The sequence below is a fragment of the Brucella pseudogrignonensis genome (assembly GCF_032190615.1).
Taxonomy (GTDB): Bacteria; Pseudomonadota; Alphaproteobacteria; order Rhizobiales; family Rhizobiaceae; genus Brucella; species Brucella pseudogrignonensis_B.
This window is the reverse complement of the sequence record NZ_JAVLAT010000002.1, coordinates 840,686-1,071,371: the sequence shown is the minus strand read 5'-3', so window position 1 is coordinate 1,071,371 and position 230,686 is coordinate 840,686. Positions and strand designations below refer to the sequence as shown.

Sequence of the window (230,686 nt, the reverse complement as noted above, 5' to 3'; positions counted from 1 at the left end):
GCTCGTAAGCGCAGAATTTCCGCAGAAGGCGCAGGAGCTTTTTGAGGCCATTATCGGGCTCATAGCAGTTTTCGTGCTGACTTCCATGGTGTTCTGGATGCGGAAGGCCGCCCGCTCCATAAAAGCGGAACTGCATCATTCGATTGATGCGGCTTTTGAAACACCAACGCATAAGGGTTTTGGCCTCATCCTGATGGTATTCTTTGCTGTAGCCCGTGAGGGGCTTGAGTCGGTCTTCTTCCTGCTCGCCGCATTTCAGCAGAGCGAAGGTGGCGCAGCACCGCTTGGCGCATTGCTCGGTGTTCTGCTTGCCGCTCTGGTTGGTTACGGCATCTATCGTGGTGGCCTGAAACTCAATCTGCGCCGCTTCTTCCGCTGGACGGGTGTTTTCATCCTGATTATCGCAGCCGGCATTCTCGCAAATTCTGTCATGGCGCTGCATGAAGCCGGTATCTGGAATCATTTCCAGACGGTCATTTTCGATACAAGCGAAATTCTGCCGCTCGACAGCACGCTTGGCTCCGTTCTGGCTGGTATCTTCGGTTATATCGCAACGCCGACGGTTAGCGAAGTGGTTGCCTATCTCGGCTTCCTTGTGCCTGCGCTCATTATTTTCCTGATCCCATCTTCCGCACCTGCGCAGAGCGCAGCCGCGAAGCACACAGTTTAATCGAAGAGATTTTCCATGACTAAGCCGCAAAGCCCAAAACCTGCTGCACCATTCTCCCGCAACCTTGTGCGAGCGGTGTTGGTGCTGGCCATTCTGCTGATGCTAGCGGCAGGGGCTGCTTTTTACTACGCATCCAAGGTGTCAGATAAATCACGTCACGCGGACGGTGACGATAAGGTCCAGGTTGTTATTAACGCCAAGAGTTGCGATCCAAATGAACTGACGGTTCCAGCGGGGCGCACGGTTTTTGAAATCGTCAACAAATCTGACCGCTCGGTCGAGTGGGAAATTCTCGACGGCGTGATGGTTCTCGAAGAGCGCGAGAATATCGCACCGGGCTTCAAGCAGACACTTTCAGCCAAGCTTTCGCCGGGCGAGTATCAGATTACATGCGGCCTTCTTTCCAACCCACGCGGCAAACTAATCGTAACACCTTCAGCGACCAGTGAAGCTGAAAAAGGCAAGCTGCCTTTGACCGCTTTCCTTGGCGCATTGGCTGAATATCAGATTTATCTTGCAACAGAAGTTGCGGAATTCCAGAAGGCGGTCGGCGTCCTTTCGGATGCTATATCAAGTGGTAATCTGGAAGCTGCACAGGTCGCTTACGCGCCAGCACGCGAAGCCTATGCCCGAATTGCTCCGGTTTCAGAAGCACTTTCTGATCTTGATACGGCAATCAATGCGCGCGCTGATTTCTTTGAAAAACGCGAGCAGGATCCAGCATTTGGCGGTTTGCATCGCCTTGAATATGGTTTGTTTGAGCAGAAGTCGCTTGACGGACTTCAGCCTGTTGCAGCCAAGCTTGTGACGGACGCGGCTGGCCTGAAAGATCGTATTCGCGCGTTGCGCATCTCACCTGATCGCATGCTGGCGGGCACAGCATCGGCAATCAACCGCTTTGCATCCACCGCTGCTGACGCAGGCGATGATCGTTACGCACATACGGATTTACAGGTATTTGCAGGGCTTGTTGAGGGCTCGGCCAAGACAGCCGACGTATTGCGTCCGATCGTTGTCAAAGTCGATCCCAAGGCATTTGAAGGGATTGATGCTCAGGTGTCTGCCGTGAAGGCGATGCTAAGTGCGCAGAATGGCAAGGCATATGACACACTTTCTGCTGACGAGAAGGCGAAAATCAAGGATGGCGCAACTGCTCTTGCCGAACAGTTTTCAAAACTCCGCGATCAATTGGGAGTGGATTAATGACAAAGAAATTTTTCAAAAAAGATAATGGAAAAGACAATCCGATATCGCCAGAGCGTCGTGTACTTTTGCTCGGTGCTGGTGCGGCAAGTGTTGCGGGTGTTTTGGGATCTTCGGCAGCCAGTGCTCGCTCGTCGAACAACGCGCTATCGTCCGAAAGCGTGACCAATGCGCCTGAGAGCGACAAGCTGCATGAGGCGCAGCCATTTTATGGTATTCACCAGCCGGGTATTGTAACGCCTCGTCCGGCAACAGGACTTGTCGCAGCTTTTGATGTGTTGGCGCGTGACCGTGCCGATCTTGAGCGCATGTTCAAGCTCCTCACGGAGCGGACAGCCTTCCTTATGAAAGGTGGCGTGCCGCCTGAACTTGATCCTAAATTTCCGCCGTCGGATTCCGGCATTCTCGGGCCGCATGTGACGCCAGATAACCTGACAATAACGGTTGGCGTCGGCAATTCGCTGTTCGATGATCGGTTTGGCTTAAAGCCGCATAAGCCGAAGCAATTGCAGCGCATGACAGCGTTTCCCAATGATGCACTGCAGAAAGATCTCTGCCACGGTGATTTGGTCATTCAGTTCTGTTCGAATACGGCAGATACCAATATTCACGCCTTGCGCGACATCGTGAAAAATATGCCAGACCTGCTGATGATCCGTTGGAAGCAGGAAGGCTCTGTGCCGGTGCAGCCGCCGCATTCGCTAAAAGCGAAAGAAAGCGCACGTAACTTCCTCGGCTTCCGCGATGGTTCTGCCAATCCGGATGCAGCAGATAAAGCCTTGATGGAGCGCATTGTCTGGATACAGCCCGATAGAGGCGAACCGGAGTGGGCTGTGAATGGCAGTTACATGGCCGTGCGTATTATCCGCAATTTTGTTGAACGCTGGGATCGCACGCCGTTGCAGGAGCAACAGACGATTTTTGGCCGTCACAAAGACAGTGGTGCGCCATTCGATGGTAAAACCGAAGCTGATGTGCCTGACTATTCCAAAGATCCGGAAGGCAAGATCACGCCAATGGATTCGCACATTCGGCTGGCCAATCCACGCGATGCCAATGCCGAGCAACATCTGATTTTGCGCCGTCCGTTTAACTATTCCAATGGTGTCACAAAAGCTGGACAGCTCGATATGGGACTGCTGTTCATCGCTTATCAGGCCGATCTGGAAAAGGGCTTTATCACTGTTCAGAAGCGCCTCGATGGCGAGCCTCTGGAAGAGTATATCAAGCCAATCGGCGGCGGTTATTTCTTCACGCTACCCGGCGTGAAAGATCAGAATGACTTTTATGCACGAGCACTCCTGCAGGCGAGTGGGCCGCAGAATGCGCGTGGGTGAAGGTCTTATCACCAAGGAGAGGTAACTATGAAATATCGTCTGCCACTGCTCGCGTCGGCTTGTGTCGTCGCTCTTTCTCTTAGCTTTGGCGTTGCAAAAGCTGAAGTTTCCCCACTCGATCTCGTTCAGCCAATTGCTGACTATAAGATCTATGTTCAGGACAACCTTGATGTTCTCGTGAAAGACACCAAGGCTTTCACCGACGCAATCAAGGCTGGTGATCTGGCGAAGGCGAAAGAGCTTTATCCTTCGACACGCGTTTCTTATGAAAGAATCGAGCCGATTGCTGAACTCTTTGCTGATCTTGACGCATCGATCGATAGCCGTGCAGACGATCACGAAGACGCGGAAAAGTCAGACGACTTTACCGGCTTCCATCGCCTCGAATATGGTCTGTTCGACCAGAATTCGACCGAAGGTCTCGATAAATATGCTGATAAGCTGTACGCAGATGTTGTCGAGCTTCAGAAGCGCATCAAAGACATGACCTTCCCGCCTGAAAAGGTTGTCGGCGGTGCAGCAGCGCTTATGGAAGAAGTGGCTGCAACCAAGATTTCCGGTGAAGAAGACCGTTACAGCCACACGGATATCTGGGATTTCCAGGCTAATGTTGATGGTTCACAGAAGATCGTCGAACTCTTCCGTCCGCTGATTGAAAAGGAAAATCCGGAGCTTCTGAAGAAGTCGGATGCCAATTTCAAAACCGTCAACGACATTCTTGTTAAGTACAAGAAGGGCGATGGCTATGAATTGTATGACAAGCTGACAGAAGAAGACCGTAAGGTTATGGCTGGCGCGATCAACACGCTGGCGGAAGACCTCTCGACACTGCGTGGCACGCTTGGCTTGAACTAAGTACTATAAATTTGATCGAAATGGCGGGCCTTGCCCGCCATTTTTATTTGTATGTACGATACTTATAAAGAGATATTGCCCACTGCAATATCAAACCATAGGCTGGGTTGTCTGGATTCATGAGGAGGATTGTAAGTCATGACCAAGCTGTCCCGCGCAACGCTTAAGAGCTTCAACAAACTTGATAAGCCTGGTTATGACCTGGAGGCGCTGACGCCCGGAATCGTGCATTTTGGCATCGGTAACTTCCATCGTGCGCATCAGGCTGTTTATCTTGATGACCTGTTTGGTCTGGGGCTTGATCACGACTGGGCTTTGGTCGGCGCAGGCGTACGTGCGAGCGATGACGCCATGCGCGACACGCTGAAAGCTCAGGATTGGCTGACAACAGTTGTCGAGCAGGAAGCTGATTATTCCATCGCGCGTATAACGGCATCGATGATCGATTACGTGACTATATCGACGGATGAGGGCCGGAAGGCCTTGCTAACCTATCTTACATCACCGGATATCCGCATCGTGTCGATGACGATTACTGAAGGCGGTTATTACATCAATCCGGCAAGCCAGCATTTTGATCCTGCGCATCCGGATATTGTCTATGACAGCGTTCATCCCGACAAGCCGAATACTGTCTTCGGCCTTATCGTGCAGGCGCTGAAACTACGCAAGCAAGCCGAAGTTGAGCCATTCACGATCATGTCCTGCGATAATATTCCCGGCAATGGCCATGTTACCGAAGATGCTGTCGTTGGTCTCGCGAAGCTTAGTGATCCGAAATTTGCTGATTGGATTGCCGCCAATGTTGCGTTTCCCAATTCAATGGTTGATCGCATCACACCGGCGACCGGTGCGCGCGAACGCGATATTGCGCTTAAGGAGTTTGAAGTTGAAGATGGCTGGCCGGTCTTCTGTGAGGGTTTCAAACAGTGGGTGGTCGAAGATAAATTCCCGACCGGGCGCCCACGGCTGCAAAAAGTCGGTGTGACCTTCTCCGATCAGGTCGACGCCTATGAACTAATGAAAATCCGTATCCTCAACGGCGGACATGCGGCCATTGCCTATCCGGGAGGACTTCTCGACATCCATTTTGTTCATGAAGCAATGGAACATCCCCTGATCCGTCAATATCTGGAAAAGCTCACCAAGCAAGAAATCATTCCAGAAGTGCCACCCGTTCCAAATACGGTTCTGGAAGACTATCGCCTGCTTATCGACAAGCGTTTTGCCAATCCAAAGATCGGCGACACAATCCGCCGCCTGTGCCTTGACGGTTCCAACCGTCAGCCGAAGTTTATTCTGCCCACCGTTTCAGATCGCCTGGCCAAAGGGCGTTCGATCACCGGCCTCGCACTGGTGTCCGCTCTCTGGTGCCGCTACTGCTATGGAACAACGGATAGCGGTGCAGTTATAGAACCCAATGATCCGTCGTGGGATCGCCTGTTAAAACAGGCATTACTTGCCAAAGACGAACCGGAACGCTGGCTCGAAATGACCCACATTTTCGGCGCATTGGCCACCAATCAAGCCTATATCGAGGCGTTCTCGGCGGCACTTAAGCGTATCTGGCAGGATGGGACGGCCAGAACACTTGAGCGCTATCTGGCAGATCAACCACTATAAAACCTACAGTGCGCCCGGATAGACTCTAACCGGGCGATTGTCTTTGACAGATTCCATCACCACAAAAGTTGATGTGCTTGCCACATTCGGCAGGCTGGAGATTTTTTCGCCCAGCACCTCGCGGTAACGCCGGATGTTGGGCGTTCGCACTTTCAGTAGATAGTCGAAAGAGCTTGCAATCATATGGCATTCTTCGACTTCACGTATCTTGCGTACCGCAACGTTAAAGGCGGTGAGGGCCGCTTCGCGCGTGTCCGATAATTTCACGGTCGTAAAAGCGATATGATCAAGGCCAAGCTTTTCGGGATTAATCGCCGCGCGAAAGCCGATAATATAGCCTTCATCGACCAATCGTTTGACGCGTGCCTGACACGGTGTCTTGGAAAGGCCGACCTTTTTTGACAACTCGGTCATGGCAATGCGACCATCATCGCTGAGCACTTCCAGAATGCGGCGATCGAACTGATCCAGATCGTCTACAGAGTCTATCTTTCGCATTCAAACTGCCTTTTGAAGTCGCTTTAATAAGATCGAATTGTCTTTATATGGATTAAATGAAGGCAGAATGCAATTTGTGCTGATGATAGTGTGCAACCATATAAAGCATAGTTGAACTGGGCCCGAGCCTGTTTTTGCGAGCACTGCACCATGACTGATAAACTATCTGCCAACGCTACTCCTGTATTCCAGAATTTTGCGCCACCGATCCGCGCGCAGACACCGCTGCGTAAAGCAATCACCGATGCCTATCGTCGGCCAGAAGCAGAATGCGTGACCGCGCTGGTTCAGCAGGCAACCCTGCCTGAAGAAATGACCAGGCAGATCAGAGAAACTGCTCGCAAGCTGATTGAAGCCCTTCGTGCCAAGCACAAGGGAACAGGTGTTGAAGGTCTGGTGCATGAATATTCGCTGTCGAGCCAGGAAGGCGTGGCACTGATGTGCCTTGCCGAAGCTCTGCTACGCATTCCGGATATGGCAACGCGTGATGCGCTGATCCGCGACAAGATTTCCAATGGCGATTGGAAGTCGCATGTTGGGGGCGGTCGTTCGCTATTCGTTAATGCTGCAACCTGGGGTCTTGTTGTCACCGGCAAGCTCACCAACACCGTCAATGACAGCGGTCTTTCGGCAGCGCTTACGCGCCTGATTGCCCGTTGTGGTGAGCCGGTCATCCGCCGCGGCGTGGATATGGCCATGCGCATGATGGGTGAGCAGTTCGTCACCGGCGAAACTATCGATGAAGCACTGAAGCGCGCAAAATCGCTTGAAGAGCGCGGATTCCGTTATTCCTACGACATGCTCGGTGAAGCAGCCACGACTGCTGCCGACGCAGAACGGTATTACAAGGATTACGAGACTGCGATCCATGCGATCGGTCGCGCTTCCGCTGGCCGCGGCATTTATGATGGTCCCGGCATTTCGATCAAGCTTTCGGCGCTGCATCCGCGTTATGTTCGCGCACAGAGCGAACGCGTGATGGGCGAACTTCTGCCAAAGGTGAAGGCGCTCGCAGCCCTTTCCAAGAAGTACAATATTGGCCTCAACATTGATGCTGAAGAAGCAGACCGTCTTGAGCTTTCGCTCGATCTTCTGCAGAGCTTGATTGAAGATCCTGATCTGGCTGATTGGGAAGGCATCGGCTTCGTGGTGCAGGCCTATGGCAAGCGATGCCCGTTTGTACTTGATTTCATTATCGATCTTGCCCGCCGCAACAATCGTCGCGTCATGGTTCGTCTCGTCAAGGGCGCTTACTGGGATGCCGAAATCAAGCGCGCGCAGGTTGATGGCCTTGAAGATTTCCCGGTCTACACCCGCAAGGTTCATACTGACGTTTCCTACATTGCTTGCGCCCGCAAATTGCTTGCCGCCCGTGATGTGATCTTCCCGCAGTTTGCAACGCATAATGCGCAGACGCTTGCCACGATCTATCATCTGGCAGGCCCGGACTTCAAAACGGGCTCTTATGAATTCCAGTGCCTGCATGGCATGGGCGAGCCGCTTTATGACGAAGTTGTCGGTGCATCGAAGCTAGGTCGTCCAGCTCGCATTTATGCGCCGGTTGGTACGCATGAAACGCTGCTGGCCTATCTGGTGCGTCGTCTGCTCGAAAACGGTGCGAACTCTTCCTTCGTCAATCGCATTGGCGACAAGAGCGTGTCGGTTGATGAGCTGATTGCCGATCCTGCGGAAGTCGTTCGTTCGATGGCCGTTGTCGGTGCACGTCACGACCAGATCAGCTTGCCTGAAGATTTATATGGCATTCGTAAAAACTCGGCAGGTTTCGACCTTTCCAATGAAGAGCAGCTGGCAGAACTGAGCGAAACGCTCAAGGCGACTGCTTCGCGCGCCTGGACTGCGGATCCGCAGATTGCTGGCGTCAAGATTAAGGGTGAAAGCCGCCCGGTTCTGAACCCTGGCGATCATTCCGATGTCGTGGGTACGGTTACGGAAATCGCCGCCGACGATGTTGCAAGCGCGATGAACGCAGCTCAAAAGGCTGTAGCAAGCTGGTCAAAAATTTCGCCTGCTGATCGTGCAGCTTGCCTTGATCGCGCTGCCAATATCATGCAGCGTGAAATGGCAGAGCTTCTCGGTCTCATCATGCGTGAAGCTGGCAAGTCTATGCCAAACGCGATTGCAGAAGTGCGTGAAGCCATCGACTTCCTGCGCTATTATGCCGAACAGACCCGCCGCACGCTGGGTGTTGCGCACAAGCCGCTTGGTCCGATTGTCTGTATCAGCCCGTGGAACTTCCCGCTGGCGATTTTCACCGGTCAGATTGCAGCAGCTCTTGTTGCAGGCAATCCGGTTCTGGCAAAGCCTGCTGAAGAAACCCCGCTCATTGCAGCGCAGGGCGTTCGTATTCTGCATGAAGCTGGCATTCCTGCGGACGCATTGCAGCTTCTGCCGGGCGATGGCCGCATTGGTGCAGCTCTTGTCGCAGCACAAGAAACCTGTGGTGTAATGTTCACCGGCTCGACGGAAGTTGCACGTCTTATTCAGGCGCAGCTTGCGTCACGTCTGCTGCCAAATGGCAAGCCGATCCCGCTGATTGCTGAAACCGGCGGCCAGAACGCCATGATGGTAGATTCGTCCGCTCTTGCCGAACAGGTCGTGTTCGACGTGATCGGTTCGGCTTTTGACAGCGCCGGTCAGCGTTGTTCGGCTCTGCGCGTTCTTTGCCTGCAGGAAGATGTTGCTGATCGCATCCTGACTATGCTTAAGGGTGCGCTCAAGGAACTGTCGATTGGCCGCACCGACAAGCTGAAAGTTGATATTGGCGCTGTTATCACGGCGGAAGCCAAGGACATCATCGAAAAGCACGTTCAGACGATGCGCGATATGGGTCGTAAGGTGGAACAGCTTCCGCTTGGACCTGAAACCGGGAAGGGCACTTTCGTTGCGCCAACCATCGTCGAGATCGACAGTCTGCGCGATCTGAAGCGTGAAGTGTTTGGTCCGGTTCTGCATGTTGTACGCTACAAGCGTAACGACATGGACAGCCTCATCGATGACATCAACGCAACCGGCTATGGCCTGACTTTTGGTCTTCATACGCGTCTTGATGAAACGATTGCTCACGTTGCTGATCGCATCCGCGTTGGCAACGTCTATATCAATCGCAACGTTATCGGTGCGATTGTGGGCGTCCAGCCTTTCGGTGGCCGTGGTCTGTCCGGCACGGGCCCGAAGGCTGGCGGTCCGCTCTATCTTGGTCGCCTTGTTGAAACAGCGCCAATTCCGCCGCGTATGGCTTCGGTTCACACCGATGCCGCGCTCAATGATTTCGCAAAGTGGCTTGGCAATCGCGGCATGAACGAACTGGCGCAGGCCGCTCGTGAAACCGGCAGTGCTTCTGCACTTGGTCTGAATATCGAGCTTCCGGGTCCCGTTGGCGAACGCAACCTCTATGCGCTTCATGCGCGGGGTCGCATTCTTCTGGTTCCACAAACTGAAACCGGTCTCTATCGTCAGCTGACAGCGGCACTGGCCACTGGCAACGAAGCGGTCATCGACGAGGCTTCAGGCTTGCGTAATGTTCTGAAGGACTTGCCTTCAAGCGTCGCTGCGCGTGTTGTCTGGACAAAGGACTGGCAGGCAGACACACCTTTCGCCGGTGCGCTTGTTGAAGGAGAGAGCGAACGCCTGATCGACATCAACAAGAAGCTGGCAGCTCTTCCGGGCCCGCTCGTGCTGACACAGGCAGCAACTTCGGCGCAGCTGGCCGAGAGCGCTGATTGCTATTGCCTGAGCTGGTTGCTTGAAGAGGTTTCGACCTCCATCAACACAACGGCTGCAGGCGGCAATGCCAGCCTGATGGCAATCGGGTGACACGTCTTCGAGCGTGTTTCGATCTTTTTCGATTAGTCAGAAAGGCGACCTTTGGGTCGCCTTTTTGGTTCGTGTTAGTCGCATTTCCATTAAAACAGAATTATTAGTCCGTTTATAAAATTTATAGAATGAAATTTATAAATTCACATTGACACACAAGCCTAAAAGGCAAAGACTATGCGAAGGCTTGTGAAAAGCCGCAGCGTGGAGGCGCTGAACATAGGGAGGAACAACAATGCGTTGGGCACTTACAATCGCGGCGTTTGCCGCCGGCGTTTCATCATTTGCAGTTTCGGCACAGGCTTCGGGCAATCTCAATCTTATATGTTCGGCAGACGTCGTAATCTGCGAGCAGATGAAGAACAATTTCGAGAAAGAAACCAACATAAAGGTGAATATGGTACGCCTGTCTTCTGGCGAAACCTATGCGAAGGTTCGAGCCGAAGCGCGCAATCCCAAGACCGATATTTGGTGGGCAGGTACGGGCGATCCCCATTTGCAAGCTGCTTCCGAAGGGCTGACGCTCGAGTATAAATCGCCAATGCTTGACCAATTACAGGATTGGGCCAAAAAGCAGGCAGAAAGCTCGGACTTCCGCACTGTCGGCGTTTATGCTGGAGCGCTCGGATGGGGCTATAACACCGATCTTTTTAAGAAGAAGAATTTGAAAGAACCCGCCTGCTGGGCGGATTTGCTTGATCCGTCCTATAAGGGTGAAATCCAGATGGCCAACCCGAATTCGTCTGGTACAGCCTATACGGCGCTTGCCACACTCGTTCAGCTGATGGGCGAGGAGAAGGCATTTGAATATCTGGCAAAGCTGAATGCAAATGTGTCCCAATATACCAAGTCTGGTTCAGCCCCGGTGAAGTCGGCTGCGCGTGGTGAAAACGGCATTGGCATCGTTTTCATGCATGATGCAGTTGCAATGACGGCAGAAGGTTTTCCTATCAAGTCGATCGCGCCTTGCGAAGGCACTGGCTATGAGATCGGTTCCATGTCGATCATCAAAGGCGCTCGCAATCTAGATAATGCCAAGAAATGGTATGACTGGGCGTTGAGTGCTGAAGTGCAATCCAAGATGAAGGATGCAAAATCCTTCCAGATTCCATCCAACAAGAATGCTGAAGTTCCAAAAGAGTCGCCACGCTTCGAGGATATCAAGCTGATCGACTATGACTTTAAGACCTATGGCGAGCCAAACAAGCGCAAGGAAATCCTTGAGCGCTGGGACAAGGAAATTGGCGCAAAGGCCAATTAAAACGAGCCCTATCTCTGGTTCGCGGTCTATTTTCGTTATCCCCTCCCGCCTGATTGCGGCGGGAGAAGGATAAATATGTCGACTTTGCCCGCAATGCGCAAAAATGAGCAGAAAAGCGGATAGGTATGAAACAACACAATCGACGGCTTGATGTGGTTCTGACGCTGGCTTTAGTCGCGTTTCTGATCCTGCCCTGGTATCGCATTGAGCAAGGCTTCTTCCGTTTCAGCTGGCTTGAAGGGTTTTTCAACCAAGCCGATAATGGACCCGCTATCCTGCAAATATTCGCTTATGGCCGCCCATGGCTTGGTATTGTTGCCGTGCTGATGCTTATTTGCAGCTTCGCACGCTTTGCGATGACGCCGGAAAAACGAACATCCGTTCTAATCGGCGCTAGCCTTCTGGGAGCAGGATTCCTTGCGCTGCAAGGGCTGGCAATTGGTTTTACCGGCTGGAACTGGATGGTAAGCGAAACGCTCTTCGGTCAGCTTGCAGACGGCCAACCCGCTTTTGGTGCCGGTGCTGTTCTCACAGGTCTTTGCTTTCTGCTGATCTTCTCCTTCGGGCTTGCAGAACGCGGTGTGATGAAAGGTGACGCTTTTGTCGTTTCCTCGATCACGCTGCTGGTCGCTCTTGTGAGTGTTTTTGTATTCTACCCGATCTTCAGCATGTTCGCAGGATCTGTGCAGAATTTTGACGGCTCTTTCAATCCCGACGGCTTTATCGGCAATATTCAGGATTCTTCAATCTGGAGCCTTGCCTGTGTGATCGGCGAGGGGCGTTGTGGTGTTGCGTGGCGCACGCTCTGGCTGGCGCTGATGACCGCAACAGGCTCGACAGTGCTTGGGCTTTCCTTCGCACTCGTTGCAACCCGCACTGGCTTTCCGTTCAAGAAGGGCTTGCGCATTCTCACAGTGCTGCCGATAATCACACCACCATTCGTGATTGGTCTGGCGCTGACATTGCTGTTTGGCCGCGCTGGCGTTGTGACGGAACAGATTTCCAATCTGTTCGGCGTTGAACCGGGCCGCTGGCTTTATGGTCTAACAGGGATCTGGATCGCGCAGGTGCTATCGTTCACGCCGATCACCTTCCTCGTTCTGATCGGCGTGGTCGAAGGTGTTTCTCCTTCCATGGAAGAAGCATCGCAAACCCTGCGTGCCGACCGCTGGCGGACGTTCAACCGTGTTTCATTGCCGCTTATGGCGCCGGGGCTGGCCAATGCATTCCTGATTGCTTTCATCGAAAGCATGGCTGATTTCGGCAATCCGATGGTGCTTGGCGGTAGTCATGGTGTACTTTCGACGGAGATATTCTTTGCCGTTGTGGGTGCGCAAAACGATCCGTCACGCGCGGCTGTTCTGGCGATTGTGCTGCTCTGCTTCACGCTTTCAGCCTTCCTCATCCAGCGTCTTTGGCTGTCTGGCAAAAACTTTGCAACCGTCACCGGAAAGGGTGATTCCGGCATTCATGCTGGCCTGCCAAAAGGATTGAAGATCGGCGTCTATGCCCTTGTTATTCCATGGATGATCTTTACTGTTGTTGTCTATTTGATGATCTTGATCGGCGGGTTCGTTCGTACATGGGGTCTCGATAATTCGCTAACACTCGATCATTATCGGCGCGCTTTCTCTGTGGGTTGGACAGATGGCGGTTTTTCATGGACAGGTGTTGCCTGGAACTCGTTCTGGACGACGATGGAAATATCATTGATCTCGGCACCGCTCACTGCTGCAGTCGGATTGCTTACTGCTTATCTGATCGTGCGGCAGCGCTTCTTCGGACGCAACGTGTTCGAATTTGCACTGATGCTGAGCTTTGCCATTCCGGGTACGGTCATTGGTGTCAGTTATATTATGGCCTTCAATCTGCCACCGCTTGAAATGACCGGCACGGCGCTGATCCTGATTGCCTGCTTTGTGTTCCGCAATATGCCGGTTGGCGTGCGCGGTGGTATCGCCGCCATGAGTCAGCTCGACAAAAGCCTTGATGAAGCATCGCTCACGCTGCGTGCTGGCAGTTTCCGCACGATCCGTAAGGTGATCCTGCCACTGCTGCGACCAGCGATTACTGCGTCTCTGGTCTATTCCTTCGTTCGCGCGATCACGTCGATCAGTGCCGTGATCTTCCTTGTATCGGCGGAATATAACATGGCGACCTCCTATATCGTCGGCCTCGTCGAAAATGGCGAATTCGGTGTGGCGATTGCCTATTCGTCGGCACTCATTCTGGTGATGGTAGTTGTGATTGTCACCTTCCAGCTTCTTGTCGGCGAGCGCCGGTTGCGACGTGAAAACCGCGTTGCCACGCTCTCGCCGATCAAAACCGTTCAACAGGAGAAAGCCGCATGACCACGATCCGTCCCGGCTCCGTTACCTTTCAAAACGTCACCAAGAAGTTCGGTAATTTCACCGCTCTGCCTGATTTGTCCCTGACAGTGGAACCCGGCACGCTTGTCACGCTGCTTGGTCCTTCGGGTTGCGGCAAAACCACGACCCTGCGCCTTCTTGCTGGGCTGGAACATCCGACATCTGGCCGGATTCTGATCGGCGGCAAGGATGTGACCATGCTCCCCGCCAATGAGCGAGATGTGTCCATGGTGTTTCAATCCTATGCGCTGTTTCCGCACATGAGTTCACTCGATAATGTCGCTTATGGGCTCGAATCTTCCGGATTAAAAAAGAAGGAAGCGCGTGAGCGGGCGGAGGAAGGGCTGAAGCTTGTTGGCCTTGCCGGTATGGGGCATCGACTTCCGGCCGAGCTTTCAGGTGGGCAGCAACAGCGTGTGGCCGTGGCCCGCGCACTCGTGCTCGAACCACAGGTTCTGCTGCTTGATGAGCCGCTTTCGAATCTTGATGCGCGCCTGCGCCGCCGTGTGAGAACTGAAATCAGGGAACTCCAGCAAAGGCTTGGTTTTACTGCAGTTTATGTCACCCATGATCAGGACGAAGCTTTGGCTGTGTCCGATACAATTATTGTCATGAAAGACGGCGATATAGCGCAGCAAGGCAGTCCGCGTGACCTTTATGAGTCTCCCGCATCGGCCTTCATTGCAGACTTCATGGGTGAGGCCAATGTTGTGCCCTGTGAAGTCGTCAGCGCAGAAAATGGAGAAGCTGTCATTCGTATCGGGAAGCTTAGTCATCGACTGGCATCATCACATGCAAGGCCGGGACCCGCACAGCTGGCGGTTCGCCCAAATGCGGTGAGTCTGCAAGCCCAGAGTGGCGGAGACTTTCCGGGACGCGTGGCCCACTCCGCTTATCTCGGTGATCATATCGAATATGAAATCGAGACTGAACACGGCAAGCTTTTCATTGTCGATCCTGCTGTGGAAGAAGCACTTCCGCCGCAAACAGATGTCGCTATCCATTTCAAGCCGCGTGGCCTTGCCATCATCAACAATTGAGCGCATGAACCATGCGCCTTTATTCCCTCTGACTGGAAACCAAGCATGACATCAGACATTTCAAAAGAGCTTGAAACACGGTTTAAGCTTGCGCAGGACATTGCGCGCGAGGCTGGTGCGCTGGCACTTGATTATTTTAATCGCCGCAAGACGCTGGTGATTGAAACCAAGCGCGATCCGCAGGATGTGGTGTCCATTGCTGACCGCAATGTCGAACAGCTGATCAATGAGCGCGTATCGGCAGCTTTCAGCGACGATGGCTTTCTGGGCGAAGAATATGGACTGAATGCAGGCACCTCAGGCTATACATGGGTGGTTGATCCCATCGATGGCACCAGCCCTTTTGTGAACGGAATGCCGAACTGGTGCGTTTCCATTGCCGTGCTGAAAGATGGTGAGCCGGTGATCGGTGTTATTCAGGCACCTTGCTTTGATGAGCTTTATGCATCTGCCAAGGGACATGGTGCAACGCTCAACGGCGAAAAGCTTGCGCTTGATGAAACGCGCACAATTCGCAACGCGGTGACGGGCATTGGTGCCAATAATTACGTAACGCCGCAGGTGGTTGCGAAGATCGTTGAAGATTTGCTTGAAGCAGGCGGCACATTCATTCGCAATGGCTCTGGCGCGCTAATGATTGCCTATGTGGCAGCGGGGCGTCTGGTGGGCTATTACGAGCCATATATGCACGCTTGGGATTGCATGGCAGGTTTTTGCCTAGTCCGCGAAGCAGGCGGCTATACGCATCCATTTCCAACGGAAGGCGCGCAACTGACCAAGGGCAGCAAGGTTTTCGTTGCTGCACCCGGTGCGGTGGACGATTTGAAAAAAGTGGCAAAACTCTAAGAAAAAAGCCCCGGAAATCCGGGGCTTTCTTTTTATGCTGATGGATTATCGCGCTTATAAATCCAGTCGTGATCGGGATGGTTTTTAAATCGCCATTTGCGGATCGGTCCGGCCATGACGTTGAGATAATACATCTCATAACCATAGGGCGCCCCGCATGGGTGATGTCCCTTTGGCACCAGAACAACATCGCCGTCAGAAACGGCCATGGTTTCATCGAGACTGCCATCTTCGGTAAAGACCCGCTGAATACCATAGCCCTGCGATGGGTTTAGGCGATGATAATAGGTTTCTTCCAGATAAGTCATATCCGGGAAGTTATCTTCATCATGTCGATGCGGCGGGTAGGATGACCAGTTGCCCTGTGGCGTGAAAACTTCCGTCACCAAGAGGCTGTCGGCGACATCGCGGCCTTCCATGGCAATGTTGAAAATGTTGCGGGTATTCGCACCTTGTCCACGCGTATCGAACGTCAGCCCTTCCGGTCCGAGTTTTTGCGCCTTACGGCCCGGTTTGCCCGGTGCTGTGCAGACAGCAAGCACGCAATCGGTTGTTGCCACTGCATCCCAGTCGCTCTCAGCAGGCACATAAAGACAATGCGGGGCGAGTTTTTCAAACACGCTCATTCGCTCGCCCATTTCACCGAAATCTTCTCCCGAGGCTTTGAGTTTTGCTTTGCCTTCGACCAGTACCAAAATGACTTCTCGGTCGCCGGTTGTCTCGGATGCGGCTTCGCCTGCTTTCAGACGATAAAGGCCAAAGCCAACATAGCCCCAATTGGCGCTTTCCGGCGTGATGTCGTGCACCTTGCCATGCTTGCCGCTCGGTTTGCGTAACAGATTGGCCATAGCTCAGTCTCCTTTGTCTAACCCTGCTTCGCGCGCAAATGCTTTGAGCGATTTCAGCCCCAGCGACTGATATTCAAATGGATTGCGCACATCAGGGTCCTGTTCAGCTTCAATCACCAGCCAGCCCTGATAGCCATGCTGGGCCGCGACCGTAAGAACGGGTACAAAATCGACACCGCCTTCATGATCGCCGGGAACAGTGAATACGCCGCGGCGCACGCCTTCCAGAAAGGACAGGCTCTGGTCGCGTACCTGTGCCGCTATAGCCGGGCGTACATTCTTGGCATGGATATGGCGAATACGCCCCATATGGTTCTTTGCAACGCGTTCAGGATCACCGCCGCCAAACAGACAATGACCTGTATCAAGCAGCAATTTGGCATGTGGGCCGGTATGTTTCATCAGAAGGTCGATCTCGTCTTCGCTCTGAACAATCGTGCCCATGTGATGGTGATAGACGAGTGCAATACCCTGCGCGCTCGCATGTTCGGCCAGTGCTTCAACGCCCGCACCAAACTCAGCCCAGCGTGCTTCTTCCAGCACCGGGCGTTCGGATAGAGACTTGCTATCGTCGCCATGAATGGCGTTCGACGTTTCGCAAACGATGATGACTTTGCATCCCATGGCGTTCAGAAGATCAAGTGCTGGCTGCATTGCAGCCTTCTCATTCTCAACGGAATTTGTCAGAAGGTTCAGCGAATGCCAGCCGGAAATATAACGCAGATTACGCGGTTCAAGCACTGCTTTAAGTTCCGCTGCAGCTTGCGGAAATTTATGACCTTTTTCGATTCCGTCGAAGCCGATTTTTGAAGTCTCATCAAGGCATTGATCAAGGCTTATATGCGCGCCAAGGCTGCGATCATCATCGTTCGACCAGGCAATCGGGTTGGTGCCATAGAGGATCATCGGTCAGTTTCTTTCTTTGATCTGAGCTTCATAATTTTCACGCGCGGCGCGTACTTGGTCGCGGTCCGAGACCTCCGGCACAGCCACGTCCCACCACCAGCCGCCGGTTTCAGGCGTCGGGTAAGGATCGGTATCGATGACGATAACTGTGGTGCGCGGGCTGTTGCGCGCTTCTGCCAGCGCATCTTCAAGTTCGCGGATAGAACCGACTTTCTTACTGTCGGCACCCATCGCAGCTGCATGGGCTGCAAAGTCGATATTCGATGCATTCACATGGGTTGTGTGGTCGAGCAGATTGTTGAACTCGGCACCGCCGGTCGCCATTTGCAATCGGTTGATGCAGCCATAACCGCGATTGTCGGTAAGCACGACTGTGATCTTGATGCCCATCATCACAGAGGTCGCAAGCTCTGAATTGGCCATCATATAGGAGCCGTCACCGATCATCACGATCACGTCGCGATCCGGTTCAGCCATCTTGATGCCAAGTCCGCCTGCGATCTCATAACCCATGCAGGAGAAGCCATATTCCATGTGATAGGACATCGGGCGACCGGCTTTCCAGAGCTGGTGCAATTCACCCGGCATGGTGCCAGCCGCGCACATGACGACAGTATTTTCTTTCGACTGACGCTGGACTGCGCCGATCACCTGCATGTCTGTGGGAAGCTGGTTGGCATCACCGGGAGCAGCCGTCAAACGGTCTGCCGCTTCAAACCATTTCTCTTTGAGGCCGCTGTCGAGGGAAGGGCGTTTGTAACTTTTTAGAGCGTGCGAAAGCGCCTCCAATCCAATCTTTGCATCCGCAACGAGCGAGATGGAACCTTGTTTGTGACTGTCATAGGGTTGGACGTTCAGGGAGAGCAGCTTTCGCCCCGAATGTTTGAACAGTGCCCACGAGCCGGTGGTGAAGTCCTGAAAGCGTGTGCCAACACCAATAACCAGATCGGCACTTGCGGCAATAGCATTTGCACTATCTGCACCAGTAACGCCGACCGGGCCAAAATTGAGCGAATGATCCCACGGCAAAGCCGATTTGCCTGCCTGTGTTTCGATAACTGGAATGTTGTGACTTTCAGCAAAGTTTTTCAGCACTTCATGGGCGCCTGAATAATGTACGCCGCCGCCTGCAACAATAACCGGGGTCTCGGCAGCTTTGATCGCGGCGATTGCTGTTGCCAGCTCGTGTTCATCGGCGGGCGGTCGCCGCCAATGCCAAACCTTTGGCGCGAAGAACTCTTCCGGCCAGTCATAGGCTTCGGCCTGCACATCCTGACAGAGAGACAGCGTTACAGGGCCGCAATCCGCAGGATCTGTCATTGTGCGGAAGGCACGCGGCAGAGCAGTGAGAAGCTGCTCAGGGCGGGTAATGCGATCAAAATAGCGGCTTACGGGGCGGAAACAGTCATTGACGGTCATTGTGCCGTCATTGAAATCCTCGATTTGCTGCAATACAGGGTCGGGACCGCGATTGGCAAAAACATCGCCGGGAATGAAAAGCACCGGCAGGCGGTTCACATGAGCGAGTGCCGCTGCTGTGACCATGTTGGTTGCACCGGGGCCGATGGAGGAAGTGACGGCGCAAGCACGTTTGCGACCGAGCTGCTTGGTATACGCGATGGCTGCATGGGCCATGGTTTGCTCATTATGGCCGCGCCAGGTTACAAGCTGGTCACGGATGCCATGCAGTGCCTCGCCAAGCCCAGCCACATTGCCGTGGCCAAAAATAGCCCAGACACCTGCAATGAAGGGCTCACCGTCTGATGTCATCTGGTTGGCGATATAGCGTACAAGAGCCTGTGCCGCTGTCAGTCGAACCGTCTTCATATTTCCTCCCAGCGGAAATCCGCTTTCTCGCAACTTGAGACTCAGGCCTCCACCTGTTCTTGGGATGCGTTTATTTCTGCCGCAGCTTGTCCCAAAGATCGCAAAAACCGCGATAGCGTTTTGCCATTTCGGCAATGGCTTCTTTATCGCTCATTTTTCCAGCAAGCCACTGGCGGGCGACTTCGCCTAAAATGGTACGACCAATGGCGAAGCCTTTGACAAGATCAAAGTGCGCCGCAACTTTAAGGCTTGCTTCAAGTTCTTCTGCAGGAGCATCAAGGCCCAGCACGACAATACCACGCGTGTGCGGATCATGACGCATGATGGTATCGCACGTATTTTGCCATGCTTTTTCTGTCGTCAGAGGCTCTAGTTTCCACCAGTCTGGATAAACGCCGATCTCGTAGAACCGCTCAACGACTTTTGCTGTGCTCATATCGTCGACGGGTGCGACTTTGGATGGGATAACTTCGAGCAAGAACTCCAGACGGTTACGCCGTGCCGCAGTGAAAAGCCGTTTTACAGTGGCTTCCTGTTGTGCTTTCACGTCTTCGCTGTCATCGGGATGATAGAAGGAAAGGACTTTGACGACATGCTCAAGCGGCCACTCCACAAGGCCACCGCAATCGGGGCCTAGTTCGGGTTCAAGCTCAAGTGGGCGAGACCCGGGCCATTCTGTCGGACGTCCAATCCACAGGCCACTGCCAGCAGCGCGATAAAGCGCATCACGACCAAGCCGACTATCGCAAAGAATGCCGTAGCCGTTTTCACCGCCTGAAACCTTTAATGCAGCATTCAAGCATAATTCTTTGAATTGTCCGATTTTCTCATCACTTGCGCCAGCTTCCCGCGCCATTTCTTCCAGCTGAATACGATGATCAAAAGCGAAAACGCGTATATGCGGCCAGTCGCCATTGCGGTTGGTCGACCAATGTATCTGTTCGAGCGCCTGATCCTTGCGTAAGGCTTTGTCGCGAATGCCACTTTGCAAGAAATATTGCAGCTCTTCCCAACTCGGATAAGCGGGGGTGCAGCCATGGCGTGACACTGCGAAGGCTCCACAAGCATTGGCGAATTTCAGACTAGTCGGCCAGTCTTCATCCTTGAGCCAGCCGCGCAAAAGGCCAGACATGAAGCCGTCGCCCGCACCAAGCACATTGAACACTTCAATGGGAAAACCTTCGCCGGATTTTCCCTCATCGAGACTGTCAGGAATGTCGTCTTCAAAGACCACTGCGCCCATTGGCCCGCGCTTGCAAACGAGGACTGCTGTTGTGATATCACGAACGGCTTTGAGAGCTTCAACCGTATCGGTTGTTCCACCCGCAATGTGAAACTCTTCTTCCGTCCCGACAATGAGATCGAACAATTTGAGTGTTATTTGGAGTTTCGCTGTAACGGCTGCAGATTCAATAAAGCGGTTTTCACCATCGCCGTGACCCGCGAGCCCCCAGAGGTTCGGACGATAGTCTATATCAAGCACTGTGCGGCTGCTATTTTCGCGCGCGAGTCTCAATGCTTTGAGAACTGCAGCTTCTGTAGACGGATGCGACAGGTGCGTGCCAGTAGCGAGTACACATCCGGCTTGCGCAATAAAGTCTGGATCGATGTCATCTTCGCAAAGCGCCATGTCAGCGCAGTTTTCGCGATAGAATATCAATGGGAACTGTTGCTGGTCACGAATGCCGAGAATGACGAGTGCTGTGAGGCGTTCAGGATCTGTGACGATGCCACGCGTATCCACCCCTTCACGCGCAAGTTCACGCAACAGAAAACGTCCCATATGCTCGTCGCCCACACGTGTTATCAGAGCTGATTTGAGACCAAGCCTTGCGGTGCCGGTTGCTATATTTGTTGGAGAGCCACCAACATATTTGTTGAAGGATGCCATATCCTCGAGAAGGCCGCCGACCTGGGCGCCGTAAAGATCCACCGAAGACCGACCAATCGTAATCAAATCGAGCTGCTTCATCCCATTTTTTCCTTGGCGCATTTGTCTTTTTTAGCTTGGGAAAGCTGTCTGTTATTCACGATGAGCAGCAGCCATTCTATTTTTGATTAAAATGGATTTATTATTCTATTTCAACTGAAAAATGGAATGCTTTATCATTTTATGACTGACGTTTTGTTCCGACAGTAACGGCGAGGGTGATCGCGAGGCAAAGTGTGGCGGAAAGCGAGCGGAATGCGCCGAAGTCCACTTCCGAAACCAGTAGAGATTGCTGAGCGAATTTGCTCATTGGACTAACAATTGTATCGGTAATGGCAACAACATCGATACCGCGGTCGCTGGCATTTTCCACCATTGCAATGGTTTCAGGCGAGTATGGCGAAAAGGAAATGGCAAGAAGCACATCGCCTTTACGGATAGCGTGCTGGTTCTCTAATTTGCCGACAGTGCTGTGGAGCATCGCAGGAACCTGCATCTTTTCAAGCGCGTAAGCCAGATAGCTCGCAACCGGAAATGCACGCCGAACGCCGATGATGTGGATGGTTTCCGCCGTTGCCAGTAGCTCGACGGCTTTCTCAAGTGCCTCCGGCTCAATGGTCTTTAGCAGACTTTCAAGTGACGTGCGGCCAGCCTCGGCAAACTCTGCCAAAAGGGCAGGCGCGCTTCCAGCCGCCGTTTCACGCAAATGTTCAAGCCGCGTGGAATAATCGGGCCAACCGCCAGCATAAGAGTCGCGGAAAATCTTCTGCATTTCCGAAAAGCCGGAAAAACCCATTATCTGACAAAAGCGCATGAAAGCTGAGCTTTGAACGCCTGCACCCTCGGCCATTTCCGCGACCGTCGAAACAGCGATACGGTCCTGATTGGCTGCAACAAAATCGGCGCATTGTCTGAGGCGTTTTGGCAATCGGTCTGCGACGTCGAGCAGTCTCGCCTCAAATTCTTTGACACTTGTTGGCGCTGGCACATTGGCGGAAGCTTCGTCTTGTGCGGAAACAGCTTGTTCGGTGTCCATTGCCATCCTTTCAGAAACGGTCTCTTGACATCCTATATATCACAATCTAGCAAAATAGAATAAATATTCCATTGCGCTTTGTTTCTTCCGAATAGTCGGGAATCGCGCAAAACGGAATAACGAAACTGTTTTGTTGGTCAACCGAGGATGACCGTTTTGGGAGGATGAAGGCAATGGTTACACGTCTTGCTCTACTCGGTGCTGGCCGTATTGGTAAGGTTCATGCGAGCGCAATTGCTTCCGACAAGCGTGCGAAGCTGATCGCGGTGGCGGATGCCAATCACGACGCGGCACGCGCCATTGCTGATGCTGCTGGCGCGGAGGTGCGCACCATCGACGAGATTGAACAGTCGTCTGATGTTGATGCGGTGCTAATTTGCACACCAACCAACACCCATGCCGATCTGATTGAGCGTTTTTCGCGCGCAGGAAAAGCCGTGTTTTGCGAAAAGCCGATTGATCTCAATATTGAGCGCGTGCGTGCATGTCTCGCTGTCATCAAGGAAACCGGCGGCAAGGTGATGCTCGGCTTCAATCGCCGCTTTGACCCACATTTTGTGGCTGTTCGCAAGGCGATTGATGATGGTCGGATTGGCAAGGTTGAGATGGTCTCCATCACCAGTCGCGATCCAGGCGCACCGCCCGCAGAATATATCAAGGTTTCGGGCGGCATCTTTCGCGACATGACGATCCATGATTTTGACATGGCGCGTTTTTTGTTGGGCGAAGAAATTGCAACCGTATCGGCCTCGGCGTCGGTTCTTGTCGATCCTAAGATTGGTGAACTTGGCGACTTTGACAGCGCCAGCGTGCTCCTGACCACAGCATCTGGTCGCCAGTGTGTGATTTCCAATTCGCGTCGGGCTTCCTATGGTTACGACCAGCGCATCGAAGTGCATGGGTCGGAAGGTGCAGTGTCTGCTGAAAATCAGCGACCGGTTTCTATCGAAGTTGCATCGAAAGACGGCTATACACGCCCGCCGCTGCACGATTTCTTCATGACACGCTATACGGATGCTTATGCGGCTGAGATTGCCGCGTTCATTGATGCGATTGATGGCGGCAAAGCGCCTTCACCGTCGGCAGAAGATGGTTTGCAGGCTTTGGCGCTTGCGGAAGCGGCACTTCTCTCAATCAAGGAAGGCCGTGCTGTGAAAGTTGCGGAAGTTCTCATTTAACCGCTCATTTTCGTTTGCCTTTTTCTGCAATCAGTTGCGATATGCGGAGTATGGCTTATGAATTTGACACCTTGCCGCTCGATGAGTTTTTTGTGCCTGTGGCAAATGCCACGGCTGCATTAACCAGGCTCGACGAGCGGCTTACCGGATCACCTATTCGCGACGGAATGATAGAGCGTATGCATATGCATGACGCTGTTGCCTCCATGTGGCTTGAGGGGGAACTTGTCCATCTGGAAGATCTGATTTTGCATGATGCTGTGATGGATACGCGTATGCCGAGCCAAGCGCTAACCATTGCGCATTCCGTTTTGCGTCTTCGTCGGCAAATTGCTGGACGCGCAGCAGGCTGGGCATTGAGTAGCTCAGGCATCCAGCAATTGCTTGGTCGCAATGTCGACATTCAAGTCGAACCTGTGAAGCAATATGATCAACCGGAGGAGGGGGAACCCGACGCACTTCTGGATGATATCGATGCGCTGCTTGCGCGAACGGATGCACTTTTGAAAGGCATTGTTCAGGAGAAACCTAAGCCTCAGCCCGTCGAAATTGATCCGCTGTTGAATGATGAGGACTGGAATGAGGATGAGCGTTTGCAGCAGTGGCGCGACATTTTTGAAAAGTCTGCTTATTTGCCTTCATTAATGCGTGCTGCAATCATGTATGATGCGTGGTTTGATATTGAGGTGGTGCAGCGTTCCTCATGGGTAGGGCGCTTGCTTGCTGCCGCTTATCTGCGTCAGTCTGGTATAGCTTCTTCACATTTGCCGGCACTGAGCATCGGATTGCGAACCAAAAGGCCTGATGAACGCCGCTCGCCAAACCGTCTGGTTCGTTTTAAAACCTTTTTTTCTGCGATTGAGGATGGTGTTGAGACAGTGATGAAAGAGCATGACCGTTTGATGTTGGCGCGAGAACAAATGCAGCGCAAACTAAAGGGGCGTCGCTCCAATTCCCGCTTGCCACAACTCGTGGATATGATTATGCGCAGTCCGCTTGTCTCGAGCCCAATGGTCGAAAAGGAGCTTGATGTCACGCCACAGGGAGCACTCAAGTTGATCACTGAACTTAATCTTCGGGAGATCACCGGGCGTGGTCGTTTCCGCGCCTGGGGCGTTCTTTAGAGCGCGTTTCGATCTGATTTTATCAGATCGGCGCTCTATGCATTTGTTTGACGCACATCCTGGTCCGAAAACCGGTTCCCACTTTTCGGGATGTGCTTTAACTCATTTGTTCATGCAATGATTGCGCAGATGCGTTGCAAACAGCTGGTATTCATTGCGCCTCGCTGTTTTGGCGCGCCAAACTAAAGCGAGGGAACGATAATTGTTTTGCCCTTCATAAGGAACGATACTGAGTTCGCTGCCACGGGTAATGCCTGCTTTGATTGCGACTTCTGGTAGAAGTGTTACGCCCATTCCGAATTCCACAAGCTGCACCAGTGTCATGATGCTTGTTGCATGTACATCTCCACCCGTTTGGGCGGGCTTTGAACCGATGGCAGCCATAACGTGTTCACGCAGACAATGGCCGCTTTCGAGCAACAAAAAGGGCTGATCCTGGAGATCGCTGGCATCAACATGGTCGCGATTGGCCAATGCATGATCACGACGTACTGCGAGAAAGAACGGATCCTTGCCAATTTCCGCAACTTCAAAGTCATCAAGGTCATAGGGGTGGGCAACAAGCGCTACATCAAGAGATCCAGAGCGCAAACTGTCGAGCAGCGTGCGTGTTAAGCCCTCGCGAACGCTCAATTGCAGTTCTGGAAAAGCCTCAGCAGTCGCGGGCAGAACCTTGGGTAGAAGAAACGGTGCGATGGACGGAATGACGCCGAGCCGCAAACGTGTTGTCAAAGGACGCTCTGCCTGACGTGCGTGTTCTGGTAGCTCTTCGATTGAGGCAACAATTTCCTGCGCACGATTGAGAAAATCCTCTCCCGCCGGCAGCAGTTGCATGCGTCGCCCATTGCGGTCAATCAAGGTCACGCCAACTTCAGCTTCCAGTGTTTGAATAGCAGCACTGAGAGTTGATTGCGTGACACCCACCGTCTCCGCCGCCCGCGAAAAAGAGCCCGCTTTAACAAGCGCGATAAAATAGTGGAGTTGGCGAACACTGATATTGAGCATAGGCTTTAACGTACTTATCTCCATCGTTAAAATCGATGGAATTGATCGCTTTAATCGCTTTGACCGATTGAATTAGAGCGCCTATATATGAATCGCAAGCAGAGAATTCTGAAACTTCTGAATTTCCTGCATAACAACGAATTTACAGGCAGGTATGAGATGCTCGGTATCGGTGACAAGCTCCCTTCTTTCAAAGTAACCGGCGTTAAGCCCGGCTTCAACTTCCATGAAGAAAACGGCGTTTCGGCTTTTGAGGAAATTACTGAAGCAAGCTTCGACGGCAAGTGGAAGGTTATCTTCTTCTACCCTAAGGACTTCACGTTCGTTTGCCCCACGGAAATCGCAGAATTCGCACGTCTGGCTTCGGATTTCGAAGACCGTGATGCAGTTGTTCTTGGCGGCTCGACTGACAATGAATTCGTCAAGCTCGCATGGCGCCGCGATCACAAGGATCTCGACAAGCTGCCAATCTGGTCGTTTGCTGACACTAACGGCTCTCTTGTCGATGGCCTCGGCGTCCGTTCACCAGATGGCGTGGCTTATCGCTACACCTTTGTTGTCGATCCGGACAACACGATCCAGCACGTTTACGCAACCAACCTCAATGTTGGCCGTGCACCGAAGGACACGCTGCGCGTTCTCGATGCTTTGCAGACAGATGAGCTTTGCCCATGCAACCGCGAAGTCGGTGGCGAAACGCTTAAGGCTGCCTAATCAGCTTAAATTATCTGATATGAGGCGGGTTGAGGCCCGCCTTTTGTTTATTCAGAACTGACAGTCAAAGAGGGTTCCATGTCCATTGATGATCTGAAGTCTAAAATCCCGGATTTCGCGAAAGATGTTCGTCTCAATCTTTCGTCTATAGCGAGCGATGAAACGCTCACGCCACAGCAGAAATACGGGCTGTTTGTTGCCTGTGGTATTGCTACACGCAATGCCGATCTACGCAAAGCGCTGGTTGCTGAAGCGGCCAGTAAGGTCGATGCTGCGGTGGTGCAAGCTGCAAAATCTGCTGCTTCCATTATGGGCATGAACAATGTTTATTATCGCTTCGTGCACCTTGCCACGAACAAGGACTATCGCACCATGCCAGCCAAACTGCGTATGAATGTGATAGGCAATCCGGGCGTCGACAAGGTTGATTTTGAGTTGTGGTCGCTGGCCGTTTCGTCAATCAACGGCTGCGGCATGTGCATCGACGCGCACGAAGATGTACTGCGCAAGGCAGGCGTATCAACCGAAGTGATTCAGACCGCTGCGCGCTTCGCGTCGATCATTCAGTCAGTAGCGATCGCTCTGGAAGCTGCTGACAGCGAATAAGTTTTTAGTGTTAAAAGAAAAGCCCGCGTGGATTGATCCACGCGGGCTTTTTTGTTCGGTATTTAGTTTGTCTTATTCGCCACGCTTGAACGAGATGAATGCAAAGCCGATCAGCGAAACGATAGCCGCAGCCGTCATGTAATAGCCAACATAGGCGAAGCTATAATGCGTTGCGAGCCATGTTGCGATGTAAGGTGCGACCGATGCGCCGAGAATGCCTGCCAGATTGAAGGTCAGTGAAGCGCCAGTATAGCGAACCGAAGTGGGAAATGGTTCTGCAAGAGCTGCACCAATTGGACCATAGGTCAGCCCCATCAGGCCGAAGCCAATGATGAGAAATGCAAGGACACCTGCTGTCCCGCTGAGGAAGAGTGGCGCCATGATGAAGCCGTAGAGACCGATAAGGACCGTGACGACGATCATCACTGGGCGCATACCGTATTTGTCGGAAAGCAGGGCTGCAACCGGAATGGTGAGGCCGAAGAAGATCACGCCGACCATCTGCAGGATAAGGAACTCTTCGCGACTATAACCTAACGCACGTGTACCCCAACCAAGCGAAAATACGGTCATAAGATAGAACAGAACGAAGGTTGCTACAGCGCCGATAGTGCCCAGAAAGAGGCTCGTCTTATGCTTTTTGAAAAGCGTTGCAACCGGAACTTCAACGCGTTCAGCCTTGTCGATAGCCTTCTGGAATTCTGGTGTTTCAGCAATCTTCAAGCGGATGAAGAGGCCGACGCCAACCAGCAGGGCACTCGCGATGAAAGGAATACGCCAGCCGAACGACATAAACTGTTCTTCAGTCAGGAGTTCAGCAAGAACCAGGAAGATACCCGTTGCAAGGATGAAGCCAACAGGCGCACCGAGCTGCGGGAACATACCGTACCAGGTGCGTTTGCCTTCCGGTGCATTTTCGGTTGCGAGCAAAACTGCACCGCCCCATTCGCCACCAAGGCCAAGACCCTGACCCAGACGGCAGAGTGCGAGCAGGAGAGCTGCCCATACGCCAATGGATTCATAGGTTGGCAGGAAACCGATTGCGACTGTGGAAATACCCATGGTCATCAGTGCTGCAACGAGCGTTGCCTTGCGGCCAACCTTATCGCCGAAATGGCCAAACAACGCGCCACCAATCGGGCGTGCGAAGAAGGCGATAGCGAAAGTTGCTAAAGACTGGAGCAGCGCCGAGTTACCGTCACTTGCTGGGAAGAACAGGTGCGGGAAAACGATTACCGCGGCGGTAGCATAAATATAAAAGTCGAAGAATTCGATTGTTGTGCCGATCATACTCGCGGCCAGAACGCGGCGCGCAGAATTTTTCTTCGGAACAACTGCTTGAGCTACAGTCATTGTTTCTTATCCATATTTGTGGGCTGAAATTGTGGGGAAAGCCCGAGATACTGCCTTCTTAGTGCCACAAAACACGAAACCGCAAGCTTAAAAGGGCTTTTGCGTAATTTTCCAATTTCGAATGTGCTCTTTTCGAAACAAAATGAACCCATAGCACCGCTTGAGCTAAAAGAGCGGAGAATTTAATTGCCCTAAACTGAAACACAGAACACGGAATCACAAGGATCGCGCAGACGTTTTTGACACAGAAATATTGGTCTGAGTTTTCGTAAAATTCTATGCGTTTATCTGTGATTGCAAGTCATCACATCTGCTTTGCTTTATCATCAATGAAAAAATTGAAGATGCAATTTGCCGTGACGTAATGCGCGATCAGCTTCGAGATTTAAATGAGAGGCTCGTTACCCCCAGTTCTCGATGCGGATTTTCGATCCGTCCGAGAAGCGCGAGAGATGGAACGGCGAGGGATCGACAACCGGCGTTTCGCCGCTGACCATATCGGCGACCAATCGTCCCGCACCGGGGCCGATGCCAAAGCCATGGCCTGAAAAGCCGGTGGCAACAATCAACCCGTCAATGCCGGGCAGGGGTGAGATAACCGGAATGACGTCCGGCATCGTATCAATCAGACCTGCCCATTCCTGTGCAATGGTTGCGGATGCAAAAGATGGGATGGCAGCTTTCAGTTTGGCCAGCACTGCTGCATTCGCTGCCCGGTGCGGTTCGGGATCGAGTGTTCGAATTTTTTCAAACACTGAGATCTGATCTGCCGGACGGAGTTTCCACTGGAAAGCTTCTTCAAAAAAGCGTTCGCCGATACGGAAACGCAGAGATTTCCATTCGGTTGACAGCGACGGAATGAAGTCGCGGAAGAAGCGGAAACTGTCAGGCACAATGTCGGCAATAGAGCCGCCAAGGCTCGCAACCGTATAACCACCATCAAGTCGCTTGCGCAGTGCGAAGTCCGAAAAGGCGATTGCAGGTTCAACGCCACTCTCGATGGGCGAGGTGCGGAAGACAGACGAGCGCACTTTGAGTTGCGGCAGATGGGCATCAAACGACGATATAATCAGCCGTGACCAGGCGCCGCCAGCAACAACAATCGCTTCGCAAGCCACGCGGCCTTTTTCAGTCAGGACGGCTGACACACGTCCATTGGTGGTTTCGATCCCGCGCACGGCGCAATTTTGCAGAATGACAGCACCGAGTTCCTGCGCCTTTGCGGCAAAAGCAGGTACTGCCTTTTGCGGCTCCGCACGGCCATCGAGCGGCGTGATCATGCCACCTTTGAGTGGACGTGTCAGTCCCGGCACAAGATTTGCCGCCTGCTGGCCGTTCAGAAGTTGGGTTTCGATCCCGTGCTCGCTGGCAATCCTGATCCACTCTGCGTAGCGCTCGACTTCCTCTTCCTTCTCGGCAGTGTAGGCAATGCCGGTAACACGAAATCCGGTTTCGCGCCCCACACGTTCATTCATGCCGTCCCAGAGATGCATACTTTCGACAATCAACGGCATTTCACGGCTGTCGCGCCCGGTCCTACGGCACCAGCCCCAGTTGCGACTGGATTGCTCGCCTGCAATTTCACCCTTTTCAAAAAGGGCAACAGGAATACCGCGCTCCGCCAGAAAAAGTGCTGTCGATACCCCGATCACACCACCGCCGATAATGGCGACCTTCGTTTCCTGTGGCAAACGCTCAGCGGTTGCCACTTTGTCGGTGATCGGCCCCATGATCAAACTCCTGCAATGCGAATATCAAATTCTGATGTGAGCAACATTGCGCGATTTGCGAGCTGCTTCAACTGGATAGTGCAGCAAACTATTGCGTTTTAAAACGTGTTTCGGCAAATGCTTGATGCATTTGGTCGGGTTTTATTGGCAAAGTCGTCCAAGTGCATTTATATGCGGATTGTTGATAACAGGACTCTCGGCCTCATCTATGGATGCACGCACTCTGCAGGACACGAAGCTTGAAAATGAAAATGCTCTGGCACTAACCCTTTCGGGAGTTGGTCGGCAGTTTGGAACCGTGCGCGCATTGGATAACATATCGCTGGATGTGCAGTCCGGTGAGATCATTTGTCTGGTCGGGCATTCAGGTTGCGGCAAGACTTCGCTGTTGCGGATTATTGCTGGCATTGATGCACCTGATGAAGGCGAGCTTACGATGAGCGGACGAACGCTTGTAGGCCCATCAATCTTCGTTGAACCGGAAAAGCGGAACATCGGTGTGGTTTTTCAGGACTATGCGCTGTTTCCACATCTGACCGTGCGTGAAAATGTGCTGTTTGGTCTGCGCAAAGGGCGCAGGGAACAAGCGCTCACCCGTGTCGAAGAATTGCTGAAACTGGTCGGGCTCTCTTCTATGGCGGATCGTTATCCGCATATGCTGTCGGGTGGCGAGCAGCAGCGTGTGGCGCTCATCCGGGCTCTGGCACCAAAGCCTGATCTTCTGTTGATGGATGAGCCATTCTCCAATTTGGACCGTGGTTTGCGCGCGCGTGTGCGTGGCGAGACGATGGCGCTGTTGCGAGCACTCGGCACGCCGGTTATTATCGTGACGCATGAAGCGGAAGAAGCGCTTTCAACGGGCGACCGCGTTGTTCTGATGCGCTCTGGCAAGATTGTGCAGCAAGGTTCCGCCCGTGATCTCCATAACCGCCCGAACTCTCGCTATGCAGCCGATTTCTTTTGCGATTTCAATTCTCTGGAAGGAATTGTTCGTGATAATTCAATTGAAACCCAATTGGGTTCTTTTGATGTGCCAGGCCATCTTAATAGTGTCGGTGAAGTTCTCGTTTATATCCGACCGCGCGATATTAAAATTTTGCCGGACGACCAAGCCAGTGGTTTGAGTGGACAAATCGAGACGCGAATCTACCTTGGTGAAACGGAAGAAATCTTGATCCGCTTAAATGGTATCGAAGAGTCTTTGCGCGTTCGCACAGACCAGCATGTAGCTGTGGAAGCGTCATCTGTTTTCCTCGGTGTTGATTGGAGTAAAGCACTAATTTTTAGAAAAAGTGAGTAAATAAGTCATATTTATTCGCCCGTGCAATTGACCCTGCAAAATCGAGTTCATATAGTCCGATTGCATACCATATAGTTCCAAATGAACCATATTTCGGAGGTAAAATGCCCAAGATCGCGCGTGCTGGACTTGCACTCATGGCTGCGACTTTTCTCTCAGGTGCTGCAAATGCAAATGAGGTGAATATCTACACAACCCGTGAGCCAGGCCTTATCCAGCCTTTGCTCGATGCCTATAAGGAAAAGACGGGCACGACCGTCAACACGGTTTTCCTAAAGGATGGTCTCGCTGAACGTGTAGCGTCTGAGGGCGATAAGTCTCCTGCCGATATTCTGATGACCGTTGATGCTGGCAATCTGGTTGATCTCGTCGACAAAGGATTGACCCAAAAAGTCGATTCGCAGGCTCTCAAGGACGCAATTCCTGAGCAACTCCGTGATGCCGATGGCAACTGGTTCGGCCTGTCGATGCGCGCACGCGTAATTTACGCCGATAAGGATTTGGAGCTCGACAAGATCACCTATGAAGAATTGGCTGATCCTAAGTGGAAGGGCAAGATCTGCATTCGCGCTGGTCAGCATCCTTACAACACGGCACTGATCGCGGATTACATTGCGCATAATGGTGCAGAAAAAACCGAAGAATGGCTCACTGGCCTGAAAGCTAATCTGGCACGCAAGGCAGCCGGTGGTGATCGTGATGGCGCCAAGGATATCGTCGGTGGTATCTGCGATATCGCAGTTGCTAACTCCTATTATGTTGGTCTGATGCGCTCAGGTAAAAGTGGTGACGAACAAAAGACATGGGGCGACGGAATCAAAGTTATCCTGCCGACCTTTGCGAATGGCGGCACGCAGGTAAATATCAGCGGTGCTGCTGTTGCCAAGAACGCGCCAAACAAGGAAGAAGCCGTGAAGCTTCTTGAATATCTTGCTTCGGATGACGCACAGAAGCTATACGCTCAGGCGAACTACGAATACCCGGTAAAGGCAGGCGTTTCTGTTGATCCTATCGTCGAATCCTTCGGCGAACTTAAGATTGACACGGTGCCGCTTTCGGAAATCGTCAAGCATCGCAAGCAGGCCAGCGAACTGGTCGACAAAGTCGGCTTTGATAACTAAAAGCTGAATATTCGAGGAAAAATGATGCCGGTGCAAAACCATTGCGCCGGCGTTTTAATATGAAGGTCGACCAGAGTGCCGGAACCTGTGCAAGTCGCATCATCATCCCTGCCTTACCGTAGCCGTTCGGGGCGAGGCTGGTTGTGGCTTTCAGGATTGATTGCGCTGCTCGTCTGCTTGCCAGTTCTGGCACTGGTTATCGAAGCGTTTCGCGGCTCATCTGGCCTGTGGAGCCATCTTTTTTCAACGATTTTCGCATCAGCTTTTACTGATACGATCATTCTTCTGACCGGCGTCGGGCTTATAACTGCATTTGTCGGTACGTCTGCAGCATGGCTGGTGACAGCCTATGATTTTCGCGGGCGCGGTGTGCTGGAATGGGCGCTTTTGCTGCCTTTAGCAGTGCCGACCTATATAGTCGCCTATGCCTATCTTGATATTTTGCATCCAATTGGGCCGTTACAAAGCGCAATCCGTTTCATGCTGGGTTATGAAACACCGCGCCAGTTCCGCTTGCCTGATATAAGATCGATGACGGGCTGCATCGTTCTGCTCGGCTTTGTGCTTTATCCCTATGTCTATATTCCAACGCGTGCAATGTTTCTCACGCAGTCAGCAAGCCTGATTGAAGCTGCGCGCACATTGGGCGTCAGCCGACGCAGCATATTCTGGCGCGTTGCACTGCCACTCGCAAGGCCTGCGGTGGCTATTGGCGTCAGTCTCGCGCTGATGGAAACACTCAACGATGTCGGCGCTGCCGAATTTCTCGGTGTTCGAACGCTGACTGTTTCGATTTACACGACATGGGTCACGCGTTTCGACTTGCCGGGAGCCGCACAGCTTGCTCTGGCACTTTTATTGCTTGTTGTAGCACTCGTTTCAATTGAGCGATGGGCAAGGCGCAAACAACGCTTCTCGTCCAATATTCGTCATTCACGCGGTTTCGAACCGCTGAAGGTCGGTGGTTTAAAAGGCATATGGCTGTTCATCGCCTGCCTTACTCCAATCATGATCGGCTTTATCTTGCCTGCGACTTATCTGGTCATCGAGGCCGTTAAGCGAATGCGTTTTGCGGGCATATCTCCGCGACTTGCCGGAGAAGCGTTCAACACCGTCATGCTGGCTTCCGTCGCCACCATTCTGGTGTTGTTGTTTGGCATGATGGTTGCCTATGCGATGCGGCTTTTTCCGGGTGCGGCCTCACGTTGGTTCTATCGTTTTTCGACCATGGGGTACGCAGCGCCTGGAACCGTAATTGCTATTGGTATTATGATTGTTTCAGGCGCCGCTGATCGTTTCTTCGGAGAGCTTTTTAACACTCTTTTCGGTATGTCCACGGGCTTGCTGATGATTGGTTCGGGAGCGGCGATCATTTATGCCTATGTCGCCCGCTTTTTGGCTATATCAGCGGGTGGCATTGATGCGGGACTGGAGCGTATTCCACAATCGCTTGATCATGCGTCACGCACACTTGGGCGAGGGGTGACAGCAACTTTCTGTCAGGTGCATCTACCGCTATCAAAAACGGCTATTGTTGCAGCTGGTCTGCTCGTTTTCGTTGATTGCGTAAAAGAGTTACCAGCAACTCTTCTACTGCGCCCGCTCAATATTGAGACCTTTGCTACGCATCTTTATGGCGAGGCCGCGCGCGGAACCTATGAAGAGGCGTCCGTCGCAGCATTGGCAATTGTAGCAGTTGGCATTTTGCCGGTTATTCTCCTTTCGCGGGTTGGTCGTCATTTAAATAACTCTCGCAGGTGATTGCATAAGTTCTGCAATATCAAATTGTTACAATGTCGTTATGGTTCGCGACTTTAACATGATGCGCGGCATGATTGCCGAATGTGCGGAAAATCCAAAAAATGCTGATCTATCAAGGGCTTTGATGAGTCTAAGATCTGTCGCTGAGCGCAGATTACTGAATGATTTCAACACGATATTTCGCGTGAACGCAATAATATGTGACTGTATTATAGGCCCAATTCCATGCTTCTACCACAATGCGAAAGCTCAATGGTCACAATTGAAACAAGACCGCGCAAGCTGACATGCAAATGGCCACGAAGGTCACCGTCAGGTTCGCGGAAGGAATGGAATAATGGAATCTATGCTCAACACGCAACAATGGCTCCCAGTCGAGTTGCTGAACATTGGTTTGGCCGCAGCCGTTTTCTTTGCTTGTCTCGTGCTTTCGCTGTGGAAGGCTGTCTTTGACGAACTCAACCCGGTTTTTTGGCGCCGTACGGCTGCTGTTCTGTGGGCTGGTGTTGTTATCGTAGCGCTGAGCACAGGTATTGAAAGCTTCAACTGGCCGCAGATCATTGGCTGGACGATGATCGCTGGTGGCGTGATCGCAACAGCAGCCCGCACTGGCATAAGCTATTATCGCCAGTATTCGGCGCATAATGTTCGCCGGACCAAGTTCTCGAACGCGCGCTTTTCGGGCCCGCGTACTTCTGGACGGTAATCGCGATGTTTGCAAAGACTTCTCAAATGCCTTTGCGGCAACACCGTCCAAATAGCTTGCGCTCGTTTTTTATCCGCGCTTTTGGTTCTGCACGATTCCGTAAATGTTCGTAGAGCGCGTGCCTGAACGACAGTAGCCCAGAATTGGGCCCTCGGCTTCGGCAAGTGCCGAGGCCATTTCATCAACGTTTTGCTGAGTTAACTGTCCGCCAATGACCGGTATATAATAGGTCTTGATACCAGCCTTTTCGGCTACCTTTGCGACTTCTTCAAAAGTTGGTTGGTCCGGTCCTTCCTCGCCATCTGGACGATTACAGATGATCGTCTGAAAGCCTTCAGCCGCTATATCGCGCACGTCATCGGGCGAGATTTGTCCGGTCACTGAGTAATTGTCATCGATTTGACGAATATCCATCTTGGCACCTGAGAAATGAACGTGTTTATTCGAAATCTTCGTCGTGGTCCGACGTATGATTTGCTTTTGTATAGCTCTCTAAGAGATGCCATCGCAAGCTCAAGCCTTGCTCCTTTGTCGATAACGAATTTAAGTTAGAAAAGTTTTCATCGCCTCTTGAAAAGAAAAATGCATTTCCCAATTGAGGGAGAGTGTACCGGGCCCCTCTGGCGGTTTTCCAAACCGTGATGTCGGACACGTCGAGCAAGCTCGAGGTCAGCCCGGTAATCACCAGCCGACCTTGTTAGATTTGAACAGAGGTCGAAATGGAACTCTTTACATCACTTTTTATGGGAACACCTGTCTGGATGTGGCTAGTGTTCATTGGAATCGTTCTGGCATTGCTGGTGCTCGATCTGGGAGTCTTCAACAAGGAAGACCACGAGATCGAAATCGGCGAAAGCCTCAAAATGTCCGCGTTCTATATCACACTTGGATTGGCCTTTTCCGGCTTTGTCTGGTGGCAGATGAGCGGCGAAGCGACAGCACAATATCTAACGGCATTTGTGGTCGAAAAAACGCTGGCTCTGGACAATATTTTTGTCATCGCTTTGATTTTCAGCTTCTTTGCCATCCCTCGCAAGTATCAGCACCGTGTTCTCTTCTGGGGTATTCTTGGTGTCATTGTATTGCGCGGTATTATGATTGGCCTTGGCGCTACCATTGTCGCCAATTACCACTGGGTACTCTACATCTTTGCCGTCTTCCTTATCGTTACGGGCATAAAGATGCTTTTTTCAGGCGAAGATTCTGAGCCAGATATGAGCCGCAATCCGTTGCTCCGTTTCGCACGCAAGCGCATGCGTATTACGGACGAGTTGCACGGCAATGCATTTTTCGTGCGATTGAAAGATAGTGCTACGGGCAAGACAGTTCGGTTTGCTACGCCACTGTTTTTGGCACTGATCATGATCGAAGTTGCAGACTTGATCTTTGCTGTAGATTCGGTTCCGGCAGTATTTACGATTACAACTGATCCGTTCATCGTCTACACATCGAACATTTTTGCGATTCTTGGCCTCAGAGCTTTGTTTTTCGCGCTGTCGGCTATTTTGCATCGCTTCGCATATTTAAAATATGCGCTATCGATCTTGCTGATCTTCATTGGTTCTAAAATGTTTATTGCCGATTTGATGGGTTGGGAAAAATTTCCACCGTCATGGTCGCTCGGTATTACATTTGCGATCCTTGGAGCAGGTATCGTGATATCACTTGCGAAAACAAAAGGTCTGGCCGAAAAGACTCATACTGAGCTGAACTAATTCTACATTTCGGGGTGCCTGCATACGCAACTCTGCGGGCATCCCGAATATTGTTTATCGTAGATAATGAATATGGGGACGATTGCTGTAGGGCGAGTGTTCGATCCGAGCGTCTACGGAGAATACGTCTTTAAGAAGCTGTTGCGTGATGACATTTTGTGGTGTGCCTGAAGCAACGATTGCGCCACTTTGCATAATGATAAGCTCATCACAAAACATGGATGCGTGATTAAGGTCATGCAGCGCGATAATGCTTGTCATGGATAAGCCAGAGATCAGTCGTAAAAGTCCCATCTGGTGTTGAATATCAAGATGATTTGTTGGCTCATCCAGAATGAGTTCCTTTGGTGCTTGGGCCAACGCTCGAGCAATATGTGCGCGCTGCTTCTCGCCACCTGAAAGACTTTGCCAACGCTCATGACGCTTCGCTGTCATTCCTGTACGTTCGATTGCCTCGTCAACAGCCGCTTCGTCGGAGATGTTCCAACCAGAAAACATCGACCGATGGGGGAAGCGCCCCAGCTTCACGACATCATTTACTTTGAGATTGGCATTTGTCGTGGCGTGCTGTTCTACAAATGCAACGCGTTGTGCGATTGTACGCCTCGCTATCTTGCTGATATCTTTCTCATCAAGGAAAATCTTGCCAGAATTGGGCTGTTTTAAACCAGCAATCAGGCGCAACAGCGATGTTTTGCCAGATCCGTTTGGCCCTAAAAGCCCAAGCATTTTCCCCTGCTTCGCTTGAAAAGAAACCCCATCTAAAATGGTCTTCTTTCCTATCTTCCAAGTAAGATTATCGACCTTAATTGTCATGATGCGCGCTGAAACCGATAGAGAATGATCGAAAAAAACGGTACACCCACCAGGGCAGTAACAACGCCAATAGGCAATACCTGCTGAGGTATAAGCGCTCTGGAAGCAATATCCGCCAAAACCATAAATATGGCACCTATAATCGCACAGGCAGGTAGTAGTTTGATATGAAGTGGGCCGACAATAAATCGCGCTGCATGTGGAACGACAAGCCCTACAAAGCCTATAGAACCGACCATGCTGACGATCGTTGCGGTCATAACTGCCGTTAAAGCAAAGAGCGCAATACGCGCGCGTCCGACATTGACACCCAATGACGAAGCAGCCTCATCACCAAATGCAAATGCATCCAATACGCGCGCGTATAACAAACAGGCGATCAGACCCAGCCCGACGATAATTGAAACCAGAGTAAACTCCGGCCAACGGACGCCACCAAAGCTACCTAAAAGCCAGAACATGACATCGCGTGCTTGCTGAGCATTACCCGACGTGGTGACGATATAGGCTGTTGCCGCATTAAATAATTGTGACGCTGCAACACCTGCCAGGATTGTGCGATCTGCACCGCCACGGGTTCCGTTTGATAGTAAGGCGACAAACAGAAAAGCTGAAAATGCCCCGACAAATGCACCGGCGGAAAGTGAAACTGCTCCTGCTCCAATGCCTATAATGACAACGGCGACTGCGCCAGTCGATGCGCCTGCCGATATGCCCAGAACGTAGGGTTCAGCCAATGGGTTGCGTAACAAGGATTGCATGATCGCACCGCAAAGAGCCAATCCTGCGCCACAAAAAGCAGCAACTAAAGCACGGCTCAAACGATAGTCCCAAATAACCGTTTCATGGATGCGGTTTAATTCAACTGCCGTCCATCCAAGTCGATTTGTAATCGCCCAATAAGTCGTTGAAAGCGGGATCGGCAAATCACCGATCCCAACACTGATGCAGACAACAAATCCTATCGCTAGAATTGATGCCAGCAGCAGAAAGCAGAGACTGCCGAAATGCCTCAACGCATGACCAGTCATTTTCACTTGAAAATACCGAGCGCTTTCAACTGCTCAGCAACTTGTTCCGCACCATAAATCGTTCGGATCGTCGGGTTCATCGCCTGTCCGTCCATAACCACAATGGCTTTATTTTTGACGGCAGGCATTTGGCTGGCAGCTGGATCGCTGTTTAAGAACTGAATCTTGGCTTCAGGCTTGTCGAGCTCCCAACGGTTGCGATCAAGATTGGCAACGACGATAACGTCGGGATTTGCAGCAATAATGCTTTCCCAGCCAAGCGTCGGCCATTCAGCCTCTGCCTTGATAGCATTTTCACCGCCAAGTACGTCAGCAATGAAACTTGAAGCGCCGTTTCCGCCGCCAAGATAAGCATCTGCCGATGGTGACTGGCTAGAGAACCAAAAAACATATGAGAGCTTCTTATCGCTTGTCGTAACACTCGAACGGAGTTTTGATTCACGCGCTTTAAAATCGGCAATGAGTGCTTGTCCACGATCTGCGACGTCAAAAATCTGCGATAGTTCATCGATCTCTTTGTAGAGTAGGTCCATATTCCAAAGTTTGTCGCGGCTGCCATACTCATCTTTAACTTGCGCTGTGCTTAGGCAAGTGCTTGGGGAAAGATAAGTAGGGACACCGACTTTATCGAAATCTTCTCGCTTGGCGACCTTACTGCTTGGTCCAACGAGGGTCGGTAATGCTGCGGCGACAAAGTCGGGGTTTTCAGCGAGAATTGATTCAAATGTGGGAAACTCAACAGTGAGGAGTTTCACTTTTGCATTTGCCGTTTCGAGCTCTGGCAGTACCTTGCTTGGCCAAAAAGCTGTTCCGGCCATTTTGTTCTCAAGTCCGAGCAGTAACAGAATTTCCGCGCTGTTCTGACCAAGCCCGATAGCGCGTTCTGGTGCTTTGGCAAATGTCACCTTAGCTCCACAGTTTTCAAGCGTTAACGGGTAGTTGGTTGGTGCCGCAAAAGTTGGATTGATCTGACAAGCAAGGGCAGCAGCAAAACCTGAGGCGACAAAGATTGACTTGATGGAGAGCACGGAAGACGTCCTGAGTTTGAGCCTAATGAAATAGCTCAGCCTGAATTAATGGGATGGCTTTTAGCTAAGAGTCTAAGTCAAAACAAGAGATAGCTAGTCATATTTTAATGGTCCCTCGAAAAGCTACTCCAATTGCATCATGCCGGTGGTGAGGACATCTGATTATGCTACTTCCTGCAAAAGTGTAGCAAAGACCTCGGCTGGTGTCTTAAATCCAAAACACTTGCGCGGCGTTGCATTGAGATTGTGGGCGAGGGCGGTCAACTGCGTCTGGCTGACCTGGGTCAGATCCGTGTTGCTGGGTAAATACCGTCGTATGCGCTGGTTGATGTTCTCAATCGCGCCTTTCTGCCATGGTGAGTTTGGGTACAAAACCAGCTTTTAGCTCCCATCACGCAAAGTGATCTGCGAGTAGCAATTTGACATCCAATTTCCTCCATGGCTAACCAAATGAATTCATTGGCATGTTGCAGTTTAAAATCGAATGTACCCGTGTGAGGTCAGGCTGAAGCGCGACTTTTGACGTTTGAGCTTACGCATAACGATGTCTGTTTGCGATGAGTTTTTGTCGGAAGACTTCTGCTGGTGTTTTGTACCCCAGACATTTGCGCGGTGTATTGTTGAGGCGATGACAGATGAATGCGAGGTCTCGATCACTGAGGGTGAGCGGATCAAGGTCTCGGGGAAGCCAGCGTCTTGTGCGTCTGTTGGTGTTCTCAACAGTGCCTTTCTGCCAGGGTGACTGCGGATCACAGAACCATGTTTGAGACCCTATCCCATTCTGTAGATAGGACCACTCTGTAAACTCAGTACCACGATCAAAGGTGATTGATCGGCGGGCCGTTTGGGGCAGGGGTTGGAGAACCCTAATCACGCCATCCATCACCGGCCGTGACTGACGATCATTGTTGCGTAGCAACACGGTAAAGCGGCTTACCCGCTCGACCAGAGACGTCACATTGGCTTTGCCGAACCTCTTGCGAAACTGGATGAGGTCGCATTCCCAGTGTCCGAACTGCTTGCGCCTGGCAACCATGTCCGGCCGGTGCAAGATGCTGAGTTCAGGCGGAAATCGACGCCCATGATGACGCCGGGCATGACGTGGACGCCGTTTGGCACGGCGTTCGGGCAGATATTTCCAAAGCTCTTCTTTGCGACCATCAGCGGAATATACAAACTGATAAATCGTTTCATGACTGACAGAGATTGGATGGCGTTCCAACCGCATTCTCCCGGCAATCTGTTGCGGCGACCATCCATCGTTGATGTGATCGATCACGGACTGCCGGAGTTGATCATACCGGATCAACTTGCGTTGCTTCGAGCGACGCTCACGGCATTTCTGGTCAGCAATCGTACAGTAATAGCCTCTTAAATCCTTGATCTCATCATCGTTAAACTGATTGCGTTTGAGTTCACGAAAAATCGTCGAACGGTGCCTTCCAAGCTTCTCAGCAATAACGTCAACGGAGAGCTTTGCAGTGCGCCAGCGGGCTATTCTGCGACGTTCATCCAGATCAATATGCGAATAGGTACGGTCCATGACGGGTTCCTTGCATTGGATAACTCATTGTTATCATTTGCAAGTCGCACTTCAAACTAGAACCCACCCCGGAGCGCAAAGTGAATTGCATAACTTATATTATGGAACGAACTAGAATGAAAAGCCAGCATCTTGTTGCGGTGAAACATTTCCGGCCGCCCCAGTATGATGCCGTGATGGTCACTCAAACCCAGTTCAAATGGCTTTCCTTTGCGTGTTTTCCACAACTCGAAAACTCTGGTGAAAATTTAAGCGAATCGGATGTCGTAGCCTGCATAAAAATGCTGGCAGCAGATTATAAAAGTGCCGCAAAATATGGAGTTTTCTTGATTTTTCATCCTCTGAGAGAGCATTCAAAAGCGCTTTAAAATCGGCACTGCGTACCAGTTTTTTGCCTTCTAAATTAGCTTCATCGTAGTCAATATGATAACTAATTCAGTATGTTGAGAACTTCACTTGCAAGAAAAAATCTTATCCATAAGATGCACGCCATTTCAAAAATTACCTAGGAGGGGTTCATCGTGTTTCGTAAAACTTTAATGACAGGTGTTTGTCTTGTGGCGCTTATGGGAGCGGCATCGGCTGAGGTCGTTCTTAATCGCGGCAATGACACTGATCCGGCAACGCTCGATCATCATCGCACGTCCACCGTGTCTGAAGGCAACGTCCTTCGCGATTTGTATGATGGCTTGACCATCCAGAACGCAAATGGTGAAGCCGTACCAGGTGTGGCGAAGTCATGGGATATTTCGGAAGACGGTTTGGTCTACACGTTCCATCTTCGTGATGATGCGAAATGGTCGAATGGCGATCCGGTAACTGCTGGTGATTTCAGCTTTGCTTTTCACCGTCTGATGGACCCGAAAACGGCAGCTGGCTATGCGAGCATGTTGTTTGTCATCAAGAACGCGGAAGACGTTGCTGGTGGTAAAAAGCCTGTCGATGAGCTGGGTGTTGAAGCTGTAGACGATCACACGCTTAAGGTAACGCTTAACTCCCCTGCTCCTTATTTCCTTGAACTTCTGACTCACCAGACCGGCTTCCCGCTACATAAGAAGAGCGTTGAAGAAAATGGCGATAAGTTCACGACACCTGGGAAAATGGTGACGAACGGCGCTTACGAACTGGTCAGTTTCACGCCGAACGACAAGATCGTCATGAAGAAGAATCCTAATTACTATGAAGCCGATCAGGTCAAGATCGATACTATCAACTGGATTCCATTCGAAGACCGCGCCAGCTGTATGCGCCGTTTCGAGGCCAAGGAAGTTCAGATTTGCTCTGACGTTCCAGCCGAACAGATGGATTATGTGAAGAAGAACCTCGCCAACGAATTCCGTATGGCACCTTATCTCGGTGTTTATTATCTGCCGGTCAAAGGCAAGACTGCTGACAGCAAGTTGAAAGATCCGCGTGTTCGTCAGGCTCTGTCTATGGCGATCGACCGTGATTTCATTGCCGATCAGGTCTGGCAGGGCACCATGCTCCCAGGTTATTCGCTGGTTCCTCCAGGTATCAACCACTACGTCAAGGATGCGCCTAAACTCGACTATTCCGATGACATGCTGGATCGTGAAGACAAGGCCAAAGAGCTGTTGAAGGAAGCAGGCGTTGAGCCAAACACGCTTTCGATTGAGCTGCTCTACAACACATCTGAAAACAACAAGAACACGATGGCAGCAATTGCTGATCAGCTTGGCAATATCGGTGTGAACGCAACGCTCAACGAAACCGAAGGCGCTACCTACTTCAACTTCCTGCGTGAAGACGGTCCGTTCGATATCGCACGCGCTGGCTGGATCGGCGATTACAACGATCCGCAGAACTTCCTCTACATTGCCCAGAGTGATGTCAGCTTCAATTATTCCAAGGTTAAAAACCCGGAATATGATGCGAAGATGGCTGAAGCAGCGAAGATCCTTGATCTGGATGCCCGCGCCAAGGTTCTGGCTGAAGCCGAGCAGCTCAAGCTCGATGATATGAGCAATATTCCTATCCTTTATTATTCCTCGCGCGCTCTTGTGTCTGACAAGATCGATGGCTGGAACGACAATCTTATGGACAGCCACAAAACCCGCTGGCTATCGTTCAAACAATAAATTTTCAGTTCGGGCTGCGCCTTTGGGCGCGGCCCCTTTTTCTTTCGACCTGGGAGGGTCGGAGGGTCCCTCTTTTCATGGGACAGATATTTTTTAAGACTTATGGGAGTTTCACGATGGTTCGCGAAATTTTATTGGCAGGCGTTTGCCTGATTTCGCTTGGTAGCGCCGCGTCTGCTGCAATTGTGCTTAACCGTGGCAATGATATGGATCCTTCAACGCTGGATCAGCAGCTCACCACTACAGTTCAGGAAGACCGCGTTTTAAAAGATCTTTATGAGGGACTGGTCGCGCAGGATAGCCACGGCAGAGCAGTTCCCGGTGCGGCGACATCATGGGAAATTTCGCCCGATGGCCTCACCTATACTTTTCACATGCGCGACAATGCCAAATGGTCGAATGGCGATCCAGTAACCGCAGGCGATTTCGAGTTTTCATTTCGCCGCCTGATGGACCCTAAGACGGCTGCGGGTTATGCCAGTGTCTTTTATTCAATCAAAAACTCCGAGCAGATCGCGACTGGCCATATGTCCGTTGATCAGCTTGGCGTGAAGGCACTGGACGACAAAACCCTCCAGATCACGCTCAACGCCCCTACTCCATATTTCATTGAATTATTGACCCATAACACCGGATTTCCGGTCAATCCGAAAGCCGTAAAGGAATTCGGGTCAAAGTTTAGCCAGCCAGGCCATATGGTCAGCAATGGTGCTTATGAGCTTGTCAGTTTCAATCCGAACGACAAGATCGTTATGAAGAAAAATCCCTATTATTGGGATGCGGAGCATGTTCAGATTGATCAGGTGAACTGGATACCGTTTCAGGACCGTTCCAGCTGTATGCGCCGGTTTGAGGCGAAAGAAGTTGATATCTGCTCTGATGTTGCCGCTGAACAGATGGACTATGTGAAACAGAACCTCGGTAAATGGTTTCATCAGGCGCCGCTGCTGGGCATTTATTACATCGATATCAAAGGTGAGCCTTCCAGCAAGTTGCGCGACCCTCGTGTCAGACAAGCGATTGGAATGACGATTGATCGTGATTTTCTGGCACAGGAAGTCTGGCGCGGTACAATGCTCCCTGCCAGCTCGATGGTGCCTCCCGGCATCAATAATTACGTCAAAGACGGACCACAGCTAAGCTACGCCAAAGAAGACATTCTTGATCGCGAAGACAAGGCAAAAAAGCTGCTGGCAGATGCCGGTATCACACCTGGTAGTCTATCGATCGTGCTGAGGTATAGCACGTCGGAAAATCACAAGAACACGATGGCGGCGATTGCCGACATGCTCAAGGATATTGGTATCAATGCCACGCTCGACGAAGTCGATGGCACGACCTATTTCAATTATCTTGAGCAAAAAGGCATGTTCGATATCGCACGCGATGGCTGGGTTGGGGATTACAATGATCCGAACTCGTTTCTGTCACTCTTCACGAGCGACAGCTACTTCAACTACGCGCAATGGTCGAACAAGGACTATGACGCGCTGATGATGAAATCAGCCATCACAGCAGATTTGGGTGAACGGGCGAAAATCCTCACCAATGCAGAGAAGATTTTGCTTCAAGATGGGGCTGCTATTCCTCTGCTCTACTATTCATCTACCGCATTGGTTGCCGACAAAGTCAAAGGCTACGACGACAACCTGATGAATTCGCACGCCACACACTGGCTGTCGATAAAAGGCTAAACAAAAACAGGAACGCCCTTAGTGGGATTTGCCGGGTCGCTTTTTGAGCGTTCCGGCAAAGAAGGGAAATAAAAATGCTGGGCTACACGCTCCGACGATTGGGTAGTGCAATACCAACTATCTTTATCATCGTCACACTGACTTTCTTCCTTATCCGGCTTGCGCCGGGTGGTCCTTTCGACCTTGAGCGCCCGATTGATCCGCTGATCCTCGAAAACCTCAAGAAAGCCTACAATATGGATGCGCCGCTTTGGCAGCAGTATCTGATTTATCTGGGCAATCTGTTGCGCGGTGATCTTGGCCCAAGCTTCACGCGCCGCGACTTCACCGTCAATGACTTGTTCGCTTCCGGCCTTCCGGTTTCGATCATGCTTGGTGCGCTGGCCCTTAGTCTGGCTGCGATTATCGGAACTTTTCTCGGTACAATCGCGGCACTGAAACAGAATTCTCCGATTGATTATTTCGTTGTAGCGCTCGCCACTTTTGGCATTACAACACCGAATTTTGTTGTTGCCCCTCTTCTGAGCCTTCTTTTCGGCGTCATCCTCGGATGGGTGCCGGCGGGTGGCTGGTCCTCAGCTAATATCCTTTATTGGATATTGCCAGTGCTGACTTTGGCGCTGCCGCAGGTTGGCGTTATTGCGCGCCTCGTGCGCGGCGCAACTATTGAAGCCTTGCGTGCCAATCACGTTCGGACTGCTCGCGCTTACGGCCTGCCCGCGCGCGTGGTCGTTGGCGTTCATGCTTTGCGTGCAGCCATGTTGCCAGCTGTTTCCTATCTGGGGCCGACAGCTGCTGCCCTCCTTACTGGCTCGGTTGTGGTTGAAACCATCTTCGGTATCCCCGGCATTGGCCGTTACTTCGTGCAAGGCGCGTTGAGCCGCGATTATACGATGGTGATGGGAACCGTTGTTGTCATTTCCGTTTTCGTCGTGGTGTTCAATCTCATCGTCGACCTTCTTTATGCATGGCTTGATCCGAGGGTGCGCTATGACTGATTTTACTGCAGCCGTTGAAACGGAAAAGCTTGGTTCAGTGCAGAGCCGTTCGCTCTGGCAGGATGCATGGCTCCGCCTGCGCAAGAACAAGGCCGCTGTCACAAGTGCTATCGTGCTGATCGTGCTTGCACTTGTCGGTATCTTCGGGCCGATGCTTAGCCCGCATCCCTATGACAAGATCTATCCGCAGTTTGTCCGCGTGGCTCCAAGTCTGGAAGCCTATCCGCGCGCTGACACGATCATGCCGGGACTAGAGCGCGAACTGGCTCGTGCAAGACTTCAGCCGACCAATGAACCCGAATTAACAGGCAACGATGTTGTTGTCGATTTTACAGCGCAACGCCCTACCGATGAGCGTGTTCTTCGCTACTTCCAGCGCTCGGACCTGTTCAGTAATCCGAAGATCGAACTTGCTGCTGATGGTTTGAGTGGTAAGCTGACATTGAATGTCGCGCGCAACTATTTTGTGCTCGGTACAGATAATCTTGGCCGCGATCTCATGACCCGCATCTTCATCGGTGTGCGCATGTCATTGGCGATCGGCTTGCTGGCTTCAGCCATGGCTTTGGTACTTGGCGTTGGTTATGGCGCTATTTCGGGTTATCTCGGTGGCCGTGCCGACAACATCATGATGCGGCTTGTCGATATTCTCTATTCCCTGCCCTTCATCTTCTTCGTCATATTGATGCTCGTCTTCTTCGGGAGGTCGATCTTCATCATCTTCATTGCCATTGGTGCAACCGAATGGCTGGATATGGCGCGCATCGTGCGTGGACAAACATTGAGCCTCAAACGGCAGGAATTTGTGCAGGCGGCAGAAGCGCTCGGCGCAACCCGTCGCGGCGTCATCACCCGCCATATTATCCCGAATGCTTTGGGGCCGGTTATTGTCTTTGTGACGCTTCTGGTGCCAAAGGCCATTCTGCTTGAAAGCCTTCTTTCATTCCTCGGTCTGGGCGTGCAGGATCCCCTCACCTCGCTCGGCCTTCTCATCTCGGAAGGCGCTCAGAACATGCGCGGCGCAAGCTGGCAATTGATCTGGCCTGCCGCTACCCTCACCATCATCCTGTTTGCGCTGAACTTCCTTGGCGACGGCCTGCGCGACAGTCTTGACCCGAAGGATCGCTGAGATGACAAAAGAAAACATTCTGAGCGTTCGCGATCTTCGCGTCACTTTCGACACGCATGACGGTCCGGTTGATGCTGTGCGCGGCATCAATCTCGATGTCAAAGCTGGTGAAACAATCGCAATCGTTGGTGAATCCGGTTCTGGCAAAAGCCAGACCACCATGGCGATGATGGGATTACTGGCACAAAACGGTAAAGCGACTGGACAGGCGCTGTATCGCGGTCAGGATCTTATCGGCATGTCCGATAAGGCGCTGAACAAAATCCGTGGTGCTAAGATCACCATGATCTTTCAGGAGCCGATGACGTCACTTGATCCACTTTATCGGATTGGCGATCAGCTGGCTGAACCTCTGCGCTATCACCGCGGATTGAGCAAGAAGCAGGCGCGGCCACGTATTCTGGAATTGCTGAAGCTGGTCGGTATTCCTGAACCGGAACGCCGTATTGATAGCTACCCTTACGAGCTTTCAGGTGGGCAGCGTCAGCGCGTGATGATTGCCATGGCGCTGGCTAATGAGCCGGATATTCTCATTGCCGATGAGCCGACAACCGCACTCGATGTCACCATTCAGGCGCAAATTCTCGACCTGCTGGCTGATCTTCAGCAGCGGCTGGGGATGGCGGTTGTGTTCATTACCCATGACCTTGGTATTGTGCGTCGCTTTGCCGACCGTGTCTATGTGATGCGTTCAGGTGAAGTGGTGGAAACCAACGAGACCGAAAAGCTTTTTACCGAGCCAGAGCATCCCTATACGAAGATGCTGCTTGATGCAGAGCCGGAAGGCGAAAAGCTGTCACCACCCGCAGAAGCGCCGGTCCTTATCCGTGCTGATAATGTGAAGGTGAACTTCCTTATCAATAAGCCCTGGCTTGGTGCTGCCACCTACATGACGGCGGTAAATGATGTCTCTCTGACCTTGAAGGAAGGTCAGACCATCGGGATTGTTGGTGAATCCGGTTCAGGCAAATCGACACTTGGCCGTGCCATTCTGCGACTTCTCGCATCGGAAGGTCGGATCGCTTATTTGGGTAAGGAGTTACCCACTAATCCTCAAGATATGCGACCCAAGCGCCGTGAGCTTCAGCTGGTTTTTCAGGATCCATTCGGATCGCTTAGCCCGCGTATGACCGTCGGCCGGATCATTACCGAAGGTCTGTTTATTCATGAGCCGAACCTTTCGGCAAAGGAACGGGATCGCCGTGCACAGGAAGCGCTTCGTGAAGTCGGCATGGACCCGGCGATGCGTAATCGCTACCCGCACGAGTTCTCAGGTGGCCAGCGCCAGCGTATCGCCATCGCACGTACGATGATCCTGAAACCAAAGGTGATCGTGCTTGATGAGCCGACCAGTGCGCTGGATCGTTCTGTGCAGAAGCAGATCGTTACGCTCTTGCGTGATCTGCAGAAGGAACACGGGCTTTCCTATCTTTTCATCAGTCACGACATGGCGGTGGTACGTGCCGTGTCCGACTATGTGATTGTTATGAAGAACGGAAAGATTGTCGAACAAGGTGATACAGAACAGGTTTTCGATAACCCCTATGAGGATTATACGAAGGCGCTCATGGCCGCGGCGCTGAGCGAAGAGCGGTTTGGTACAAACGACTAAATTAAATAAAAACGGGGCTTTGGCCCCGTTTTCTTATAAAGCGATATAAATCTAAAATACCAAAGACCGATGGGCGGAAACGCCAGCGGAAACTCCATCTGCAACGGACCATGCAACACTATGTGCGCCCCTTGAAATGTCGCCGGCGGCATAGATACCCTGAATGCTTGTCGCTTTCATCTCATCAGTTTTGATGGCTTTTCCAAGCGGCATGTCTTCCAATGTGCAGCCGAGTTGCTCAGCAAGCGGGCTGTTCAGGCGGTTGGATGGTCCAATGAATAATGCGTCAACTTGCAACAGGCGACCGTCAGCAAGTTCGATCTCGGAGATGGATGTTCCCTCACCTCTTATGCCTGCGACTGGTTTTGCTTCAATCGTGACGCCACGCTTTTCGAGTTCTGCCAAAGTTGCAGCATCAGGCTCTTCACCGCCATTCAGATAGAATGTGGTCGGTCCCCATTCGGAGATAAGCATGGCTTGATGAGACGACATCGGCGAAAGGTTCAACACGCCGAGTCTTTTGCCGCTGAACTCGTAGCCATGGCAATAAGGGCAATGAATAACCGATTTGCCCCAGCGTTCAGCCAACCCCGGTAAATCTGGCAAAACGTCAGAAATGCCGAAGGCAAAGATCAGTCTGCGCCCGCTGACGACTTCGCCTGTATTAAGTTCAATCGAAAAATCATCAATATGCCCGGTTCCGTTTACAGCTTTCTCCTCGGTTACGCTTACAGTCGGATAGGCCTTAACCTGCTCTTTTGCCGTTCCGAGCATCGCTGCCGGACTGCTTCCATCCTGAGCGAAGAAACCATGTGAGTGTTCGGCAAAGCGGTTGCGTGGCTTGCCTGTATCGATCACGCGAACCGAACGCCTGCCGCGTGCCACATAGGTTGCCGCCGAAAGTCCGGCAAAGCTGCCACCGATAATAATCACATCATGATGCGTCATGGGCTGCCTCCAAGTCGAATGTTGCGCCGCGTTCAATCGCGCGCTGATGAAAATCCGCGCTCAACATGGCGAGTGTCACTTCGCCAAAACGTTTCAATAGAAGCTCTTCTGCATCGCTGAACGCCTTGTTGAGCGATGCGTTGACGGTTTGCTCGACGAGGCAACCCGGCATTTCTGTGCGATTGCTCATCGCAAGCAGCGACGGTTTGCCGATGGCGTTGTAAATGTCATGCAGCGTGACTTTGCTAAGATCGCAAGCGATCTCCCATCCGCCGCCATGACCTTTTTCGGAGCGCACATAGCCCTGCTCACGCAGCCCACTCATGACGCGACGCACGACAACGGGATTGGTGCCCATCGCTTTTGCGAGGACTTCGGAGGTCACGGGCTTTTTATACTCAGCCATGTGAAGGAGGACGTGGAGGACGCCCGAAAGTTTGCTATCTTTTTTCATGTAACTTTATATGTTACGAGTCTCCGACTCTGTCAAGAGAGGCGATAATATGAAAATATTTTTCGGGACGTTCTTGGGCCGCTTTGTGTTAGAATGGCGTTATGATTGATCTGTTTTCCCAGCTTGAAACTCGAGAAAAGCTTGCCGACGGCGCCGTTCTTTTACGGGGATTTGCGCTCGCCAACGAAGCAGAAATTCTCAACGCCATGCAAGACGTTGAGAATGATGCATCTTTTCGGAACATGACGACGCCAGGCGGATTTCGCATGTCAGTCGCTATGACCAATTGCGGGTCTTTTGGCTGGGTGACGGACCGGAAGGGCTATCGTTACAGCGCCGTTGATCCTGAAACGGAAAAGCCGTGGCCTTCAATGCCGGGGGCATTTCGTGATCTTGCAGAGAGTGCTGCGGACGAAGCCGGTTATGCTGATTTCGTACCGGATGCCTGTCTCATCAATCGGTATGAACCCGGCGCAAAAATGTCTTTGCATCAGGATAAGGACGAGAAGGATTTCAAAAATCCGATTGTCTCGGTGTCACTGGGGCTGCCCGCGACATTTCAATTCGGCGGATTGCAGCGCAGTGATCCAGTACGCAAATTCGTGCTGCACCACGGCGATGTGGTCGTTTGGGGTGGACCATCCCGACTCTTCTATCATGGCATTCTGCCGTTGAAGGATGGAAGACATCCGCAACTTGGTCGAAATCGCTATAATCTTACATTCAGAAAAGCTAAATAACTTCAAATGAATGCAGTTTGTCTTTAACTTTCTGCATTCATTTGGAACGCGCATCTTTTCTGCGATGCGCGTTAAAACGAATATTCTGATCAAACGCGCTCTAGTTGAACGCACCGCCGTCGCTTTTGCTTTCAGGGCGTTCTTTCGCAACCTTCTCGCGATAGCCGCTGGCGCGATAAGCCGCAATCGGCTCGATTGCTCCGCCGGTACGACGACGCGCTTCGGCCAGAATTGGCTCGACATCGGTCCGATAAGCGCGTTTCAGCGTATCGGATGCCATCAGGGCATCGTTTTCCTGCTGATAAGTTTCCAGCGCTTCCCGATCCACCAACAACGCCTGCGCATAAGCACGGCGGATTTCATTGGCAGATGAAATCAAGCTTTCAATCGGGTCGGTCACATTATGCGACTGATCGATCATGTGTTCAGGATAGAAATCCTTTACACCGCGATAATCTGCATCGACTAGCTCGTTGAAAACAAGGAACAGGCGGTATGGATCAATCGATCCCGCATCAAGATCGTCGTCGCCATATTTGCTGTCGTTGAAATGGAAGCCACCGAGCTTTCCGAACTGGATCAACCGCGCCACGATCATTTCAATATTTGTGTTTGGTGCATGGTGGCCAAGATCAACCAGACATTGCGCCTTTGGACCAAGGGTCGAGGCTATAAGGTAATTTGTGCCCCAATCCTGAACGACTGTAGAATAGAAGGCTGGCTCATACATTTTATGTTCAGAGAACAGCCGCCAGTCATCGGGAAGAGCCTTATAGATTTCACCCATCGAATGCAGATAACGCTCGAATGCGCGGGTGAAATTCTGCTGACCCGGGAAGTTTGAACCATCGCCAAGCCAGACGGTCAAAGCTTTGGAACCAATCGCATTTCCGATCTCGATACACTCAATATTATGTTCAACAGCCTGAGCACGCACGGCCGGATCGACATGGGTAAGCGAACCATATTTATAGGAATGCTGCTGATCAGCCGAATCCGAGAACGTGTTGGAGTTCATCGCGTCAAAACCAAGGCCGAGTGCTTCCGCATGGGCTTTCAGTTTTTTCGGGTCAGCCTTATCCCACGGAATATGCAGCGAAACATTCGGCGTTGCGCGTGAAAGTTCGTTGATGACCGAGCAGTCGTCAAGTTTGTCGAAAATCCCGCGCGGCTCACCGCGACCGGGAAAACGGCCAAAGCGTGTGCCGCCCGTTCCTGTCCCCCAAGAGGGTACAGCGACAAAATATTTGGCAACTTTTTCAGTGATTTTTTCAATTTCGATGCCGCGGCGGGCAAGCTGTTCGCCAAGAGCCTGATAGTCGCGCTTTTGTACATTCTCAAAGCCGGAATTGTGCTCAGCGATGAAATCGGCTGCAATACGTTGTTCGGACATGGTTCCTCCCAGAATGTCCTCAATTTCTTGAATAAAAGACAGAAAGGCAAGATCGCCTTACCTGCCTTCTGAGTAATCAGCGCGGGAAGCTCTGCTGGTTTCCGGCGTCAACATTGATGATGTTGCCGGTGGACTTGGCCGATGCATCGCTTGCAAGGAAGTAGATCGCTTCTGCAATATCTTCCGGCAGTACATTAAGCTTGAGCAGCGAGCGCTTCCGATAATGTTCTTCCAGTTCAGTCACATCAATCTTTGACGATGCAGCACGCTGTTCGCGCCATTCGCCGTCCCAGATTTTTGAACCGCGCAGCACAGCATCCGGGTTGACCACATTCACACGAATACCAGCTTCGGCACCTTCGAGGGCAAGACAACGCGCCAGATGGATTTCCGCAGCCTTTGCCGTGCAATAGGCGGATGCGCCCGGCGAAGCGGCGAGCCCATTCTTGGAAGCAACGAAAACCACGTTTCCGCCAAGTTTTTGGCGCCGGAAAAGCCGGAATGCCTCACGAGAAACAAGAAAATATCCTGTCGCAAGTATGTCGATATTGCGGTTCCACATCGAAAGCTCGGTATTTTCGACTGAAGCAGACGATGCAATACCAGCATTTGAAACCAATATATCAATACCGCCCAGTTCCACGCTTGCCTCTGTGAAAGCGTTGATGACCGCACTTTCATTGGTGACGTTCAGCTCGACGCTGCGAACCTGATCGGATCCAAAACGATTGGCGAGATTTGCGTGAGCGGTTTTGAGCGATTCTGCGTCAATATCTGCCAGAACCACGCAAGCACCCTCACCTGCCAGACGCTCAGCCGTCGCGTAACCGATTCCCCCCGCGCCGCCGGTAATCAACGCAATGCGCCCGGCCAGGCTTTTAGGCTTCGGCATACGCTGGAGTTTGGCCTCTTCAAGCAGCCAATATTCAATATCGAAGGCTTCCTGTTCGGGCAGCCCCTGATATTCAGATACGGATGATGCGCCGCGCATGACATTGATCGCGTTGACGTAGAACTCACCAGCAATACGTGCTGTCGCTTTGTCGCGCGCAAAAGACAACATGCCAACGCCTGGAATCAGGAAAATGACCGGGTTGGGATCGCGCATTTTCGGCGAATTGTCGTGCTTGCAGCTCTCATAATAGCGCGTGTAATCAGCACGATAGGATTCGAGGGCAGTTTCAAGACCAGCAACCACACCATCAATATCCGGCTTCGCGGGATCAAAATCGACCACAAGCGGGCGAATTTTCGTGCGCAGGAAGTGATCCGGGCAAGATGTGCCAAGGCGTGAGAGTTTTTCCAATTCTTTTGAATTGACGAATTGCAGAACTGCATCCTGATCATCGAAATGGCCAAGCTTGCGCTCTTCGTTTCCGATCAACCCGCGTATCTCTGGCATGAGACGCGCAGCAATTGCACGGCGTTCCGAAGCATCAAGGCTTTGGGTTACGGAACCGCCAAAAGTGGCCTTGCCTTCACCCTTCTTATCAAGCCATTCGATAGCCTTGTTAATAATGGCAAGCGTCAGTTCATAGCAGCCCTTAGCGTCATTGGCCCAAGTAAAAAGACCATGGCTCTCAAGAACTACGCCCTTGGCGTTCGGATTTGCTTTCACAAAGGCTTCAAGATCAAGACCAAGTTGAAAGCCCGGACGACGCCATGGCAGCCAGCCGATTTCATCGCCAAAAATCTCGGCAGTTAGCTCGCGCGAGTTCTTTGATGCGGCAATTGCAATGATCGCATCAGGATGCATGTGATCAACGTGAGTGAACGGAACAAAGCCATGCAACGGCGTATCGATGGAAGCGGCACGAGGATTAAGATTGAATGTGCAGTGCGGAAGGAAGCCGACCATGCGGTCTTCATCTTCAACACCCTTATAAATGCCTTTCAATGCATCGAGTTTTTCCTGATAAAGTGTAGCAAAACCGTCAAGCTTAATCGTGCCGACATCGCCGCCCGAACCCTTGACCCAGAGCACCGGAACTGTCTTCCCGGTAAGCGGGTCGGTTTCCTGAACCTTGGCCGATGTATTCCCGCCACCATAATTGGTAATGCGCTTATCGGAACCGAGCAGGTTTGAGCGGTAAAGCAATTTTCCCGGTTCATCCAGCGTTGCTGCTTTGGCGTCGTCCCAGCGATTATCCAAGAGCTGGCTATGGGCCACCATATTTTCCTCCCGTTTTATGGTGAAGACCGGATTATGCACTTTCCTTTTCGCGCACAAACGATCATGTTGAGGGAAGATATGGCGCATTAAGTAAATTGATGTCAATCGCAAACGATCATAAATGATCATGCTGTTTAATTATTTTTGCGCGATTATGATTATTAATGATTGACACTGTCTGCGTTTGTGTTTGATAGATGAAGAAGGAGGAGCCATGCACGAGAGAGAGCGCCACCGTATTATCCTGACTGCTGTTCAGGAAAAGCCGGTGATTACCATTCAGGATCTGGTGGAACTGACGGAGGCGTCGGAAGCGACCCTTCGGCGCGACATTGCATCGCTTCATATGCAAGGACGTATCAAACGTGTGCGCGGTGGTGCGGAAGCAATTCATCCGCCGCAGTTTGCAAGCCTTGCCAGCAGGCCGTTCAAAGTGTCGGAAACCGAAAATACGGATCGCAAACGAGCAATTGCGCGCGAAGCCGTATCCCTCTGTGAAGAAGGCGACAGTATTATCATAAACGGTGGCTCGACCACCTTTCAGATGGTGCATTACCTTGCTGCGCGCCGTATGCAGGTGCTGACCAACTCTTTTGCAATCGCTGAGCATCTTTTGCGGCAGTCTAAAAGCACTGTGCTGGTTCCGGGCGGCGCTATTTATCGCGAGCAAAGTCTTATTCTGTCGCCTTTCGACAATGACGTGATCCGCAACTTTTACGGACGACGCATGTTTTTGGGATGCCAGGGCATCAGCCCGCTTGGCGTGATGGAAGCAGACGCTCTGGTTATTCAAAGCGAACAAAAGCTGATGGGCCAGGCGGATGAAATCGTCCTGATGGTCGATTCATCGAAATTCACCCGCCGTTCAAGCCTCATCCTCTGCCCTCTTGATCGGGTCAGCACGCTGATCACCGATGACGGCATTTCGGATGATGCACGGCGGATGGTCGAAAATGCAGGTATCCGGCTCATCGTAACGCCAATCTCTGCAAATGCTGGCAAGGGTAACGATCGGGGGGAGACCACAGAAGTTGCCTGAGCTTTAATATAAATCGGATTGTTCTTAATCGGGAGGAATGGGACATGAAACTTTTTAAGAAACTGGCATTAAGCACAGCGCTGGCCGTTGCTTTCATGGCAACTGCGGCGCAGGCTGCTGACATGAAAATCGCACTCGTTGCGAAATCGTTGGGCAATGGCTTTTTTGAAGCGGCCAATAAGGGCGCACAGGAAGCTGCCAAGGAATTGGGTGGCGTTGAAGTCATCTACACCGGACCAACGACAACGACTGCGGAAGGTCAGATTGAAGTCATTAATTCGCTGATTGCACAAGGCGTTGATGCGATTGCAATTTCGGCAAATGATCCGGATGCAGTTGTTCCAGCTCTCAAAAAGGCTGCGCAGCGCGGTATTAAGGTTATCTCGTGGGATTCCGGTGTCGCGCCTGAAGGCCGCATCGTCCATCTCAATCCATCATCGAACGATCTGATCGGCAAAATGTGCCTGACGCTGGCAGCGCATCATTTGCCAGATGGTAAGGGTGATTTCGCGATCCTTTCGGCAACGACCACCTCGACCAACCAGAATATCTGGATCGACGAGATGAAGAAGCAGCTCCAGGATTTTCCGGGTCTTAATCTCGTCACCACCGTTTACGGTGATGACCTTGCCGACAAAAGCTACCGTGAAGCACAGGGCCTCCTCACTTCCAATCCTGATGTGAAGGTGATTGTCGCTCCAACTACGGTTGGCGTGCTTGCTGCCTCGCAGGCTGTCAAAGACGCAGGCAAGATCGGTGATGTTTATGTAACCGGCCTTGGTCTGCCGTCTGAAATGGCTGGCGCCATCAAGTCGGGTGCAACCAAGGAATTCGCGATCTGGAACCCGATCGATCTGGGTTATTCTGCAACGCAAATTGCCTACCATCTTGTAAAGGGTGATGCAGACGGCAAGCCGGGCTCGGAAATCGAAGCCGGTCGCATGGGCAAAATCAAAATTGGAGAAAATGGCGAAGCCGCGATGAGCGATCCATTTATCTATGACGCATCGAACATCGACGAATTCTCCAAGGTCTTTTAATTTTAAGATTGAGGCTGGCGGTGCGAGGGATAATCTTGCACCGCCATCATTTTCCGAATTGAATTCAGGTATTTCTGATGAATGCAGCTTTGCAGAAAAGCGGGCAATCGGTGTTGCCTGCCAGCCATCCGGACACGCCTTTGCTGGAAATGCGCGGCATTGCCAAGACATTTCCCGGAGTGCGAGCGCTCGATAACGTCAATATCGCGCTCTATTCAGGCCAGGTAACAGCACTGATTGGTGAAAACGGAGCGGGCAAGTCGACGCTCGTCAAAATTCTGACGGGAATTTATCACCCGGACGAAGGCGAAATTCTGATTGATGGTCAGCCGGTTCATTTTTCGACTGCGCAGGATGCGACCGACGCTGGTGTAACCGCCATTCATCAGGAGACGGTGCTTTTCGATGAATTATCCGTTGGCGAGAATATCTATCTCGGCCACGCCCCCCGCACGAAGCTTGGCTTCGTCAATTGGGCAGCAGTCTTTGCACGGGCCCAGGCCCTGCTCTCTTCGCTGGAAATCACGGTTGATGCTCGTATCAAGTTGCGAGAGCTTTCCATCGCGCAACGGCATCTGGTGGCGATTGCACGTGCGCTTTCGGTGAATTCCCGCGTCGTCATTATGGATGAACCGACAGCAGCTCTGTCACGCAAGGAAGTTGATGATCTTTTCCGCATCGTCGAGCGACTGAAATCACAGGGCAAAGCAATCCTGTTCATCAGCCACAAATTCGATGAAGTTTATGAAATAGCGGATCGGTACGCGGTGTTCCGCGACGGTTGTGCGGTCGGGCACGGACTATTGTCGGAAATGAATGAACGCGAAATTGTCCGGCTGATGGTTGGACGTTCGGTGGAAAAGGCTTTTCCCAAACAGGATGTTGCGCTTGGCAACACGGTGCTGAAGGTTGTGAATTATTCTCATCCGACCGAGTTTCGCGATATATCCTTTGAACTGCGGCGCGGTGAAATTCTCGGTGTCTATGGTCTGGTGGGCGCTGGTCGTTCTGAGTTCGCTCAATCGCTGTTTGGCATGACGACGCCCTCATCCGGTCAAGTTGTGCTGGAAGGCAAAGAAATCAAAATCCGCCGCTCGGGCGATGCAATTGCTCAGGGCATTGTCTATGTGCCGGAGGAACGCGGGCGGCATGGCGCTATTTTGCAAATGCCGATTTTCCAGAACATCTCCCTGCCCTCGCTTAAGCGTACATCACGCGATGGTTTCCTGCGCATTGCACAGGAATTTAAGCTCGCACGCAAATATGCGGAGCGGTTTGATTTGCGCGCCGCCGCGCTTTCTGTGCCGGTGGGAACGCTTTCCGGCGGCAATCAGCAGAAAGTGGTTATCGGTAAATGGCTCGCGACCCATCCAAAGGTCATCATTCTCGATGAACCGACCAAAGGCATCGACATTGGCTCGAAAGCAGCCGTGCATGAATTTATTAGCGAGTTGGCTGCAGAAGGACTGAGTATCATCATGATCTCGTCCGAGCTACCCGAAATTATAGGTATGTCGGATCGTGTCATGGTGATGCGCGAAGGGCTGGTGGAAGGCATTTTTGATCGTGCCGATCTCGATGCCGAAGTTCTGGTGCGCGCGGCCACTGGAAATGCCGGTGAGAATGCGGAGTAAGATATGAAACAGCTTCTCAAACAGCGCGAACTCCTGCTTCTTGTCATCATTGCAATCATGATCGGGCTGTTCTCAATGCGTGCGCCGGGTTTTAGTTCGCCACGCAATCTCGCGAACATTTTCAACGATACGTCGATCCTGATTATTCTGGCCCTTGGCCAGATGTCGGTGATCCTGACAAAGTCCATTGATCTTTCGGTCGCCGCCAATCTGGCATTTACCGGCATGGCGGTGGCGATGCTCAATGCCGCCTACCCCGAAATACCGCTGGTCGTGTTAATTGTTGCAGCCGTAGGCATTGGTGCCATTCTGGGTGCGATCAATGGCATACTGGTTTGGAAGCTGGATATTCCAGCCATTGTGGTCACACTTGGCACACTGACCATCTATCGCGGTATGGCCTTTGTTGTGTCGGGTGGTGGCTGGGTCAATGCTCATCAGATGACCGGACCGTTTCTTAATACGCCACGCACCGTGTTTCTGTGGCTTCCGCTCCTTGGCTGGACGGCGCTGCTCATTATCGGCCTCATCTATGTATTGCTCACCCGCAGCTTCTTTGGACGAGCACTTTATGCATCAGGTGGCAATCCAACGGCTGCGGTCTATGCCGGTATCGATGTGGGCCGTACGCGTTTCTTCGCCTTTGTGCTGTCCGGCTCATTGGCAGGGTTGTGCGGTTATCTCTGGGTTTCACGCTATGCGGTTGCTTATGTCGATATAGCCAACGGGTTTGAACTCGACAGCGTTGCTGCCTGCGTGATCGGCGGGATTTCAATCATCGGCGGCATTGGCACGGCCTTCGGCGCAGTGCTGGGTGCGCTGTTTCTCGGCGTCATTAAAAACGCCCTGCCCGTCATCAACATCTCACCCTTCTGGCAAATGGCGATTTCCGGCGCGGTTATCATCGCAGCCGTAATCTTCAATGCCCGACAGGAGAAACGCGGCGGACGCATTATTCTGCGCGACAAGGCCGCAAAGACTTATGAGGAGTCAGCAGCGTGAGCGAGATAACGGAACGCCGTCATATCCCGGATCGGCTGGGAACGTCCTACACGCGGCTGTTTGCCAGTTGGGAAATGTTGTTGTTTGGTGTGGCGATTGCGATTTTCATCGCCAATTCATTTGCCTCGCCATATTTCCTCAATGCCTGGAACCTTTCAGACGCAACGTTCAATTTCACCGAAAAAGCGCTCATTGCCTTTGCTATGACTTTGCTCATCATCTCCGGTGAGATCGACCTGTCGGTGGCTGCGATCATTGCTTTAGCATCGACCGCCATGGGAGCCGCAGCTCAGATGGGTGTAGGCACGCCCTGTCTCGTGTTGATCGGTATCGCTACAGGTCTTGTTTGCGGGGCGATCAATGGCGGGCTTGTAGCCGGACTCAAGCTTCCCTCCATCGTTGTCACCATCGGTACGATGAGCCTGTTTCGTGGCATTTCCTATATTGTACTCGGCGACAAAGCCTATGGCGGTTATCCGGAAAGCTTCGCTTATTTCGGACAGGGCTATGTCGTCTGGGTTTTCTCGTTTGAGTTTGTGCTGTTCATCGCTTTTGCACTGATTTTCGGCGTCCTGCTGCATGCAACAAGCTTTGGTCGCCGTATTTACGCTATTGGTAATAATGAATTTGCTTCCCGATTTTCGGGCATACCTGTTGAGCGCATGAAGTTTACATTGTTCATGCTGACGGGTCTGATGAGTGGTATCGCTGCCGTATGTCTCACCTCACGCCTTGGCTCTACTCGGCCATCCATCGCGCAGGGCTGGGAGCTTGAAATCATCACGATGGTCGTGCTCGGCGGTGTGTCGATCCTCGGCGGCGCAGGCAGCATCATCGGCGTTGTAATCGCGGCCTTTGTGATGGGGCTTGTGACCTTCGGCCTTGGCCTTCTCAATGTGCCGGGCATCGTTATGTCCATCTTCATCGGGCTTTTGCTGATCATCACGATCTCGTTGCCTATCCTTGGCCGAAAGTTCAAAGCAAGGCGTAAAACATGACAGCCGAGCGCTATGCTTTTCGCATGAAACTTCACGCTGGCCAGGAAGCCGAATATCGACGCCGCCACGATGAAATATGGCCGGAGCTGATCGATTTGCTACACGAAGCTGGTGTGTCTGATTATACGATCTGGCTGGATGAAGACACACATGTCCTTTTCAGCGCGCTTACCCGAACCAAGACGCACGGCATGGCAGCGCTGCCAGATCATCCGGTTATGAAGAAGTGGTGGGCGCATATGGCTGACATCATGGAAACGAATGCCGATAATTCTCCGGTTTCCATCGACCTCAAACCCGTCTTTCATATGCCATGAAACGCATTGCCATTCTCGATATAGGCAAAACAAATGCCAAGGTTGTGCTGCTCGATGCAAAAACTGGGAGTGAAATCGCCGTTCATCGCACGCCAAACCGTGTTTTGCGGGACGGTCCCTATCCGCATTATGATATCGAAGCGCTCTGGCAGTTTTTTCTGAAAAGCCTCACCGATTTTGCACAAAACTCGGGATTTGATGCCATATCCATCACAACCCACGGCGCCTGTGCTTTGCTACTGGATGATACGGGTAACCTCGCAATGCCTGTGCTCGATTATGAGCATGAGTATGCACCGGAAATCCGGTCTGCTTACGCTGGCATCAAACCGCCTTTTGAAGAAACCTTTTCACCATCACTGGGCGCTGGACTAAATCTTGGCGCACAGCTCCATTATTTGAAATCATCGTTTCTCGAACAGTTTTCGAATGTAAACCTCATCCTCACCTACCCGCAATATTGGGCGTATCGGCTGACAGGTGTGCCATCAGTGGAGGCAACATCACTTGGCTGCCATACGGATCTCTGGCTTCCGAAAACAGGCAGCTATTCACCGCTGGTTGAAAGCCTTGGCCTTGAAGGAAAATTTCCACCCTTGCGTTCGGCATTCGATGTTTTGGGGCAGATACATCAGGATCTGGCGCATAAAATCGGCATATCTTCTCTCGTGCCAGTCTATTGCGGCATCCATGACTCTAACGCATCGCTACTGGCGCACCTTTTGGACAGAAACCCGCCGTTTTCCGTTGTCTCGACTGGCACATGGGTGGTGTGCTTTGCCGTTGGAGGTGATCTCGCAGGACTTGATCCAAAACGTGACACACTGGCCAATGTCGATGCTTATGGACGTGCCGTCCCTTCCGCACGCTATATGGGCGGGCGCGAGTTCAATATGATGACGGCTGATCTCGCATCTCCCAGCCCAAGCGAACTGAAGGCTGTGCTTAGTACCGTGCTTAATCAAGCTTTGATGGCACTGCCCTCTGCTGTTCCGGGATGTGGACCATATCCAGACAGTGTACAGCGATGGGTTAATGCAGAGTATGCGAGTAAAGCCGAAAGATATGTCGCCGCATGCCTTTATGCTGCATTGATGACAAATGCCTGTCTTGAACTTTTAGATGCTGATGGACCCATTATTGTCGAGGGACCGTTCGCATTGAATAGCGTATTTCTTGAGGCCCTTTCGGGCTTTTCCGGGCGTGATGTGATTGCTGTCTCAGGCACAACAGGCACTGCTTTAGGCGCAGGATTGCTAGCAGAGGCAAGTAAGCCAAAGGTGAAAAAACAAACCTATTCAGTGCATCAAGGAGGATATAAAAAATATAAAAATCAATGGATTAGTTATATAAGTTAAATGTTTAATTTATTAAATAAGCCCGGGCTTCAGCTATGAGGCCCGGGCTTATCATTTATCAGGTGAGTGCCTTATCGCGCGTTTCGACATTGATGAAAAACGCAATCACACCAGCCAGAGCAAGCAGCCCCGCAAACAGTGCAACAGCCACAATGAAACTTTGGCTGATGACGAGAGCGAGAGCCGATGGTGCCAACAACCCACCAAGGCGTGCCATGGCACCCGCGGCACCCATGCCGCTTGCGCGCAATGCTGTCGGGAATAATTCAGGCGTTAAAGCATAAAGTGCGCCCCATGTCCCTAGCAACGCAAAGCTCATAATCAGGATTGATGCGCCAACAAGAACCGAGTTTCCAGCAACGGTGAACAGCACACAGGAAGCCGCACTAATGAATAAGAAGGTGATGAGTGTCTTACGACGTCCCCAAGCCTCCACGCCATAAGCTGCAAGCGCATATCCCGGCAACTGTGCCAAAGCGACGATAACCAAGAAGCCATAGCCACGCACGAAGCCAAAGCCATCACCTGCCAGCTTTGCCGGTATCCAAGTGAAGATGCCATAATAAGATACAGACACGAGAAACCAGATTGCAAGTGTTGTCAGTGTGCGTTGACGCAGATTTGCCGACAGCAGCTTTTCGTTGGTAACAAGAAGCGGTGCCTCAAGTGTCGCTTTCGGAGGCAGTTCCTGTTTGCCATTCTTGCGCAGGACGCGGTTCATGACCGCCTTGGCTTCTTTTTCCTGCCCGGATTTGAGCAGGTGCATCGGCGATTCAGGTACCCAGAAACGCAACCAAATACCGATCAAAGCTGGAGCAGCGGTAACCACGAAAATATAGCGCCATGCATCGGCAACACCGGCAAGGCTTGCGGCCCATGCAGCCAGAGCGATAATGACCGTCCCTACTGCCCAGAAGCCTTCCAGCATCACCAGCCAGCGACCGCGATTTTTGGAAGGCAGAAATTCGGCCATCATCGCATAATCGACGGGCAATGTGCCGCCAACAGCAACACCCGTGAGAAAGCGGAGGCCAAGCAGAATTGCAAAACTCGGTGAGAAAGCAGAAAGCAAACCGAAAACCGCATCGCACGCCACTGTGATAAGCAATACGCGACGGCGGCCGTATTTGTCTGCGAGTCTGCCAAAAGCTGCAGCACCGATTAGCATCCCTAAAAAGAAGAGTGTCCCCGTCTGCAAAGCTTGTGGAACTGTGAGGCCGAAAGTCAACGCGATTGATGCCGCAGTAAAGCCTACGGCAAGAACCTGCATAGCGTCAGCGGCCCATACAAGCCCGAATACGCCGAGAAGATTACGCTGGAAGGGGCCGGTTCCGGCCTGATCGAGCGTTTGTTCGATAGTAATTTTCATGCCGCGTAGATCCCCTTGTTCGGCCGAAATTTCTTAACGCCGCATTTGCTGCGCCTCTAATAGGCACGAGTCAACACAGGAAAACCAAACCGGCCAATACTTTTGCTTAAATTGAGCATAAGTAGTTATCGTTGTGGTTTTTCCGTCACGCTTCGAAGTGGTTTCATTGCAATTGAAAAGCGCTTATCACTGCTAGCACTGAACAAAGAGGGATCGATATGAGTCTGTCGGCGCGGGATTTTGGTATTGTTTGTGGAGTAATGCCGACAGGTACGCAAAATACGATCACCGATGTTCCAGGAGTGCTCGTTGGGCACCGCACTTTACGCGACGGCGATATAAATACTGGCGTCACTGCTATTCTGCCTCACTCAGGCAATATTTATCGCCAAAAAGTTCTTGGTGCGGTCGATGTTATAAACGGCTTTGGAAAAAGCATTGGTCTGATGCAGGTTGAAGAATTGGGAAATATTGAAACCCCTATCCTGCTTACCAATACATTTGGCGTCGGCACCTGCGCCAATACGCTTATTCGTGAAGCGATCAAAACCAATCCAGATATTGGCCGCACCACTGCTACGGTCAATCCTGTCGTACTGGAATGCAATGACGGACCCTTTAATGATATTCAGGCGTTGGCAATTTCTGAGGAGCATGCACAGCTGGCTTTGAAAAATGTCAGCAGCAGCTTTGCGCAGGGCAATTTCGGGGCTGGCACCGGAATGACGTGCTTTGGCTTTAAAGGTGGTATCGGCAGTTCGTCTCGTCGCTTTAAGCTGGATGGTATTGATTATCATCTTGGAGTTCTGACGCTTACCAATTTTGGACGAGCGGGTGATCTTGTTCTGCCGGATGGCCGCAGGCCGTCGCCCAAAACCATGGCTCAACCGGAAAGAGGGTCGGTCATTGTCATACTCGCAACAGATATTCCGCTTGAGCATCGCCAGCTCAAACGAGTTGTAAGACGCTGTGGCGCCGGGCTGGCGAGGCTCGGGGCTTTCTGGGGCAATGGCAGCGGCGATATCGCGCTTGGGTTTTCAACGGCGGTTACGTTTGATCACGATGCGCAGCAGGATCTTATGACAATGCAGTTTCTGAATGAGAATCGAATCGATATTCTTTTCCGCGCAGCAGCCGAAACCACACAGGAGGCCGTGCTGAATTCGATGTGCGCTGCAGAAACCTTTGTTGGTCGCGGAGGAAACCGTTGCATTTCCTTGTCTGACTGGTTGAGACAAACTGAGTCTCACTGAGTCTCGAAATAAGCGTTATCCGGATAAGTGGCCTACCTGTTCACCATAACAGTTCAACCCAACAAACATTATATTTTAGATTAGAAAAATACTTTAATATTATGATTTATAATTAAATTTAAGATCGATAGACGCTATCATTTTATTAACCGCTATATATCTCACTGAATAAATTTGTCGGTTTTGAGTGAATTATGAAGGGGGTTGTTAACCTTCATTTTTTATTACTAAGGCTCATTCGGGCGACATATCTATGGTTCAGGTATCATGCGTAATTTGAGAGAAAATCTTCCCCATACTGATAGCAATCGTGCAGAGTCTGCTCCTGAGCAGAAGCCAAAGCGCGACGCTTTGGGAGCGCATTCGCCAGACTCCGATGGCGCTTGGAAATCATATTTTTCGCTTGGTGCGAATGTTCGTTTTACACGTACACCAGAGATTGACCTGGTTCGCCGCCGCGGTGAAGATTTGCCCGATATCAATGGGCGTGCAAAGCCTGCTGCAGTAGAGGCTAAGCCGGTCGAACTAGAAAAGGTTGCCGAAGTCCAGCCTATGGCTGTTGCAGCACTTCAGGAATCTGTTTCACAGAATATGGTCCGCACGCCCGTGGCACCTGTGCCTCCAGTTCTTCACACTGCGCCCGTTATCCAGCCGGTCGAAACTGTACCAGTGCAGCTTTCTTCAAAGAGTGATGTAACGCCTGCATCAGATGTTTCTGCTGCGATTTCAGCATTTGCAAATCTGTCGGACTTTGCCTTTTGGGAAAGCTTTGACTTTGATTCAGCGCCAGTGCAGCCAATAGCGGTCGTCGCAGAAGCTGAAAAGCCAAAGCGTGCCATGCCGACTGTTGAATCGATTATCGCACAGTTTCGGACGGTAGAATGGAATAAAGCCAAGCCTCAGGAAGCACCTGTTGTTGTCGTAGAACAGCCTGCTCCGGTTGCTGAAGTCGCTCAGCCTGTTCAGGTTACTCCAGCTCCACAGCCAGTTGCCGTTCCCGTTGCAGAAGTGAAAATTGAAGCACCTCGTGCGCCTGTCGAAGTGGCTGCGCCTAAGGCACCTGTCGAAGCCGTCGCTGATGTTGCTGCCGAAGCGACTGAAGATGAAGTCGTGCTTACTGTCGCTGAGGCAGAAGAACATGTGGTTGAGGAAGTTACGGCTCCTTCACCTGTTGCAGAAGCGCCAAAGGTTGAAGCACCCGCAAAGACAGCCCCTTCAATCGCTCTTTATCAGCCGCAGCCCCTCCCCCGGACAGAAGCTGTCGTCATGCATGGCGACTATGAATTTCCGCCGCGCGATCTGCTACAGGAGCCGCCTTCACTTGATGGCAATGTCATCACGCAGGAAATGCTTGAGCGCAGCGCCGGCCTTCTCGAAAGCGTGCTGGAAGACTTCGGTGTGCGCGGTGAAATCATCCATGTCCGCCCCGGCCCTGTCGTCACCCTTTATGAATTCGAGCCAGCGCCCGGTGTTAAGTCGTCCCGCGTGATTGGCCTTGCTGATGATATTGCCCGTTCGATGTCAGCATTGTCTGCGCGTGTTGCCGTGGTGCCCGGACGTAACGTCATCGGTATCGAACTGCCTAATGCCAACCGCGAAACTGTCTATCTGCGCGAAATGATTGACTCCCGCACGTTCGAATCCTCGAGCTACCGCCTGCCGCTTTGCCTGGGCAAAGGCATTGGTGGCGAGCCGATCATCGCAGAACTTGCAAAGATGCCTCACCTGCTCGTTGCTGGCACAACCGGTTCGGGCAAGTCTGTCGCCATAAATACGATGATCCTGTCGCTGCTCTATCGCTTTAAACCCGAAGAATGCCGCCTGATCATGGTCGATCCAAAGATGCTGGAACTCTCCATCTATGATGGTATTCCGCACCTGCTAACGCCAGTCGTGACCGATCCGAAGAAGGCAGTTGTGGCTTTGAAATGGGCCGTGCGCGAAATGGAAGATCGCTATCGCAAGATGGCACGTCTGGGCGTACGCAACATCGAAGGTTTCAATCAGCGTGCAGCGTCTGCCAAGGGCAAAGGTGAAACCGTCATGTGCACGGTGCAGTCCGGCTTTGACAAGGAAACCGGCGAAGCAACCTATGTTCAGGAAGAACTCGACCTGACGCCAATGCCATATATCGTCGTGATTATCGACGAAATGGCCGACCTGATGATGGTTGCCGGTAAGGACATCGAAGGTGCTGTGCAGCGTCTTGCACAGATGGCGCGTGCTGCTGGTATCCACCTTATCATGGCAACGCAGCGTCCTTCGGTTGACGTTATCACCGGTACGATCAAGGCAAACTTCCCGACCCGTATTTCGTTCCAGGTCACGTCAAAGATCGACAGCCGTACAATTCTTGGTGAAATGGGGGCCGAACAGCTTCTCGGTCAGGGCGACATGCTGCATATGGCCGGTGGTGGCCGTATCGTTCGCGTCCATGGGCCATTCGTGTCCGATGAAGAAGTTGAAAAGGTCGTCAATCATCTCAAAGAACAGGGTCGCCCAGATTATCTGGCGACGGTTACCGAAGATGAGGAAGATGAAGACACATCACAGGACACAGCAGTGTTTGACGCATCAGCCATGGGGTCAGAAGACGGCGACGATGTCTATGAACAGGCTGTGAAAGTCGTCATGCGCGACAAAAAGTGCTCGACTTCTTACATTCAGCGTCGTCTCGGCATCGGCTACAACCGAGCAGCTTCGCTTGTCGAGCGTATGGAACAGGAAGGCCTTGTCGGAGCTGCTAATCATGTTGGCAAGCGTGAAATTCTAACCGGCAATCGCGACTGATTTATCAAATAATGAATTGAGAAAAGCCGGTTTGTAAAATCAATCCGGCTTTTGCATATGTGTGACAATGGCTTAGAGGGGACTGTATTTGGTGCTTGTCAAGTTCCCCAATAAGGTTAATAATCTCTTCATTCGCACATTCTTGACTACCGGACGGAGTAGCCTTTGAGGCTTCTGCCGTACCCAAAAACAGGGAGAATGATCGATGAGAAGCATTACTATCGGACCCAGTGCAAAGCACACGCCTGTGACAACGCAGATGCTCCAGAATGCTCAAACGCAAATGCAGAAGCCTTCTGACGATAAGACCCAAGTTTGCAATGTTCTTCGCCTCTCAAAAGGCGGCTACTCGCATCGCAGACGCAAAGTTCAAAAAAGCGCATAAAAAATTTGAATAATTTAAAGCGCCGCATCCGGTCAGAGAGATGTCGGCGCTATTTCTTATTGATCAATCACGTAGTTTTGCCCGGCCCACCCTTTATTACACCGCGCATCTGGAGTATTTCAAACAGCAATTCTCCCCCATCTCCCAGGAATAATCATGACAAAGCCCACTGAAGCAAGTTTGAAACCGCAAAAGAAGAAATCGCGCTTCTTCCTCGGCTTCTTGACTGTTCTGGGCGCTTTGTTTTTCGCATTGTTTTTGAGCCTTGGCATCTGGCAAGTGGAACGCCTGCAATGGAAGCTCGATCTGATTGCCCGCGTTAATGCGCGCGTTCATGCGGAGCCGGTCGCTGCTCCGGGCAAAGATGATTGGGCCAATGTCAATCAGGCCGATGACGAATACCGGCATGTCTCGCTGACCGGCTCTTACCTCAATGACAAGGAAGTGCTGGTTCGTGCGTTGACCGAGCGTGGCTCGGGCTTTTGGGTGCTGACGCCGTTGCGTTCGGATGATGGTACACTGACCTTCATCAATCGTGGCTTCATTCCGGATGCTAAGCGCGATCCGTCATTACGTTCGGAAACGCAAATTGCGGGCGAGACGAACGTAACTGGCCTTCTTCGTATGCCGGAGCCGGATGGCTTCTTTCTGCGTCCCAATGACCCTTCCCGCAATGAGTGGAACTCGCGCGATGTCAAAGCCTTCGCCGAAAAAGAAGGCTTGGGAACAGTCGCGCCCTATTTCATTGATGCGGATGCGCAATCCAATCCCGGCAATTTGCCCATCGGCGGTCTGACGGTTGTTACTTTCCGCAACAACCATCTGTCTTATGCAATTACTTGGTTTGCGCTTGCTGCCATGATTGCTGGTGCCGCCGTCTTTGTCTGGCGGCACGAACGCAAATCAAAAGACATACTTTAAATATGGAGGGCGTGGCCGAGTGCTTTCATACTGGCCTCGGCGAAGCCTTCTCCAAGGGTCGGATGGGCGTGGATGGTTCCGGCTATATCCTCAAGGCGTGTACCTGTTTCAACAGCAAGCGCAAAGGCGGATGATAGCTCGGAAATACCGACACCCACGGCCTGGATGCCAAGTATCAAATGGTTATCTGCGCGTGCAACTACACGAATAAAGCCATCCTCCCGCTCGATTGTCATCGCACGTCCATTGGCCTGAAATGGGAAAATACCTGTCTGGATTTGATGACCTGCCTTGCGCGCTTCATCAGGCGATAAACCGACCGTTACGACCTCAGGATCGGTAAAGCAAACGGCCGGGATGCAGCGCTTATCCCAAGCCTGTTTGACGCCTGCGATGATTTCAGCAACCATTTCGCCTTGCGCCATCGCCCGATGCGCAAGCATCGGCTCACCTGTTACATCGCCGATGGCATAAATGCCGCGCATGGATGTACGGCATTTATCATCAATGCGGATAAAGCGGCCTTCCATATCAAGGCGGATTTCGCTCAAACCCCAGCCATCGGTTTGTGGCTTGCGGCCAACCGTGACCAGAATCTTTTCAGCCGGAATTGAATGCGTCTTGCCATCAGCCAGCAACACATCCAGCGCTTTTCCATCGGTGGATAAGCCTTTGGCAGATGTGTTCGTCAGCACTTCAACGCCGAGTGATTTCAGCCGTGCCATAATCGGCCGTGTCAGCTCCGCATCATATTGCGGCAGAATGCGATCAGTGGCTTCAACGACGGTCACTTTTGCACCAAGCTTTGCAAAGGCCGTACCGATTTCGAGCCCGATATAACCACCGCCAACAATGGCAAGCTTTTCAGGAATCTTATTGAGTGAAAGTGCTTCCGTTGAGGAGATGACATTACCGCCAAAAGGTAGAGACTGAATTTCTACCGGTACCGATCCTGTTGCAATCACGATGTTCTCGGCATGGATAGTCTGGCGCCCGGTATCGGTATCGACCAGAACGGTTTTACCATCCATAAAACGCGCCTGCCCCTGAAACATTCGCACGCGGGAGCGCTTCAGAAGTCCGGCGACACCGCTGTTCAGGCGATTGACGATGCCATCTTTCCATTCGAGCGTTTTGGCAAAATCGATCTTGGGAGTATCAGCTGTGATGCCAAGCGCGCCTTTAGACGCAAATGTCGTGAGGCGATGAAACTCATCAGCGGCATGGATAACAGCTTTGGACGGTATGCAGCCGACATTCAGACAGGTACCGCCCAACCGCTTTTTCTCGACCAGAACCGTATCGATACCAAGCTGGCCTGCGCGAATACCGCAAACATAACCGCCGGGACCACCGCCAATGATCAGAAGTTTGCAGGAAATCTCACTCATCCGATCAGCCCTCTACAAAAATCATCGCAGGCGTTTCAAGCAGGCTCTTCAGCTTCTGCACGAATATTGCTGCATCCCATCCATCGATAACGCGATGGTCGAAGCTGCACGACAGGTTCATCATTTTACGCGGCACAAATTGTGTGCCGTCCCACATCGGCCGAACGGCTATTTTGTTGATGCCGACAATCGCCACTTCGGGCCGGTTGATAATCGGCGTGGTTGCGATCGCGCCTAGTGGCCCCAATGATGTGATGGTTATGGTTGAGCCGGTGAGTTCTTCGCGCTTGGCAGTGCCGTTGCGTGCTGCTTCCGTCACTCGGACAAGTTCCGATGCTGCGGTAAATACAGAAAGGCTTTCCGCGTGGCGAACCACCGGCACGATAAGACCGTTTGACGTCTGTGTGGCAATGCCCACATGCACACCGCCAAACTGGCGAATTATGTCTGCTTCATCATCGAAATGTGCGTTGAGACCAGGCTGTTCTTTGACTGCCTTGACGATTGTACGGATAACAAATGGCAGCAAGGTCAGGCGCGGACGCCCTTCCTTCTTCTCATTGTTAAGCCCCGTGCGGAGGTCTTCAAGCTGTGTCACATCCACTTCTTCAACGATTGTGATGTGCGGAATATGGCGTTTTGCTTCGGCCATGCGCTCTGCAATCTTGCGCCGCAGGCCGATGACCTTGATCTCGTTGATCGAGGTGTCTGCAATGTAACCAGACACTGCAGACACAGCACCGCTCTCAGTCTGAAAATAAGCGTCCAGATCTTCATGCGTAATGCGCCCGGCAGGGCCGCAACCTTTGACACGTCTTAAATCAATGCCTGCGTCGCGTGCGCGCAACCTGACCGATGGTGTTGCCAGCGGTTTTTCACCTTCTGCGCGCACCGGCCCGGCACCGGTAAAAGTCCGGCTTGAGGTTTCGTTTTTCTGCGCAACAGCTTTAGGTGGAACCGGCGTCTGTAACAGCACAGGCGCTTCCACGCTGGCTCGTTGCGGTTGAGGTGTTTCAGCGGGTGCCGCAGCTACAGGTTCTGGTGCTTCCGATTTTTGCTCCCTGCTTCCACCTTCTATTTCGAGGCGAACCAGTTCGGAGCCAACAGCAATTTTCTCACCGATTTCGCCATTAACAGCGATGACTTTACCGCTGCGCGAGGAAGGGATCTCAACTGTTGCCTTATCCGTCATGACGGCAGCAAGCAGTTGGTCCTCCCGGACGATATCGCCAACCTTAACATGCCATTCAACAAGTTCAGCCTCTGCAACGCCTTCGCCAACATCAGGGAGCTTGATCGCAAAATGAGCCATTTACGCCTCCATGATTGAAACGAGTGCACGACCGACACGGTCGGGTCCGGGAAAATAGGCCCATTCCTGTGCATGTGGGTATGGCGTATCCCAGCCGGTCACGCGGATGATCGGTGCTTCGAGATGATAGAAACATTCGCGCTGCACGAGTGCCGCAAGCTCGGCGCCGTAACCGCAGGTCAATGTCGCTTCATGCACGATAACGCAACGCCCGGTCTTCCTGACTGAAGCCATAATTGTTTCCGTGTCGAGTGGGAGCAACGTGCGAAGATCAATGACTTCCGCGTCGACGCCGGTTTCCTCTGCAGCAGCTAATGCCACATGAACCATCGTGCCATAGGCAAGAACAGTCACATCGCTGCCTTCACGACGGATTGCAGCCTTGCCGAGTGGCACGGTATAGTAGCCCTCTGGCACTTCGCCCAGCTCATGCTTTTTCCAAGAAGTGACAGGCTTGTCGTGATGTCCGTCAAAAGGTCCGTTATAAAGGCGCTTCGGCTCAAACATGATGACCGGATCAGGATCTTCAATCGCTGCCAGCAGCAAGCCCTTGGCATCGGCGGGTGTTGAAGGCATCACGGTCTTCAAACCGGAAACATGGGTAAAAAGCGCCTCGGGACTTTGGCTGTGCGTTTGACCACCATAAATACCGCCGCCAGACGGCATACGAATGACCATGGGGCATGTAAACTCACCCGCCGAGCGATAACGCATACGCGCAGCCTCTGAAACGATCTGGTCATAGGCTGGATAGACATAGTCAGCGAACTGCACTTCGATACAGGGGCGCAAGCCGTAAGTCGCCATGCCAATCGCGGTGCCGACAATGCCGAGCTCGCTGATTGGTGCATCGAAGCACCGTTCTTTGCCGTATTTCTTCTGCAAACCGGCTGTGCAGCGGAAAACGCCGCCGAAGTAACCAACGTCTTCGCCGAACACGACGACTTTCTGGTCGCGTTCCATCGCAATGTCGTGGGCGTTCTGGATCGCCTCAATCATCGTTAGTTTTGTCATGATTAGAACCCCGCCTCCTGACGCTGGCGAATAAGGTGCGGCGGTGTTTCGGCATAAACATCTTCAAACATGTCGCGCATCGACGGCTTCCGACCATCATGAAGCGTGCCGATAGCTTCTGCTTCGCGCTGTGCACTGACGACGAGATCCAGAATTTCCGCTTCTGCTTGTTTGTGCCGTTCGTCAGACCATACGCCACGCAGGATCAGGTGGTTTTTGAGCCGCAAGACTGGATCACCAAGAGGCCAGGCATCGCTTTCGGCCTTTGGACGATAAGCGGAAGGATCGTCAGACGTCGAGTGCCCGCCAGCGCGATAGGTGACATATTCAATGATAGTCGGGCCAAGATTACGGCGTGCGCGTTCGACTGCCCATTTCGCAACCGCATGAACCGCAAGATAGTCGTTGCCATCTACGCGAAGTGACGGAATGCCAAAGCCATGTCCGCGGGCCGCAAAAGTGCCCGAACCACCGCGTGCAATGCCCTGAAATGTTGAGATTGCCCATTGGTTGTTGACGATATTCATCACCACCGGGGCTTTATAGGTGGATGCAAAAACAAGTGCCGCGTGGAAGTCACTTTCAGCGGTCGAGCCGTCACCAATCCATGCAGCTGCAATTTTGGTGTCATGGCTGATGGCTGAAGCCATCGCCCAGCCCACAGCCTGCGTGTATTGCGTGGCAAGATTGCCGGAAATGGTGAAGAAGCCATGCTCTTTCGAGGAATACATCACCGGCAACTGGCGACCTTTAAGCGGGTCCTGCTCATTGGAGAAAATCTGGTTCATCATGGTGACGAGCGGGTAGTCGTCGGCGATGAGAAGCCCTGCCTGCCGATAAGTCGGGAAATTCATGTCGCCCTTACGCAGCGCCTTGCGGAACGCGCAACTGACCGCCTCTTCACCCAGATGCTGCATATAGAAAGAGGTTTTACCCTGTCGTTGCGCCATCATCATGCGGGCATCGTAAGCACGCAGGATCATCATGTGGCGGAGACCTTCTTTCAGCTCTTCATCAGTCAGCGTGCCCGCCCAGGGGCCAACTGCCTCGCCTTCGCGATTCAGAACCCGAATGATGCTAAAAGCCAGATCGCGCATTGATTCCGGCTTTTCGTCTATCTCCGGTCGTCTGACACTCCCTGCCCGTGGAATTTTAACGTGGGAGAAATCCGGCGTATCGCCGGGGCGCCATTCAGGTTCAGGGACATGCAAAGAAAGCACAACATCATCGCTCATGCAGGTGTTCCTCAAACGTGCATTTAATGTCGAACGAGAGAGCAGATTATTGGTTCCAGCGAAATTGATGCCGGTTCGTCATTGGCTAAGAATACGGCGCAATGACCTCATTTCTCCCATGCGAAGCATTGCTGATTTCCTCCTTCAACACTGCTTTCGTCAGGATGGAACGGCATAAAGAATAAAGCAATATTATTTTTCTTATTGCGCATTAATTATCATCAGAACGGTTCTCTTAGATTGGATGATCAGGGTAATAAAATTTCTACATTCTTCTAAATACGCTATATAAAAGGAATTTATCGAAATCTTGGACAGTAAATATAAGAAATATTATTACGATATGCATCGCAAAATTAGAGTACCAATTGGTACTTAATGCCGCCATTTTTTAGATAATTTATTTTACGCAAAATAAAACGGCCCGTTTCCGGGCCGTTATCACAAGCACTTAGTGATGCTTGTTGCCTTCACGCGCAAGTTCTGCGGTTGGGTCTCCGCTAAGTCGTTTGCGTGCTCTATCATCCATTAGCTCATACCACATAGCGTTCAGCACAGCGAAAGCGGCTGCGAGTGGCAGGCCAAGAAGCCAGGAAAAATACCACATCTTGCTTTCCTTTCTCGATTACATTGCATGGGCGATGACAGCCCACTGATGCATTAATAAGCGTGATTGCTTTCGTCCTCGATGTCGCGTTTTTCCACCTTACCCCATAGAACTTTGTAGACCCATGATGTGTAAGCAACGATGAGCGGCAGGAAGATCAACGTCACCACGAGCATGATGAACAGCGTCATATGGCTCGACGATGCATCCCAAACAGTGAGGCTTGAACGCAAGTCAACGGACGATGGCAGGATGAACGGGAACATTGAAACGCCAACCGAAGCAATAATCCCAAAGATTGAAACGGCACCAAATAGGATCGGCGCGAGTTCCCTTCCCATCCGCAACGCGATAAGCACAAGCAACGGTCCCAGAATACCCAGTGCCGGTGCGATGAGCAGCACAGGATAGTTCATATAATTATCGAACCAAGCTGCATGGTCCAGCTCAACGACCTTGCGTAGCGGATTTGACGGACCATCCGGCACCACAGTGCTGGTGATCTTGTAACCCGAAACCCATATCCAGCTGATAACACCAGCAAGGACATACAGGGCTGTGGTCGTGATGGCTGCAACACTACCAAAAGCCCGCGCCCGCGCCTGAACCGTGCCAGTGGTTTTAAGCACGAGCCACGATGCTCCATGCATAACCAGCATAGCGACAGACAGCAGGCCACACAGCAGCGCAAAAGGATTGAGCAGACCGAAGAATGTTCCGTCATAGAAAATCTGAAGATCTCCATTGAAACGGAACGGAACGCCCTGCAACACATTGCCCACGGCCACACCAAAGATCAGTGATGGCACAAATCCACCGATGAACAGCGCCCAGTCCCAGCCCGTACGCCATGCATCACTGTCACGCTTGGAACGGTATTTGAAGCCGACCGGACGCAAAATAAGTGCGAACAATATGGCAAACATTGCCAAATAGAAGCCCGAGAAGGACACGGCATAAAGGGGTGGCCATGCTGCAAAGATGGCACCGCCACCAAGGATTAGCCAAACCTGGTTGCCCTCCCATACAGGCCCGATCGTATTGATGACAATCCGTCGTTCGATGTCGGTTTTCCCGACAAACGGCAGAAGCGTGCCAACTCCAAGGTCAAAACCATCCATTGCGGCAAAGCCGATCAGCAATACGCCGAGCAGTACCCACCAGATGACGCGCAGTGTTTGATAGTCCAACAAATCGCTGAGTATCATATTCTTTACTCCGCCGGTGCAATGCTTGCAGGTGCGAGAATTGCTTCCGGTTTACTGTCGGGTTCAGGTCCAGCCTTGATTGCGCGCAACATCAGGCCCATTTCGATAATGAACAGGACTGTATAAATTGCGACAAAACCTACAATCGTCATCAGAACCGTCGAAGCACCAAGATTGGAGACGGCAACGGCGGTCGGCAGAATACCTTCAATAATCCATGGCTGACGCCCGAACTCGGCAACGATCCAGCCCATTTCCGCTGCAATCCACGGAAGTGGTATCGCAAAAACGGCGACCTTCAACAGAAACGGATAATGATCGAGCTTACGACGTGCAGACAAGACAAAGAATGTCCCTGTCAGCAGAATTAGGAAGAAGCCGATGCCGACCATAATGCGGAACGACCAGAACAACGGCAATACACCCGGCACTGTATCATTGGCCGCCTGTGTAATCTGCGCATCTGTTGCCTGACGCGGATCATCGACATAGCGCTTGAGAAGCAGTGCATAACCCATCCACTGACTATTGTCAGCAAATGCGTCTTTCACATCCTGGGAAACAGCATTTGTATCCTGCGCAGCTCGAATTTGCTGCAAGGCATCATAGGCGATCAAACCTTTGCGGATATGCCCCTGCGCATTCTCAACAAGCTGTTCAATACCTTCGATAGGCGTTGTCAGCGAACGCGTGCCAATAAGACCCATGACCCATGGAATATGAACCGCATAATGCGTTTCGCGTGTTTCCTGATCAGGAAAACCAAATGCAGTGAACGAAGCCGGAGCTGGCTCAGTTTCCCACATGGCTTCGATGGCTGCAATTTTCATCTTCTGATGTTCGTTGGCGAGATAACCGCTTTCGTCACCCAGAACGACAACAGAAAGTGACGCCGCCAGACCAAAAGAGGCAGCGACAGTCATCGAACGCTTCGCAAGTTCCGTCGAACGGCCTTTCAGCAAATACCAGGCAGAAACGCCGAGAACGAAAATCGAAGCAGTTACATAACCAGCTGAAACCGTATGCACGAATTTCGCCTGTGCAACCGGGTTCATCAAAACTGCAAAGAAATCAGTGATTTCCATTCGCATGGTTTCGGGATTGAAAGCCGAACCAACAGGATTTTGCATCCAGCCATTAGCAATCAGAATCCAGAGTGCCGAGAAGTTGGAACCGGCAGCGACAGCATAAGTCGCCATCAAATGCCCGACCTTGGACAGCCGATCCCAGCCAAAGAAAAATAAACCGACAAAGGTCGCCTCAAGGAAAAAGGCCATCAGGCCTTCAATCGCCAGCGGCGCTCCGAAAATGTCGCCGACATAATGGCTGTAATAGCTCCAGTTCATACCGAACTGAAATTCCATCACAACGCCGGTTGCGACACCCATAACAAAGTTGATACCAAACAGCGTACCCCAGAATTTGGTCATCTGCCGCCAGATGAGCCTTCCGGTCATGACATATACCGTTTCCATGATGGCAAGCAGCACGGAAAGACCAAGTGTCAGAGGTACGAAAAGGAAGTGATAAAGTGCCGTGATTGCAAATTGCAATCGCGACAGGGAGACAATATCGAATTCCATCTCTTTAGCCGGGGAACCGGCCCTCCTGATGTTACGAGCTGCTGCCGGCATCTGCCGAAAACAGCCCCCTACTTATATTTCACCTCAGGGAATTGAGGATTTCGCCAAAAGGCACCTCTCCTTTGGACATTGATTGAACAAGAGCGCCTTGATCCAAAACAATTGCCCGATCACAAATCCGTGCTTCGCGCTGAATATGCGTTGCGATCAGCAGTGTGCGGCCCTTTGCCTGTTCATTCAGGCGGGAAAGCACGTCCTCAGCGGTCGCCTGATCAAGTCCTTCTGTTGGCTCATCAAGAAGCCATAAGGGGGCGTCAGTCAGGAACAGTCGCGCCAGCGCAAGTCGTCTGGCCTGACCGCCAGATAGCCCTAACCCGCCTTCGCCCAAAACTGTGTTCAAACCTTCGGGCTGCGATTTCATGAATTCGCCCAGCCCTGCGGCTTCCAATGCGGCATTGAAATCCGCATCGCTGGCATCTGGATTTGCGAGCTTAAGATTGTTCCGAAGGCTGTCTTTGAAAAGCTCTGTGCGTTGGGTCAAAAGTCGAGCTGGAAGCACCTTAACTTCACCGCTCTCAGCGTTAACCTCTCCTGCAAGCACGTTAAATAGCGTGGACTTGCCCGCGCCACTTGTGCCAATCACAGCAACACGCTCGCCTTCTTTGACGGTAAGACTGATAGCTTTTAAAGCAGTTACTGTAGAATCTTCATGACGTACAACAACCCTTTGAAGTTCGATAGCATTTCCGTTTTTTGGAAGGCTCATCCCTTGGATACTATCTGAAGCGGAAAGCGCAGGTCCAACGCGACGCGCAGCCAATATTGTGCGTCCAAGCTCCATCGCCCCACGTCTTAGTGCAGAAAATGGTTCCATCGAACCAAGAATGATAAGAAGCCCAAGTGCAGCGACGGGCGCATTGATAAGCTGAGCCTGCATAAGGAGGCCAACACTGATCAGCCCTCCAGCCATTAAGCCAGCATGAAGAATGCCAAGCTTTGCACCCGTTGAAACTTCAATCCGATTTAAAATACGGTCACTGGATTCAATATAACTGTCGGCACGCAATATGCTGGTATTCTGATTGAGCAGCCGTCCCGCCATAATCAATTCTGTCTGCCCGGCAACCAGATCAACTGTGCGTGCGCGTAGCGCTTCTGTGCCCTTGGCGCGCTGGCGCATCGGCTTTTCGGAACGTCTTGCGGCACGAAGCGGGAAGCCCAATCCAAAAACCAGAAGCAACAATACAAACACCAACCCAAATGCTGGATGCATCAGCCCGAGTGCTAATCCCGCGATAATGGCCGTCACAAGCGCTGCACCTGCTGGCACGAGTACGCGCAGATAAAGAGAGTCGAGCGCATCAATATCAGCCGTCAGCCTGAACAAAAGCCGTGCGGGCCGCTTGAGCAAAGCATGAGCCGCAGCGGGGCGCGCCCACGCACGAAACAGCTTTTCACGAAGAGCGGCCAGAATGGCGAGTGTTGCTTCATGTGTTACCAGTCGTTCCAAATAACGCGTGCCTGTACGCAGGATCGCGAAGAAGCGAATACCCGCTGCCGGCATGAACACATCAAAGACAATTGCAGTTGAAACGCTCAAACCTGCAATCGCCGTGGCTGTAATGAACCAACCAGAAAGCCCTAGCAGTGCAATTCCTGCCAGCACAGTCATGGTTGCGGCAACAATACCGGCGTAAAGAAGCTTGCCCTTGCTACTGAAGAAAAGGCGTAAGATGGGTCGCAGTGCCTGAAGACCATTCATTCCGCAGCCCTCTTTTGCCAGCTTTCCGTCGTGGCGCTCATATCATCCAGTCGAATGATGCGATCCATCCGGCTGGCCAGCTTTTCGTCATGTGTGGAAATAATCAGCGTCTTGCCTTTGGCGAGATCGATAAGGCTGTCAGCAATGCGGTCTGCTGTCTGATGATCAAGGTGAGCTGTCGGCTCATCTGCGAGGATAATGTCTGCATTCTGATCGACGGCAACGCGTGCCAAAGCCAGCCTGAGCGCTTCACCGCCAGAGAGACCGGCGCCATTTTCGCCAATAACGCCAGCGCCAGTAACGCCCGCGACATGGCCAAGCGCCATCTGCTCAACGATAGTTTGCGTTTTCTTGGCATCAGCGTCACGGCCTAAAGTGATATTAAATCGCGCACTGCCAGCAAATATATGTGGCTTTTGCCCCACCCATCGCATCCTTGAACGCAGAGTTGTCGCTGTTTCATCCTCAAGAACAATGCCACCAATCCGGATTTCGCCCGTCTGCGGCGCAGCAAGCCCTGCAATCAAAGCCAGCAATGTCGACTTGCCATAGCCACTGGGAGCAAGGATCGCGACATGCTCACCTGGCTCAACATCGAGATTGAACCCTTTGAAGATGTCTGGTCCATTGTCATAGTTGAAACCAACATCCCGCATGATCAGCGAAGGTTCGGTTTCGAATTTACTTGCTTGCTGAGCTGCGCCCAGAACGGGCATTTCATGAGCGGCGAGATTTTCAAGCGCATCAATCGCAGCTTCACCTGATGCGCGATCATGCCAAACGCTTGAGAGATCACGCAGAGGCTCGAAAAACGCAGGTGCAAGCAGAAGGATAAAGAGCCCTTCGGCAAGTGTGAGCTTATGGCCCCACGCACCAAAATCGAGCGTTCCGAGAAGATGGAATCCAATATAAACCGCAACCATGGCAACGCCAATAGCGGCGAAAAGCTCAAGAACCGCCGATGAAAGAAAAGCAATCCGCAGAACAATCATCGTCTTTTTGCGCAAGGTTTCAGCATTATCGCGCAGGCGGGTTGCGGTCATATTCACGGCATGAAAGCTGCGGATGGTCGCCAGACCGCGAAGCCGGTCGAGCAGAAAACCATTCATGTCACCCAAAGCGACGAGTTGTTTTTCACTGGCTGCTTTGGCGCGCCAGCCAATCAAGGCCATGAAAATCGGAATTAGGGGAGCTGCAATCAGCAATGTCAGTGCAGCAATCCACGAAAACCACAAAACTGCCACCAGAATGGCGAGCGGCACGAGCATGACGCGAATGCGGACGGGCACAAAGCGTGACAGGTATGGAACAACCATTTCGGCCTGTTCAGCAAGAATGCTGGCCGCCTCGCCAGACGATGAGCGAGACGTATCAAGCGGCGAGCGCTGTGAAAGCGCTTTGACGGCCTTTTCGCGTAGCTTTGTAAGTTCTGAACGTGCGGCATCGAAAGCCATCGACGCGCCACGTGCATCAAGCAGACTGCGGATACAACCAAGAAGAAAGAGTGCTGCGGCTAAATAATAGATTGTTGCATCAAAGCCAGTATTGGCGAGCAGGCCCACACCATAAGCAAGAATTGCGGCTTGTGGCAGCCAAATGAGTGCTGCCACTGCCTGAAGTCGCGCCCCTTTTTTAAGGAGAGTTGGGATAGGATGGCGACGCGAGCGACGTTTTTCGCTACCCTGTTGTGTCACTTCTTCCGGTTGGGCGCGCGCGACTGTCACTCTCGCTTAGGCTCCTTTTTGGCCGCTGTTCTGCCGCGTCCCAAAGCAACGATCCTGTCGGTCGTTTCCAGAAAACGCGTAACCTTGGCACCAAGCGCCAGAAGGCTGGTTAATCGATCTGTATCGAGCTTCTTGACATCATCATACCAGTTGGTGAGCCGTTCGATGAGCGCATACATGTCTTTCATGCGCTCCTGTGCGAACTTGTCTCCGTCATCTTGCGGCTGTTCCATCAACACTTCACGCAAAACTGTCAATGTCGGGTCTATCTCGCGCTTCTTGCGCTCTTCAGCGAGCGTACGCAAAATGATCCATACATCGCCGGGTGTCGTGAAAAAATCGCGACGGTCGCCCGGTATGTGCTTCAAAAGCACCAGGTTCCAGCCCTGTAATTCACGGATCCCCATCGAGACATTGGAGCGTGAAACCCCAAGCGCATCAACGATATCATCCGCACAAAGAGGTTCAGACGATAGATAAAGCAACGCATAGATTTGACCTACCGTCCGGTTGATCCCCCAGCGGCTGCCCATCTCTCCGAAGTGGAGAACAAACGACTGAACAATTGGCGTTAATTCCAAGTCTTCTCTCCCGTAAATTCTGAATTTTCAGAAATTACTGAAATTCAGATAATTTAAATTGCCTGATCCTTCAATCCGCTTGTCTGGATGCACAGTGCATATGGACAATTGGCCGCAGTCCTCAGCACTCCTCCAAATGCCTCAGACCAAGCTTCCAACCATCATTTCTGGTCGGAAGAAGAAGGAAGCTCTTTGCTATCCTGCGTTTGATCCCGATGAATCACGGCACGACTGAGCAACATGAGCGTAACCGGAGTTGTGATGACCACAAAAACGGTAATCAACACTTCATGCAGAATCGGCTTGGATTGCAAGATGGAGAAAAACATGATGGAAGCGATCAAGATTCCACCTGCACCGAAAGAAGAACCGATTGTCGGCGCATGAATGCGTTCATAAAAACTTTTAAAACGAACCAGACCAATACATCCGACAAGCGTTAAGAACGCACCGGACACGAGAAAAAATGCAATGATTATTGCAGCCCAGACGGGCAGATCACCAGCTCCGATCATTCGATCACCTCCCCGCGCATCAGGAATTTCGCAAGTGCTACAGTCGCAACAAAGCCCAATATTGAAATAATGAGTGCGGCTTCAAAATAAATGACGCTGCCGGTCCGCATACCAAATGTGAGCAGCAATAAAAGTGCGTTCAGATACAGCGCATCAGTTGCTAGCACGCGGTCTTGCGCACGCGGGCCGATCAGCAAGCGATAGACCACACACCCCATCGCGGCGACCAGCATGAGTTGCGCAGCCAGAAGCGCCCAAAAAAGAATGACTGCACTCATGCTGATGGCTCCTCTTTAACAACGTCCCTCGCCCCGAATATACGGATGAGTGGCTGCTCATAGCGTTGCTTGATAAGTGCCCGCCAAGCCTTCGCATCTTCCAGATCAAGAACATGGATTGTCAGTGCCTTACGGGTGACATTGTAATCTACCCAAGCTGTTCCTGGCGTTGTTGTGACAATACAGGCCAGGACAGCCAAAGCAGTTCGGTTTTCAAGCTCCAGCGGAATAACCACGAAACCCGGATGCCGTTTCTTTCGCGGTGACAGGATGAGCTTAACGACTGCGAGATTGGACGTGAGAATATCGATGCTTACAGCGCCAAACAGCCAAATTATTGTCGGGACTGAGCGCAGATGATTTTTCTGAGGCTGTAGCGCTGTCATTGCATAGCAAGCAAGCAGCGAAATAGGGATCGATAGAAGCAACTGTGCTCGTGTGAAACCATTCAGCAAAAGCCAGAAGATGATCAATGCCACAAAGAGCAACGGGAAAGGTAGAATTTTCCTCATTTTACCTGCACCGTTTCTCCGCTCACACGCGGCGCTTGCAGAACGCTATTGATGTAATCTTGCGGCGAATGAAGCGCGCGAGCCGTTGCATCCATATAGCCCATGGCTGGACCTGCACCGATTGTCAGAGCAAGACAAACGGCAAGAAGTCCGGCAATCGGCACAACTTCGCGGACCAGAACGCGTGGAACGTTGCCTTCAAGTGATGCCCAGAATGTGCGTATACCAGTACGTGTCATTGCAATGAGCGCTGATAGGCCCGACAGCAGAATAAGCGCGATCAATGCCCAGCTTGCAGGGCTGACAGGCATTGCCAATGTCGGCGCGGCACCGTCACCATTAAACACTGCGGCGAGGATCAGGAACTTTGCAATGAAACCTGAGAACGGCGGCAGGCCAATAAGCAGAATGGCGACAACCGCAAAACACGTACCAAGAATAGCCAGGGTTGCCGGCAGAACGACACCAACTTCTTCCTCTTCTTCTTCCTCTTCGTCATCGCCATAGGCTTCGATCGTGACAGCAAGAACGTTTGCCGCCGCATCCTGACCGCGCTCGATCAATTCGATCAACAGGAAGAAAGCCGCAATCGTCAATGTCGAACTGACCATGTAAAACAGGGCTGCGCCGGTCATTGCCGTATTGCCGCTACCGATTGCGGCGAGCAGAGTGCCCGAAGAGACCAGAATGCTGTAACTTGCGACACGTCCCATGGCCTGCGATGCCACCACACCAATCAAGCCAAAAGCCAGCGTAACCATGCCACCGTAATAAAGCCAATCGTTCCCGAAACCGTAGGATTCACCAGCCCCAATACCGAACATAAGCGGCGACAGGCGCAGCAATACGTAAATTCCGACCTTACTCATTATCGCAAAGATCGCAGCAATCGGCGCGGCTGCTGCCGTATAGGTTGGAACGAGCCAAAAATTTAGCGGCCACATACCCGCTTTCACGAGAAAAGCAACCGCGAGAATTGCAGCCCCAGCTTCGAGAAGCATGCGATCTTCAGCACTAACTTGCGAAATCTTGTGTGCGAGATCAGCCATATTAAGCGTGCCAGTTACCCCGTAGATGAGACTGACGCCGATCAGAAACAGCGACGATGCTACAAGATTGACCGCAATGTAATGCATGCCAGCCTTAACGCGCGCCGAACCTGAACCATGCAGCGCCAAACCGTAGGATGCAGCAAGCATCACCTCAAAGAAAACGAACAGGTTAAACAGGTCGCCGGTTAGAAATGCGCCATTCAATCCCATCAGCAAAAGCTGAAAAATTGTATGGAAATTCGGGCTGGCTTTATACCAGTGCGCCAATGCAAAACTTAATGCGGCCAGTGCAAGCACGCTTGTGAGGACGAGCATCAACGCAGCAAGTCGATCCAGCACCAAAACAATACCGAAAGGCGCTGGCCAGTTGCCAATCAAATAAACGTCGGCTGCGGGCGCGATATCACTGGCGACACCCATCAGTGTAAAAGCGATAACAATCAATCCAATGATCGAAATCGTGTTGATTGCCATCTTAAGCTTGCGTTTGCGTTCATCGAACAGCAGCAAAAATGCTGCTGTCACGAGTGGCAACAGTATTGGCGCGACAATGAGATGTGACTTCCAATCCAAAATCAATTCTCCTTGCCGTCGACATGGTCGGTTCGCGTCATACCGCGCGATGCAAGGAGTACGACCAGGAAAAGAGCCGTCATTGCAAATCCGATAACAATAGCAGTCAGAACCAGTGCTTGTGGCACTGGATCAGTATATTGCGCCGCTTGAACATTGATGCCTGAATCAAGCACCGGTGGCGCGTTGGTGCGTAAACGTCCCATTGAAAAAATGAAAAGATTAACTGCGTAAGAAATAAGCGCGAGGCCAATTGCAACCTGAAACGTGCGCGGACGCAAAATCAACCACACACCAGATGACATCAAAACACCGATTGCGACAGCGAGAACGAGTTCCATCAGTTGTCCTCCTTCGCAGCAGCAAGTTTTTCAACGCGATGTTTACGGATTGACTGATGCGCCAATGCGATCAACATCAGAACCGTTGCACCAACAACGAGCCCGAAAACGCCGATATCAAACAGAAGCGCACTTGCGACTGGCATCTTTCCGACATGCGGTATATCCGCATATTGGAAGAAGGTTGTCAGGAACGGATAGCCGAAGAGCCATGCGCCCGCTCCCGTGGCTGCGGCAATCAACAAGCCGAAACCAATCCAGCGAACAGGCAGAATACGCAGGTGATCTTCAACCCAACGCGTACCGGCCGCCAGATATTGCAGAATGAATGCAATCGCTAGAGTGATACCAGCTGCAAAGCCACCGCCCGGCAGGTCATGGCCGCGCAAGATCAAATGCACAGCAAGCACGATAATGACCGGGAACAGCCATTTCATGATGACAGATGGAACTGCCAGATAATCGGTCAGGGTTTCACCCTTTTCACGATCTTCCATTGCCTCGTCATATGCATCCTGAATTCTCTGCTGTGCGGTCGAACCCGTGCTATCAGAAGCCGGACGGAAACGACGCAGCAGCGCATAAACCGTGAGCCCAACGATGCCGAGAACAGCAATTTCGCCAAATGTATCAAATGCACGGAAATCAACGAGCGTAACATTCACGACGTTTTTACCGCCACCGCCGGAATAGGCATTTTGCAGGAAATAATCGCCAATACTATCCGGTGATGGACGTGTCATCATCGCATAGGAGACAATAAACACACCAACGCCACTGCCAATCGCCAGCACAAAATCGCGATAACGACGAATTCTTGGACCAAACTTTACAGGAATAGGATCCGGATCTTCAAAGCGCTTCGGCAGCCAGCGCAGACCAAGAAGCAGCAGCACGGTTGTTACAATTTCAACGAGCAACTGCGTGACCGCAAGATCTGGCGCGGAAAGCCAGACAAAGGTGATGCAAGTAATGAGTCCGGCTCCACCCAGCAAAATCAATGCAGCCAAGCGATGATATTTTGCCTGATAGGCAGCGCCGATAGCGCAGGCACCACCAAGAATCCAAAGACCTGCGAAGATTGGATCAACCGGCTGCACGCCGAGCATACCTGCATGGATGCCATCTTCAAAAATAGGCCAAGCGGCAGCAATCAATGCAAAAGCAACAACGATGCGAAGCTGCGGTTGAAGGCGTCGTGTACTCAGGAAACTTTCAGCCTTACGCGCCCAGTTCCAAGACACCGTTACCAGCACACGTTCAAAAATACGCTGGCCTTGCAAATGACGGAAAAGCGGCGGGCCGTCTTCACTGGTCGCAAGATAATTCTTGAGCGCCATGAATAGAATGACGCCACCAATCATTGCCACGATACTCATCATGAGTGGAAGATTGAAGCCATGCCAGACGGAGAGACTATATTGCGGCGTCGCATCGCCCAGTACAGACGTAACAGCCGAGTGTAGAAACGGTCCGATTGCGATATTCGGCACGATGCCGATCAACAGGCAAAGCAGCACCAACAACTCTATTGGACGACGCATCCAGTGAGGTGGCTCATGCGGAGTCTTCGGCAAATCGTGTGGTGCGGGACCAAAGAAAGTTGAATAGATGAACCGCAGAGAATAAGCGACGGTGAAAATGCCAGCAAGCGTCGCAATATAAGGCGTAACCGTATCCAATGCCGATGCCATATGGGTCTCGACAGCTTCTGCAAAAAACATTTCCTTTGACAAAAAGCCGTTTAACAGCGGCACACCGGCCATCGACGCACTCGCAACCATCGCAAGTGTGGCCGTGTAGGGCATCGCTCGCGCAAGCCCGCTCAATTTTCGCATATCGCGTGTGCCGGTTTCGTGGTCGATAATGCCAGCCGCCATAAACAACGACGCTTTAAAGATAGCGTGATTGACCATGTGGAAAATTGCAGCGACCGCAGCCAACGGACTACCAAGGCTTAAAAGCGCTGTGACAAGGCCTAGATTGCTGATGGTCGAATAAGCCAGCAAGCCTTTAAGGTCTTGCTGGAAAACAGCAAAGAAGCTGCCAATCAGCAAGGTTGTGAGACCTGCAAGACCCAGTATCCAGAACCATTCTTCCGTACCAGAAAAAACAGGCCATAAACGCGCCAGCAAGAAAACACCCGCTTTCACCATTGTGGCAGAATGCAAATAGGCCGAAACAGGCGTTGGCGCCGCCATCGCATTCGGCAACCAGAAATGGAACGGGAACTGTGCTGACTTTGTGAAAGCCGCCATCAAAATGAGAACGAGCGTTACAGTATAGAGCGGATGCGTGCGAACAACGTTTCCAGCTTCCAGAACCTTATCGAGATCGTAGCTACCGACAATATGACCGAGCAGGAGCACGCCCGCCATCAAACAGAAGCCGCCGATGCCTGTAACGGTTAAAGCCATACGTGCGCCATCACGCGCACTTGCATTGTGATACCAATAGCCGATCAACAGGAACGAGAAGATACTCGTCAATTCCCAGAAAACGGCAAGCAGCACAATATTACCCGACAAAACCACGCCGAGCATCGATCCCATAAAGGACAAAAGGAACGAGAAAAACCGAGGGACCGGATCTTCGGGCGACATATAATAGCGTGAGTAAATCACGACCAACAAACCGATTCCGGTAATGAGCATGGCAAATAGCCATGCAAAGCCATCCATACGGAAGGTAATATTCAGTCCATAATTGGGAAGCCAATCGATCGATCCGCGAACAACGCCGCCATCAGATACGATTGGATAAAGACTCGCGGTTATTACAAAGGCGACAAGGGCAATCGCTGCTGTAAACCACGCAGAACCACTTCTATCAACTCCGCGAAATAGGCCTGTTATAGCGCTGCCAAGAAAGGGAAGAAGGACCAGCAAAAAGAGCATCCTGCCGTCCATCGTCATGCGCCCAAGGCCTCCTATCCGCAATCAAGGTTGATCCGAAGCAGGCACCGCTCATGAAAAACAGTAACAGAAACGCTCCGGTAAGGTGTCGAGAGGAATCATAAATTCCGATGTTTTTATTATGACCGGCTACGCACTTTTATGGCAATAGCTTTCAATGGCTTATCGCGTTATTTTGAATCATTTTATTGTAGAATGAACCGCAAAGATTGGTTTTAAGGCATGTATTTCCCATGTACCCGCTCTTTATCGGTCATATTGACGCGAAAGTTTTGCATTCAAATGACAAGGCATAAATTCATTTGATTAGCGATTCCTAACCTTCGAGAAGCGTTGCAGACAATTGCGCTGCCTGTGAGCGTATATCTGGAACAGCTGTCACCTCCCAGAACAAGCCCTTTGTTAGCGGGCCAATTGCAAAGAATGGTCCCGCCGATTCTCCTCGGGCATTCAGCAACTGCAAATCTGCAGTTACATCGAGACCCAGATCGAGTGGATCAGGCCTTCCCAAACCGTTTTCCATAAGACTCATTAAAGCGGCATTTCGTGTTATGGAAAAGCGCGTGCTACCGCCACGGCAATCGATAATGGATTGAACATCCAGTTCTGCTTCTTTTGAGGCATGACGCCCGCGATAGCGAACCGCAATATGTTCACCGGTGTTTGTGATTGATAAAAGATGTGCGGCTGTAATTGTCAGTTGGCCTGATTGTTGTGCAGCCTCAATGCGTTTAGCAATTGCAGGAGCCATGCGGTGTCGATGAACATCCCACCATGGTCGCAAATGACGCAAAAAACTCTGGCGTTGCCGGATAGGCAGTCGATTCCAGATATTCCGTGTATGCGGCCGAAGCGCATCAATCACGCTGCGCCAGCTTCTGCCCTCAGACTCACAGTGCGAAATCATCTTGCGAACTATGCGGATTAATGCTGGCAAACCATCAGCGATTGGCAGAGAGCTTGCTTCAATTGAAATGGGGTCAGACGGGGCATGTGCAGCTGGAACCAATCCGCGTCGTGAAATTGCATGAATTTCACCTGTATGCCCTCGATCAAGCAGTGAAATCACACTGTCGACCATCGACAATCCAGTGCCAAAGATAGCAACGGAATGTTCTGGGGGAATGTCGAAATAACCCTTACTTGACCAGTACTCAGTCACATAACGCCCAGACGTCGCTATTGAGGCCTCATTACCCGTGGCGATAATTACCGCGTCTGCCGAAAAACTTTTCCCATCAACTGTTTCGACGCGCGGTTGCTTACCCTCAAATGCAATGTCAGATATTTCTGCACTTTCTATTAAAATGCGTGGGGTATCTTCTCCCAGATACGGCTTAAGAAGATCGCTGAGATAGTGGTGATAGACGCAACGGGGTGCAAAAGAATGGGCCTCCCATTTTTTGTCTGTAGCATCTTCGGAATGCGTTTGAAGCCAATTTAAAAAATGGTCGGGTTCGTCTACGAACGCACTCATATTGCTGGCGCGGACATTGAGCAAATGATTGGGATTCTGCGTCGAATAAGCAATACCGGCGCCGATGTTTCCCGAGCGTTCAAAAATACGAATGTACGTTTCGGAGGATTGTTTCAGCAATTGAGCGGCCATCAGAACGCCGCTCGCGCCACCCCCCACAATAATAAATGACTTCAAATCATAATCCCCATTTGACTTATGCGAGCCGCAGAATTTACGCGCCGGCTTTTATAGGCTCTGTTTTTATTTCCTATAAATTTTGTCAGATTTTATAGTGAGATAAAAGTCCGACGCAGATTTTTCTAAGCCATGACTCCTAATTCGTTTCGACAAATGAAACACTGAAACCGAAATAGGCCGTATCTGTTGACAGTGTGTTTCAGAAACATGGGCTGGCTTCTCCTTCTAAAATCACAATATTTTGCAACAGAGTTTTCACTTTGCTGCATTAGGTATGCAGTGCAGAATCGCCGTAACAACAGGAACATGCACGATGAGCAATAGCTATATTGACGCTCTCAAGAAGCGCCGCACGCAGTACGCACTTGGAAAGAACCTGCCAATCTCCAAGGATGCTGTGGCGGAACTGATCCGTGAAGCAGTCAAAAACTCCCCATCTTCCTTTAACTCGCAGAGCTCACGCGCTGTTATCCTGTTTGGCGCTGAAAGCGACAAGCTTTGGAACATTGCAAAAGAAGAACTTCGTAAAATCGTTCCTGCCGACGCATTCGAACAGACTGAAGCCAAGCTGAACAGCTTTGCAGCTGGCGCTGGTACAGTTCTGTTCTTCGAAGATCAGGACGTTGTAAAAGGCCTTCAGGAACAGTTTGCATTGTATGCAGACAACTTCCCTGTCTGGTCTGAACAGGCTGGCGGCATGGCGCAGCTCTCTGTTTGGTCGGCTCTCGCCAATGAAAATATCGGTGCAAGCCTTCAGCATTACAATCCGCTGGTTGACGCTGAAGTTGCCAAGACCTGGGGCATCCCTTCGTCCTGGAAACTTCGCGCACAAATGCCATTCGGCTCCAATGAACAGCCTTTTGGTGAAAAGGGCTTTATGGATGATGCTGAGCGTTTCAAAGTCTTCGGATAATCCGTTCTAAATTCAAATTAAAAGCGGCTGGATTTTCCAGCCGCTTTTTTATTTGCGCCCAATTCTTTCTAACTATTGTGCGCCCTCAAAAATCGGAATCTACTAACATTGCGTGCTTGAGAATCGGCTTCCGGAGAGAAGCCCTCGAAACGCATTGATATCGATGACCAAAGGCTTGCAAAACCTGTGGTCTCCAGAGGGACAAAGTATGACGTTTACTGCACCGACGCGCCTGATGCGCTCAACCATTCCAGCTGCACTCGCTTTCGCGCTGTGTTTTTCGGCATCATCGAAAGCCGTAGAAGCTGCAACACCCGCCGATACGCTTGTGATCGCGATGAGTATCGATGACATTATTTCGCTTGATCCGGCGGAAATTTTCGAAATCACAACATCGGAAATGCTGACCAGCACCTATGAACGCTTGGTCACGACCGATATCAAAGATCCAACGAAAATCATCCCGCAGATTGCTGAAAGCTGGACCTTTTCAGATGATGGTAAGTCAATCACCTTCAAAATTCGTGATGGCTTGAAGTTTGCATCTGGCAATCCAATAACGGCACAGGATGCCGCCTACTCCATACAGCGCGCAATTAAGCTTGATAAGAGCCCGGCATTCATTCTCAGTCAGTTTGGCATTACACCCGAAAACGTCGAGCAAAATGCGGTAGCCGTTGACGATAAAACTTTTGTTTTCACGACCGGCAAGCCTTTCGCGCCAAGCTTTGTGATGAACTGCCTGACGTCCAGCGTTGCATCAATCGTTGACAGCAAACTCGTCAAGGAACACGAGCAGAAGACGGAAAAGACCGATACTTATCCATTTGAAACAGACTTCGGCTACGAATGGCTGAAGAACAATTATGCTGGTTCAGGTCCATTCGCACTCAAGCAATGGCGCGCCAATGAAGTGCTGCTGCTCGAGCGCAATGACAATTACACCGATGCAACGCCAGCAATGAAGCGTATCATCTATCGGCATGTCAAAGAAGGCATGTCGCAGCGCCTTCTTCTTGAATCCGGTGACATTGATATCGCCCGCAATCTGGAACCGGGCGACATTGAGCAGCTGGCAAAGGATAGCAAGTTCAGCGTCATCAACGCACCAAAGGGCCGCGTTTATTATCTGTCGATGAATCAGAACGTACCTGAATTGGCAAAGCCAGAAGTGCGTCAGGCGCTGAAGTATCTGATTGATTACGACACGATTGAAGGCACCCTGATCAAGGGAATTGGCCGCAAGCATCAGTCCTTCCTGCCAGTTGGTATGTTTGGCGCGACGGATGACAATCCATTCGACTACAATGTTGAGAAAGCCAAGGAACTGCTTGAAAAGGCAGGGCTAAAAGACGGAATCAGTGTCACGCTCGACGTGCGTAACAATCAACCTTATGTCGGTATTGCTGAAAGCATTCAGCAAACAATGGCGAAGGCTGGTGTGAATGTCGAGATTTTGCAGGGCGATGGCAAGCTAACCACAACGAAAGTGCGCGCCCGTAAGCATCAGCTTGCCCTTGGTATCTGGGGACCGGATTATTGGGATCCGCATACAAATGCCGTCACCTTCACGAACAATCCAAACAATGGCGATGAAGTCAATCTGCGCACCACGGCTTGGCAGGCTTCATGGGACATTCCTGAACTGACCGCTGAAACCATGGCAGCAGCCGAAGAACGCGACACGACGAAGCGCGAGGCAATGTATAAAGACATTCAGAAGAAGTTTCAGGAGACAAGCCCGATCGCTGTGATCTACCAGCAGATTGAGACGGCGGTAACCGGTGCTAATGTTCATAACTTCGACATGGTGGCCGACGCCAACTATGTCGCCACGGTAACGAAAGACTAAAACAAAATGGCCGGGTGATTTATTCCCCGGCCCTTTTCTATTTCTCAAAACTGAATGAAGGGAGTTGTTCTAATGCCGCCTTCAAGGCTTCAGACCAACTTTCCGATACCGTTTGATAATAGGGATCACTCGCTTCAAAACGTCTGTGTTCGCCCAGTTCAAGTCTATCTGCCTCATACACCTGCATATCCAGCGGCAGACCAACGGAAAGATTGGCCTTCAGCGTCGAGTCAAACGACACCAGCAGCAGTTTAACAGCATCTTCAAAGCTCATATCCGGCTGATAAGCACGCACCAGAATTGGCTTGCCATACTTGTTTTCACCAATTTGGAAAAATGGCGTATCCTCGGAACTCTCAATGAAATTTCCTTCAGGATAGATATAGAAAAGGCGTGGCAGACCACCCCTGATCTGTCCGCCAAGAATGAAAGAAGCGCCGAAAGCATCAGCATTCTGTCCGCCAGTTGCGGAATTACTGATGACTTCTTTTACGGTATCGCCAATCAGACGCGCGACCTGAAACATTGATGGTGCATCAAACAATGAAGGATGACGCTCGTCCGGTGCTTTCATGCGTTCTTCAACCAGACTTGCAACCGCTTGCGTTGTTGCCAGATTACCGGCAGACAAAAGAACAATCACCCGTTCGCCCGGCGTTGACCAAGTCCGCATTTTTGAAAACTTGGAAATATTATCGAGACCCGCATTCGTCCGCGTGTCCGACATGAACACAAGGCCACGATCAATTTTCATTCCAACGCAATAGGTCATTAGTAATTTCCGGCAGGCAAATCTTAAGTTGAAATAATCACTGCCCTACATTGATGTGCACTGCAAGACTTTCAACTGCTCCTCCGAGCCTTACACCGGAAATCGGAGCTGCATCGCGATAATCCAAGCCCGTCGCAAGACGCACGTAGCGATCATTTGGGCAGACATTGTTTGCGGCATCAAAGCCAACCCAACCCAGCCCATCGACATGCGCCTCGGCCCAGGCATGGCTTGCCGTCTGTTCATCAGTGCCTTCCATCAGCAGATAGCCAGAAACGTAGCGTGCCGGGATTTTTAGCAACCGCGCGGCAGACAGAAAAATGTGGCTGTGATCCTGACAAACACCCTTCCCTGCCTCCAATGCACTTTCGGCATTGGTCGCTACACTGGTCGTTCCGGGCATATACTCCACGGACGAATGAACTTTACCCATTAGTTCATGAAGTAATGCAAGACGTTCCTGAGCTGCGCCTAAATCACCCGCCAGCGCAAGAATTCGCTCCCCCGGCAGTGTCAACAGCGTTTCGCGCTCAAACAGCCACAAAGGAGCATATCCATAAACAGGTCCAAGAACACCAACGCGGTCTTCCACATCGACGCTACCGCTGGCAGTTATGATAATTTCAGTGATATTCCGTGCATGCTGAACAAGATCGGTTTTGTTACCAAAACCATCAATATAAGAAACCTCTGGTTCTCCGCCTTCGATCTTCAATTCCCAATGCTTAACCAGTTGGCCGGGAAGAGTTGGCGGACGCAGACGCAGGCGCTGCACTGCGTAAGGAACCGGATTTTCGTAGCGATAATGGGAAACGTGCCGAATATTGAGCAACAAGCAATCACCTCAATAGAAGTTATAGGTTTCCGCGATCTCGTTGCCGAGCCGGTTGTTACGCGCAATGAACTCCGTCAGAAACTCATGCAAGCCTATGTCAAAAATAGCGCTGATGTCCTGATTTTGCAGTGTTGCGTAAATCTTGTCCGCTGTCTGATGACAGACATCGCTATCGCCATAATCCTTGGCCAGAAAATTCAGATGTCCATTGATGCTCTGATAGCAATGATTGAGCGAACGCGGCATACGTCCATTCAAAATAAGATAATCCGCAACATGCGCCGGGCGATAATCACCGTCATAAACCCAGCGATAAGACCGATGTGCTGACACGGACCGCAGGATTGACTCCCACTGGTAATTATCGAGCGTTGTTCCGACATAGGACACCGCAGGCAGCAGCACATAATATTTTACATCAAGAATACGCGCGGTATTATCAGCACGTTCAATAAATGTGCCCAGCCCTGCAAAATCGAAAATCTCATTGCGCAGCATAGTGCCGTGGAATGCACCACGGATCAGTGCCGTTTCGCGCTTGATCTGATCAAGCAGTGGCGGCAGGTCAGCTTCTTTAAGTGGCTTGCACAATGATTTTTTAAGAACCATCCACGCTTCGTTGATGCTTTCCCATGCCTCGCGCGTGAGTGCAGTTCGCACCATACGCCCATTGGAGCGTGCAGTTTCCATGCAGGACATCACGCTGGATGGGTTATCCATATCGCGCAGAAGAAAGTCAGCTACATTCGCTGCATTATAAGCTTGGTATTTGGCTGAGAACGTTTGGCTTGCACCAGCCGAAACCACGACCGAAGACCATTCTTCGGGTGCATCTGATGTTTTTGTAAGCGCCATCCGTAGTCCCGCATCGACCAGACGTGCCATGTTTTCGGCACGTTCGATATAGCGAAACATCCAGTAAAGCCCGTTTGCCGTACGGCCAAGAAGCATAATTCATTCCCCTTTGCACGCTCTGATCTTTGCGTCAGTTGTTGCGTGTGATGTAATTTAGAGCTTGTCGTTATCGGAAAACTGAAGTCCACTTTTCCGCGACATGCTTTAGTCGTCGAGTACCCAGGTGTCCTTAGTGCCGCCACCCTGACTGGAATTCACCACAAGTGAACCTTCTTTCAGCGCTACACGTGTCAGTCCGCCGGGCGTGATACGAATACGATCTGAAACCAGTACAAATGGTCTAAGATCAACATGGCGTGGCGCGAGACCGCTTTCGGTAAAGATCGGTGTGGTTGAAAGTGCCAGTGTGGGCTGCGCAATGTAATTACGCGGACGCGCTTTCAACTTTTCAGCAAAGGCATCACGCTCGGCTTTTGTAGCAGCAGGACCAACCAGCATGCCATAGCCGCCCGAACCGTGCACTTCCTTAACGACAAGATCGGCCAGATTGTCCAACACATAAGCAAGACTATCCGGCTCCGAGCAGCGCCACGTCGGCACATTTTCCAAAATCGCCTTACGACCTGTATAGAATTCGACGATTTCCGGCATATAGGAATAAATCGCCTTATCATCGGCAATACCTGTCCCGGGCGCATTCGCAATCGTGATATTACCGGCCCGATAAACATCCATGATACCGGGAACGCCAAGCGTTGAATCCGGCCTGAATGTGAGTGGGTCGAGATAATCATCGTCAACACGCCGATACAGAACATCAATCGTGCGATAGCCTTTCGTTGTGCGCATCGCCACACGACCATCGACAACACGCAGATCGCTACCCTCAACCAGTTCAACACCCATCTGATCGGCCAGAAACGCATGTTCAAAATAGGCAGAATTATAAATACCCGGTGTCAGAACAGCGACCGTTGGCACACCTTGCGTTCCGGGTGGTGCAACACTTGCCAGTGATTGGCGTAGCAGTTGCGGATAGTTCTCTACGGGGCGCACTTTAACATTCTGAAACAGCTCTGGAAAAAGCTGCATCATCGTTTCACGGTTCTCCAACATATAAGAAACGCCGGACGGCGTGCGCGCATTGTCCTCAAGAACATAGAACTGGTTTTCAGCTGTGCGCACAATATCGACGCCGATAATATGCGTATAGACATTGCCCGGCGGACGAAAGCCGATCATCTCAGGCAGAAAAGCCTCGTTGTTGGTGATCAGCTCTTTTGGAATACGCCCTGCCCGCACAATCTCCTGACGATGATAAATATCATCAAGAAACGCATTGAGCGCCATAACTCGCTGCTCGATGCCTTGCGAAAGCTTGCGCCATTCCTGACCCGAAATAATACGCGGAATAATATCAAACGGAATTAGGCGCTCAGCCGCGTTCTCATCGCCATAAACTGCAAAGGTAATGCCGGTTTTTCGAAAAACGCTCTCAGCATCCTGAGTTTTCTGCAGAAGTTTATGCTGGTCCTGCTCGTCGAGCCACTGTTTGAGAAATTCATATGGTTGGCGGACACCCTCGCCCTGTTTAAGCATCTCATCAAATGGCTTCACTGAATTCCCCTTATTTTTAGCACATAGTCGGCTTCAAATTAGAGAAATGCAAGTGTACTAATTATGCAAAAGAGCAAAGCAGGGTTGCGCAATTTCGTCGCGACATAACGGAGGTTGATAGCGATAATTCGCGAAAATCAGCCTGGTCGATGCGCTTTCACGACAGACGGATCAGTTTCAATACGTCCTGCACCAATCAGGTCGAGGCAATAAGGCACAGCTGGAAAGATCGCCTGCAAGGTCATTGCAATCGAAGCAGGTTTCCCCGGAAGGTTGAGAATAAAGCTTTTACCGCGACTGCCTGCTGTCTGGCGCGACAAGATCGCTGTGGGCGTTTGCTGAAGACTTACGCGACGCATTTGCTCACCAAAGCCCGGTAACTCTTTATGGAGAACAATCTTCATCGCTTCCGGGGTTTCATCGCGTGGGCTTGGTCCGGTGCCGCCAGTCGTCAGAATGAGATCGCATTCAACATTGTCGGCGAGATCAATCAACGTGTCTCGTACAGATATTATACCGTCCGGTATAACGCGCCTTATCGTTTCATAAGGCGTGACAATCGCGCTGTTAAGCCAATTTTCGATAGCTGGCCCGCTTAAATCTTCGTACTCACCACGACTTGCGCGGTCAGAGACTGTAACGATGCCGATTTTCACTATCTCTTCCTTTTTATTAAGACACTCAGTCAATTTATAGCGATATGCACTGCAACTGTGACGGTTTTGAAACTGTCTCAGAGAGGCCCGAATGATACATATCAGACCTATCTTAAAATGCTGTTGCTTTATTTAGAAATACGAGCTTCAATCATGTAATTGATGGGGGAGAACAAAATGCCATTCAGAGGCAAAGAGTATCACGGAACGTTCGCACCCGAAGATTTGCAGCTGATGCAGGCTGCATATAATCGAAGCTGCGCGTTGTTAGACCGCTGCCCGACAACGCATGAGGCGAAAAATGAGCTCGCCCGCGTTATTATCAGAACATATCAATCTGGTGAATATGATCCAGAAAAGATTGCTGCAATCGCAGCGCGAGTGGAATTAATGCGCAGTTGAAATCTGTTACACAATGTAAACTATCCTGTTGTATGGTAGTATAGCTTAAGATTTACTACAGGCTTGCCTTTACAAGCGAAATGCAAGTTGTGAGATTCGGTCCATCACGACCAACAATGAATGAACCAATATGCCGTTCTCGAGGGATTACTATTTCAAGCGTTTTAGCCCTGCTGTTCTCGAGCAGTTGCAGGTGGCTTTTGTTATGTCTTGTCAGCGTCTGGGACGCTGCCCGGTGACGTCACCACAAAAAGATGAAATGGCCCGCGAGATTATCCAGATTTATGAATGCGGTATTTCCAACCCAGATAAAATCGCTGATTTGATGATGCAGATTGAAAGCGTAAAGCCAAAGCCTTTTGCAGCGCAAATCTTTGAGCAAGATTTCGATCAATCTGTTAAACGCGCTTGATTCATAAATATTAATATACCGAATTATATTAATTTATTATATATTTATAATAAAATATTGATTTTAAATAAAATTATTCAAATTAACCATATGTTGAATATGCTGTTTATTAAGCCTTTTATAAACTTTGAATTCAACATTCTATCATACGCTTTGGTCAGCAATCTGCTTGAGGTGAGCATTGCGTGTGTTGGTCGATAGCCTTCGTACAGCCACTATAAATGGCTTCTGAAGGCTTGAGTTTTGTGTTTGGGTATCATGCGTTTTTCAGTTATGTCTGCGATTGCCCTCGCCTGCACAGCCCTTGCGGGATGCACGTCAAGTTCAGGCATAGACAGCCTGATGCCGCAACCATCTGCTGATCTGACCGGCTCTGTCATAAGACCTGCAGAACCCGTTACGGATGTTGCACGAACCTCACAAACATTGCCGCCTGTTCCACAACAGGAAGTGCTGGCATGGGCCGGGCCTGTGCCCGACGCAGGGCCATTCAAAGCCACCCCTCCTGCGCCTGTCGCACAGCCCACTGAGCAACGCATCATCACGCCTGTTTCAATGCCGAAGCCAGAGATTGCGGCCTATCCACCGGTTCGCTTAGCACCTGCGCAGCGTTCTCGTGTGTATGGACAGCGTTTCCGCGATGCCAAGCCAATCAATTTCGGCAAGGCCTCTCCCCGTCAGCACGCCGTGCACGGTGTTGATGTTTCTCGCTGGCAAGGCAATATTGACTGGGCAACATTGCGTAAGAACGGTGCAAACTTCGCTTATATCAAAGCCACCGACGGCGGCGATCATCTTGATCCGATGTTCCGTAAAAACTGGCGTGAAGCAAAGGCTGCAGGTCTTAAGCGCGGCGCATACCATTTCTTCTATTGGTGCCGTGTTGCGAGCCAGCAAGCTGACTGGTTTATCCGCAACGTGCCAAACGATCCTGATGCCTTGCCGCCGGTGATTGATGTGGAATGGAATGGCGATTCCTCATGTAAACGCCGCCCGTCGCCTGCACAGGTCCGTGAAAAAATGCAGGTATTCATGGATGCGCTGGAGCGTCATTATGGCAAGCGCCCCGTCATTTATACAGCGCCCGACTTTTACGATGACAATCTCAAGGGCGCCTTTACCGATTACCCGTTCTGGCTTCGCGCAGTAGCTCAGCACCCTTCTAAGGTCTATCCGGGCCGCCGCTGGTTGTTCTGGCAATATTCTGGATCGGGCCTGTCGCAAGGGGTCAACGAAAAAATTGATCTCAACGTTTTCTACGGCAGTGAAGATCAATGGCATAAGTTTGTGCAGCGTTTTGCAAGTTCATCCTGATAAAAAAGCTCATCCCAAATTTGGGATGAGCTTAATCATTTTCAAGACTTGCCAATATTTTCCAGGTCATATGGCGTGGACTGATACATCTCATTGATCCAGTTGCCGAACAACAAATGGGCATGTCCACGCCAGCAATTCTGCGGTTTGCGGCTGGGATCATTATTCGGGAAATAATTTGCGGGAACGGGCGTATCCGGCGACAGCTGAACATCCCGGAAATATTCATCTGCAAGTGAGGTCGTATCATATTCAACATGGTTGAACATGTGCAGCGAACGATGCTTTGGATCTTCCAACAGACAAAGACCGCTTTCAGGGCTATCGACAAGAACTTTGAGATTGCTACCTGATGGAATGTCGTCTTTGCGAACCTCCGTCCAGCGTGAAACCGGAATAGCAAAGTCGTCAGAGAAACCGCGCAGATACGGAGAAGATGGCTCAAGGTTTTGTTGGCTGAATACACCCGACGCCTTGCCCGGCAAATCGTATTTTCCCATGCCGTGGAAATGATACACAGCCGCCTGAGCAGCCCAACAGATGTTGAGTGTGCGATGGACATGGGTTTGCGTCCAGTCGAAAACCCGTTGCATCTCATCCCAATAGGTCACGTCTTCAAACGGCATGCGCTCGACAGGCGCGCCGGTAATTACAAAGCCATCAAAACGCTCATTACGGACATCTTCCCATGGCTGATAAAATGACAGCATATGATCGGCAGGCGTGTGGCGCGCTACGTGATTGGTGATACGCACAAGCGTCAATTCCAGTTGCAGCGGTGTTGCACCGAGCAAACGCGCAATCTGCGTTTCCGTGGTTACTTTATTTGGCATCAGATTGAGAAGGCCGATTTTCAACGGCCTGATATCCTGACGAACAGCATCTGCCTCACGCATCACCATAACGCCCTCTGCTTCGAGAACACTGGTAGCAGGCAGATCGTCAGGAATTTTAATAGGCATGCGCGTCAGTCCTTCGTTTTATCGGGGCAGACGCGTGTGGCTTCATCCGTATATTTGCCGGTTGGGCCACATCCTTCCTTTTCAGGAAGTACCACCTTGCCCGGGAAGGCAGGTTGGCGTTGGGCGTCGCCCCAACTCTTGATGTAAGGCCAGTTCTAATCAAACAATCACTTTCTGGCAATAGCTATTGAGTGTCGGAGCAACGCAATGTTGGAAACTCATTTCGCAAACGGCTAACTGACAGGATTCTTATCCTTGTAAATAAGACGAAATAAAACACCGCATTCCAAGTATTTATCGGAGTGACCTCAATTTTTATTATGGAACAACTGCTGGATTAATGAGTTATTCACATATCTTTAAATTGTGTTAACATGACTAAGAATGGGAGGGTAACATGAGCAATATTTTCTTCTGGATGGCGCTGGTTATTTTGCCGGTCTTGGCAGGTACCGCTTTTGCCTATGTGCGTCATATGAATCATCGCGACGACTTTTAGCTTAAGACTTGGTGATGTTTCGGACCATTGGCTCGACTATCCCACGTCGAAGCGTGATTAATTGACTAATTTCCTAGATGCCCGCTTCTGTCGCGGGTTACCCTTATTTTGTGCGCTGCATACAGGCCGCATGGTTTTCTTCACGCATTTACATAGAGTTATACCATATACAAGGTCTGCGAAATCAGAGCAATATTCGCTGGATAATATCAGGATAGGTAAGCGTTTTTCAAAACATGATAATTTTTATCATGAATAAGCTTCACTTTGCCGTTAAGCTCTTTACGATCAGTCTGGTAGCGTTATTTTATAGGCGAAACTAACTTCTATCAGCGTGACTCGTAATCACGCCAAATTCAGGTGTATAGCTTCAATGAACGGACCGGATACCCCCCATATCCTCGTCGTCGGTGCAGGCTTTGGTGGCCTGCAATTAATTCATGATCTGAAAGGCGCAAATGTTCGCATTACGCTTGTCGATCAGCGTAATCATCACCTTTTTCAGCCACTCTTGTATCAGGTTGCCACAACGATTTTGGCAACATCAGAGATTGCATGGCCAATTCGCCATTTATTCAAGGACCGTAAAGAAGTGACGACACTGCTTGGCACCGTTGTCGACGTCGATACGGCATCTAAAAAAGTCAAACTCGAAAACGGCAGCGAGATTGACTACGACACACTGGTTTTAGCAACTGGTGCACGTCACGCTTATTTTGGCAATGATCGCTGGGAAAAAGTGGCGCCCGGTCTGAAGGCGCTGGAAGACGCCACAACCATTCGCCGCCGCTTGCTTCTTGCATTTGAACGAGCAGAACGTGAAGCCGATACTGCAAAGCGGCAGGCATTGCTGACATTCTCGGTGGTTGGTGGGGGACCGACCGGCGTTGAACTCGCAGGAATCATTGCAGAGCTGGCCAAGGATACAATGTGGCCCGAGTTTCGGAATATCGATACGCGTCAGGCGCGTATTTTGCTGGTGGAAGCTGGCCCGCGCATTTTGGCCGCCTTCCCTGATGATCTCTCTGCCTATGCGCAAAAAGCTCTGGAGAAGATCGGCGTTGAAGTACGCCTCGGCGTGCCAGTCAAGGAAATTACCGAGCATGGCGTGACCGTCGGTGATGAGTTTATTCCATGCGAGACGACAATCTGGGCAGCAGGTGTGGCCGCCTCACCCGCTGCAACTTGGCTTTGCGCGGAGAGTGATCATGCGGGACGCGCACGCGTCTTGCCAGACCTTAGCGTACCCGGCCATGAGAATGTTTTCGTGATTGGCGATACAGCTTGGGTTGAAGGGCCAGACGGTAAACCTGTTCCTGGCATTGCTCCCGCGGCCAAGCAACAAGGCGCCTATGTTGCGAAAGTCATTCGGAGTCGTGTTTCAGGAACAGCAACGCCAGCACCATTCCGCTATCGCCATCAGGGCAATCTTGCAACGATTGGTCGCGGCGCAGCTGTGGTGGACATGGGTCGCATCAAGCTCAAGGGATCGCTCGCTTGGTGGGTATGGGGCATCGCCCATATCTTCTTCCTGATCGGTACGCGCAGTCGTGCAGCCGTTGCATGGAGTTGGCTCTGGACATTCATATCAGGCCAGCACAGTGCACGCTTGATCACGCAAGGCAAAGCAGCTGAAGACAATAAATAAACAAAACGGCCCGCCTAGAGCGGGCCGTTTTCATTGATCGAAATAAGAAATTATTCTGCTGGCTGCAAAAAGCCTTCGTCAATCGGTTCAGGTTCAATTTCCATCGGCTTGCCATTCATCGCAGCATTGAGACGCTCGACATCCAGCTCATTTTCCCAACGTGCAACCACGATTGTTGCAACCGCATTGCCAACGAGATTGGTCAAAGCACGGCATTCTGACATGAAGCGATCTATGCCGAGGATCAACGCCATGCCAGCTACAGGCACTGCCGGAACAACAGAGAGCGTTGCCGCCAGTGTGATGAAGCCCGCGCCCGTAATGCCAGCTGCACCCTTGGAGCTGAGCATGGCGACCAGCAGGAGCAATATTTGATCGGTCAACGACAACGGAATATCCGTCGCTTGTGCGATGAAAAGGGCCGCCAGCGTCATGTAGATATTCGTGCCATCAAGATTGAACGAATAACCGGTAGGGATGACAAGGCCAACAACGGAGCGTTTGCAACCCGCCTTTTCCATCTTGTCCATAAGGCTCGGCAATGCGGCTTCGGACGACGATGTGCCAAGAACAAGCAACAGCTCTTCCTTGATATAACGGACAAGCGCGATTATCGAGAAGCCATTATAACGAGCGACAGCACCGAGAACGAAAACTACAAACAGAAGAGCTGTGATATAGAAGGTCGCAATCAGCATGGCGAGATTGGCAATCGAGCCAATACCATATTTGCCAATTGTAAACGCCATAGCGCCAAAGGCACCGATTGGCGCTGCCTTCATCAGGATCGACACGAGCTTGAAAACGGGTGTCGTCAGCATCTGAAGGAAATCAGTTACCGGCTTGCCTTTCTCGCCAACCATAGCGAGCGAAATACCAAACAGAACCGAGAAGAACAGCACCTGCAGAATATCGCCAGATGCAAATGCACCAACAATCGTTGTTGGAATAATGCCTGACAAAAAGCCCGTAATGGTCTGCTCGTGCGCCTTTTCAGTGTAGTTCGCGACAGCTTGCGGATCGAGTGACGCGGGATCAATGTGCATGCCCGCGCCCGGCTGCACGAGATTAGCAACAATCAGGCCGATGATGAGCGCGAGAGTAGAAAAAGTAAGAAAGTAGATCATAGCTTTGCCAGCCACACGTCCGACTTTCTTCATATCGGTCATACCGGCAATGCCAGTCGCAACGGTTAGGAAAATAACCGGCGCAATGATCATCTTAACAAGCTTGATGAATGCATCGCCCAACGGCTTAAGCTGGGTGCCAAACTCCGGGTAAAAATGCCCGAGCAGAATGCCCGCTGCAATTGCGACCAGAACCTGGACATAGAGCTGCTTGTAAAGAGGGATTGGGCGGCGTGGTTCGTCCACGGCACCATTTGGTACAGCAATCATGACTTCCTCCATTTGGCTCTATCCGGATCACGTCCAACCTCCCGAGCCATTCGTTCTTTCGTTCGACAGCAGCGCTGCCGGTCGCATCATGATTTGCAAGGTCCGTGCCAGTTGAAAGAATATATTCTATCTAATTGAAAATTATGATTTTTTTTGAAAATGAAAGATACAAGAGGTTAAATTTGTGCGAAGTACCACACATTTATCTTTCTTGTTTGTGCTGTTTAATGCACAATATAGAAATGAGAACGCAGCCCAATATAGCCGCTAAAACGCCACTGGCATCACATTCCAACCGCATCACCTGGTGGGTGTTCGGCATCGTTTGTATTGTTGTTTTTGCCTTGGCCTTCTGGTTTGTCGGTAATAATGCTCGCGAGGGCGCATTACAGAGCCTGCGCGAGCAAACGCGTATCGACTCCAACCTCAATGCGGCGTTTCTTCGGGCTGTACTGGAAAAACAACGCGCTCTGCCTCTCGTTTTATCGAAAGACAAAGAACTTACAGACGCCCTAGAAACAAACAATTCTGCAACGATTGATCTTTTGAACCGCAAATTCGAAGCGCTTGCGGAAGGTACTCAGGCAGCTGTTATTTATCTTATTGGCCTTAACGGTTCTGCGATCGCAGCCAGTAACTGGCGCGAACCGGACAGTTTTGTCGGGAATGATTATCAATTCAGACCATATTTCAAAGGCTCACTGAAAGACGGCAGCACAGAATATTTTGCATTGGGCAATGTGAGCCATCTGCCGGGGCTTTATATCGCACGGCGTATTGACGGCAAAAATGGACCACTTGGTGTTGTGGTTGTGAAACTTTCATTCGATCAACTCGAAAAAGACTGGTACGAAACCGGGCGTCCGACTTTTGTGACTGATGATCGTGGTATCGTATTGATCACCAGCCTTCCGTCTTGGCGCTTTATGACGATTGGCGAATTCCCTCCAAAACGCGTTGAAGCCATTCGCCAGAGTCTTCAATTTGGCGATGCTCCACTCAAGCCGCTACCGCTCTCAATGAAACCCATTGATGGTGATAGTGATACAGTTCTGGTTGAAGCGCTTCTTCCCGGGACGGCTAAGAATACAGATTATCTGGCGATCGCTTCGCCTGTCGAAACAACGCCGTGGCAAATATACAGTCTTGCGCTCATGCGGGCGCCTGTTGAGGCTGCGGTTCGCGAGGCTCGCCTTGTCGCATTCATTATCATCGCAGCCATCGCCACGCTTATTGGCATCGTGTTGCGCCGAAGACAGAGGATTATCGCACGCATTGCGGATGCACAACGGCGACAAGCTGAACTTGAGGATCGTGTTATTGAACGAACACGAGACTTGGTTAAAGCACGTGACCGGTTGCAGTCAGAGATCAGCGATCACCATAAAACCGAGACAATGCTTCAAGGCGTCCAACAAGATCTTGTTCACGCCAACCGACTGGCGATCATGGGGCAAGTTGCAGCGGGTGTTGCGCATGAAATAAACCAGCCTGTCGCAACCATTCGCGCTTATGCAGACAATGCGCGTATTTTTCTTGAGCGAAAACAACTGGATGCTGCGACCGAAAATCTTACAGAAATTGCGACGCTGACAGAACGCATCGGGGCGATCACCGGTGACTTGCGCACTTTTGCACGCAAAGGCCATCGGCCGTCAGAAGCCGTGCCGCTCGCAGAGATTATATCGGGTGCACTTGTCCTGCTACGCAGCCGCTTTTCGGGCAGCATGGATCAGTTTGACATTGAGTTACCATCCAGCGACGTGAAAATTACCGGACATTCATTGAGACTGGAACAAGTGCTGATAAACCTATTTCAAAATGCTCTTGAAGCCGTTGAAATTAAAGGAAATAGCGGCAAGATTAAAGTCAGATCAAAGTCGCTTTCTAAAAGCGTTGTACTGACCATTTCTGACAATGGTGCCGGCATCCCACAAAACATTCAGGAAAATCTCTTTTCGCCTTTTAATACGTCGAAAGACCACGGCCTTGGTCTTGGTCTGGTAATCGTGAAAGAAATCCTCACTGATTATGGCGGGAAAATATCGGCAAAAAGCAGCCTCAACGGCACGACCTTCCGCGTAGAGTTTAAGAAAGCATGATGAACATTCCCGTTATACTGGTCGATGATGATAAGGAACTGCGCCGGGCTACACGACAGACTTTGGAGCTTACGGGTTATGACGTGCATGACTTTGGGAGTGCGACTGAAGCATTACCGGCGATTACAGCCGCATTCGAAGGCGTCATAATAACAGATGTTCGTATGCCGAAAGTCGACGGATTGGAGCTGTTCGCGCGCATTCAAGCAATTGATGTCGACCTGCCGGTTATTCTGATCACCGGCCATGGCGATATACCCATGGCAGTGCAGGCTATTCAGAATGGAGCTTACGATTTTATTGCTAAACCTTTTGCTGCTGATCGGTTAATTCACAGTGTTTTAAGGGCAGCAGAACATCGAAAACTGGTTCTCGAAAATCGCAGACTGCGTAAATTAGCGGACGATGCGCAAAACGATATGCCGCTTATCGGCCAAACACCAGCAATTGAAAACCTCCGCCGTACCATCCGTGATATCGCTGATACCAATGTTGATGTTCTGATTGCGGGCGAAACGGGAAGCGGCAAAGAAGTCGTTGCTCAATTGCTTCATGATTGGGGTGGCCGTCGCAAAGGTAATTTCGTTGCTCTCAATTGCGGAGCCTTGCCTGAAACAGTGATCGAAAGCGAACTCTTCGGTCATGAAGCGGGCGCGTTTACCGGCGCTCAAAAGAAACGCGTCGGACGTATCGAACACGCAAGCGGCGGAACGCTATTTTTAGATGAAATAGAAAGCATGCCGCCTGCAACACAGGTGAAGCTCCTTCGTGTTCTCGAAATGCGTGAGATCACACCGCTTGGCACCAACGACGTTCGCCCCATTGATCTGCGCGTTGTTGCCGCCGCAAAGATCGATCTGGGAGACCCACTGCAACGCGGCGATTTTCGTGAAGACCTTTATTATCGGTTGAATGTCGTGACGTTGACGATCCCGCCATTGCGCGAGCGTCGTGACGACATTCCTCTACTCTTTTCCCATTTTCTTGCACGTGCTGCACGACGCTTCAATCGGGACATGCCTACACTGGATAGCACGACACAGCGCTATTTGATGGAACATAGCTGGCCGGGAAACGTCCGTGAGCTGGTGCATTTCGCTGAGCGGTTTGCTTTAGGTGTTAAAATCCCTTCTCAACGATCATCTCGTTTGCACGAGGAACAGGAAACACTGCCAAAACGTCTCGAGCGTTTTGAAGCTGAACTCATTCGCGAAACGCTAACAGCATACAACGGCAATGTGCAGGATACGCTGGAGGCGCTCGGCATTCCGCGCAAGACATTTTACGACAAAATGCAGAGGCACGGCATTAACAGAGCAGATTATAAGCCGTAATGCTAAACTCACTTCCTACACGGGAGCGGCGATCAAATGACCCTTCATCGAATGCTTCATGACGTCCATTGGAATTCCATAGATTTCTTTCAGACGTTCCGGCACCATAATGCCTTCAGGAGATGATTGCGCAATCAAACGGCCACTGTGCAGGGCAAATACAGCATCGCAAAAGCGTGCCGCCATGTTTACATCATGCAGAACGACGAACACGCTGAGATTTTTCTCATGTGATAGTTTTTGCACGAGTGACAAAACTTCAATCTGATGTGCAATGTCGAGTGCAGATGTCGGCTCATCGAGCAACAGGCATTCTGCGTCTTGAGCGACGAGCATTGCGAGCCAGACACGCTGACGTTCGCCACCTGAAAGCGTGTCGACCATACGATCTGCAAAAGGCGCTATTCCTGTGAGCTCAATTGCTTCTTCGACTTTCTGGCGATCAATAGCACCAAAACGACCAAGAGCGCCGTGCCAAGGATAACGGCCCAATGCCACGAGTTCTTTTACAAGCATACCGTTCGCTGCAGACGTCTGTTGTGGCAGATAGGCTAGTTTGCGCGCGAATTCCCTGTCGCCCCATTCATTGAGCGCTTTTCCTGCAAAGCGCACAGTTCCGCCAGATGCAGGGTGCTGCCGGGCGAGAATTTTAAGAAGTGTAGATTTGCCCGACCCGTTGTGACCAATAAGCGCCGTCAGACTTGCCGCAGGTATCGACATGGTCAGTGGCTGCAAAAGAGTACGCCCCGGAACTGCGAAACTGACATTCTCAAGTTCAAACAATGCGGCAGTCATAAATCTGGTCCGTTCGAGATTGGTTTGCCGGTTGATAGCAAAACATGATCAATATATACATGTTAAAATTCTCATGCGCGGCTTTTGTCGTTATCAACGTCTGAAAACTCTGTCCATGGAAAGATACATTGGGCTTCCATCCAAACATGACCAGTCATATCGAAGACGTCAGCCTGCTGGACGATCTTCATTATCGCGTCTGGAATGGAGCGATTGCCGATGTCTGGACGGTTGATTGCGGCCCCGGTGCACGCGGCGAATATGTTTCCCAAGCCCCCCGACTTTTTCTCGTTTTAGAGAGCCGTGGTGAATTGACAATTCGACCCGAGCGAAATTTGCGTAATCCAGTTGCGACAAGGGAACAACCACGTCTTTGCTATATACCAGCAGGCATGACAATCTGGAGCCGTGTTGCAAAGCCGGGCAAGCTTAAACACCTCGATTTGCACTTGGATACCCGTGCGCTTCAACAGCGTTTTGGAAATACGCTCGACTATAATGCTATGGGCCGCCCTCGCCTCTTATTCTCAAACAGCAAGATTGAACAAATTGGCAACCTTCTTGCAGATGAATGTCAGTCAGATGCGCCATTACATGATCTTTATGGCGAAGGACTGATCAACGCCCTTGTCAGTGAATTATTCGAAGTGCGCCAGGAACAAAATGCGCGTGCCAGCAAACTTTCGCCTTGGCAGCTGCGGCGAGTAACTGATTTCATTGAATCCAACTGCTTTCGTGTCGTCCGACTGCACGAACTTGCGGCTTTAGCCGATCTTTCCGAAGCCTATTTTTGCACAGCTTTTAAATCTTCTACAGGTATCTCACCACACGCGTGGCAAATGCAAAGACGCATCGAACATACACAAAGTCTGTTATTGCAGCCAAACGTTTCTTTGCCCCATATCGCGGCAATAGCAGGGTTTTCTGATCAGGCGCACTTCACCCGCGTATTTAAAAAACTGACTGGCTTGACACCCGCAGCATGGATACGCATGCAAGCTTAATTTCGCATTTTTCAGCCCCATTACATTATCGAAATATTGTTCAATTCAGCGAAATATCGATCAATCCCGCGTCCATATCTTGATGTAAGCACTCATATTAATTTGCTACTCTGTTGCAGTGTGCAATGATCGTGCCTGAATGACGTTTTGGGGAAACACTTCACGTCAACAATGCAGGCACCCATCAAATACTATGAGGGGCTGAGGCCATATGACGACTTCGATCAAGCACACGATGAGAGCAGTTCTTGCCAGCGGTACAGCGCTCGCCTTACTGCCGTTCGCAAGCACATTCGCTTTGGCGCAAGATACAAACGGAACAATCAAACTTGATACGGTTACTGTGCAAACAGGAACTGGGAACCCATCAGCAGGAACAGCACCCGTCGACGGTTTTGTCCCGCAGGCAACCAAAACCGGCTCTAAAGACAGCGTGGCGATCGAAAAAATCCCACAATCTGTTTCGGTTGTTGGACGCGATCAGATTTATGCCATCGGCGCGCAAAAACTTGATGAAGCCCTACGCTACACGCCCGGCGTTCTTGGTCAGCCCTTTGGCGTCGATAACGACACTGACTGGCTTTACATCCGCGGCTTTGAGGCCACGCAATATGGTACGTATCTCAACGGATTGCAGAACTTCAGTTATGGATTTGGCGGCTTCCTGATTGATAGTTTCGACATCGAACGTATTGATGTTCTGCGTGGTGCAGCCTCTGCACTCTATGGCGGCTCCAATCCGGGCGGCATTGTCAATTACATCAGCAAACGCCCGAATGGTGAGCGTATTCGCTATCTTGAATCTGGCATTAATAGCTATGGCAATGGTTATGTCGGTTTTGATATTGGCGACAAAGCGACAGAAACAGTCAATTATCGCATCAACGGCAAGATACAAGGTGGCGATAACTACACTGATTACTCGAAGGAGTTTCGTGGCGTCATTTCACCAAGCATCGAATATAAACCAGATGACGCGACACGTCTTACCATCCTTGCCAATTACACGCATCTCGATCTCACGCATGATGGCGGTAGCTTCCTGCCCTATTTTGGCACCGTCGTTCCAACCGAATTTGGAAAAATCTCGCGTAAGACAAATCTGACTGAACCGGGCATCGACGATTATAAGCGCGAACAGGTTCAAATCGGCTACGAGTTTGAACACCAGTTCGACAATGATTGGACTGTTCGTCAGAATGTCCGTTACGGAATGGCGCATGTAAAAGAGCATAGCCTCTATGCTTATGGCTACGATGCATTCCTCCCGCAGCCTGCTCCGGGCAACCCTTATGTTTCGCGTATCAACTTTAAACACGATACGACGGTCAACACGTTTCAGGCAGACAATCAGCTTGAAGGCGTCGTAACAACAGGTGCCCTCACCCATAATCTGCTCTTTGGTGCTGAGTATCGTTATTTCCGTATTGACCAGGTGCAGCAGTCTGGCGAAGGAACGACGATTAACCCATACGATCCCATTTATGGCGCGCCGCAGGTGCCAATGCGCGATCCTTATATCGATCAAAAGCTCAATCGCCATCAGCTCGGCGTCTATGCCCAAGATCGCATAGAATTTGGCGACGGCTGGATTGTTACGATGAACGGTCGCTATGATTATGTATGGACAGAAGCGACGGGTCTTCCAGCTTACGAATATAATACTGGTCGTCTGTCAGGACGTGCAGGTGTAGGCTATGAATTCGACAACGGCATCACACCCTATTTAAGTGTAGCCACGTTCTTCAATCCAATTATCGAAACGCTCTATGATGGCAGTTATGCACAACCAGAAACTGGCACGCAATATGAAGTCGGTGTGAAATATCGCCCGGAATTTTTCGATGGCCTCATTACAGCTTCACTGTTCGACCTCACAAAAGAAAACGCCCTCACCGGCAGCAGCTTTGCGCGCGAACAGCTGGGCAAGGTCAATTCCCGCGGGATCGAATTGGAAGTTCAGGCCCACATCAATGATGACTGGAAAGTTACCGCTTCGGTTACGGCATATGATCTTAAGATCAAAGAGAATGACACCAATCCGTCCATTATCGGAAATCGCCCGTATCTGCTTCCTGAGCAACAAGCGTCAGCTTTCGTTCAATACACTGTTCCTGAAGGTGTACTCAAAGGCGTAACGCTTGGCGGCGGTGTACGCTATCTCGGTTCATCCTATGCGGACGAAGAGAACACGCTGAAAGTGCCAGCCGTCACGCTGGCTGACTTGAAGCTTGGCTATGAAAAAGACAATTGGGGCGTCGATCTCAACGTGACGAACCTGTTCGATAAAAACTACGTTGCCGGTTGTCAGGGCATTTATGTGTGCGGTTACGGTGAAGGCAGAAAAGCGCTATTACGCGTCCATACCAAGTGGTAAGCGCTAAAATTAAGCGCCGTGAAACAACATATCACGGCGCTTATTACTCCTATTTCTCAATTATTTATACTTAATTTTTAACAATTTAATTCACATCGCCCTCTTCAGAAAGTCTCGCAATACAATCGCCTGATTATGCTGCTCGTCTTTTGCTCCATAAAGCAATGTTATGGGCTTGCCAGCACTGGCTTCGAGCAGCCGTTTTAGAGCATCCTCCTTCGTTGCCAGCTCGACGCGATATTTCATTTGGAATGCATCCCATTTTGCAGGTTCATGATTGAACCACTTGCGTAATTCGGAAGACGGCGCAATTCCTTTATCCCAAAGATCAATTGCAGCCTTTTCCTTCGTCATGCCGCGTGGCCATACGCGATCAACAAGAAGACGGAATCCGTCCTCCGGCGCTGGCGCTTCGTAAATCCGCTTAATACTGATAGTTTGCATAAAAGTGTCCCCGCAGAAGATATGCAGGGACATAGGTCATTGAGCTGACACGACAAGTTCAGGCCGATAGCACACCACCAATGGATGTAGACTGTACGCTGTGCAAGCGCTGATAGCGGCCATTCTTCACATTGAGCAACTCTTTGTGGCTTCCCTGCTCGACAATTTCACCGCCTTCGACAACCAGAATGCGGTCCGAATTGACGATAGTTGCAAGGCGATGCGCGATGACGAGCGTTGTACGCCCCACCGAAAGATCGGCTAACGACTGCTGAATAGCGCGCTCAGTTTCGGTATCCAGAGCAGATGTTGCTTCATCAAGAATGAGTATTGGTGGGTTTTTCAGAAAGATGCGGGCAATAGCCAAACGCTGTTTCTGTCCACCTGAAAGCTTCACACCACGTTCTCCGATGACGGTGTCATAGCCATCAGGAAGGTTAGCAATTACGTCATCAAGACGCGCGCGACGCGCAGCTTCAACAATCTCTTCATCCGTTGCGTCCAAGCGGCCATAAGCGATGTTTTCGCGGATGGAGCCTGCAAACAAAAACACATCCTGACTAACAATACCAATATTGGAACGTAACGACTTGAGCGTCATGTCACGAATATCGATGCCGTCTATGAAAATTCCGCCGCCCGTCACTTCATAAAACCGTGGCAGCATGGAACAGATCGTTGTTTTGCCCGCGCCTGATGCACCGACAAAAGCGATTGTTTCACCTGCCTTGATAGAAATATTGAGATTGCTCAAAATAGGTCGATTGTCACTATAACCAAAACTTACATCCCGATACTCAATATCACCCTTCAATCGTGAAACGGATTGAGCGTTTGGGCGGTCGGCGATATCCGGGCGCGTATCCATGAAGTCAATGTAACGCTGAAAACCGGCAATACCTTTTGGATAGCTTTCAATAACCGAGTTAATCTTATCGATCGGGCGGAAAAACACATTCACCAACAGAAGAAAGCCAACAAAGCCACCTGCTGTCATTTCTCCGCGCACGACGAACCAAGCACCCGCAAGCATGACGACTACCTGTACAAAGCGCATCGACAGATAGGACAGCGACATTGATGCTGCCATGATTTTATACGCCGCAAGCTTGGTCTTCTGATAGTTTTCATTGCTTTCAGCAAACAGCTTGCGTTCATGGTCTTCATTGGTAAAGGCCTGAACGACGCGTATTCCGCCAACATTTTCTTCAATTCGGGCATTGAAATCGCCAACCCGGCGATAAAGCGCGTGCCAGTTCGATGTCATCCGCCCGCCATAACGCAACGTCACATAGGCAGATAGAGGCACAATAAGCGCAGTAATCAAAGCAAGCGGCACATGCACCCATATCATCAATGCGAAAGCGCCGATTAGCGTCATAACCGCAATGAACAAATCTTCAGGGCCATGGTGGGCGACTTCACCGATCTCTTCCAGATCTTTGGTCAGGCGTCCAACAAGATGTCCCGTTTTCTGATTGTCAAAAAAGCCAAATGACAGCTTTTGAAGATGGTCAAATGCCTTGCGACGCATCTCCGTTTCAATACGGATGCCGAGCATGTGGCCCCAATAGGTCACCACAACCTGAAGAAACGCATTAAGGACATAAATTGCCAGCAAGCCAACTGCAGCGAGACCGATGATACTAAGCTGTCCTGTTGGCAGAAGACGATCAATAAAAACCGTCACGGCTATAGGGAAAGCAAGTTCCAGGAGACCGGCTGCCACAGCACATGAAAAGTCCAGCATAAACAAGGCACGATGTGGCTTGTAATAACCAGCAAAGCGTTTCAACAATTCAGCCATGGCGCGGCTCCTTCAATTATAATTTGTAGGGTGCCTAGCGCATTATTTTTGCGAGCGAAAGGTTATTATGACCTATTCGCTCAGCATTGTGATTAGCATAGGTTTTAAACAGCCATAAAACCGACAGCATCCTTGTGCCAATAGCCAGCAACAAGTGTTTCTTCACGGCTTTTGCCGAGTTTCTGGCGCCAATGTTGCCGAACGATTTTTGCCTGATCTGCTTCACCCGCAAACCAGCCAAAGCTATCTGGGCCCTCTGGCCACTCCGCTTCACACAACACTTGTGTGAGAGTTTCCGCCGCGCGCTTCTGATCGGAATCTATAATCCATTCTACAGATACACCTGATGGATAAACGAGATCCTGTACGTCCTTCTCACTATCGACAGCTATTACGACACGTCCCGTGACGTCATCCGAAAACTCCGCAAGCATGCGTCCGATTGCTGGAAGCCCGGTTGCATCCGCACCAATAAGGTAACGGCTGGCTTGGCGCAGAGGTCGACCAACAGGACCCATCAAGCCAACCTGATCACCTGGTTTTGCATTTTTAGCCCAAGTACAAGCTAGCCCTTCAACCTCATGAAGATAGAAATCAATTTCCAGCCAACCTTCATCAAGGTTGAGGCTACGAATGGTATAAGCACGTGAAGCTGGCTTGCGATCATCATCAGGCCAGAACGGCAAGCCATTTGGTCCCATAATCGGCCAGACTGGCTGAGGGACTTCTATTGTTGGAAGCAGCAAACGAATATGCATCGCGCCAAAAAGGGAAAAACGCTTGAGATCTTCACCTGCAAGTCGCATTCGCAACATGCGCGGTGTTAACAAACTGTTTGAGATTACGCGCATCAGGCGAAACTGCGGCAAAACCTGTTGCCCCGCCCTATCACCCTGCCAGATAATTTCCGGTGCTTCTTCTTTGGTATAGAGCTTAATCGCAACCGCTGCGAGATCTTTGAGACGGTGCAAACCAGTATCGTCATCCGCGTGAAGTGCAACGCGATAGCCTTTGGATTTGCTTTCAATCTCGATGCGCCCGAATGAAAAATCAAACGTGTGATTGTCACCGCTTGCATCATATTGGGCGTGATATGAATTCAGGCGGTCAACAATATTTGGCAGATAGGCACTGCCGTTTTGCAGAGCGATATTCGCATGACTGAGCAAGGCTCGGAAATTATCAAGAGATGGCTGCGACATGGGCTTTCTCGGTATATTCATTAGATCGGGAGGATGAAGCCTTGCGGCTCCATCCGTGACTTCAAATTTCAACCGCCAATACGGCCTGTAATCGCAACCTTGAAGGTTCGACCCTTGCCCTGATATTGATCAGAGGTTGTGGCCCAACCTGTTTGTGGGTCTGTATAAGCTTTGTTGAACAGATTATCGACGCCGAGATCAAGCTTTACATTGTCGTTCACTTGCCAGTTCGCGAACACGTTTACGAGGTCATGACGTGGGTATGTATAGACTTTGTTGCTGCTTATGCGGTTAACTTTTCCAACACTTTCATACTCGACACCATAGACAAGCTTTTCATCGAAAGCCTTCAGGCCCAAAGTCACACTTGCATTATCCAGAGGCGTATTGCTGAGCGCATCCCCCTTGTAGATTCCATCTTTCATCTCAGCATCTGTGAATGAAGCGCCAAGATTGATGTAACCCCACCAGTTGTCATAGGTGCCTTCAAGTTCGATACCGCGTAGACGTGCGGTACCGACATTTTCGGACGTCGTATATGTGCCCTTGGAAACCGTCTCGATGTAGTTTTTCACATCTGTATGGAAGAAATTGATCTTTGCACGGACCTGATCGCCTGCATCAAAAATACCATCCTGTCGCAGATTCACACCTGCTTCAAACGATGTGGCAACTTCTGGCTCCAACAGCAGGTTAGGCTCATAGCCTGCACCATGCGCGCCATTCTGGCGGAACATGTCCTGCATATGCGGAACACGGTAGCCCTGCGAATAGAGGCCATAGAACTGCACGCCATCCCATGGCCTCACACCAACGCTGAGGCGCGGCGAGAAACGATGTCCATCAACATTAACGTCCTGCGCCGGGTTCGTTCCATCGGACTTGATTGTGCCTTCAAGTCGATAACCATCGTAACGGACAGCAGCGATGAGTTCGAGCCACTTCTGGTAATCGCCCTGCCATTGCAGAACACCACCATAAGCCTGCTGGTCACCATTCCCAAAGTTGTCGGTATCGGATTCTCCACGCATCTTATAATAATCAACACCATAAGTGATGGTGTGCGTTATGGCGTCCATTTCAATCTTTGAGCTATTGTAAGCGCGGAAACCAGCCGTCGAAACATTATAAAAGCGCGTTTTTCCAATGCTTGCCGTTGGCCAGATTTGGTACTGATCGTTATCCGTCTCACTATAATAGGCATTAACAGACAAATCCCAGAATGGGTTGTCTTCGGGCTTATAAGTGTAATTTCCGGTGTAGGTGTTAACGACCGTGTCGGCATCATATGTTGAAAGCGTCTTCGACGTAGAGCCACTGCTGCCCGTCATGGCATCATTATATTTCTGACGTGAATATCCGAATTTTAGTTCATGTCCTTCAGCTGGACGGATTGTAATCTTACCAAGCCCGCTAACGACACGCTCGCCGGTCCAGCGAACGAAATCACCATCACCATTCTTATATTCACCGCTATCACGGTAATTCATGTTACCGATGACATCGACATTTTCATTAAAACGATAGGCACCGACGGTGCTGGTCATCCAGCCTTTTCCGTTCGATTCATAGCGAAGTTTTTCACTTAGCGCCCAGGTTTCGCTATCACGCAGGAAATCGCTCGCATCTTTGGTCTCGAACGCGACCAGACCGCCGATACCGCCATTACCATAGGCGTTGGACACAGGACCGCGGATGACCGTTACCTGCTTGAGCATTTCAGGCTCAATATAGAACGATCCGGAACCATGGCCAACGCGCCAATAATCCTGACGTGCGCCATCAATTGTTACGGCAACGCGGCCCTTTTCCTGAAGACCACGAATATTGATCGAGGTTGCTGGATCATCACCATTGAGCGAAGCATGGACGCCCGGTGTCGCGCGGAAGAGATCAGCGGCAGTTGTTGCTTGAATGCGATCAATATCAGCCCGAGTAATGACGCTGGTTGAAGCCATCGAGTCGATTGCAGCTGCATTTTGAATCGTCGGCGAAATGGTAATCGTATCGAGCTGAAGCACCTGCTCTTTACGCTTCGGCGCGGTCTTATCTTCTTCCGAGACCTGATTCTGCACGGAGTTCGACTGCACTGCAGTTTGTGTAAAACCGGGGGTAGCCGTGAGAAGTCCTGCTCCCACTAAACCGGTCAAAATTGTTGTATTCAACAGATAGCCAATACGTACCGAATTCAATTTCACGACAACCCCCGTGCCAGCTCACAGCCGCCAAGTCATTAAGATGATAAAAAGACTCATATTTATTGGGTGCTATATAAATCCTGATATCAAGAGTCAACTTTAATTAATCTCAGTTAGCAGGTTTTACGTGAAGAAACTGGAACACGCAGGAAAGCGGTACTTCAAACGATTAAATTGAAATTCAAACACAACAATTCCCAATATAAAAGCATCACAATTTTTGAAATTTTTTACAAAGGTGAAAATAAATTTCTTATTACATCAACCGCGATGATAATAGATAGCATATGAATTCGAGTTTATTAGAAGATGCACCATAAACGTATAATAATTTCAGTAATTTCTGAAAATTCGATGTAATTATAAAGGGGTTGCTTTTTAAATGTACGGCGTTATTGTCGGCGCCACTTGGAGGAGTTGAGAGCCGCCCCAGCGCGTTAACCGCTGCGGGGCGGTTTCTTATTTTAGCTATTCCAAATTGCATATCTGCCGTGCAGTATCGGCTCTTGTAACTCCGCCATTCAGCACCTATTTTCGGGATGTTCAGTCTCACTCCTCCTCCCAGAGGCTGAACTCGAAGCGCGGCACTCCTCCTCCCAGTCGCGCTTTTCAGATCAGCCCGCTACACACTCCTCCTCCCAGTGTAGCGGGCGTTCTTTTATCTCCCTGCTAAATTTAGATTATGAATCGCTTCCATTGGATGGTCACTTGGGTGGAATCTGCAATTTTTGTTCTTCTGCAAGCAGCGACCAGGCAGCAATGAACATTGCAGCAATCATTGGCCCAACGACAAAACCATTGATACCGACGAGAGAGATACCGCCGATTGTCGATATAAGAATAACGAAATCAGGCATACGCGTCCCTTTACCAACCAACGGTGGACGCAAGAAATTGTCGATCAAGCCGATTACAAAAACACCCACGAAGATGAGAAATGCTGCTTTAAACCATATTCCATTGACTGCAAACCATAATGCCGCTGGAGCCCATATAAGGGAAGCGCCAACAACTGGAAGCAACGAGAATATAGTCATCATGACGCCCCATAACAGAGCGGCTTCTATACCCAAAAACCAGAATGTGACGCCACCAAGCGTGCCTTGGATAAGCGCTATAATAATATTGCCCTTTACAGTAGCGCGAATGACGGCTGTAAATTTTTCAACGATTTGGTTCGTGTATTCATCACTTAATGGAATTGCCTGGCGGATTTTTGCGCCAAGTTCAGGTCCATCGCGAAACAGAAAAAACAGCAGATAGGTCATTATGCCGAAGCTGACAAAAAACTGTAAAGTATTCTGACCAAGGCTCACCAACCGTCCTGCAAAAAGCTGACTGCCTTGTAATATCGCAGAAGAAATACGTGATCGCCAGTCAGCGAAGCTCCCCAGTTCCAATCGGATCATCCACTCTTCTAGCGAGCCGGGCAACGCACCAAGAATGCTTGTGATATAGCTATTGAGATCAAACTCCCGTGTACTCAGACGCTGATAAAGCGAGTTGCCCTCCTGCACCAAAGAACCAAATATCAACAGCACGGGGATAATTACCAAGCAGACACACATCAGGACTGAAAGCAATGCTGCAAAATTGCGCCTGCCATTAAGCACGCGCACGAGCCACTGCTGCACCGGGTAGAATATGATTGCGAGAATAACACCCCACAACACTGCCGAATAATAGGGAATAAGCAACCAGGCAAAGGCGACTGTGACCAGAGCGAGGAGAATATAAAAGCTGGCGCGCTGGACTGACATGATCTCTCTTTGATCTCGGGTTCTGATTTGAACGTGAATAACGCTTTATTGGTACACAGCATCGAATAGGCCAATCGCATTCTTAGCAACTGTACCCAAAAGCTTTAACACTATCTACGCCCGAGAAAAAAGAGGCCGAATTTCCCTCGGCCTTTTGATTAGTATTACCGTGGAAACCGTTGCGCTTCCTCAAGTATATTTAAATCCATGTGGTTGCGCATGTAACGCTCCGAAGCCTTTTGTAGAGGCTGATAGTCCCACGGATAATATGCACCATTTCGAAGCGCAGTATAAACTACATGCCGTCGAGCCTGACTTGCACGCACCTGCTGATCATAGAGCTCTAAGTTCCAACGCTTTTCTGCCCAATTGTTGAGACGAATAAAAGCATCCTGATATTCTGGTACATCAGCAACGTTTCTGAGTTCATCCGGATCATCCGCAAGATTGAAAAATTGTGGCGGATCAGCCTTGCACAGATTAAGCTTCCACTGCCCCTCTCTCACCGAGACCATGGGCGCAATCGTGCCTTCCGCAGCATATTCCATTGGTACGATGTCGCGTGATTGGACACCTGATGCAACATCAACCAATGACACACCATCTGTCCAGGGCATGATATCGTCAAGACTCAAACCTGCAAGATCAGCAAGCGTCGGCAATACATCGAGTGTCGATACAGCTTCGTCAATCCGTCTTTGTTTGAGCTGTGGCGACGCGATCATTAAAGGCACGCGCGCAGAACCGTCAAAGAAGTTCATCTTGAACCACAGTCCGCGCTCACCGAGCATATCTCCGTGATCTGACGTAAACACTATGATTGTATTTTCAGCCATCCCGCATCGCTCAAGCACGTCAAGAATGCTGCCAATTTTATCATCGACATACGAAATATTAGCAAAATAAGCCTGACGAGCGGTCCTGATCTGATCTTGCGTCAGATCATAATCTTCAGCCTTGCAAGCCCGTAGCAAACGTTCGCTGTGCGGATCAATTTCACTTGCAGGCAATGGTCCAATTTTTGGATCAAGCTCTGGAATATCGGCATAAAGATCAAAGAACTTTTTTCTCGCCACATAGGGATCATGTGGGTGCGTGAAGCTCACAGTGAGACACCATGGACGATCATCATGGCCGCGAGCCAGATCATAGAGCTTCGTCTCAGCCTGATATTCGACCTCGTCGTCATATTCAAGTTGGTTTGTTATCTCAGCTGTCCCAGCGCCAATGACGGAACCAAGATTATGATACCACCAATCAATCCGCTCGCCCGGCTTGCGATAGTCTGGTGTCCACCCAAAATCAGCAGGATAAATATCCGTCGTCAAGCGTTGCTCAAAGCCATGGAGTTGGTCAGGGCCAACAAAGTGCATTTTACCCGACAACGCTGTTTGATATCCAGCATTTCGCAAATGATGCGCGTAGGTCGGTATTTCAGACGAGAACTCAGCCGCGTTATCATAAACGCCAGTACGCGATGGCAATTGCCCCGACATAAACGAAGCCCGTGCGGGCGCGCATAAAGGGCTTGCCGTATAACAATTGACAAAACGCACCGATCGTTCGGCCAGTTTTCGCAAATGCGGAGCGTGAAGAAACTCAGCCGGTCCGTCAGGAAAGAATGTGCCATTCAGCTGATCGACCATCACTATGAGTATGTTCGGCTTTTTCATGGGAAGAACCATCAATGGAGATAAATACAAACGTCAAACGACGGGCGCAATGAACGCCCGCCGAAACCAAGACTGTCGTATCGCTTATAATCCGAGCTTGGCCTTAACTGCGGCAGCACCCGGCTCGCCCTTGAGCGTGGTAACACCATCAAGCCATTTATCGATTTGAGCAGGATTGGCTTTAAGCCATGCAGTTGCCGCTGCAGGACCTTGAGTTCCTTCGTTAAGGATCTTGTCCATCAGCTCATTTTCGATATCAACCGTAAATGTCAACTGCTTGAAGAACTTGGCAGCGTTTGCACATTCGCTTGCCCAACCTGTGCGCGAAAGCGTGTAGACTTCTGCGCCACCGTAATTCGCACCAAAGTAATCATCGCCCCCCGACAAATATTCTATGTTGAGCTTTGTGTTCATCGGGTGTGGTGCCCATGCCAAAAAGACAACCCACTGTTTATCGCGGTTCTTACGATCTACTTGAGCAAGCATGGCCTGCTCACTTGATTCAACCAGGTTCCAGCCGTCTAGCTTGAACTTCTTGTCTTCAATAATTTTCTGAATGTTCTGGTTGGCTGGTGCACCAGGCTCGATACCATAGATCTCTTTACTGAACTTATCGGCATGTGCTGCAAGATCAGAAAAATCCTTCACGCCCTCTTTGGCCACGTAGTCTGGAACAGCTAATGTAAATTTGGCGCCTTCCAGGTTTTTCACCAAAACCTCAGCAGCCTTTGCTTTATCAAGATCATCTCGGAACTTCTGCTGAGCAGGCATCCAGTTACCCAGAAAAACATCCAGATTGCCGGTTTTGATTGCTTCATAACCGATAGGGACCGACATTGTTTTAACGTCAGCCTTATAGCCAAGGCCGTCAAGAAGCACGCTCGCGATTGAATTCGTTGACGTAATATCCGTCCAACCCGGATCTGACAGACGAATTGTTTCACACGCAGCAGCGTCGGCTGCAGAGGCAGCATTCGACAAACTCGTAACGCTCGCAAGTGCGATTGCCATCAATGTAAGGTAGCGCATGTTGGTCCCCTATCTGTCTTCAACGAAATGATTTCGATCAAAATTCGTTATGTCTTGCATTCCGTGTTTAAGAAAAACATCTTTAGAGATAAGGGAAAAGACACTGATTTTTTATTACAGTCATAAAGGATATTTATGGTTTCTCAATCTTGGGACTTGGGCAGTCTCGGCATTTTTGAAGCTGTCGGACGATTAGAAAATCTAACTCTCGCAGCCCGTGAGTTAGGCATGACACAGCCTGCCGTCAGCTATCAAATAAAACGCATAGAAGATCGATTGGGTGTATCGTTGTTCAAACGGCGAGCGCGAGGCGTCGAAATTCTTCCAGAAGGACGCATACTCTACGAGGCTGTGCGTCTCGGCCTTGAAGGCATAGAAGACGCCATTCAGCAAATAAAACGCCGACAGCGAACACCCGGACTGCGTATCGCCACCGATTACGGTTTTGCTGCGTTCTGGCTGATGCCCCGCGTTGCGAAGTTTCGACCCAAACACCCTGATGCTGACGTTCGTATAACAGCGTCTTCTATGATCAAGCCACTGGATGATCGCGAAGCAGATGTGGCAATCCTGTTTGGAGCAAAGGACGACTTTCCCAAAGGCTCCATTGCATTCATTGGAGAAGAAGTCGTTCCTGTCTGCTCTCCCGCATTTTTAGAGGAACACGGTCCTTTCACGAATGGAGCGGGTATCAAGTCATCTGCACTTTTGCATCTTGATACATTGCAGGGTGATCGTTGGTACACATGGCCGACATGGCTTGACGCTATCAACGAAGAGATCGATGAGGGAAATTACGGGTTGATTTTGAACACCTATAACCTCGTTTTGGAAGCAGCTATGGCCGATCAGGGGATTGCGCTTGGCTGGGCAGGACTTATCGATGATTTAATAGCGCGAGGCAAACTCGTCCAAGCCTGCAATGTGAAACTGACAAGCACAAAAGGCTATTGGCTGGTTTTTAGCCCAGACATTGCAGACGACGCCCGCGCCTTGTGCATGGAGCTACTCGACGAAAATCTCTCCTGATCTCGGAACCCAAAAGCACATGGGGTAAAGATTTACCCTGCGGTGCCACATTTCATTCTTTTCCAAACGCGACTTTCCAAAATGGCTCGACAACTTTCATCATCAATATCACGATTATTGTGCCTAAGACGAAACCGAAAATGCCATCAGCGAAAGCAATGGCAAGCCAATTCACCACAGCTGTGAGGCTTGCTGTCACCTGCCCAGCCAATACAGCTGCAAAAGCCGAAATCCAACCAAACGGTTGATGAATGCCAAGGTCATGAAGGCCGTGAATAAAAATATTGCCGCCAACCCACAGCATCGCTGCGGTTCCAATGATGGTCAATAGAAGCAGTAACTTTGGAACTCCGCGGACAGTTAGACGACCTACGGTACGTGTTACCGAAAGACGACCCTTTCTGGCTAAAAACACGCCAAAATCATCAAGCTTCACGATGACTGCTACCACGCCGTAAACCAATACAGTGATCATGATGCCAACTAGGACAAGTGTTCCAAGCTCGATCCATATTGAATTCGTCTCGATCATGGAAAGCGCCAACGTCATAATTTCCGCAGAAAGAATAAGATCGGTTTTAATGGCACCTGCAACCCGCTTTTCCTCAAGCGCGGTCGGGTCTTTATCATCACTGGATTCATCGTCTTGATGGCCATGATCCGGGAATATCTTGTGCCAGACCTTTTCTGCACCTTCAAAACAAAGGTAAGCGCCGCCAATCATCAGTAGTGCAGTAATTGCGACAGGCATAAAATAATCAAGCAGCAAGAGCGCTGGAATAAGAAGAGCCTTATTGCGAAGGCTTCCAAGCGCAATCTTTCCGATCATCGGCAATTCACGCGCGGCAGTTATTCCGACTACGTAATTCGGCGTCACTGCGGTATCGTCAATCAGCACACCAATTGTTTTGCTACCTGCTTTCAAGGCATTTGCGGATATATCGTCTACAGAGGCTGCCGCAATTTTCGCAATAGCAGCAACGTCATCTAAAAGGGCCAACAAGCCGCTCATTCGTTATCTCCGTGATGTCCAGTGCAAACATGATATAACGAAGTTCCGGAAAATCAGCCATGACGATCTGCGGTTATGCGCGTCTAAGTTTTTAATAGCTTCCAATAAGGCCAGACAATATAAAATAGGGTAATATTTTCTGAGCTACCCTCATAGCCTTTAATCTGAATACTTTGCAGTTAATATTCCCGATATCAACCCATAGCGCTTATTATCATGGACTTCTTCATATCGACGCCAGTCATTGTAGCGCTCACCACAAGACCAACACTTAACTCTTATGCACGTTTTGATCATACCGGCCTAAATCCACAGCATGCCATGGCCGGAAGGCCTCTACACGGTAATGAATGGGCTTTTCAACTCTATAGTAAACTTAGGCCTTTGCAAATGAGACACCCACAAACAAGAAGAAAATATTCAGGAAAATCAAATTATTAACAGATTTTTGTGTCAAATTTTCAAAAAAACATAAATGAAACTATGAAACGAATTCCATAGTTTCATTTATCTGAAATTCATCATTCGGGTGGATCACACCTTTCACGTAAAAAAGAATGCTATTGATATAGCAATCAAAAAGGCTGCCGTCATAAGAGTCTCAAACTTCGAGTATAAAAGCATAGCTTCCTCCAAATAAGTTTAACAAATCGTTAAACGATCAAAACGCAATTTGGTTCAAACAAAGCTACAGCTCTTATTAAACAAAGAACAAATTAGGAAATTCGGCCAATGCACTTAAAGCATGAAGGGGTGTCGGAGGTCATGCCTATGACCCTCTGATATTTAAAGGTCGTCTGCTTCATGCCTTCAATGGACGTCTTTCAACACATTCATGCAAATCTTCAGCTTAAAACGGGGGTATCGCGTCGGACGGTTCAGTTCAAAAGACTTCGCGCGAACTGGATATCAACGCAACAAATTTGAGATTTGCTCCCAGCAATCGAAAGCTTAAGAAACCAGTCAATATCCATGCGTGTGACCTTTTTAAGGGCCCACAACAATTACCTATCACCGATACTTGCTACCCTAAACCACCTAAGCCTACAGCAAATAATACCAATCAAATCGAGATTAGTTAGTAAAACTAAACTTAACTACCAATTGCATGAAAAAGCTTACACAAAACAAATATAAATTTAGAGCCACTTAGCATAGTTACAACCTACTGTTCTCACTGAGAAAACAGTGGCTCCCCGGGCCGGATTCGAACCAGCGACCAACCGGTTAACAGCCGGTTGCTCTACCACTGAGCTACCGGGGAAGAGGTGCTCGTTGTGTCAGCGAGGTGGCGTATAGCAGGAGCTTTTCTGATTTGCCAAGCCCTATTTTGACTTTTTTCAAATTTTTTGCATTTGGGCGCGGAAAACCTATATCTTCTGGTACATTTAAGACGGAATAATATCGTAGATAAACCGTGAGAAGGTAAGCGTGACCGAAAAATATAATCATAACGTGCATAAACGCTCTATTTTGATTCTAGGAAAACGCATTCCTATGCCTCAATCCATAATGATGAGACGAACGCTTGGAGGCTCGCTCTTAATAGGAGGCGCATTAGGTTTTTTACCTGTGCTCGGTTTCTGGATGTTACCGCTTGGTCTCATCGTCCTTTCTCATGACTCTCATCGAGTTCGTCGCTGGCGGCGTAAAAGCGAGGTCCATATTTGGCGCAAATGGCTAAAAAGGTAAAAAACAAATGCCACAAACTAAACCTAGCCGTCCCGCTGCATCTTAGAATAAAAATCCATATCAAGACCGCCTACGATTGAACGAACTTCTTCTGCGAATCTCACCCGGAGTAAGCTGACGATATTTTTTTAACGCCGTGGTTAAATGGCTTTGACTAGAGAAATTTAGTCCTGCAGCGATCTCACTAATAGGTATGTCAGTCTCCTTAAGGCATTTCTCCGCATCATCGAGTCTTAAGTTCATCAAATACTGATGAGGCGTCTGGCCGAAACTTTCGCGAAAACAACTCGCAAAATGTCCGGAAGACATTCCGAGATAGTCCGCCATATCTGACACCAATACAGAACCGCGGAAATTCTCTTTAAGATAGCTTTCTATTTGTCGGCAAGCGTACGAACTAAGACCTGTATTAATTACCGAAGCTTCTCGTGATAAAAGATAGCTCTTCGCAATGATATTATTAATCACAATGTGAAGAGATTTGATAAAATCAAGGTCAATATTTTCATTATTATCCAGTTGCTCTGATATTATTTTCCCGATCTGCAGGCATCTCTTACTCGAAAAAATAGATATTTTATCATGAATAGAGATACTTTTACTATCTATATCTTTCCTTTTAAATAAATTATTCAATTTTATATTCAGAAAAAATACAGGCTCAGGCCATGTAATCACTACTGCCTGATCTGCAGGTATCACGCAAACCGTCCCTGCAACGCAATTAATTGTTAGCTCATCTCCGCTCACCAATTTCAATTTTAAATTGCGAACCGGTTCCAAAATAAGAATGCCGAGCACATCTTCTGGCACATATACGTCAACCCCGACAGAAGATTGTTTGTAGCTCAAGTGCCCTGGCAGATGGAACATCTCCTTTTCATCAAATTCCACCACACTTCCTTCTGCTTTATCTACTTTAATAACTGTTTTATATTGGTTTTTTTCCGATACAACCATCATAAACGCCCCCGATTTTTGTTATAAAAAGTAAATTCTGGCTCGTTACATAAAGCTTTGCTCACACGAGCCAATAAAACATTCCGCAATCAAATTAATTACAACTGAAGCGCTCACCCTCGCCTGCACCTCATATATAAAACGAGTTTTAATACAATTTATAGGTGTATATTCTCATAACAATCCAGCATCAACAAAAAAATTAAACGTTTTGCAAATGATTTGCAAAAGCACTTGCGATTATGTGCGTTGTCCGTTACCTAACTCAAGTTATTAGCAAAGAGGACTAAGCCATGATTCATTTGAAGATACGCCATCTGCTTGCTTGTTTCTTGAGCAGCGCCTTTTTGCTCAGCGCAATTGGTACGGCATCAGCTGAAAATAAATTCAAAGCCGTTACAACCTTTACAGTCATCGCTGACATAGCTCGCAATGTTGCTGGCGATGCTGCGACGGTTGAATCGATTACCAAGCCAGGCGCTGAAATCCACGAATATCAACCAACCCCCGGCGATCTCATCAAAGCACAGGGCGCTGATCTCATTCTATGGAATGGGCTAAATCTCGAGCTCTGGTTCGAAAAATTTTTCTCACGCCTCAAGAACGTTCCAAGTGTGGTGGTGAGCGATGGCGTTGTTCCAATGGGAATCACCGAAGGCCCTTACTCAGGCAAACCAAATCCCCATGCTTGGATGTCGCCAACCTCTGCCCTTATCTACGTCGATAGCATTCGCGACGCATTCGTGAAATATGACCCGGACAATGCTGACACTTACAAAGCCAATGCCGAAAAATACAAAGCCGAAATTACTGCCGCTATCGATCCAATTAAGGCTGAATTTGCATCAATTCCTAACGACAAGCGCTGGCTTGTAACGAGTGAAGGTGCGTTCTCTTACCTCGCCCGCGATTTCGATCTTAAAGAGCTATACCTCTGGCCAATCAATGCTGACCAGCAAGGAACTCCGCAGCAGGTGCGGAAAGTGATTGACGCTGTTCGCGCCAATAACATCACAGCCGTTTTCTCGGAAAGCACCGTTTCAGCAGCACCAGCAGAACAAGTCGCACGCGAAACTGGCGCGAAATATGGTGGGGTTCTCTATGTTGATTCACTTTCAGAAGCAGACGGCCCAGTTCCGACCTATATTGATCTTCTGAAAGTCACTTCGGACACGATCGCCAAAGGCCTCAAACAATGAATGCTCCAATAAATTACAACACTCAGGAGCAAGCCGTGCTAAATCAAAGCGCGGCTCAAGGCTTAAGCGTGAAAAATGCGACTGTCACATATCGCAACGGCCATACCGCGCTACGCAATGCCAGTTTTGAAATACCAACCGGCACGATCACTGCGCTTGTTGGAGTGAACGGCTCCGGTAAATCGACGCTTTTCAAGGCAATTATGGGCTTTGTCCATCTCGCTAAGGGCGACATTTCGATTCTGGGTCAGCCGGTTAAGCATGCATTGAAGCAAAACCTCGTCGCTTATGTTCCACAGAGCGAAGAAGTTGACTGGAATTTTCCTGTTCTGGTCGAAGACGTCGTCATGATGGGGCGCTATGGGCATATGGGCATGATGCGCATTGCACGTCGCGCCGATCACGAAGCGGTTGAAAAGGCTTTGAGTCGCGTCAACATGCTCGATTTTCGCAAGCGGCAGATCGGCGAGTTATCGGGTGGCCAGAAAAAGCGCGTATTTCTGGCTCGCGCGCTTGCACAGGATGCGCAAGTCATCCTCCTTGATGAGCCTTTTACGGGGGTAGATGTTAAAACAGAGGAAGCAATCGTAACCCTTCTGCGCGGTCTTCGCGATGAAGGTCGGGTGATGCTGGTTTCAACGCACAATCTCGGCAGCGTTCCTGAGTTCTGCGACCGCACCGTTCTTGTTAAAAATACGGTGCTTGCCTATGGGCTTACAGAAGACATTTTCACGCAATCGAACCTCGAAAAAGCTTTCGGAGGCGTGTTGCGCCACCTTATTCTCGATGAGAAGACCAGCAAGAATCGATCAGCCATTGGTGTGATAACAGACGATGAGCGCCCATTTGTGCTTTATGAGCATAAACAGGAAGGGCACAATTAATGTCCGTGCTGCTCGAACCGTTTTCTTATGGATATATGCTCAATGCCATGTGGGTTTCCGCCCTCGTCGGTGGTGTTTGCGCATTTCTCTCAGCCTATCTGATGCTCAAGGGCTGGTCGCTCATTGGTGATGCCCTCTCCCACTCCATCGTGCCAGGCGTCGCAGGTGCTTATATGCTGGGCCTGCCATTTTCTATCGGGGCATTCTTTTCGGGTGGACTTGCCGCAGCTGCAATGCTGTTTCTCAATCAGCGCACAAAACTCAAAGAAGACGCGATTATCGGGCTAATTTTCACGGCTTTCTTCGGTCTTGGCCTGTTCATGATTTCGCTGCGGCCAACCTCAATCAGCATTCACACCATCGTGCTGGGCAACATTCTCGCGATCACGCCCGGCGATATTCTGCAATTGGCGATCATTGGCTTCGTGTCGCTTGCTCTGCTTTTGCTGAAATGGAAAGACCTGATGGTGGTGTTTTTCGATGAAAGCCATGCGCGTTCCATCGGCTTAAGACCGACAGCACAGAAAATCATGTTTTTTACAATGCTTTCGGCCTCGACGGTTGCTGCAATGCAGACCGTGGGTGCGTTTCTCGTCATCTGCATGGTGGTGACGCCCGGCGCGACTGCGTACCTGCTTACAGATCGCTTTTCACGGCTTTTGTGGATTGCGGTGCTTATTGGCGCGATAACAAGTTTCATCGGCGCTTATGTCAGCTATTTCATGGACGGCGCCACTGGCGGCATCATTGTTGTGCTGCAAACGCTGGTTTTTCTCACTGTATTTTTTCTGGCACCCAAGCATGGCATGCTTGCAGCACGCAAACGCGCAGCCAAAGCATTGCAGGAGGTTGAGCTATGAGCTTTCCCGAGATGCTTTTGATGCCGTTTCAGTTTGACTTCATGGTCTATGCGCTGATTGCGTCAGTGTTGATTGCCATTCCAACTGCCCTGCTCTCCTGTTTTCTGGTGCTCAAGGGGTGGTCGCTGATGGGTGATGCCATCAGCCATGCAGTGCTGCCGGGCGTTGTGATTGCCTATATGATCGGTCTACCGTTTGGAATTGGGGCCTTTGTTGCCGGCATGGTCTGCGCGCTTGCGACCGGATTCCTCAAAGAAAACAGCCGCATCAAACAAGATACCGTCATGGGAATCGTCTTTTCCGGCATGTTTGGGCTAGGACTTGTGCTTTATGTTTCCGTGCGCGCCGAAGTTCACCTTGATCACATCCTGTTTGGAGACATTCTGGGCATCAACACAGGCGATCTTATCGAGACCGCAATTATCGCCGCTGTGACCGCTGTCATACTGATTATAAAATGGCGCGACTTTCTGCTTCAGGCTTTTGATCCGGCCCAAGCGCGTGCCGTCGGATTGCCGGTACGCCTTTTGCATTACGGGCTGCTCTGTCTGATCTCACTCACCATTGTCGGTGTCTTAAAAGCCGTTGGGATCATCCTCGCAATCGCCATGCTGATCGCGCCGGGAGCAATTGCATTCCTGCTCACGCGCCGGTTCAGCAGCATGATGATCGTCGCTGTTATCGTTGCGGTGTTCTCATCGTTCATGGGTGTTTATCTGTCATTCTTCATAGACAGTGCACCAGCACCCACGATCGTTCTGCTCATGACGGGGATATTCATAGCAGCTTTCCTGTTTTCATCGTGGCGCACGGCAAAGACAGAAGCTCAGCATGAGCCTGAAAGTGCTTGATTAATTTACCAGTGAGCTGTCCTTTCGTGTCGGAACAGCTTGCGTGCGACGTGGGCAGCTTTGTAAAGCTGTCCACGTTTTTGCACAGCTGCGCAGCCTCAGTCATATGGCTGTTATAAATCCTCGATAGATAACGACAACAACAGGCAGCACATAAAAACTGCTCCCTAATTCTCAGCGCATTAAAATTGTTGCTTGTCGAGGTAAAATAAAAATGCTTCAATCTCCATTGCACGGCTGTGCAGAAAAAATAAAACCGGCCGTCGATCCTGGGGAGGATACGCAAATGCCTGCGTTTTTGGAGGTAGCGGATGCACGCGTCCGTTATGGCAACAATGAGATTCTTAAAGGTGTTGACCTTTCGGTTAACAAGGGTGAATTCGTAGCGCTGCTTGGCTCGTCGGGCTGTGGCAAGACCACTTTGCTGCGCGCCATCGCGGGTTTCAATACGCCGAGCGAAGGCGCAATCCGCGTCGGCGGAAAAGATGTTACTCGCCTGCCACCTGATAAACGCGGCATGGCCTTGGTGTTCCAGTCTTACGCACTCTGGCCACATATGACAGTGGCGCAAAACATCGGCTATGGACTGCGCATTCGCGGCACAGCGAAAGATACAATCCGCAGCAAAACTCAAGAAGTCGCGCGGTTGTTAGGACTTGATGCACTGCTTGATCGGAAACCAGCCGCCCTTTCCGGCGGTCAGCGTCAACGCGTCGCCCTTGGCCGCGCGCTCGCGATTGAACCAGATATTCTACTGCTGGATGAACCGCTATCCAATCTTGATGCACGCATTCGTCTCTCTGTTCGGCACGAAATTAGCGCGTTGCAACGCCGCCTTGGCATCACGGCGGTTCATGTCACCCATGACAGAGAAGAAGCCATGGTCATGGCTGATCGCATCGTGATCCTCAACAATGGTGAAGTCGCCCAAGCTGGCGCACCCGAAGAAGTCTATAATCATCCGGCATCTGACTTTGTTGCAGCTTTTATGGGCGCCGAAAACAACGTTGAGTTGCCGATAAGTGTGACAGCTGATCGAATTGAAATTGCAGCCGGACCACATAACAAAGCAAGCACAATTCCCGCTGGCCGTCGCAATCTGTCAGATGGCATCGCTACTGCGCGCTTTCGTAGTGAAGCTGCAAAGCTGACCAATCCCGGCACGCCCATTTCAGGTACGGTGCCAGAACTTATTCTGGCAGGAACAGTCGACCAGACAAGCTATCCCGGTGGCCTCTGGCGTCACATGGTGAATGTCGGCGGAAAACATCTTTTGGTCGATACACACGAAAGCCACCAACCCGGATCTCAGGTTGAAATACGCATTCCCGAACAGTCATTATTCCTGTTCGACAAGTAATCTGGTGCGCTCAACCGCCTCACATTTTTCTATGCACAGCTGTGCATTTTTATGAATGTCGATTGTGGCAGCTATCACAGATCAACATAGAATTGCGGGCAGTCAAATGCCCTCAAACGCTCAAAAATTCCCGATCACGCATCCACTGGTACACAACATTTAACCGTCGAAACCTTCCGCTAAGCGGATAAAAAGCAGGATTTATTCGATGAAAACGATCTTTAAAACAGCGCTCATCCTTGGCCTCACGGCATCACCTGCCGCTGCCCAAGAACTCACGGTTCTAACTGCAGGCGATCAGAATATGGTCGACTATGTGAACGAATATCTCGGACCATTGTTCGAGAAAGAAAATCCGGGCACAACGGTTCGTGTTGTTGGCACAGGTCCGGGCGATGCTGGTTCACAGAAGATTCTAGAACGCTTCGAAGCACAGTCAAAAGCTGGCGTTGAAAAGTGGGACGCAGACGTTGCTGTCGTCCATGAGAAATTCGCTGGTCCAATGGTCGAAAAGAAGTTTCTCGAAAACTATCGCAGCAAGATCGACAGCGGCAAGCTCGTTACACGCGATAATGCTAAAATGGCGCTCGGCACCAACGTTGATGGCTATGTTATGCCCATGTTCAACAGCCAGACGGCCCTTGCCTACAACCCGGCGCTCGTTGCAAATCCACCCAAGAGCTATGACGAGCTGATCACGTGGGCCAAGGAAAACCCGAAGCAGTTCGGCTATAATGGCATCAAGGGCGGTGCATCGGGCGTGAGCTTCGTTATGGGCTGGATCTATGCTTACGGCGGCGATTCTGAAAAGCTGATGAAGGGCCCGTTTGAAGAAGGCGAAGCGAAAAACTGGGACAAGGCTTTTGCCTCGCTCAAAGATTTTACCACCAACGCAACATTGACACCGGGCAATGCCGGAACACTCGACATGCTGAGCCGTGGTGAAATTGCAATGGGTCCGGTCTGGGTTGATATGTTCTACTCTTGGAAGGCCAATGGCCAGCTCCCGCCGGAAATGAAGCTCGTTCTCCCTTCGCCGGGCATGCCGGGTCAGCCGATGCATTATGTCATTCCGGAGAAAAGCGCGAATAAGGAACTCGCTGAAAAGTTTGTAGCACTTGCAACCAGCCCGAAGGTTCAGGCTGAAGGCATCGTTGAACGCTTCAACTGGTATCCAGGCATTGATGCTGACCACGTCAAAGCAGAACTCAATGCCGATACGTGGAATAAGCTCTTCACGGATATTTCGCCTGAAGAACTAGCCAACTACGGCAAGCCTTTCCCTATCGCCCCATACAACAAGGCCATTCTGAAAGCATACGAGCGTCAGGTTGGCAATTAAAATTAACCTAAGCCGGGTGCGTCAGCGCACCCGGTCTCCTCACCAGTACTTAAGGAATATCCATGTCGCAGAGAATGACGGGTTTTCTGCTGGTTGCACCCGCGCTGGCAATCGTGTTGTTTCTGTTCATCGTGCCGCTGTTTGGCGCGATAACCGGAGCGTTTCACGTTGGCGAAGATTGGGGCTTCGGCAATTTTACTAAGGCTTTCGAGCTTTATTCCAGCGACATGCTATTCACGCTTGTAATCGTCACACTTTCCTCTGCACTGATTGCCCTTCTCGCAATCGCTATCGGTGGCTATCTGACGCTTGGCTCCAATCAGCGTGCCGTTACGGTACTGCGCTGGCTTTATCGCTGGCCACTGTTCATTCCTTTCATTGTGGTCGGTCAGATATTGCGCACTTTTCTCGCCAAAAACGGCCTGATGAACAGCCTTCTGATCGAAAGCGGTATTCTCACGCCAATTCAGGCAATGAGCTTCCTCGACTGGCGCGGTATCGTCATTGCTTTTGTCTGGAAACAAACTCCCTTTGTAACACTACTTCTTGCTGGCGCCATGGCATCGATTGATCGCAGTACGATTGAATCAGCGCGCAACCTTGGTGCCGGACGCTTGCGTATCCTCATTGAAATCGTGCTTCCGCAAGTGCGTCCGACCTTGCTTGTTGGTTTAATCCTGAGCTTCGTCACGATGATGTCGGTGCTTTCAGTGCCCCTGATGATCAATGCCCAATCGCCAACTATGATAACCGCGAATATGGCATTCCGCATCAATGCCTATGGCGATTACGGCGTTGCTAATGCGCTTGGCACGATCTCGCTGCTGATGACCAGTCTGGTTGCATGGGTTTATCTCAGACAAACCATGAAGGAGCATGGCTAATGAGCAACGTATTTGACTGGCGCTGGATACCGCGTGGCATCGTGCTTGGTTTGCTGGCTTTTGCAATCTTTGGTCCTCTGGCGAACCTTCTTCTCTGGGCTGTGGCTGAACGCTGGTATTTCCCGCACACATTGCCCATTCAATATGGCTTCTCCTTCTGGGCGAATGTATTTTCACCACGCGGCAATGCCCTGTTGTCGCTCGGCACTAGCGTCATCATCGCAAGCCTGACAGTGGTAGCTTCGCTTGGCCTTGCCATTCCCGCGGGCTATGCACTGGCACGCCTGAAATTGCCGTTTCGTGGGCTTGTATTGCTTATCCTGCTGATCCCGCAAGCATTTCCAAACCTGCCAATCTACGTCAATATTGCGCAGATGTTCTATTCTCTGCGTTTGAACGGCACGATTACCGGCGTTGTTTTGGTGCATGTAACGCATGGTCTGGTCTATGCGGTGTGGATCGCAACAGCCGCCTTCTCTGCGATTGATCGCGAGTTGGAAGAAGCCGCACGCTCCATGGGTGCATCCGCGTTAAAAACCTTCTTCCACATCACATTGCCAATCGCCGCACCCGGCCTGCTTGCCAGCGCAATCTTTGTGTTCCTTGAATCACTGGATGAATTCACCGGGACATATTTTGTGGGCGCGCCTGACATCACAACATTGCCGCTGATGCTCTATACAGCAAGCTCGGGTGGCAACTATCAGATCGCGTCAATCAGTGCGCTGATCCTGCTGGTGCCGTCCATTGCGTTTATGTTTGTGGTTGAGCGCTTCCTGCGTGCCGATGTCCTCTCGAAAGTGGGTCGATAATTATGACCGACAAAGATCGTTTTCAGGACGAGACTCCCGAAAACCAGCCGCGTTTTATCAGCGCACACGAAGTTGCTGTGGAGGCTGGCGTATCTCGCTCGGCGGTCTCTCGCACTTTCACACCTGGAGCCAGTGTCTCACCCTCAACGCGTGAGAAAGTGATCAAAGCGGCCGAAAAGCTTGGCTATCAGGTCAACGATCTGGCGCGTGGCTTGCTTGCCAACCGCAGTCGCATCGTCGGCATGATCGCAGCCGATCCGGCAAGTCCTTTCCGCTCGCGCCAGATCGCAGCCTTATCCCGTCGTTTAACGGCACGTGGAAGCGTTCCCGTTCTCATCCCGACCGGGCAACATGGTGAAAATCTTTCTGCCGCACACCAGACCTTGTTGCGCTATAGAGCCGAGGCGACAGTCGTTCTCTCCGGCATGCCGTCATCGTCTTTTGTTGAACTGGCGCAGCGCAACGGCCATACGCTGATCGTTGTAGGTCGCAACGAAGATGGTCCCGACCACATACGGATCAATAACAAACAGGCCGCAGAAACTGCTGTGGATGTGTTTGCTGCGCGCGGCATGAAGCGGCTGGGGTTGGTTACCTCCAATGTTCGCAGTCCCAATCTGCTGGAACGCGAAGAGGCCTATATCGCTCGGGCTAAAAACTTAGGTCTCAGTGTCAGCGTACAGCGCGGAGAATTCACGGATTATGATGGCGGCTTTGCGGCAGCGTCCCTTCTGCTGAGCGAACGAGATCATGTAGAAGCGGTATTTTGCGTCAATGATCTGATGGCATTTGGACTGATCGATTGTGCGCGTGACGTATTTAACCTCTCCATCCCGAAAGACCTCTCCGTCATCGGTTTCGATAATGTTACCGAAGCGCGCTGGGGAGCTTATCGTCTCACCACATTCGACCAGAATGCCGAGCGTCTCTCAGCGGAAATTATCCGAATGCTTGATGAGCGGCAAAGCGCGCCCAATGCGCCCCCGCAGATGGTGATGATTGATACGCCACTGATCCTGCGTGGCAGCGTACGCCCGCTCAAAACGGAAAACTTTTCAAATGGAAGCCAATCCTGATGTCCGATCATTCTATCTGGCTGCGGCCCGCGCATGATGATCTCTTTTTCCTCGAGAAAATCGTCAGAGAACTGGCTCAGCGCTTTAAATCACCAGTATTTGAGCCACATGCAACACTCGTACCAGATATGAATCTGTCGGCAGAAGACCTTCTGCCACACGTGTTGAGTCTCGCAATAGGTCGCAAACCGCTGGAACTGCTAATTGAAGACGTCACGGGAAGCGACGCCTATTTTCGCTCTTTCTATGCCGCCCTTGAAAAGGCGCCTGCATTGATGCGCCTCAAACAGGACTCCCTTGAAATCTCCAGCGAATCCAGCTTGCAGAGCTTTATGCCGCATGTCTCACTGGCCTATGGTATTGAAGACACAATTCTGAAGAGAGCTGAGATGCAACGGCTCTCCAAGCAGCTTTCAGGCCGAAAGCTTCGGTTTGATCGGTTGGTGATTGTGAGTTCATCAAGCGATACGCCAATCGACGATTGGATCGTCAAACACGAAATCTATCTCAGAGGCTGAAGCCAGCCGCATATCTGCGGCTGGCCGGCTCGTAGTCAGAGAGGCCGCGGATAAGAACGATAGACTTTTTCGATGTCTACCAGAACGTCATCGGAAAGCTGTAGCGCACCCGCAGCAATATTGGTCTTAAGCTGATCGATAGTCGTAGCGCCAATGATCACCGATGTCATAAACGGCCTCGATGCAGAGAAAGCAATCGCCATCTGTGCAATATCAAGACCATGCTTTTTAGCGACGTCGATATAAGCACGAATAGCTGGCTCAGAATAAGAATTATCCCGCCACATGCCACCATCCATCACAGATGCACGTGAACCTTCGGGGATTTTTCCATCAAGATATTTACCCGTCAGCACACCGGCAGCAAGCGTGGAATAAGCAAGCAAACCAACGTCTTCGAAGAGCGATACCTCTGCCATATCGTGATCAAACTCACGCTGCAAAAGACCATATTCGTTCTGGATCGACGCCATACGCGGCAGATTGTGTTCTTCCGCAATCTTGAGCCACTGCATTGTGCCCCAAGCCGTTTCGTTGGAAAGGCCAACGTGACGAATTTTGCCTGCACGAACCGCATCTTTAAGACCGAGCAGAACATCATGGATTTGTTCGCGTTCAGCTTTCGGGTCTACATTGGATGGATTAAAATCCCAGCCCTGACCGAAGTGATAATGTGGGCGCGATGGCCAATGGATCTGATAAAGATCGATATAATCAGTCTGCAAGCGCTTCAGGCTGTCATTAACGGCTTCAGCAACGCTTGCACGGCTTGGCTTTGCACCGCCGCGAATCCATTCCTGACGACCACCGCCTGCAATTTTGCTGGCGAGAATGACGCGATCTCGCTTACCAGATTTCTTGAACCAGTTGCCGATGTAGGTTTCGGTTTTGCCATAGCTTTCCGGGGTCATCGGAATGGCATAGCCTTCAGCCGTATCGATAAAATTGACACCTGCATCGACAGCAAAATCAAGCTGTTCATGCGCGTCCTTTTCAGTATTCTGAACGCCCCAGGTCATTGTGCCGAGACAGATATCGGTAACATTGAGGCCTGTACGGCCCAAAGGTTTCATTTTCACGAGGTTTTTCCGGATCGATTTGGCCGCAGAGCGCGGATGTGAAGGGGACCAATTGATAACCCCGCTTTGTCGCGGCTGACAAGACCGCTCCGCAAAATTTGAAGATGATTAAAGAAATCGACTTGCTGAATACGGTGCCGGATCAGTAAATGTTTTCTCGCCTGTCATCATCTCGGCCAACAGACGCCCACTTGCAGGGCCCAGCGTCAAGCCATGATGCGCATGGCCGAAATCAAACCAAAGCCCTTTATGGCGTGGCGCAGGACCAATCACCGGGCGCATATCTGGCAGACATGGCCGCAAGCCGAGCCACGGCTTAATTTCAACGGGTGCACCAAGCTGCGGCAGAAGCCGACGCGCAATCTTTTCAGCCCGTTTGAGCTGAATAAAATTAGCTGGAGCATCAGGCGACGCGAACTCGATGCCTGTCGAAAGACGAACGCCCTGCACCATAGGCGCAAGCACATAGCCCGCCTCTTCATCAACAACCGTATGGCCAAGTCGCTCGCCATCCAGCATTTCAAAATGCATATGATGACCACGCTTAATGCCAAGCGGGATTGCATAACCGAACTTCTGGAAAATCAGGCTCGATTGCGGACCGAGAGCCACCACAACCTCACGCGCAAATGTTGGACCTTCCTCGGTCGTCACTTGCCAACCATTCATGCTTTCCGAAAGCGTTGCCGCATCACCATGAACAAACCGGCCACCATTTGACCGGAATAAATCCGCATAGGCCTGAACCAGACCGCCCGGATTGACAATGGTTTTAGGATCGAGCCAATGGATACCACCAGCAACATCGCCCAGCGTGGTTTCTCGCTGTTTCAGCGCTTGCGCATCAAGAACATCATAAGCAAGATTAAAGCGCTGCAACTGCGGCAAGCGCTGAACTGCCGCCTGAAAAGCAGGCTCACTCCGGAAGACTTCAATCCAGCCCTGCGAGCGCACAAGGCGTTCACAATCCGCCTGCGTGATCAGCGCATCATGCTCACGCACACTCGCTTCGACCAATGGCAACATCGCATCAGTTGCGATCTTGAGACGTTCTGGCGAGGATTCACGCCAATATTGGAACAGCCAGCGCGCAATGCGTGACACATAAAACGGATCGTAACGCACATCGGAACGGCGGTTTAGCCCATAACGCAGCAGCGTGCCAAACCCTTGCGGAAACGAATAGGGAATGACACTTGAGCGCTCAATGAGCCCTGCATTGCCAAAGCTTGTGCCCTGCCCAGGCTCACCACGATCAATCAGCGTGACCGAACGTCCGCGCGCTTGCAAATGAAGTGCTGCCGAAACCCCGACGATACCTGCGCCCAGAACGATGACATCTTGTTGCAGCATGGCATCCCCAACCCATTGCATGAAATGAATGCGCGCACCGAGTGTTTGTCAGTGCGCGCACTCATACATCAAACTCGCGTAACTTTTACAAGTCACTTATCTTCGATCAATAAATGTCAAAGTCGAAATACTTCTTCACGATGGTTGCATAAGTGCCGTCATCGCGAATTTTCTTGATGGCAACATTGAACTGTTCGCGCAAATCATTGTCACCCTGACGTACCGCAATAGCCGTATCAGTCTGCGTGCCGGGCACATCGCCAATCAATTTGCAGCAATCCGCCCCATCAGCCTTAATCCAGTCAGAAATCGGGAATTTGTCGGAAACCACAGCATCAAGACGACCGCTTTTAAGATCGGCATTGGCTTCATCAGCTGTCGGATAAAGTTTTACGTCCGCGCCAGCTTTGCCATAGACGTCTTCCGCATAAGTGCCCTGCGTGGTCGATCCCTGTGCACCGACAGTTTTCCCCTTGAAAGCTTCTGCATCAAGCGACGTGATCGGGCTGTCTTTAGGCACTGCCACAGACAGTGGCGTAGAATAATATTTGTCGGTAAACGAAACCTGCTTTTGACGCTCTTCAGTCACACTCATCGACGCAATAACAGCGTCAAACTTGTCGGTCTGGAGACCGGGGATCATGCCGTCCCAATCATTTGCAACGATAGTGCATTTCGCATCCATTGCCTTGCAAAGGGCATTGGCAATATCAACATCGAGACCTTGCAATGAGCCATCGGCTGCAACGAAATTAAACGGCGGATAAGCCCCTTCCGTCGCAATCTTGATTTCCTTCCATTCTTTGGCTTGTGCTGGAAGTGCAGCGATAATGGAAGCGACGCCTGCGAACAGGATTGATTTCAACATAATATTCCCCTTAGGCTTTGTTATGGTTATATTTTGCGGGCTCTTCACCCGCTATATTATGTTCTCAATGAAGCACCGAGCGCCGCCAGTTTCAAGTTAAACATTTGGCGACGCTCATAAATTCTATCAATAGATATCGAAGTCGAAATACTTCTTGCGAATTGTTTCATAGGTGCCATCTTCACGGATTTTTTTGATGGCCGCATTGAATTGCTCACGCAGATCGTCGTCCCCCTGACGCAGAGCAACGGAAATCTTGGTTTCCGAGCCCGGAATATCGCCGAGGAACTTGCAGCAATCAGCGCCCTGCTTTTTCAGCCAGTCAGCTGCAAGAAACTTGTCGGCGGCAATGGCATCAATACGTCCATTCTCAAGATCGGCATTGGCTTCGTCCGCTGTCGGATAAAGCTTAACATCTGCACCAGCCTTGCCATAGACATCATCGGCATAATTGCCCTGTGTCGTTCCAGCCTGAGCGCCGACGGTCTTGCCATCAAATGCTGAAGGCTCAAGCGAGGTAATGTCGGTGTCTTTCGGAACTACAACTGCCAGCGGCGTTGTGTAATAGCGTTCAGAAAAAGCAACCTGCTTTTCGCGCTCAGGCGTAATTGCCATAGAAGCAATGACGGCATCAAATTTTTTGGCCTGAAGACCCGGAATCATGCCGTCCCAATCATTGGCCACGATTTCACACTTGGCTTCCATCGCTTCGCAAAGCGCATTGGCAATATCGATATCAAAGCCAATAAGCTTGCCATCCGGCGACATATAATTGAAGGGCGGATAAGCGCCCTCACTGGCGATACGGATTTCTTTCCATTCCTTCGCCTGCACAGGCAGAGCAAGAACAACAGAGGCCAGACCGGCCAGCAAAATTGTTTTAAACATCGCTTCCCTATTCCATTTTTTAGTCTCGGGCAGTTTAACTTCTCTATCCGGATTGCCCGCAAAGCCGAACACATTCAATTGCAACTTTGATCATATTCAAATGCAAAACGACCCGCTGCGTGTAAAACGCAACGGGTCCGATATGGCCTTAATTATGCTTTCAGGCAACCAAACGCGTTGCGTGATCTTCCTGAGCATAGGCTTTACCAAAGCGGTTTGCGAGGAATGCATCAAGCGTGATGTCTTCCTGACGAACAAAGCCCTTCTGCGCAATTTCACCCTTGGCAAGCATGTCGAGTACAGCACAAATTGCCGATGCTGTCGTGATCTGGATGCCGGAACGAACGATCTTGCCAACCTGATTGGCATAGACTTTGTTGGCATAGGTTTCCTGAACCAGACGACCGTTCTTGGTACCCGAAACCGTTACGAAAATCACAATAACGTCCTGAAGTGTGCTTGGCAGCGCATTTTCGAAAATGTCTTTCAGCACTTCACGGCGATGACGCAAGCCAAGATCGTTCAGCAGCGCCTTCATCAGCGCAACGTGACCTGGATAACGGATGGTGCGGTAGTTGAGCGTACGCACTTTGCCTTCAAGCGTATCGCAAAGCGTGCCGAGGCCGCCAGATGTGTTGAACGCTTCGTAGGTTACGCCGTCGAGCGAGAACTCTTCACGCTCTTCAAGAGCTGGAACCTTGGTGAGCTGGCCGTTGACGATAGCTTCACATGGCTCGATATATTCGTTGATCAGGCCGTCGGTGCTCCATGTGAGATTGTAGTTAAGAGCATTCGATGGAAATTCTGGCAGAGCGCCAACGCGCATACGTACGTTTTCCAGCGTGTCAAAGCGCTTTGCGAGATCGTAAGCAACGATTGAAATGAAGCCCGGAGCCAGACCACACTGTGGAATGAATGCTGTGTTTGCATCCTTCGCCAGTTCCATGACGCGCTTGGTGCTTGCAACGTCTTCGGTCAGATCAAGATAATGCACACCGGTCTTGGCTGCTGCTTCTGCGATCAGTGTGGTCAGCTGGAATGGAGCAGCACTCAGAACCGCAAACTTGCCAGTCAGAACGGCTTCAAGAGCATTGGCATCTGAAATATCGAGCGCCTGCTTCTTGACTTCCGCACCCGTGTCCAGCGCATCAAGCTGTGCCTGCGAACGGTCGATAACCGTTACAGCATAGTCACCAGTCGAAGCCAGAAGATCGGCAATGGTTGCGCCGATTTTGCCCGCACCAACAACAACGATCTCTTTCATGTGTATTCCCCTGTAAATCTGTTTGGGTATTTCAATTTCGATGCGCTAAGAATCTCATATTTTTCGGCGAAAAGAAGCGTGTAAACTGACGATTTCACGTTGTTTGTTTGTGCAATTTGACGTAAATAATATGCATTATGACGACAAATGCCGATCTTGCCCTTATTGCACTGCTACGTGAAAACGCACGTGCATCCACTGCCGATCTTGCGCGCAAGCTCGGTGTATCACGCACGACTGTGCAAAGCAGGCTGGAAAAGCTGGAAAAGCGCGGCGTCATCGAAGGCTATACCGTTCGAATCGCTCCCGAATTTGAGCGCGATCTCGTGCGTGCGCATGTGCTTGTGACGGCGCTGCCGAAATTTGCACCAAAAGTTGAGACCGCGCTGCGCGGTATCATGGCTGTGCGCACATTGCACTCCGTTAGCGGTCATTTCGATATGATTGTGGTGGTCGAAGCGCCGTCGATCCAAGAGCTGGATATTGTCCTCGACACGATTGGTGCGCTCGAAGGCGTTGAACGCACCATGTCCTCGATCATTTTGTCGACGCGGATTGATCGGTAATCAATCCTTGGAACTGCCTTCCCATCCTGCATAAAATACGCCCGGATGTTTTTCCATAAACTGCGTGACTGCGTCGATTTCTTCGGGGTCAATTGACGTATTTACAAGTGTTGCGAGAATCTCAACCGTCTCGGCATTCCGATCGGAAATCTCCACGTCACCCACCGGATATTTGGCCTGTGCCAGCTTTTCAACGAGCAATTCTCGCATTTCTTCCATAGCGTTGTGAGAGGCGATAACCCGAACCTCATAGGTTTGTTCGAGCGCCTGCTGATCAACGGGAATACGGTTAATGAGATTGACGAGCGGACGGAGCAGCGTGTTTCCAAGCAAAACGTAAACGGTCAACAATGCTGCTTCCGCCAGCATATCCGTGCCGGCGCAGGCACCGACCGCTGCAGAGCACCACAGCGTCGCAGCCGTATTAAGGCCGCGGACATTCATGCCTTCCTTCATGATGACACCGGCACCGAGGAAGCCAACCCCGGAAACCACATATGCGATCACGCGCAAAGCTTCAGCATTGCCCGCAAGACGCGCAGCAAGATCGACGAACGCAGCAGCGCCAAGCGCAACGAGCGCATTGGTTCGCAAGCCAGCTGTTCGCTGACGATACTGACGCTCCGCACCGATCAATGTACCAAAGATGAAAGCGGCAGTGTAACTCACTGCCGTATCGAGAAACGGAAAAAAGTTGAAAGTATTCAAAAACTGCATGGTCAAAAATCCTATTTTTGCCAGCGCCTTAACAAGAAATTTTAAAGCATTTATGACACAATACTAATTCCCGACAAACTCAAACTTATCAACATCGACAAGCCCCCGATCCGTGATCTTGAGGTGCGGAATAACGGGCAGAGCGACAAAGGCCAGCTGGAGGAACGGTTCTTCCAGTGTGGAGCCCAGTTCTTCTGCGGCATGGCGCAGCGTGCGGAGCTGCTCGCGCACGGTTTCGTAAGGTTCAACACTCATTAACCCTGCGATCGGCAAAGGCATTTCTGCGAGTACTTTGCCATCTCGCACCACAACAAAGCCACCTTCGATTTCGCCCAGACGGTTCGTCGCAGCCGCGATGTCCTCATCGGAAACCCCGACCACACAGATATTATGACTGTCGTGGCTCACAGTCGATGCAATAGCGCCAGCTTTCAAGCCAAATCCATGAACAAATCCGGTAGCAATATTGCCGTTCTTGCCATGACGCTCAACCACCGCAATTTTGACCACATCGCGCTCAAGATCAGCTTCAACGCCATGCGGACCGACTTTCAGATCAAATTCGAGGCTTTCGGTGATGATCTTGCCCGGAACAATGCCAATTGCACGTGTTTTACCGCTGTTAGATTGCGACCGGAAATTCGTTGCGCTGACCTTTTGCGCCTTAACGCTGTTACGACCAACTTCGGCGACCGTTTTGCGGGTTGCGAACAACTCTTTCGAAACCACCCTTCCCGCAGAAAGCACGATTTCTGCGTGACAGCTTTCAAGACTATCAATGATCACAAGATCGGCGCGCTGTCCCGGCGCCACCAGACCGCGATCATGCATCCCAAAAGCACGCGCAGCCGAGACACTTGCAGCGCGGTAGATTGCCAACGGCTCTACGCCACCGGCAATGGCCGTGCGAATAAGATAATCGAGATGTCCCTGATCAGCGATATCGAGCGGATTGCGATCATCGGTGCAAAGCGACAAGAACGGCGAATGACGTTCAGTGATGATCGGCATCAAAGCGTGCAGGTCTTTCGAGACCGAACCCTCGCGCACCAGCACATGCATGCCCTTACGCATTTTTTCCAGCGCCTCTTCCGCACTGGTCGCTTCATGCTCTGTGCGAATACCCGCAGCAATGTAACCATTCAGGTCGAATCCACGCAGAAGCGGCGCATGACCATCAATGTGACGTCCCTGAAAGGCTTTGAGCTTAGCCATACATTCAGCATCTTTTGAAAGCACGCCGGGGAAATTCATAAACTCAGCTAGGCCAATTACCTTTGGGTGGTCTGCGAACGGCAAAAGATCATCGATCAGGAGTTCGGCGCCCGAAGTTTCCATGTGGGTCGCGGGCACACAGCTTGAAAGCTGCACGCGAATATCCATGATAGTCTCAAGCGAACTATCAAGGAAATATTTTAAACCTTCAGCACCCAGCACATTGGCGATCTCATGCGGATCGCAAACGACAGTTGTAACACCCTGCGGCAGCACGCAACGATCAAACTCATGCGGTGTAATGTGTGATGATTCAATATGGAGATGCGTATCGATAAAGCCCGGAACAACAATACGCCCGCTTATATCGATCTCTTGTTTGCCATGATATGTGCCGAATGTCCCAACAATGCGATCACCACAAATCGCAATGTCGCTCTCAACCAGTTCACCAGTTACCAGATCAAAGAAGCGACCACCTTTCAACACGATATCGGCGGGCTCACGACCGGCACCCTGATCGATCATCTGTTCCAGCATTGGCTCACTCCATTCAAATCATTTTCGGAATCAATTTCCCGAAAGTAACACAATGAAGCAACTTCAACGCTGATATTCGATGACTCGGCTCCGATTGAGAACCAATTCAAGCCTGTTTTCACCAATGAGATGCATGCAGATGCGCTTGCTCCAAGGCCCATCCTGCAACGCAAACAAGGCGCGACCATGGCCCAAATCTTCAAGCGGCATGATCTGACGCGTCGGGCCGATCCCCATAATAATGTGGCCATTATCCACGGTGAATGACGCTCCATAAATCGGAGCATTCCAGCGTCCGTCAAATTCTTTTGCGACTGGCTTTGGATGCACTGGCCGCAATTTACGCCTCACATGGCCAATTTCCCCTTGCAGAAAGTCACCATCCCAGCGCAATTTCATCGGTGATGAGGCAGACAAGGAGGAAGTCCAACCGTCCCCAACATCGTAAAGTCTGTCTTCGGCGCCGAGATAATTTGCAAAGCCGTCACGCATCTCAAGCCAGAATGGGCCAGTGTCGGCAACATACAAACCATCCGGAATCGTGGACGTCTTTTCAGGCAGAGATAGCCCATAAAGTGCCGCCATGCAGTCACGTGCGATTGTATGTGTGTCGGCATCTTCTCGATTACAGACCACGACTATGCCGGTTTTATCGATCGTATCTAGCAAGAAATAACTTTTATAGCCCGGATGCGAGCCGCCATGACCAATGACCCGCTTCCCGTCAATATCATCCCAGCGCAGACCTAAACCGTAACCTGTCGGACGACCGTCACTTAGAAAATGCTCCGCTGAGAGTGTCGAGAGCAATCCGTTCGATGCGCCGTCACCGGCCAAAAGGGCTTGCAGCCATTTTGTGAGCGCCATACCGCTACCCGCCACGCTACCCGATGCGGAAAGATGTAAACCCGCGCTGCTTTGCTGCCATTTACCATTGGCTTTAAAGTACCCAGGGACAAGACCTTTGACGGGATCAGCCCACTCATCTGGAGCTTCCATACAGATATTAAGGGGCTGATTTATTCCAGAGCGCACATAGTCTTTTAACAAGACACCTCTGCGCTCGAATGCCGATTCAACCAGTCGATACCCGGTATTGGAATATGATAATTCCGTGCCTGCGGGAAAATTAAGCCGCTCTAAACTGGCAAGAAACTCCATCAGGCTTGCTGCATTCGTATGAGAATATACGGATAGTCCCAATAGCGTCAGGCACTCACGCGCATCCGGTAAGCCGCCCGTCATATCCAATGCACGGGCGACGGTCACATCAGCGAGTGGCATCTGCAACTCTGGAATGTGCTCACCAAGGCGATCATCAAGGGCAATCAAGTCGGAATGGCGCAACAGCATCGTGCAAAAAATATGCTTGGTGATGGACGCATATCGGATAACAGTATTTGCCGTGAAAGGAATACCTGTCGAAAGGCTCTCAAGCCCTCCGGCATAAGCAAATTTCACCCCATCAAGATCAAAGCCAATGATGACCCCGCCCGGCTCATCCTTACACCATGTTCTGGAATAATGCTTGGCAGACAACGAGGCTGCATTCCAGTCGGCATGGGGGGGCATAAAATCTCCATCAGGCATTCTCGGACAATGAACTGTCCGCATGTGAAAACAGTGCTTATTCAAAACTACTTAAAAATGAGCAAAAACTGATTAGCATTTTTGAGGAATATCACTTCATTGGGGGCGAATTTTGGCGCAAGCCCATGGGTTTGCAGATTATTGTTTATTAGCCTTTATAAGGGGCATAAATATTTTTTCGACAATCGTGAAAACTGGAGGCTAACCCCAAAGCCAAGAATACGAGCTTGATGGAAGGCTGATTCAGAACACTATCCACATCTTCTGCACAAAATTATCGTTTCTTTTTCGTTTTTTTTCCTTTCACCCGTTAACATTTTCGGTTTTATTCTATTAAGGGAGAGAAAAGTTGCCCTTTAGCGAATTTGCAGTCATATAAGTGTAATAACCATAATGCAGGTATCGGGACCTTGAGAGTGGAACGAATCCGTTCTTAAAGTTGACGAAACCTCATTTCCGAGGAGGAAATATGCTTACCCGTCTGATCACAACTTCCGCGCTGACTGGCGCGCTTGCCCTAACTCTTGGCTCACAGGCTTTCGCACAGACAGAGCTGAGCTGGTGGCACGGCATGACTGGCGCCAACAACGAAATGATCAATGAGCTTTCGAAAGAGTTCAACGAAAGCCAGAGCGAATACAAGATCGTTCCAGTCTATAAGGGCAGCTACCCTGAAACGTTGAATGCTGGTATTGCCGCGTTCCGTTCCAAGCAGCCACCTGCGATCATACAGGTCTTCGACGCGGGTAGCGGCGTGATGATGGCAGCTGAGGGCGCTGTTGTGCCTGCAGCAGAAGTTCTGGAAAAAGGCGGCTATAAGTTCGACAAGTCACAATATCTGCCGGGCATCGTCGCTTATTACTCCAAGCCAGACGGCACGATGCTGTCGTTCCCTTACAATTCCTCATCGCCAATCCTTTATTATAACAAGGACGCTTTCAAGAAAGCTGGCCTTGATGAAAACAACCCGCCTAAGACATGGCCGGAAGTTTTCGAAGCTGCGAAGAAGATCAAGGCGAGCGGCGCCGCTCCTTGTGGTTTCACGTCAACATGGCTGACATGGATTCAGACTGAAAACTTCTCCGCATGGAACAACGTTTCCTTTGGCACCAATGAAAATGGTCTTGGCGGCACCAACGTTGAACTCAAAATCAATGAGCCACTTTTCGCTGAGCATTTCCAGGCTATTGCTGACCTCGCTAAAGACGGCACCTTCCGTTACGGCGGTCGTACTTCGGAAGCCAAGCAGCTCTTTACGTCTGGCGAGTGCGCAATCCTGACCGAATCGTCGGGTGGTCTTGGTGACATCGTCAAGTCCGGTATGAACTACGGTATCGGCCAGCTACCTTATTACGAAGGTCATGGCCCGCAGAACACCATTCCTGGCGGCGCGAGTCTCTGGGTTTTTGCAGGCCTTAGCGACGACCAGTACAAGGGCATCGCACAGTTCTTCAACTTCCTTTCGCAGACCAACATCCAGAAGAAGCTGCATGAAAAATCAGGCTATCTGCCTGTGACGATGGCTGCTTATGAAGCAACGAAAAACTCGGACTTCTATGAAAAGAACCCGGGCCGTGAAACGCCAATCCTTCAGATGATGGGCAAAGCGCCAACCGAGAATTCAAAGGGCGTTCGCCTCGTCAACCTGCCACAGGTTCGCGATATTCTGAACGAAGAATATGAAGCGATGCTTGGCGGTAAGCAGGATGCAAAAACTGCTCTCGAAAATGCTGTTAAACGTTCAAACGACGCGATAGCAGCCGCACAATAATGTGATGAACGAAAGCGTGCCGCCTAGCCTCAGAGGGTTTGGCGGCATTGCTATCCGCAAGGAAACTCCCCGTGCAAAATGTCACGTTTCCAAACAAAATCTTACCCTATTTGCTGCTGGCTCCGCAGATCATATTGACTGTGATCTTCTTTTTCTGGCCAGCAAGTCAGGCTATTTATCAGTCCTTCATGCGTGAAGACGCTTTTGGGTTAAAATCGACATTTGTTGGATTAGCCAATTTCACCAATGTTCTGTCTGATCCGAACTATCTTCATTCTGTTCAGGTGACGATTGTCTTCAATCTCCTGACCGCATTGGTTGCTATGGGCGCAGCTTTGTTGCTTGCAACCGCTGCCGACAAGGTTATTCGCGGTAAGACCTTCTATCGAACACTTCTGATCTGGCCTTATGCAGTGGCACCCGCTGTCGCTGGTATGCTCTGGCTGTTCATGTTTAACCCTGCAATGGGTACGCTGGCTTATATGCTGCGTAGTGCAGGTTTCGCATGGGATCCGCTACTCAATGGCAATCAGGCCATGGCGATGATCGTCGGTGCAGCCGCATGGAAACAGATTTCCTATAATTTCCTGTTCTTTGTAGCGGGCCTTCAGGCTATCCCAAAATCGCTGATTGAGGCTGCGGCCATCGATGGCGCACGTGGCGCACGGCGTTTCTGGTCAATCGTTTTCCCTCTTCTGGCACCGACGACTTTCTTCCTGTTGGTGGTCAATACGGTTTACGCCTTCTTCGACACGTTTGGCATCATCCATGCCGTCACGGGTGGCGGCCCAGCCAAGGCAACAGAAACACTGGTCTACAAGGTTTATAACGACGGCTTCGTCAATCTTAACCTCGGCTCATCCTCTGCGCAGTCGGTTATTCTGATGATTATCGTAATCGCCCTGACCGCATTCCAGTTCCGCTTCATTGAGAAGCGCGTGCATTATTCGTGAGTGAGGCGACCATGATAGAAAAACGACCAGTCTCAAATCTGTTAGGTCATCTGATCCTGATCATCGGGATCATCGTTGTCGCCTTTCCGATCTACTATACATTTGTCGCATCGACACTCACGTCAGGTGACATTCTTCGTCCCCCCATCCAGCTTGTTCCCGGTGGACACATGCTGGAAAACTACAATGAAGCCATCTTCGGTGGCGTCGAGCGTGTCGTCGGCGTCAGTCTTGAACGCCTTCTTTGGAACTCGTTTGTGGTGGCAATGCTCATAGCAGTCGGCAAGATCATCATCTCGTTCATGTCAGCCTTCGCGATTGTGTTCTTCCGCTTTCCCTGCCGCATGTTCTTCTTCTGGATGATCTTCGTCACACTGATGCTGCCAGTCGAAGTGCGTATTCTGCCAACTTATAAGGTCATTGTAGATCTTGGCATGATCGACACATATGCAGGTCTGACACTGCCGTTGATGGCGTCTGCAACGGCAACTTTCCTGTTCCGCCAATTCTTCCTCACAATTCCCGGTGAATTGGTAGAAGCGGCTCGCATTGATAATGCAGGACCATTCCGCTTCATGCGCGACATTCTGCTGCCACTGTCGAAGACCAACATTGCGGCCCTCTTCGTCATTCTCTTCATTTATGGCTGGACCCAGTATCTGTGGCCACTGCTCGTCACCAATGATGCGAAAATGAACACGATCATCATTGGCCTGCGTCGTATGGTCGATTTCGCTGATGCTTCCACACCGTGGAACTACGTCATGGTTACAGCCATTCTGGCTATCATACCACCGATCCTCGTTGTTGTTCTCATGCAGCGCTGGTTCGTCAAAGGTCTCGTGGAAACGGAAAAATAATGAGCAAGATCATTCTTGAGAATGTCCGCAAGAGCTATGGCGGCGGCATTGAAGTCATCAAAGGCGTTTCGCTGGATATTCAGGACGGAGAATTTGTTGTGCTCGTCGGCCCGTCGGGCTGCGGCAAGTCCACGCTTCTGCGCATGATTGCAGGTCTTGAAGGCATTACCGGTGGCACAATTTCCATCGGTGACCGCGTCGTCAACGACGTGGAACCAGCCGAGCGCGATATCGCGATGGTGTTCCAGAACTATGCGCTTTACCCGCATATGACGGTGCGCGAAAACCTCGCCTATGGCCTGAAAAATCGTAAAACACCAAAGGACGAAATCGAGCGCCGTATTGCTAAAGCTGCGAAAGCGCTTGAAATCGAGCAGTTCCTTGATCGCAAGCCGCGTCAGCTTTCCGGTGGTCAGCGCCAACGCGTCGCGATGGGTCGCGCTATTGTTCGTGAACCATCCGCATTCCTTTTCGATGAACCGTTATCGAATCTCGATGCGAAACTGCGCGTACAGATGCGCGTTGAAATCAAGCGTCTTCAGCGTGCGCTTGGAACAACAAGCGTTTACGTGACACATGACCAGATGGAAGCCATGACAATGGCCGATCGTCTTGTGGTGTTGAATGCCGGTAATATCGAGCAGGTCGGAACACCTATCGAGCTTTATGAAAAGCCAGCTTCGACATTCGTTGCGACCTTCATCGGTTCACCATCGATGAACCTGCTGGACAGCGGCGAAAACAATGTCTGGCAACCGGGTCAAGCCGTAGCGCTTCCGTCAGACAAATACACCTTTGGTGTGCGTCCGGAAGACATTCGCATCATTGAAAATGGTGAAGCAGAAGCTGATGGTTTCAATACCGAAGTTCGTATTGAAGCAATCGAGTTGGTCGGTGCTGAAAGCTATATCCATGGCTCGCTCACTGATGGCAAGCCACTGATCTTCCGCGTTCCGGGCCGTTCTGAACATTCGGTGGATGAAGTTGTGAAAATTGGTGCGTCTGCAAAAGACGTGCATATTTTTAGCGCTGACGGTCGCCGCGCAAGCAACTAATTTCGCAAGCAACTAATTTCAATCTCGGGCGTTCAGGAAACTGAGCGCCCGAAACATAATAAGTCCGCTTATTAGCCGTTTTCGTTTTAGAATTTATGCGCTACACAACCGTAGAATATTTTTCTCTTTCTGAGGAATGCGCATTACATGACCCATCAGCAGATACTGTCCTTCGCTGTGATAATTCTCATGATGGGGGCATTTATCTGGGGCAGATTCCGCTACGATATTGTCGCTCTATGCTCGCTGCTACTGGCCGTAGCAGTTGGTGTCGTTCCATATGATCAGGCCTTTACAGGCTTCAGCGATGACATCGTTATTATTGTCGGTAGCGCCCTGATTGTAAGCGCGGGTGTAGCACGCTCCGGCCTCATGCAGGAAGCAGTTCAGCGTTTTCTTCCCGATCTGAACAGCGTAAGATTACAGCTTGCGGTTCTTGTCGCAATCGTCACGGTTTTATCCGCCTTTGTTAAAAATGTCGGTGCATTGGCAATCATGATTCCGGTCGCGTTTCAGTTCGCCCGACGTTCCAATGTATCGCCTTCGACTTTTCTGATGCCGATGGCATTCGGTGCGTTGATTGGCGGACTGATGACACAGGTCGGCACCTCACCTAACATCGTTGTGTCGCGCATTCGCGGTGAAATGGTTGGCGAGCCTTTCACGATGTTCGACTTCACCCCCGTCGGTGCTGTTCTGGCAGTTGTTGGCCTTATTTATCTGGTCACATTCTATTGGCTCGTGCCACAGCGTACGCGTGAAAGCGTATCACTGGACGATGCCATCAAGATTAAAAACTACGCATCCGAAGCCAGTGTCTCTGCAAATTCTTCAGTCTTGGGAAAGCGTATCAGCGACCTCATAAAGCCTGCTGAAGGTGAGGCTATGGTGACGTCGATCATTCGTAAGAAAAGCCGCATCACGCCCCTGCCCGATACCGTCCTTGCCGAAAATGACATCGTGCTTCTCGAAGGCGATCCAAAAGCTCTGGATACGGTTGTCAGCTCCGGCAAGCTCACGCTGTCGAAAAATCGCAACCCATCAGAGACAAGCGGTTCGACCCAGATCGAAACGGTCGAAGCGGTTATTGGAACCAATTCCCGTCTTGTAGGTCTGAATGCTCAACAGCTCGATCTCTATGCGCGCTACGAGGTCAATCTGCTGGCCGTCAGTCGTCCCGGACAGCGCATTTCTGAACGGCTGAGCGAAGTGCGGTTAAGCTTTGGTGATGTGATCGTCTTGCAAGGCAGGCAAGCGAATCTTTCGAGCTTTTTGACAGAATTTGAATTACTGCCACTGGCTCGTCGCAAGCTGATGCTCGGCAGTGTCCGACGCGCACTCATTCCTCTTTCGATACTGATCGCAGCGATTGGGGCCACGGCGTTCAGCATTGTCCCTGTGGCTATTGCGTTCTTCGCCGCGGCAGTTGCGATGCTGCTGTTTAAAGTCATCCCGATCAACGAGGTCTATGACGAAATTGATGGACCCATTCTGGTCATGCTTGCGGCACTCATACCCGTATCAGACGCGCTGCGCACATCCGGCGGAACTGAACTGATAGCGCAATGGCTTTCAGGAATAGGCCACCAATTGCCGCCCTATGGCGCGCTGGCGCTTATTCTGGTCACAGCCATGATGGTAACGCCATTTCTTAATAACGCGGCAACCGTCCTTGTCATGGCGCCAATTGCAACCAGCTTTGCATCCGGTCTTGGTTTCAAGCCCGAAGCATTTCTGATGGCAGTCGCAATTGGAGCAGGCTGCGATTTCCTCACACCAATCGGACATCAATGCAATACACTCGTGATGGGACCGGGTGGCTATAAGTTCAGCGACTATCCGAGACTTGGACTGCCTTTGTCGATCATCATCGCACTGGTGACTGTACCAGCACTGATGTTCTTCTGGCCTTTACGATAGCCCGTCCTTTACAGAACGAATCCAGTCGAGACTTTCCGCAACGATTTTCTCGATTGGGTCAGCTACATCGGCACGAAAAACCAGTGCTTCACCAACGGGGCTTTCAAGCGTTGCAAGCTGGCTTTCCAGCATTTTTACGGGCATGAAGTGGCCCGTTCTTTGCCCCATATGCTGATGTAAAATGTCAAAACTCCCATCGAGAAAGACAAACATCAGCGGTCCGCCAGACGCAGCACGCATCCGGTCGCGATAGCTTTTCTTTAACGATGAGCATGATACCACGATACCATCATGCTCAGCGGCGAGGCGTTCACCGATCTGTTCCAGCCACGGCCAACGGTCTTCATCCTGCAACGGAATTCCAGCCACCATTTTATCGACATTGGATTGAGGATGCAGGCTATCACCTTCCAGAAAAGGCAGGTTGAGCGCCTCAGCGAGCTTTTCGCCAACAGTCGATTTTCCAGAACCGGAGACACCCATCACAATAATATGCATGTTCCTGATCCTCAAAATGTTTCCAGCTGAAGATTAACGCGGTTTGCAGCACCCACGACATGGTTGCGCATAACGTCACGTGCTTTCAGCGGATCGCGCGTTGCAATCGCATCGCGAATGGCAACATGCTCGGCGATCGTAATCTCTACAATCTCTTCAAGAACGGCACGCGCGCGTGCTGCGCGGATGGCCTGACTGATACGCTCTGCAATAAATCCAAGCACCAAGGGAAAATACTCATTGTGCGTAGCGCTCGCAAGCACACGATGAAATGTAAGATCCGCAGCAATGCCGTCATCAGACCATTTTTCACCACCTGTCATCTTAGCCAATGCAGCATCCAGCTTGTGCAAATCGTCAGCGGTATGATGCACCGCAGCAAGACCCGCAGCTTCGATTTCAAGCGCCATGCGCAATTGAAAAAGGCTGCGAAAATGGTCACGGTCAGCAAGTGTTTCAGGCTCGATCCGAATAGCATGGCGGCGATCAGGCTCGGTGACAAAGGCACCGACACCCTGCCGCGTTTCGATAAGCCCTTCGTTGCGCAATTGAGCAATCGCCTCACGGATGACAGAACGGCTAACACCGAAGCTTTGCGCAAGATTATGTTCAGTCGGCAATTTATGCCCCGGCAACCAACTGCCCTCGCTAATTTGGCGGACAATTTCAGAAGCAATCCGAGCTGGAAGCTGTTCGTTACGCCTGATTTCACCGAACATCGTATGCTGCTTCCCCTATATTCTGTGCCATTGATTTGTCGTCAGTTTTTTATCAAGTCAAGCGAAAGCTGACGGCCAGATCTGTTTAACGTTTTGATGCGCCAGATTGCGTAAGCGTACCCCATGAAATGATCATGTTTCATGGCAAGCTACACATAAACTAGTTTTCAAACATCGAATATACAGTTATCAGACAACCCAACAATATAATTTAGAGGAGTTCCGTTGTGATGCCGTTTGCAGTACCACATGCGGGTCTGTTGAATGTTGCGGTATCTCTTCTATCTGCTCTACGACTTAAATTTGCATCATGAACAGAGCACACCGGGAGGAAAACCTGTGCAAGACAAGCATACTCTGAACTCATCTGTGATTTTACCTGAAGACAGCGCTTCAGCAGTCCTCATCGGACGCGTATGGTCCAAGGAAGAAAATGGCCCATGCCCTGTACTCGTCGCAAACGGTCATGTTCACAATCTATCCAGCATTTCGGCAACCGTCTCAGGGCTTCTGGAACGCAAGCAGCTGGTTGAAGAGTTAAAAGATGTGAGCCGCTTTGCTGATCTTGGCGCGCTCGATGACTATCTTTCTGGCGAAAAAGGTGAATTGCTTGCGCCGATTGATCTTCAGTCTATCAAGGCAGCGGGCGTTACTTTCGCAGACAGTATGCTTGAACGCGTGATCGAAGAACAAGCAAAGGGAGACCCTACCCGTGCGTTGGAAGTGCGCAAACGTTTGGCGCCAGTAATTGGCGACAGCCTACGTGGCGTGGCCGCTGGCTCCGAAAAGGCGGCACAAGTTAAAGCGCTGCTTCAGGATATGGGCCTCTGGTCGCAATATCTCGAAGTCGGCATTGGACCCGATGCGGAAATTTTCACAAAATCGCAGCCAATGTCTTCGATGGGTTGTGGGGATACTGTTGGCATCCTGCCGATTTCACAATGGAACAATCCGGAGCCGGAAGTTGTACTGGCTGTCGCCTCTGATGGTCGTATTGTCGGCGCAACGCTTGGCAATGATGTCAATCTGCGAGACGTTGAAGGTCGCTCGGCCCTTCTGCTCGGCAAGGCCAAAGATAACAATGCATCCTGCGCCATTGGCCCGTTCATCCGTCTCTTCGACGGTGAATTCACCATGGACGTTCTGCGTAAGCTTAAGCTTTCGTTGCATGTTACCGGAACGGACGGCTTTGAAATGACGGGCGAAAGCCCGATGGAAGCAATCAGTCGCGACCCTGAAGACCTTGCGGGACAGATGATGAATCGCAATCATCAATACCCGGATGGCGCTGTTCTTTTCCTCGGCACAATGTTTGCACCAGTGAAGGACCGTCGCGGCGCAGGCCAGGGCTTTACGCACGAAATCGGCGATAAGGTTGAAATTTCGACGCCGAAACTCGGACGCCTCGTCAATTGGGTCGACCGGACCGACAAATGTGCTGAATGGACGTTCGGCATTCGTGCGCTGATCCAAAACTTGCAAAAGCGCAATCTTCTCGACAAGATTTAAAACTGAGAAGGCCGCATATTAAACATATGCGGCCTTTTTATTAATTCAGCGGAATAACATTTCCATCTTTGGAACTCTGGTAAGCATTCGACATCTCATTATATTTGGCTCGGATGGCATCGAGCCGCTTTTCAAGACGAGCCCGATCTGGCTCAGGCAGTGCCGCCACCATTTTCGGGATCGAATGGCTATGCCAGAAACTATTGTCGTGGTTGTAACCGCCCGGCTCAAGCGTAAAGACCTCCTTGAGAATCTTCAGATCATGCGGGATCGAAAATGCGTCGCGTGAATCTTCATGGCTGAACAGATAGTAGAAATTATCAAAACCACTCCAGGTTATCGCGGACAGGCACATGGAGCATGGCTCGTGCGTTGAGAGGAAAATCATGTCCTTCGTTTCAGGACGCCCTTGCTCAGACATTTCATAGAAACGTTTTATCGTATGGACTTCGCCATGCCACAGTGGATTTTCTGTCTCATTGTTTGTTTCGGCCAGCACCAGAGACAAATCAGACTTGTTCAAAAGAGCTGCGCCAAAAACCTTGTTGCCTTCCGAAACCCCTTGTTCAGTCAAAGGTACGATGTCGTGTTCAATGACATCAATCAACTTCTCGAGCAGCTTGAATTCATCTGAGGACATAATCAACTCCCATACAAATCAGAAAGAAAAACGCCAGGGCATTGCCCCGGCGTTAAAGTTTATTCGGGAAAGAATGCGAAGCGGATCACAAACAATGCTGCCACGATCCAGGTTGCCAGATGAACCTCGCGCGCCTTGCCAGTCACTGCTTTGAGCACAACATATGTGATAAAACCAAAGGCAAGACCATTCGCAATCGAATAGGTGAACGGGATTGCAAGCGCAGTCAAAGCCGCAGGCGCTGCTTCCGTGATCTCATCCCACTTGATTTCCGACAATTCACGCATCATCAGGCAAGCGACATATACAAGCGCAGGCGCTGTGGCATAGGCAGGAACAGAACCCGCAAGCGGCGAAATAAAGAGTGCAGCAAGGAAAAGAACCGCGACAACAAGTGCTGTCAAACCTGTACGGCCACCAGCCTGTACACCGGATGCGCTTTCCACATAAGCGGTCGTGGACGAAGTACCGAGCAGGGAGCCGCCGAGGATGGCAGTACTATCAGCAAACAAGGCTTTACCGAGACGGTTGGGCTTACCCGGTTCGATCAGCCCGCCGCGTTTTGCAACACCAATCAGCGTTCCAGTCGCGTCAAAAACTTCGACAAGCACGAAAACCAGAATTACATGCAGAATACCGGTGTGCAAAGCGCCCATGATATCAAGCTGAAGGAACGTCGGCATCAGGCTTGGAGGTGTATCGAATACGCCGTTAAACTCGGTGATACCAAGCGCAATCGATGCGATGGTAACAACCAGAATACCAATCAGAATTGCACCACGTATTTTGAGGGCATCAAGCGCGGCGATGATGAAAAAGCCAGCAATTGCGAGAAGCGGACCAGCACCATGTAGATCGCCAAGCCCAACAAGTGTTGCAGGATTATCTACAACAATACCGGCATTCTTGAGACCGATCAGCGCCAGAAACATGCCGATACCGGCAGCAATGGCACTTCGCAGGGATTGTGGAATTCCTTCAACAAGCCACCGGCGAATACCTGTCACGGTGAGGAGCAGGAATATAATGCCAGAGATGAACACCGCACCCAGCGCCTGCTGCCATGAAAAGCCCATAGCACCAACAACGGTGAAGGCGAAGAAGGCATTCAGACCCATGCCCGGAGCCATACCAATCGGCCAGTTGGCGACCAGCGCCATAACGATCGAACCAAGTGCCGCCGCAAGACAGGTCGCGACGAAAACCGCATTTCGATCCATGCCCGTGCTGGACAGAATATCAGGATTGACGAAGATGATGTAAGACATCGTCAGGAAGGTTGTCAGACCAGCGATCACTTCCGTTCTCACCGATGTTCCGTGTTCCTGCAATTTGAACAGCTTTTCCAGCATGATCCCTCCAGGGCAAAAAGCGCGCATTCAAAAGCACCCATAATCCGCCAAAAGCAATTGCTTGCGATTGGATGATGAAAATCGGTGCAATCTATTGCGATTGCCGTATTTGTTAGCCGCAGCCGCCTGTTAGCGAGCGGATTTGTTCCCCATACACCCAAGTCGACAAAAAACACAGTTCTGCCGCAAGAATGTCTGTTTATTAACGTGATTTAGTTTGGTCTGACTCAAACGATAACGCTAGCCAGCTATTCAAATGTATATTTTTGAAAGTGCTTCAAAATTGGCAATAGGCTAAGTTCGCGTCTCTGCCGCTATCACACTGATTAAAATACAGTTTTAAGTAAAATTCCTGTGCCATACAGACCGAAAGCAAAAAATGTATGCGCAATGAGGTTGAGAACGCGAACGTTTCCCGCATTCGGTAAACGCGAAGCGGCCCAACCGATTCCCAGACCAGGCTGTAATAAAAACCATCCAGCAGCCACCGTCATAATACCAAATATCCAAGCAGGAAGAAAAAGGGGATTCGCAAACCAGGCAAAGCCACCATAAAGCGCAAAAACGACACCATAAAGAATACCGACCGCATAATGGCCAACCCAGCCTAACGCGACTTCATGTATATACGGCTTAGTGGCAGCAATATCGTCGTGAAATATCTGACCCTGTCGCAAATGCCAAAACCAGCGTCCGACCAATCCCCAATTCGGGCGCGATTGACCCGGAAATTGGGCAAGAACCAATGCCCAAAGGTCCATAACGACCGTTGCCCCGAGTCCGATCAAAATTCCTTTTATTATAAGCTCAAGCATGTCTAGATCCTAAAAGTATTAGGCAGCCACATAACCTTGTGGCTGCCTAATACGCAAGACCTAATAATCTATTGGGTTAACTCCAGATAATATACTACTTGCACAAATATTAGATATGCATGCGCAGAAAATATCTACGGAATAAAACCTGTAAATTTGGCGGCGATGAAGGTTGCAGACAACTTAACTCCCTCCAAAGAGACAGATCTTCATCGCCAGCCCCCGCGAAATCAATAATACTGCAAGGATTAATGTTCACAAGCGTTTTACGTCTCAAATGAACATGGAAAACGTCTCAAAATTGGAAGACGATTATCATTACTAATTTTATCAGATTTTTACTTAGGATAATAGATATCTACTATTTCTATTGATTTATAGTAGTAATTATAAAACAAAAGCGCCGGGACTGGAGCACCGACGCTTTGTCATATCAATTTTGTTTCACTTACCGGGCGATTAGTTATCAGCCGCACCATCAGTGATTACTTACCGAACACTGCGCTCTGAATCTGAGAACGCGATACGCCGATATCGGCAAGAAGATGATCGTCCATTGCACCGAGTTCACGAATTGCACGACGACGGGAAACGTACTGCTGGAATTTCTGACGAATGTTCATTTTCTATCTCCTCGTTGGATGCCTCATAAATAGTCTTTTGCACAAATTTCCACCACGGATATGATTGCAAATGAGGCATGCGTTTTCGCTAGAGCTCGCGCTCTTGAAAACGCCGCAATCGCCTACCCCATAGGGCATAGCGGACGATCTTTTTTTTGATTTTGAGAGAATTTGCCTTTTGCTAAACTCGTCTTAATCGATTAAGCCGTTTGGCGGAGGAGTTTATCTCTAGCTTTTGCGGACACCACTATGCTTTACGGTATTTTCCTCGCGTTTGCGTCCTATGCTGCATTCGCTGTCAGCGATGCATGCGTCAAGTTTATTGACGGTACATTATCTCCCTATGAGATCGCGTTTTTTGGTGCCGTGCTTGGTATTCTTGCCATCCCATTCACGAAGAAACCGGAAGATCAGTGGCTCGATATGTTTCGAACCACAAATATAAAACTCTGGTTACTTCGAACAGTCACGGCAGCAATGGGGGTGATTGGCAGCGTTGTCGCCTTCACACATCTATCAATGGCTGAAGCCTTTGCACTGATTTTCCTGCTTCCAGCATTTGTAACAATCCTGTCGGTTCTTTTTCTTAAAGAGCAGGTTGGCTGGCGTCGCTGGTCGGCAGTTATCATCGGCTTTATTGGCGTGCTTGTGGTGCTGCGCCCCGGTTTTCGCGAACTGTCGATCGGTCATCTTGGCGCGCTTGGCGGTGGACTGGGCGGAGCTTTCAGCATCGTGATCTTTCGCGCAATGGGTAAAAAGGAGAAGCGTATCTCGCTTTATACTGCGGGACTTATCGGCCCCATCCTCATCTGTGGCGCATTGATGATTCCAAGCTATCAGACACCGTCCGCCATTCAATGGGGATACCTCGCAGGCTACGGCCTGCTTGCGGCATTCGCCAACATTCTTCTCATGCTTGCAGCCCAGCGCGCGCCAGCCAGTGCTATCGCGTCCCCGCAATATAGCCAGATGATCTGGGCCATTCTCTTCGGATATTTCGTTTTCCATGATCATATTGATCTTCCGATGCTTATCGGCATCGTTCTAATCACGATTTCCGGCCTTTTCACCTTCGTGCGTGAGCGTCAGCGCGGTGTTGCGGGTCCAGCCGCCGTTGCAACATCGGATCCATCACCTGCTTTGGCGGAAGAAAAATAGACCCGCTCTCTCGTAAGCCCGATCAATATAAGATGCTATAAAACCCGAAACTGGTTTCCAGTTTCGGGTTTGATGCTATAAAAGCGCAGATTCATATCCTACCCCAGCTCTTTCCAGCAATTCTATTTAGAACTGAAAGCGCTTCGCGCGGGATTTGGTACGAAATGCAATCGATCAAGGATAAAAACTATGGCTGAGAAGCGAGCAACTTGGACCTATTACAAAGGTGAGTGGCATCAAGGCGATGTACGCATTCTCGGCGCAGCTTCACATGCGACATGGCTTGGCTCTCTCGTTTTCGACGGTGCACGTCTTTTTGAAGGCGTAACGCCTGATCTTGATCGGCACTCTGCACGCGCAAACGACTCTGCACGCGCGCTTGGACTGGCACCTATGCTGAGCGGCAGCGATATTGAAACGCTCGCTCGCGAAGGTTTGAAGAAGTTCGCGCCGGGGACAGATGTCTATATCCGCCCGATGTATTGGGCCGAAGACGGCGATAGCACCACGGTTGCGGCAGCGCCGGAATCAACCGATTTTGCCCTTTGTCTTGAAGAAATCCCAATGGTCGAGCCAAAGGGCTTTACCGTTACGACAACTTCGTTTCATCGTCCTTATCTGCAGGTCATGCCCGTGAATGCCAAGGCTGCATGCCTTTATCCGAACAATGGAAGGATGCTGCGTGAAGCGAAAGCCAAGGGCTTCCATAATGCGCTCGTTACAGACGTTCTCGGCAATGTTGCAGAAACGGCAACCTCGAATGTCTTCATGGTTCGCGGTGGAGAAGTTTTCACGCCGGTTCCTAATGGTACATTCCTGAACGGCATCACACGCCAGCGCGTGATCGGACTTTTGCGCGAGGCCGGAGTGAGCGTTCACGAAATTTCCCTCACGCTTGAAGATTTTCGTGAAGCAGATGAAATCTTCTCTACAGGTAACTTAAGCAAGGTCGTTCCAGTTATCGGCTTTGACGACCGCAGGCTGGAATACGGTGCTGTTACAAAGCGTGCACGTTCGCTTTACTGGGAATGGGCGCACAGCTGAGAAAAACGGCTTATCCTCTAAATTTGACCCCAATAACGGTTGCTGCGTGAATGCTTGAGCATACCCCCTTATTTATGACAGTAGCTGTTATTGCAGCCTTTTTGGTCGGCCTGTCCAAAGGTGGTTTGCCGTCCGTAGGCACGTTATCAGTACCGTTGATGGCTCTGGTTATCTCGCCTGTAACGGCAGCAGCCCTGTTGCTGCCAATCTATGTCGTCAGCGATATGTTCGGGCTTTACCTCTATCGCCACCACTTCTCAGCACGAAATCTGGCAATTCTTACGCCAGCTGCCATTGTAGGGATCGGATTGGGCTGGTTTTTCAGCTCGCATCTTTCCAGCACATTCATCGGCATGATGGTCGGACTTGTGGGGCTATTCTTCTGCTTCAACGTCTGGGTCGGTGCAAAATACCGACGCGCGGCGCGTAAGGCAGATATCCCAGGTGGAACCTTTTGGGGAATTATAACCGGCCTCACAAGTTTCGTTTCACACTCCGGCGCACCACCCTTTCAGATGTATGTACTGCCACAGCATCTGGAAAAGCTGGTATTTGCTGGCACATCGACCATTCTTTTTGCGATCGTCAATGCGGTTAAGCTGATCCCCTATTGGCAGTTGCAGCAGTTTTCCAATCTTGACTGGTCGCTTGGCCTTTGGCTTTTGCCTGCCGCGATTATCGGCACGTTCGTTGGTGCCAAGCTCACCCGTATCATGCCGGATGGTCCGTTTTTCCTGCTCGTACAGCTCACGCTTTTTGGGCTGTCGATCAAGCTCATAGCAGATTGGGTGATCCCGTTTTTTACGCTTTGAAATTTAAAACCGCAGACCCCCACCCAAAATCAATATTTTTGCAACAAGCCTAATAAACCTTCGTAACGGCTCTATATCTTTTATAGAGCCGCAGCACAGAATTTCTGACGAACCGTTTCTAACGGAACCACAGACCTCTCACTGCGTTCGATAAACAGCGACGTTACGGAGGCAAATATAATGGTTGAGCTGGTCAACAATATCGAAAACATTGAGTTTATTATCGCCAAGGCGCGAGAATATGATGTTCAGGTTCCCGCTGTGGACGAAGATTCCGGCTCTAATGCATCGGATGATGGCGACGTTGACATTCTTGATTCTTCCATCACCAACCCGACACGCCGAGAACTGGTCGCCGCAATTCGCTCTCTGAACGAAGATGAGAAGATCGAATTGTTGGCTTTGGTGTGGGTCGGCCGCGGGGATTTCAGCGCGGAAGAGTGGAGTGATGCTCTTTCGACCGCAAGTGACCGCCACAATGGCCGGGAAGCGAAATATCTTCTCGGTATCCCGCTTCTTGGTGATTATATCGAAGAAGGCCTCGAAACGCTCGGCATAGATTTCGAAGCCTACGATAACGAATAAGAAAAATTGATGTTTCCATTGATCGTTCTGTTTTGACGCCGTCACAGCTGGCGCGTAGTCTGCGCTTCGACACGGGAAACAAAAAGCAAAGCATTGGAGGATTTCATCATGCTTCAGAAAAATCTGGATCAGAAAACAGATTTCTACATTGATGGCGCATGGCGCGCACCACTCGAAGCAAAGACGATTGAAGTCATCAATCCAGCCAATGAAAAGCCTTATGCAGTGATTTCTGCTGGCTCATCTGCCGATATTGATCTGGCTGTCGCTGCGGCAAAAAAGGCATTTCCTTCGTGGAGTGAAACACCTGCTGAAGAACGCATTGGCTATCTCCGCCGTATCGTAGAAATCTACGAACGCCGTCTTGAAGAAATGGCGCAGGCTATTTCCAAGGAAATGGGTGCGCCAATCAAGCTTGCGCGTGAATCGCAGGCCGCAGCAGGCATCTCGCACACAAAAGCTTTTATTGCAGCATTCGAGAATTTCGAATTCGATGAAATTCTTTCACCAAAGCATTCCAATCAGGCTATTGTGCGTGAACCGATCGGTGTTTGCGGCTTGATTACGCCGTGGAACTGGCCAATGAACCAGATCGCGCTCAAGGTCATCCCTGCCCTTGCCGTGGGTTGCACAGTCATACTCAAGCCATCCGAAATCGCGCCTATGTCGGCGATGCTCTTCGCTGAATTTGTCGATGAAGCCGGCTTGCCAAAAGGCGTTTTCAACCTCGTCAACGGCGAAGGTCCAGTTGTCGGCGAAGCGATGTCACAACATCCTGATATCGACATGATGTCGTTCACCGGTTCAACCCGCGCCGGAACTGCAGTTTCGCGGGCTGCAGCCGCGACCGTTAAACGTGTTTCGCTTGAACTCGGCGGAAAGTCGCCAAACATCGTGTTTGCCGACAGCGATCTCGAAAAAGCGATTGAACGCGGTGTGAACCATTGCTTTGAAAACACCGGTCAATCCTGCAATGCACCAACCCGCATGCTGGTCGAACGCTCAGTTTATGATCAGGCGGTTGAGTTTGCAAAAAAGTCGGCATCGAAAACCATTGTCGATGATCCATCCAAAGAAGGCGAACATATCGGCCCGCTTTCCTCCTCAATCCAGTTCGACAAGGTGCAGGCACTTATTCAGAAAGGGATCGATGAAGGTGCACGTCTGATTGCTGGTGGTACCGGACGCCCTGACGGCATTTCAGAAGGCGACTTCGTCAAGCCGACCATTTTCGCCGATGTGAACAACGAAATGACCATTGCTCGTGAGGAAATCTTCGGCCCTGTGCTGGCAATGATCCCCTTCGATACAGAAGAAGAAGCCATCGCTATCGCCAATGACACGCCCTATGGTTTGGCCGCATATATTCAGACGGGAAACCCGGAGCGGGCTAAGCGCGTCGCCCGCAAGCTTCGTGCTGGCATGATCCAGATCAACGGAACTTCACGCGCACCGGGCAGTCCGTTTGGTGGCTACAAACAATCTGGCAATGGCCGTGAAGGCGGCAAATGGGGCCTTGAAGACTTTATGGAAGTAAAGCTCATAAGCGGCTGATTATAAAAACTATAATATAATAAAAAACGCCGACTACCCGGCGTTTTTTATTGCTATATCTACCAGCTATTTTTCGTCAATTGATCGGCACATTATAGCTTTGTACCCCCGAACCTGTTCCTTGACGGGTGAAAAACAAATAAAAATATTAACCGTCAAGGAATGGGTTTATGTTTAGCAAATTAGCGTTGATGACGCGCTTGCCAAAGCGCCTGTGCCTGCGCATAGAAATGTCCGTAACTATCGTTATCGGCAGCAAGAGCAGTCATCAATGCCATCGCAGTTGATGCAATGACCGTGAGTTCAGCGCGCTCATCGATAGCCGCACCAGACCAAACTGCGAGCCAATATTCAAACGTGCTTTGGCTGGCATGGCGGTCTGTTGCAGCCTTTGATAAGGTCGGGAGATTGATGTCGATTTTCTGCGAGCCTAGCCATCGATAAACCGTGTGCGCATGATGGGGAACCAATTCGGCAACATCGCGGCTTGTCGAAACAGCGGAGACGGACTTCATATTCAAAAGTGCCCCTGCATCGCGATGCAGTTCGCGGTAAGCAGGCTGTGTCACACCCACAAAAGACGCTGAAAGCCTCAAGGGATTTAGCAGATGCGCAAGGCTGTTTATCGATGAGCGCGAATTAAACAACGGATAGAGCGCCAGTAGAGAATGAACCTGAGGTGCAAAGCCTGCAAGCGGCATGAAGCAAATACCATGAGCGTTCAAAGCACTTTTTCCAAGCGCCAGCGACGTGGCAATCGGAATATTTACGGCCTGCGCTGCAAGTTCAAGCTTTCCTGACAATTCGCCCATACCGCAGTTGCCGTGCAACACCACCGGATACCCGGCTCGCGAAACGAGAATGGCCGCCAACATAAACCAGGGCGATTGATTGGAATTGGGCGACAGATAGGCTGGCCAGTCGAGCGCTGAAGTCCCTATATTTGCATCAAGCGTATAATAGCGATGCGCTGCACGAGCCATCCCGGCTAACTCCGGCGCAGTTTCTCCACGGTAATGGATGAGACGCAACAAAGCACTGATCTGCATAGGGTCTGCCTCACCAGCAAAAATCGTGGTGAAGGCGTCTTCCGCCTCATGCATTTCAAGCGGACGCGTATAGCCAATCTTACGGCCAATAATCGCTATATATTTTGCCAAGCGCAGGGACGGATCATTTTCATCCTGAACATTGGCAAATTGCGCAGCAAGCTGTTCTGGCGTCGGGTGGTTCTCAAGCTGCACCACCTTGCGGATGCCAAGCGGTGGTGGGGCAACAATCATGCTTGTCTTTTCCCATCCCCGTCGTTCGCAATGCACTTCAGCAGCATCTTTGCCGTCAAAATTCATCAACGCTTCCGTTTCATTGGCAAGTCTGCGAAGTCGTCCCCGCAATGCCTCCGCCTTCGGCGTTGCGATCATATTGCGGCCTGAACGGATGAAAATCGGATCGTCAAATTTTTCGCGTATCTGTCCAAGCAATCGACTCATGGCTGCCATGCTCAAGCCCATTTGCCGAGCGGCACCACCAACACTGCCTTCCACAAGAAGTGCATCAAGCGCAATCAACAAGCGAAGCTCACCCAACTTCAGGCTTTCGCCTGCGGCAGCCTCTGGCTCTGTCTGTGTTTTCATGCGCTTGCCAGCCATTGCTGTCTTATCCGATCAGTTGCGTTTTTCGAAACTTGGAATTGTTATAAAAGATGACCGTTGACGTCATCTTATTGCCATACATAAGGAGAGCCGAAAACTCAACTTAAAGGGTGACATTTATGACCAGCTTGTTTCGGGGATCACGCGCCACTGGCTCGCAGAACAGGCACTTGGCCAGCAAATCGCTTTTTGCAAAAGCTGTTCTTGCGGGCACCTGTCTTTTCACTGCACTTGTTTTGACCGGCACCGTTTCCTTCGCACAGACCTTAACCAAGGCAGAGGAAGAAGCTGCCAAAAAGAAACAGGCTGAGGCGCAAGCGGCTGAACAGGTGAATGCTGGGGGTGGCATTACACTTAATCAGATCGTTGTATCGGCAACAGGTTTTGAACAAAACATCACTGATGCACCAGCCAGCATTTCGGTCATTCCAGGTGAAGAGCTTGAAAAACGTGCTTATCGTGATCTTGGCGATGCACTGCGTGATGTGCAAGGCGTTGCCGTAACTGGTTCCGCTGCTGAACGTGATATCTTCATTCGCGGTCTTCCCGGCACCTATACGCTTATACTCGTCGATGGAAAGCGCCAAAGCACACGCGATGCGCGTACCAACGGCAATTCCGGCTTTGAGCAAAGTTTCCTGCCGCCAGCCAATGCTATTGAGCGTATTGAAGTCATTCGCGGTCCAATGTCATCGCTTTATGGTTCAGACGCGATGGGCGGCGTTATCAACGTCATTACCAAAAAAGTTGCAGACACGTGGAGCGGCTCGCTCAGTGTCGACACGACACTCCAGCAGCATTCCAAGTACGGTAATTCCTATCAGGGTTCATATTACATAACTGGCCCGCTCGTACCCAACCTCGTTGGTGTGCAGCTCTGGGGACGTGGTATGAAGCGTCAGGAAGACCAGATCATCAGTGGTACGCCTGAGCAAAAAGACATCGACATTACAGGTCGTGTAACCATCACACCAAATGCGGATCACGACATTGTCTTTGAAGCAGGCAAGACACGCTTACGCCGTGACTCTTCGGTTGGAAACACGATCAATCCAGTCTCCACCAACAGCACTGCGCCTGTTGATGCTTACAATCTTAATGACCGCAACCATTGGTCTATCAGTCATACTGGCCGTTGGGGTCCAACGACTTCCGAATTCTCCTTCATGCAGGAAACGGCTGAAAGAACGAATTTCAGCTGGAATAATGCGCGCAGCGAGTTCGTGGAAAACCTGCGTTCACCGCACATCCGCAATTCAACACTTGATGGTAAGTTCACGACGCCCTTCGAGCTTTATGGCAACCATACGCTCGTAACGGGCGGCCAATTCATCGAAGGCACCCTGACAGATCAGAACCCTGGCCGTCGTACCGGATTAGACGAACAGTTCACGATTAAGCAGTGGGCGCTCTTTGCTGAGGATGAATGGTGGATCACACCAGATTTCGCCCTCACCGGCGGTCTGCGTATGGATCACCATGAAATCTACGGTTCGCATTGGAGCCCACGAGGCTATGCCGTTTGGCATGCAACCGATCAGCTGACTATCAAGGGCGGCATTTCAACGGGTTTCCGTGCACCTGAACTGCGCACCATTGCGCCGGGCTATGCTTATACCACCGGCGGCGGCAATTGTACCTATGGCCCAACTGGAAACTGCGGCGTCATCATTGGCGATCCGAATCTCCAGCCAGAAAAAAGCACAAGCTATGAAGCCAGTGCACTCTGGGACAATCAGCAGGGTCTGCGTCTCGGCGCAACTTATTTTTACACTGATTTCAAAGATAAGATCGCCAGCAACATCCAGTACGATCCAATCACTGGTCAGCCACTTCGCTGGGCTCAAGACCCGAACTATGTCCTTTATTACAGCTATAACATTGACGAAGCTGTCATTCAGGGCGTCGAATTGACGGCTGACTGGGAAGCGACCGACACGATCAAGCTGCGCGCAAATTATACTTACACCCATTCGGAACAGAAAACTGGTGAATATGCAGGCCTACCGTTGGCCCGCACACCAAAGCACATGGGTAGCATCCGCGCGGATTGGGACACCCCCGTAGATGGCTTAACGGCTTGGACGGCTGCGAACTATCACGGTTCAGAAATCAATGCCGGTCTTCGTATCGGCACAGTCGGCGAACCCTATGCCTACAACAGCCGCGGACAGGTCATTGCGCGCAAATACAAGGGATATGCTACGCTTGATTTCGGTGGCTCGTATGAATTCAGCGAAAACGTGACGCTGAATGCGGCTGTCTACAATATCTTCGACAAGAAGGTCACTGTGGATGAAACCAACAACGTGGTCGAAGGCCGTCGTCTCTGGCTCGGCATGACATCGCGCTTCTAGAATACGCAAAGACGCCAGCCGATTTTGGCTGGCGTCATTTTTATGAATTGGATGCTCTCATGAGCAAAATGAAGAATATCATTCTAAAGGTCTGTCTCATGTTCGGAAGCATCCTCGTGAGCGCATCCGCGCATGCTCAAACACCACAAGTCAGTTCATTTGACTTGCAAGCGAACGGTATTGATTATCGAATTTTTGTGGCAGCTCCTGTTGAAAAAGCCCCTGCAGAAGGGTTTCCTGTCGTCTATATGACGGACGGCAATCGCATGCTGCCGATTGCTGCAAAGCTTATGGAGAAAGATCCAAAGCTTAATGCAGTTTATGTCGGCGTTGGTTATCCGACTGAAGACAAAGACGAAATCGTCCGCCTGCGCTATTTCGATCTTACGCCGCCGACGCCTGATGAACTCATTCCTATTCAAACGAATATTCCAAACACCGGTGGACGTGATGCTTTCTTCGATTTCATCAATCATCAGGTGAAAGCGGAAATTGAAAAGCGTTTTATCATCGACAAGGACAAACAGGCCCTGTTTGGACATTCACTTGGTGGCCTTTTCACGCTTTATGCGCTCTTTAATCACACAGGCTCTTTCCAGACCTATGCATCTGCCGACCCATCGATTTGGTGGAATGGACGTTCCATTCTCGCTGACAAGAACAAGTTCGTAGAAGCATTTAAGGCTAACCCGAGCCCCATCCGTTTGTTGATTGAAAACTCTGGAAAGCGCGGCGAACGTCCCGGCCAGTCAAAGGAAGACATGGAGCGCTTGAAGAAGCTGCGCGGCGGGCCATCGGGTGCAGACATTCAGACTGAGTTGAAACAACTCCCGGGATTTGAGGTTGCCTATCGTCGCTTCGAGAAGGAAAGCCACGGATCGATGATACCACTGACTGTTGAAGACAGTTTGAGATTTATCCTGCTTGATGAAAAGCCAAGCGCCGAAAAACACTGAATTATCATCTTCCTGCTTTCACTCGCGGAAAACCGGACTATAAAACACAGGATTGACGAAAGGATTGAACGCCATGTTGAAATTCGGCCAACATTTTTCCCGTCTGCTCGGCGCAGCACTTGTTGCGACGGCACTTGCTTCTGGCGCACATGCAGCTGATGTCGCGGTAAAACACGCGCAAGGCGAAACATCGGTTAAGGTCAATCCAGAGAAAGTCGTGGTGTTTGATTTTGCAACACTCGACAATCTTGATCGTCTCGGCGTGAAAGTTATCGGCGTGCCCGGCAGCATTGCTTACCCGGAATATCTCAAGAAATATGACGGTGCCGATTACGAAAAAGTCGGCACATTGTTTGAGCCAGACTATGAAGCGGTCAATGCAGCAGAACCGGATCTCATTATTGTCGGTGGTCGCTCGGCTGCAAAGTATGGTGAGCTCGCAAAAATTGCACCGACCATCGATCTGACTGTTCCAGCCAAGGAATTCATTTCGGGCACCGAAGCCAATATCGAAAAGCTGGGCCAGATTTTTGGCAAGGAAGCGGAAGCCAAAGCTGAAGTAGATAAGCTCAACAGCGAACTCGCCGCGCTAAACGAAAGAACAAAAGGCAAAGGCAAGGGCCTGATGATCCTGACCTCAGGCGGCAAGATCAGTGCCTATGGTCCGGGTTCGCGTTTCGGCGTATTGCATGACAGTTTCGGTATCGAACCAGCGGCGCCTGATCTTTCTGTTGGCAATCATGGGCAGCCCATAAGCTCCGAATTTATGCTTGAAACCAATCCGGATTGGCTTTTCGTACTTGATCGTGACGCAGCTATTGGCCGTGAAGGCACGTCCGCCAAGCAGTTGCTCGATAATGAACTCGTGCGCCAGACAAATGCCTGGAAAAATGATCAGGTCGTCTATCTGAACGCCCAGAACTGGTATCTCGTCGGCGGCGGGCTTGGTGCGCTGCACAGCACGATCCAGCAGCTTTCGGATGCCTTTAGCAAGGCCCAGTAACATTTTCTAACCCAGTCAGGTCGGGCCGCGCAGTCATGGCCCGACTTCATGACAAGGCAAGAGAACAGGAATTTAGCGTGAAGGCACTCGCCCTAGCTATAATTTTGGTCTTGGTCCTGGCCTTCATCAGCCTCTTCATCGGCGTCAGCGATGTGTCGCTTAACACGCTGTTTGGCGCAAACAGCACAGATCGCGCGACGGAAGTGCTACTGATCAGCCGCATACCACGCACGCTTGCGATTATTCTTGCAGGCATGTCGATGGCCGTTGCCGGCATGATCATGCAGATGTTGACCCGCAACCGTTTTGTTGAACCCTCGACAGCCGGGACCGTTGAATCTGCAAGCCTCGGCATCCTGCTCGTCATCCTGTTTGCACCTGAAACATCGGTTTTCGGCAAGATGCTGGTCGCCTCCGTTACGGCCCTTGCTGGTACAGCCCTTTTTCTGCGCATCCTGCGCAGCATTCCATTACGTTCGGTACTCGTGGTGCCACTTGTCGGCATTATGCTAGGTGGTGTGATCAGCGCAGTGACGACTTTCATCGCCTATCGCTTTGATCTCCTCCAATCCCTGAATTCGTGGACGACGGGCGATTTCTCAGGCGTGCTGCGCGGTCGTTATGAGTTGCTTTATCTTTCATTCGCCCTCACCGTCATCGCCTATATTGCGGCTGATCGTTTCACAGTGGCTGGTATGGGCGAAGATTTCACCACCAATCTCGGCCTCAACTATCGCCGTGTGGTAACGCTGGGGTTGATCATCGTATCGATGGTTAGCGCCAGTGTCGTGGTAACGGTGGGTATGATCCCGTTTCTGGGGTTGATTGTTCCGAATGTGGTCAGCATGTTTATTGGCGATAATATGCGCCGTGCTGTGCCGTGGGTTGCCGTGCTTGGCGCGGGACTGGTGCTTGCCTGCGATATTATCGGGCGGCTCATCCGCTTTCCCTATGAGATCCCTATTGGTACGATGATGGGCGTCGTTGGCAGCGCCATCTTCCTCTACTTGCTGTTGCGTCGGGGATCACGTCTTGCTTAAACGTTCCGGCTTCATCATCACTCTTCTTTCAATCCTCGTCATTCTTTCCTGCGCAGCCTTCATGACGCTGGGCGCAAAGGGCAGCTGGTCGTTCATCCTCAGCTTCCGAGGCACCAAGCTCGCCGCAATGATACTCGTCGCCTACTCGATTGCTGTCTCTACTGTTCTCTTTCAAACAGTCACCAACAACCGCATTCTGACACCCTCAATCATGGGTTTCGATGCGCTTTATATCCTGATTCAGACATTCGCGGTCTTCGCGTTTGGCGCTATCCATGTCAACGGGATCGGCCCCAATGGCCGCTTTTTTGCCGAAACGGCAATCATGGTTGTTTTTGCCAGCACGCTTTATGCATGGCTGTTTTCAGGAGCGGCGCGCAGTCTGCATCTGGTTATGCTTGTCGGCATCGTATTCGGTGTCTTCTTTCGAAGTGCATCAAACCTCATGCAGCGCATGATTGACCCGAATGAATTTGCCGTGCTTCAGGACCGCTTCTTTGCGAATTTCAATAGCGTTAATGGCGACATTCTATTGCTGGCTGCGATTATCGTGGCGGTGGTGACGCTTTACGGACTACGTTTTATCAATGTCTTCGATGTGCTCTCGCTTGGACGCGATGCAGCCATCAATCTCGGCATCGATCATCGTCGCGTTGTGCACCGCATTCTGCTGATCGTCACAATCCTCGTTGCGGTTTCCACAGCCCTTGTCGGCCCCATCACCTTCTTCGGCCTGCTGGTTGCCAATCTGGCTTACATGATCACAGGTTCATCCAGACATCGTATCGTCCTGCCCATCGCCGTATTGCTGGCAATCCTTTGCATCGTCGGCGGACAGACCATTCTAGAGCGTGTCTTCGCGTTTAATACCGCGCTTAGTGTCATTATCGAGTTCCTGGGCGGGCTCGTCTTTATCATCCTACTCGTCAGGGGAAACGCACGTTGATCGAAATAAGCCAGGTCAGTAAATCCTACCGCGATACAATCGTCGTTGATGATGTAACGCTGCGATTGCCCGCACGCGGTATTACCTCGATTATCGGACCAAACGGAGCCGGAAAATCCACCCTGCTCTCCATGGTCAGCCGCCTTCTTCCCATGTGTAAAGGCCGCGTGACCATCGATGGGCTGGATGTATCGACCACACCCGGCGACGTACTGGCAAAAAGGCTGTCAATCCTAAGGCAGGACAATGCCATTAACGCGCGCCTCACAGTGCGCGATCTGGTAACTTTCGGACGTTATCCGCATTCCAAGGGACGTCCAACCCGTGAAGATCTTGTTCACGTCGATCAAGCAATCGGTTATCTCGAACTGGCAGAGCTGGGCAACCGCTTTCTCGACGAACTTTCGGGCGGCCAGCGCCAGCGCGCATTCGTGGCGATGGTTCTCTGCCAGAACACAGACTATGTTCTCTTGGATGAGCCACTCAACAATCTCGACATGAAACACTCAGCGTCGATGATGAAGCTTTTGCGGCGTGCAGCGGATGATCTGGGCAAAACTGTAGTTCTGGTGCTGCACGACATCAATTTCGCCTCCTGTTATTCCGACCATATCGTTGCCATGCGCAAAGGTAAGGTGGCGCATCAGGGGACGCCGGAACAGCTCATTCAACCAGATATTCTGCGCGATATCTACGAAATGGAAATTGCCGTCGAAACTGTTGGCGGAAATCGTATCGCCGTCTATTATCTCTAAAATGGAATAGAACCAAAAATTACAATTCATCTCTATATGGATTCATATTGCTTATAGCATATATAAAATAGAAATATTTTTTATTCGATGCATCTTTTGGGTCATTTTCGACGCATCATTAGAAAATAATTCCTGTATTTTAATCACATCGAATATTTTTTACAGGTGACCTTAAAATGAAGTTCGCAAAAATCCTCGCAACAGTCGGCGTCCTCCAGGCAGCACTGTTCTCGACCGCTATGGCAGGTGAGAATCTCGACGCCATCAAGGCGGCGGGCGTTCTCAAAATCGGCACAGAAGGCACCTATGCGCCATTCACATTCCACGATAAAGACAACAAGCTCGTAGGCTTCGATGTTGAAATTGGTGAAGCTGTCGCCGCTAAGCTCGGCGTGAAACCCGAATTCGTGGAAGGCAAATGGGATGGTCTCATTGCTGGTCTCGATGCAAATCGTTATGACGCCGTTATCAATCAGGTCGGCATCACCGAAGAACGCCAGAAGAAGTTCAACTTCTCCAATCCTTACATCGTTTCCAAGGTCGTCCTCATTGTTAATGATAAGAACGATACCATTAAGGACTTTGCTGACCTCAAGGGTAAGAAAGCTGCCCAGTCTCTGACAAGCAACTATGGTAAACTTGCAACCGAAGCCGGTGCTGAACTCGTCGCCACAGACGGTTTTGACCAGTCGATCCAGCTTGTTGTGACGGGCCGCGCGGATGCAACACTCAATGACAGCCTTTCCTACCTTGACTTTAAGAAGCAGCAGCCAAAAGCTCCTGTAAAAGTCGTTGCTGAACAGGAAAACGCGACGGCTTCCGGCATCATCGTTCGCAAGGGGGATGACGATCTGGTCGGTACAATCAACAAGGCGCTGGACGAAATCAAGGCTGAAGGCACTTACGACAAGATTTCGCAGAAATATTTCGGCCAGGACGTTTCGAAGTAAGCTCTGGATAGTGCATTTAAATAAAGCCGGGACCCGTTTCCGGCTTTATTTTATGGTCTATATGTTACAGCCTGATAATTCAGCGTTCAGGACCGATCACAACTAAGGAATTCGACACGTGCCCGATTGGCTTCAACTCATGGCGGATTCCCTGCCCACCCTGCTTTGGGCCGGTATCAAATTCACCATCCCACTGACCCTTTTGTCATTCATTTTCGGGCTTTCTCTCGGATTGATTACAGCGCTTGTGCGTTTGTTTGCGCCCATATGGGTATCTCTTGTTGCGCGTTTTTATGTTTGGATTTTCCGCGGCACGCCAATGTTGGTGCAGCTCTTCGTCATTTTCTACGGGCTTCCAAGCGCTGGCATTTATCTCGATGCCTTCACCGCAGCTGTCATCGGCTTCTCACTCAATGTTGGCGCATATAGTTCCGAAGTCATTCGAGCCGTTATTTCCGCAGTTCCAAAAGGTCAGTGGGAAGCAGCTTATTCCATCGGGATGAGTTGGCGCCAGGCGCTCACACGCACAGTTCTTCCGCAAGCCACGCGCACAGCCGTTCCGCCATTATCAAACACCTTCATCTCGCTCGTAAAAGATACATCACTCGCTGCCGCGATAACAGTGCCGGAACTGTTCCAGTCTGCACAACGTATCGTCGCCACCACTTATGAGCCGCTTGTTCTTTATATCGAAGCTGCGCTCATTTATCTGCTGCTCAGCACGATCCTGTCCAACCTTCAGGGACGCCTTGAAAAACGTTTCAGACGCTATGGCGGAACGCTGGAGACAAATTCATGATCGAGTTGAAAAACATCTTCAAAAGCTTTGATAACGTTGTGATCCTTAATGACATCAACGTCAAAATCGCCGAAGGGACTGTTACAGCGCTCGTTGGCCCTTCGGGTGGTGGTAAAAGCACGCTTCTGCGCTGCATCAATCTGCTGGAGATTCCGACCTCCGGAACATTAACACTGGGCGGCCAAAGCATAACCCTTGATCCCGACCGCAAGCCAAGCTGGCAGGCGATCCAGTCGATCCGCCGTCAGACTGGAATGGTGTTTCAGAATTTCCAATTGTTCCCCCATCAGACAGCAATTCAGAACGTTATGGAAGGTCTCGTGACCGTTCTCAAATGGCCTAAGGCAAAGGCGCAGGAACGCGCCATGGAACTGCTTGTAAAGGTGGGCATGGCGCACAAGGCTGACGCTTGGCCTGCAACACTTTCTGGTGGCCAGCAACAGCGCATCGCTATCGCGCGTGCACTTGCGCCGTCGCCGCGCGTTCTGCTTTGCGACGAGCCTACATCTGCTCTCGATCCAGAACTGGCATCGGAAGTTGTTGACGTACTGAGCAAGCTTGCTCAGGAAGGAACAACCATGGTCATTGCCACCCATGACTTGAGGCTTGCCTCAAAAATCGCGCAGAATGTTGTGTTTTTGGAAGCTGGCAATATTGTCGAAACCGGCACTGCACATGATATTTTCGTTACACCGGCGCGCGAACGGACCAAGCAGTTCGTGGCAACAATCAATGCCGCGCACAGCTACGACATTTGAACTAAAAAACTTTTTTGATTTTGATGATGGGGCTTTTGCAGACAGCAAGAGCCCCTATTCATATGGGTGATATCAGATTCCTGCGTCCTTTTATCAATTTCCCACGACTGGTCCTCGCCTGCCCCTTGGTAAATGCCCAAAGCGCTGCTACATTAAGGACAACGTAAAAATTGAAGCGCCTTGCTTGCGTCCTGTAATGGTTCGCGCGGCGCCATAAGGATAAAAACCTTGAAAAACCCCGAGGAGCGCCCCGCAGGAATGGCGCAACAAGGGGCGTCCGGCGGACAAACGGGCAACCAGCAGGCTCGGAATCCGTCCGAGAACGGCAAGCGCAAATCGCGTAAGCATGCCGTTCCAGAAGTCGGCAAGGCAGCGAAAGCCCCCGATTCAGGACGCTCAGACACAGAAAACAAGGGCTCGCAAAGCCAGCGCAAGCGTGCGCGCCGTCGTAACCGTGGTAAATCTCCCGGTAATGCGGATGCTCGCGGCCAAAAGCCAGCAATGGCTGAAACACCCAATGCAGATACTAAATCGGCAGATGGAAAGCCCGGCGGTAAAATATCGAATCGTCGCAGGCGCGCCCGCAAGAAGAAGCAGGCCCGCCAGCAGGGAAGCACGCCGGTAAATTCGGATAATGGTACGAAGCTGCAAAACACCGCCGCCCGACCAGAAATGACGGGTAGCGCTTTACAGCCATTAAAGCGCCAATCCGCCAACACGCATAGCCTGCGCAATCATGCACCACATGAAGCACCGCTTTATGCGGCGCTTGATCTCGGCACAAACAATTGCCGCCTGTTGATTGCATCACCAACGCGCCCCGGGCAATTTCGTGTTGTGGATGCATTCTCGCGCATTGTGCGACTTGGCGAAGGTCTGAGTTCAACCGGACGGCTGAGCGAGCACGCGATGCAACGTGCTATCGAAGCTTTGAAGATCTGCCATGACAAGCTTCAATCCCGTCAAATCAAACGTTCCCGTTTGATTGCGACCGAGGCTTGCCGTTCAGCTGCCAATGGCGAAGAGTTTCTCGAGCGCGTTCGCACAGAAACCGGGCTTGAACTCGAAATCGTTGACCGCCAGACGGAAGCCCGCCTTGCTGTATCTGGCTGCGGAACGCTGGTCACACGCGAAACGGATGCGGTCGTGCTGTTTGACATCGGTGGCGGCTCGTCGGAAATCGCACTGATCGATGTGTCTCAGCGTCGCTCTCCAAGACTTGCTGAGCACATCATGGCATGGACCTCCCTGCCCGTTGGTGTTGTCACGCTTGCCGAACGTTTCGGTGGTCGCAATGTCACGCAGGATAGCTTTGATGCAATGGTAGGCCATGTCACAGACTTGCTTTCCGGTTTCGCAGAACGCAACTGTCTCGGAAACCTGACGGCGAGCTCGCGCTTTCATCTGTTGGGCACATCTGGAACGGTGACAACGCTTGCTGGTATTCATCTCGGACTTGAACGCTATGATCGGCGGCGCGTCGATGGTATGTGGATGGGATCAGAAGACGTGACGCAGATGACGCAACGTCTGCTGTCATGGGATTTTGAAGCGCGCGTTGCCAATCCCTGCATTGGAGCCGATCGTGCTGATCTGGTGCTTGCAGGCTGTGCTATTCTTGATGCCATACGCAATGTGTGGCCGAGTGAAAAGCTTCTCGTTGCCGACCGCGGATTGCGTGAAGGCATATTGACCGAACTCATGTCGCGTGACGGTGCCTGGCGCCATAACCGCGCGCCAACCGTCAAAACTGGCGGCAAAACCGACGTAAGAAACAGGCACTAAGATGAGCAAAGCAGGCGGAAACAAGAGTGGCACCAAAACGGGTGGACGCGGCGGTGCCGGAACCAGCAATCTTCGCGTTCGCGTGAAGAAGAAAGCCGGAACGATCAAGGAATCGTCACGCCGGTGGCTGCTACGCCATCTGAACGACCCCTATGTCCACCAATCGAAGAAGGATGGCTATCGTTCGCGCGCAGCTTATAAGCTGATCGAAATCAACGATCGCTATAACCTCCTGAAAAAAGGTCAGAAAATCATCGATCTCGGTGCAGCGCCGGGTGGCTGGTCGCAAATTGCGGCTAAAATCGTTGGCTCTACAGATGAAGACCCGCAGGTTGTTGGCATCGATTATCTGCATGTTGATCCGCTTCCCGGCGTTATTTTGCTGGAAATGGACTTTCTTGATGACGCAGCACCCGAAAAACTGATGGAAGCGCTTGGCGACAAGCCTGATCTGGTGATTTCAGATATGGCAGCACCAACGACTGGCCATCGCCGCACAGATCACTTGCGTACCGTGCATCTCTGTGAAGTTGCTGCGGACTTTGCGGTGTCGGTTCTTAAACCCGGCGGCCACTTCCTGACAAAGACCTTTCAGGGCGGCACAGAAAATGATCTGTTGGCGATGCTTAAACAGAAATTCAAATCTGTGCATCACATCAAGCCACCGGCATCGCGCGCTGAGTCCGTCGAGCTTTATTTGCTCGCACGTGACTTTAAAGGCTAAAAACGACCATCAAGGCGGCTTTCAAAGCCGCCTTTTTATTTACCATTAGACAGTCCTGCTTCTTCCAAAGACCCAGCCGCATTGCCTTTGCGGTTGAACTTTGTTGAGCTTGAAAGCTCGTGACCAGCATCCGGGGCTAGTCGAGCAAACCAGAAAATTGCTGTGGCTGATACCAACGCGACCACGAAGAACCCGATATGGAAATCGGCCAGCTGTAACGGTGCCTGCCGGATCGCCGTGCTCAGTTCAAGAATGCCACCCGCAAGCGCCACTCCCAATGCTATTGAGACCTGTTGCGCGACCGCCGTGATAGGTGTCGCCTGACTCGTCTTGGCATCCGGTATCTCAGCAAATGCCAAAGCATTCACGCCTGTGAAAAACAGCGAGCGGAAAAAACCACCAATCAACAAAAATCCGATAATAACACCATAAGGCGTTTCAGGGAAAAACAGTCCGTTGGCGGCAATAAAACCGGCTGAAATCAGCGATCCATACATAAGCGTGCGGCGGAAGCCAAACAGATTGAACACCTGCCTCGCACCAAACTTCATGCTGATTGCGCCAATTGCCGAAACGAACGTCATCATGCCGGATTGAAACGGCGTCATGCCGAAGCCGAGCTGAAACATTAAAGGCAATAGAAATGGAATTGCACCAATGCCCAAACGAAACACGCTGCCGCCAAAAACCGCCGAACGAAAAACCTGATTATCGAAGAGCTTCAGATTCAGCAGCGGATCGGTCACGCGACGTGCATGTAGAATATACAGAGCAGCACAAACCAAGCCGACAGTCACAATAACAATACCAATGATTGGCGGCAGTGCCGGCAGACTGACGACTGACAAACCGAATACGACGCCCGACATCGCAACGCCAGATAGAACGAATCCCGGCCAATCCAGCGGCTTGAGAATGCGCTCATCAGTGTCCGGCAGAAAACGTGTTGCAAACCAGATGCCCAGAAGTCCGATCGGCACGTTAATGAGGAATATCCAGTGCCATGAAAAGAAGGTGGTAATAAACCCGCCGACAGGCGGGCCAACCAACGGGCCAACCATTGCTGGTATAGTCAGCCATGCCATTGCAGACACCAGTTCACTTCGCGGCGTCGAGCGGATCAACACCAAGCGCCCAACCGGCGTCATCATTGCACCGCCCATCCCCTGCAAGAAACGCGCGACAACAAAAGCAGTCAATGAGTTCGACGCAGCACAAGCAACCGACCCCACCACAAACACCGCGATTGCAGCACGAAATACATTCTTTGCGCCGAATCGGTCTGCCATCCAACCGCTCACCGGAATAAAAACTGCGAGTGAGACCAGATAAGCAGTCAGCGCGAGTTTTAAGGCAATCGGGCTTGTGCCGATGTCAGCTGCAATTGCTGGTAACGACGTTGAAATGACGTTGGAGTCCATCTGCTCCATGAAAAGAGCGATAGCCAACACGAGAGGAACGATGCGGTTCACGGGAATTCCGAATAAAAGCAGTCAATTACTGTCGACTTAGCTCGTCGATCATATCTCGCTTTTTATGTAGCGTCGGGCAATAATTTGCCAGACAGACTTGGCTCACAATGCGGTGAGTGCCGCAAACAGCTCTTCGTTTCTGAAAAGATATTTCCTCACGCGACATTACAATCGTTCACATTTGTGAGAAATGGGTTGCGCCACTCGTAACAGACTGTTACATTTCGTTATGTTCTCGAGCTTTAGAACCGGATGCACCAGCGTCGAGGTTCAAGGAGGTAGAAAATGAATGACATTACTAGAACCGCACTTGTTTATGGAATGATGATCGTTTCCCTGAACACGGCGCTGGCGATTGGTCTTCTTGGATTAGACTTCCTGCGTTAAGTGCGAGACCCTAACAGTTTAATTTTGCCCTCCAGGCAAGCATGAAAAAGAGCGCTCCCGAGTTATTTGGAGCGCTCTTTTCATTTGTATTCAACGAATACGTTCCTGACTTTGGGGATCGAAAAACACAGCTTTGTCGAGATTGAATGCGAGGCGCGAACGCTGGCCAGCAACAATCCGCGCGTCAGCACGCAAACGCGCTACGACCTGTTTGCCACCAATACGCGTAACGGCGAATGTGTCTGAACCGGCAGGCTCAACCACGTCAATCAGGCAATCGCCCTCGATGATAGATTGCGCATTACGATCTGCCCCATCCGGGTCTGTGAGTGCTTCTGGACGAATTCCAAAAATAATATCCTTACCGACATAATCGCCAAGCCCTTCCGGTGCATTAACGAGCGGAAGTTTCAAGGCCTCGCCTTCCGCTTGCGCAAGCCGCACAGAAAAATCGGCGCCATTCTTTTCAACGCTGGCTGTGAGAAGGTTCATGGCTGGCGAACCCATAAAATCGGCCACAAACATATTTGCTGGATTGTTATAAATCTCCGCTGGCGTGCCAAACTGCTGCAAGATTCCGTCTTTGAGAACCGCGATCTTCGTTGCGAGCGTCATGGCTTCGATCTGGTCGTGCGTCACGTAAACAATCGTCGTTTTCATACGATGATGCAGACGCTTGATTTCGGTGCGCATATCAACACGCAGCTTGGCATCAAGGTTTGAAAGCGGTTCGTCGAATAAAAACACCTGCGGATTGCGAACCAACGCACGCCCCATCGCAACACGCTGACGCTGACCACCGGAAAGCTGACTCGGTTTGCGATCCAGAAGATGGCCGATCTGGAGAATGTCGGCCACTTCCTGAATAGCCTTATCGCGCTCTGGCTTTGGGACCTTACGAATTTCCATACCGAAAGCGATATTCCCCGCAACAGTCATATTCGGATAGAGTGCATAGGACTGAAACACCATCGCAATATCACGCTGAGAAGGATGAAGGCCCGATACTGAGCGCCCATTGATAGAAATATCGCCAGATGTAATCGGCTCAAGTCCGGCAATGGTATTGAGCAGCGTAGACTTGCCACAACCAGACGGCCCAACCAGAACAAGAAAGCCACCTTCTTCAATGTCGATATTGATATCTTTAAGAACCGAGACACTGCCATAGGATTTGTAAAGATTAGAGATTTTTAGAAATGACATAACAGACTTATCCTTTAACAGCACCGGACATCAGGCCGCGTACAAAATAGCGCCCGGAAACGATGTAGACGATCAGCGTAGGCAGAGCGGCGAGAATGGCGGCTGCGAAATGCACGTTGTATTCCTTGACCCCGGTCGAGGAGGAAACCAGATTATTGAGCGCAACCGTCATCGGCGTTGAATTTGCACCCGAGAAGGAAGCACCAAAAAGGAAGTCGTTCCAAATATTGGTAAACTGCCAGATAACCGACACAACGATGATTGGTCCTGATGATGGCAAAAGAATACGCCGGAAAATCTGGAGGAAACTTGCACCGTCAATCTGTGCAGCGCGAACCAGTTCGGTCGGAAACGCCTCATAATAATTGCGGAAATAAAGAGTCGTGAAACCGATACCATAGACCACATGCACAAGGATCAGCCCCCAGATCGTACCTGCAATGCCAAGCATACCAAGCACACGCGCCATTGGGATCAGCACGATCTGAAACGGGATGAAACATGATAATAATAGCAGGCCGAAGAAGATATTCGAGCCGCGAAAACGCCATTTCGTCAGCACATAGCCGTTTAGAGCGCCCACGATTGTTGAGATAGCAACGGCAGGCACAACCATCAGGATTGAGTTGATAAAGAATGGCTTGATGCCAGTTGGCTGCACGCCAATCTGCGCCGTTGACCATGCCGAAAGCCATGGCTCAATCGTCCATTGCTGTGGCAGGCTTAGCATGCCGCCCTGACGGATTTCATCCAATGGCTTGAATGAATTTACCAACATTACATAGAGCGGCAGCAAATAATAGATCGCAAATAGCAGCAACGCCGAATAGATCAAGGCGCGGGTTAGCTTGCCGCTGTTGATTGCATTTTCCTGGGTCGGAGCACTCATGACCGCGCTCCCCCGCGAATTTCCGAATAAAGGTAGGGGATGATAATCGAGAAAATCATCACGAGCATAATAATCGCGGAAGAGGCACCAATGCCCATCTGATTGCGCGTGAATGTGTAAGAATACATGAATGTTGCCGGGAGTTCGGTGGCCTGCCCCGGTCCGCCGCCGGTCAAAGCAACCACAAGATCATAAGCCTTGATCGCAAGATGCGCGAGAACCACAAAAGCCGACAAGAATACCGGACGCATCAAAGGAATTATGATACGGCGGTAAATAGTGCTCGTGGAAGCACCGTCGATTTGCGCCGCTTTGATGATTTCATTGTCTACGCCACGGAGGCCCGCAAGGAACATCGCCATAACAAAGCCGGACGACTGCCAGACAGCTGCAATGACAAGGCAATAAATTGCCATTGTATTGCTCTTAATCCAGTTAAAGGTAAATCCTTCCCACCCCCAAACGCGCATCGTATGTTCAAGGCCAATACCTGGATCAAGGAACCACTTCCAGGCCGTCCCTGTCACGATGAACGACAGCGCCATCGGATAAAGATAAATCGGACGCAAAAAGCCCTCACCACGGATTTTCTGATCAAGCAGAATGGCTAGAAACAGGCCGATGACCGAACATATAATGATGTAAAGCGATGCAAAAATCGCGAGATTGGTGATAGCGCGCCACCAATGCGGCAAGGCCCACAATTTTTCGTAATTCGAAAGCCCGACAAAGCCATATGATGGCAACATGCGGCTGTTGGTGACGGAAAGAACGCCAGTGTAAATGATAAATCCATATACAAAGACAAGGACAATCAAAAAACTGGGTGCAAGAACCAGCTTCGGCACCAGTTCCTGTAGTCGGCTACTACGCTTCATGTATGCGCTACCCATTTCTGCGCTGCGCATCCGGCGGCCGTCGTTCAATGCGGCGCGTTTCAGATGCGGACTGTTGTTTGCGCGGCAAATTATTGGCCGCTTATTGCAATTTGTATGCGTCTGACGAAATACTCGCCAATATTTCAAAGATTTATAAGAATAAGCTGCATGTGCCCGGAAAAATCCGGGCACATTTGATCTGCCTACTTCGCACCTTCAACGGCCGAAACCAGCTCCTTGACCGCGTCATCCGACGAAAGCTGGCCGTTAAACTGACGAGTTACAACGTCGTAAATCGCATTCTTTACGGAAGCCGGGTTTGCATAGCCATGCGCCATGGAGCCGAGCATCGTGCCCTTTTCTGCAGCTTCTTTCACATCAGCAATGGCCTTTTTGCCGCAAGCATCAAAAGCGGTATCTGGAACATCGGTGCGGGCAGGAGCAGAGCCCTTGACTACGTTAAAGGCCGACTGAAACGCTGGACTTTCGATAGCAGAAGCCATTTCAAGCTGTGCTGGTACCTTATCATCAGCAACCTTGAACATCGCGAACATATCGGAGTTGAAGGTTACCGCCCCCTGGGTTTCGGGGTAGCGCATGCAAACAAAATCTTCGCCCGGCTTTTTACCGGCCTTCACGAACTCGCCCTTAGCCCAATCACCCATAAACTGAACGCCAGCCTTGCCTTCGATGACCATTGCTGAAGCAAGATTCCAGTCACGACCAGAGAAGTTATCATCCACATAAGAACGCAGCTTTGTCATGCGGTCAAAGGCCTGCTTCATCGTATCGCTGCCAAGTGCTTCCGGATCGAGATCGATGAAAGCCTTTTTGTAAAAGTCTGGGCCAAAGGAAAGGACAACCGCGTCAAAAATTGTTGCGTCCTGCCATGGCTGGCCGCCATGTGCGATTGGCGTAATGCCCTGTTCTTTGAAATTATCGAGAAGAGCAACCAGTTCATCCCAATTGGTCGGCTCTTTGCCGCCGGCCTTGTCGAGGGCTGCCTTGTTGATCCACATCCAGTTGGTGGAGTGAATGTTCACAGGTGCGGCGATCCAGTGGCCATCATACTTCGCAAAATCCTGCAAAGGTGCTGGAATAACCTTGTCCCAGCCTTCCTTGCCCGCAACCTCATCGAGATTGCCAAGCGAACCTTGCTCAGACCAGTCGCGGATGTCGAAACCGAGCATCTGCACGGCGGTCGGAGCATTGCCAGCTGTAACGCGGGCGCGAAGGACAGTCATCGCTTCTGTGCCGCCACCGCCTGCAACTGGCATGTCTGTCCAGCTAATCCCCTTAGCTTCCAGATCTTTTTTGAGAACATCAAGCGCTGCGGCTTCGCCGCCGGCGGTCCACCAATGCAGAACCTCCACGTTTTGTTTATCCTGCGCATGTGCAACAGGCGCCATTGTGGCAAGCATTGCACACGCAGCCGTACCCATAGCGGCCATTTTAAAATATTTATGCATATGTCTACCTCCCGTAGAACGCTACAAAACAAAACTTTGTCGGATGCTGTCATAAGGTCGTTGCCCCACGCATCCAAAAGCGCATTCAATCTGCTTTGAGACCTCCATCCCAATCATTCCACCGCAGCTCCACCTGCGATTGACAACGTTGTCTTTTTTCGTTGAATATTTTCATTTCAGACAAGATGTGCGCCTAGAATAGGCCGAGAAACCTGATGTGTGTCAATACAGTTAGCTCACGGAGACCCAAACTCTGCAACGTTAAAGCGAGAAAATCATCCAAAAAACGAAATAATTTGAGCATCTTAGTGTACGAAAAAATATTTCTTATAGCGGTATATTACTCGTTAGCGGATATCTGAAAAATTCAACGCTCATCCAGTGCCAGATCAGCATAAATTTCCCGTGTGGTGACTAGACATCGGCCAAAGGAAAGCCTAGTTTTCGCTCACTCGCACAATGGTGTGCGGGTTTGTTCTCGGGGCGGGGTGAAATTCCCCACCGGCGGTATGAAGAGCGATCTTCGAGCCCGCGAGCGCCTTAAATAAAGGTCATTTAGACCATTTGTTTAAGGGTCAGCAGATCCGGTGAGATGCCGGAGCCGACGGTTAAAGTCCGGATGGAAGAGAGCGAAAGAGCGTTTAACCTGGCTTTGTGCGGGGTTGCGTTCCTTTGTGCGCCCTGATTCTAGTTTCGTGAGGAACCTATGAACCAGAGCTATCCGAACAAGACATCCTTTAAAATCGCCTTTATTCAGGCGCGCTGGCACGCGGATATTGTCGACGAAGCACGCAAAAGCTTCATTGCTGAACTGGCTGCCAAAACTGGGACCAATGTGGAAGTTGAAGTCTTCGACGTTCCCGGCGCTTATGAAATTCCGCTTCATGCCAAGACGCTTGCAAAGACAGGCCGCTATGCGGCAATTGTTGGCGCGGCGTTCGTGATTGACGGCGGTATTTATCGTCACGATTTCGTAGCTACCGCCGTTATCAACGGTATGATGCAAGTGCAGCTTGAAACCGAAGTGCCGGTGCTCAGCGTGTCACTCACGCCGCATCATTACCATGACAGCAAAGAGCACCATGAATTCTTCTTCAACCATTTCAAGGTGAAGGGTGTGGAAGCTGCACATGCTGCGCTGCAGATCGTCAGCGAACGCGCACGCATCGAAGCGCTTGGTAAGATCGACGCTTAATCAAGATAACCGACCTTGCCTTAGCGAGGTCGGTTACTCACCGAGAATGCGCTCAGGATGGCAATAGACATCGAAGTCATTACCCCGAACGAGCGCTGCGAGCGTCAGCCTCGCCTCATCTGCAGTGCGGATCGCTAATGCCGTCGGCGCAGAAATAGCGGCCAACAATGGAACGCGCAAAATCACAGCTTTTTGCACCATTTCAACAGACACGCGGCTGGTAATCGCAACGAGGCCCTGCTCTGCGACCTTTCCGGCGCGTGCCATTGCACCGATGAGCTTATCGAAAGCGTTGTGGCGTCCGACATCCTCGCGAACTGCAAAAAGCCCCTCGCCCGGAATGAAGAAACCTGCACCATGTACGGCCCTCGTTTCTGCATTCAACTTTTGTGCTGCAGCCAACGCATCCATGGCATCTATGATGGATCGAGGTTGAAACCGTAACGTCTCGGCAGAAAGCGCATATAACGGGCGCAATGCTTGATCGATTGAATCGATGCCGCATAATCCGCAACCAACCGGACCGGCCATAAATCTGCGCCGGGCAGCCAGCGCATTCCCCGGCTCCGCAGACAGTCGCATTTGCACATCAATCCCTTTTTCAAAGACCTCAATGCCTAAATCTTCAATTTCGGAAATGCTGGAAATAATGCCTTCCGTTAAGCTGAATCCAAGTGCAAAATCTTCCAGATCAGCAGGCGTTGCCATCATTACGGCATGAGTGGTGCCATTGTAACTCATTGCAACTGGCACTTCTTCGGGAACCTCGCGCGAGCTTTGATAAAAGCTTTTATCGCGATAGGCCAGATACGGATGGTTCAAACTGACTTTCAGACCAAACATTCTTACCTGCTACAGAGATTGCTAAAAGTAAAATCGCGACGCAGATAATCAATAACCATAAAGAACCCCGCCACAACAAATCTCTTGTTACCAGCTTTTAACAGTCGAACCAAATAGCCAGCCTTCCTTAAGCAAAAGGTTTCTTTATTATAAGTTCTACGTTCAAATCTTCCGGAGCACCCAGACGGTATGCCCGATCAAGCGCCGGATCATTCATAGCGAGCTCCAGACTTAATGCAGCAAGCGATTGTGATGTTTGTGGCCCGCTACGCTTGATCGCATCAGGGGACGAGTGATCAATTACGACTGCAATGATGGACAATGTACCATCGCGATTATCCAAAATTTCAATCGTTCGGGATTGTTGAGGATAATCGATATGTGCTGCGGTATTAATCTCCCATAAGCCGTGACCGTTATTCAAAGGGTCGTAATGGCTCCATATACGGTTGCAGTGCGTATGCCCGTTTACCCAAAGCACAACGTTGGGGTAACGCGCCAATAACGCCAGAAAAGCGGCAGATCCTAAACGCTCCAAATCGGGCATTCCCGCAGGCGCGCGCTTCATATTATCAAAAGTAATAGAATTATGATGAGAGAAAATCGTAATCAAAGCATCTCGATTATCGGTTCGGATTAGCGAACCATCCTCAAGATAATAGGATGACGAGTAATTCCGAAGCTGATTTTCAAGCCAATTGGCTTGATCGACATCCAAGGAGCCATCCGGACCACCATTGGGATTGGTCGTATCCAGCATGATACCGACGACCCCATCTGCCATTTGGAATTGATAATAAGCATTCTGCTGCTCAACATTTTCCTGCGTAAAGCCATGGCCATTTGGGCCAAACGGACCCTTGGCATCCAGGTGTTGTTGAATAAATTCCATCTTTGAAAAAGGGCGACGCATTTCGGAAGGCATAATTTGAACGCTCGGAACTTCGTTCATCATTTGCGCCATTTGCCCTGGTAAAACTTTACTCACCGCCCCCAAGAACATCTCAGGCTGCATTCCGTTCGGCAGTCCCATCAAGACCCGGTTTGACGTACTAATCGTTGATATGAATTCAGAAATTCCACCACCACCAAAGACACCATAATCAAGGACGTCGTGGTTTCCAAAGCCTGAATACCAAGGCATTTTAAAGCCTTCAGCGTTTATGGGCTGGCTAATAGATGACAGAAAACCTTCAACCTCAGGAAAACCATAAGCGCGCTTCCAAATATCCGCCTTTACGTTTCCCGTTTGAGGCTCTGGATGCCAATAAGCATCATACGTCTCTTCAGAAAAAACGTTATTATCCTGAACACCGATGTAGGCGGCACCGCTGGCTGACATTATCGCAGAACCGCCGTTCAAAACCGTCAGAACAGACAGCAGTTCATGCATTGCTCGCGTATCGGCGCTATCACCTGTCGATATTGCGAAGTCGAATTTCCGCTTCGATATCGGTCCAGCGCCTATTTGATTAATGCGCCTGATCATAGCATCTAGCACTTGGATGGTGAGTGTTTCCTGCGGTCGCCAAGCATTAGCCAACGGCGCACCATCAAGATTTCCGTTTGGTCCACCATATTGCCGCATAAATGCGGCGTGAGCGGGAGAGGATGCGTCGATAATGTGCAAGTCAGTGATTTGGGCAAAAGCCACCAGCGCTTTTCGATTGGCGTCGCGCTTGTCGAGTGCGGGCGCCAAATCTTCGCGCACGATCAATGGCAAACCATTATCATAGGCAAGCTGCCGGTAACGTTTACCTTTTGTGAGATATTCGCCGGGGACAATCGCTTTATCCAATGTGGTTAAAGCTTCAGACTGCGTCTCTTCTGCTGAAAAGACTTGATGCGGCGCACAACCGCACGCAAATAACGCGCCACCAACGGGCACGGTACAACTAGCCTTCAGAAAGGAGCGGCGTGATAATGCACCATAAACCCCTAAATATTCTCTCGTGATACTCAAGACGATACCTTTCTGAAATATTTTCAAAATATGAATTTGAATAATACTTCAGAAGCTAGACTTAAAAATCAACAATATATTTTTAAAAATATCATTATTGTTAATAGACTACATATATCTTTTATTAGAAATACTTGAACTATTTTCCACAACGATCATTCTGTCAATTTCACCACGTTTAAAGGCCCTCAAGAACCGCGCATAATCTTTAAACACGACACAGCCATTGGAATCACCAGGACGACGAAGCATATAGGTGTGCGCCAGAAGACCATCACGATTGTGGGGATTGCGTCCATTGGCCGGGAGCAACCGAACAGCTTCCACGCCGTGAAAGAGGCTTTCCCGCATGCGCAGGTTATAGGTGCTTGGCGGCGTTGCACCGCGCATTTTCTGATCAACAAATTTAGGATTATCGCGCATGTAGCCGATACCCGAGTGGGCTTCGAGCTTTTCGCCATTGGGCAAATAGACGATAGCGGCGGAAATATCATAAATTGCCGTCTTATTGCGAGCTGTTTGACCGAATAGCCGCTTCACAAGACCGCGCTGCATATCTTCGGTCTGAGCTTTAGAAGGTGCGTATGCGATTTGCGGCTGCTTTTCAGGCACAGCAGCCTTCACCCGGGGACGGTTTTCTGGAAAGGGGACAACATCAGGAAGAGCCAGACCTGTTCCGGCGTCGGTAGTCGCGTCCGCAATTCTTGAATCAGAACGCACGGAAGGCACGGGCGTAACACGTGCTGTTGGCAGCGGAACCTCATCGATTGTGCTAAAATCCTGGAAGGCATAACGCGCCGAATTTGCAGCCGTGTCGATCGCATCTGGCGAAACGACAAATTGCATTTGCTCCAGTGGTGCGACGCGCTCGTCACGCGCTTCAAGAACCTTGGGCTGTACGGCAACGGGCGCTTCGATCACCGCCTCTGGTCCGACATCGGCAATAATATCAAAGCCTTGGGATTTATTTCGACGCCAGTCCAGATTCGAATAGGCAGTATCAGCAGTATAAGCCTTGATAAAACCTTGTCGGGCGGCATGCCCCATTCCGATTTTTTGATCGACAACAGTCAATTTTTGCGGGGTTGCCACCGGCAAGCGACGCATCACTGGAGCCAATGGCATGAATGCCGGCAACACCGCCTCAACCATCCCCAATGAAGCCATCATGCAGCCACCAATCACCACCGCACCAGATGCCATAGCGGCAAAGCGTACAACGCCTTTAAGACGAAAAGGCAACGCTATCCTGAACGACGGAGCAGATTGCAAACCATAGAAATCTGAGACGAACGCCATACTAATCGTCCTGAGTAAAATAAGGGCTCGCGCTACCGCATTGCACGAGAGTTCGGCGAAAACACGAACCAATCGTGGCGAGAAACGCGAATGACAGAGTGCTTGGAATATGAAGAATTATGGTAACCAAAGTCTTTACAAGGCGCATTCAGACAAAAATATTCTACCCCGGCCTTTTCGAAATTAAGACATGAAGATCGTATAGGCACGCCCCTTTAAGGCTGGCTTTAAAGCCATATTAATTGTTACTAAAACTATTCGGGGCTTGGAGCTCGACCCCCAAAATGCCATTTTATAGAGACGCACAGCCCTATTGCGGAGAAACCTTATGCGCCAACAGTTCGACTTATTTGCTCCTCCCGTGCCAAATGGGGAGAAGAAGTCAGAACTGCGCCCTGCCCGCACCAGGCCGGGAAAGACGACCGTTCCCAACGAAGCGGAAATGGTGCAAAGACTTAAGGAGAGTGGGCGTTATCGTATATTGCAACGACTTGATCCGCCGCCGACGGTAGCTAACGCGGATAAAATTGCCTTCCCACGTTTAGGCGTTGTCGTTGACACCGAAACGACAGGCTTAAGTGCTGCGCAGGAAGAAATTATTGAGATTGGTGTTGTGGCCTTCCGCTATGCGGATGACGGCTCAATCGGCGATGTCTGTGCAACCTTTGGTGCTTTGCAAGAGCCATCAAAGCCAATTCCAGCAGATATTACGCGTATCACTGGCATTACCGACGAAATGGTTGCCGGGCAGATCATTCCGCGTGCGAGACTTGAAGCATTGATCGCTGATGCTGACATTATCATTGCACACAATGCGGCTTTTGACCGCCCCTTTCTGGAACGCTTTTCACCCGTCTTTGAAAACAAGCCCTGGGCCTGTTCGGTCAAGGAGATTGATTGGACTGCGCGCGGCTTTGAAGGCACAAAGCTTGGTTATCTGATCGGCCAGAGCGGCTATTTCCATAATGGCCATCGTGCAGAAGATGATTGTCAGGCGTTGCTCGCCGTGTTGAAGGGACAATCCGGCAAGACGACACCTTTTGCAGAATTGCTGAAGGCCAGCGAGAAATCGCGCCTGCGCATTTATGCAGAAAACAGCCCTTTTGAAATGAAGGACAAGCTGAAAGAACGCCGTTATCGCTGGTCTGATGGCAGCGACGGACGCCCGAAATCCTGGTGGACGGAAATCGACGAAGATGAACTCGAAGCCGAACTCGAATATCTGCGTACAGAGATTTACCCTTGGCGCGATGCAGAGCCGTTGATTCAAAAGCTCACAGCCGTCGACCGCTATAAAGAGCGAGCACCACTCAGATCAAAGTAAAGAAAAGGCCGCTTCAAGCGGCCTTTTTTATTATCAATTAATGATAGGCCAAGGGCGCTGCACTGGGCGCATATCTTCGTAGGCCTTTGCAAGACGCAGCACGCCCAGATCATCGAAACGCTGACCAAAAATCTGCAAACCAATCGGCAGCCCCTTGGACGTATAGCCACAATTGAGCGAGATTGCAGGCTGTTCCGACATATTCATCGCAACGGTAAATGCGATGTGCTCGAAAGGGCGCTGCGGATCATTGACCGGAGAGGCCCATTCCGCCGGATAGGTTGGCATCGGAGAGGTGGGAGAGATGATGAAATCGAAATCCTTCGACGCCGCAAGAGCGGCATGGCGCATTGCATCTATTTGGGAAAAACCGGAATAGACTTGCTCGCCCGTCAATCCTTCAGCGGTTTCAGTCCATTGATAGATGTATGGCAGGATTTTCGCACGGTTTTCCGGCGTCATCTTAGAAACATCGGCCCAGGACCGCGCCCGCCAGAAGCGATCAAGCCCATCGATCATGGTGCGATTGAGAAATGGAGCAACCGGCTCAACAATCGCGCCAGCATCCGCGAACAGCTTCGCCGCCGCTTCCACCGCCGCGCGTGTTTCATCGCCTGTTGGTTCGCCAAAACCGGCATCCAGCCAAAGGCCGATTTTGAGACCTTTTACATCAATATCAAGGCTCATCCAGTCGATATCCTGATATGGCAGGCTCATCGCGTCGCGGCGATCTGGACGCGAAAGCACCGACATATAAAGCGCATTGTCGGCAACCGTACGCGTCATCGGACCGGCAACGCGACCAAGAAACGCCGGATCAATCGGAATACGTCCGAAGGACGGTTTCAGGCCAACCAGACCGCACCAGCCAGCAGGCAGGCGGATAGAGCCACCAATATCCGTGCCAATATGCAAAGGCCCGTAACCCGCAGCACCAGCACTTCCGGCACCCGCACTTGAACCGCCCGGATTGGTGTTCAAGTCCCATGGATTACGTGCAAGCTTATGGAAACTCGAAAGCCCCGAGGACAACATCCCGAGATCAGGCATGGTCGTTTTAGCCAAAAGCACGCCACCCGCCTCGCGGGTGCGGGCTGCGGGCGGGGCATCAACGGCTGCGGGATTGAGAGGCAGAGCTGCACAGCCAAGTGGAACAGCAGTACCTTTCGTGGCAATATTTTCCTTGATCGTTAGCGGAACACCGTCAATGGGGCCGGCAGGCTCACCCTTTGCCCAACGTGCTTCCGATGCCTTCGCAGATGCCCTCGCCGCATCGGGATCATAAGCCCAAAGCGCATTCAGTTTCGGCTCATAAGCCTCGATGCGCTCAATTACAGCTTCCGTAACTTCAACTGGCGAAAGCGATTTCGCCCTATAGGCAGACACAAGATCGACAGCTGACAAATCGGCAAGTGAAGACATGGCGTTCCCTTATTTCATTCTGGCAGTTTCATTGTAGAATTAAGTGTGCGGGCCCGTTTGCGCCGCCCCGAAAAAGGCTTCGGCACAGCATCAACCAATGCGCGCGTATATTCATGTTGCGGGTTATCGAAAACCGCGTTGGTCTTTCCCTGCTCGACGATATTGCCGTGGTAAATCACCGCTACACGATCGGTAATTGCGCGCACGACACCGAGATCGTGACTGATGAAAAGATAGGAAAGGCCGAACTTTTCCTGCAGATCCATCATCAGATTGAGAACCTGCGCCTGAATGGAAACATCAAGAGCTGAAACGGGTTCGTCAGCAACGATGAGCGCCGGTTTGGTAATAAGGGCTCGGGCAATAGCGATACGCTGGCGTTGCCCCCCGGAAAACTCATGCGGATATTTTTCAGCAGATGCTTTTGGGAGGCCGACAGCTTCCAGCACTTCTGCCACGCGCTCATCCCGTTCCTTGCTGCTTGTCCCGCGCTCCAGTGAAACAATCGGCTCCGAAATGATCCGCTTGACCGTGTGGCGCGGATCGAGCGAACCATAAGGGTCCTGAAAGATCGCCTGAAAACCTTTACGCGCTTCACGCAGGCCTGAACGGTCAAGCGCGTAGATATCCTGACCATTGATAAGGATTTGGCCAGATTGCGGTCGCTCAAGTCCCATCACAGCACGCGCAAGTGTTGATTTGCCCGAACCGCTTTCGCCCACGATACCAAGACTTTGCCCTGCTTCGATCTCGACATTAACACCGTGGAGAACGCGCAAAGACCCCGGCTTTGAAAGGAATGATGGGCGCGGGAGCTGATATTCACGCACGACATCCCGAACCTGCAAAATCATCTTGCTCATGCCAGCACCCCGCCATCGCGAGGATGCAGACAAGCAGCGCGATGGGCAATGCCTTCGCTTTCGCCGATCAGATCGAGCGGCGGAATAAGCTTTCGACAATCGCCTTCAACGAAGGCGCAACGATCAGCAAAGCTGCAATATGGCGGGCGCGCCAGCGGGTCTGGTACAACGCCGGGAATTGCAGCGAGGCGCTGACGCGGTTTCGTATGATTGCGAACCAGATTAGCCCCATGTGGAGAAGCCTGAAACAGCCCCCGCGCATAGGGATGCGCCATACGATTAAACACGGCTTCGGTTCGCCCTGTTTCTACAATCCGCCCGGCATACATCACTGCGATACGATCAGTCATTTCCGAAACAACGCCAAGATCATGGGTAATGAGCATCAGCGCTGTTCCAGTTTCATCGATCAGCTCATCCATGAGATCAAGAATCTGTGCCTGGACAGTGACATCGAGCGCAGTTGTCGGTTCATCAGCAATCAGAAGATCAGGCTCGCAGGCAATCGCCATGGCGATCATCACGCGCTGGCGCTGTCCGCCGGAAAGCTGGTGCGGATACAGATCGAGATTAAAGCGCGGTGCAGGCAGTCCCACGCGATGCAGCAACTCGCGCGCCTTGCGTTCGGCATCAGCGCGGCTTTCGCCAAGATGCAGACGGCGGCCTTCGGCAATTTGCGCACCAATGGTCTTAACCGGATTGAGCGCTGTCATTGGCTCCTGAAAGATCATCGCCATGCGACGACCGCGCATTTTGCAGAGTTCGGCTTCTGGCTTGTTTGCCAGATCCTGCCCATCAAAACGCAAGGTTCCACGCACGCGCATCCGGTCAGGCAGCAAGCCCATGGCAGCAAGCGCGGTAATCGACTTGCCACTGCCAGATTCACCCACAACGCCCAGGCGTTCACCACGGTTGAGGGTCAGCGTAATGCCCGACACGATATCTGCAGTGCGCGTACCAAATGGCAGCTCGACAGACATATTGTCCATTTCAAGAAGAGGTGTTTTTGGCAAAGCTTTTATCATCTCTGCCTCCTTACGCGCGGGTCAAGTATGTCGCGCAGACCATCACCCAGCATGTTAAGGCCAAGGACTGCGAGTGTAATGGCAAGACCGGGGAAGATCGCCAGCCATGGCGCATCATAGATAAAGGTCTGTGCATCGTTGAGCATCTTGCCCCAGCTCGGCATGGGCGGCTGTGTGCCAAGCCCCACATAGGAAAGGCCAGCCTCGGCAACAATTGCGAGTGCGAATTGGATCGTCGCCTGGACGATCAGCACATGATTGATGTTGGGCAGAATATGCAGCAGCGTGATCGAGATATCGCCGCGCCCTGCACAACGCGCTGCCTGAACATATTCGCGCTTCCAAAGCCCGAGCGATGCACCGCGCGTAACTCGGGCAAAGACCGGAATATTGAAAATACCGATTGCAATCATGGCATTGACCGCACCGGGACCAAAAATAGCTGTGATAATGACTGCAGTCAGCAGCGCCGGAAATGCAAAGGCCAGATCGGTCATGCGCATGACAAAGCCATCGACCAGTCCACCGCGTGCTGCTGCAAAGGCACCGAGAGGGATACCTATACCTGCACCAACAAGCACCGCAATAATCGAAACGGCAATGGAATTGCGCGCACCGACCATAATCATGGAAAACACATCACGACCAAAATTATCCGTTCCGAACAGATGACTGAAGCTCGGCCCTTGCAGCTTGTCGCGAAAGTTCATGGCGGTGGGCGAATAAGGCGTCCAGAAATAAGAGACGAAAGCCATAGCCACCAGAATAGCGGTAACAAGCGAACCGATCACAAGGCTGCGGCTTAAAAACAGCATCCGAAAACGGCTTGGCTTTGCAATTGTCTGAACCTCACTCATCGGCTGCCTCCCGTCGAAAGACGCGGATCAATGAAACCATAGACGAGATCGACAATAAAATTGACCGCAATAACGGAAGCCGCAAGCAGCGTCACCAGCGACTGCACCGTTATCAGATCGCGCTGGGCGATTGCCTGAAACACCAGCCTTCCAAGGCCGGGAAGATTGAAGACATTTTCGATGATGATCGTTCCAGCCAACAGAAATGAGAATTGCAAGCCAATAATCGTGACAACCGGGATCAGCGCGTTGGGCACAGCATGGCGCCAGAGTGCCGCCTTGCGGGTAAGCCCCTTAGCGCGCGCGGTGCGCACGAAATCTTCACCCAGCGTTTCGATGACGGCAGAGCGCGTCACACGGGCGAGGATGGCGGCAAGAGGCAGGGCAAGCGCCAGAGCGGGCAGAAACAGCGAGCGGATACCATTCCCGAATCCATTTTCCCAACCGGCAAAACCAGAGGCTGGAAACCAGCCGAGCTGTAAAGCAAACAGCAGGATCAAGAGCAGGCCGAGCCAGAAATTCGGGATAGCAACACCCACCTGCGCCACCCCCATGGAAAGCACATCACCGGTTTTGCCACGTTTGGAGGCCGCATAAACGCCCACGGGAATAGCTACTGCTACCGACAGAACCATGGATAAAAGCGCCAGCGGCAGCGTGACCATGATGCGTGGTCCGAGCAATTCGCTGATCGGCACTGAATAGGTGTAGCTGGTGCCGAAATCCCCCTTCAGAAAGCCGCCAATCCACGAAAGATACCGCCACCAAAGCGGCTGATCGAGGCCAAGCTGTTTATGCAGCGCTGCCAGCGTTTCAGGCTGCGCATTGATACCGAGGATAACCGCAGCAGGGTCGCCCGGCAGCACCTGCATCAACAGGAAGACGATGACGGATGCCGCAAGCGTCGTCAGCAAGAGCGAAATTATTCGCCCGGAAATATAAGCCAGCAAGGCGACCTCCTAAGCACAATCCCAAAAAAAGCTTTGAACTTTTTGGCCAGGATTGCGCATCATAAAAATGCAGGAATGAGCACATCAGGCCATTCACTCCACATTCCATTTCCTGCCGTGCCGCAGCCCCTTGGTTGTTATCGCTGCACGACAATTCGCGTGAACCGCCCCGCAGCACGCGTGCGGGGCGGAAATTGTCTTACTCAGCCCAGTAAGCCTGTGTCAGATCGTCCGCCGGGATCGGCATGTTCTTCCAAAGACCTTTCACGTTCTTATTCCACACACCAATTTTCGGCAGCGCGTAGAGGAAGATATTCGGCTCGTCTGCCGCAAGCTTTTCCTGAAGCTTCTTCACCAGTTCGAGTTGTTCTTCATCGCTACCGGCCTCGGCATAGGCTTTGTAAAGCGCCTTATATTCCGGGTTGTTGTAGTTGAAGTAATATTTATCGCGGGCATAGATATCGAGATCACGCGCTTCTGTATGTGCAATGATCGTGGCGTCGAAATCCGAGCGCTTGAATACCTGATCCAGCCATTGTGCAAACTCGATTGGAACGAGATTGGCCTGAATACCTACTTCCGCCAGCATGGCTGCGATGATTTCACCACCGCGACGCGCATAGGCCGGAGGTGGAAGCGTGATGGTTATTGACGTGCCAGCCGGAACACCCGCCTCTTCCAGCAGCTGCTTGGCTTTTGCCGGATCATACGGATAGGTTTCCGAAAGGTCGACATAGCCCGGATCGACCGGCGCATAATGCGAGCCGATTGGTGTGCCAAAACCGGAATAGACACCTTCGATCAGCGCCTTGCTATCGATGGCATGAGCCAGTGCCTGACGCACCTTCACATTGTCAAAGGGGGCCTTGGCATTGTTAAGCGAAAGCAGAACTTTGCCTGCAGTATCACCGACTTCGACCTGCAACTTATCATCGCTCTTGAAGCGACTGATCAATTCCGGCGCCTGGAACATCGGGAAGACGTCAATATCGCCAGCGAGGATTGCAGCTGCTGCTGCCGAAGGATCGCTCACAAAGCGGAAAGTGACGGCAGAAAGCTTTGCTGGTTCGCCCCAATAGTCCGGGTTCCGGTCGAGCTCGACACGATCACCCTGCACCCAGCGCTTGAACTTGAATGGACCCGTTCCGACAGGCTTGGTCTTGTTATCGGCCGCCGAATTCGGCGCAATCATAACCGCGTCGCCCCACCCCATATTGAACAGAAAGTTCGAGGTTGGCCGCTTCAGCGTCACAACGGCAGTCGCTGGATCAGGACATTCGGTGCTGGCGATTGGTTCAAAAAGGCCCTTTTGCGCATTGGTGGAATCTGGAGCCACTGCACGCTCGTAAGAGAATTTCACGACCGAACAATCGAAGGGCGTTCCATCATGGAATTTCACGCCCTCACGCAGCTTGAACGTATACGTCTTCTTGTCGTCGGAAACAGTCCAGCTTTCAGCCAGCTGTGGCTTCACTGTGCCGTCTTCAACAATACGAACCAGACCTTCATAAAGATTGGCATAAGTAACCTGACGGATACCGGCAGCTGCATTTGCCGTCGGATCCAAGCCCGGCGGTTCCAGCACTTCGCCGACCACCAATGTATCTTTTGCAAAGGCACCGTTGATTGATGCGAGCATCGTGGCTGTAATCAGCCCGGCTTTCAGCAGTTTACTCATCGCTTTTCTTTGGCTCCCCTTATCAATTTTCAGATCGAACGTCCGCCATCCACATCGAGCGCAACCCCGGTGATCATCGAGGCATGAGACGAGCAAAGAAAAGCCGCAGCTTCAGCCAGATCATCAGGCTTCAACAGGCGGCCCATCGGAATGGAATCGCGGAACTTCTTGCGGATTTCTTCGGTATCCTCGCCCATAAAGGTGGTGAGAAGCGGTGTCTCACCTGCGACAGGGTTCAAAGCAACGACACGAATCTTTGCCGGTGCAAGCTCGATAGCGAGCGCCTTGGTCACTGAAACCACCCAGCCCTTGGTCGCATTGTACCAGGCGAGATTCGGGCGCGGACGACCTGCGCCAGTCGAAGCGACATTGAGAATGACGCATTCCTCCCCCTCGGCACCATTGTCCTTGAAATGTGGGATGAGCTTGCGTGTCATCAGATAAACGCCACGAACATTGACGCCAAGAATGCGATCAAATTCTTCCGGCTCAACCAGTTCAGCATTTTGCGGTTTGTGGCCGATACCAGCATTGTTGATGAGAATATCGACTTTACCAAATTTCGACAGGGCAGCTTCTACGGCTGCATCAACATCTGCTTCCTTAGAAATATCGGCAGCGACAGCCAGCGCGGCATCTCCAATTTCGGCTGCGACGCGCTCAGCGCCTGTCTTGTCGCGGTCCACAATAACGACCTTGGCGCCGTCTCTGGCAAAGCGCTTTGCCATACCCTCGCCAAAACCCGAACCTGCTCCAGTGATGAGCGCGACCTTACCTTCAAATGACACTGCAATTCTCCCAAATGCTAAACTTATCCGTGCCAGACCGAGATGGTCTTCAGCGAGGCAAACCCATAGAGCGCCTCAAAACCCTTCTCGCGTCCGTGGCCAGATTTTTTCACGCCGCCGAATGGCAATTCGATACCGCCGCCAGCGCCGTAATTATTGATGAATACCTGACCGGAATGGATAGCGCGGGCCAAACGGAACTGACGTCCGCCATCATTGGTCCAGATCCCGCAGACAAGGCCATAGGATGTTCCATTGGCTATCGCGATGGCTTCTTCTTCGGTGTCGAAAGGCAGAATGACCTGAACCGGACCAAAAATTTCTTCCTGCGCCAGACGATGGTCGGCAGGCACATCACGGATCAGTGTTGGCAGTACATAAGCCCCCCCCTCTGGTGCATCGTCCACCAACACACCTTGCGCCGCAATCGTCAGACCACTTTCCTTTGCAAGATCAAGATAGCTGTCAACAATCGCCTTCTGGCGCTGCGATACAACGGGACCGACAGAAAGATCATCGCCTGCCGGGCCAACCTTCAATGCGCGATAACGTTCGCTCATGCGCGCAACAACATCTTCATAGACACTGCGTTCGACCAGAATACGCGAGGATGCCGAGCAGGTTTGACCGGCATTCTGAATGCCCGCATTGACGAGGAACGGAATAGCGCGCTCGAGATCAGCATCGGCGAAAACGATCTGCGGAGATTTGCCACCAAGCTCCAGCGTTACCGGCACAGTGTTCTTTGCGGCTGCCGCCTGCACCGCTTCACCTGTACGCACCGAGCCGGTAAACGAAATGTGGTTCACATCCGGGTGTTCAGAAAGTGCTGCCCCCGCCTCTGCGCCAAGCCCGGTGACGACATTAAGTGCGCCTTTCGGCAGACCAGCTTTCTCAGCAATCTTTGCGAACTCCAGAATGGTGAGGCATGCTTCTTCCGCCGGCTTGACCACAGCGGCATTGCCCATCGCCAGTGCTGCGCCGAGGCTACGGCCCAAAATCTGCATCGGATAGTTCCACGGGATAATATGGCCCGTCACACCATGCGGCTCATAGATCGACAGGACCGTAAAGCCGTTCTGATAAGGCAGCGTGTCACCATGAACCTTGTCAGCAGACGCGCCATAGAATTCAAGATACCGCGCCAGCGCCACCACATCGGCGCGCGCCTGCGTGACAGGCTTGCCAACATCCCGTGATTCAAGATCAGTTAACACATCTATATTTTTGAGCACCTCTTCTGAAATGCGGTGCAAGACACGGCCACGTTCGGTCGCGGTCAACTTGCTCCATTCACCGGAAAGGGCGGCACGGGCTGCGGCCACAGCCAGATCGATATCCGCTTTCGAGCCGCGCGCGATGAGAGCCAGATCACTTCCATCGGAAGGATTGCGAAGCGGAATGTGCTCCCCACCCAGAGCATCCTGCCATTGTCCATCAATGAAATTGCCGTAATGAAGGAGGCCTGAGCCACCCGACTTGTTTTCATGCTTCATTCTCAGTCTCCCGCAGAGGCATTTCCGCCTCCAGTCTCGCTCTGGTCGCGCGGATATGGGCCCGCGCCAGCCGCTCGGCCTCTTCCCCGTCGCGTGAAGCGATGGCTTCAACAATTGCACCATGTTCGCGGATTGCATCGCGTGCTCTATCAACCGACAGAGAAAAAGAAGGGGCGAAAACCTGCGAGGTCATCCGCAACAGCGGAACGAACGCAATCAGCGAGGCATTCGATGCCGTATTCATCACTGCCATATGAAAATCGACATTCGTCTGGGTGTAAGCTTTTGGATCCCACGGATCGACAACCGTTACCTGCCCTGCAACAAGAGCACGCAACTTTTCGATAGCCTCATCTGTCGCGCGCTCCGCAGCAAAGCGTGCCGCAACACCATCCAGAACTTCGCGCACCGCATAAGCATCAATCAACAGCGTTAAATCAGCCGAGGCTACACGCACGCCCCTGCCCGGCAAGTGAATCACCAACCCGTCACGCTCCAGAACACGCAAGGCTTCGCGCAAAGGCGTGCGGCTTATACCGAATTCGGCAGCGATATGTTCCTGTCGGAGAATGGCGCCGGGCCCATACACGCCCGCATAAATTCTCTCACGAAGCGCTTCTGCTACTTCGTCCAGCAAACGGGTCTGACTACGCCACTCAAAAGCCGTCACAAGATAAGCCTCCCAACTTTATGAGTACAATATCCTGGATACAAAATTGGTCAATTAAAATTATATGTGTTTTGTGGAAAGAATTGTCTGAGCCGGCGATTGATAGTTTCGGGTAACAACCGTCGTGCGAAATAAGTCGCAAGAAAACAAAAACGCCGCGACAAGCGCGGCGTTTCAACTTTCACAATGCGGCCACCTTACAAGAAACTCTCCGGGATCGGCCTCCACTCACCATCCTGACGATCAAACTGCGGAATATGTGCGAGGGCGTGAAGCAGCTCCACATCTTTGCCAAGCACGTCCTGCCAGTCCTTCGCTTCGGTCAGGATGACTCCAATGCCAACGACCTCGCCACCCGCCTTTCGCACCAGCTCGATTGAACCTTTGAGGCTGGAACCGGAAGCAACGACATCATCCACCACAACCACGCGCTTGCCTGCGAGCAGCGGAATCGCCTGACGGTCGAGAAGCAGGCGTTGCTCGCCCTTCGAGGTGATGGACGAGATTGTCTGCACCAGTGCATCGCCCAGATGAATCTTTGGCGATTTCTGCAAGATAACGTAATCATCGAGACCAAGAGCGCGAGAGACTTCAATCGCTACGGGAATACCAAGGGTCGCAGCACCGACAATCACATCAGGCTTCAGTGGAGCCAGCTTTTCGGCCAGCGCCTTGCCTACATGTTCACCAAAGCGAACCCCAAGATCAATGACCATCATTAAGGAAATGGCGAAATTCGGGTTGATCGGTACGATCGGCAGATCGACCTTGCGGCCAGCTACATCAACGGTCCAGACCTGACCGTTTCCAGAAAGTTCAGCGCTGTCTTCAGTCATCGTTTTGCATCCTCGGGATTATAGCATTTCCAACAAAAGTGCGAAGCGGTTTTGCGTCGGATAATGCGTAAAAACAACCAGTTAAAGCGATTTTGGCGATTCATTTTTAACCGGAACCGTTGTAAGTCTCGATTCAACCAGCAGGTCGACATTACGCCATGTTGTACGCTTGCGCTTGGTGTCAAAGCCATAAATGGCAAGGGACAGCGAAATTGCGTGGGCCATGCGGATAGCCTGAACCAGCAATGGCACGCCGCGCGCCAGCGCAAAACGCAGACGCATTGGGAAGGAAACGTCGTCAATTTCCATTCCGCGTGCGCGCTGAGCATCCGCAATACGCTCGAAATCCTCACGCAGCATCGGAATAATGCCGAATGTGAGCGACAAGACGAGTGTCACCATCGGCGGCAGGCGCGCAGCACTCGCAGCAGCCAGAATGGAGCCGGGCGTGCTGGTTTCCATCACAAAATAGAAAGCTGCAGTCGTTGTCACCAGACGCGCAGCCATACCGGCTGCAATGGGCAAAGTATCAACAAATGCAACGCCTTGAAGCACGAGATTGAGAATCCAGCTCGCCATGACAAGCAGTGTCAGAAGCACGGCACCTTTGAGATAACCACGCAAGCCCGGCACCTTGACCAGCACCAGAAAAGCGACCGTGATCAACGCGAGTGGCACTCCGTATTTCCAACCCGGCACGAGCCAGGCTGCAAGCATGACCAGAAATGCCGCTGCCAGCTTTACAAAGAAGTTCAGATCATAAAAGATTTTCATGCCGCTTCTCCTGTCTCGACAACACGCGGCTTCGGCCAACCCAGCGCATGATAGGCATCGGAATTCCAGGATGCATCCACATCGCCATCAAAGGTGACATGGCCGCGATCCAGGATCATGACGCGCGACGAAACATCATCCACGAGTTCCAGATCGTGAGAGATCAACATGACCGCACGGTTTTCGGAAAGCGCTGTTTCGAGGAACAGTTCCAGCATGCGACGACCATTGAGATCGCGTGCCAGAAGCGGCTCATCGAGAATGGCAACCGAAGCGCCTGCTGCTTCCGCACAGGCAAGGCCCAGCAGAGCTTGCTGACGAGACGAAAGCGCAAATGGGTTGGTTTCTTCATGGCTACCAAGTCCATATTTTTGCAGGCAGGCCGTTGCGCGAGCAGTCACTGCATCGTCCTTTGCTGCACGGGTCGCGGCGGTGATCGCAAAGACCACTTCTTCCAGCACAGTCATGTTAAACAGGATGCGGCGCATGTTCTGCGGCAGGTAAGCCACCGAGCGGGCACGCTTTGCAGCGGTCCACTTGTCGGCATTCTCGCCACCAATAATAATTGAGCCTGCTGCAATTTTCTGAAGCCCAAGGATCGATTGAAACAGCGTGGTCTTGCCCGCACCGTTTTTGCCGATCAGAGCGACGACTTCGCCGGCGCGGATCTGGAAATTCACATTCTCCAAAACCGGCTGGCCGTCCCGGCGCTGAAGCTGCGTCTTGATTCCCGAAACGGAAACAAGAACTTCACCGCCGCTCTTCACATCTGCCAGACGTTTGCGTGCAGCAATTGGTGGCAAAACGCCTGCATCTTCCCACGCAGCCGCATCGTTGATGATCGACGCGAGCGGCACGACGGGCGCTAACTTACCGTCTTTTACCAGACCGACATCGGTAACGACCGCCTGCAGTGATGCAGGATCCTGCTCTGCAATCAGCAAGGCTGATATAGATGCACCGAGTTTTTTGAGAACCCGCACAAGACGCTGGCGTGCTGCTGGATCAAGCCCGGTTGTCGGCTCATCCAGTACGAGTAGTTTCGGTTCGGCCGCAAGTGCCGCTGCCATCGCCACCATGCGCCGTTCGCCGCCCGAAAGCGTCAAGACGCGTCGCCCTCGCAATGCATTCAGCTCTAACTCGTTAAGCAGCTCGTCGATACGAGCACGAACAGCATCCTTGGCAAGTCCATGATTTTCGAGTGGAAAAGCGACCAGATCTTCAACGCTCAGGTCCCAGAGCTGATCTTCCACATTCTGTGAAACGATGCCGACAGTGCTGAACAGCTCATCCTTCGGCATGGAAGACATGGGCTTGCCATTGAGCGAGACTTCGCCATCGAAGACTTGTGGGGTAATCAGGCGTGGAACGATGCCCGATGCAGCGTTGAGCAGCGTGGTTTTGCCACTGCCGCCCGCACCACACACCAGAAGCCGTTCGCCGTCGCGAATTTCGAGGTTGGCTTCGGCGATTGCAAGATTGGAATCGCCAAAACCTACTTTTACATTCTGAAGCTTGAGCACTTTTACTGCTCTCAATCAGAAACGGGTGAAGCCGGACGGATGAGCGCCCTTGAGAATTTTGAGAGCTGGAACAACCAGCAGCGGCGTACCGATCAGCATTGGAACGATGTCTGAAAGACCGAGATACATGACCGCCCACCAATATGGGAAAATCCCAAGATAGGCCAAGCTGGCCGAAACGGCCGCAACCATCACAAGACCAACAACAAGGCAAGTTGCTGCAATTTTAATCAGCGTTGCGCGATTAAAGGTTGTTGTCTTTGGATCGAACAGCATGCCCGGAATAAGACCAGTCAGGCCAACCATGATACCATCAATGATCAGCGAATGCGCTGGAATGAAGGTGCCAGCCAGCAACGACCAGATAACGGTTCCGAGATATCCGCAGATGAACCCGCTTTTGCGGCCGAGAAGAATGCCGACCAGCGGTGGCAAAAACGCGAAAATGCGCCATTGAATCACGCCCGGGACGAGCTGAATCGGATTGGCATAGGCCCAGAGAACGCCGGTTGCAGCTGCTGCAACGATAGAAAGAACGATCGGAAACAGTGTATTTCCATCGTTATGGGTGATCGTGGTGTTGGACATTGTCGTATTCCCGTAAAGTGCCTCCCGCTTGCAACAAGCAAAAACCGTGCCGCCTGGTGATTGCAGCAAACGAAGGGAACTTTGAGATGAAGGTGGTGGAGCTATCCTGTCGGCATTTCTGTAGCGCTATCACTGGGCAAAAACACCGCGTTTGCGGTGGAGTCAAACAGATTCAGCGCCTCTGACGCAATGAGTCACATTAAATCTAGCTATTAAAGCAATAAACGATCAATCACCCACAATATCGGCTAGCATCTGCACGAGCTGCTGCATTTGATCAGAACCATTTTCCATATGCTGGATAACAATTTCCATCGGCTCTACAAATGGTAGTCCGGCTTCTTTTGGAACCAAACGATGCGACGGCAAAGCAACACGACTCGGCAGCAGACTAACACCGAGCCCCTCAGCGATCGCGCTTTGAACACTCGCGAGGCTGGAACTGGTGAAAACGACATGCCAAGGTCTGCCGATACGATCAAGCGCCTCCATCATATCACTGCGATAAAGCCCATTTGGCGGAAATGCGACAAGCGGGAGCGGATCAGCCTCTGAAACCGGATAATCAGCACTCTCCAACCAGCATAGTGGTTCAGGCCAATGCTTGGTGCCAAGCGTTTCACCGCGCTTTTGTTTAACCATAACGAGATCAAATTCGCCCGTTTCAAAACCTTTCTGCAACTCTCGGCTTAGCCCGCTCGTCACTTCAAGTTTCACTTTCGGATGAGCACGCAGAAAAGCCGCAAGTGTTGGTGTGACCAGTTTGGCAGCAAAATCTTCTGCCAGACCGAGGCGAAACACGGCTGTAAGCGCACTTCCCGTCATAGCTGCTGCGGCTTCATCATGCAGATGCAGCATTCGCCGCGCATAACCGAGCAGCTTTTCACCCGCATCGGTTGGCCGAACATCATGCCTTGCCCGCTCCAGGAGCGATTGTCCGGCAGCCTCTTCAAGGCGTAAAATTTTTTGGCTGACCGTGGATTGCGTCGAATGCAGCTGCAGCGCTGCAGCCGTGAAGCTGCGGCTATCAACGACTGCCACGAAAGCACGCAAAAGATCGAGATTGAATATCATATTCATGATTCGAATGAATGCCAGTTGAACATTTAATTTTTAAATATGTCTCACCATGATTATTTTAGCAAGAAATAAGGAGTAACGCCGATGCGTCAAACACTATACCGCTTGAGTGCCTTGGCACTGATTGCAGGAGCATTCGTCATGACTGAACCAACTCTGCCGGGCCAGAACATCGCAGCCTACGCACAGACATCACTTATTCAGGCTGCAAGCGCTGGCGATTTGTCCGCTGTAAAAGATGCAATCACAGCAGGAGCCGATATAGAAGCACGTGGCCAGGCTGGTGAAACTGCGCTTTTGGCTGCGACCCATGCCAATCATATTGATGTAGCCCGTGCGCTTATCGAAGCCGGTGCTGATGTAAATGCCAAGGATGCGATCAAGGACAGCCCTTATCTTTACGCAGGCGCACGCGGACATCTGGAAATACTAAAACTCACGCTTACGCACGGTGCTGACCTTAAAAGCACCAATCGCTATGGCGGCACGGCACTTATCCCGGCCTCAGAACGGGGTCATGTTGAAACCGTCCGCACGCTGATTGAAGCAGGTGTCAAGGTTGATCACGTCAACAATCTTGGATGGACCGCTTTGCTTGAAGCCATAATTCTCGGCGATGGCGGTCAGCGCCACGTCGATATTGTGAAGTTGCTGATTGATGCAGGTGCTGACGTGAATCTCGCGGACAATGATGGTGTTACGCCATTGCAGCATGCGCGAGCACGTGGGTTTTCCACTATGGTTGCGATGCTTGAGAAAGCGGGCGGCAAATGAGCAACGACCAGGAGTTTTTGCAAAAGGCAATCGCACTTGCATTTGACAATGTCGACCTCGGTGGTCGCCCTTTTGGAGCCGTTGTCGTAAAGGATGACAAGATTATCTCCATCGGCGTCAATCGTATGCAGGCCGATTGCGATCCGACTGCCCATGCGGAACTTCTCGCATTGCGCGCGGCAGGCAAGGTTTTGCAGTCGCCTCGGCTGGATGATTGCAGCGTTTATGCGAGCGGCCAACCCTGCCCTATGTGTTTCGCTGCAATGCGGATGTCAGGCATCAATAAAATCATATTTGCTTATTCCAACGAGCAGGCAGAACCATTCGGCCTTTCGACAGCAAAAATTGCCAAGGAACTGGCCAAGCCAGTGACAGAACAAACTGGCGTTCATTTTGAACACTGTCCGCCAGACGATGATGCAGCACTTTATCGGCGCTGGCAGGAAAAGAAGACATAAAAGACTGAATTCATCATGCAGACCCAGCAAGCCAATGGCGGCACGCAAGCCGCTCCCATAGCCCTTATCGTCCTCGTCGTTCTGATTGGCCTTAATCTCAGACCATTCCTGACGGCCCCGGGGCCCGTGCTTTCCGATATTGTCACAGATACGGGAATGGGCTTTGGCATGTTGTCTCTGCTCACATTCCTTCCCATGATGCTGATGGGACTTGGCGCATTCATCGCCCCACGCATTCAATCGATCATCGGCACGCGCCGCAGCATGTTCGCAGCACTCATCATTCTTGCATTGGGTTCTGTTTTGCGGGGCTTCGTGCCAGATGGTTTTTCTCTGGTGCTTACGGCTGTTTTGTGTGGTGCAGGCGTTGCTATGATACAGGCGCTGATGCCCGGCCTGATCAAAGCAAATTTCCCAGCAAGCATTGCGGCTGTTACAGGCCTTTATTCTGCAATGATCATGGGCGGCGGGGCGCTTGGTGCCCGGCTGACACCCTGGCTTGCAGGCTCTGATCATAACTGGCGTTTTGCGCTGGCAGTTCTCGCAATTCCTGCACTTCTTGCGCTGCTGACGGCTATCCCCATTCTTAAAGAAACGGCATCTTCTGATTCCAAATCCGGAATCACCGGAAAGCTGCTCCGTCGCCCACGAACATGGGTGCTGATGGCAGCTTTTGGCCTCGTCAATGCAGGCTATTCATCCATGGTGGCCTGGCTTGCGCCCTACTATCAATCATTGGGCATGGAAGCGGCAGAAACCGGCAATCTGGTTGCTGTCATGGCCATAGCGCAGGCTTTGTCGGCCTTTGGCCTGCCGTTGCTTGCACGACATAGCGTTGATCGTCGCCCTCGGCTTCTCCTGACACTGGCGATGCAAGCGACAGGCTTTGCTGGTCTGGCTTTTGCACCGCAGCTCTCGCCTTATTTCTGGTCCGCGATCTGCGGCGCAGGTCTTGGTGGCAGCTTTGCGCTCGCCATGATTACCTCGCTTGATCATCTGCCCAAGCCTCAAGAAGCAGGTGCTCTGGCCGCGATGATGCAAGGCGGCGGCTTTCTGATCGCAGCGCTGGGCCCAGTGGCAACGGCATTGCTACACAATTTAACCGGCACCTTTGCATCCGGCTGGATCATGCATCTGGTTTTGGTGGCAAGCATCTGTCCACTCTATCTGAGCTTTAATCCGCGCCATTACGCGCATGTGATGAATCTGGCGCTTCCTGCCGAAAATGGCACACAATAGCGTTACCTAAGGCGATAAAGCGGGGTTTATCTATGTTCTGCGGGCAATTCTGAGCTAGATGACTTGTTGTCCCTTCCTTGAGGGTCGAGCTTGCTTGAAATTCCGCATGACTGGTCAATTGAATGAAGCACGAAGCAGTTATAGAGCCGAACAAGTCCACAATTCAGGACGGTTTGCCCAAGCCACGAATTTATTGGGCCTGGGCGACCCTTATGGTTGGCCTCACACTGGCTGTTATCGATGGCACGATTGCCAATGTCGCGCTTCCAACCATTGCAGCGGATTTCTCAGCAGGACCGGCCGCTTCTATCTGGATCGTCAACGGATATCAGCTCGCCATCGTTATCACTCTGCTGCCATTCGCAGCTTTGGGCGAAATTTATAGCTATCGCCGTGTCTACTTGCTCGGCGTATCGCTGTTTACACTCGCATCAATCGCCTGTGTTTTTGCGCGGTCGCTTGAAGCGCTCACAATCGCACGCGTTATACAAGGCTTTGGTGCGGCAGGCCTGATGAGCGTTAACGCTGCCTTGCTGCGCTATACGGTGCCCCAGGCAAAGCTTGGGACCGCTATCGGTTTGAATGCGCTTTTCGTGGCACTCTCCTCGACCATAGGGCCAACGCTGGCAGGCGTCATTTTGCATTCGCTGACATGGCCCTGGCTCTTTGTCATCAATATTCCACTCGGCGTTCTGGCGGTCATTATGGGACTGAAAAGCCTGCCCTATAACGAACTCTCATCACGTCGGTTCGATTATCTGAGCGCTATCCTCACTGCCTTCACGCTCGGCCTGCTGATTACGGTCATTGATAGTGCAGGTAATGGCGTCAGCTCGACATTTCTGGCCTTGCAGGCAATTGGCTGTGTCGTGGCAGCAACATGGCTCATACGACGCTCAATGCTGACAACTAACCCATTGCTGCCGCTCGATCTTCTGCGTATCCCAGTGTTCAGCCTGTCGCTGTGCACCTCCATCATGTCCTTTCTCGCACAGATGATGGCATTCATATCGCTGCCATTTCTATTTCAGAATATCTATGGTTTCCAGCCCATTGAAGTTGGGTTTCTGATGATGCCCTGGCCGATTGCACTGGCCATCGTTGCGCCGCTATCCGGTAAATTCTCGGACAAATATTCACCTGCCACACTGGGTTTGGTTGGGCTGGTGTTCTTCGCTGCCGGGCTTGCACTGGTCGGAACGCTGCCAGAACAACCGTCCGTGGTCGATATCTGCTGGCGCATGGCGATTTGCGGAATCGGGTTCGGCTTTTTTCAGGCTCCGAACAATCGCATGATTATAACCTCGGCCCCACGCGCAAGAAGTGGCGCTGCAAGCGGTATGCTTGGAACGGCCCGCCTTCTCGGACAGTCGCTCGGCGCTGCACTGGTTGCCTTCCTGCTCTCGCATTGGGGCATCAATAACATTCCAAGCATCCTGCTTGTTGCTGCTGGATTTGCGGCTTTTGCCTCGATCATCAGCATTTCGCGCCGCAAGCGATGAGCTCAGAGGATGATTTTGTTGCGTCTCAAACGCGAAAATCCACAAGCCTGTGAATCTTTTCAAATTTTTTTAAAAACGCATAAAATTCCCTATTGCATTCCGGAATCCATTGGTTCATATACCGCCTGCCTAACGGAAACGACTTCTCTCTCAGAGAAGACTGGCGCGAGCGGGTGTAGCTCAGGGGTAGAGCACAACCTTGCCAAGGTTGGGGTCGAGGGTTCGAATCCCTTCGCCCGCTCCAGTTTTTCCGATTGGTTTAGGCATCAAAATCCCGGCTTCGTCCGGGATTTTTGCTTTTGGAGGATTATTTAAAATCCCAGTAAATTCCGATCGTTAAATCTGATTCATTACGTTTCTGAGAAAATTTCACGCATGATTCTTGTTTGAAGCTGAATCGTGTCCAAGCCTCGAAATTTGAATTCCAGGACACGATCCTTCAGCATGCATTAGAATGCAGTTTATACTTCTACAAATTCAAGCACCGTCCCGTTGGTATTTTCTGGCAAAACTGCAATGCCAGCAGAAGTGTTGACGTAAGCGAGATCATTATCATCCAGCACCTTGCGTACCGTATCTAAGGCGCTAACCCGAATGCGAAGTGCTGCAAACGCACCGGACGGCGTCTTGCTAAAATCAACATCTGGATAGAGCTTCTGTGCCTGAGCGGATGTAAGCACCGAGATATCAGCTGAGTTCGGCCCCGTTGAAACAGTCCACTCTCCGCTACTCTCCGTTGCCTTGCCATCGGCATAAAGCCTTGCAAAACCTTCGGCGGACTTTGCCGGATCAGCGGAAATTGCAATAATTGCCGCCAGCCCATTTGCACCATTCGCATGCTTAAGCAATTCAGGTACCCAAACGGTATCCCGTGTCTTATGCTGACACATAAAGACCATACCCTGTGGCACTTCACCCTCAGCAAACGAAACGGTCTCAAATGCTGCGACACCTTTGCTGCCATCTGGCAACTCAACTGGGCGAGAGAACTTACCCACTTCACCTGTTTGGATGCCCAATGCAGCGAGTTCTGACTTCGCCTGCTGCGCATTTTCGATACGGCATGCAATTGCATGCAGTCCCTCGCCTTGCGCGCTCAGCTTCTCACGCTGATGCAGGTTGCCTTCTGTTTCAGCGACAATGCCGAGAAGTTCAAAATAATCATCCGGGAACATGATTGTATAATTGCCCGTACCCTTTTCTTTGCTGTGAAGTCCACGAGGGCTCAACGTGAAGCCAAGACGTCGATATTGCTCAGCACTTTTATCCAGATCGTTGACCAGAAGAAAAACGTGATCGACACCTTTAACAGGATGAGACATGCAAAGAGTTCCTTTCGCGTGATCGATTCAGCTATTTGAGTTCAGCTGCTTGGGTGGGCTATTCTGGTGAGATAGTGCATGACGAGTTTTCAAGTTCAAGCTAACAAAGAAAGAATTGTTATTAAGCCGAGGCTTTAGGCGTCGATTTTTCAAGAAAATTAGGATTATTTTTCGCAGAGTCCGCCTTGAGAGCCACCCAGTAGCAATTTCCACCCTTAGAAACGCAGAAAATTGAAACTTATTAACACCCCCTATCCGGTATATTTTACCAATATTGGAGTGAATATTAGTTTATCTTGACAATATCGCAGCAAATTCTAGCATAGCAGTGCTTGTGTGAATTATTTGCACTTTGAGGCAGCTTTTTGAGCTATTTCAAGGGCTTGAACAATATTGGGCATTGCGGGAAAAGAGGCTTGAAAGCCCTCCCTCAACGTCCTTCAGGGGAACATAGAATGCATATCAGAAAAGCCGGCCTTGGCCTGTTTCTCGCTGCCTTTTCGCTCGCATCGGCGTCCTCCCACGCCGAGGAAGTGAAGCGCGGTGGTTCGGTCATTGTACATATGAATACCGAACAGGGTGTCCTTAATCCAGCCTTGCGTGCCTCAACCGGGGTGTACCAGATCACCGGCCGTATTATGGAGCCGCTTATTGACCGCACCTATGAAGGCTATGTGCCTGTGCTGGCAACAAGCTGGACGTCATCGGACGATGGTAAGGCAATCACTTTCAAGTTGCGCGAGAATGTTCGCTGGCATGACGGCCAGCCATTTACCTGTGACGACGTTTCGTTCAGCGCGATGAACCTCTGGAAGAAGCTGTTGAACTATTCAACAACCCTTCAGGCAAACTTGGAGTCGGTTGATTGCACCGATCCGCATACCGCCGTTTTCAACTATTCCAAGCCAATGCCACTGGAGCTTCTGGTTGCTGCGATGCCGGATCTTGGCCATCCGGTGCCGAAGCATCTTTATGAAGGCACCGATATTCTCAAGAACAAGTATAATTCGGCACCTGTTGGCACCGGACCATTCAAGTTTGTGGAATATGAGCGTGGCCAGCATATTATTGCCGAGCGTAATGACGACTATTGGCGCGGCAAGGAATATCCTTATCTTGACCGCGTGATCTGGCGCTTTATGCCGGACAAAGCTGCAGCGGCAGCGGCGCTTGAATCAGGTGAAATAATGGAAACAGCCTTCAATGGCATTTCCATGTCAGATACCGAGCGGCTGCAAAAAGATGGTCGCTTTGATACCGGCACAAAGGGTTTTGAAAACAACGTCGCGCACTCGACTGTTGAATTCAACCTGCGCAATCCAATCCTCGCCAATCTGAAAGTGCGGCAGGCTATTTATCACGCGCTCGACATTGATTTTGCGATCAAGAACATCATGCGTGGTTATGCAAAGCCGGGCCGTGGACCGATCCCAAGCTCTGGTGGCGCAAACTACACGGATGACGTGCAGACTTATCCGTATGATGTTGAAAAAGCCAAGCAGCTGCTCGATGAAGCTGGTTATCCCGCTGGCCCTGATGGCATTCGCTTCAAGCTGCGCCATCGTCCGGCTCCATGGGGCGAATATACCCAGCTCTGGGCAGAATATTATGCACAGGCTTTGAAAGAAGTTGGCATTGACGTTGAGCTTCTGACCAACGACGCGCCGGGCTTCCTCAATGGCGTCTATCGCGATCACGATTTCGACACGGCAAGCGGCTGGCATCAGTTCCGCTCCGACCCTGCTGTATCGACAACCGTCTGGCTGCGTTCCGGCGCACCTGTTGGCACGGCGTGGTCAAACCAGTTCGACTACAAATCCGATGAAATGGATCAGCTGATTGATCAGGCTGCTTCCGAACTTGATCCGGCAAAACGCGCCGAGCTCTATCATCAAATTCAAAAGCTTGAGATGAAAGATCTTCCCGTCATCTTTGCAATTGAACATCCGTTTGTCGGCGTCACCAACAAGGCATTGAAGAACCATCACAATACCCCACGTTGGGATTCTTCAAGCTGGTACGATCTCTGGATTGATCAATAGTCCCGATCAGGCTGTTGCCGGAACCCCGGCAACAGCTTTCCACGTCCCACAATAAAGCTGCTTCAAATATCTTTGCAGGATAGCCCGCAATGTCCTTGCCCCCGATCCTGAGTTTTGCGCTTCGGCGCATCTTACAGGCAATACCCGTCATTCTTCTTATAATGGTCGGCTCTTTCCTCCTGATCAAACTTGCGCCCGGCGATACCGTCGACGCTCTTGTTGGTGATATGGGTGGCGCCGATCCGCAATTCGTTGCAAATTTACGTGCGGAATATGGCCTCGATCAGCAGATCTGGGTGCAGCTGTGGCTTTATATGACCAAGCTCGCACAGTTCGATTTCGGCTGGTCCTATGTCTACGAACAGCCTGTGCTTGATGTTCTTCTGAACCGTCTGGTGCCGACGCTGTTGCTGATGTTGTCCTCGCTCACAGTTGCTTTTGTTTTCGGCATTGCGCTTGGCGCCTTTGCGGCACGCCGGGCCTATTCGCTGACCGATAATGCTATCTCGACACTTGGCCTCATTTGCTATGCAATGCCGAGCTTCTTCCTCAGCCTCATTCTGATGTTTGTATTTTCTGTCAAACTCGGCTGGTTGCCGGTGGGCGGTTACAAAACGATTGGTGGCTTTTACTCAGGTTGGAAAAACGTCTGGGACATTGCCGTCCACATGGTGATGCCAACGACGGCGCTTTCGCTGATTTATGTTGCTTTCTATATGCGCCTGATGCGGACAAGCGTTCTGGAAGTTGAAGACCTTGATTATGTGCGCACAGCTCGTGCAAAGGGCGCAAGCGGTGCACGCCTGATGTTCCACCATATCATGCGCAATGCATTCCTCCCGGTTGTGACCCTGCTGGGGCTTCAGTTCTCGACGGTGCTAGGCGGCTCGGTGGTGATAGAGACGATTTTCTCGCTGCCCGGTCTTGGCCAACTTGCCTACACATCGGTCATCAAGCGCGACCTCAACACTTTGATGGGCATCATTTTTCTGTGCTCGATATTGGTGGTGATCGTCAACTTCATCACTGATCTTATCTATGCGCGGCTTGATTCCAGGATTGAACTGTCATGACAATTCAGGACGTCTCCCTCCCTCGCCCTCAGGCTTCCCGCGCTCGCATTCTGTGGCAACGTTTCAGCCGCAACCGCGCCGCGGTGCTAGGGCTTATTCTCTTTATTGTCGTCGTGCTGATAGCCGTTTTTGCAGACGTCATTGCACCCGGCGATCCTTTGCGCCGAGCTGGCAATCCTCTGACGTGGCCTTTCGTCAATGCAGCAACACCGCTTGGCACCGACCAGCTCGGACGCGATATTATGGCTGGCATCGTCCACGGTGCGCGTATTTCGTTGCTGATTGGTGTGGTCGCAACCATGATATCGATAGCCATCGGAATTATCATTGGCGCACTGGCGGGCTTTTATGGTGGATGGGTTGATGACACCTTGATGCGCGTCACAGAAGCCTTCCAGACAATTCCAAGCTTTGTCCTGCTGCTGGCACTGGTTGCGATTTTCGGCTCTTCAATCGAAAACATCATCATCTGCATCGGCATCGTTTCATGGACTGCACCAGCACGCATGGTTCGCGCTGAGTTTCTCGCACTGCGCAAACGCGAATTTGTCGATGCTGCGCGTAATCTCGGCGTTGGTAATCTATCGATTATCTTCCGTGAAATTTTGCCAAATGCTCTGCCGCCTGTGATTGTCTTTGCCTCGGTTGTCATGGCAACCGCAATTCTGATGGAAAGCGCCCTCGCCTTTCTCGGACTTGGCGATCCCAATTATGCAAGTTGGGGCAATATGATTGGTCAGGGTCGTGCGGTGCTACGTAGCGACTGGTTCTGCTCAGTTATTCCCGGCATCGCCATTCTGCTCACCGTGCTTTCCTTCAGCCTGCTTGGCGAAGGCCTGAACGACGCGCTCAATCCAAGGCAGAAAAAGAAATGACTGCGGCTCCCGTTCTCGAAATCCAGAACCTGCAAATTGCGCTGCCCAAGGGCGCCGATCGTCCTTTTGCATTGCAAGACCTGACACTCACCATCAAGCCGGGTGAAATTGTCTGCCTTGTGGGTGAAAGCGGTTCCGGTAAATCGCTTTCGGCAGGCGCCATCATGCGTCTGCTACCCGAACCACATGTGCGTGTGACCAATGGCAGTATTAAGCTGGAAGGCACCGACCTTTATTCGCTCAGCGAAACGGACATGAAGAAGCTGCGCGGCAACCGCATCGGCATGATTTTTCAGGAGCCGATGACAGCGCTTAATCCGCAGAAAACGGTTGGCTGGCAGATCGACGAAGTGTTGCGATTGCATACCAAGCTCAGCCGCAAAGAACGGTACGCTGCGGTTATCGATATGCTGAACGAGGTGAAGATCCCTGACCCCGAGTCAGCCTACAACGCCTATCCGCATCAGATTTCCGGTGGCCAGCGCCAGCGCGTCATGATTGCCATGGCGCTTATTCTAAAACCTCGCCTGATCATCGCCGATGAACCAACGACTGCACTTGATGTCACGACACAGGCGCAAATCCTCAAGCTCATCCGCGACCTTCAACGCGAACATAACACCGGCATTCTTTTCATCACCCATGATTTCGGCGTGGTGGCAGAGATTGCCGATCGCGTTGCGGTCTTGCGGCTCGGAGAGCTGGTTGAAGAAGGCCCAGCCAATGAGGTGCTCAACCACCCTCAGCATCCTTACACGAAGGCGCTAATCGCATCCGTTCCGGCCTTAACGCCTCCAGCGATCAAAGCATCCGTTGAAAGTCAGCCGGTTATTCTCAAAGCTGAGAACCTGCGCAAGACATTCAAAGCGCAAGGCGGACTTTTCAGTGGCAAGCGAAGTGCTGTACCTGCGGTCAAAGACCTGTCTTTTATATTGCGTCAGGGCGAAACACTCGGCGTTGTGGGCGAAAGCGGATCGGGGAAAACCACTGTTTCTCGGATTGTCACGCGCCTTCTCGAGGCCGATAGCGGCAAAGTCGATGTGAATGGTCGCGACTTTCTAAGCGCGAGTGCGCGTGAAGTGCGCTCTATGCGCAAAGACATTCAGATGGTTTTCCAAGACCCTATGGCGTCGCTCAACCCGCGCCGACGTGTTGTAGATCTCATCGCGCAAGGCCCGATTGTCCACGGCGTGCCGAAAAAGCAGGCTCATGCCAAAGCACGTGAACTGCTTGAGCTGGTCGAGCTTTCTCCTGCTGCAGCTGACCGCTTTCCGCATGAGTTTTCGGGTGGTCAGCGCCAGCGTATCGGCATCGCTCGGGCACTTGCCCTTGAGCCGCGTATTATCGTGGCTGACGAGCCGGTTTCCGCACTCGATGTCTCGGTTCAGGCACAAGTACTGCGCCTGCTTGCTGATCTGCGTGAACGGCTCAACCTCTCGCTGCTGTTTGTAACGCATGATTTGCGCGTCGCTGCCCAGCTTTGTGATCGCATTATCGTCATGTCGAGAGGCGAAATCGCGGAAGCCGGGCCAACGGCAGATGTCTTCGCCAATCCACAACACCAATATACCCAGCGTCTGCTTGCTTCCATTCCCGGCAAAGACTGGACGCCACCCCGCTTCAACAGCGCAGATTGAAAACGGCTGATACTATGCAACATATCCAGTTCCCTCCATCCATTTGGGCTGCAACCGCACCGTCCCGCATACCGGCCGCGCCATTGAGCAGCGACACAGAAGCGGATGTTGCAATCGTCGGCGGTGGTTTCACAGGTCTTTCGGCAGCACTGCATCTCGCAAAGCGCGGTAAGCGCGTTATTCTGCTTGAGGCCAATGCTGTTGGTTGGGGCGCATCGGGTCGGAACAACGGACAAGTCATTCCAACCATGACAGCGGCTGAACCGGATGCCATTGCCAAACGCTATGGCGATGCCGGTGAACGCTTTGCAAAGCTGATTGGCAACAGTGCTAACACGCTGTTTTCTATTGTTCGCGATGAGAAAATCGAAGCTGAAGCCGAACAAACAGGCTGGTTTCAGCCAGCACATTCTCCGGGCCGCGTTAAACTTTCTCAAGCCCGCGTCGAAGCATGGAAGCGCTTTGGTTTCCCTGCAGAATATCTCGACAGCGCTTCCACATCACAGCTCTTGGGCAGTGATTTCTGGTATGGCGGCATGTTCAACCCGACAGGCGGTCACATCAACCCGCTGGCTTTGGCGCGTGGTCTGGCAGCGGCAGCCGAACGTCATGGCGCGACCGTCCATGAGCAAAGCCCGGTTACTTCTTTTGAACGTAAGGGCGATCATTGGGAAGTACGCACCGCCAATGCAACCGTTCGTGCAAAAGGATTTCTGCTGGCGACCAACGCCTATACCGGCGAAATAAAGGAAAGCCTTGCCCCACGTCTGGCACGGACAATCGTGCCGGTGTTGTCGTGGCAAATGGCAACAGCACCGCTGAGTGATAATCTCCACGCGATGATCCTTCCGGGTCGTCAGGCTGTTTCCGATACCCGCGGCGATCTCCGTTTTTTCCGTTACGACGCACGTAATCGTCTTATCACCGGCGGCGTGGTTATGGGCAACTACAACGTTGCAGAACGTGTAAAGCAAAAGGCTGCGCGCAATCTGGCAGAGGCTTTCCCAGCACTTGGTCAGCCGGAAATGACGCATGTCTGGAGCGGCTACATCGGCATGACATGGGACCGTTTCCCACGTGTTCATCAGCTTGGGACCAATGGTTGGGCATGGATCGGCTGCAATGGTCGTGGCGTTGCGCTCGGCACCGCAATGGGCCGGGAATTTGCACGCGCGCTTGATGGTGAACCATTGCAAGAACTCGCACTTCCGGTTTCTGAACCTGCACCACTGCCGTTCCACTCAATGGCACGAAAGATTGCACCTTTCTATCTCGCATGGCTGCGGCGCAAGGACCTTACGGAACCGAATTTATAAATCAGACTGTCAAACATTCATGCGAAAGGTAGATCCATGAATCAATTGCCAATTCTCGAACGACGCCGCATCGAGGCTCTCGTTCTCAAAAATGTCTATGAGGTTCTTCGTGAGCGGTCAGGCGAAGAAGAAGCTCAGGCAGCAATCGGCGAAGCGGTAACACGCTCGGCGATAGATCAGGGTAAAGTGTTTGCGGAAGAGCTTGGCCGCACGCCAGACTTGCAGGACTTTGCCGATATTCTGCCACTCTGGACAAAAGACAATGCGTTGGAAATCGAAGTTCTTTCGCAGGGCAAAGACCACTTCGATTTCAATGTGAAGCGTTGCCGCTATTCTGAAATGTATCGCGACATGGGGTTAGGCCATATCGGGCATCTGCTCTCGTGTAATCGCGATGGTGATTTCTGCATCGGCTATAATCCGGAAATGAAGCTTGAGCGCACACAGACGATCATGAAGGGCGCAAGCCATTGCGATTTCCGCTACAGCCTTGAGACGAAAGAACAAGGAGCCTGAAATGCCGGTTGAAAACTGGACCTCGAACCAGCTTGACGAACTCATCGCCTTCCGCCGTGATCTGCATGAAAATCCGGAACTCCTTTATGACGTCAATCGCACCGCTGAAAAGGTGGCAGAAGCGTTACGCGCAGCTGGACTTGATGAAGTCGTAACAGGCATTGGCCGCACAGGCGTTGTCGGCGTCATTCGCGGTCAAACCAACAAATCAGGCCGCGCAATTGCTCTGCGTGCTGACATGGACGCACTGCCGATCCTCGAAGAAACCGGTGCCGAATGGTCATCCAAAGTACCGGGCAAGATGCATGCCTGCGGACATGATGGCCATACGACCATGCTTTTGGGTGCAGCGCGTGAACTGGTCAAAAGCCGCGCTTTCGATGGCACAGTCATCGTCATCTTCCAGCCTGCTGAAGAAGGCGGCGCTGGTGCGAAAGCAATGATCGACGATGGACTGTTCAAGCGCTGGCCGGTCAACGAAGTTTACGGCATGCACAATCGTCCGAACCTCGAAGTTGGCAATTTCACGATCAATTCCGGCCCGATCATGGGTTCGGTCGATGTATTGGATATTACAATTGATGGTGTGGGTGGCCATGCGGCCTCCCCGCACCATACGATTGATCCAATCCCTGTAACGGCAGCACTCATTCAGGCTATCCAAACGCTAAGTGCACGCACCATCGACCCGCTCGATTCTGCGGTGATCTCCATCACCACGATTCATGGTGGCGATGCGTTTAACGTCATTCCACAGTCGATCAAACTGACCGGAACTGTGCGTACCTTGCGTGAAGAGGTCCGCAATCATATCGAAGAAAAACTATCGCGTGCGGTACAAGGCATTGCTGATGCGTTTGGCGCAAAGGCGACGCTCGATTATCAGCGCAATTATCCGGTGACCGTCAATCACGAGCATGAAACGGAACTGGCAGCGCTTGCCGCAGAAGCTGTTTCCGGCGCTGATCGCGTAACCCGCGATATGCCTGCAACGCTTGGTGGTGAGGATTTCGCGTTCATGCTCAACGAAGTACCGGGCGCGATGATCAACATCGGCAATGGCCCAAGCGCCAATCTGCACCACCCCAAATACGACTTCAACGACGATGTCATTGCCTGGGGCTGCTCTTACTGGACGACTTTGGTCAAGCAGAGGCTTCCAGTCTGACTGTCAAATACACTACAAATAAAAAAGCCGCCCTTATTTTTGAGGGCGGCTTTTTCTTGTCCATATTTAAAATACGCTCAGCTCGTTGCCGCAGCCTTGAACGTGAATAATTGCAAGGCATCATAGGCTGAAAGAACGGTTTCCATCTGCGCGGTATGACCTTTGACGAAAGCGTCGCCGTAGATGGTTTCATCCGGGTATTCGGTGATCAATGTCAGCGGAACTGTATGCCGATCATCAACACCAACCAGACATGGGAAGCCGTTGATAATGCGGAAACCCGTTTCGCCGGCATGTTGTTCGAAAAGCTTGATCTGCGCATCGTTGTATTCAAGCAGACCATCGATAGCACCAAGATGCTTAGTCACATGATCCATAAGCTGTTCAGCTTCTTTCTCCCATGAAGCGTGGTGGCGGATGATAAGAAAGAAGCCCTTTGGCAGCGTCCACATTGCAAAGGAACGCGGCACATAGCCCGATAGCGGGCGCGTCCATTCATGCGATGGATAGCCATGCAGATTGACGTGAAGCTTCGCATTTGTAAGAGCCTCAGCCTCTACACGGATGGCCTTTTCAAAAAGCCCTTCTCCTGTGCGATATTCCAAGTCATCGCCCAGAGCGGTGTAGCGAGACGCGTGATGCATATGATGTGGCTGCAAAACACACAGACGTTTGTGAATTTCATATCCGTCCGGGTTTTCCTGCGGCGAAATCGTGAAATGCCCACCATCGCGCGTGGCAAGCCGTGTGGCTGCCCGCAATGCACCAACGATCCCCGTCGTTTCATTGGCATGCTGACCAGCGCTGATCATCATCGGCAGATCACTGCCCGAGACATAGGTGGCGCGCACGCTACGGCCTGCACGCGTCTTCGCTTCAAAAGGCGAGCCGCCCAATTTTGCAATTTCACGGCGGATTTGGTCCGCGGAAAGCGGGGCCTGTGCATTTTCCAGCACCTGCTCGGCAGTGAGTGCATCAGCCGTTGCCAGCGGACGTGTTTCCACCTTCACAGAAGGATCGGCATCACGGAAACGAACCTCCGGCACAATCTGTCCCGGCTGCAAGCCGCGATCCCCGACAGGCCGACCCGACTTTTTCTGAAAAACTTCGAGCAACGAGAAATAAATATCTTCGTGCAGAGCTTCAGTGAGGCTCAGTGCTTCCTCATCATAGGGAAGACGACGATCTGTTATCGGCAGACTGACCGAAATGTTCAGCTCTTCAAAATAGGGTTCGCCCCTGCCCCAATCATGAGATGCAATGGTCGAAATCGTATCGTGAAACAGCTTTTCATAGGCTGTCTCAAAGCGTGCGTTTTCGACGCTGCCTTCATGATCAACCATCAACCAGCCGGTTGGTGAAACAAGCGTTTCGCCTATGAAATCTTCATGTACGCGATTGGGTGCGAAAACACGATGATTTTCAGTGTGGCCATCGGCAAATGTAAGGTCGACTTCATAGTTGAAATCATCCTCACCCGATGCACTAAAGCTGATTTTTGCATCAGGCAGAAGCGCGGACAGCGGATAGGTTTCAAGCAAAAAGCGGTTTTCGACGCAATTGTCATGACGCGGGTAGCGGATTGTTGCAGCTTTGAGGGCTTCACCATCCACCTCTTCAAGGAAGAAATGCAGAAGCGGTTTATAGGCTGAGCGCAGATGGGCATCAATGCCAGCCTCACGCAGTTTCGTTTCTGCTGCGAAGCGGCTAGGCTGATCATCAAACAGCCAGGCTTCTAACTTCGCACCGCGCAATTCCGGCTTTGAAAAGCGTTCGATCAAAACATCAATTGAACGCTGATAAGTCTTTTCAAAAATCACACTCATCGCGATGTCCTGCCGGTTGGATCGAGACTGTCACGCAGCCAGTCACCCAGAAGGTTGAGGCCAAGCACAGTGAAAAGAATGGCGAGGCCGGGGAAAAGGCTCACCCACCATGCAGTCTGGAGATAAGTGCGGCCATCAGCCAGCATGCCGCCCCAGCTTGGAATGGTTGAATCAATACCAAAGCCCAGGAAGGTCAGGCTGGATTCAAGCAGGATATTGTTGGCCACATTCAGCGTCATCAAAACAATGACCGGGCCAAGCAGATTTGGCAGCAAATGCTGGAAGATAATGCGCCAGTCTTTCACACCGATGGCGCGCGCAGACAAGATAAATTCGCGCTCGCGCAGCGACAGCACCGAGCCACGCACAAGTCGGGCATATTGCACGCATTGCGACACAATCAGCAGAATGATCGTGTTGACCAAACCGCCTCCGAGAATAGCCATGAACGTGATCGCAAGCAGAATAAAAGGCATTGCAAGCTGCACATCGACAAAACGCATCAGCGCCATGTCCCAGAAGCCCCGATAATAGCCTGCAACCAGCCCCATGATCGTACCAATGATCACAGAACCGATAACGGATACAAAGCCCACGAACAGCGAAATTTTTCCACCGATAATCACGCGTGCCAGCACATCGCGACCGAGCGGATCAGTTCCAAAGATATGCGCAGGATTAACGAAAGGCGGCGTCAGACGCGCAAGAAGGTCCACCTTGTTTGCACCAGCGGGGAACAGATAGCCGGAAAAGATGACGGCCAAACAAATGCCGCCTGTCAGCAAAAAGCCGACAACGAATTCCAGACTTGCAAAACGCGAAAGCCGGAGGTTTGAGGTCTTTTTAACCGCTTGTATAGCCATTGCTCTACTCCGTCCGGATACGCGGATCGACAAGGCCATATGCAATGTCTACCAGAAGATTGACGCCGATAATCATCATCGACAAAATTGCGATTGTGGCCTGCAGAACCGGGTAATCACGGCCGCCAACAGCATCAAAAGCAAGCGTACCCATACCCGGCCAGTTGAAGACTTTTTCAATGACCACGATGCCGCCCAAAAGACCACCAAACTGAAGACCAATAAATGTAATGAGCGGAATTGCACAATTACGAAGAGCGTGCTTGTAGAGCACTTTGTTTTCGCTCAGACCCTTGGCGCGCGCCACCATAATATATTGCGATTGCAACGTTTCCAGCATCGAGGTGCGTACAAGACGGACATTGGTTGCCGTAAGGATAATGCCCATCGTCATTGCTGGCATAATAAAACTGGAGATACCGCTCATGCCGCTTGGCGGCAGCCATTGCAACGAAATGCCGAACAGCAGAACCAGCATGGTGGCCAGCCAGAAATTCGGGAATGACAGACCAACGAGCGAACAAACACGAATGAGCTGATCCGCCCACTTGCCGCGGGAAACAGCTGCCTTGATGCCGAGTGGAATGGAAATAACAAGCGAAACAAAAAGCGACGCAAAAGCGAGCATCAGGGTTGCGGGCAATGCCTTTCCAACCAACACAGATACTGGCGTACCACCAAGGAAACTGCGTCCGAAATCAAAGGTAAAGAGACCTTTGAGAAACTGCCAGTACTGAACGAGAAACGGTTGGTTAAGGCCAAGCCCTTCGCGAATGCGCTCGAGATCTGCTTCTGTGATACTACCCGCACCTTGCGTCAGCATCAATGCCGGATCGCCCGTCAGCCGGATTGCATAGGCGACGAGCATCGTCATCGCAACCAGCACGAACAACGCTTGTAAAATTCGTTTTATAAGAAATCCGGCCACCAGAGCGCCTCCGAAATAGAGTGGCAAGCCGGTGAACGGCTTGCCACATTAGTCTTATCAATCAACAGTCACGTCGCTGAGACGCAAACGGTTATCCGGGGCCGGCACGAAGTTCTTAACCCGCTTGTTGATGCCGTAAATCGCCTTGGAGCTGTAAAGCGGCATTTCATACGCCTTATCAGCCGCATATTTGGCGATTTCCTGCAGCATCTTTTCACGCTCACCGCGATCAAGAACCGAACGCTGCGCTTCGAGCATCTTGTCGAGCTTTTCGTCCTTTTCGTACGGGTTCCACTTCTCGCCCGAATGATACATCGAGTAAGCCGTGTTATCGTAATCAAATGTCCAGCCGCCCCATTTTTGCTGGAACATAGCGCCGGTCTTGCCCTGTGGAATGACATCATTCAGCAACACGTTCACATCATATGGCTTGATGGTTGCATTGATGCCTACCATCTGCAGGAAGCTGGCAACAGCCTGTGTCACTTCGTTAAACGTCGCGTCATTACCGCGAACGTCGATCTGCACCGTTGCGCCGGGCTGAACACCTGCTTCTTCAAGAAGCTTCTTGGCCTGATCAGGATCGTACGGAAGTGGCTTGAGTTCTGGGTCGTACCCAAACGACAAAGCGCCCTGGAAGCTGGCAATAGGCTTTGCCTGACCAGCAAGGATCGACTGGATGATCGCATCGCGATCAACAGCCATAATCAGCGCCTTGCGAACGCGCTCATCCTTGGTAATGCCGTCACGCGTGTTGAAGCGCAGAGCATCAACGGTTGGGCCATCAGTCGTAACGAGTTCCAGATTTGCATCACCCTCAATCGTCGGGATCATGCCAATTGGAATTGTCGGCGGAATAACGAGATCAACGCGGCCAGCCTGAAGTTCGGCAACAGCGGTCGAAGGTTCGGTAATAAAGCGATATTCCAGTTCCGAAAGCTTCGGTGCACCGCCCCAGTGATCAGCAAAAGCTTCGAGCTTGATGTTGACCTTTGGCTCATAAGACACAAACTTGAACGGGCCTGTGCCGACCGGATGCGTGTTAAAATAGTCTTCGCCTTTTTCAGCGATATATTTTGGCGGAACGATCATTGCGCCATAGCCAGCAAGCTTGGTGAGCAGAACCGGATCAGCGGCTTTCAGATGAAAATCAACGGTCTTGTCGTCAATCACTTCAACCTTGTCGATTGCGATATAGTTCGAACGCTGCGGACCTTTTGCGCCTTCATCGCCAAGCAGACGATCAAAGGTAAACTTTACAGCTTCTGCGTTGAATGGCTCGCCATCATGAAACTTCACACCTTCGCGCAGGGTGAAGCGAATGCGCTTGCCGTCATCCAGCTCTTCCCATGACGTTGCTAGGCCGGGAACGATTTTCAAATCAGGTCCGCGATAAACCAGACCATCGAAAATATTGGTTGCAACTGACGCCCAATTGACGAGAAACGTATCAATCGGATCCCAGCTGCCTGGATCCTGCGGCGACGAAACGGTGAGCTTGCCTGCGGCAAAAGCCGGAGCCGACGCAATCACAGCCGCCGACAGAGCGGACGCCAGAAGAGCGGCTTTTAGTGCTTTCTTTATCATTAGTTTCCCCTTTGGGTTCGTTGAAGCATTTCCTGCAAAAGTGTGAAGCGGCTTTGCGTTGGATAATGCGGTGAAAAAATGCTGCAAGAATTCAAGCGCTTTCAGCAACGAAATGGCCTGGTGCAATCTCGCGGTGATTATAGATGATTGGCTTGTCGTCGATCCGGCGCGTTGTACTCGGAATTTCACCCTCCAAGGCTGCACGTTCGGTGCGTGCAGAAGGATCAGCGACAGGTACTGCTGAAAGCAGACGCTGCGTATAAGGATGCGACGGCGTTTCAAAAACCTGACGACGCGAGCCAAGTTCCATGATCTGACCAAGATACAGCACCGCCACGCGATGGCTCATCTTCTCAACCACTGCCATATCATGGCTGATGAAGAGATAGGCCAGGCCCTGCTCTCTCTGGAGGTCCATAAACAGGTTGATCACCTGCGCCTGAATAGAGACGTCAAGCGCCGACAGCGCTTCATCGGCGATAATCAGTTTCGGCTTTGAAGCAAGCGCACGTGCAATGCAGATGCGCTGACGCTGCCCGCCGGAAAACTCGTGCGGATAGCGCGATGCATGTTCCCGGCCGAGGCCAACACGCTCCAGCAGTTCTGCGACACGCGCATTGATCGCCTTGTTGTTGTCGAGAAGACCATGCGTGCGGATTGGCTCTGCAATGGAAAAGCCAACGGTCTTGCGTGGATCAAGTGACGCAAACGGATCCTGAAAAATATACTGCACTTCACGACGCATCGCATAGCGCTCTTGAGCGCTCATTTGCGAATAGGCTTTGCCGTTGAAGCGAATATCGCCAGCCAGCGGCGATTGAAGCTGCTGGATTGTGCGTCCAATGGTCGATTTGCCCGAACCGGATTCGCCAACAAGTGCGAGCGTTTCACCCGGATAAATGTCGAACGCGACTTTCGAGACGGCATTGCAGACATGGGTAACTTTGCCGAACAGATTTTTCTTGATCGGAAAGCGAACATAAAGATCGTCAACAGCAAGAAGTGGCTTTTCGCTATAACATGCTGTGTCCTGAATACGCTCTTCACCTGACAGCACTGGCACACCATCACGCATCATCATCACCGGCATGCGTTTTGGAAACGCCTCGCCCGTCATGCTGCCAAGTTTCGGAACGGCCGACAAAAGCGTCTGTGTATACGGATGCTGCGGCGCTTCAAAGATACGGCCGACCGGACCTTCTTCGACCTTTTTACCCTTCCACATCACCACAACATCATCCGCCATTTCGGCCACCACGCCCATATCGTGCGTGATGAAAATGACTGCCATTTCAAGCTCTTTCTGCAAATCTTTGATGATGTGCAGAATCTGCGCCTGAATGGTGACATCAAGGGCCGTTGTTGGCTCGTCAGCAATGAGCAATTTAGGTCGGCAAGCCAGTGCCATAGCGATCATCACGCGCTGGCGCATACCACCGGACAGTTGATGCGGATAACGCTTGAGCAAGCCTTCGGCATCAGGCAGACGCACCATTTCCAGCAGCCGCTTGCCTTCAGCCAGAGCAGCACTCTTCGACATGCCTTCATGCAACATCAGCACTTCAGAAAGCTGATTGCCGATAGTGAAGACCGGATTGAGCGAGGTCATCGGTTCCTGAAAGATCATCGCAATGTCTTTGCCGCGAATACCGCGCATCGCTTTTTGATCGGCTTTCAGAAGATCACGTTCGCCGTCAGGGCTGTTGAACAGAATACGACCGTTGGGAAATTTTGCGCCGCTCATATCAGCGAGGCGCATAATCGAAAGTGACGTGATCGATTTTCCTGAACCGGATTCACCGACAACCGCAAGCGTACGGCCAGCCGCAACAGAAAAATTCAGATCATCAACAACGCGATTGCTGCCAAATTCAACGCTTAGACCCTCAACTGTCAGCAGAGGCTTAGACACAGTTCCGCTCAAACTCGTAACTCTCTTATAGTGTTATGGCAGACCGCGTGGCCTGATTGAATGCACCGGACATGAAGCGCAGCAATGCGGCAACTTCCGAAAGGGTTTCTTCTGAAGGGCGGGCATTGGCGGTCGATTCGACAAGTAGACGCTCACGAATCTCGCGATAACGCGCGCAAGCCTCTGCTCCCTTTTCAGTAATTTTGACCGTCTTTTCCTTGGATGCCTTACCAGTGGTTAGAAGCCCGGCTTTTTCCAACTTACGGATGGCGTATGTCGCGATATGCGTGTCTTCAATATCAAGCACCAGACAGATATCAGCCAGTTTCTTTTCGCGTCCGCGATGCCGGATGGAATGTAGGATAAGAACTTCGATTGGAGAAAGGCCCGGCAAACCGGCTGCGGCCATGCAGCGAACCATCCAGCGCGAGAATGCATGGGAAGCCAGAATGAGCCCATACTCAACTTCTGACATGCCCGGCGAGCCACCTTCGGCAAGGTGAGACGAGGAAACAATCGGGCCAAGTGATGCAACAGAACGAAGGTGCTTTGGAAGAGACACCTCATCAAAGGCCGACTCTCGTATTTCCAACAATGCATCCGCACCGCTTTGCGGTTCTGTATCGTGCACCATTTAACGCCCCTTTTATTTTATTCACTTTATGTCATCAGCTTATCGCCATTTTGTCAATAAATTGTATTTATGCATGCGCAATAAGCACAGGAGATGCTCAACAGCCGCCCACCATTTTGACCATAATTCGATGAATTATTCCGCGGGCTTAAGCCAACTATCAAACCATCCGGGTAACAATCGCCTTGATTTCACGCTCAAAGAAATCAGAGAATGTCGCAATACGTGGCGGCAATTTCTGGAACGGTGGATAATACAGCGTCAGCCAAAGCTGCGGGGGCGACCATTGCGGCAAGATATGAACAAGCCGACCCGTACGCAGATGTTCCGCCACAATAAAGGTCGGCAGCATCGCAACGCCTGCTCCGCCAGCTGCCATATTGGCGAGCACTTCACCATTATTAGCACTGATCATGCGCCCAGCAGAAATATTGAAGGTTGCACTTCCATCCGACAAGGTCCAGTTTTCACGGCGGCTTTCTGGACTATAGCCCAGACATCCATCCGAGTTCAGTTCACTCGGATGTTCCACATCAACATATGGCGTACCGGGCGCCGCGACCAGAATACGCTTGATCTCAATAATCTTACGCCAGATGGTGAATTTATCCGACGGTGCACCGGAGATGCGGATCGCCAGATCGAAATCCTGCTCGACAATATCGAGCATCTGATCCGTCAGCGACAACTCCACCTCAATCTTTGGATACAGTTCCCGAAACGCCGAAAGAATTTGCGGCAGCACCTGCTGGCCGAGCGACATCGGCGCATTGATGCGCAAGCGCCCCTGATCTGCCTTATGAACATTCATGAGGTCATGCCGCGCAGCCTCCAGCGCTTCCACTGCCGGTTCAATACGCGCAGCGAAGACTGCACCATCACTTGTCAATGAAACCTGCCGCGTCGTGCGGACAAAAAGCTGCACACCCAGATCTTCCTCCAGTGCCGCAATTGTGCGGGTAACGGAGGCTGGTGTCATGTCCAACTCCCGCGCCACTTGGGCAAAATTTCGCTTCTCTGCCGCCAGAAGAAAGGTTTTCAGGGCTTTCAGTTCATTCATTTTATTATTGCACTCTGCGTAATAGATTAGCAATTATTGAGACAATTGTTATCAACTATCAAGTCTCTTAAATTCGGCTCAACAAGATTGCAAAGCGGCAATGCCGCAGAAAGGCAAATATCATGCTGAACCAGATTAAGGGCCTTCACCACGTCACTTCGATGGCCGCTGATGCGCGCCAGAACAATAGCTTCTTTACCGACACACTCGGCCTGCGTCGTGTAAAAAAGACCGTCAATTTCGACGAGCCAAGTGTTTACCACCTTTATTATGGCGATGAAGTCGGCACCCCCGGCTCGGTCATGACCTACTTCCCTTTCCCAAACATCGTTCGCGGTCGCCGGGGTGTTGGTGAAGTTGGTGAAACGGAATTCTCCGTGCCAAAGGGTTCACTCGGCTTCTGGAAAGACCGCCTTGTTGCTAAAGGCGTAACCGGCCTTGAAGCTGACCTTGTGTTTGGTTCCGAACGCCTGCGTTTTCACGGTCCGGATGGCGATGGCTTTGCACTCGTCGAGATCGAAGACGACAAGCGTGCACCTTGGATGAGTGCGGGTGTATCCGAAGATGTCGCTATTCGTGGCTTCAGCGGCGCGCGTATGCGGCTTCACGACATTGATGCCAGTGCCGAACTGCTCAAGTTCATGGGTTATGAACGCGCTGAAACCGAAGGCAATGTCAGCCGCTTCATCATGCCAAATGGCAATGGTGCCGATACGATCGACCTTGAAGCTCTGCCTTCCGCTCAGGCTGCACGTCAGGGTGCAGGCTCCGTACACCACATCGCCTTTGCGGTGCCGGATCGCGCTGCACAGCTTGAAGTACGCAAGGCACTGATGGACACGGGTTACCACGTAACACCTGTGATTGACCGTGATTATTTCTGGGCGATCTATTTCCGCACACCGGGGGGCGTGTTGTTTGAAGTCGCAACCAACGAACCCGGCTTTGACCGCGATGAAGACACAGCGCATCTGGGCGAAGCACTCAAACTGCCAAGCCGTTATGAAGCTTATCGTGATCGCATCGAAGCCAATCTCGAACCTTTGACAGATAAATAACTGGATGCCTCCGGCTTTGCCGGAGGCTCCCTCCTTTGGAGGATTATCATGACAAAAAATGAATATATCAGCTTTGTGCGCGAAGGCGTTGCCGGTTCGCCAGTTGTTATCGCGTTTCACGGCACAGGCGGCAATGAACACCAATTTACCGGCCTGATCGACCAGATGCTGCCCGATGCAGGCATTGTCGCCCCGCGCGGCGATGTATCGGAATTCGGTGCCAATCGTTTCTTTCGCCGCACGGGTGAAGGTGTCTATGATATGGATGACCTTCACCTGCGCACGGAAAAGATGTTGGGCTTTATAAGCGAAGTTCGCGAGCAGAATCCCGGTCGTGAAATCTATGCGCTCGGCTATTCAAATGGCGCCAATATTCTGGCATCCATGCTGTTTCGCGACCCAAGCCTGTTTGACCGTGCGGCACTCATGCATCCGCTGATCCCATGGACGCCAGAGCCACAGCCGGCTCTCTCCGGCAAACGCATTCTGATCACGGTTGGCGAAGTCGATCCAATTTCGCCACTCAAGCTCTCAAAGAGCCTGATTGAATGGTTCAAAGCACAGGGTGCAGATGTGGATGCACTGATTGCACCCGGCGGCCATGAAATCCGTCCCGCAGAACTTGAGGCACTAAGCGCATTTCTACAAGCTGTCTAGAAATATCGATCAATTGCTGAACTACAATCAAAAGCCGTTCAGGGAAAGCCCTCTGAAAGGCTTTTGATAAGCGTATTATTCTTAAATGTATCGCTTTTAAGTAATTCAGGTTATAGGCTTCAATAAACATACACCCATCTCGACCGTGAAGAGTTAATGAGCGCCTTATTTAACCTTGACCAGCAAACAATGTTCACAGTGAATGCATTCTTGCTGTTGGTTTTTGCGGCAGCCTTTTTGCTTGCAAGCTTAGGCGATAGAGATCGACGCTATTGGTTTAACCTCGTTCTTTCTAATTTCTTATTTGCTATTGCTTTTTTCCAATTCGCAAAAAAATCAACGGTTCGGCAGAAGCGTTGCTAATTCCCAACGCGTTGCTCGTGATTGGTTTAGGTCTTCGCTGGCAAGCAATTCGTAACTTTTTTGGCCATCCATCATCGCCGGTCTGGTTCATCGGCCTAACGGCAGCAATCATTTTAGCGCTGTTATTTTCAGCCTCTTTGGGCCAAGGCTTGGTTTTTGGCTTTATCAATTTGGCCATAGCGGCACAGATATTGGCCATCATCATCGCCCTCATATACGAGAAAGAAAAGCTACCCTCCAAATTGGGACTTATCTTGGCCTATGTCGTTATCGGCCTATCCTCTCTGCTACGTGTCATACAAGGCTGGATACTTTCACCTGAAATCGAAAGCCTGCTTCCCGCAGACATATTCCTTGAGATCAACTTGATTGCAGCCACGATTCACATCAGCGCAAGCGGCGCATTTTCGCTGTCATTAGCGTATGAACGAACGGTTGCGGTTTTGCGCGAGATTGCTATGCGCGACCCTTTAACGGGTCTGTACAACCGCTGGAGTATTCAAGCGCTGATGGAAACCATACAGGGTCGAAAACTGGATCATACGACGTCAGTCGTAATGCTGGATATTGATCATTTCAAATCTGTGAATGACACATACGGACATGCGGCCGGAGACGCAGCTCTCAAACACTGCGCAGACCTCATCCGTCACACATATCGCGAATTCAACCTGATCGCCCGCGTCGGCGGCGAGGAATTTCTGGTTATCATGCCCAAACAAAGCATTGAAGAAGCAGAGAAGCTGGCGCGAAAGCTGCAAACGGCCATGAAAACCAATGTATTTATGTTTGAAAACAAGCACATTCCATTGACTGTCAGCGCTGGCATTAGCCACGGATCAGCCGACCCTCTGTCATTACAAAAGCTGATTAGCAGTGCTGACAAAAGCCTTTATCAAGCAAAAGCCAGCGGTCGCAATCGCATTGAAATCGACCCTGAATCCAGTGCTCTGTATTTTGCTTGACGGCAACCGGATACTCTCGACCCGAACGCATTAATCAACCAAATGCGCGCCGCCGTATTTTTGCTGGCTGCTGCAATCTCAATGGCGCGTGAAAACTAACCTACTCTGCGGATTTCAATATCATCCAAGCCTCGTGCTGAAAGCGCGGGGCTTGAGTTGTTGTGGAATACGCACAGTAGCAATCGTTCACGCATCTTTTCCACATCAGAGCGAACATATTACTCTTGTAATTTTGAATATACATATGTATTAGTGGCAAGAGTTCGCTATCGGGCCGTAGGCAGAGGAGCCTTCCCGGGTGATCTTTTAATAGTCAGGCGGGAGGAAGTTTCGTCTGATTTCCAAGGGAGGAATTTATGAAAAAGCTCGCTTTGCTGGCGGCTGTTGCTGCCTTTTCGTTGCCTGTTTCGGTCATGGCGCAGGATGCGCCAGGTACTATCAAAAAAGACAGCTACCGCTTTGTCATCGTGCCGAAAGTCGTTCACCCCTGGTTTGACAAGGTGAATGAAGGTGCGCAGCAGGCCGCTGCCGCTTTGAAAGCGCAGACCGGCGCCAATGTTGAAATCGTCTACTCCGCACCACAGAGCGCAGACGTTGTTCAGCAGAACCAGATTATCGACAGCGCACTTGCCACCCGTCCAGATGGCCTCGCACTGGATCTTCTCGATCCATCGGGAAACCGTGCATCGCTCGAAGAAGCACAGAACCAGAAGGTTCCACTGGTCCTGTTCGATTCGGTGCCACCAGAAGGCATGAGCATCACCCATATCGGTTCGGACTTCTGTGAGCAGGCCAAGATCGCTGCCCGTCGTCTGGTTGAAGTGCTCGGCGGCGAAGGCGAAGTCGCAATCATGATGGGCGTGCCAACTGCACCAAACCATTCGATCCGCGCTGAGTGCCATCGCGAAGTTTTCAAAGAGCATCCGGGCATCAAGGTTGTTGCTGAAGGCATCGACAACGACAGCATCGAAATCGCGCAGCAGCAGGCAGCGGCCATCATGCAGG

At 51.1% G+C, this 230,686-nt stretch carries 197 protein-coding genes, 2 tRNA genes and 2 riboswitches (2 of these 201 cut by a window edge); of the genes, 100 read left to right on the top strand and 99 right to left on the bottom strand.

Features of this window, described 5'->3' with window-relative positions; genetic code table 11:
• The 5 genes from efeU to RI570_RS16235 all read left to right on the top strand — a co-directional run.
• Nucleotides 1–670: the 3' portion of an iron uptake transporter permease EfeU gene (efeU, locus tag RI570_RS16255; protein ID WP_313829653.1), read on the top strand. Its footprint begins 170 nt before the window's first position; only the last 670 of its 840 coding nucleotides appear in the window; its start codon lies beyond the left edge, outside the window; the stop codon is at nucleotides 668–670.
• Between the two features lie 15 nt (nucleotides 671–685).
• Nucleotides 686–1,873, top strand: a complete 1,188-nt coding sequence (gene efeO / locus RI570_RS16250) for an iron uptake system protein EfeO (RefSeq protein ID WP_313829652.1) — start codon at nucleotides 686–688, stop codon at nucleotides 1,871–1,873.
• Nucleotides 1,873–3,210: an iron uptake transporter deferrochelatase/peroxidase subunit gene (gene efeB, locus RI570_RS16245; protein WP_313829651.1), complete on the top strand. Its 1,338-nt coding sequence runs from the start codon at nucleotides 1,873–1,875 to the stop codon at nucleotides 3,208–3,210. Before efeO (RI570_RS16250) ends, efeB begins: the two co-directional genes overlap by 1 nt.
• A 27-nt stretch (nucleotides 3,211–3,237) precedes the next feature.
• Entirely contained in the window at nucleotides 3,238–4,065 is an 828-nt protein-coding gene (efeO, locus tag RI570_RS16240; protein WP_313829650.1) for an iron uptake system protein EfeO, read from the top strand.
• Between the two features lie 138 nt (nucleotides 4,066–4,203).
• The gene (locus RI570_RS16235) at nucleotides 4,204–5,688 is read left to right on the top strand and encodes a mannitol dehydrogenase family protein (protein WP_313829649.1); all 1,485 of its coding nucleotides are present in this window, start codon (nucleotides 4,204–4,206) and stop codon (nucleotides 5,686–5,688) included.
• A 3-nt stretch (nucleotides 5,689–5,691) separates the two neighbouring features.
• On the opposite strand, the gene RI570_RS16230 is transcribed toward RI570_RS16235, so the two are convergent.
• Complete coding sequence (locus tag RI570_RS16230; RefSeq protein WP_313829648.1) at nucleotides 5,692–6,186, bottom strand: Lrp/AsnC ligand binding domain-containing protein; 495 nt, start codon at nucleotides 6,184–6,186, stop codon at nucleotides 5,692–5,694.
• Nucleotides 6,187–6,336: 150 nt separating this feature from the next.
• Between RI570_RS16230 and putA the strand changes: the two genes are divergently transcribed.
• From putA to RI570_RS16205, 5 genes are all read left to right on the top strand, one after another.
• On the top strand, nucleotides 6,337–10,020 hold the full coding sequence (gene putA, locus RI570_RS16225; RefSeq protein WP_313829647.1) for a trifunctional transcriptional regulator/proline dehydrogenase/L-glutamate gamma-semialdehyde dehydrogenase: 3,684 nt from the start codon (nucleotides 6,337–6,339) through the stop codon (nucleotides 10,018–10,020).
• Between the two features lie 235 nt (nucleotides 10,021–10,255).
• On the top strand, nucleotides 10,256–11,281 hold the full coding sequence (locus RI570_RS16220; RefSeq protein WP_313829646.1) for an ABC transporter substrate-binding protein: 1,026 nt from the start codon (nucleotides 10,256–10,258) through the stop codon (nucleotides 11,279–11,281).
• 125 nt (nucleotides 11,282–11,406) lie between these two features.
• A complete protein-coding gene (locus RI570_RS16215; RefSeq protein WP_313829645.1) occupies nucleotides 11,407–13,632 on the top strand; it encodes an iron ABC transporter permease in 2,226 nt (741 codons plus the stop codon).
• Nucleotides 13,629–14,690 carry an ABC transporter ATP-binding protein gene (locus RI570_RS16210; protein WP_064321822.1) on the top strand — a complete coding sequence of 354 codons (1,062 nt, stop codon included), beginning with the start codon at nucleotides 13,629–13,631 and terminating at the stop codon, nucleotides 14,688–14,690. Before RI570_RS16215 ends, RI570_RS16210 begins: the two co-directional genes overlap by 4 nt.
• A gap of 45 nt (nucleotides 14,691–14,735) precedes the next feature.
• Nucleotides 14,736–15,536 (top strand): inositol monophosphatase family protein, encoded by an 801-nt coding sequence (locus tag RI570_RS16205; protein ID WP_313829644.1) that lies wholly within the window; start codon nucleotides 14,736–14,738, stop codon nucleotides 15,534–15,536.
• A gap of 32 nt (nucleotides 15,537–15,568) precedes the next feature.
• Here the strand turns inward: RI570_RS16205 and iolB are convergent, their stop codons facing one another.
• The 5 genes from iolB to RI570_RS16180 form a co-directional block, all read right to left on the bottom strand.
• On the bottom strand, nucleotides 15,569–16,384 hold the full coding sequence (gene iolB, locus RI570_RS16200) for a 5-deoxy-glucuronate isomerase (protein WP_313829642.1): 816 nt from the start codon (nucleotides 16,382–16,384) through the stop codon (nucleotides 15,569–15,571).
• Between the two features lie 3 nt (nucleotides 16,385–16,387).
• On the bottom strand, nucleotides 16,388–17,290 hold the full coding sequence (iolE, locus tag RI570_RS16195) for a myo-inosose-2 dehydratase (RefSeq protein ID WP_313829640.1): 903 nt from the start codon (nucleotides 17,288–17,290) through the stop codon (nucleotides 16,388–16,390).
• 3 nt (nucleotides 17,291–17,293) lie between these two features.
• Nucleotides 17,294–19,117 carry a 3D-(3,5/4)-trihydroxycyclohexane-1,2-dione acylhydrolase (decyclizing) gene (iolD, locus tag RI570_RS16190; RefSeq protein WP_313829638.1) on the bottom strand — a complete coding sequence of 608 codons (1,824 nt, stop codon included), beginning with the start codon at nucleotides 19,115–19,117 and terminating at the stop codon, nucleotides 17,294–17,296.
• Between the two features lie 70 nt (nucleotides 19,118–19,187).
• Nucleotides 19,188–21,089, bottom strand: coding sequence for a bifunctional 5-dehydro-2-deoxygluconokinase/5-dehydro-2-deoxyphosphogluconate aldolase (iolC, locus tag RI570_RS16185; RefSeq protein WP_313829636.1), 1,902 nt, complete (start codon nucleotides 21,087–21,089; stop codon nucleotides 19,188–19,190).
• 139 nt (nucleotides 21,090–21,228) lie between these two features.
• Nucleotides 21,229–22,083: a MurR/RpiR family transcriptional regulator gene (locus tag RI570_RS16180; RefSeq protein ID WP_313829634.1), complete on the bottom strand. Its 855-nt coding sequence runs from the start codon at nucleotides 22,081–22,083 to the stop codon at nucleotides 21,229–21,231.
• A 173-nt stretch (nucleotides 22,084–22,256) separates the two neighbouring features.
• On the opposite strand from RI570_RS16180, the gene iolG reads away from it, so the two are divergent.
• Nucleotides 22,257–23,261: an inositol 2-dehydrogenase gene (iolG, locus tag RI570_RS16175; protein ID WP_313829632.1), complete on the top strand. Its 1,005-nt coding sequence runs from the start codon at nucleotides 22,257–22,259 to the stop codon at nucleotides 23,259–23,261.
• 50 nt (nucleotides 23,262–23,311) lie between these two features.
• Nucleotides 23,312–24,385: an RHE_PE00001 family protein gene (locus tag RI570_RS16170; RefSeq protein ID WP_313829630.1), complete on the top strand. Its 1,074-nt coding sequence runs from the start codon at nucleotides 23,312–23,314 to the stop codon at nucleotides 24,383–24,385.
• Nucleotides 24,386–24,487: 102 nt separating this feature from the next.
• Here the strand turns inward: RI570_RS16170 and RI570_RS16165 are convergent, their stop codons facing one another.
• Entirely contained in the window at nucleotides 24,488–25,390 is a 903-nt protein-coding gene (locus tag RI570_RS16165) for a hydrogen peroxide-inducible genes activator (protein WP_313830075.1), read from the bottom strand.
• Nucleotides 25,391–25,549: 159 nt separating this feature from the next.
• Between RI570_RS16165 and RI570_RS16160 the strand changes: the two genes are divergently transcribed.
• Together RI570_RS16160 and RI570_RS16155 are read left to right on the top strand one after the other, a co-directional pair.
• Nucleotides 25,550–26,104, top strand: coding sequence for a peroxiredoxin (locus RI570_RS16160; protein WP_313830074.1), 555 nt, complete (start codon nucleotides 25,550–25,552; stop codon nucleotides 26,102–26,104).
• A 78-nt stretch (nucleotides 26,105–26,182) separates the two neighbouring features.
• The gene (locus RI570_RS16155; protein WP_313829628.1) at nucleotides 26,183–26,710 is read left to right on the top strand and encodes a carboxymuconolactone decarboxylase family protein; all 528 of its coding nucleotides are present in this window, start codon (nucleotides 26,183–26,185) and stop codon (nucleotides 26,708–26,710) included.
• Nucleotides 26,711–26,782: 72 nt separating this feature from the next.
• On the opposite strand, the gene RI570_RS16150 is transcribed toward RI570_RS16155, so the two are convergent.
• Together RI570_RS16150 and RI570_RS16145 are read right to left on the bottom strand one after the other, a co-directional pair.
• Complete coding sequence (locus tag RI570_RS16150; RefSeq protein ID WP_313829626.1) at nucleotides 26,783–28,063, bottom strand: MFS transporter; 1,281 nt, start codon at nucleotides 28,061–28,063, stop codon at nucleotides 26,783–26,785.
• 401 nt (nucleotides 28,064–28,464) lie between these two features.
• The gene (locus tag RI570_RS16145) at nucleotides 28,465–29,793 is read right to left on the bottom strand and encodes an FAD-binding oxidoreductase (RefSeq protein ID WP_313829625.1); all 1,329 of its coding nucleotides are present in this window, start codon (nucleotides 29,791–29,793) and stop codon (nucleotides 28,465–28,467) included.
• A 208-nt stretch (nucleotides 29,794–30,001) separates the two neighbouring features.
• On the opposite strand from RI570_RS16145, the gene RI570_RS16140 reads away from it, so the two are divergent.
• The 4 genes from RI570_RS16140 (at nucleotide 30,002) to RI570_RS16125 (ending at nucleotide 34,681) form a co-directional block, all read left to right on the top strand.
• Nucleotides 30,002–31,093 carry an ABC transporter ATP-binding protein gene (locus RI570_RS16140; protein WP_313829624.1) on the top strand — a complete coding sequence of 364 codons (1,092 nt, stop codon included), beginning with the start codon at nucleotides 30,002–30,004 and terminating at the stop codon, nucleotides 31,091–31,093.
• A gap of 104 nt (nucleotides 31,094–31,197) precedes the next feature.
• Nucleotides 31,198–32,214, top strand: a complete 1,017-nt coding sequence (locus RI570_RS16135; RefSeq protein WP_313829622.1) for a Fe(3+) ABC transporter substrate-binding protein — start codon at nucleotides 31,198–31,200, stop codon at nucleotides 32,212–32,214.
• 75 nt (nucleotides 32,215–32,289) lie between these two features.
• Nucleotides 32,290–33,975, top strand: coding sequence for an iron ABC transporter permease (locus RI570_RS16130; RefSeq protein WP_313829621.1), 1,686 nt, complete (start codon nucleotides 32,290–32,292; stop codon nucleotides 33,973–33,975).
• A gap of 337 nt (nucleotides 33,976–34,312) precedes the next feature.
• Nucleotides 34,313–34,681, top strand: a complete 369-nt coding sequence (locus RI570_RS16125; RefSeq protein WP_313829619.1) for a hypothetical protein — start codon at nucleotides 34,313–34,315, stop codon at nucleotides 34,679–34,681.
• A gap of 69 nt (nucleotides 34,682–34,750) precedes the next feature.
• Here the strand turns inward: RI570_RS16125 and RI570_RS16120 are convergent, their stop codons facing one another.
• Nucleotides 34,751–35,095, bottom strand: a complete 345-nt coding sequence (locus RI570_RS16120) for a TIGR01244 family sulfur transferase (RefSeq protein ID WP_313829617.1) — start codon at nucleotides 35,093–35,095, stop codon at nucleotides 34,751–34,753.
• Nucleotides 35,096–35,400: 305 nt separating this feature from the next.
• Here RI570_RS16120 and RI570_RS16115 point away from each other — a divergent pair, with 305 nt between their 5' ends.
• Entirely contained in the window at nucleotides 35,401–36,396 is a 996-nt protein-coding gene (locus tag RI570_RS16115; protein ID WP_313829615.1) for a TerC family protein, read from the top strand.
• A gap of 54 nt (nucleotides 36,397–36,450) precedes the next feature.
• Here RI570_RS16115 and RI570_RS16110 read toward each other — a convergent pair whose 3' ends face one another.
• The 4 genes from RI570_RS16110 to RI570_RS16095 form a co-directional block, all read right to left on the bottom strand.
• The gene (locus tag RI570_RS16110; RefSeq protein ID WP_313829613.1) at nucleotides 36,451–37,212 is read right to left on the bottom strand and encodes an ABC transporter ATP-binding protein; all 762 of its coding nucleotides are present in this window, start codon (nucleotides 37,210–37,212) and stop codon (nucleotides 36,451–36,453) included.
• Nucleotides 37,209–38,243, bottom strand: a complete 1,035-nt coding sequence (locus RI570_RS16105) for a FecCD family ABC transporter permease (RefSeq protein WP_313830073.1) — start codon at nucleotides 38,241–38,243, stop codon at nucleotides 37,209–37,211. The genes RI570_RS16110 and RI570_RS16105 overlap by 4 nt, the downstream gene beginning before the upstream one ends.
• A gap of 2 nt (nucleotides 38,244–38,245) precedes the next feature.
• Entirely contained in the window at nucleotides 38,246–39,271 is a 1,026-nt protein-coding gene (locus tag RI570_RS16100; RefSeq protein ID WP_409558687.1) for an ABC transporter substrate-binding protein, read from the bottom strand.
• Nucleotides 39,272–39,803: 532 nt separating this feature from the next.
• The gene (locus RI570_RS16095; protein ID WP_313829611.1) at nucleotides 39,804–40,814 is read right to left on the bottom strand and encodes an IS30 family transposase; all 1,011 of its coding nucleotides are present in this window, start codon (nucleotides 40,812–40,814) and stop codon (nucleotides 39,804–39,806) included.
• A 116-nt stretch (nucleotides 40,815–40,930) separates the two neighbouring features.
• On the opposite strand from RI570_RS16095, the gene RI570_RS16090 reads away from it, so the two are divergent.
• From RI570_RS16090 to RI570_RS16065, 6 genes are all read left to right on the top strand, one after another.
• Complete coding sequence (locus RI570_RS16090) at nucleotides 40,931–41,182, top strand: hypothetical protein (protein WP_313829610.1); 252 nt, start codon at nucleotides 40,931–40,933, stop codon at nucleotides 41,180–41,182.
• Nucleotides 41,183–41,335: 153 nt separating this feature from the next.
• Entirely contained in the window at nucleotides 41,336–42,913 is a 1,578-nt protein-coding gene (locus RI570_RS16085) for a peptide ABC transporter substrate-binding protein (RefSeq protein ID WP_313829608.1), read from the top strand.
• 116 nt (nucleotides 42,914–43,029) lie between these two features.
• The gene (locus RI570_RS16080) at nucleotides 43,030–44,607 is read left to right on the top strand and encodes a peptide ABC transporter substrate-binding protein (protein ID WP_313829606.1); all 1,578 of its coding nucleotides are present in this window, start codon (nucleotides 43,030–43,032) and stop codon (nucleotides 44,605–44,607) included.
• A gap of 74 nt (nucleotides 44,608–44,681) precedes the next feature.
• Nucleotides 44,682–45,605, top strand: a complete 924-nt coding sequence (locus tag RI570_RS16075) for an ABC transporter permease (protein ID WP_007879123.1) — start codon at nucleotides 44,682–44,684, stop codon at nucleotides 45,603–45,605.
• Nucleotides 45,598–46,734 carry an ABC transporter permease subunit gene (locus RI570_RS16070; protein WP_313829604.1) on the top strand — a complete coding sequence of 379 codons (1,137 nt, stop codon included), beginning with the start codon at nucleotides 45,598–45,600 and terminating at the stop codon, nucleotides 46,732–46,734. Before RI570_RS16075 ends, RI570_RS16070 begins: the two co-directional genes overlap by 8 nt.
• A 1-nt stretch (nucleotide 46,735) precedes the next feature.
• Entirely contained in the window at nucleotides 46,736–48,346 is a 1,611-nt protein-coding gene (locus tag RI570_RS16065) for an ABC transporter ATP-binding protein (protein WP_313829603.1), read from the top strand.
• A gap of 51 nt (nucleotides 48,347–48,397) precedes the next feature.
• Here RI570_RS16065 and RI570_RS16060 read toward each other — a convergent pair whose 3' ends face one another.
• Nucleotides 48,398–49,294 (bottom strand): NAD(P)/FAD-dependent oxidoreductase, encoded by an 897-nt coding sequence (locus RI570_RS16060; RefSeq protein ID WP_313829602.1) that lies wholly within the window; start codon nucleotides 49,292–49,294, stop codon nucleotides 48,398–48,400.
• Nucleotides 49,281–49,748, bottom strand: a complete 468-nt coding sequence (locus RI570_RS16055) for an Rrf2 family transcriptional regulator (RefSeq protein WP_313829600.1) — start codon at nucleotides 49,746–49,748, stop codon at nucleotides 49,281–49,283. Before RI570_RS16055 ends, RI570_RS16060 begins: the two co-directional genes overlap by 14 nt.
• A 101-nt stretch (nucleotides 49,749–49,849) precedes the next feature.
• Between RI570_RS16055 and alkB the strand changes: the two genes are divergently transcribed.
• On the top strand, nucleotides 49,850–50,488 hold the full coding sequence (alkB, locus tag RI570_RS16050) for a DNA oxidative demethylase AlkB (protein WP_313829598.1): 639 nt from the start codon (nucleotides 49,850–49,852) through the stop codon (nucleotides 50,486–50,488).
• 100 nt (nucleotides 50,489–50,588) lie between these two features.
• On the opposite strand, the gene rhaI is transcribed toward alkB, so the two are convergent.
• Both rhaI and RI570_RS16040 read right to left on the bottom strand, forming a co-directional pair.
• Complete coding sequence (rhaI, locus tag RI570_RS16045) at nucleotides 50,589–51,881, bottom strand: L-rhamnose catabolism isomerase (protein ID WP_313829596.1); 1,293 nt, start codon at nucleotides 51,879–51,881, stop codon at nucleotides 50,589–50,591.
• Nucleotides 51,882–51,957: 76 nt separating this feature from the next.
• A complete protein-coding gene (locus tag RI570_RS16040; RefSeq protein WP_313829594.1) occupies nucleotides 51,958–54,054 on the bottom strand; it encodes a bifunctional rhamnulose-1-phosphate aldolase/short-chain dehydrogenase in 2,097 nt (698 codons plus the stop codon).
• Between the two features lie 214 nt (nucleotides 54,055–54,268).
• On the opposite strand from RI570_RS16040, the gene RI570_RS16035 reads away from it, so the two are divergent.
• From RI570_RS16035 to RI570_RS16005, 7 genes are all read left to right on the top strand, one after another.
• Nucleotides 54,269–55,093 (top strand): DeoR/GlpR family DNA-binding transcription regulator, encoded by an 825-nt coding sequence (locus tag RI570_RS16035; RefSeq protein ID WP_313829593.1) that lies wholly within the window; start codon nucleotides 54,269–54,271, stop codon nucleotides 55,091–55,093.
• A 44-nt stretch (nucleotides 55,094–55,137) separates the two neighbouring features.
• Nucleotides 55,138–56,133, top strand: coding sequence for a rhamnose ABC transporter substrate-binding protein (gene rhaS / locus RI570_RS16030; protein ID WP_313829591.1), 996 nt, complete (start codon nucleotides 55,138–55,140; stop codon nucleotides 56,131–56,133).
• Between the two features lie 77 nt (nucleotides 56,134–56,210).
• The gene (locus RI570_RS16025; protein WP_313829589.1) at nucleotides 56,211–57,767 is read left to right on the top strand and encodes a sugar ABC transporter ATP-binding protein; all 1,557 of its coding nucleotides are present in this window, start codon (nucleotides 56,211–56,213) and stop codon (nucleotides 57,765–57,767) included.
• 3 nt (nucleotides 57,768–57,770) lie between these two features.
• A complete protein-coding gene (locus RI570_RS16020; RefSeq protein ID WP_313829587.1) occupies nucleotides 57,771–58,769 on the top strand; it encodes an ABC transporter permease in 999 nt (332 codons plus the stop codon).
• Nucleotides 58,766–59,767, top strand: a complete 1,002-nt coding sequence (locus RI570_RS16015; protein ID WP_313829585.1) for an ABC transporter permease — start codon at nucleotides 58,766–58,768, stop codon at nucleotides 59,765–59,767. Before RI570_RS16020 ends, RI570_RS16015 begins: the two co-directional genes overlap by 4 nt.
• On the top strand, nucleotides 59,764–60,084 hold the full coding sequence (gene rhaM, locus RI570_RS16010) for an L-rhamnose mutarotase (protein ID WP_313829583.1): 321 nt from the start codon (nucleotides 59,764–59,766) through the stop codon (nucleotides 60,082–60,084). Before RI570_RS16015 ends, rhaM begins: the two co-directional genes overlap by 4 nt.
• Complete coding sequence (locus RI570_RS16005; protein WP_313829581.1) at nucleotides 60,081–61,442, top strand: FGGY-family carbohydrate kinase; 1,362 nt, start codon at nucleotides 60,081–60,083, stop codon at nucleotides 61,440–61,442. The genes rhaM and RI570_RS16005 overlap by 4 nt, the downstream gene beginning before the upstream one ends.
• 58 nt (nucleotides 61,443–61,500) lie before the next feature.
• Here the strand turns inward: RI570_RS16005 and RI570_RS16000 are convergent, their stop codons facing one another.
• Nucleotides 61,501–62,811 carry an MFS transporter gene (locus RI570_RS16000; protein WP_313829579.1) on the bottom strand — a complete coding sequence of 437 codons (1,311 nt, stop codon included), beginning with the start codon at nucleotides 62,809–62,811 and terminating at the stop codon, nucleotides 61,501–61,503.
• A 218-nt stretch (nucleotides 62,812–63,029) separates the two neighbouring features.
• On the opposite strand from RI570_RS16000, the gene RI570_RS15995 reads away from it, so the two are divergent.
• From RI570_RS15995 to RI570_RS15980, 4 genes are all read left to right on the top strand, one after another.
• Nucleotides 63,030–64,064 (top strand): P1 family peptidase, encoded by a 1,035-nt coding sequence (locus RI570_RS15995; protein ID WP_313829578.1) that lies wholly within the window; start codon nucleotides 63,030–63,032, stop codon nucleotides 64,062–64,064.
• A 267-nt stretch (nucleotides 64,065–64,331) separates the two neighbouring features.
• A complete protein-coding gene (locus RI570_RS15990) occupies nucleotides 64,332–66,854 on the top strand; it encodes a DNA translocase FtsK (RefSeq protein WP_313829577.1) in 2,523 nt (840 codons plus the stop codon).
• 205 nt (nucleotides 66,855–67,059) lie between these two features.
• Nucleotides 67,060–67,239 (top strand): hypothetical protein, encoded by a 180-nt coding sequence (locus RI570_RS15985; RefSeq protein WP_313829575.1) that lies wholly within the window; start codon nucleotides 67,060–67,062, stop codon nucleotides 67,237–67,239.
• Between the two features lie 156 nt (nucleotides 67,240–67,395).
• On the top strand, nucleotides 67,396–68,160 hold the full coding sequence (locus RI570_RS15980) for an SURF1 family protein (protein ID WP_313829573.1): 765 nt from the start codon (nucleotides 67,396–67,398) through the stop codon (nucleotides 68,158–68,160).
• On the opposite strand, the gene lpdA is transcribed toward RI570_RS15980, so the two are convergent.
• From lpdA to RI570_RS15895, 17 genes are all read right to left on the bottom strand, one after another.
• Nucleotides 68,157–69,551 carry a dihydrolipoyl dehydrogenase gene (gene lpdA, locus RI570_RS15975; protein ID WP_313829572.1) on the bottom strand — a complete coding sequence of 465 codons (1,395 nt, stop codon included), beginning with the start codon at nucleotides 69,549–69,551 and terminating at the stop codon, nucleotides 68,157–68,159. The genes RI570_RS15980 and lpdA overlap by 4 nt on opposite strands.
• Before the next feature lie 4 nt (nucleotides 69,552–69,555).
• The gene (locus RI570_RS15970; RefSeq protein ID WP_313829570.1) at nucleotides 69,556–70,863 is read right to left on the bottom strand and encodes a dihydrolipoamide acetyltransferase family protein; all 1,308 of its coding nucleotides are present in this window, start codon (nucleotides 70,861–70,863) and stop codon (nucleotides 69,556–69,558) included.
• Entirely contained in the window at nucleotides 70,864–71,877 is a 1,014-nt protein-coding gene (locus RI570_RS15965; RefSeq protein WP_313829569.1) for an alpha-ketoacid dehydrogenase subunit beta, read from the bottom strand.
• Between the two features lie 2 nt (nucleotides 71,878–71,879).
• Nucleotides 71,880–73,112 (bottom strand): 3-methyl-2-oxobutanoate dehydrogenase (2-methylpropanoyl-transferring) subunit alpha, encoded by a 1,233-nt coding sequence (locus RI570_RS15960; protein WP_313829568.1) that lies wholly within the window; start codon nucleotides 73,110–73,112, stop codon nucleotides 71,880–71,882.
• Between the two features lie 451 nt (nucleotides 73,113–73,563).
• Nucleotides 73,564–73,719: a cytochrome bd-I oxidase subunit CydX gene (gene cydX / locus RI570_RS15955; RefSeq protein ID WP_313829567.1), complete on the bottom strand. Its 156-nt coding sequence runs from the start codon at nucleotides 73,717–73,719 to the stop codon at nucleotides 73,564–73,566.
• 53 nt (nucleotides 73,720–73,772) lie between these two features.
• The gene (gene cydB / locus RI570_RS15950; protein ID WP_313829565.1) at nucleotides 73,773–74,927 is read right to left on the bottom strand and encodes a cytochrome d ubiquinol oxidase subunit II; all 1,155 of its coding nucleotides are present in this window, start codon (nucleotides 74,925–74,927) and stop codon (nucleotides 73,773–73,775) included.
• 5 nt (nucleotides 74,928–74,932) lie between these two features.
• Nucleotides 74,933–76,561, bottom strand: coding sequence for a cytochrome ubiquinol oxidase subunit I (locus tag RI570_RS15945; protein ID WP_313829564.1), 1,629 nt, complete (start codon nucleotides 76,559–76,561; stop codon nucleotides 74,933–74,935).
• A 28-nt stretch (nucleotides 76,562–76,589) separates the two neighbouring features.
• Nucleotides 76,590–78,272: a thiol reductant ABC exporter subunit CydC gene (cydC, locus tag RI570_RS15940; RefSeq protein ID WP_313829562.1), complete on the bottom strand. Its 1,683-nt coding sequence runs from the start codon at nucleotides 78,270–78,272 to the stop codon at nucleotides 76,590–76,592.
• The gene (cydD, locus tag RI570_RS15935; RefSeq protein ID WP_313829561.1) at nucleotides 78,269–79,996 is read right to left on the bottom strand and encodes a thiol reductant ABC exporter subunit CydD; all 1,728 of its coding nucleotides are present in this window, start codon (nucleotides 79,994–79,996) and stop codon (nucleotides 78,269–78,271) included. The genes cydC and cydD overlap by 4 nt, the downstream gene beginning before the upstream one ends.
• Nucleotides 79,993–80,577 carry a GbsR/MarR family transcriptional regulator gene (locus tag RI570_RS15930; protein ID WP_313829560.1) on the bottom strand — a complete coding sequence of 195 codons (585 nt, stop codon included), beginning with the start codon at nucleotides 80,575–80,577 and terminating at the stop codon, nucleotides 79,993–79,995. The genes cydD and RI570_RS15930 overlap by 4 nt, the downstream gene beginning before the upstream one ends.
• A 161-nt stretch (nucleotides 80,578–80,738) precedes the next feature.
• A complete protein-coding gene (mnhG, locus tag RI570_RS15925) occupies nucleotides 80,739–81,092 on the bottom strand; it encodes a monovalent cation/H(+) antiporter subunit G (protein ID WP_313829559.1) in 354 nt (117 codons plus the stop codon).
• Nucleotides 81,089–81,370: a K+/H+ antiporter subunit F gene (locus tag RI570_RS15920; protein ID WP_313829558.1), complete on the bottom strand. Its 282-nt coding sequence runs from the start codon at nucleotides 81,368–81,370 to the stop codon at nucleotides 81,089–81,091. The genes mnhG and RI570_RS15920 overlap by 4 nt, the downstream gene beginning before the upstream one ends.
• Nucleotides 81,367–81,882 carry a Na+/H+ antiporter subunit E gene (locus tag RI570_RS15915; protein ID WP_313829557.1) on the bottom strand — a complete coding sequence of 172 codons (516 nt, stop codon included), beginning with the start codon at nucleotides 81,880–81,882 and terminating at the stop codon, nucleotides 81,367–81,369. The genes RI570_RS15920 and RI570_RS15915 overlap by 4 nt, the downstream gene beginning before the upstream one ends.
• Nucleotides 81,879–83,507, bottom strand: coding sequence for a monovalent cation/H+ antiporter subunit D (locus RI570_RS15910; protein ID WP_313829556.1), 1,629 nt, complete (start codon nucleotides 83,505–83,507; stop codon nucleotides 81,879–81,881). The genes RI570_RS15915 and RI570_RS15910 overlap by 4 nt, the downstream gene beginning before the upstream one ends.
• A gap of 2 nt (nucleotides 83,508–83,509) precedes the next feature.
• Nucleotides 83,510–83,848 carry a Na+/H+ antiporter subunit C gene (locus tag RI570_RS15905; protein WP_313829554.1) on the bottom strand — a complete coding sequence of 113 codons (339 nt, stop codon included), beginning with the start codon at nucleotides 83,846–83,848 and terminating at the stop codon, nucleotides 83,510–83,512.
• Complete coding sequence (locus tag RI570_RS15900) at nucleotides 83,848–86,763, bottom strand: monovalent cation/H+ antiporter subunit A (RefSeq protein ID WP_313829553.1); 2,916 nt, start codon at nucleotides 86,761–86,763, stop codon at nucleotides 83,848–83,850. Before RI570_RS15900 ends, RI570_RS15905 begins: the two co-directional genes overlap by 1 nt.
• Nucleotides 86,764–87,079: 316 nt before the next feature.
• Nucleotides 87,080–88,417, bottom strand: coding sequence for an FAD/NAD(P)-binding protein (locus tag RI570_RS15895; protein WP_313829552.1), 1,338 nt, complete (start codon nucleotides 88,415–88,417; stop codon nucleotides 87,080–87,082).
• A gap of 316 nt (nucleotides 88,418–88,733) precedes the next feature.
• Here RI570_RS15895 and RI570_RS15890 point away from each other — a divergent pair, with 316 nt between their 5' ends.
• Entirely contained in the window at nucleotides 88,734–89,333 is a 600-nt protein-coding gene (locus RI570_RS15890; RefSeq protein ID WP_313829550.1) for a nitroreductase family protein, read from the top strand.
• 208 nt (nucleotides 89,334–89,541) lie between these two features.
• Entirely contained in the window at nucleotides 89,542–91,185 is a 1,644-nt protein-coding gene (locus RI570_RS15885) for an ABC transporter substrate-binding protein (RefSeq protein ID WP_313829548.1), read from the top strand.
• A gap of 37 nt (nucleotides 91,186–91,222) precedes the next feature.
• Here RI570_RS15885 and RI570_RS15880 read toward each other — a convergent pair whose 3' ends face one another.
• The 5 genes from RI570_RS15880 to mog form a co-directional block, all read right to left on the bottom strand.
• The gene (locus tag RI570_RS15880; RefSeq protein ID WP_313829546.1) at nucleotides 91,223–91,957 is read right to left on the bottom strand and encodes a proteasome-type protease; all 735 of its coding nucleotides are present in this window, start codon (nucleotides 91,955–91,957) and stop codon (nucleotides 91,223–91,225) included.
• Nucleotides 91,958–91,994: 37 nt separating this feature from the next.
• Nucleotides 91,995–92,792, bottom strand: coding sequence for a transglutaminase family protein (locus RI570_RS15875; RefSeq protein ID WP_313829545.1), 798 nt, complete (start codon nucleotides 92,790–92,792; stop codon nucleotides 91,995–91,997).
• 9 nt (nucleotides 92,793–92,801) lie between these two features.
• Complete coding sequence (locus RI570_RS15870; RefSeq protein WP_250041980.1) at nucleotides 92,802–93,743, bottom strand: alpha-E domain-containing protein; 942 nt, start codon at nucleotides 93,741–93,743, stop codon at nucleotides 92,802–92,804.
• A 108-nt stretch (nucleotides 93,744–93,851) separates the two neighbouring features.
• The gene (locus RI570_RS15865) at nucleotides 93,852–95,264 is read right to left on the bottom strand and encodes a circularly permuted type 2 ATP-grasp protein (protein WP_313829543.1); all 1,413 of its coding nucleotides are present in this window, start codon (nucleotides 95,262–95,264) and stop codon (nucleotides 93,852–93,854) included.
• Nucleotides 95,265–95,401: 137 nt separating this feature from the next.
• Nucleotides 95,402–95,920 (bottom strand): molybdopterin adenylyltransferase, encoded by a 519-nt coding sequence (mog, locus tag RI570_RS15860; protein WP_313829542.1) that lies wholly within the window; start codon nucleotides 95,918–95,920, stop codon nucleotides 95,402–95,404.
• Nucleotides 95,921–96,452: 532 nt separating this feature from the next.
• Here mog and RI570_RS15855 point away from each other — a divergent pair.
• Nucleotides 96,453–96,734 (top strand): hypothetical protein, encoded by a 282-nt coding sequence (locus tag RI570_RS15855; RefSeq protein WP_313829541.1) that lies wholly within the window; start codon nucleotides 96,453–96,455, stop codon nucleotides 96,732–96,734.
• Between the two features lie 258 nt (nucleotides 96,735–96,992).
• Nucleotides 96,993–98,048, top strand: coding sequence for a GH25 family lysozyme (locus tag RI570_RS15850; RefSeq protein WP_313829540.1), 1,056 nt, complete (start codon nucleotides 96,993–96,995; stop codon nucleotides 98,046–98,048).
• Between the two features lie 41 nt (nucleotides 98,049–98,089).
• On the opposite strand, the gene metA is transcribed toward RI570_RS15850, so the two are convergent.
• Complete coding sequence (gene metA / locus RI570_RS15845) at nucleotides 98,090–99,010, bottom strand: homoserine O-succinyltransferase (protein ID WP_313829539.1); 921 nt, start codon at nucleotides 99,008–99,010, stop codon at nucleotides 98,090–98,092.
• A 40-nt stretch (nucleotides 99,011–99,050) separates the two neighbouring features.
• A riboswitch (SAM-I-IV-variant riboswitch) is annotated at nucleotides 99,051–99,160 on the bottom strand.
• A gap of 722 nt (nucleotides 99,161–99,882) precedes the next feature.
• On the opposite strand from metA, the gene RI570_RS15840 reads away from it, so the two are divergent.
• On the top strand, nucleotides 99,883–101,157 hold the full coding sequence (locus RI570_RS15840; RefSeq protein ID WP_313829538.1) for an NAD(P)/FAD-dependent oxidoreductase: 1,275 nt from the start codon (nucleotides 99,883–99,885) through the stop codon (nucleotides 101,155–101,157).
• A gap of 50 nt (nucleotides 101,158–101,207) precedes the next feature.
• Here the strand turns inward: RI570_RS15840 and RI570_RS15835 are convergent, their stop codons facing one another.
• Nucleotides 101,208–102,554, bottom strand: a complete 1,347-nt coding sequence (locus RI570_RS15835; protein WP_313829537.1) for a dicarboxylate/amino acid:cation symporter — start codon at nucleotides 102,552–102,554, stop codon at nucleotides 101,208–101,210.
• Between the two features lie 227 nt (nucleotides 102,555–102,781).
• On the opposite strand from RI570_RS15835, the gene RI570_RS15830 reads away from it, so the two are divergent.
• Nucleotides 102,782–104,656, top strand: a complete 1,875-nt coding sequence (locus RI570_RS15830; protein WP_409558686.1) for an ATP-binding protein — start codon at nucleotides 102,782–102,784, stop codon at nucleotides 104,654–104,656.
• On the top strand, nucleotides 104,653–105,990 hold the full coding sequence (locus tag RI570_RS15825) for a sigma-54-dependent transcriptional regulator (protein ID WP_409558685.1): 1,338 nt from the start codon (nucleotides 104,653–104,655) through the stop codon (nucleotides 105,988–105,990). Before RI570_RS15830 ends, RI570_RS15825 begins: the two co-directional genes overlap by 4 nt.
• 15 nt (nucleotides 105,991–106,005) lie before the next feature.
• On the opposite strand, the gene RI570_RS15820 is transcribed toward RI570_RS15825, so the two are convergent.
• A complete protein-coding gene (locus tag RI570_RS15820) occupies nucleotides 106,006–106,785 on the bottom strand; it encodes an ATP-binding cassette domain-containing protein (RefSeq protein ID WP_313829535.1) in 780 nt (259 codons plus the stop codon).
• Nucleotides 106,786–106,913: 128 nt separating this feature from the next.
• Between RI570_RS15820 and RI570_RS15815 the strand changes: the two genes are divergently transcribed.
• Both RI570_RS15815 and RI570_RS15810 read left to right on the top strand, forming a co-directional pair.
• On the top strand, nucleotides 106,914–107,789 hold the full coding sequence (locus RI570_RS15815; protein ID WP_313829534.1) for an AraC family transcriptional regulator: 876 nt from the start codon (nucleotides 106,914–106,916) through the stop codon (nucleotides 107,787–107,789).
• Nucleotides 107,790–108,000: 211 nt separating this feature from the next.
• Complete coding sequence (locus RI570_RS15810) at nucleotides 108,001–110,166, top strand: TonB-dependent siderophore receptor (protein WP_313829532.1); 2,166 nt, start codon at nucleotides 108,001–108,003, stop codon at nucleotides 110,164–110,166.
• 90 nt (nucleotides 110,167–110,256) lie between these two features.
• Here RI570_RS15810 and RI570_RS15805 read toward each other — a convergent pair whose 3' ends face one another.
• The 7 genes from RI570_RS15805 to choX form a co-directional block, all read right to left on the bottom strand.
• The gene (locus RI570_RS15805) at nucleotides 110,257–110,610 is read right to left on the bottom strand and encodes a DUF488 domain-containing protein (RefSeq protein WP_313829530.1); all 354 of its coding nucleotides are present in this window, start codon (nucleotides 110,608–110,610) and stop codon (nucleotides 110,257–110,259) included.
• Nucleotides 110,611–110,668: 58 nt separating this feature from the next.
• Entirely contained in the window at nucleotides 110,669–112,417 is a 1,749-nt protein-coding gene (locus tag RI570_RS15800; RefSeq protein WP_313829529.1) for an ABC transporter ATP-binding protein, read from the bottom strand.
• Nucleotides 112,418–112,521: 104 nt separating this feature from the next.
• Nucleotides 112,522–113,619 (bottom strand): siderophore-interacting protein, encoded by a 1,098-nt coding sequence (locus RI570_RS15795; protein ID WP_313829527.1) that lies wholly within the window; start codon nucleotides 113,617–113,619, stop codon nucleotides 112,522–112,524.
• Nucleotides 113,620–113,687: 68 nt separating this feature from the next.
• Nucleotides 113,688–115,817: a TonB-dependent hemoglobin/transferrin/lactoferrin family receptor gene (locus RI570_RS15790; protein ID WP_313829525.1), complete on the bottom strand. Its 2,130-nt coding sequence runs from the start codon at nucleotides 115,815–115,817 to the stop codon at nucleotides 113,688–113,690.
• Nucleotides 115,818–116,521: 704 nt separating this feature from the next.
• Nucleotides 116,522–117,577 (bottom strand): AI-2E family transporter, encoded by a 1,056-nt coding sequence (locus RI570_RS15785; RefSeq protein WP_313829524.1) that lies wholly within the window; start codon nucleotides 117,575–117,577, stop codon nucleotides 116,522–116,524.
• 164 nt (nucleotides 117,578–117,741) lie between these two features.
• A complete protein-coding gene (betC, locus tag RI570_RS15780; protein WP_313829523.1) occupies nucleotides 117,742–119,250 on the bottom strand; it encodes a choline-sulfatase in 1,509 nt (502 codons plus the stop codon).
• Between the two features lie 84 nt (nucleotides 119,251–119,334).
• Nucleotides 119,335–120,279: a choline ABC transporter substrate-binding protein gene (choX, locus tag RI570_RS15775; protein ID WP_409558684.1), complete on the bottom strand. Its 945-nt coding sequence runs from the start codon at nucleotides 120,277–120,279 to the stop codon at nucleotides 119,335–119,337.
• A gap of 135 nt (nucleotides 120,280–120,414) precedes the next feature.
• Here choX and RI570_RS15770 point away from each other — a divergent pair, with 135 nt between their 5' ends.
• On the top strand, nucleotides 120,415–121,308 hold the full coding sequence (locus RI570_RS15770) for a LysR substrate-binding domain-containing protein (protein WP_313829521.1): 894 nt from the start codon (nucleotides 120,415–120,417) through the stop codon (nucleotides 121,306–121,308).
• 52 nt (nucleotides 121,309–121,360) lie between these two features.
• On the opposite strand, the gene RI570_RS15765 is transcribed toward RI570_RS15770, so the two are convergent.
• Both RI570_RS15765 and RI570_RS15760 read right to left on the bottom strand, forming a co-directional pair.
• Complete coding sequence (locus RI570_RS15765; RefSeq protein ID WP_313829520.1) at nucleotides 121,361–122,320, bottom strand: DUF808 domain-containing protein; 960 nt, start codon at nucleotides 122,318–122,320, stop codon at nucleotides 121,361–121,363.
• Between the two features lie 1,189 nt (nucleotides 122,321–123,509).
• Nucleotides 123,510–123,584, bottom strand: a tRNA-Asn gene (locus RI570_RS15760).
• A 233-nt stretch (nucleotides 123,585–123,817) separates the two neighbouring features.
• Here RI570_RS15760 and RI570_RS15755 point away from each other — a divergent pair.
• Nucleotides 123,818–124,012 carry a hypothetical protein gene (locus RI570_RS15755; RefSeq protein WP_409558698.1) on the top strand — a complete coding sequence of 65 codons (195 nt, stop codon included), beginning with the start codon at nucleotides 123,818–123,820 and terminating at the stop codon, nucleotides 124,010–124,012.
• Between the two features lie 60 nt (nucleotides 124,013–124,072).
• Here RI570_RS15755 and RI570_RS15750 read toward each other — a convergent pair whose 3' ends face one another.
• A complete protein-coding gene (locus RI570_RS15750; RefSeq protein ID WP_313829517.1) occupies nucleotides 124,073–124,975 on the bottom strand; it encodes an AraC family transcriptional regulator in 903 nt (300 codons plus the stop codon).
• Between the two features lie 290 nt (nucleotides 124,976–125,265).
• Between RI570_RS15750 and RI570_RS15745 the strand changes: the two genes are divergently transcribed.
• The 10 genes from RI570_RS15745 (at nucleotide 125,266) to RI570_RS15700 (ending at nucleotide 134,758) form a co-directional block, all read left to right on the top strand.
• The gene (locus tag RI570_RS15745) at nucleotides 125,266–126,171 is read left to right on the top strand and encodes a metal ABC transporter substrate-binding protein (protein WP_313829516.1); all 906 of its coding nucleotides are present in this window, start codon (nucleotides 125,266–125,268) and stop codon (nucleotides 126,169–126,171) included.
• Nucleotides 126,168–127,055 carry a manganese/iron ABC transporter ATP-binding protein gene (locus RI570_RS15740; RefSeq protein ID WP_313829515.1) on the top strand — a complete coding sequence of 296 codons (888 nt, stop codon included), beginning with the start codon at nucleotides 126,168–126,170 and terminating at the stop codon, nucleotides 127,053–127,055. The genes RI570_RS15745 and RI570_RS15740 overlap by 4 nt, the downstream gene beginning before the upstream one ends.
• Nucleotides 127,055–127,915, top strand: coding sequence for a metal ABC transporter permease (locus tag RI570_RS15735; RefSeq protein WP_313829514.1), 861 nt, complete (start codon nucleotides 127,055–127,057; stop codon nucleotides 127,913–127,915). The genes RI570_RS15740 and RI570_RS15735 overlap by 1 nt, the downstream gene beginning before the upstream one ends.
• A complete protein-coding gene (locus RI570_RS15730) occupies nucleotides 127,912–128,766 on the top strand; it encodes a metal ABC transporter permease (RefSeq protein WP_313829512.1) in 855 nt (284 codons plus the stop codon). The genes RI570_RS15735 and RI570_RS15730 overlap by 4 nt, the downstream gene beginning before the upstream one ends.
• Nucleotides 128,767–129,052: 286 nt before the next feature.
• Nucleotides 129,053–130,126, top strand: coding sequence for an ABC transporter ATP-binding protein (locus tag RI570_RS15725; protein ID WP_313829511.1), 1,074 nt, complete (start codon nucleotides 129,053–129,055; stop codon nucleotides 130,124–130,126).
• A gap of 208 nt (nucleotides 130,127–130,334) precedes the next feature.
• Nucleotides 130,335–131,468: an extracellular solute-binding protein gene (locus RI570_RS15720; RefSeq protein ID WP_313829510.1), complete on the top strand. Its 1,134-nt coding sequence runs from the start codon at nucleotides 130,335–130,337 to the stop codon at nucleotides 131,466–131,468.
• Between the two features lie 62 nt (nucleotides 131,469–131,530).
• The gene (locus RI570_RS15715) at nucleotides 131,531–132,352 is read left to right on the top strand and encodes a sugar ABC transporter permease (RefSeq protein ID WP_313829509.1); all 822 of its coding nucleotides are present in this window, start codon (nucleotides 131,531–131,533) and stop codon (nucleotides 132,350–132,352) included.
• Nucleotides 132,352–133,164 carry an ABC transporter permease gene (locus RI570_RS15710; protein ID WP_313829508.1) on the top strand — a complete coding sequence of 271 codons (813 nt, stop codon included), beginning with the start codon at nucleotides 132,352–132,354 and terminating at the stop codon, nucleotides 133,162–133,164. Before RI570_RS15715 ends, RI570_RS15710 begins: the two co-directional genes overlap by 1 nt.
• A gap of 2 nt (nucleotides 133,165–133,166) precedes the next feature.
• Entirely contained in the window at nucleotides 133,167–134,240 is a 1,074-nt protein-coding gene (locus tag RI570_RS15705) for a LacI family DNA-binding transcriptional regulator (protein WP_313829507.1), read from the top strand.
• Entirely contained in the window at nucleotides 134,240–134,758 is a 519-nt protein-coding gene (locus RI570_RS15700; RefSeq protein ID WP_313829505.1) for a haloacid dehalogenase, read from the top strand. The genes RI570_RS15705 and RI570_RS15700 overlap by 1 nt, the downstream gene beginning before the upstream one ends.
• Nucleotides 134,759–134,793: 35 nt before the next feature.
• On the opposite strand, the gene RI570_RS15695 is transcribed toward RI570_RS15700, so the two are convergent.
• The 5 genes from RI570_RS15695 to RI570_RS15675 form a co-directional block, all read right to left on the bottom strand.
• Nucleotides 134,794–135,831, bottom strand: coding sequence for an aldo/keto reductase (locus RI570_RS15695; RefSeq protein ID WP_313830069.1), 1,038 nt, complete (start codon nucleotides 135,829–135,831; stop codon nucleotides 134,794–134,796).
• Nucleotides 135,832–135,945: 114 nt separating this feature from the next.
• Entirely contained in the window at nucleotides 135,946–137,190 is a 1,245-nt protein-coding gene (locus RI570_RS15690; RefSeq protein ID WP_313829503.1) for an FAD-dependent oxidoreductase, read from the bottom strand.
• Between the two features lie 106 nt (nucleotides 137,191–137,296).
• Nucleotides 137,297–138,058: an ABC transporter substrate-binding protein gene (locus RI570_RS15685; protein ID WP_313829502.1), complete on the bottom strand. Its 762-nt coding sequence runs from the start codon at nucleotides 138,056–138,058 to the stop codon at nucleotides 137,297–137,299.
• 126 nt (nucleotides 138,059–138,184) lie between these two features.
• Nucleotides 138,185–138,946 (bottom strand): ABC transporter substrate-binding protein, encoded by a 762-nt coding sequence (locus RI570_RS15680; protein ID WP_250042352.1) that lies wholly within the window; start codon nucleotides 138,944–138,946, stop codon nucleotides 138,185–138,187.
• 160 nt (nucleotides 138,947–139,106) lie between these two features.
• Nucleotides 139,107–140,228 carry a saccharopine dehydrogenase family protein gene (locus RI570_RS15675; protein WP_313830068.1) on the bottom strand — a complete coding sequence of 374 codons (1,122 nt, stop codon included), beginning with the start codon at nucleotides 140,226–140,228 and terminating at the stop codon, nucleotides 139,107–139,109.
• Between the two features lie 119 nt (nucleotides 140,229–140,347).
• On the opposite strand from RI570_RS15675, the gene RI570_RS15670 reads away from it, so the two are divergent.
• On the top strand, nucleotides 140,348–140,776 hold the full coding sequence (locus tag RI570_RS15670) for an Lrp/AsnC family transcriptional regulator (protein ID WP_313829501.1): 429 nt from the start codon (nucleotides 140,348–140,350) through the stop codon (nucleotides 140,774–140,776).
• Here RI570_RS15670 and RI570_RS15665 read toward each other — a convergent pair whose 3' ends face one another.
• The 3 genes from RI570_RS15665 to RI570_RS15655 all read right to left on the bottom strand — a co-directional run bounded on the left by RI570_RS15665 (nucleotide 140,777) and on the right by RI570_RS15655 (nucleotide 144,820).
• Entirely contained in the window at nucleotides 140,777–141,493 is a 717-nt protein-coding gene (locus RI570_RS15665; protein ID WP_313829500.1) for an MgtC/SapB family protein, read from the bottom strand. It abuts the gene before it with no gap.
• A 63-nt stretch (nucleotides 141,494–141,556) separates the two neighbouring features.
• Nucleotides 141,557–143,248 (bottom strand): adenine deaminase, encoded by a 1,692-nt coding sequence (gene ade, locus RI570_RS15660; protein ID WP_409558683.1) that lies wholly within the window; start codon nucleotides 143,246–143,248, stop codon nucleotides 141,557–141,559.
• A gap of 63 nt (nucleotides 143,249–143,311) precedes the next feature.
• A complete protein-coding gene (locus RI570_RS15655) occupies nucleotides 143,312–144,820 on the bottom strand; it encodes a serine hydrolase domain-containing protein (RefSeq protein ID WP_313829499.1) in 1,509 nt (502 codons plus the stop codon).
• A gap of 487 nt (nucleotides 144,821–145,307) precedes the next feature.
• Between RI570_RS15655 and ugpB the strand changes: the two genes are divergently transcribed.
• The 5 genes from ugpB to RI570_RS15630 all read left to right on the top strand — a co-directional run bounded on the left by ugpB (nucleotide 145,308) and on the right by RI570_RS15630 (nucleotide 151,397).
• The gene (gene ugpB, locus RI570_RS15650) at nucleotides 145,308–146,609 is read left to right on the top strand and encodes a sn-glycerol-3-phosphate ABC transporter substrate-binding protein UgpB (protein ID WP_313829498.1); all 1,302 of its coding nucleotides are present in this window, start codon (nucleotides 145,308–145,310) and stop codon (nucleotides 146,607–146,609) included.
• A gap of 71 nt (nucleotides 146,610–146,680) precedes the next feature.
• Complete coding sequence (gene ugpA / locus RI570_RS15645) at nucleotides 146,681–147,562, top strand: sn-glycerol-3-phosphate ABC transporter permease UgpA (RefSeq protein WP_313829497.1); 882 nt, start codon at nucleotides 146,681–146,683, stop codon at nucleotides 147,560–147,562.
• Between the two features lie 11 nt (nucleotides 147,563–147,573).
• The gene (gene ugpE, locus RI570_RS15640; protein ID WP_310012031.1) at nucleotides 147,574–148,422 is read left to right on the top strand and encodes a sn-glycerol-3-phosphate ABC transporter permease UgpE; all 849 of its coding nucleotides are present in this window, start codon (nucleotides 147,574–147,576) and stop codon (nucleotides 148,420–148,422) included.
• Complete coding sequence (locus tag RI570_RS15635) at nucleotides 148,422–149,477, top strand: sn-glycerol-3-phosphate import ATP-binding protein UgpC (protein WP_313829496.1); 1,056 nt, start codon at nucleotides 148,422–148,424, stop codon at nucleotides 149,475–149,477. The genes ugpE and RI570_RS15635 overlap by 1 nt, the downstream gene beginning before the upstream one ends.
• 147 nt (nucleotides 149,478–149,624) lie before the next feature.
• The gene (locus RI570_RS15630; protein ID WP_313829495.1) at nucleotides 149,625–151,397 is read left to right on the top strand and encodes an SLC13 family permease; all 1,773 of its coding nucleotides are present in this window, start codon (nucleotides 149,625–149,627) and stop codon (nucleotides 151,395–151,397) included.
• On the opposite strand, the gene RI570_RS15625 is transcribed toward RI570_RS15630, so the two are convergent.
• Together RI570_RS15625 and RI570_RS15620 are read right to left on the bottom strand one after the other, a co-directional pair.
• Nucleotides 151,389–151,895 (bottom strand): gluconokinase, encoded by a 507-nt coding sequence (locus RI570_RS15625; protein WP_313829494.1) that lies wholly within the window; start codon nucleotides 151,893–151,895, stop codon nucleotides 151,389–151,391. The genes RI570_RS15630 and RI570_RS15625 overlap by 9 nt on opposite strands.
• An 11-nt stretch (nucleotides 151,896–151,906) precedes the next feature.
• Nucleotides 151,907–152,614, bottom strand: a complete 708-nt coding sequence (locus RI570_RS15620) for a FadR/GntR family transcriptional regulator (RefSeq protein ID WP_313829493.1) — start codon at nucleotides 152,612–152,614, stop codon at nucleotides 151,907–151,909.
• Nucleotides 152,615–152,953: 339 nt separating this feature from the next.
• On the opposite strand from RI570_RS15620, the gene RI570_RS15615 reads away from it, so the two are divergent.
• Nucleotides 152,954–154,123, top strand: coding sequence for a fumarylacetoacetate hydrolase family protein (locus tag RI570_RS15615; RefSeq protein WP_313829492.1), 1,170 nt, complete (start codon nucleotides 152,954–152,956; stop codon nucleotides 154,121–154,123).
• Between the two features lie 40 nt (nucleotides 154,124–154,163).
• Here RI570_RS15615 and RI570_RS15610 read toward each other — a convergent pair whose 3' ends face one another.
• The 4 genes from RI570_RS15610 to RI570_RS15595 all read right to left on the bottom strand — a co-directional run bounded on the left by RI570_RS15610 (nucleotide 154,164) and on the right by RI570_RS15595 (nucleotide 157,553).
• Nucleotides 154,164–154,763: a nucleoside deaminase gene (locus RI570_RS15610; RefSeq protein ID WP_313829491.1), complete on the bottom strand. Its 600-nt coding sequence runs from the start codon at nucleotides 154,761–154,763 to the stop codon at nucleotides 154,164–154,166.
• A gap of 59 nt (nucleotides 154,764–154,822) precedes the next feature.
• A complete protein-coding gene (locus RI570_RS15605; RefSeq protein WP_313829490.1) occupies nucleotides 154,823–156,115 on the bottom strand; it encodes an NCS2 family permease in 1,293 nt (430 codons plus the stop codon).
• Between the two features lie 326 nt (nucleotides 156,116–156,441).
• Complete coding sequence (locus tag RI570_RS15600; RefSeq protein WP_313829488.1) at nucleotides 156,442–156,930, bottom strand: DUF2938 domain-containing protein; 489 nt, start codon at nucleotides 156,928–156,930, stop codon at nucleotides 156,442–156,444.
• Between the two features lie 485 nt (nucleotides 156,931–157,415).
• Nucleotides 157,416–157,553, bottom strand: a complete 138-nt coding sequence (locus RI570_RS15595) for a DUF1127 domain-containing protein (protein WP_007879385.1) — start codon at nucleotides 157,551–157,553, stop codon at nucleotides 157,416–157,418.
• A gap of 249 nt (nucleotides 157,554–157,802) precedes the next feature.
• Between RI570_RS15595 and RI570_RS15590 the strand changes: the two genes are divergently transcribed.
• The 5 genes from RI570_RS15590 (at nucleotide 157,803) to RI570_RS15570 (ending at nucleotide 162,706) form a co-directional block, all read left to right on the top strand.
• Nucleotides 157,803–158,711 carry a DMT family transporter gene (locus RI570_RS15590; RefSeq protein WP_313829487.1) on the top strand — a complete coding sequence of 303 codons (909 nt, stop codon included), beginning with the start codon at nucleotides 157,803–157,805 and terminating at the stop codon, nucleotides 158,709–158,711.
• A gap of 189 nt (nucleotides 158,712–158,900) precedes the next feature.
• Nucleotides 158,901–159,755, top strand: a complete 855-nt coding sequence (locus tag RI570_RS15585; protein WP_313829485.1) for a branched-chain amino acid aminotransferase — start codon at nucleotides 158,901–158,903, stop codon at nucleotides 159,753–159,755.
• Between the two features lie 50 nt (nucleotides 159,756–159,805).
• Nucleotides 159,806–160,567, top strand: coding sequence for a sulfite exporter TauE/SafE family protein (locus RI570_RS15580; RefSeq protein WP_313829483.1), 762 nt, complete (start codon nucleotides 159,806–159,808; stop codon nucleotides 160,565–160,567).
• Between the two features lie 180 nt (nucleotides 160,568–160,747).
• Nucleotides 160,748–161,152 carry a DUF3775 domain-containing protein gene (locus tag RI570_RS15575; protein ID WP_313829482.1) on the top strand — a complete coding sequence of 135 codons (405 nt, stop codon included), beginning with the start codon at nucleotides 160,748–160,750 and terminating at the stop codon, nucleotides 161,150–161,152.
• Nucleotides 161,153–161,260: 108 nt separating this feature from the next.
• Nucleotides 161,261–162,706, top strand: a complete 1,446-nt coding sequence (locus RI570_RS15570; protein WP_313829481.1) for an aldehyde dehydrogenase family protein — start codon at nucleotides 161,261–161,263, stop codon at nucleotides 162,704–162,706.
• Nucleotides 162,707–162,888: 182 nt separating this feature from the next.
• Here the strand turns inward: RI570_RS15570 and RI570_RS15565 are convergent, their stop codons facing one another.
• Complete coding sequence (locus RI570_RS15565) at nucleotides 162,889–164,355, bottom strand: glycosyl transferase family protein (protein WP_313829480.1); 1,467 nt, start codon at nucleotides 164,353–164,355, stop codon at nucleotides 162,889–162,891.
• 122 nt (nucleotides 164,356–164,477) lie between these two features.
• Here RI570_RS15565 and RI570_RS15560 point away from each other — a divergent pair, with 122 nt between their 5' ends.
• From RI570_RS15560 to RI570_RS15510, 11 genes are all read left to right on the top strand, one after another.
• Nucleotides 164,478–166,715 carry a TonB-dependent receptor domain-containing protein gene (locus RI570_RS15560; RefSeq protein ID WP_313829478.1) on the top strand — a complete coding sequence of 746 codons (2,238 nt, stop codon included), beginning with the start codon at nucleotides 164,478–164,480 and terminating at the stop codon, nucleotides 166,713–166,715.
• Between the two features lie 59 nt (nucleotides 166,716–166,774).
• On the top strand, nucleotides 166,775–167,671 hold the full coding sequence (locus RI570_RS15555) for an alpha/beta hydrolase-fold protein (RefSeq protein ID WP_313829477.1): 897 nt from the start codon (nucleotides 166,775–166,777) through the stop codon (nucleotides 167,669–167,671).
• A gap of 73 nt (nucleotides 167,672–167,744) precedes the next feature.
• Nucleotides 167,745–168,674, top strand: coding sequence for a siderophore ABC transporter substrate-binding protein (locus tag RI570_RS15550; RefSeq protein WP_313829476.1), 930 nt, complete (start codon nucleotides 167,745–167,747; stop codon nucleotides 168,672–168,674).
• Between the two features lie 77 nt (nucleotides 168,675–168,751).
• A complete protein-coding gene (locus RI570_RS15545; RefSeq protein ID WP_313830067.1) occupies nucleotides 168,752–169,714 on the top strand; it encodes an ABC transporter permease in 963 nt (320 codons plus the stop codon).
• A gap of 61 nt (nucleotides 169,715–169,775) precedes the next feature.
• Complete coding sequence (locus RI570_RS15540; RefSeq protein ID WP_409558697.1) at nucleotides 169,776–170,660, top strand: iron chelate uptake ABC transporter family permease subunit; 885 nt, start codon at nucleotides 169,776–169,778, stop codon at nucleotides 170,658–170,660.
• A complete protein-coding gene (locus RI570_RS15535; protein ID WP_313829474.1) occupies nucleotides 170,657–171,415 on the top strand; it encodes an ABC transporter ATP-binding protein in 759 nt (252 codons plus the stop codon). Before RI570_RS15540 ends, RI570_RS15535 begins: the two co-directional genes overlap by 4 nt.
• A gap of 176 nt (nucleotides 171,416–171,591) precedes the next feature.
• Nucleotides 171,592–172,365: an amino acid ABC transporter substrate-binding protein gene (locus tag RI570_RS15530; protein ID WP_313829472.1), complete on the top strand. Its 774-nt coding sequence runs from the start codon at nucleotides 171,592–171,594 to the stop codon at nucleotides 172,363–172,365.
• Nucleotides 172,366–172,483: 118 nt separating this feature from the next.
• Nucleotides 172,484–173,164 (top strand): amino acid ABC transporter permease, encoded by a 681-nt coding sequence (locus tag RI570_RS15525; protein WP_313829471.1) that lies wholly within the window; start codon nucleotides 172,484–172,486, stop codon nucleotides 173,162–173,164.
• Entirely contained in the window at nucleotides 173,161–173,922 is a 762-nt protein-coding gene (locus RI570_RS15520) for an amino acid ABC transporter ATP-binding protein (protein ID WP_313829470.1), read from the top strand. The genes RI570_RS15525 and RI570_RS15520 overlap by 4 nt, the downstream gene beginning before the upstream one ends.
• 228 nt (nucleotides 173,923–174,150) lie before the next feature.
• A complete protein-coding gene (locus tag RI570_RS15515; RefSeq protein ID WP_313829469.1) occupies nucleotides 174,151–175,707 on the top strand; it encodes a Ppx/GppA phosphatase family protein in 1,557 nt (518 codons plus the stop codon).
• Between the two features lies 1 nt (nucleotide 175,708).
• Complete coding sequence (locus tag RI570_RS15510; RefSeq protein ID WP_250042273.1) at nucleotides 175,709–176,431, top strand: RlmE family RNA methyltransferase; 723 nt, start codon at nucleotides 175,709–175,711, stop codon at nucleotides 176,429–176,431.
• Between the two features lie 35 nt (nucleotides 176,432–176,466).
• Here the strand turns inward: RI570_RS15510 and RI570_RS15505 are convergent, their stop codons facing one another.
• The 5 genes from RI570_RS15505 to RI570_RS15485 all read right to left on the bottom strand — a co-directional run bounded on the left by RI570_RS15505 (nucleotide 176,467) and on the right by RI570_RS15485 (nucleotide 182,732).
• Nucleotides 176,467–177,903 carry an MFS transporter gene (locus RI570_RS15505; protein WP_313829468.1) on the bottom strand — a complete coding sequence of 479 codons (1,437 nt, stop codon included), beginning with the start codon at nucleotides 177,901–177,903 and terminating at the stop codon, nucleotides 176,467–176,469.
• Between the two features lie 477 nt (nucleotides 177,904–178,380).
• Entirely contained in the window at nucleotides 178,381–179,496 is a 1,116-nt protein-coding gene (locus tag RI570_RS15500; RefSeq protein ID WP_313829467.1) for a sn-glycerol-3-phosphate ABC transporter ATP-binding protein UgpC, read from the bottom strand.
• 7 nt (nucleotides 179,497–179,503) lie between these two features.
• Complete coding sequence (locus RI570_RS15495; RefSeq protein ID WP_313829466.1) at nucleotides 179,504–180,385, bottom strand: carbohydrate ABC transporter permease; 882 nt, start codon at nucleotides 180,383–180,385, stop codon at nucleotides 179,504–179,506.
• Nucleotides 180,382–181,263 carry a sugar ABC transporter permease gene (locus RI570_RS15490; protein WP_313829465.1) on the bottom strand — a complete coding sequence of 294 codons (882 nt, stop codon included), beginning with the start codon at nucleotides 181,261–181,263 and terminating at the stop codon, nucleotides 180,382–180,384. Before RI570_RS15490 ends, RI570_RS15495 begins: the two co-directional genes overlap by 4 nt.
• 203 nt (nucleotides 181,264–181,466) lie before the next feature.
• Nucleotides 181,467–182,732, bottom strand: coding sequence for an ABC transporter substrate-binding protein (locus tag RI570_RS15485; protein WP_313829464.1), 1,266 nt, complete (start codon nucleotides 182,730–182,732; stop codon nucleotides 181,467–181,469).
• Nucleotides 182,733–183,202: 470 nt separating this feature from the next.
• Nucleotides 183,203–183,367: riboswitch (FMN riboswitch) on the top strand.
• Between the two features lie 71 nt (nucleotides 183,368–183,438).
• On the opposite strand from RI570_RS15485, the gene RI570_RS15480 reads away from it, so the two are divergent.
• Nucleotides 183,439–183,927 (top strand): 6,7-dimethyl-8-ribityllumazine synthase, encoded by a 489-nt coding sequence (locus RI570_RS15480; protein ID WP_313829463.1) that lies wholly within the window; start codon nucleotides 183,439–183,441, stop codon nucleotides 183,925–183,927.
• A 33-nt stretch (nucleotides 183,928–183,960) separates the two neighbouring features.
• On the opposite strand, the gene fdhD is transcribed toward RI570_RS15480, so the two are convergent.
• The 3 genes from fdhD to RI570_RS15465 form a co-directional block, all read right to left on the bottom strand.
• Entirely contained in the window at nucleotides 183,961–184,770 is an 810-nt protein-coding gene (fdhD, locus tag RI570_RS15475) for a formate dehydrogenase accessory sulfurtransferase FdhD (protein WP_313829462.1), read from the bottom strand.
• Nucleotides 184,771–184,897: 127 nt separating this feature from the next.
• Complete coding sequence (locus RI570_RS15470; RefSeq protein ID WP_313829461.1) at nucleotides 184,898–186,733, bottom strand: TIGR03767 family metallophosphoesterase; 1,836 nt, start codon at nucleotides 186,731–186,733, stop codon at nucleotides 184,898–184,900.
• A gap of 108 nt (nucleotides 186,734–186,841) precedes the next feature.
• Nucleotides 186,842–188,032, bottom strand: a complete 1,191-nt coding sequence (locus RI570_RS15465; RefSeq protein WP_313829460.1) for a DUF2778 domain-containing protein — start codon at nucleotides 188,030–188,032, stop codon at nucleotides 186,842–186,844.
• 328 nt (nucleotides 188,033–188,360) lie between these two features.
• On the opposite strand from RI570_RS15465, the gene RI570_RS15460 reads away from it, so the two are divergent.
• Complete coding sequence (locus RI570_RS15460; protein ID WP_313829459.1) at nucleotides 188,361–189,356, top strand: 3'-5' exonuclease; 996 nt, start codon at nucleotides 188,361–188,363, stop codon at nucleotides 189,354–189,356.
• A 33-nt stretch (nucleotides 189,357–189,389) separates the two neighbouring features.
• Here the strand turns inward: RI570_RS15460 and RI570_RS15455 are convergent, their stop codons facing one another.
• The 14 genes from RI570_RS15455 to RI570_RS15390 form a co-directional block, all read right to left on the bottom strand.
• Nucleotides 189,390–190,778: an amidase gene (locus RI570_RS15455; RefSeq protein WP_313829458.1), complete on the bottom strand. Its 1,389-nt coding sequence runs from the start codon at nucleotides 190,776–190,778 to the stop codon at nucleotides 189,390–189,392.
• A 14-nt stretch (nucleotides 190,779–190,792) separates the two neighbouring features.
• On the bottom strand, nucleotides 190,793–191,641 hold the full coding sequence (locus RI570_RS15450; RefSeq protein WP_313829457.1) for an ATP-binding cassette domain-containing protein: 849 nt from the start codon (nucleotides 191,639–191,641) through the stop codon (nucleotides 190,793–190,795).
• Nucleotides 191,638–192,666 carry an ABC transporter ATP-binding protein gene (locus RI570_RS15445; RefSeq protein ID WP_313829456.1) on the bottom strand — a complete coding sequence of 343 codons (1,029 nt, stop codon included), beginning with the start codon at nucleotides 192,664–192,666 and terminating at the stop codon, nucleotides 191,638–191,640. The genes RI570_RS15450 and RI570_RS15445 overlap by 4 nt, the downstream gene beginning before the upstream one ends.
• The gene (locus RI570_RS15440; RefSeq protein WP_313829455.1) at nucleotides 192,663–193,523 is read right to left on the bottom strand and encodes an ABC transporter permease; all 861 of its coding nucleotides are present in this window, start codon (nucleotides 193,521–193,523) and stop codon (nucleotides 192,663–192,665) included. Before RI570_RS15440 ends, RI570_RS15445 begins: the two co-directional genes overlap by 4 nt.
• The gene (locus RI570_RS15435) at nucleotides 193,520–194,473 is read right to left on the bottom strand and encodes an ABC transporter permease (RefSeq protein WP_313829454.1); all 954 of its coding nucleotides are present in this window, start codon (nucleotides 194,471–194,473) and stop codon (nucleotides 193,520–193,522) included. The genes RI570_RS15440 and RI570_RS15435 overlap by 4 nt, the downstream gene beginning before the upstream one ends.
• 199 nt (nucleotides 194,474–194,672) lie before the next feature.
• The gene (locus RI570_RS15430) at nucleotides 194,673–196,151 is read right to left on the bottom strand and encodes an ABC transporter substrate-binding protein (RefSeq protein WP_313829453.1); all 1,479 of its coding nucleotides are present in this window, start codon (nucleotides 196,149–196,151) and stop codon (nucleotides 194,673–194,675) included.
• A gap of 29 nt (nucleotides 196,152–196,180) precedes the next feature.
• The gene (locus RI570_RS15425) at nucleotides 196,181–196,939 is read right to left on the bottom strand and encodes a glucose 1-dehydrogenase (RefSeq protein ID WP_313829452.1); all 759 of its coding nucleotides are present in this window, start codon (nucleotides 196,937–196,939) and stop codon (nucleotides 196,181–196,183) included.
• 23 nt (nucleotides 196,940–196,962) lie between these two features.
• On the bottom strand, nucleotides 196,963–198,435 hold the full coding sequence (locus tag RI570_RS15420) for an aldehyde dehydrogenase family protein (RefSeq protein WP_313829451.1): 1,473 nt from the start codon (nucleotides 198,433–198,435) through the stop codon (nucleotides 196,963–196,965).
• Nucleotides 198,425–199,105, bottom strand: a complete 681-nt coding sequence (locus tag RI570_RS15415) for a GntR family transcriptional regulator (RefSeq protein WP_313829450.1) — start codon at nucleotides 199,103–199,105, stop codon at nucleotides 198,425–198,427. Before RI570_RS15415 ends, RI570_RS15420 begins: the two co-directional genes overlap by 11 nt.
• A gap of 197 nt (nucleotides 199,106–199,302) precedes the next feature.
• Nucleotides 199,303–199,941 (bottom strand): phosphoribosyltransferase family protein, encoded by a 639-nt coding sequence (locus RI570_RS15410; RefSeq protein ID WP_313829449.1) that lies wholly within the window; start codon nucleotides 199,939–199,941, stop codon nucleotides 199,303–199,305.
• Nucleotides 199,942–200,022: 81 nt separating this feature from the next.
• Complete coding sequence (locus tag RI570_RS15405) at nucleotides 200,023–200,715, bottom strand: energy-coupling factor transporter transmembrane component T family protein (protein WP_409558682.1); 693 nt, start codon at nucleotides 200,713–200,715, stop codon at nucleotides 200,023–200,025.
• A complete protein-coding gene (locus RI570_RS15400) occupies nucleotides 200,712–202,238 on the bottom strand; it encodes an ABC transporter ATP-binding protein (protein WP_313829447.1) in 1,527 nt (508 codons plus the stop codon). Before RI570_RS15400 ends, RI570_RS15405 begins: the two co-directional genes overlap by 4 nt.
• Before the next feature lie 15 nt (nucleotides 202,239–202,253).
• Entirely contained in the window at nucleotides 202,254–202,826 is a 573-nt protein-coding gene (locus RI570_RS15395) for an aminotriazole resistance protein (protein ID WP_187548213.1), read from the bottom strand.
• 228 nt (nucleotides 202,827–203,054) lie between these two features.
• Nucleotides 203,055–203,906 (bottom strand): LysR substrate-binding domain-containing protein, encoded by an 852-nt coding sequence (locus tag RI570_RS15390; RefSeq protein ID WP_313829445.1) that lies wholly within the window; start codon nucleotides 203,904–203,906, stop codon nucleotides 203,055–203,057.
• Between the two features lie 84 nt (nucleotides 203,907–203,990).
• Here RI570_RS15390 and RI570_RS15385 point away from each other — a divergent pair, with 84 nt between their 5' ends.
• The 5 genes from RI570_RS15385 (at nucleotide 203,991) to RI570_RS15365 (ending at nucleotide 208,123) form a co-directional block, all read left to right on the top strand.
• Complete coding sequence (locus tag RI570_RS15385; RefSeq protein ID WP_313829444.1) at nucleotides 203,991–204,680, top strand: ankyrin repeat domain-containing protein; 690 nt, start codon at nucleotides 203,991–203,993, stop codon at nucleotides 204,678–204,680.
• Entirely contained in the window at nucleotides 204,677–205,138 is a 462-nt protein-coding gene (locus tag RI570_RS15380; RefSeq protein WP_313829442.1) for a nucleoside deaminase, read from the top strand. The genes RI570_RS15385 and RI570_RS15380 overlap by 4 nt, the downstream gene beginning before the upstream one ends.
• 15 nt (nucleotides 205,139–205,153) lie before the next feature.
• Nucleotides 205,154–206,377, top strand: coding sequence for a cyanate transporter (locus RI570_RS15375; RefSeq protein ID WP_313829440.1), 1,224 nt, complete (start codon nucleotides 205,154–205,156; stop codon nucleotides 206,375–206,377).
• A 122-nt stretch (nucleotides 206,378–206,499) separates the two neighbouring features.
• Nucleotides 206,500–207,879 (top strand): MFS transporter, encoded by a 1,380-nt coding sequence (locus RI570_RS15370; RefSeq protein WP_313829439.1) that lies wholly within the window; start codon nucleotides 206,500–206,502, stop codon nucleotides 207,877–207,879.
• A gap of 169 nt (nucleotides 207,880–208,048) precedes the next feature.
• Nucleotides 208,049–208,123, top strand: a tRNA-Gly gene (locus RI570_RS15365).
• 217 nt (nucleotides 208,124–208,340) lie between these two features.
• Here RI570_RS15365 and RI570_RS15360 read toward each other — a convergent pair.
• Nucleotides 208,341–209,201 carry a VOC family protein gene (locus RI570_RS15360; protein ID WP_313829438.1) on the bottom strand — a complete coding sequence of 287 codons (861 nt, stop codon included), beginning with the start codon at nucleotides 209,199–209,201 and terminating at the stop codon, nucleotides 208,341–208,343.
• A 455-nt stretch (nucleotides 209,202–209,656) separates the two neighbouring features.
• On the opposite strand from RI570_RS15360, the gene RI570_RS15355 reads away from it, so the two are divergent.
• The 7 genes from RI570_RS15355 (at nucleotide 209,657) to RI570_RS15325 (ending at nucleotide 217,828) form a co-directional block, all read left to right on the top strand.
• Entirely contained in the window at nucleotides 209,657–211,243 is a 1,587-nt protein-coding gene (locus RI570_RS15355; RefSeq protein ID WP_313829437.1) for an ABC transporter substrate-binding protein, read from the top strand.
• 89 nt (nucleotides 211,244–211,332) lie between these two features.
• Nucleotides 211,333–212,316, top strand: a complete 984-nt coding sequence (locus tag RI570_RS15350; RefSeq protein WP_313829435.1) for an ABC transporter permease — start codon at nucleotides 211,333–211,335, stop codon at nucleotides 212,314–212,316.
• Nucleotides 212,313–213,191: an ABC transporter permease gene (locus RI570_RS15345; protein ID WP_313829434.1), complete on the top strand. Its 879-nt coding sequence runs from the start codon at nucleotides 212,313–212,315 to the stop codon at nucleotides 213,189–213,191. Before RI570_RS15350 ends, RI570_RS15345 begins: the two co-directional genes overlap by 4 nt.
• The gene (locus tag RI570_RS15340) at nucleotides 213,188–214,828 is read left to right on the top strand and encodes an ABC transporter ATP-binding protein (RefSeq protein WP_313829432.1); all 1,641 of its coding nucleotides are present in this window, start codon (nucleotides 213,188–213,190) and stop codon (nucleotides 214,826–214,828) included. Before RI570_RS15345 ends, RI570_RS15340 begins: the two co-directional genes overlap by 4 nt.
• A gap of 14 nt (nucleotides 214,829–214,842) precedes the next feature.
• Nucleotides 214,843–216,144 carry an FAD-binding oxidoreductase gene (locus RI570_RS15335; RefSeq protein WP_313829430.1) on the top strand — a complete coding sequence of 434 codons (1,302 nt, stop codon included), beginning with the start codon at nucleotides 214,843–214,845 and terminating at the stop codon, nucleotides 216,142–216,144.
• A 36-nt stretch (nucleotides 216,145–216,180) separates the two neighbouring features.
• Nucleotides 216,181–216,660, top strand: a complete 480-nt coding sequence (locus tag RI570_RS15330) for an L-2-amino-thiazoline-4-carboxylic acid hydrolase (RefSeq protein ID WP_313829428.1) — start codon at nucleotides 216,181–216,183, stop codon at nucleotides 216,658–216,660.
• Nucleotide 216,661: 1 nt separating this feature from the next.
• Nucleotides 216,662–217,828 (top strand): M20 aminoacylase family protein, encoded by a 1,167-nt coding sequence (locus tag RI570_RS15325; RefSeq protein ID WP_313829427.1) that lies wholly within the window; start codon nucleotides 216,662–216,664, stop codon nucleotides 217,826–217,828.
• A 77-nt stretch (nucleotides 217,829–217,905) separates the two neighbouring features.
• On the opposite strand, the gene RI570_RS15320 is transcribed toward RI570_RS15325, so the two are convergent.
• The 7 genes from RI570_RS15320 to RI570_RS15290 form a co-directional block, all read right to left on the bottom strand.
• The gene (locus RI570_RS15320) at nucleotides 217,906–219,654 is read right to left on the bottom strand and encodes a peptidase M14 (protein WP_313829426.1); all 1,749 of its coding nucleotides are present in this window, start codon (nucleotides 219,652–219,654) and stop codon (nucleotides 217,906–217,908) included.
• Entirely contained in the window at nucleotides 219,651–220,517 is an 867-nt protein-coding gene (locus RI570_RS15315) for an ABC transporter permease (RefSeq protein ID WP_313829425.1), read from the bottom strand. The genes RI570_RS15320 and RI570_RS15315 overlap by 4 nt, the downstream gene beginning before the upstream one ends.
• A gap of 4 nt (nucleotides 220,518–220,521) precedes the next feature.
• Complete coding sequence (locus tag RI570_RS15310) at nucleotides 220,522–221,445, bottom strand: ABC transporter permease (RefSeq protein ID WP_313829424.1); 924 nt, start codon at nucleotides 221,443–221,445, stop codon at nucleotides 220,522–220,524.
• Nucleotides 221,446–221,502: 57 nt separating this feature from the next.
• Nucleotides 221,503–223,032 carry an ABC transporter substrate-binding protein gene (locus tag RI570_RS15305; protein ID WP_313829423.1) on the bottom strand — a complete coding sequence of 510 codons (1,530 nt, stop codon included), beginning with the start codon at nucleotides 223,030–223,032 and terminating at the stop codon, nucleotides 221,503–221,505.
• Between the two features lie 91 nt (nucleotides 223,033–223,123).
• Nucleotides 223,124–224,944 carry an ABC transporter ATP-binding protein gene (locus RI570_RS15300; protein ID WP_313829422.1) on the bottom strand — a complete coding sequence of 607 codons (1,821 nt, stop codon included), beginning with the start codon at nucleotides 224,942–224,944 and terminating at the stop codon, nucleotides 223,124–223,126.
• A gap of 25 nt (nucleotides 224,945–224,969) precedes the next feature.
• Nucleotides 224,970–225,578: a winged helix DNA-binding protein gene (locus RI570_RS15295; RefSeq protein WP_313829421.1), complete on the bottom strand. Its 609-nt coding sequence runs from the start codon at nucleotides 225,576–225,578 to the stop codon at nucleotides 224,970–224,972.
• A 160-nt stretch (nucleotides 225,579–225,738) separates the two neighbouring features.
• Nucleotides 225,739–226,638 carry a LysR family transcriptional regulator gene (locus tag RI570_RS15290; protein ID WP_313829420.1) on the bottom strand — a complete coding sequence of 300 codons (900 nt, stop codon included), beginning with the start codon at nucleotides 226,636–226,638 and terminating at the stop codon, nucleotides 225,739–225,741.
• A gap of 122 nt (nucleotides 226,639–226,760) precedes the next feature.
• Between RI570_RS15290 and RI570_RS15285 the strand changes: the two genes are divergently transcribed.
• From RI570_RS15285 to RI570_RS15265, 5 genes are all read left to right on the top strand, one after another.
• Entirely contained in the window at nucleotides 226,761–227,696 is a 936-nt protein-coding gene (locus RI570_RS15285; protein ID WP_313829419.1) for a VOC family protein, read from the top strand.
• A 48-nt stretch (nucleotides 227,697–227,744) separates the two neighbouring features.
• The gene (locus RI570_RS15280; protein ID WP_313829418.1) at nucleotides 227,745–228,353 is read left to right on the top strand and encodes an alpha/beta hydrolase; all 609 of its coding nucleotides are present in this window, start codon (nucleotides 227,745–227,747) and stop codon (nucleotides 228,351–228,353) included.
• 156 nt (nucleotides 228,354–228,509) lie between these two features.
• Entirely contained in the window at nucleotides 228,510–228,716 is a 207-nt protein-coding gene (locus RI570_RS15275; protein WP_313829417.1) for a hypothetical protein, read from the top strand.
• A gap of 17 nt (nucleotides 228,717–228,733) precedes the next feature.
• Entirely contained in the window at nucleotides 228,734–229,681 is a 948-nt protein-coding gene (locus tag RI570_RS15270; protein ID WP_313829416.1) for a GGDEF domain-containing protein, read from the top strand.
• 356 nt (nucleotides 229,682–230,037) lie between these two features.
• Nucleotides 230,038–230,686: the 5' portion of a substrate-binding domain-containing protein gene (locus tag RI570_RS15265; RefSeq protein ID WP_313829415.1), read on the top strand. The gene runs 296 nt beyond the window's last position; 649 of the gene's 945 nt are visible here — the first part of the coding sequence; its start codon is at nucleotides 230,038–230,040; its stop codon lies beyond the right edge, outside the window.

What these genes read in the sequence shown, in the direction of transcription:
- RI570_RS16005 (WP_313829581.1), top strand. Translation starts at nt 60,081, where the DNA reads ATGAAACGCATTGCCATTCTCGATATAGGCAAAACAAATGCCAAGGTT.
- RI570_RS15785 (WP_313829524.1), bottom strand. Translation starts at nt 117,577, where the DNA reads ATGTCAGTCCAGCGCGCCAGCTTTTATATTCTCCTCGCTCTGGTCACA.
- efeO (WP_313829650.1), top strand. Translation starts at nt 3,238, where the DNA reads ATGAAATATCGTCTGCCACTGCTCGCGTCGGCTTGTGTCGTCGCTCTT.
- RI570_RS15720 (WP_313829510.1), top strand. Translation starts at nt 130,335, where the DNA reads ATGAAAACGATCTTTAAAACAGCGCTCATCCTTGGCCTCACGGCATCA.
- RI570_RS15685 (WP_313829502.1), bottom strand. Translation starts at nt 138,058, where the DNA reads ATGTTGAAATCAATCCTGTTCGCAGGCGTCGCTTCCATTATCGCTGCA.
- RI570_RS15630 (WP_313829495.1), top strand. Translation starts at nt 149,625, where the DNA reads ATGACCCATCAGCAGATACTGTCCTTCGCTGTGATAATTCTCATGATG.
- choX (WP_409558684.1), bottom strand. Translation starts at nt 120,279, where the DNA reads ATGCGCTACCTTACATTGATGGCAATCGCACTTGCGAGCGTTACGAGT.
- RI570_RS16215 (WP_313829645.1), top strand. Translation starts at nt 11,407, where the DNA reads ATGAAACAACACAATCGACGGCTTGATGTGGTTCTGACGCTGGCTTTA.
- RI570_RS15625 (WP_313829494.1), bottom strand. Translation starts at nt 151,895, where the DNA reads ATGCATATTATTGTGATGGGTGTCTCCGGTTCTGGAAAATCGACTGTT.
- rhaI (WP_313829596.1), bottom strand. Translation starts at nt 51,881, where the DNA reads ATGTCCGAACAACGTATTGCAGCCGATTTCATCGCTGAGCACAATTCC.
- RI570_RS15945 (WP_313829564.1), bottom strand. Translation starts at nt 76,561, where the DNA reads ATGCCGGCAGCAGCTCGTAACATCAGGAGGGCCGGTTCCCCGGCTAAA.
- iolG (WP_313829632.1), top strand. Translation starts at nt 22,257, where the DNA reads ATGGTTACACGTCTTGCTCTACTCGGTGCTGGCCGTATTGGTAAGGTT.
- RI570_RS16055 (WP_313829600.1), bottom strand. Translation starts at nt 49,748, where the DNA reads ATGAAAAAAGATAGCAAACTTTCGGGCGTCCTCCACGTCCTCCTTCAC.
- rhaM (WP_313829583.1), top strand. Translation starts at nt 59,764, where the DNA reads ATGACAGCCGAGCGCTATGCTTTTCGCATGAAACTTCACGCTGGCCAG.
- ugpB (WP_313829498.1), top strand. Translation starts at nt 145,308, where the DNA reads ATGCTTACCCGTCTGATCACAACTTCCGCGCTGACTGGCGCGCTTGCC.
- RI570_RS15275 (WP_313829417.1), top strand. Translation starts at nt 228,510, where the DNA reads ATGAGCGCCTTATTTAACCTTGACCAGCAAACAATGTTCACAGTGAAT.
- RI570_RS16110 (WP_313829613.1), bottom strand. Translation starts at nt 37,212, where the DNA reads ATGACAATTAAGGTCGATAATCTTACTTGGAAGATAGGAAAGAAGACC.
- RI570_RS15745 (WP_313829516.1), top strand. Translation starts at nt 125,266, where the DNA reads ATGATTCATTTGAAGATACGCCATCTGCTTGCTTGTTTCTTGAGCAGC.
- RI570_RS15855 (WP_313829541.1), top strand. Translation starts at nt 96,453, where the DNA reads ATGCCGTTCTCGAGGGATTACTATTTCAAGCGTTTTAGCCCTGCTGTT.
- ade (WP_409558683.1), bottom strand. Translation starts at nt 143,248, where the DNA reads ATGCTGGAACAGATGATCGATCAGGGTGCCGGTCGTGAGCCCGCCGAT.
- RI570_RS15330 (WP_313829428.1), top strand. Translation starts at nt 216,181, where the DNA reads ATGAATCAATTGCCAATTCTCGAACGACGCCGCATCGAGGCTCTCGTT.
- RI570_RS15485 (WP_313829464.1), bottom strand. Translation starts at nt 182,732, where the DNA reads ATGCATAAATATTTTAAAATGGCCGCTATGGGTACGGCTGCGTGTGCA.
- RI570_RS15970 (WP_313829570.1), bottom strand. Translation starts at nt 70,863, where the DNA reads ATGGCTCATTTTGCGATCAAGCTCCCTGATGTTGGCGAAGGCGTTGCA.
- RI570_RS16105 (WP_313830073.1), bottom strand. Translation starts at nt 38,243, where the DNA reads ATGACTGGTCATGCGTTGAGGCATTTCGGCAGTCTCTGCTTTCTGCTG.
- RI570_RS16210 (WP_064321822.1), top strand. Translation starts at nt 13,629, where the DNA reads ATGACCACGATCCGTCCCGGCTCCGTTACCTTTCAAAACGTCACCAAG.
- RI570_RS16155 (WP_313829628.1), top strand. Translation starts at nt 26,183, where the DNA reads ATGTCCATTGATGATCTGAAGTCTAAAATCCCGGATTTCGCGAAAGAT.
- RI570_RS15795 (WP_313829527.1), bottom strand. Translation starts at nt 113,619, where the DNA reads ATGTCGCAGCCATCTCTTGATAATTTCCGAGCCTTGCTCAGTCATGCG.
- RI570_RS16230 (WP_313829648.1), bottom strand. Translation starts at nt 6,186, where the DNA reads ATGCGAAAGATAGACTCTGTAGACGATCTGGATCAGTTCGATCGCCGC.
- RI570_RS15980 (WP_313829573.1), top strand. Translation starts at nt 67,396, where the DNA reads ATGACAAAGCCCACTGAAGCAAGTTTGAAACCGCAAAAGAAGAAATCG.
- RI570_RS15735 (WP_313829514.1), top strand. Translation starts at nt 127,055, where the DNA reads ATGTCCGTGCTGCTCGAACCGTTTTCTTATGGATATATGCTCAATGCC.
- RI570_RS15510 (WP_250042273.1), top strand. Translation starts at nt 175,709, where the DNA reads ATGAGCAAAGCAGGCGGAAACAAGAGTGGCACCAAAACGGGTGGACGC.
- RI570_RS16065 (WP_313829603.1), top strand. Translation starts at nt 46,736, where the DNA reads ATGACAAAAGAAAACATTCTGAGCGTTCGCGATCTTCGCGTCACTTTC.
- RI570_RS15985 (WP_313829575.1), top strand. Translation starts at nt 67,060, where the DNA reads ATGAGAAGCATTACTATCGGACCCAGTGCAAAGCACACGCCTGTGACA.
- ugpE (WP_310012031.1), top strand. Translation starts at nt 147,574, where the DNA reads ATGATAGAAAAACGACCAGTCTCAAATCTGTTAGGTCATCTGATCCTG.
- RI570_RS16165 (WP_313830075.1), bottom strand. Translation starts at nt 25,390, where the DNA reads ATGCTCAATATCAGTGTTCGCCAACTCCACTATTTTATCGCGCTTGTT.
- RI570_RS15405 (WP_409558682.1), bottom strand. Translation starts at nt 200,715, where the DNA reads ATGAAAATCTTTTATGATCTGAACTTCTTTGTAAAGCTGGCAGCGGCA.
- RI570_RS16125 (WP_313829619.1), top strand. Translation starts at nt 34,313, where the DNA reads ATGGAATCTATGCTCAACACGCAACAATGGCTCCCAGTCGAGTTGCTG.
- RI570_RS15580 (WP_313829483.1), top strand. Translation starts at nt 159,806, where the DNA reads ATGCTTGAGCATACCCCCTTATTTATGACAGTAGCTGTTATTGCAGCC.
- RI570_RS15385 (WP_313829444.1), top strand. Translation starts at nt 203,991, where the DNA reads ATGCGTCAAACACTATACCGCTTGAGTGCCTTGGCACTGATTGCAGGA.
- RI570_RS15550 (WP_313829476.1), top strand. Translation starts at nt 167,745, where the DNA reads ATGTTGAAATTCGGCCAACATTTTTCCCGTCTGCTCGGCGCAGCACTT.
- RI570_RS16095 (WP_313829611.1), bottom strand. Translation starts at nt 40,814, where the DNA reads ATGGACCGTACCTATTCGCATATTGATCTGGATGAACGTCGCAGAATA.
- RI570_RS15695 (WP_313830069.1), bottom strand. Translation starts at nt 135,831, where the DNA reads ATGAAACCTTTGGGCCGTACAGGCCTCAATGTTACCGATATCTGTCTC.
- RI570_RS15890 (WP_313829550.1), top strand. Translation starts at nt 88,734, where the DNA reads ATGAGCAATAGCTATATTGACGCTCTCAAGAAGCGCCGCACGCAGTAC.
- RI570_RS15680 (WP_250042352.1), bottom strand. Translation starts at nt 138,946, where the DNA reads ATGTTTAAAACAATTTTGCTGGCCGGTCTGGCCTCTGTTGTTCTTGCT.
- RI570_RS15820 (WP_313829535.1), bottom strand. Translation starts at nt 106,785, where the DNA reads ATGACTGCCGCATTGTTTGAACTTGAGAATGTCAGTTTCGCAGTTCCG.
- RI570_RS16090 (WP_313829610.1), top strand. Translation starts at nt 40,931, where the DNA reads ATGAAAAGCCAGCATCTTGTTGCGGTGAAACATTTCCGGCCGCCCCAG.
- RI570_RS15700 (WP_313829505.1), top strand. Translation starts at nt 134,240, where the DNA reads ATGTCCGATCATTCTATCTGGCTGCGGCCCGCGCATGATGATCTCTTT.
- RI570_RS15370 (WP_313829439.1), top strand. Translation starts at nt 206,500, where the DNA reads ATGAAGCACGAAGCAGTTATAGAGCCGAACAAGTCCACAATTCAGGAC.
- RI570_RS15870 (WP_250041980.1), bottom strand. Translation starts at nt 93,743, where the DNA reads ATGCTTCTTGGCCGTACGGCAAACGGGCTTTACTGGATGTTTCGCTAT.
- RI570_RS15600 (WP_313829488.1), bottom strand. Translation starts at nt 156,930, where the DNA reads ATGCTTGAGCTTATAATAAAAGGAATTTTGATCGGACTCGGGGCAACG.
- RI570_RS15290 (WP_313829420.1), bottom strand. Translation starts at nt 226,638, where the DNA reads ATGAATGAACTGAAAGCCCTGAAAACCTTTCTTCTGGCGGCAGAGAAG.
- RI570_RS16115 (WP_313829615.1), top strand. Translation starts at nt 35,401, where the DNA reads ATGGAACTCTTTACATCACTTTTTATGGGAACACCTGTCTGGATGTGG.
- RI570_RS15770 (WP_313829521.1), top strand. Translation starts at nt 120,415, where the DNA reads ATGGTTTCTCAATCTTGGGACTTGGGCAGTCTCGGCATTTTTGAAGCT.
- RI570_RS15605 (WP_313829490.1), bottom strand. Translation starts at nt 156,115, where the DNA reads ATGCTGGAAAAGCTGTTCAAATTGCAGGAACACGGAACATCGGTGAGA.
- RI570_RS15590 (WP_313829487.1), top strand. Translation starts at nt 157,803, where the DNA reads ATGCTTTACGGTATTTTCCTCGCGTTTGCGTCCTATGCTGCATTCGCT.
- mnhG (WP_313829559.1), bottom strand. Translation starts at nt 81,092, where the DNA reads ATGATCGGAGCTGGTGATCTGCCCGTCTGGGCTGCAATAATCATTGCA.
- RI570_RS15555 (WP_313829477.1), top strand. Translation starts at nt 166,775, where the DNA reads ATGAGCAAAATGAAGAATATCATTCTAAAGGTCTGTCTCATGTTCGGA.
- RI570_RS15705 (WP_313829507.1), top strand. Translation starts at nt 133,167, where the DNA reads ATGACCGACAAAGATCGTTTTCAGGACGAGACTCCCGAAAACCAGCCG.
- RI570_RS15560 (WP_313829478.1), top strand. Translation starts at nt 164,478, where the DNA reads ATGACCAGCTTGTTTCGGGGATCACGCGCCACTGGCTCGCAGAACAGG.
- RI570_RS15520 (WP_313829470.1), top strand. Translation starts at nt 173,161, where the DNA reads ATGATCGAGTTGAAAAACATCTTCAAAAGCTTTGATAACGTTGTGATC.
- RI570_RS15920 (WP_313829558.1), bottom strand. Translation starts at nt 81,370, where the DNA reads ATGAGTGCAGTCATTCTTTTTTGGGCGCTTCTGGCTGCGCAACTCATG.
- RI570_RS15635 (WP_313829496.1), top strand. Translation starts at nt 148,422, where the DNA reads ATGAGCAAGATCATTCTTGAGAATGTCCGCAAGAGCTATGGCGGCGGC.
- iolC (WP_313829636.1), bottom strand. Translation starts at nt 21,089, where the DNA reads ATGAAGCAGCTCGATTTGATTACGATTGGTCGGTCTTCGGTGGATCTT.
- RI570_RS16160 (WP_313830074.1), top strand. Translation starts at nt 25,550, where the DNA reads ATGCTCGGTATCGGTGACAAGCTCCCTTCTTTCAAAGTAACCGGCGTT.
- RI570_RS15455 (WP_313829458.1), bottom strand. Translation starts at nt 190,778, where the DNA reads ATGTCTTCACTTGCCGATTTGTCAGCTGTCGATCTTGTGTCTGCCTAT.
- RI570_RS16235 (WP_313829649.1), top strand. Translation starts at nt 4,204, where the DNA reads ATGACCAAGCTGTCCCGCGCAACGCTTAAGAGCTTCAACAAACTTGAT.
- RI570_RS15315 (WP_313829425.1), bottom strand. Translation starts at nt 220,517, where the DNA reads ATGGCTATACAAGCGGTTAAAAAGACCTCAAACCTCCGGCTTTCGCGT.
- RI570_RS15835 (WP_313829537.1), bottom strand. Translation starts at nt 102,554, where the DNA reads ATGATTGCTGTACCAAATGGTGCCGTGGACGAACCACGCCGCCCAATC.
- RI570_RS15500 (WP_313829467.1), bottom strand. Translation starts at nt 179,496, where the DNA reads ATGTCATTTCTAAAAATCTCTAATCTTTACAAATCCTATGGCAGTGTC.
- RI570_RS16145 (WP_313829625.1), bottom strand. Translation starts at nt 29,793, where the DNA reads ATGGGGCCGATCACCGACAAAGTGGCAACCGCTGAGCGTTTGCCACAG.
- RI570_RS15445 (WP_313829456.1), bottom strand. Translation starts at nt 192,666, where the DNA reads ATGATAAAAGCTTTGCCAAAAACACCTCTTCTTGAAATGGACAATATG.
- RI570_RS15830 (WP_409558686.1), top strand. Translation starts at nt 102,782, where the DNA reads ATGCACAATATAGAAATGAGAACGCAGCCCAATATAGCCGCTAAAACG.
- RI570_RS16170 (WP_313829630.1), top strand. Translation starts at nt 23,312, where the DNA reads ATGGCTTATGAATTTGACACCTTGCCGCTCGATGAGTTTTTTGTGCCT.
- RI570_RS15460 (WP_313829459.1), top strand. Translation starts at nt 188,361, where the DNA reads ATGCGCCAACAGTTCGACTTATTTGCTCCTCCCGTGCCAAATGGGGAG.
- RI570_RS15325 (WP_313829427.1), top strand. Translation starts at nt 216,662, where the DNA reads ATGCCGGTTGAAAACTGGACCTCGAACCAGCTTGACGAACTCATCGCC.
- RI570_RS15490 (WP_313829465.1), bottom strand. Translation starts at nt 181,263, where the DNA reads ATGAAGCGTAGTAGCCGACTACAGGAACTGGTGCCGAAGCTGGTTCTT.
- iolE (WP_313829640.1), bottom strand. Translation starts at nt 17,290, where the DNA reads ATGATCCTCTATGGCACCAACCCGATTGCCTGGTCGAACGATGATGAT.
- RI570_RS16070 (WP_313829604.1), top strand. Translation starts at nt 45,598, where the DNA reads ATGACTGATTTTACTGCAGCCGTTGAAACGGAAAAGCTTGGTTCAGTG.
- RI570_RS16035 (WP_313829593.1), top strand. Translation starts at nt 54,269, where the DNA reads ATGCACGAGAGAGAGCGCCACCGTATTATCCTGACTGCTGTTCAGGAA.
- RI570_RS15755 (WP_409558698.1), top strand. Translation starts at nt 123,818, where the DNA reads ATGCCTCAATCCATAATGATGAGACGAACGCTTGGAGGCTCGCTCTTA.
- RI570_RS16040 (WP_313829594.1), bottom strand. Translation starts at nt 54,054, where the DNA reads ATGGTGGCCCATAGCCAGCTCTTGGATAATCGCTGGGACGACGCCAAA.
- RI570_RS16080 (WP_313829606.1), top strand. Translation starts at nt 43,030, where the DNA reads ATGGTTCGCGAAATTTTATTGGCAGGCGTTTGCCTGATTTCGCTTGGT.
- betC (WP_313829523.1), bottom strand. Translation starts at nt 119,250, where the DNA reads ATGAAAAAGCCGAACATACTCATAGTGATGGTCGATCAGCTGAATGGC.
- RI570_RS15430 (WP_313829453.1), bottom strand. Translation starts at nt 196,151, where the DNA reads ATGAGTAAACTGCTGAAAGCCGGGCTGATTACAGCCACGATGCTCGCA.
- putA (WP_313829647.1), top strand. Translation starts at nt 6,337, where the DNA reads ATGACTGATAAACTATCTGCCAACGCTACTCCTGTATTCCAGAATTTT.
- RI570_RS15725 (WP_313829511.1), top strand. Translation starts at nt 129,053, where the DNA reads ATGCCTGCGTTTTTGGAGGTAGCGGATGCACGCGTCCGTTATGGCAAC.
- RI570_RS15380 (WP_313829442.1), top strand. Translation starts at nt 204,677, where the DNA reads ATGAGCAACGACCAGGAGTTTTTGCAAAAGGCAATCGCACTTGCATTT.
- RI570_RS16020 (WP_313829587.1), top strand. Translation starts at nt 57,771, where the DNA reads ATGAAACAGCTTCTCAAACAGCGCGAACTCCTGCTTCTTGTCATCATT.
- RI570_RS15960 (WP_313829568.1), bottom strand. Translation starts at nt 73,112, where the DNA reads ATGAGCGATGATGTTGTGCTTTCTTTGCATGTCCCTGAACCTGAATGG.
- RI570_RS15335 (WP_313829430.1), top strand. Translation starts at nt 214,843, where the DNA reads ATGCAACATATCCAGTTCCCTCCATCCATTTGGGCTGCAACCGCACCG.
- RI570_RS15480 (WP_313829463.1), top strand. Translation starts at nt 183,439, where the DNA reads ATGAACCAGAGCTATCCGAACAAGACATCCTTTAAAATCGCCTTTATT.
- RI570_RS15670 (WP_313829501.1), top strand. Translation starts at nt 140,348, where the DNA reads ATGACGACAAATGCCGATCTTGCCCTTATTGCACTGCTACGTGAAAAC.
- RI570_RS15295 (WP_313829421.1), bottom strand. Translation starts at nt 225,578, where the DNA reads ATGGTGCACGATACAGAACCGCAAAGCGGTGCGGATGCATTGTTGGAA.
- RI570_RS15390 (WP_313829445.1), bottom strand. Translation starts at nt 203,906, where the DNA reads ATGAATATGATATTCAATCTCGATCTTTTGCGTGCTTTCGTGGCAGTC.
- metA (WP_313829539.1), bottom strand. Translation starts at nt 99,010, where the DNA reads ATGCCTATTAAAATTCCTGACGATCTGCCTGCTACCAGTGTTCTCGAA.
- alkB (WP_313829598.1), top strand. Translation starts at nt 49,850, where the DNA reads ATGATTGATCTGTTTTCCCAGCTTGAAACTCGAGAAAAGCTTGCCGAC.
- iolB (WP_313829642.1), bottom strand. Translation starts at nt 16,384, where the DNA reads ATGGCCAATCTGTTACGCAAACCGAGCGGCAAGCATGGCAAGGTGCAC.
- RI570_RS16120 (WP_313829617.1), bottom strand. Translation starts at nt 35,095, where the DNA reads ATGGATATTCGTCAAATCGATGACAATTACTCAGTGACCGGACAAATC.
- cydC (WP_313829562.1), bottom strand. Translation starts at nt 78,272, where the DNA reads ATGAATGGTCTTCAGGCACTGCGACCCATCTTACGCCTTTTCTTCAGT.
- RI570_RS15570 (WP_313829481.1), top strand. Translation starts at nt 161,261, where the DNA reads ATGCTTCAGAAAAATCTGGATCAGAAAACAGATTTCTACATTGATGGC.
- RI570_RS15880 (WP_313829546.1), bottom strand. Translation starts at nt 91,957, where the DNA reads ATGACCTATTGCGTTGGAATGAAAATTGATCGTGGCCTTGTGTTCATG.
- RI570_RS15710 (WP_313829508.1), top strand. Translation starts at nt 132,352, where the DNA reads ATGAGCAACGTATTTGACTGGCGCTGGATACCGCGTGGCATCGTGCTT.
- RI570_RS15360 (WP_313829438.1), bottom strand. Translation starts at nt 209,201, where the DNA reads ATGTCTCATCCTGTTAAAGGTGTCGATCACGTTTTTCTTCTGGTCAAC.
- iolD (WP_313829638.1), bottom strand. Translation starts at nt 19,117, where the DNA reads ATGAAGACGGTTCGACTGACAGCGGCACAGGCTCTTGTACGCTATATC.
- RI570_RS15665 (WP_313829500.1), bottom strand. Translation starts at nt 141,493, where the DNA reads ATGCAGTTTTTGAATACTTTCAACTTTTTTCCGTTTCTCGATACGGCA.
- RI570_RS15280 (WP_313829418.1), top strand. Translation starts at nt 227,745, where the DNA reads ATGACAAAAAATGAATATATCAGCTTTGTGCGCGAAGGCGTTGCCGGT.
- fdhD (WP_313829462.1), bottom strand. Translation starts at nt 184,770, where the DNA reads ATGTTTGGTCTGAAAGTCAGTTTGAACCATCCGTATCTGGCCTATCGC.
- RI570_RS15465 (WP_313829460.1), bottom strand. Translation starts at nt 188,032, where the DNA reads ATGGCGTTCGTCTCAGATTTCTATGGTTTGCAATCTGCTCCGTCGTTC.
- rhaS (WP_313829591.1), top strand. Translation starts at nt 55,138, where the DNA reads ATGAAACTTTTTAAGAAACTGGCATTAAGCACAGCGCTGGCCGTTGCT.
- RI570_RS15800 (WP_313829529.1), bottom strand. Translation starts at nt 112,417, where the DNA reads ATGGCTGAATTGTTGAAACGCTTTGCTGGTTATTACAAGCCACATCGT.
- RI570_RS15375 (WP_313829440.1), top strand. Translation starts at nt 205,154, where the DNA reads ATGCAGACCCAGCAAGCCAATGGCGGCACGCAAGCCGCTCCCATAGCC.
- RI570_RS15575 (WP_313829482.1), top strand. Translation starts at nt 160,748, where the DNA reads ATGGTTGAGCTGGTCAACAATATCGAAAACATTGAGTTTATTATCGCC.
- efeB (WP_313829651.1), top strand. Translation starts at nt 1,873, where the DNA reads ATGACAAAGAAATTTTTCAAAAAAGATAATGGAAAAGACAATCCGATA.
- RI570_RS15420 (WP_313829451.1), bottom strand. Translation starts at nt 198,435, where the DNA reads ATGAAGCATGAAAACAAGTCGGGTGGCTCAGGCCTCCTTCATTACGGC.
- RI570_RS15885 (WP_313829548.1), top strand. Translation starts at nt 89,542, where the DNA reads ATGACGTTTACTGCACCGACGCGCCTGATGCGCTCAACCATTCCAGCT.
- RI570_RS16150 (WP_313829626.1), bottom strand. Translation starts at nt 28,063, where the DNA reads ATGACTGTAGCTCAAGCAGTTGTTCCGAAGAAAAATTCTGCGCGCCGC.
- cydB (WP_313829565.1), bottom strand. Translation starts at nt 74,927, where the DNA reads ATGATACTCAGCGATTTGTTGGACTATCAAACACTGCGCGTCATCTGG.
- RI570_RS15750 (WP_313829517.1), bottom strand. Translation starts at nt 124,975, where the DNA reads ATGATGGTTGTATCGGAAAAAAACCAATATAAAACAGTTATTAAAGTA.
- RI570_RS15395 (WP_187548213.1), bottom strand. Translation starts at nt 202,826, where the DNA reads ATGTCCAACACCACGATCACCCATAACGATGGAAATACACTGTTTCCG.
- RI570_RS15610 (WP_313829491.1), bottom strand. Translation starts at nt 154,763, where the DNA reads ATGTCCTCAGATGAATTCAAGCTGCTCGAGAAGTTGATTGATGTCATT.
- RI570_RS15540 (WP_409558697.1), top strand. Translation starts at nt 169,776, where the DNA reads ATGACGCTGGGCGCAAAGGGCAGCTGGTCGTTCATCCTCAGCTTCCGA.
- RI570_RS15410 (WP_313829449.1), bottom strand. Translation starts at nt 199,941, where the DNA reads ATGACTGAAGACAGCGCTGAACTTTCTGGAAACGGTCAGGTCTGGACC.
- RI570_RS15655 (WP_313829499.1), bottom strand. Translation starts at nt 144,820, where the DNA reads ATGCCCCCCCATGCCGACTGGAATGCAGCCTCGTTGTCTGCCAAGCAT.
- RI570_RS15805 (WP_313829530.1), bottom strand. Translation starts at nt 110,610, where the DNA reads ATGCAAACTATCAGTATTAAGCGGATTTACGAAGCGCCAGCGCCGGAG.
- RI570_RS15840 (WP_313829538.1), top strand. Translation starts at nt 99,883, where the DNA reads ATGAACGGACCGGATACCCCCCATATCCTCGTCGTCGGTGCAGGCTTT.
- RI570_RS16180 (WP_313829634.1), bottom strand. Translation starts at nt 22,083, where the DNA reads ATGGACACCGAACAAGCTGTTTCCGCACAAGACGAAGCTTCCGCCAAT.
- RI570_RS16135 (WP_313829622.1), top strand. Translation starts at nt 31,198, where the DNA reads ATGCCCAAGATCGCGCGTGCTGGACTTGCACTCATGGCTGCGACTTTT.
- RI570_RS15620 (WP_313829493.1), bottom strand. Translation starts at nt 152,614, where the DNA reads ATGTTCGGTGAAATCAGGCGTAACGAACAGCTTCCAGCTCGGATTGCT.
- RI570_RS15585 (WP_313829485.1), top strand. Translation starts at nt 158,901, where the DNA reads ATGGCTGAGAAGCGAGCAACTTGGACCTATTACAAAGGTGAGTGGCAT.
- RI570_RS15810 (WP_313829532.1), top strand. Translation starts at nt 108,001, where the DNA reads ATGACGACTTCGATCAAGCACACGATGAGAGCAGTTCTTGCCAGCGGT.
- RI570_RS15965 (WP_313829569.1), bottom strand. Translation starts at nt 71,877, where the DNA reads ATGACAAAACTAACGATGATTGAGGCGATCCAGAACGCCCACGACATT.
- RI570_RS15340 (WP_313829432.1), top strand. Translation starts at nt 213,188, where the DNA reads ATGACTGCGGCTCCCGTTCTCGAAATCCAGAACCTGCAAATTGCGCTG.
- RI570_RS15905 (WP_313829554.1), bottom strand. Translation starts at nt 83,848, where the DNA reads ATGGAACTCGTTCTCGCTGTCGCAATCGGTGTTTTGATGTCATCTGGT.
- RI570_RS16205 (WP_313829644.1), top strand. Translation starts at nt 14,736, where the DNA reads ATGACATCAGACATTTCAAAAGAGCTTGAAACACGGTTTAAGCTTGCG.
- RI570_RS15740 (WP_313829515.1), top strand. Translation starts at nt 126,168, where the DNA reads ATGAATGCTCCAATAAATTACAACACTCAGGAGCAAGCCGTGCTAAAT.
- RI570_RS15345 (WP_313829434.1), top strand. Translation starts at nt 212,313, where the DNA reads ATGACAATTCAGGACGTCTCCCTCCCTCGCCCTCAGGCTTCCCGCGCT.
- cydX (WP_313829567.1), bottom strand. Translation starts at nt 73,719, where the DNA reads ATGTGGTATTTTTCCTGGCTTCTTGGCCTGCCACTCGCAGCCGCTTTC.
- RI570_RS16025 (WP_313829589.1), top strand. Translation starts at nt 56,211, where the DNA reads ATGAATGCAGCTTTGCAGAAAAGCGGGCAATCGGTGTTGCCTGCCAGC.
- RI570_RS15690 (WP_313829503.1), bottom strand. Translation starts at nt 137,190, where the DNA reads ATGCTGCAACAAGATGTCATCGTTCTGGGCGCAGGTATCGTCGGGGTT.
- RI570_RS15565 (WP_313829480.1), bottom strand. Translation starts at nt 164,355, where the DNA reads ATGGCTGGCAAGCGCATGAAAACACAGACAGAGCCAGAGGCTGCCGCA.
- RI570_RS15355 (WP_313829437.1), top strand. Translation starts at nt 209,657, where the DNA reads ATGCATATCAGAAAAGCCGGCCTTGGCCTGTTTCTCGCTGCCTTTTCG.
- RI570_RS16220 (WP_313829646.1), top strand. Translation starts at nt 10,256, where the DNA reads ATGCGTTGGGCACTTACAATCGCGGCGTTTGCCGCCGGCGTTTCATCA.
- lpdA (WP_313829572.1), bottom strand. Translation starts at nt 69,551, where the DNA reads ATGAGTGAGATTTCCTGCAAACTTCTGATCATTGGCGGTGGTCCCGGC.
- RI570_RS15595 (WP_007879385.1), bottom strand. Translation starts at nt 157,553, where the DNA reads ATGAACATTCGTCAGAAATTCCAGCAGTACGTTTCCCGTCGTCGTGCA.
- RI570_RS16000 (WP_313829579.1), bottom strand. Translation starts at nt 62,811, where the DNA reads ATGAAAATTACTATCGAACAAACGCTCGATCAGGCCGGAACCGGCCCC.
- RI570_RS16140 (WP_313829624.1), top strand. Translation starts at nt 30,002, where the DNA reads ATGGATGCACGCACTCTGCAGGACACGAAGCTTGAAAATGAAAATGCT.
- RI570_RS15440 (WP_313829455.1), bottom strand. Translation starts at nt 193,523, where the DNA reads ATGAGTGAGGTTCAGACAATTGCAAAGCCAAGCCGTTTTCGGATGCTG.
- RI570_RS15350 (WP_313829435.1), top strand. Translation starts at nt 211,333, where the DNA reads ATGTCCTTGCCCCCGATCCTGAGTTTTGCGCTTCGGCGCATCTTACAG.
- RI570_RS15715 (WP_313829509.1), top strand. Translation starts at nt 131,531, where the DNA reads ATGTCGCAGAGAATGACGGGTTTTCTGCTGGTTGCACCCGCGCTGGCA.
- RI570_RS15915 (WP_313829557.1), bottom strand. Translation starts at nt 81,882, where the DNA reads ATGAGGAAAATTCTACCTTTCCCGTTGCTCTTTGTGGCATTGATCATC.
- RI570_RS15900 (WP_313829553.1), bottom strand. Translation starts at nt 86,763, where the DNA reads ATGACGATGGACGGCAGGATGCTCTTTTTGCTGGTCCTTCTTCCCTTT.
- RI570_RS15730 (WP_313829512.1), top strand. Translation starts at nt 127,912, where the DNA reads ATGAGCTTTCCCGAGATGCTTTTGATGCCGTTTCAGTTTGACTTCATG.
- RI570_RS15530 (WP_313829472.1), top strand. Translation starts at nt 171,592, where the DNA reads ATGAAGTTCGCAAAAATCCTCGCAACAGTCGGCGTCCTCCAGGCAGCA.
- RI570_RS15285 (WP_313829419.1), top strand. Translation starts at nt 226,761, where the DNA reads ATGCTGAACCAGATTAAGGGCCTTCACCACGTCACTTCGATGGCCGCT.
- RI570_RS15995 (WP_313829578.1), top strand. Translation starts at nt 63,030, where the DNA reads ATGAGTCTGTCGGCGCGGGATTTTGGTATTGTTTGTGGAGTAATGCCG.
- RI570_RS15320 (WP_313829426.1), bottom strand. Translation starts at nt 219,654, where the DNA reads ATGAGTGTGATTTTTGAAAAGACTTATCAGCGTTCAATTGATGTTTTG.
- RI570_RS15450 (WP_313829457.1), bottom strand. Translation starts at nt 191,641, where the DNA reads ATGAGCAAGATGATTTTGCAGGTTCGGGATGTCGTGCGTGAATATCAG.
- RI570_RS15765 (WP_313829520.1), bottom strand. Translation starts at nt 122,320, where the DNA reads ATGAGCGGCTTGTTGGCCCTTTTAGATGACGTTGCTGCTATTGCGAAA.
- RI570_RS15850 (WP_313829540.1), top strand. Translation starts at nt 96,993, where the DNA reads ATGCGTTTTTCAGTTATGTCTGCGATTGCCCTCGCCTGCACAGCCCTT.
- efeO (WP_313829652.1), top strand. Translation starts at nt 686, where the DNA reads ATGACTAAGCCGCAAAGCCCAAAACCTGCTGCACCATTCTCCCGCAAC.
- RI570_RS16075 (WP_007879123.1), top strand. Translation starts at nt 44,682, where the DNA reads ATGCTGGGCTACACGCTCCGACGATTGGGTAGTGCAATACCAACTATC.
- RI570_RS15305 (WP_313829423.1), bottom strand. Translation starts at nt 223,032, where the DNA reads ATGATAAAGAAAGCACTAAAAGCCGCTCTTCTGGCGTCCGCTCTGTCG.
- RI570_RS15990 (WP_313829577.1), top strand. Translation starts at nt 64,332, where the DNA reads ATGCGTAATTTGAGAGAAAATCTTCCCCATACTGATAGCAATCGTGCA.
- RI570_RS15825 (WP_409558685.1), top strand. Translation starts at nt 104,653, where the DNA reads ATGATGAACATTCCCGTTATACTGGTCGATGATGATAAGGAACTGCGC.
- RI570_RS16060 (WP_313829602.1), bottom strand. Translation starts at nt 49,294, where the DNA reads ATGACGCATCATGATGTGATTATTATCGGTGGCAGCTTTGCCGGACTT.
- RI570_RS15495 (WP_313829466.1), bottom strand. Translation starts at nt 180,385, where the DNA reads ATGAGTGCTCCGACCCAGGAAAATGCAATCAACAGCGGCAAGCTAACC.